Origin of the sequence: Pseudovibrio japonicus (assembly GCF_014651595.1) — a bacterium.
Taxonomy (GTDB): Bacteria; Pseudomonadota; Alphaproteobacteria; order Rhizobiales; family Stappiaceae; genus Pseudovibrio; species Pseudovibrio japonicus.
The window spans coordinates 1-226635 of record NZ_BMXE01000004.1; the positions used below are offsets into that span (position 1 = coordinate 1).

Consider the following 226635-nt stretch of genomic DNA (forward strand, 5'->3'; position numbering starts at 1 on the left):
GAAGAATCCAAAGACTATGTCGCAATTTACGTGAACGACATGGATAAAGCAGAAAGCTGGGAGCAGCCTGGAACCGACAACTGGGTTGACGCCGATACCGCCTTCTTTGTCATCGAAAGCACTCAGATCGGCGGCATGGGCGCACCAGAAGCCATACCGTTTGGCACAAAAGCCGGCGCCGAGAAATTCTCCTCCAAGAACGGTGGCAAGGTCGTTCAACTGGCAGACATCCCAGACGAATACGTCTTGAAACCCGTCGAGTTTGAACTAGGTGATGTCTCTGAGTACTGATCGTTCGCCAAATATCTTAAAAAAACAAAACGCTCCAGATATGGAGCGTTTTGTTTGGTATGAACGTGGTATGTAATCGCGGCCAAAATCAGTTCTCGCAGTGAACTGGATACCCAACCCGAAGCTTAGGGTCACCAATCACAATCAGCTCACTTGGATCACAAGTTACACTCTCAGTGGGAGAGCTATCGAAAGGTCGGAATTTAAGTGCTCGAAGCCCAGAGAGCATTGTGACTTCTCCGCACACAAAGCCAACTTCTTCGGTATCTCTGTGCTTTACAATGGAGCCCAGCTCGGGTTCACACAACACAAGATCAGAATTAAACATGTTTAGAAAGTCAACTTCAGCGTTTCTATCATCAAGATGCGCAGTTGCCGCCTTAAGAAGACTATCAAAAACATCTTGCCGCGCAGCCGCATGCCTACTCTTTACTTTATCTGAATGATCATCGCGATTTATGTCGATGGGCATAAGAGCTCTTTCAACTAGAGAACAATAAAAAGACAAATAGTGCCAACAGGACTCCTTGCAAAATGGAAAGAACACAAAGCAAGGCTAAATTGGATAATAAATCCATATCTTAGATTTTAATAATTAGAAAGAACAAAATCCAATTTTGAATTCGAGTGTAAGTTTGGCCTAACCTACGTATTCGGTACAATATCAAAAGTTGTCCATAATTTCTTTTAATATTCAGGGAGATAGGTGGTCTTGTGTCGTATGCGTAACCAGCGTCATGAAGCATTTTCAACTTGTATAAACTGGTTACCTGCTTCGGGATGTTTGTCCTTAGGTAAGACAAGGTATTATTTGTCACGAATCTCAAATACTCAACAAGCCTTTCGACTTAGTTGGTTGACGCGCGCCAGTGCCTTTCATTGAGCTGGTACAAGTAGGAGTTCAACAGACTATAGGTTGTTAGGAATGGATATTATCTCTTTTGCCAGAGCAATAACTAAACTGAGAGATCGAATCTCAGAGTACAGCTTGGAGATTGTAGTAGATCAAGACCAACATAATTATGCTTCTTACATTCAACACACCGAGGAAGCGCCAGGAGAGCATTTTGGGGTGTCCTTCAATACAATCACGCCGGAAAATTTGAGCTGCGTGTACCTACGTGAAAAAATAGCAACAGGGCAATACAAAACGGTAGGCACATGCGTTGCTCGGCTTGATAACCTTGGTGAATGGTCTCTATCAGATTATTGGAAAGTTCACATGCAGCGTATCTTCACGCATGAAGACGGAGGCCGTCCTGAACTCAAAGATAAGCAACCGGGATTTGCACGCAAGCGCCCGGGCCGTGTTATATACATGGGGGCAATGTGGATAGACAAAGAATGGAGAGGACATGGACTGGCACAAGATCTCGCACATTTGGCAATGATGATAAATTGGCTCACATGGAAACCAAACTTAATCTATGCCTTTATGACAGACGATCATGTCTCAAGAGGGCTTGCTTCCAAATTCGAGTGGGGAATGATCAAGCCTATGGGGATCCGATGGGAGCGTCGTGCAACAGAATTTCCCCACGACCTTTGGTACGTTGCGAACGACCAAGAGGATGTTGAAGATCTTGCCTATCGACACGCACAATAGGTTGTGTGGGCAGGGCAAGGGATCCGAGCAATGCCTTGCCCGTTTTCAGATACAAAGGGAAAATTAGTCGAGAATAGGCAACCCAAATAACCTCTGATTCACTCACACGAAAATCATAGGAAATAATATCAAGTATTGGCTCGTTACTTATGACCGCAGCTCGATATCCTTCAGCAACATAGCTCCGAAATGCAAGGTCTAAATCTGAATTCAAATCTTGCGAACATCCACTCCACTTATCGCCCAAAATCTTTGCAGCCAACGTCTTGCTACCTGAATAAATTGCTACTGGTAGGTCTCCACGAACATAATCCCCCTTAAACTGGACAAGGTACTCAATGTAGGGAAGAAATTCATCCACCACCTGGCCGCCAGTCTTATCCCATAGAGAAAGAATATCAGACATCAGATCGCCATGTATGTTGCGATAAGCTCCATGGATTGGGCAGTTCTTAATGAACCGATTATGCATCTTCCTTTGGGCTCCTCATATGCCTAACAACAACTAGCATCTGGCGAAGACGTCCCATAACAACTTCTTTTTCAGCTAACGTTATTGACTGATAGTCATGCGTTCCAGATTCTTCCAAAGTAGCCGCTTTAACGAAACTAAGAAGGCCTTCCGACTCCATTAGCGTCAGAAATTCATCATATCGTTGCTGTGTAGAGACCGGTATCGAGCGAATCTCTTCGAGATCTCTAAAAGTACGTAGAGTTGAAACCATAAAAATATGCTCCGACTATATATGTAAAAAGTGTAGTCGGTATATTACCGTGATTATGCGTAGAAAAATAGTAACTAGATAGAAATGCGTTGGTCTACGACAAGCTACCTTGAAATGAAAACGACTGACAAATTAAGAAATTCACTTCTTTTGATGAACCGAAATAATGCAGTGCATGTTCGTTGCCTATTCGCTTCGTTTAAGCATCTCCTGATATATGCGTGCAAACATGGTTGAAACAAAGTCAATTGGTCCCTTGTTGCCAACTCCATAAACCTGCTCTTCCACTTCAAGTGCTTGACGCCATGCTCTATCAATAAGCCCCAGATCAACCTCTCTGGTACTCTCTTCAAGGCCCGCTAGAAACTTGGAGCTATCAAATGAGGAGTGATTATCAACCTTATGAAATCCAAATCGGAGAAACTGTTCGTCAACCCCAAGCGCATGAGAAAGTTTTGCAATCGTATCCCCACGCGGGTTTTCGATCAGACCTTTTTCGATCTTATAAAGATTGTCATACCCAATGTTCGCAAGCCTCGCGAGGTCCTGAATCGTCATCTCATTTTGCTTGCGTAGTTGTTGAAGTCGCTCTTGCCAAGTCATAATTGCCCTGCAGCCACTAGAATTCATTTTAGAAGAATAATCCAATTAAAGAATTTAATCTATATTTCCTTTGTGTGCAATCAGACCTCGAAGAATTCACTCCACAAAAAATAGTGGATTAAATCAAAGCTATCGGATTTACGGAGGCCCTCTGCAATGTTTTTCGCAAACTTAACTTCCCGTTAAAATTATCCGTTGTGCAAAAATGATTTGTGCACCTGTTCTGAGCCCTTCGATGCTGAGAACCACAATATTGTGCTTGTCAGATGGGTATACCATGAGTAAATGGGGCAAAATCATTTCTGGAAGGAGATAAATGGTTGCCAAATAATCAAGGTAATGCCCATGCGATTTACGGTATGGGGCGCTGGGGTAAAGATCTTCTCTCTGTGCTGCCAAACGGCGATATCGCACTTAGTAATCCTTTGATGCCGGATGCTCCTAAAGTGAGTCTGCCGGAAATCGTTCATGACCTTGAACAACGTGGTATCCATTCCCCGCTTTTGCTGCGCGTAAGTTCGTTCCTGCAAAACGAAATCGCTCACATCAACAACTCCATGACAGACGCGATCAAACGCGTTGGTTATAAGGGCAAGTATCGTGGCGTTTACCCGATCAAAGTAAACCAGCAAGCACAGGTTGTTGACCGCATTGTTGAGTTTGGCCGTCCTTACTCATACGGCTTGGAAGCTGGCTCCAAACCAGAGCTTGTTATCGCACTCGCGCACCGCCTACCTAAAGACGCGCTTATCGTATGTAATGGCGTAAAAGATGAAGAGTTTATCCGCCTCGCAATTCTTTCACGCAAACTGGGCTTCAACACCATCATCGTGCTGGAAAGCCCGAAAGAACTCGACACCGTCATTGCTGTTGTTGAGGAACTCGGCGAAGAGCCTTTGCTCGGTGTACGCGTAAAGTTGACCAACCAGATAGGTGGCAAGTGGGAAGAAAGCTCTGGCGATCGTTCCACCTTTGGCATGAACACCGATCAACTGGTATCGGTCATCGATAAGCTGCGCGATGCAAAATTGCTCCATTGCCTGAAGCTGCAGCACTCCCACCTTGGTTCGCAGGTGCCAGACGTCAACGATGTCCGCCGCGCGGTGGGTGAAGCGTGCCGCTACTTTGTTGAGCTTACCAGGGAAGGGGCGGAGCTGACCCATCTGGATCTCGGCGGCGGTCTTGGTGTCGACTACACCGGTGAGAAAAAGGCAATTGAGAACTCCACCAACTACTCGGTTGAGGAATACTGCTCCAATGTGGTTGAAACTGTTGCCTACGCAATGGATGAGGCAGAACTCACGCACCCAACACTAATCACTGAAAGTGGCCGCGCTGTTGTGGCTACATCCTCAATGCTGCTCTTCAACGTGCTTGAGGCAACCCTGTTTGATGCCCCAACCGCGCCAAAGCCCGAAAAAGATGACCACCACATGGTTTCGGACCTTGCAGCCGTTGAAGGCTACCTGAATGCCGACCGGCTTCAGGAATGTCTGAACGACGCCTCGTTCTACCGCAATGAACTACGCGCACTCTTCCGCCGTGGATACATTGACCTGCGCCAGATGGGCCGTTCCGAGCGCATATACCTGCATCTCATGTCCAAGATTAAGGAACTGGCACCGCCAACAGGCAGTGCGCCGGAGATCGACGAACAGCTGGAGAAGGTGGCTGATATCTACCATTGTAATTTCTCACTGTTCCAGTCTCTGCCGGACGTTTGGGCAATCGACCAGCTCCACCCAATCGTCCCGCTACAGCGCCTGAATGAAGCTCCAGACCGCCGTGCCGTTCTTTCCGACATCACATGCGACAGCGATGGCAAGGTGGACAAATTCATCCTGGCAGACGGCATCTCGCCCTCATTGCCAGTGCATACTCTAGAAGAAGGGAAGCCTTACTATCTCGGCGTCTTCTTTGTTGGGGCCTATCAGGAAACACTAGGTGACCTGCACAATCTGTTTGGCGACACCAATGTGGCAACCATCGATTTGAGAGCAGATGGCGGATTTGATCTCCTTCAGGAAGTGGAGGGGGATACAATTTCGCAGGTTCTGTCTTATGTAGAGTATGATCCACGCGACTGCGTCGACGCGTTCCGCAAACTCATCGATGAGGCCGTGTCCGCCGGCACACTTAAGAACGCTGATCGCCGCACGTTGGTTGCTGCCTATCGTGACAGCATCAACGGCTACACCTATTACGAATAATCCAGTAACCGGGGAACAATCATGGGTAAGACTCTGGTAATCGGCGCAGGCGGGGTTTCCTCTGCTGCTGTACACAAAATGGCAATGAACTCGGACATTTTCTCCGAAGTTACGCTGGCATCCCGTCGCAAGTTTAAATGTGACGACATCGCCAAGAGCGTAAAGGAGAGAGCCGGGATTGAGATCAAAACAGCTGAAGTAGACGCGATGGACGTTGCTGCAGTTGTTGCGCTGATCAAAGAAAGTGGCGCTGAGCTTCTGGTGAACCTGGCGCTGCCTTATCAGGATCTCAAACTGATGGACGCCTGTCTAGAAGCTGGCATCAACTATCTGGACACCGCAAACTACGAGCCGGAAGACGAAGCAAAGTTTGAATACCACTGGCAGTGGGCCTATCAGGAGCGTTTCAAGGAAGCAGGTCTGACAGCGATCCTAGGCTCTGGTTTCGATCCGGGCGTAACGTCCGTGTTCGCAACATGGCTCAAGAAACATAAGCTCGACACCATTCGCCAAATCGACATTCTCGACTGTAACGGCGGAGACAACGGCAAGGCGTTTGCAACCAACTTCAATCCGGAAATCAACATCCGCGAAGTCACCGCGGATGCACGTCACTGGGAAAAAGGTGATTGGGTCACCAGCCCTGCAATGACACATAAAGTGGCATTCGACTTCCCGGGCGTTGGCGAAAAAAACATGTACCTCATGTACCATGAGGAACTAGAGAGCCTGAAAACCCACTTCACGGAGATCGAGCGTGCCCGTTTCTGGATGACATTCGGTGATGCCTACATCAACCACGTGCGCGTGCTTGAAGGCATCGGCATGACCTCAATTGAGCCTGTCATGCACGAAGGTCACGAGATTATTCCGCTTCAGTTCCTCAAATCCGTTCTGCCTGACCCAAGCGGTCTGGGGGAATTGACCAAAGGAAAAACCTGCATTGGTGATATCGCTACCGGTCAGGCAAAAGACGGCTCCGGCGAGAAGACCTACTACATCTACAATATTTGCGACCACGAAGAGTGCTACGCAGAAGTTGGCTCACAGGCTGTTTCTTACACCACCGGCGTTCCAGCCATGATCGGCGCGGCAATGGTGCTGAAAGGCATCTGGAAAGAACCGGGTGTTTGGAACATGGAACAGCTAGACCCAGATGCATTCATGGACATGCTGAACGAGCACGGCCTGCCTTGGCAGGTACACGAGCTCGACGGCCCGGTTCAGTTCTAAGCTGATGGCTGGGATGATGCAGACACAGGCAGGGGATGCGGGAGCTTTCAAGACCTTTGATCTCTCCCGGGTCCCAAGTCCCTGTTTTGTCGTTGATGAGGTTGCGGTTCGTCGGAACCTCTCTGTCCTTAAGGACGTCGCTGACCGCTCAGGCGCGCACGTCCTTTCCGCGCTGAAAGCCTTCTCCATGTTTTCACTCGCCCCAGTGGTGCGTGAATATCTGGAAGGGACCTGCGCCTCAGGGCTTTATGAAGCACGTCTGGGACGCGAGAAATACGGTGGTGAAGTTGCCACCTTCTGTGCAGGCTACAAAGCCAGCGAGATTGACGAAATCATTGGTTATAGCGACCATATGATCTTCAATTCTCCGGCGCAAAAAGAACGCTTTCTGCCAAACGTGCGCGCTGCGAAAAATCGGGTGGATGTTGGTCTGCGCATCAATCCGGAGCATTCCGAAGGCGAGGTCGAAAAGTACGATCCATGCGCACCATGCTCACGATTGGGTTTTCCGGTTTCTAGACTGGATGCCGAGGTGATGCAAGGTGTCAATGGCATCCATATGCACACCTTGTGCGAACAGGGGTTCGAGCCACTCGAGCGCACGTGGAACGCTGTGAAGGACAAGATCGCTCCATATTTCGGCCAGCTGAAATGGATCAATTTCGGCGGCGGGCATCATATCACACGGGCAGACTACGACCGCGAAGCATTGATCGCTTTCGTCAAGGACGTGCGCGAAGCAACTGGACTGGAAGTCTACCTGGAACCGGGTGAAGCTGTTGCATTGGACGCAGGCATTCTCGTTGGTGAAGTTCTGGATCTGCCAGTAAATACCATGGACCTGGCAATCGTGGATATCTCGGCAACCTGCCACATGCCGGACGTGATTGAAGCCCCATATCGCCCGGCTATGCTGGATGAAGTGAAACAGGGTCATACCTATCGTCTGGGCGGTCCATCATGCCTTGCTGGCGATGTCATCGGTGATTACACGCGAGCAGAACGGCTGGAAGTTGGTGACCGTTTCGCCTTTTTGGATCAGGCACACTATTCGATGGTGAAGACAAACACCTTCAACGGCGTTCCTCTGCCAGCAATCGCAGTTTGGAATTCCAAGAGCGATGAACTTAAGATTATTCGTGAGTTCGCCTACAACGACTTCCTGAATCGTCTTTCTTAAGGGTACGAAATGTCTGCTTTTCTCGACAGCGAGCTTACTGAAGCTGAACGCAGTGTAAAAGACGCACTCTTTACCATTATTCCCATGCCACTGGAGCGCACCGTCTCTTATGGCTCAGGCACGGTTAAAGGCCCCGAAGCCATCATAGAGGCCAGCAACGAACTTGAACGCGGCAGCAATGGTGTTGAGCCTTGCGCTTCTGGCGTAGCAACACAAGCACCAGTGGACTGTGAAGGCCCACTGCCAGAGGTTATGGAACGACTAGCACAGCGCACAGAAGCTGCGGTGAAAGTCGGAAAAATCCCGGTCACGCTAGGGGGGGAGCATTCCTTGTCCTATGGCGCTGTATCTGGCGTCGCACGGGCACTCGGTAAACCGGTCGGCATTGTTCAGGTGGACGCTCATGCTGACTTGCGCGTCGCATATCAGGGCGAGAAGCACTCTCATGCCTCTGTCATGAACCTACTGGTGGAAGAGGGCAACTCACTAGCCCAATTCGGTGTTCGCGCGCTTTGCCAGCAGGAAATGGACAGCCGCACAGTTAACAACGTTTTCTTTGTTGATGCAGAAGAACTGGTCACCAAGGGCCTGCATGCCATTGATCTGCCGGAAGATTTTCCGGAACACATCTACATTTCCTTTGATGTGGACGGTCTGGACCCGTCGCAGATGCCAGCAACCGGCACACCGGTACCCGGCGGCCTAGGTTATTATCAAGCACTGCACTTGGTTGAGCATGCACTAAAAGGACGCAAATGCGTTGGTCTCGATGTGGTCGAACTCGCCCCAGACGGCAATGCCGCATGGGATTTCACCGCCGCTCAGATCACCTACCGCTTGATGGCCGCAGCAATGATCTCACAAGAGCGATAACCGCTCATTTCTGACAAAGCAAAGAGCTGCGATCCCGTGATTGCAGCTCTTTTTCTATCAGAAACACCCATCAGCGATGTCCCTCATACGGTAAAACGGCAGATCTGGGGAGTGGCATATACAAAACTCTCCGTGCAAACCGGAGCACGTACCTGAACCATTTCGCCGCGAACTCCATTGACACTCAGTCTAGTCTAATTTAGTTAGTAAGACATACTAATTGGGTGAGCTATGAAACTAGAAAAACTTGTTGAAGTGTTCCATCGGCTTGCTCATCGAGAGTGGGCCAAGCAGAGTGGGCAACTCGGTTTGACGCACAGTGAGTACGAATATCTGCGCGCGATCAAAGATCAAGAAGCCCGGAAGGTAGATAAGAAAGAGCACGGCCAGCATTTGCAGGACGTGGTTGATGCCATAGGGGTCAAGAAAGCATCGGCAAGTTCGATGGTCGTCAAACTGGAAGAGCGGGGATTGGTAGAACGCGTCCCCTGCCGATACGATGCGCGCGCGCAGCACATCCTACTCACAAGGGCCGGCCAGAACCTGCTGAATCAGGGTGATAACATCTACAGCACCGTCGTTCAGGCGTTCCTTCAGGATTTACCGGCAAAAGACGCCCTTGAATTTAAGAGGGCCATCAGTCGCGTCAACCTCCAAGCATAACGGGACCTCAAACCAAAGATGAATGAGTCACGAATTCGCAAAGCCCAATTGGCGGATGCGGACGCCATCGCGGTATGCATTGAAGCTGCCTATGCGCACTACGCCAAGATCTTATCTGACTTACCTCCGGTCTCGGAGGGGTGCGCAGATGAGATCGGAAAAGACCGCGTTTGGGTCGCAGTCGATAACAACGAAATCCTTGGCTGTCTTTTTCTTGTTCCGCAGGCAGTTGAGATGAAACTCGCCAATTTGGCTGTCCACCCAGATCATCAAGGCAAGGGACTGGGCCGTGAGCTCATTACCTTTGCGCAGAACGAGGCACGCAAACAGGGTTTTCATGCAATGACATTGAATACCCATGCGGCCATGCCGAAGAATTTGCAGCTTTATACCCGTCTTGAGTGGGAGGAGGTCTCCCGAAAGGCGAACACGATCTCAATGAGAAAAATCCTAAAGGAAACTTGATGCCTGAGAACTGGAGCAAAGCCGCAGCGAATTGGGATCAAGATGAGCAGGTCCGTTCATACGCGGATAAGGCATTTGCGTCTCTTCTGAGCCATGTGAATGTTTGCAGCCCCCAATGGAAATCAAAGCGTGTGCTGGATTTTGGATGTGGAACTGGGCTCCTAACAGAGAAAATGATTGAGGTCCTCAAAAGAAAGCAACTAAGTAATGTGATCCCAAACTGTGTAGAGATCGGCAATGGTACACAGCAGCTCACCGCAGATTGGCTCGCAGATTTCGATCTGATTGTTGCTTCATCAGTTTGCAGTTTCCTGCCGAACTACAAAGTTTTGCTTCACACGCTGTCCAACGCAATAGCTCCGAACGGATACTTCATACAATGGGACTGGTTGCCATCTGAAATGAATGACTTCGGATTAACTCCAGCTCGAGTTGAGCGCGCTCTCAATGACGCAAACTTTGCGCAGGTTCGAGTGGAGCAGGCATTTTCAGTTGAAGTCGATAACCAACATCTGCCCGTTCTGATTGGCATAGGAGTGAAGTAACGCCCAGTCCACAAAACAAGAAGCTACCGACCTAGATCTGTAGGTCTACACAACCGCCTCATGGCGTACCCGGCTCAGGCAAACAAAACTAGCCAGCAGCGCAGACAAGCTGGCAACGCCAAGCGCGACAGTCGAGGCGTTTGAAAGCGAAACACTTGCAAATATGAGCGACATGGAAATTGAACCGATGGTTTGTCCCATAAGTCGGGCAGTTCCTTGGGCTGCACCTGCCGCACCACTGCGCACCTTTGGTACTGAAAGCAATAAAACTTGGTTGTTGGGGGTCTGAAATAGACCAAAGCCTATTCCAGCCAGAACTGTTCCGACCAAAAAGGCCGTCGCAGCAGAATCCGTTGGAAACACATCAATAATAAACAAGCCAACAGCAAGAAAGGCGGCGCCAATGGCACAAAGCCATGCAACTTTAATACGTTTTGCCAGTTGGGCAGCAATTGGAGCGACCACGGCCACAGTTATTGGCCACGGCATCATAAACAGCCCGATCTGAATCGGGCTCATATCTAGATTGTGATGCAGGTAGAAGGGCAGAGCAACGAAACTAAGTGTCTGGCTGGCGAAACATAAAACAGAAGTGATCGCTGCAGAGCGAAACGCAGGGGCGGCAAGAAGATCCGTGGGTACAATTGGCGTGCTAACCCCGCGTTCCATATACAAAACTGCCAGAAGGCAGAGAATTGACGCCCCTATCAGAAAGGCACCAAATATCGGAGCGCTGGTCATTTGATCTGCACCCGTAAAGAATAATATGAACATCAGGGCATTGGCCAGAAGTACGGATTTGCTCAAACGTCGCGTAAGCCCTCCGACCTTGCTCAAGAGCCCACCACTGAGCAAGATGATGATGCCGATCGGCACGTTGACAGCAAACAGCCACGGCCAGTGCGCCACTGCCAAAATTGCTCCGGCAATGCCCGGACCTGCTGCAGAAGAAATAGCAATAACCATTGCATTGAAGCCGATTACTGTTCCCAGCATCCGATGCGGTACCGCAAAGCGCAGGTTCATGGCAATAAGAGCCATAATCGCGCCTCCGCCGAGTCCTTGAACAAAGCGCGCCAAAATCAGGATCGACAGACTTCCTGCAAAAGCACAGACTGCCGAGCTGATGGTAAAAGCAGCAACGCCCGCCAGAAATACCCGCCGTGGGCCGATGATTTCGCCGAGTGCACCGCAGGGTAAAAGCGCAACCAGTACAGCAAGTTGGTAACTTGAAACCACCCAGACAGTGTCACTTGGGCTGGCATTGAAAGACGCTGCAATCGAGGGCAGCGCAACATTTGCGATAGCACCGTCAAGAACGACAAGAACGAGTGAAACGAATAGGACTGCAAGTGCCATATAGCGCTGAGGCGCCGGGAGGCCATCATGATGAGATTGTGAAGTAGCAATAGCCGACATTAATGCAAACCTTATTCATTTCCTTTGGCCAAACAATAACAGTGACAAATACAGTGCGCCAGACGCAATGCAGTAAAGGGAGAGTTGCACCAAACGCCTTATCTTGATAATTTGCACCATGCCTAAGTTAGACCTTAACCTTCTCATTGCATTGGATGTATTGCTTCACGAGCGCAGTGTAACGGCTGCCGCCCGCGAGCTTGGTTTGAGCACGTCGGCCATGAGCCGTACATTGTCACGCTTGCGCTCAGCGACAGGGGATGCACTTCTGGTGCCTGCCGGAAGGGCTATGGTGCCGACACCCCATGCTCAGGAAATTGCCGGTGAGGTTCACGCACTCGTAGGTGCAGCGCAAAAGGTGCTCAGCTCACCACCAGAGCTCGACATCCGAGAACTCCAAAGGGATTTCACCATTCGTGCGAATGCGGCTTTTGTCTTTATGCACGCCGCCCGTTTGAGCACCATGGTCATGGAAGCAGCTCCCGGCGTCAGGCTGCGCTTCGCTGCAAAGCCGGAAAAAGAAATTCAGTCACTAAGAAACGCAACGGTGGACTTGGAGATCGGGGTTATCTCCGGTGATGGCGCCGAACTACGCGCTCGCACACTGTTTCGCGATTCCTTTGTGGGCATCGTTCACTCAAACCACCCGTTGCTGGAGAAAACGCCAGTCACAGTAGAAGATTATGTTGCGTGGCCGCATGTTGTCGCCTCCAGGCGTGGAAGTTTTACCGGCCCTATCGACGACGCGCTTGCAAGGCTTGGGCTTACACGCGCTGTGAACGTGGTGGTACCAAGTTTCCCCTCCGTTATTGCAGTCGCGGCAGAATCTGATCTGATCGGCCTTATTCCGCGCTCCTACTGCCGTGCGGGACTGGCTGCCCAAACGGAGATGTTCGAACTACCAGTCAGCACACCTGAAGTCACAGTCTCCCAAATCTGGCACCCACGCATGGACGCCGATCCCGGCCACCGATGGCTAAGAGGACTAATCTTCGACGCCTTTAGATCTTGAGGCGAAGGTGGAGCGAAGCTGCGCTCTTTAATTGGGGGATGCATGGAGTTAGCTATAACTGTTGCCCGCAGCGTGCGCATTTCGGTTCTTGAACTCAACCTATGAAAGCACATGAAACGGGAAGAAGCAAAAGGCCCCAACTTGCATAAAATGAAAGTGCTTGTTACCCGGTGTCGAATATTTCCACTCTCATTCAGACAACAAAAAACCCACCATAAAGGCGGGTTCTTTTTGCATTATCTATCAATAAGATAGATGGCGGAGAGGGTGGGATTCGAACCCACGAGACGCTTCCACGCCCGCTGGTTTTCAAGGAATATTTCGCAAAATCTATTTGCGTCGTTTTTTCAATACCTTAAGGGGTTTTGTTTGGGAAGTTCCGGTAATATTCCGGGACTTTTTGTCCGTTTGCGACTTCCCACTGTGCACCATCTCCATTTGAGTAGCGAAATCATCAGTCATCAGGTGGGCATACTTTTCGGTTGTTGTCGACCGTGTATGACCCAAAAGTTTCTGCGCTACGCGGAGGTTTCCGGTCACTCTCAGTGTACGGGTTGCTGCAGTGTGACGCAAGTCATGAACACGCAATTTCGGCTTCCCGATTGCTTCTGCAGCTGCCTTAAATTCACGCCGGAATGTATGGACTTGAAGAGGGTAACGAGCACCACGTTGCCGACCATCAATGGTACGTCTCGCAACGTATGTGAAGACGGAATCCTCGTGATTGCCGATGTTGTTTGCAAGTATGGTTGCCATAGGGCCGGTGATTGGGATTACAATGCGGCGGCCACCTGGCTTCTTTGACTTCACCTGAAAAGTGATTTGCATGTGGTCAAAGTCAACTGCATCAGCCGTCAACACGATCCCTTTACCGACGAGCGCATTCGATGCTCTGGGACCGGCGAGAATGAGGAAATCAAGAGCATCATGAAAATCTTCTCGCATGTGCTCTTTAATTTTCGCCTGATCGTCTGCTGTCACTTCCACAATCCGTGCATCCGGCTCTTCAAGCATAACAGCCTTGAAGTTCGGAACTGTGATCTCAAGTTCCCAAACATCGTTTGCATAGTTGAAGATTGTGCGCAGCAAGCTGAGTTCGCGATTGATCGTTGCCGGTTGCGGTAGGTGGCCGCGCTTGTTGGGTTGGCTTCGGCGGGCTGAGACGTAGCGCGCAAGGTGGCGCGTTTTGATTTCTGAAAGATTGTAGTCAACTCGGTCTTGGTCGAGTATTTCGCTAAGATTGTCCTGAAGCTGCTCAAGACGCCATGAGACTGCTTTTGGTTCCGAATAGTGCTGCGCTTTCTCTTCCCAAAAATTATCAAAAGCGCCGTCAATTGTCGTTGTGTCTTTGGGAGTCTTGAGTTCTTCCCGCAGACGCGCTTCTACTTTCTCCGCTTCCCTCTTGGTGGTCTTTTCCGTGCTTCCGTAATATCTACGACCCTTGTACTGGAAGTCGTAGTGGAACTCCTGGCTCTTGTATTTCCCTTTCTTGTCCTTTGGCCGATAGACGGACATGCTACTTCCTCCTTTCCTGGTGTCATGAGATATTCGAACAAAAAGGGCAGGGAGTAATATCTCCGCTTACCCCGAACAGTAAACTTGATCTGGCCAAGGTCGCCAGCCTCAAGAAGTATCGTGGGGTGAGTGCCAAGGATCTGAGTGGCCTTTCGGTGCCCCACCTGCAAATCCCCACCCATTGCGTTGCGCAAGTCTTCCAACGTAGCCTCAGATGCCATCTTGAAGACTTCTGGCGGGATTGGTCCACTCATTTCTGTGAGCTCCTAAGACTGGGAATTACTTTGATGTTAGCGGGTTGTACTCAGTCATTCGCTGTTCTCGCCCGAACAACCGGAACATGAACCGTTCGCTCTTGTGGGCCGTACCCTTGAACCTGAGCCTCTGCCACAAGCTGAACGTTGTCCCGCGTCCAATCTGTTTTGACCGAAACATTACGGTTCAACCACTCGGCAACCGCGTCTTTTACATTGGCCTCAGTCAGCTTAATTGTGATATCGAGTTCACTCATGATCACTTTCCTTGTTAGAGTGTTTCCTTACACGCTTATCTGTTCTGCCAAGGAACGCCTCCGCCAGTTGGTTGAGTGGATGCATTGGATCAGGCTCGGGAGCCATGACTTTCACCATGTCTTCAACTTGTTGCTGAGCCCGCACAATCGCGGTATGGAAGTGGTGGAGTAGCGAGTAGTGGTCGAAGTGAACGTGGCCGCTTGTCATGGGTAGGCTACCCGTTTGTGTGCCAAGTGTTACGAGGCGGACATCACGTAGTTCTCGTTCTTCCAGGCCAAAGCGAATATGTCTTGCATGGGCTGCATCCCAACAAACAACCACATCGCCCTCTTTGACTGCATCCAGCATTCGCGTGGTGCGGCCTGAGCGGCATTGCTGGTTTTCTATACCGTCAAGAAATGCTTTCAGAGCAGGCCCATAGGTGCAGTCTTTAAAGTTACTTCTCATTACGTCTCCTGCGGATTGGGGTTGTCGCAAGGTTGGAAGATGCGCTCAATAACATTCTCAGCCTGCGTGAAGTGGCTCAGCAAAATACCGTCTTCCATGGAGGTCTGAATTAGTCTTGGTTTCTGGTGATCGTGGAAATCGCTCTCATCATCCAGAATAATCCAGTTGGTTACATCGGAGTTCGCAGCGAGCCACCTGTCGATTTGATCGCCACGTATCTCCCCGACTTCTGGATACGGGGTTTTGAACTGATCGTGACAGTCAGCATCAAGATTGATCAAACCCATCATCTGATAAAGATCGCCGCGCTCCATGCTCGTCCGCCACGATGAAGACAGCACAATCTTTACAGCCGCACTGTGCTTTTCTTCAGTGTCTCGAATGAGCCGGTTCAGTAGCTTTACGGATATTGGGTCAATCCAGCTATACGGGTTCCTGCTCGATTTTTGAGTTAAGCAAACTCGCGGAGTATTTAGAACTCCGTCCATATCCAAGAATATTATAAAAGGCCCTGCTTGCATCATCACCTACCGGCCTTTCTAGAGTAGCGCGAATAAGCCCTTTTTGTACGGGCTCCCATTATGCGGTCGTACTCCTCGCGGCTATTAGAGAAAGCATTGACCAACAGTTCGCGCCCTTTCCAGCCCATTACGCAGAAATACCCGCACTCGGTGAATGTACGACTGCGATCGCATTCATTTTTGAGTTTTTGAGCATCCTCTGCTGTAAAAAGCATCTGGCTGTTATTGCTTCTGATTACGACCATGCTTCACCTCTCAAAAATCGGAGTTCTCAGGACTGTTCCGCTCTTGCATCAGCGGCGATATGCTGGAGGCGCTCGCTTACTTTTTCGCGCCAGCCCTCACCATGTTCTAGGACAAGACCAATCAGCCAGTGCAGGACATAAGCTTGTTCAGCTTCCGTCTTGTGCGGAATGTCTTCTCCGCCTCTGCGTAAAGCGTGCGCTATTGGGCAAGTTTGCATAATCATTAGGCCCAGCACGTCACGCAGTTCATCGGTCATATTTTGCGGGTATTCAGCCATTCGAACCTCCGGCCTGGTTGGACTGTTTGGGTTTCACGAAGAAGATGCCAATTGGATAGCCGGTGGACTGATTGCAGCAGAGAGCAAAACCGACGCACTCTTGTGATGCGCCGAAATACGTCTCAACGGCTTTCTTGCATTGCTCCTTGGTGAGGCTTGTTAGCCACCCATGAGAGCCGAAGGATTCCATGTACTTCTCATAATCCCAAGAAAGCATCCGATCAGAGTAAAACACCTGGCGTGGCTCATCGTGAGCAAGCTTGTCGAACTCACGCCACTTGAAATGAGCGTCAAAATTGTAAGGGTACTCTTCCGGCGTTCTTGTTTGACCGGGCTCAACCCAGTCGTACGTAGAGGGCCGTCCCATGAAATCGGTGTCGAAATTGTGCATTGCTCACCTACTCTGACGACTGGGATATTGGAGACAAGCGATTAAGGATGTCGGCAAGACGAACACGCACTTCCTTCTCAAGCGTTTGCTGCAGTGTGTCTCTGTTTACTGCAACGAGCTCGTCTCCGACGATGCCCATATGGCTGGTTGCCTCATTGCCGACCGTTGCAATAAAGCCGCCTTTTGCTGCTCGTACTCGAACAACGATGCTTTCTTCTCCGGTCATCTCTGTTCCTTTCAATTGAATTGCTAATCGTCTTGACGAATTCACCCAACGAAACGCACCAGCTGTGCGCTTGGTGGGGCGGCCACAAGATTCCGGCTGTGGCTTTGCCCTTGCTGTTACATCGTCGCCTCCAAGTTTGTGTCCCTCACTTAGTCAGGCAGAGGGTGGTGCCCTGGGGCTTGCACAGTGATAATGCTTTGCCTTTGCGGCTTGTATTCCTTGGGGAGTTCTCAGGCTTGCTGATCAGGCAGTATGTAGCCAGCCTCACGACTAAGTCGGCGCATAACGACTTCAACTTTCCGAAGTTCACCTTTGTGTTCATGGTCGTCTAATGCGTGTGCCATCTCGATCTGTTCAGTAATGGTTGCCAGAGCTTCCGTGATATCGCTGTCTGCGGGGACGCGATTGTCTGCGGACCGCTGTGTCAGCGTATTCAAACCTTCACTCATATTCCCATTCCTCTCTCTATCGCTTGGCGTTTCATCCGCTCCCAACAAAGGACGACGAGTTTCCAGCGCTTGTTTCTGGAGGCTCGTTGGCGGAGGGTTTTCAGGTCTCTGTCAACGAGCTTGTAGTGCTTGGGGCAGATCCACTCTGGTTGCTTAAGGGGCAGGGGAGTGCGCTCAGTTCTGTTGCAGTGGGGGACGATGCAGCGCGTTCTCATTCGAGCGTCAAACCAAATTCGCCATACTCCCCGCAATGGATCTTTTGCCATTCCAGAGGCGCGGCCATGCCCTTGTTTATGAGCCAGGTGGGGAACCTTTCAGGCTGCGGCTCGTCGTAGTATTCATCGGGTTCGAATTCTGATTTGTATTGCTCGGAAAGTTCGGTGAGGTTCAGCTTTTGCAGCGTTACCACGATGCCAATGAAATCGTAGCCACTGTATGCACCTCTGGAGAATGCTATGATCTTCCCCGGTTCAATGAGTTGACCGTTATTCTCCATCAGGCCCTCCATCTTGATCCGGCATATAAGCGGAAGGATCGCGCCAAACTTTCTTGATGGCGTCCAGCTCCCAGTTGAACTCCAACGCAGCGTCCATTAAGGCTTTTTTCAGACCCATGAAGAGTGCTTGAAAGTATGCGTGCAGCAACAGGAAGGGCGTTGCGATGATCAGCGACAAGCGAAAGAACGACTTAAAGGCCATCTACTGTTCTCCCTCTTGAGATCCGTGTGTTTTCACGCGGTACACTTGGGATACTGGAACTCTCAGATCCTGAGATATTAAAGGGCTCAGATCCGGCAGTTGCGGCATGATCATTGTTGCGCCCAGTTCGACCAACTTGGTTTTCTGCCATGGCTTCCAAGGCCAAGAGAAAAGCCGTTCCGTCCACGACCGGTCTCTGCGGATCCAAATCTTTGTGTGTTCCGTGAGCATTGGCATCACTCACCCCCTTTCTCTTCCAAACGCCGCAGCAGCTCTGGAATGATCACGTGCCACATGGTGGCCTCGTAAACGGGCGCACCTGGGGCAAACCTGATTGGGTCCATGTTCGCCATATAAAGACGCGTGCTTGCTGCCAGATCAGAGTTGTTCAGATTGGCAAAGCGAGCCATTTGCTCTTCGTGCCAGATCTTGAACTGTGCAGCGCGGGCCTCGGCTTCAGGGGTTAGCTTGAGCATCGTTCCCGACCTCCTCAAGCTTGTACTCGACCACTTCCATGAAACGTGCGTTGAGGCGTTTCCAAAGTTGGTCACCTTTGTACACTTCGAACCAAACAACGCCGGAGTCTTGATCAAACGAAGGATTGATCTTCGTTACACCGTCATAACCAACTGAAGCGGCTTCCGACCAGTACTGGTCGTTGACTGGTATAGCCCCACATACACGGATAATTTCGCGAGCCATCACGCCACCCCCGTTGCTGTTGAGGCCGGCTTAGCGGCACCGCCAGCTAACTCGATGGCTTTTTGAACCATTTGCCATGAGCCGGGAGGCATTCGCTTCCGGTCGTCGTTTTCAAGGTTCTCTAGTGCCTCCAGAAGGAGAGGGAACACGTTGATCCGGCGTTGCAGTTCTGTCGCCGCCTGTTCTGAGTAGAAGACCTTTGCTGTGGCTTCTTCATAATCAACCGGCTGAATGTCATGCCCGCTCCAGTATTCGAACTCGACGCTCACTTTTGGCAAGAACATTGCCGGGGTGAGTGCCATGTCACCCTGAAGCGTTTTGATGAGTTCTTCCTGAGCATCGATATGAGCAAGCAATGCTCTGAGGTCGGACACGGTAACGCGATAGTCTGGTATCGAGCCTATGCCGCGGACTTTCCGAAGACGGTCAAGGAGTTCATTAATGTCTCTCATGATGATCCTCACAGCTTACGTTGAGCACCTTACGGTCCCCATTCCGTGACAGATCAAGCTCCAGCTTCTCAGCTTCCTCGATAAGCTCCTCAGGGCCGTTGAAGCCCAGGTCTTCAAAGTGGGATTCAGGGTCTTTCTGATAGGTGCGGTATTCCTCTACGATATCGCTCAGCATTGGCGCACAGGCGCGACAAGTCATGACGCTATCTGCGGAGATGTAATGCGGGTCGCCTTCGAAAATGGGGGTGTCGCATCCTTCGCATACCCCGTCTAATCCGGACAGGTCATCCTCAATATCTGAGAGCTTGTCCAAAGCAGCTTCGTAACGGGCCTGTGTCGGGGCGAGGAGGGCTTTGCGTTCTTCTTCAATATTGGCGATTGTCGCCTTTGCAACTTCCCAATCAGCATGGGTGTAGGGCATCAACCGGCCTCCTTCACAAAGTCATCGACGTTGCTCTTGTGTACCTTGAACTCTGTGACGCTCACCCATGGGTTTGCATCCCAGCCATAGCCACGTTTTTCGTTGAGGCTGTTCCAGAGACTTCGAAATTTATCTCGGAGAATTTCGTTCTCGCGTTCAACGCCGATATCGTGTTCTGGGTAGATGCCGGTGATCCAGCGTTTTAGCTGCATACCTTCAGAAACAGCATCTGCAGCTGAAATTTTTTGAAGTAGCTCCACCCGCACCCCAGTAACCTCCAGAGTGATGCGAGAATGCTGGCGTGGCATGAATATTGAGGGTCTCCAGCGACGCTCGTCATCACCAACAGTTGCGCGATACCGAACTTCACCAACTTGCGGGCATCCGCATATCTCAGAACAACCACATTCAACTTCTTCAATCTGGGCCCATGTTTCACGTACCCATAAAAGGTCGCCTATTGCATGCTGAAGCAGTCCATGTTTTGGGGCGTCAATAACATGGGTGATCACGCCCATTTTTGTTTTTGTTGGTTTCTTGATCTGTAATGTATTGTCGTTTTCGATGCCTTTAATAATTCTCCGTGTTTGTGTTTTGCGCCCTTCCAAAATGGCACGAACCATAGGGCCGGAGAAAAGGATAGGTTTGGTAGCCATCAGCCCGCGCCCCCAAGTTCTTCAATCACGAAAAGGCTCATGGCTGCGACAATGAGCACACAGCCCCAACCTTCCTCGTAACCTCGAATGATCAGAAAAACGGCTCCAGCAACGGCGGAGACGCCAACAAGACCTGCAGCAAATGCAGCCATCAGCTGTCCTCCTTTGGAGCTTTGCGGTTTGCCTCAGCTGCCTTGCGCTCTGCAGCCTTCACCTGCTTGTTGTTCTCAGACTTTGCGAATGAGTAACGGCGGTTTGCTGCGCCCGCAGCACACTGAAGCGCACTGAAACGATCATGCAATTCGCGATTGCCGTTGGTGATCTCGGTCCGCAACGGTACGCCCACAGGCAAACTGATTTTGGAATCGTCAATGCCGTGCTCGTTCATGAAGTTTCGCAGCGCGCTATCTGCTGTGCAGGCGGCTTCCCAGAGGGCTTGGAGATCTTGTTCAGAATGTCTCATGCTGAGCCCCCCCGAATGATCTCCTTGTTACGCTTTAATGCTTCACAGGCCTTTGCGTACTCTTTCTTGCTACGATTGAAATTGCTTTCGCAGAGGGCAGCCTCACGTTCCACGCCCTCACAAGCTGCCTCGACAAGATCAGAGGGCACCTTCAAACCTGCTTCGATAGCGCGCAGTATCGTGTGGGAGTTGCACTTCTTATGGTCTCTCAGACTATTCAGTTCGTCGTTTAGGTACCTGGACCATAGCTTCTGTAGCTTGACCTCTGCCTCTTCCTTTGTGCGGTAGAAATGGCAAGGTGTTCCGGGTCCGCCACTTCCATCGGAATACTGCATCACTTGGAACGAGACTTTGCGTTCGTGGAAGTTCTCTCTTTTATGGCGCTCCGCCATCAAAGCTATCATGCGCCAAATGCCGTCAGAACACTTTAACTCTTTGCTGCTGAGATCAACCAGGCTAGGCAAATAGCCATCAAGAACCATGTAATGAAAGTCGCCGTTGACGAAGGCGGAAAGCGTCTCTAGCCCGTTCACCTTCTCCAGTTCTTGAAGAGTTTTCTGTTGCGCAAGTTTCGCCTCATAGAGCTTCTCTTCGAGCTCTTCCAGCTCGTTGCGCTTGGCTGCGATAGCATCATCAAGCTCCATAAACTCGTCGGCTCGGTAGATCTTCGGCTTCGTGGACATCACATGTGGAACGATTTCCAGTTTCCCGAAACTTGATGTGGGATCGGCAAATTCATCCCAAGTCTCAAATTCCAGCCTCACCAAATGACCTGCAGGCACCTTTCCAAGGTACTCACCCTGCGTCCCGTCTGGGATGTAGCAAACCATGCCGGGAAGGAGCTCTTCAGCTTCAGCGGCTTTCTCAGCGCGCTCCTGCTCCATCTGCTCATGGTCTTCGCGCAGAACCTCTTCCTCAGTAAAAAGCTTGTCAAATTCAGTCACTTCCGTCTCCCTTCTCTTGCGCGTCTGATGACCACGCGGGCTCTGTCTGTGTTGGGGTGGACCATGCGCAGGGCACAGCAGAGCGCGTGCGGGTCGATCCCTTGCGACTCCCAGTAGGCGTCTTCGTTCATGTCGTGCTGCTTGCTATGCTCCTCGTGCCAGAGAGGAAGGCACCAGTAATCGTCCGGCTTTTGCTGGCCTCCGCTTTGAGGCTTGCCGTAATCAAGGTTGCCGGATCTTAGGTGAGCGGCCTGAACGCCTTCACCTTCACGGCCTGTGACAACGCAAGGAAGCTCATGGAGCCACTTCAGGTACTTCTTGTCCTTGCGTGGTGCTTCCATGCATGCGGAGTAATCGGTTTGGTGGAAGGTCATGAGAACGACTGCCCCTCCAACTTTCGAGCTTCGCGGTCTAACTCGAATTGCTTCCGGCCTGCCTTTGCAAGCTTGTCACACAGGCGATTGACGTAGTTGCGCCCATCGCCTTTCTGGTGACCACGTACATGGCGAAGAGTGAGTTCAAGATTGTGCTGTGCTGCGGTTTCAACGATGAGAGCGGATATGCGCCGATGGATCTTTTTCATAGGCTTGCGCTGCGGTTTGATCTCAGCGCTTGCTTTGTGCGAGTTGATCTGGATAGAGCTATCAAACTGCAACAGACAAGCCAGTGCAGGCACACTGTCTGATTGGAGCAAAATGACTTTATCTGATGCACTAAAGTACTGGTCCGCACTCAAAGCGCTCATGGCATTTGCCAGTGCCTTGAGTTCATTGACTTCAATGCAGCCGTGAAAGGCTTGAAAGGGACCTCCGCCGTGTACAGCGGGCCTGCCATCGCCCTTTGCCCAGAAGCCATAGCCGCAAGACTTGTTATGGTGGCTTAATGAGGCATCAGTGAAAACCGTGACGTCAGGTTTCATCGTTCCCTCCCTCAAGCTGCTGCTTCAGTACAAGGCGTTTTTCTTTTTCGATGTAGAAGCCCAAGCCCCAATGGGTCTTGATGGTGATGTCAAAGGGCTTGAGCTTTGCGCGAATCTTGCAGACCAGAACGTCTATGATTTTCTCTTCCGGGCGATCCTTGCCCAAGTCATCGTAAAGCACTGCCATTGCGCCAATTTTGGTAATGGATTCGCGGTTGATCAAAAGGGCCATGAGGCGCTCTTCGTGTTTGGTAAGGCACCATTCCACCGGAAGCAGGAAGGTGCCTACCAGAGCCTCTTCAAGCTCTTCTATTCTGGCTTGCAGGACTTCGTTCTGGTCGCGCAAGTGATTGATTAGGTCACTGTCATTCATTTGCGCTTCTTCCTTGTTTTCTTGAACCAGATCGCGGCCATGGCCCGCCAGGTCAGCATGCTGTGTGCGGCCTTGAGGGCTGCAACTTCGCCATTTGCACTTTCGCCCTCTTTCATGATGGTCAGGACCAGCCGCTCTTCATCGATCTGTCCGGCGTAATCTTCACTGAACAGAAGCATTTCGACCGCCTTGATGGCGTCAGCTGAGATGGGCTTGAGACCTGCTTTCTTGCAGATGACAAGGATTCGGCGCAGTCCAATGACGTACCTGCGCCTGACCACCTTCAAAAGAGTGGTTGCAGCAAGAGTGTCGCCCGCCTTGTACATGCCCTTGGGTGGCTGTGATTTGAGGAGGGTAACGCCCGCTCTCTCCATGGCCATATGGACGCTTGTTGCATCGTTTTCACCAGCGGCAAGCTGCGAGTAAAAGAGCTGCATGGACGTCACGTTAAGCCGGTTCTGATTGTGGCGGACGAAGGCACTTGCTCTTTCCGCTGTGGTCTCGGCAGGGACCACCATCACCGGAACCTCGGTAATCTCCGGGTGTGTGGCAGCCGCTATTGCGGTGTGCTGTCCATCAAGAAGATGCAGCTGTCCATCCACTTGCACAGCAATGGGAGGTTTGAAGGAATTCCAGTTCCACTGCTTGACGATCTTGCGGATCAAGCGCACCGAGCTTCTGGAAAGATTGCGCTGGTACTCCTCGTCCACAAACAAGCTTGTGGGATCAACGATGGTGAACTCGGGCAGGGCGCCTGGGTAACCGGCAGCCACGTCAGGAAGATTGAGCGCTTGGATTTGCCGGGTGGTTTTGCTCATGATCCGGCCTCCCATTGGGTTGCAACAGTCGGGAAAGCCTGATGCAACGCGCCATCAAGAAGCGGGGATGCTTTGCGTTTTCCGACACGGTTCATTGCCCACCCGCCGCGATCAGTGAACTCACCTGGAACCCAGTCCCCCCATTGCTTGAAGAAGAAGGGGACGCTTGCAAATGCGCATTGGTCGCGTAGGGAGGTAAACCAGTCAGGGAAGGACGCACGGGAGTTAGGACCGCTCTCACCACCTGCGATTACCCAGTTCAATTTGAACACAAAGCCCTTTTTGTCGTGCAGTTGGCCTTCCAGAGCATTGAAGCGAAGCCCGTCAAACCACTCCACATTGCTAAGGTCTACTGGACCAAGCAGTGGCTCAGAAGAAATGAAGCGCACGGCCTGCGGGATCTGGGTAAGATATTTGATGCGTTGATCAGCTGTTTTCTGATCTTCAACAGTGGTGCCAATCCATACGTTCGTTGGAAAGAACCATTCCCAAGGCACCATTCCCCTGATGTTCTGAGGCCGCTTAGTCAGAAGCAACCAATCAAGGTTCGGCGTTGCGTCAATCAACTCCCACAAGTCATCTCGCCAGCCTTGCTCAATGCTGTTGTGATTGTCGAAGACATCAGCAAGAGAGGCACAAAACACCCGATAACGAACGCCTTCCTTCTCGGCCTTCCTGTTCCAGCTTAGCGGCTTCTTCCAGTTATCCGCACTCGTGCGTATGCGTGCTGCCTTTGGACCCCATCGACTCCCGCCAAATCGCTTGTCATAGGCCTCTGCATAGCAATGATCACATGCAGGACTGATTTTCGTGCAACCAATCCATGGATTGAAGGTATGATCGCACCACTCTATTGGTGAGTTGAAAGCCATCACGCTTCTCCCACAGGACGGTCGCCATTGCGCAGCTCTCCCAACGCAGCGCGTTCTTTTGCCTGGTTTTCACATGGCATGTGCTTGTCGATGAGGACGAGGGAGGCAATCGGATTGAAGAAACTGTCAGCTGAAAGACCACTTTTCACGCTTCTGGAGAGGCTATCCAGTACAGCACAAAGCCTGAGGTAGGCGCTTTCTTCCGGGGCTTCATTACTGCTTCTGTAGGCTTCGCGTGTGGCTTCTGAAGCTGCATCAAGATACTCAGCCACCTTCTGTCGCTCGTTGTGAGCAGCGACGCGAGCACAGAGGTGATAAATGGTAGTGTCGCCGGTCTTTGCCTTGGCCTTACTGATATGCTCGTAGGCCGTGTGCTGAGAGAGGCCTAAATCACCAGCCATTTGCGAGACGGTCCTACCATCCAGAAGATGTTCAATGCACTCCAGCTCGCGTTTTGTCAGGCCAAGGGGGCGAGCTGATTTTTCAAAGTCTTTGCTTGCAGTAATCGCGTTCATGTCAAATGTCCCGGTCAAGAATTAGCTTTAAAAATGTGGCGCATGATTTTAGGGAGAGCATGGGAAATTGAGGGCGCTCATGATGACGTCGAGAAGCGTTCTTTGTCCCCGCTCGGAGCGTGCCCATTCTTCAAAATGTTTGAGTGTATCGGCGTTTAACGGTGCAGGGTCTTCAGGTGGGGAGTACGCCAGCGGCTGCGTTTGGAACTCTCCGAGAAGAGTTACCTTGCGCTCGCATTTGGCAGGCAAAACGAAGGTTTCTTCAGCGGAAGACGTTGCAATTCTGTTCATGTAGTAGGTGGCAAGAACAGTGGCCCGATGAATGTCAGTGGTCCATTCAATCTTCTTACCCGGAACCCAAGCCTGATCCGCCAAGACGGCGTACTCGCCCTTAGAATTTTTGATCAACGACTGTTCACTCATGGTTGCTCGTCTCCGTCTGGTGATGGCAGGTAAAGGGGTGGGAAGGGCGCGTACGCCCTAACCTCTCTCAGTAGGGGACTGGTTTCGGGAGAATGGTTCGAGAAGATCGTCTTCAATGGCCCGTGCGAGATCATCTGTGAGGTTGCTGGGGCTCGGCGTGGCGCTGCCCCGCGTGTTTTGAGCCAGACGTTCTGGATTGCTGATCAGAAACCCAGTTGAGGACTCGCCTACAAGGGATGGGGCCGCAGCCGGAATACGGCCACCTCTGGGCAACGAGGGATGGACCATGCGCGATGTATCAAGTGCAACAGTGCGCTCTTCTCGTGCCGGCAGGATTGCAAACTCAAGGTCCCAGTCTGCGGTAAGCGCGGTGATGTACTGCGACGGCCAGACACTTGCCTCGCTAAGGTCGTTGGTCCAGTCGATCGTTTTTTCCAGAGAGCCCTTTACGATGCGCTCTACTGCATACTGACCGCTGGGAGTGGTAATGATTGAAAGATCTTCGCTTTGATAATCCATCGTTCTCTTCCTTGGTGTGACGCGAGTTGGAGGTAAAAGACTTGCCGGTTACGTGATGTGTCCGGTGACGGGGAACATGACGACCTTGTTCTCAGAACAGACCAGATCGGAGATGACACCGAGTATCTTTTTCTTTTCAACAGAAGGGGTTGCGGCCAATTCCTCACGCAGCGGACTAGCCAGAGCTGTGACGGTCACAGTTGCTGTGTGCGGGTTGAAACGGTTGCGCTGTTCCAGAAACGTTTTCAGGTCCTCTTTGAGGATCTTGGCGCGTTCAACGTGGGCTTGGGTATCCATGGTGCACCTATGCCGCCACTTGCTGAGCGATGTTGATGAGCGATTGCTGACCGTTTCGAGAGCAGCCCTCAAAGGCCTTCAGCAGGTCCACCGCACCGGGGATTGCCAGAAGAGAGAGACCTTCTATGTCGTCTGTTTGTTTTATGTTCTTGAGGCCGGGAGCACCTTCAAAGAAGAGACCTGGGGAGCATTTGAGCGTGTTCGCAATCTCGGCAAGACGACTGGAGCCAACGCGGTTTTCGCCTTTCTCGTACTTCTGAATCTGCTGGAACGTGACGCCGACTGTCGCACCAAGCTTCTCCTGCGAGATACCCAGAAGCATGCGGCGGGTACAGATGCCCTTGCCGATATGAACATCAACTGGGTGCGGCTGTTTCTTCTTTGGTTTCGTCATAACAAATCCTTTGGTTTCAATAGGCTGCGTTTTCAAAATGACCGCGGTTCAGGAGCTCGAAGAAGAGGGCTTTGGTAGCGCCCAAGCCTGACCAGGCATCGGCCTTGTCAATCTCGATAGGCTCCGCCAGCAGCTGCTTGCAGGCCTCGTTCATGCTCGGCCAGCGCAACTGGTCGTCCTCAGAGTCTTCCGGATTGCGGAGCAGCCCGCATTCACGGGTGCAAACCGGATCCTGAATGTTCAGGAACTCAAGTCCGGGGCGTTCCCACCTACCGACGAATGCCCCTTTTTTTGCCCGTGTCTGCTCTTCCAGACTGGTGAGCTGCGAGGTGATAATGCGCCGGTCGAAGTCGCCGTAAGTCACCACGCGCAAGGCCTTACCAGCCATGTCTGAGAGCAACGCCAGTACGGGGTTTTGCCGTACTCCCAGCTGCTCACAGCGACGCTCTTCAATGCCGTGTAGCTCCTTTGCCTGAGGTTTGATGGGGCGGCGCTCGGCCTTGATCAGCACGTCGATGGCGGTGACGCGGTTACCTTCCGCGTCTGCCAGTTCTGCAGCAATCTTGATTGCCCATGGTTGAGAGGAATGGCCAAGAGGCAATTCGTCTCTGAGCAGACCGCTTGTCACAAGGTCGAGGAACAAGAGCATTAGCGACAGGCCTCCTCGATGCACTCAGCAACATGAGCCTTACAATCGTCGGGGCTGATGCTGCCTTTGATGCGATTATGGTTGGCCTGGAAGATGGCCTTAAAGAGCGCCACATCGCGGTCGTTGGGTGTTGCCTTTATCTCGCTGGAGAACTTCTTGTCACCCTTTTCCAGCGTGTCTTCACTGCGCAGCTTTGACAGGTTCTGAGCATAAAGTTCAAACGTGCCACGAGAGATGGAAAGGGAAGTGCCGGAGGATGACGCTTTCGGGCCTTTTGCGTCACCCTCCGACGTGCCGCCCTCCTGGAGAGCAGATCCGGACCGCGCCTGTGCAGGGGCTTGGTTAGAGGAATTTTGGTTTCCGGATTGCTTTTCCTCAGGAGAGAGGAAGGGGCTTTGGTCTGGAGATTTTGTAATGTCTTTTGCTCGGCGTGCCCGATGGGCATCATTTTCCAGAGCCATTTCATCAGGTGTATAGACCCCCATAATGAGGCCTGGTTCATGCAGGCGTGTCCATTGCCGATGGCCACGGTAATGCAACATGGAGTGGGGGTCGTTCTTCCAGGCGGCATTCATCAGGTTGGCGTTCGCCCCCTTCGAACTACCGTAAGTCGCCCAGTCTTTGACTGAGCCTTCCATCACACGCCCTTGAGAGCTGCCATCCTCATTGAATGGCTGATCAGAGAGAAAGATTGTATAGTCGTCTGTACCGCGCACACCCGTGTAACGGGTGTGAAGGCGGACCCCGTTCATATTCAGGACGGCCTGAACCAGCTTGCCTTCATAGCAAAGCTTACCGTGCACAACGGCTGTAGCTTGAGCGACTGCGAGGGGATCAATGCCCCAGTTAAGGGCTTGATTGACCACCAAGAAACAGTTTGAGTATGCTTCTTCCGGATTTTTGCCGCGCAGGTGCTCGGGAAGGAGAGAGGCGCGTGAAATAGCGACTGCATACCTATCGGTGAGCTCGAACCGCTCCGGGCTTAGAATGTTGGATGGTGCCAGAAAATCGCCCTGCAAGGAGGATGCGCTACCTGTCTCCATAATCTGAAGTTCGTTGCTCATGAGGCATCTCCACGATAGGTCTCATCGTCAAGATCCATGGCGGGATTCTGTGGGTGCCAGAGGTTGTCTTTGCCGTATTCTCCGACAAAGAACCGGTAGTCATCGAGCGCTTCTTTGGCCATCCGCTTGTGGTCTGCAATGCGATCTGGGCCGTTCCAGTTGACGGTAAGAGGCTGCGGACAGCTTTTAGTTTTCACAAAGACCCAGATCCAGCTGGGGTCTTCATCAGAGGCGAAGACCTCATCGAGGAACGTTTCATAAGGAGGATCACCAAATACCTCTATGTCACCACTGCGAAACAGCTCTTTGATGAACCCGAACGAACGCAGATAGTCTGCGGACTGGATCTCATAATTATTGCTGCGAATGGCAGCACGGACCAGACGCTGCATGTTTCCGGTGGACTTGGGGGAGAAGGACTTCAGATCGACCAAGGCGTGTCGTAAAAGCCGGTCAACGCGGAATTTGCGCTTGGTATCGCCGTCCATGTAGAAGAACGAGACTTCTGGTGCGCCTTTGATGAAAGTCCCGTCTTCCATCACGGGTCCCAGATCATGGTCACGCTGCAACATCTGGGCGGCGGTTTCGACGAGTTCCCAGCCCGCCACCGGGATAAAGGTTTTTCCGGCGTGTTCCTCCAAGTATGTATCCTTGAGGACTTCCAGAACCTTTGCAGAGGGATCAACTTCAAGTACCCATTTGATGAGATCCGCTTTCTTTTTGCTCTTCATGCCTTTCTGGTCATGTTCTTCCAGGTGGGCGATCAGTTCTGCATTGGTATTTAAAGCATCGGGGTGCTGCGAAGGATCAAAATCAGGCGCAAACTTGGCGTTTAAGATCTCAACGCCTTCCAGAATGCGGGCATGCAAGGCAGAGCCAAGATCCAGCGCTTTAGAGTGCTTCTGACCATTAAGCCTGTCGAATTGGTAGTCAGCCGCATTGACGTGAATTGCTTTGATTGGTGATGAGCCAAGGGCGTCAGGGTCAGCATGGTAAATGTCTTCGTCGAGACCGAAATGGATGCCAAGAGGGACAGGATCGCCAACTTTTAGGTCGAGCATTTGGAACTCCGAGAGGGCTGGGAGAGGGGCGTAGCTCTTGGCTACGCCGTTGAGTGAAAAGGAAGGGGCTCAGTGCCCGATTTCTTAAAAACCGGGATCAACCTCCAGATCGCACTCATCCCACCAGGCATCGACGGCACGACCGTCAGCTGCTTTGTAGTGAACTCGGTAGTTGTTGATGGCATTGGAGTGTTCAGCGCGACCAATGATTTTGCCGGATTCACCACTAGCTTTGATCTGTACTTTTTCTTCTAGTTCGAATTTAAAGTTGCTCATGTTGTCCTCTTGGAGTTGTGACCGTCTTCAGCGGTCAGAAAAGGCTTCCGCGACATCATCAACGTCCAGACAAAGGTGCGTTGTCATGAAAGCCAGAGTGGGAAGTTTGCCGTTGCCGGAAACCACCCCGACAACGTCTTTTTGGTGTGCTGCAAACCAACCGGCCATGATCGCGGCGTCCTGGCTTGCAGGGAAGAAAAGGAGGCACGCATCAGCTAAGCGCATGTCGCGTTCCAAATCGGCGTAGGCGCACTTTTCGGCGGTATCTCCAAGCAACGAGCTCACGGCTTCTTTTGGGGTCCAATTAGAAAACGTCGGGTCTACATGGCTCTCTTCCGGAGCGTTCGCATTGCTGTCGAAGACCACGTGGTTTTCGGCTCGAAGAAGCTTGGAGAGCTTGTCTTTGACCGATTTGTTTGTTGTTGGTGCGATTAGGATGCGTGCCATAGGTGAAGCCTCAGTTCTGTTCTACGATTTCACCGGCTTCGATCACGATGGCACCCTGACGAGAGGATTCCACTGTCTCGATAAACACCTGCATGTCGTATTTCTTGGCAAAGCCTTCCAGTAGCTCGAAGCTCTCCTGATCCAGTAGCGATCCATCCGAGATCCGGCAGATACGCAGCTCAGGATTAAGTGCGGCGACAATTGCGCAGCACACCCGGATTTGTTCCGCCTTGCTTGCTTGTGACAAGGGAAGGCCTTTGAAGGTGAGGCCGGCTTCATCAAACCCGATACCGGGGACTGGCAGCTGCGCCGATGTAACGGCAACCTGAGCCTTCTTGCGAAGCTCACTGATAGTATGGTCTAACCCTTGCGCATCCTGCTTCTTGAGCCGCAGTTTGTCTTTCAGAGCATGGTATTCCTCCTTGCGTTCAAACAACGCGTTGGACGCTTTTGCAGCTTCGATTTGCTCTTGGATTTCAGCAGGATTAATCAGGTCAGGTACAGGCGCCAGTGCTTCAAGGTCTGCTTGAATTTCATCTGCTGACTGCTGGTTCAGCGTTGCATCCACGGCAAGTTCGCTCGCACGCAGTTCTGCCTCTGATCGCAGCTTATCCGCCTGGGCTTTTGCTTCCGCGATTAATTGCTTCCCAGCCTCAACTGCATGCGCGACCGCGTTTTCACTCTCATCGGTCTGAGCAGCGGCTGTGTCTCGAAGCTTTTTAATTTGGTCCTCTGAGGCCTCCCGCCGTGAGAGTTCGTCCCGGCGCTCCTGGTTTTTTTCCTGTGCACTTGCCAGCTGCTCGATCAGCTCGCTTTCATCGATCGCATTTTCGGGGAGTTGGGTGGGCAGCTGGAACGCATCCACACGGGCCTGCAGGGACTTCACATCACGGTTGACGTTTGTGCGCTGCTCTGCGGACGTCTTGATCTGTTCATCATTGTCATCAAAGTCAAAGTCAGAGATCAGCGAGCGAAACACCAGCGTTTGTTGCTTGGTATCCATGCGCAGGAACTCGATTGGGTCCAACGCGATGGTGTTGAAGAACTCGTTGAGCATCTCCTGGGGTTTGGGGAAGCGTGCACCTTCGGGCGTTGTGAGTGTAAGGGTGGTGGTATATTCCTTGCCCTCTTTGCGTTTGAATTTGCGGGTCGCAATAACGTGGCCGAAATTGACTTCCAGCAGCGCGCTTTCCTCACCTTCCCGAATTGGATTTTCAGCAATGACGCCTTTGCCAGCGATGGCAGCCCAGATCCCATCCAGTGAGCCGGTCTTCCCCTGACCGTTCTTCCCGGTGATCTCAACAACGTTCGTGTCTTGATCAAACTCAGCGTCAAACACCTTGACGCCCATGTAGTTCACGATTTTTGCACTAAGAATGCGCATCAAATTACCCTTTCGTTGTCAGCCAAAGGGGAGGGGAACCGGAGAGTGTGGAGGAGGGGCATAGCTCTCCGGTTCCCTGAGGAGTGGGAGGGCTCCTCATGGTGGCTGCAAATTCAAACTTTTGAGTGAAATTCCAGGCTTACGGGTTCAACGTCAGACCTTGATCTGATGCTGGCCCATCAAGCAAATAATAGGATAAACATTTAGGTGTTCGGTCTGAAACCCGACACGTGTCTGATTGCGCTGCAGTTCTGCTGAACTGCTCGAATGTGCGCTTTACAGCTCTGACATGCTCCAACTCCTCGCGATACTGAACCACCAGCTTATACGCTGTCTGGCAAGCTTCCTGATTTGACCTGATGGCTGCTGTTTCTACCTTGCGCTTGCTGCCTATCAATCGAAACAGCTCCTTGCGCATAACGGCGGAAAGCTTGTGCGAATTATTCTGCAAAACCAACAGCATCTTGATCTTGGATCGCTCCAAATCGCTAAGGCCTTCCTGAACAACTGCGCCGTTTGCAACCATCTTGATCTCCCGTTCTGGCTGTACGGTAAATCGGTAATTTGCCTTTTGTCAAATATTATTTTGTCTAAATTCCAACTTTTTTGATTTTGGCTTGACTTTATTCCAATTTTGAAATTATCAGTAAGGAGCAGGCTCAAGCGGCGACCGGTCCGGCCTGCATCAAGAACACAGCGCGATGGATGGGAATGAGGTGTAGCGCTGACGGGTCTCGTCGAGAGGGGTGTGCCCGTACCTCCGGCTATCCAGCCGAAAAAGTACCCCGGTGGCCAGTTGGATTTGAACTGGCGCCCCCGGCAAAGCGATGGCTCGGCCTATACGGCAGACTTGTTGCACGGGCGACGGCCAACCTGTTTTTTTAAACGGGTTTGGGTCTCGTCTGCCCGACTTCAGCTCAGGTCTAGCCTACCGGCAGAGGGGTAAAAGAGTATTGGAATGGTAGTAATGATGTATCAGAATCCTATAGAAACTAGTGAAGCAATTTCACTATTAACTACTGAACTAAAGGATAATAAATTTTATTTGAACTATTATTCGTCACACAAAGAGTTTTCAGTTGTGATCGATAAAAGCTGCAAGTTAAAGTTGGGTGAAAACATGAGTCTTACCCTGAACTCTCTTACGCCAGCAACATTTTTTGGGATTTCACTAAGTAGTGCGGAAGGGGAATGCATTGCAAGCATTGCCGCACGAAAAGACAACCTTGGCGGGCAGTGCCTTGGGGAGTTCCTGAAAAACTACTTTGCACGCATCTATACAAGCCAGAGTGGTGCTGCGCAACTGGCTGAAGCGATCCCTGCATATGCAAGAGAACCCTTGTTCGAGACCTCTTACATTGGCGAACTATGGGTACATCAGGATCACCGTAATCTGAAGATCGCCAGAGCTATGGTGAAGCTAGCGATCCTGCTGTCAGTTCAGATGTGGGGAGTGGGGTATGTTTATGCTTTTCTTACAGCCAGACATATGAAAGTCGGCCCCTTGCAATACGGCTGGACGCGTGCCTACCAGAGGGCGCTCAAATGGGAGAGGGAGCCGACAGAGGTTCCAGGTGATCTTGGATTTGTTGCGATCACTGGTGAAGAGGTTGCCGATTTAGCTCGGCTTGTTATTGAAGAACTGAGCTTGCATACGAAAAGAGCGTGATATTTCCACGTCTTAAGAGGAACGGCAAGATCAATCGAAAATAATGAACATCCTCATAACCACCGTGAGGAAGCGCAATTGGCGTGTAGAGAAGATCCAGCCTCGGAGACAGGCTCTGGGCGGATATCTGATAGTCTGTCGAAACAGTCTTCAAGAGGTCTGGATCCACTCTCGCCCTGTTTGAAGGGGTGTCTCTGGCCCAGGCTTGGCCGTAGACGCCGGCAAGGTAGGTCTTATCACCCACCAGCAGGATGTCAGCTAATCCGCCATTATCCAATGGATTGGCAAACTGATTGAGGTACGGCATCAAATCCAGAAAATTCTCATTAAGTCGAAAGTCGTTTTCTCTCCATGTTTCAATAAGTTGTTTGGCTTGGGCGCCTACTAACCCCTCTTCTGCAAGGGTGGGTGAATAATTAGTGATACTTGTCATATGAGGCCTTCCGGTTATGTCGGGTCATGACAATGGCTTTTCTCAAGTGTCCGTAAGTTATTGCTTTTTCAAAATCTGATAGGGTTTTCAGGTTTCGTTTGTCGAAGTGTAAGAGAATGTACGAAGAAATTAACACCTCTAGACCTTCGTCTTGCGCCCATTCCACAAGTTGATTGAAGCGCTTTTCAATAGACAAAGGCTCTTTCTTTTGAAGATCCTGATCCTCGGTAATTACTTTTGAATTCATCGTTCCTCGCAAGGAAATTCCAAATGCCACTTTAGTCAAAGTGTCATTCGGTTTTTGATCTTAACTGTGAAGAATTTCTTAACGCATGCGGGCAGAACTCATGCCGGATGCTTCGGTAGCCTCTACGGAAGGCAAAAAAAAAGCCGCCCTATTCGGCGGCTGATTTATTTTGCTTCATCTTTGTCGTTTATCATTCGCTTGAGTATTCGCTCATAGGTTTCCAGCAGGAAGTCCATACCCCCACCTTGTTTCCCATAAACGCGCTCTTCAATTGCTTCTGCAGCTTCCCATGCCTGTTTGGCGAGAAGTCCATTTACGCCTTCAGGGTTGGCCTGCATGGCAAAATGGAGTTCGTCTGCATCCATTGTTGGTGGCGTTTCTTCGCCAGTCTCAAGGTATTCCACTGAAACACCGAGGGTTTTCGCAATCAATGCGAGAGTTTGCCCACGGGGTTCCTTTGTCTTATCGTGCTCAAGCTTGTTCAGACGGTCATAGCCAACGCCAGACAAGTCCGCGAGCTTTCGCCGATTCCAAGAACGCTCTTCGCGCTTTTTGACAATTCGTTCACCTCTAGTCATATCGCCAGTATACATCAAATCTTTTTGACTATTTTGGCTTTCGACGCCAAATTCATGGCTTTTTGCGCTTGTTTTTGGCGCAATATCCAAATAAGTTTGACCAAACGCCAATTTATCTTGGCGCCTTGTTGAGCATGAATCCTGATTGATAGAGGTATTTGCCATGGATGACACTCCTTCTAAGTCACCGACAAGTGAGAGAGTATGGGAGAGGGTGGGGCCTCCCCGTAAGCTTATTAAAGAAATCAAAACGCGCTTTGGCGTTGAAGTGAGTAGCTCAACGGTATCCAATTGGCGCTCCAGCAATAACAAGAAAAACAACGCCCCCAATCAGTACTACCCGCTCATCGCTGCAATGTCGGAGTACTCGCTTGAGGAGGTTTTCTACGCGTTCAACCCAGAAAGCCGCATCACAGAAACACTCGACCGGGGGACGCATTGACCTGGGACCTAAGCGGACTGGTTCCGCTTTCCTATGACTTCATCATGGCTGACCCGCCTTGGAAGTATGAGAATTGGTCCAAGAAGGGTGAACTCAAGAATGCTTCTGCGAAGTATGACTGCATGGTGACCGCCGACATCATGACGCTCCCGCTCAGCAACTTTGCGCAAAAGAACTGCACACTCTGGCTTTGGGCTACAAACCCGATGCTCCCGCAGGCCTTTGAATTGCTGAACGCATGGGGCTTTAAATTTGTAACTGCCGGCCATTGGGTCAAGTACACCTACAACAAACGAACCGAGGAACGCTCCTTGGGGTTTGGAACTGGGTACTGCCTGCGCTCTGCTGGAGAGCCCTTTCTAATTGGAAAGATCGGAAAGCCAAAGTTTGCCAAAACCGTTCGATCCGTCATTGAAGGTTTACGCCGCGATCACTCCAGAAAGCCTGATGAAGCCTACATAGCTGCCGAGCAACTGTGCCCAGAAGCCCTCAATCGGCTTGATCTGTTCTCCAGACAGGAGCGTCCCGGCTGGACTGCCTGGGGCAACGAAATTCACAAGTTCACCGCCTGAACTGCTGCCTGACTTACGCATACCCGATTTGAGAATGTGCCCTACCAAACGAAGAGGACAAGCATGTCTGACAATGCCCTTGTAAATGAACCCCCTCAAGATGCTGTCGTTGCAACGACAATCTCAAAGCTGCGCAAAGTCTCAGAGGCTGCAGCCAGCTCGCAAGGTGAGATGCGCGCAGAGTATTCAAAAGCCGAAGCTGCTGGGCTGAACCTGCAGGCCGCCAAGAAAGCGATTTCGCTTTTGAAGAAGGGTGACGATAAAACGAAGGATTGGGTTGAGGAAGTCACTCAAACCGTTCGCTACCTTCGTATCTGTGGTTTGGAGCTCACCAAGGAACAACTCGAGTTGTTCAGTTTTACCGATACGTCGCTGGCACCGGTTGATGAGCGGGCTTATGTGAAGGGGCTTTCTGCAGGCCGCCTTGGTGAAAATGATAGAGAGAATCCTTATGACCTTGGTTCGCCAACCGGCCAGAAATGGATGGAAGGCTGGAACAAAGGTCACGAAGAGCGCCGCGCTGTTCTGGCCATGGAACCGAAGAAAGAAGAAGGCTCCGAGGTCATCAAGGGTGAGCAGGACGACGATGGTTCAGACCTAATTGACTCAACACTCGTTGACGAGAACGAGGAGGACTGATGCGCTTCCTCGGGTTGGACGTTTCCAAATCATGTACGGGGTGGGGACTGTACTCACCCGATGAAGTTGATGCGGGCACGTTGAAGTGCCCCATCAAGCCGCCGTTTGGGCTCCAGCGCGGCAAGATCGACGCCTCGTATGCGGGCCGGGTTGCGGATTGGTATGCGCAAGAGATGGATGCTCTGATTGTCAAGTTACGCCCGGACATGGTGGGGATCGAGCAGCCATTGCCTGGTAACTCCACCCGCGAAGTTCTCGTTGCAGATAAAACGCAGGGCTCCCTTGCTGACGACCGCATGCAGTTTCAGAAGATGAAGAAAGCAAAGGTTGGGGGGACCTCTTTCGATGTCACTCACTTCCTGCATGGCCTTGCGATTGGCGCTGCTCGTATTGCTTCCAGACGGAGCATTCCACCCCTTTACGTCCCGTCCCAAACATGGCGCTCCAGCACGGGCGTTGGCCGTGCACCGAAGGGATCGGGCTCGTCTGCGACTTCCTGGTACAAGAGGAAAGCCAAAGAGATTTGCAGCCATCTTGGGCACCCGCAAAAGAGCGGCGACGCTGCTGAAGGCCTGTTAATCGCCTATCACCTCTATCTCCTGAATTCACCTATTGATTTGTTTGGTCAAAAGAAAGCGGGGCTTCATGAATGAAGATTACTCCCAGCTATCCAAACCAGCAGGTGAGGCAAATGCACTGTTTGTAAACGACGATCAGGGCTTGATCAAAGCACGCCCCATCGGAGGTTGGTCTAAATCGCCCTATCTCATTGACCGGCGTTGGCTACGTGATGACCTGATTGAGGCTCTGGAACAAAATTTCTTAAAGCACGTGGGTTGGTCGCGCTCCTTTGCGGCGATGGCTGCCATGCAAAACGCCGCCGCCGCGTTCCTCGGTCATCCGAAGAGGGTCAACTTGGGTGAGGCAAGAGTTGGTTGGTATGAGCGAATGTATTCCATCGTTTGCGACGAGACGAACAACTCGGCGGAAAGTTTTCGTCGCGGTCATCTGAATGTGACGATTTCCTACACGAGCATAGAAAATAGTCTGTTGATGGACTTGGGATACCGAGACCTTTTGTCCACGGCCTCCCGCCAAGTGATTTCCTACATCGAACAGTTCCGCCAGCCCATTTATTCGATTGGCTGGGATTTCGCGAACGATGCTCTTCATTTCGACATACTCAATTGGGGGAAGCGATGATCCAAGATCTGTTTCTCAAAGACATTAATGCTGTTCCTTTATTCCCGCATTCCGAGCTGATCATTGACGCATTCGCCGGAGGAGGGGGCGCCTCCACAGGGATTGAGCGCGCATTGGGCCGCTCTCCCGACATTGCGATCAACCATTGCGACAAAGCTCTCACAACCCACGCAGCCAACCACCCGGATACGATCCACCTGAGAGAAGATGTCTTTGACGTGGACTTGAAGGCCCATACCAGCGGTCTCCCAGTCGGACTGCTCTGGGCGTCCCCGGACTGCCGTCACTTCTCCAAAGCTGGTGGTGGAAGGATCGTCTCCGAGAAGGTGCGTATGCTGGCCTGGTCGGTGGTCAACTTCTGCCAGAAGCTGGGCAAGCGCAAAAAGCCGCGTGTGATCATTCTTGAGAACGTAGCTGAATTCGCCAAGTGGGGACCGTTGGGCCCCAACGGAAAGCCAATCAAGAGCCGTGAAGGTGAAACCTTCAACAAGTGGTGCGATGCGCTGCGCAAGCTTGGCTACAAGGTGGAACATCGCTTGCTCAAAGCCTGTGACTATGGCGCACCAACCATCAGAGAGCGCTTGTTTTTGGTAGCCCGCTGCGACCGCAAGCCGATTGTCTGGCCTGCACCGACCCACGGGAATCCAAAGGCCAAAGGATTTGCCAAGAGCAATCTAAAGCCATGGCGGCCAGCAGCAGAGATCATTGACTGGTCGTTACCCTGCCACTCCATCTTTTTGAGCAAGGAAGAAGGGCGGAAAGTTGGTGTGAAGAGACCGCTGTCGGACAACACCATGCGCCGGATAGCTCTGGGAACGGTGAAGTACGTTCTGAATGCTCAGCAACCCTTTATCTTCAATATGAGCCATGGTGGGCGTATCGAGCCTCTCACAGAGCCGCTAAGGACGACAACAACCACGAAAGGCGGTGAGCGCCTACTGGTCGTCCCGTTTGTCAAAAGGGACTTCAAGAACTCAGTTGGGCATGCGATTGATGACCCTCTCGCCACTGTTACTGCCGGTGGCGGCGGCCATGCTTGTCTGGTCTCCGCCTTCCTGGCACAGCATAATTCCGGAGTGATTGGCCGGTCTGTGTCGGAACCGCTATCCACTGTCATGAAATCAGGCTCTCATCAGGCGCTCGTTACCAGCCACCTTCTGAGCCTGAAAGGAACCTCCCGGCGCTCCCAGTCGATCTTTGAACCAGCCCCTACCATCACCGCAGGCGGCATGCACGCAGCTGAAGTGAGAGCGTTTCTGATCAAGTATTATGGATCAAACATTGGGCAGTCGCTTGATGATCCTATTGGAACTGTCACGACGCGGGACCGCTTTGGGTTGGTAACCGTGAACATCGCGGGTGAGCCTTATATCATCACCGATATTTGCATGCGGATGCTTTCTGCGCGTGAGCTCTATCGTGCTCAAGGGTTCTATGAGAACCACGAAATTCGACCAATATACAACGGGCGACCTCTCCCTAAAAAATATCAGGTAGCCCAGTGCGGAAATAGCGTTTCTCCAGATCCGGCAGAAGCTCTGGTTGCTTCCAATTGTCCTGACTTGTGTGTGCGTGGGGAGGCATGAAATGAGTGACATTGAAGAAATCTATGATGTGATTCAGGTGTTTCAGACCAACGAACGTGTTCGCTTTTGGGTGTTGCAAGACGGGGAAGACCCTTTGACAACCATTGAGCGGATAATTGAATTTCCAGGGATCTTCCCAGTTTTCCTACTGCCATTACCCTTACCAATGCGTTTGAGGTGTGTTGCTGGGGGCATAAGCACAGTCTCCGGGTTCAGTGAGAACAGATGGGTTCCCTACTTGCACATCAGTGAGCAACCGCGAATTTGGCGACCGTCGCTGGAAGACCGTCTTCCCAATGAAGTTGATCTCGTCTCCATCAGCCCTTGGGAGGCGCTCGTTTGACCAAGCCCTCTCAGCGCGCCTCTCAGATACCGTTGCATGAGATCCAAGTCTTCCTGGGTGAGTTGCAACGCAGGGCGAAAGATCGGAACGGTGCGCCGGTCAAGGAATTCCAGATGCACTTTGAAGGGGAGGATGTCGTTCAATTCCTTCGAATGCTCTACGCGGCTGAATACCACTTGAGGAACTACGAAATCCGCCGCGTGGACGAAGATAAGGGGAGGAGGCAACGGTGACGAGAAACAACGACGCAGACGAGATTCGCGATAAGCTCAACGCACGTATCACTCAGGTCTGTGACTACTTCTACGGCGGCTGGATGGTTGACCCGTCCAACAAGAACAATGGCCTGATGACGCCGAGCCAGAAAGGCAAGCGCATCAGTTCGTCGTTCAAGGTGCATTTGGCTGGAAACCGGCAAGGACAATGGTATCGGCATTCTAAGAGCGTTGGTGGTGGCTCCGTTGAACTGGTGGCCTACGCCTTGGGATATGATCCTAAATCGGATGAAGGATACCGTGAGGCCTTCAGATGGGCACGAGGCTGGCTTGGGCTTGGCGGAAGACAGGAAACTGACGAGGAACGCAAAGAGCGTGAAGCTCGGCAAGCCAAGGAAAGTGAAGCCAGGGAGCGCCGACGTCGGGAACAGGAACAAGAAGACCTGAAGCGTGCGCAGCGCAAAGCCTACACAGCTGGCGAGATTGCAAAGCAGTGCAGGCCGATAGGCGGCACTGCTGCGGAAGCATATTTGTGCGGCTCAGCTAAGGGGCAGAGGAAACTACCGGCACTGTCCAAGTGGCCCTCTGACCAACGCGAACACATCGGGTTTCACGCCAACTTAGAGATGGACAATTTGCGTGTTTATGAGGATGGCCCGAATGGCCCCATACTCGTGAAGCGCGGCCCATCCTTTCCTGCTCTGGTGTTCTTCTTACGTGATCCGTTTGGAGATGTCGTATCTCTTCAACGCGTCTTTCTGGATGGTACTGCCGGTGTGAAGATCACGCAGATCAATCACAATATTCCTGATGCCAAGGTTATGTTTGCTTCGTCCTCCGGCGCGGCTTGCAGGATCGGCGGAGACGGTCCCCGCATCGGTCTACTGGAAGGCGGTGAGACAGCTCTTGGCAACTGGGCGCTCCATGACTTCCAATACCCTATGTGGGCAGCTATGAGCACCAGTGGTTTGGTGAGATTTGAGGCTCCTGGCTTCGTTGAACGCATCGATATTTTCCCCGACAGTGATGACGCGACGTTGCAACGCGAGGATGTTGGAGAGCCACCGGGAGAGCTTGCAGCGAAGCAATGTGCGGCCAACCAAAGAGCTGTAGGCATCCGCACCGTGGTCAACGAAGCTTGCCTACACAAATGTGATAACCTCGATCTTTGGGAAACTTACCGTGAACTCCAATGAGCAAACACCACCACATAATTTAGTTGCAGAGCGTGTTGTAATTGGCTCCTTGTTGAAGGAAGGCTCTCAACTTTTTGAAATCGCAGATGTCCTCAAGCCCTACCACTTCTTTCGCGACATTCACGGCCAGATATACAGTGCCATTGTAGATATCGGGCATTCGGGGCGCTCCCCATCGATCTCCAAAATCATGACCCGCATAGGTGAGGAGTATGATGATGGAAAGAGTGTAAGAAACCTGCTCACTGGGCTGCTCCGGGATGCCTCAAAAGAGGATGGATTGAACCCACTGGACTTTCTGGATGTCATCATTGAGTGCTGGTCCAAGCGACAAATTGCAAACACGCTGCAATGGGCACTCAAGGCACAACGCAACGAAGACAAGCTGCCTGACATTCTCATCGGTGAGATTGTGGAGCGGTTTCAGGAAATCGGCATGCAGTCTCAGGCGCGCCCATTGGTAACACTGGGTGATGCGGCAAGAGAAGCTTATGCAGATGCGTTAAAAGCACAAGAGACAGGACAAAGCACGGGGATGGATTGGTTTTTGCCGTCTGCTACCGAAGTGGTTGGAAGAATTGCACCCGGTGACTTTGGTGCAATCATGGCTGCACAGGGCGATGGAAAGACAGTGATAGCAGTGCAACTGCTACGCCATATTAGTGATGTTTATGGTCCGGCTGTCTTCTTCCAGTTGGAGATGAAACGAAAAGCAATTGCTTATCGTGAGTTATCAGGCGACACGGACACCTCCTACGATGACATTGAAGGAGGTTGCTTTGACTTGTTTGCCGCGCAGAAACTGGAGGAGGCGGTCAAGTCCTTGCAAAGTTCGCGGCTTTACATTGAGAGCAACGGGGATGGCCGCGAGGCAAACTGGGCAAAGAGACGGAACTGGACGCTTGAAGAAATCGTTGAGCGTCTCATCTACCTGAAGAAAACCAAGGACATTAGGGTGTGCGTAATCGACCACCTCAGGAAGATGAAAACCAAAAAGTCCTTCCGCAACGAGTTTGACCGAACTGAATACATTACAGGGACACTGAAAGACGTTGCAAATGTGCTGAACATTGCAATTATCGCATTGGTGCAGCGGACACGGCTTGGCCAGCGACGGGACCGGTGGGCCCCACGCGTTGATGATATGGTGGGTGGCCCCTCAATCGAACAAGATGCTGACTGGATTTTGGGGGCTGCGCGGCCTGAGGTCTGGCTTGATAAGAACAAGCCCCATCTACCGGCTGGTGTTGATCCTCAAGCGCACCCAGACTTCAAACAGTGGCTTGAAGAGAAAAGACAGCACAAGGGCAAGATCGAGCTATACGGCCTGAAGCGGCGGCGTGGAGCTGGTGGCATCATGAGGGATTTTATCTTTGACGGTGCCGCAGCGCGATTGAGGGAGATCTGAGAGATGCCACGAAAAAGCAAACACTCAGATGCAACGCTCTTTATCGTTTACGCCATGTGGTTGAAGGGGCACACAGAGGCCACCACAGCTCTTGCGGCTGGCCTGCAGTCCAAGAAACAGGTTGCCGGGATCATAGCCCGTTCTCCATGGAAAGACCGTGCGGGCATGGGTGATGCTGCGCGACAGGAACAGCTCGAAGAACTAAAGCAGATCCACCTTGATGAGGACGCCGGAGAGCTTCGGTGTGGTGGGCGTTTGAAGGATTTTGAGTGGACGATTGAGCCGCTTTGCAAAGATCAGAGGAAGAGCAGATGAACGAGCAATCAGAGCACGCGCTGAAGTATAGTTGGGCGCAAACTTGGGCGGACAAGCCCGATGACTACATAGCCAACATACCGCACCCGCCAAAGTCGTTCCTGCGCATTCATAAAGATTATGGGCCGGAAGGCGAGACGCGCTGGCATTGGGTAGCGAACACCACAATCAACATTGGTAAGGGGTACGCCGATACCCAGCTTGAGGCGCAGCAGAGTGCCGAAGAATGCTTCTGTGATTACGTGGACAAAGAGGTTAATTGAGGAGTAATGCATTGAAGTATGAAATGGCTGGAAGCCCTTATCTTATGCACGTCTCAGACAGACCCTGTCCCGACAAACTAAAACGGATTCTGGGTGATGGCAGGGCTGAAGAAAGAGCAGGCACGGAGGCATTCGCTGATATCTGCGCGTTCTTTCGAAATACTCCTTTACGCATTACAGCTTCTGAAGATGAAAAACTTCAAGGCAAAGTGAGTGTCCTAGTGGAGGTGCCAGATCACCTCACTCATAAGATGTCTGTTGAGCTTTTTGTTCAGGTGCAGAAAACAATATTTGACACCGTCCTATCATATCCACCGTTTCGCGAACTAAATGGGCTCATTGGTAGAGCTTTAAATGACCATACGATTGCCGAGGCTAATCAGCTGCTCGCCAGTTTTGAACGGCAAGCCCGTGCTCGACGCTCAGGAGAGTTCTGGGAGGCTCTGGCGTTGGCGCTTGGAATTGATCCAGCAATAGTGCCAGTCAACGACCAAGCGACAAGGAGGACGTCACTTTGATCATACTCAATAGTAACTATGCCTTCGGTATCGAGTGGCTGAAGATGAAAGAGAAGTTCATTACTGACGTGATGACTCTGACTGGGCGGACTGAGGAACGAGCTGAGCGCCTGGTTCAGCTCATTGAGCGCTTAGCGAGAAGCTCCATTGAGTATTCGCCGGAGGACTATTTCAGAGAGTGGAAACGTCGGTACTGTGCAGGTTGGAGTCACTCACGGTTACGTCATATCGAGATTTCGTTTCATCGTGACCCCAAGCAATTTCGCACCGCTCTCCAGAACAGCTTCACACCCGCAGCGAGCTAAGGAAACGCCATGCCCGTAGACAACGCTAAAGTTAAAGTGGACGCCACCTTCTACTGGATGGGGGACAGGGTCCATATTCGCGGCTTTATTGATGATCACGTTTGCTATCGCGTGTGGCGACGCAGAAAGAAACGATGGGACTACCATGTCCATCCGCTCTACTTGTTCTGCCGTTTTGCAGAACCAAACTTGGCGGCCTGGAAGGAACAGTGTGCCTGATTGATCAGTCTAAACAAGGACCGTGACGCATGGAATACGTAGACAAACCCAAGACCGAAAACGCAAAGTGGCTGCGCACCGCGTTAGATAAGCCGCTCCCTGAAACACTGGATGAATGCGGGACGGAGGGGACATTCGATCCGTGGGAAGACATTCTAACCGGTGTTGCCAGCCCCTATAACGCAGAAATTGAGTCCCTTGTCATCAGTTCCCTGAAAGCCATTCGCAACAGAAAGATTTCCGATCTGCTCGAAGGCGAGAATGCATTGGCAGCTGAGTTGATGCTCCATATTCTAGCTGATCGTCTATGCGACTATGGCACCAGCCCTCGCGGCGCTTTTCCCGCAACTGGGTTAGAACCAATGTGGCAAGAGTTGATAGATAAGTGGTCAGCGTACGCCGATGTCGCTTGGAGCGACGAGCCAAACTAAGGAACTAGATCATGCGTTGCGTGCATTATGTCGGGTTTAGAGATGACCGTTACATAAGCGCCCTGCGCGTATTCGGTGGGCCTGTTTTCATTCATCGGGTTTGGGATCGTAGGGCGCGGCGTGACATCGGCGAAAATGACTTAGTGGTGTTTGCCAACGGCCCTCACGATCAACCACCTAGCGAACGCAATGGCGATGACTTAACTGAGCTGGACGACCCAGCACGCAAGTAATCAAACTAAGGAGCCTCACATGAACGCCATCCTCAAGGCCCTCCGTGCTGCCAAACCTCTGAAGCGTGTTGCTGGCGCCCCTGTTGTGGTTCCGCTTGCTGGCTACTATCGCCGGTCAGACGAAGAGGAGGCGGAGCGTTACCGGTCCTACGCTGCAATGGCGCGGGAGTTTGGCTTTGAGAACTGGCACACCAAGCCAGCTGCGCGTAATCAAACAAACAGGGATGCCGGCCGGAACGGTCAAAAGCGCGATCTGCGCATAAGCAGGAACAACATCTTGGTTCAGGATGCGCGCTCAGCTCCACTTGAATGGCTGGTCTTTAATGACAAGCTACACGATCCGGATATGAACAAGAACATCGCCAACGACAGAGCAGATGCTGGGTTTTACTTTCGCCAAGAGATGAGTAAGGCCGAAATCTCCGGCCTGCATTCACCGGACTGGATGAGCGAGCCAACCGGAACCCATGGCCCGCGTTCTCTTGCAAACACCAAGCTGGATGCAATGGTATCCATCAACGGGCTAACCGAGTGGATGCCCAAGGATGCCTATCAGCTGCTTGAGCGCGTCGTGTGGTGTGATGAATGGGTTTGGGAGCAGCAGGGTGGTAAGGGCAAGAAGGCGACCATTACAGCCGTTCAGAAAGCGTTGGACTATGCCGCCGTCCATTACCAGCTGCTGCCATGGGGAGAGTTTGTTGAGAAGTGGCTTCAGTCCTCGGAAGACTGGGAGGAGGATGCAAGCGTCTGACGCAGCACACCAAGTGCGTGTATCTCTTCATCGGTCTCTGGGGTCCACTCAGGTAGACCTGCTCTGACAGCTGCCATTGCAAGACGGTCGGTCTTGGACAAGGTTTTAGTTCCGGCTTTTGCGCGCTTGGATGTTGCGCTGGCAAAACCGATAGATTCTCCGGCTACTGAAACCTGTTTCCCGTGAAAGCCGTTGGCTTGCATCCAGATCTCAAAGTCAGTCTTTTCTTTTTCCATGTCACCACCTTTACCTGTGGCGACTTTAAAGCTTTTAGGCGTCGTGATTGCAACCATAAATTTCCTCATTTGGTGATGTTGACAGGTGAGGGGCAGACGATGTTGACTATCTCCAGTTGGTGGGAGATGGATTGATGCGTGTTTTCCTTGTTGTTTGCTCTTTGCTTTTAGGTACGCTGCAGTTGGCTCAAGCGGCCCCTACGGTAACGGCACAGGATCTGGTGTTTGGTGAACGTTCTCTGATCGGTCAACGGGTTCAGGTCACCGGTTGTACTTGGATTGCAAGTGGCGTATCCGGCATGAGATGTCGGGTGTTTTACAACGGCCAGTTCCTAACGACCCTCTGGGCCAAGTTGACAAATGACCAAATGCCGCTCGTTCGTTTGTTGCTAGACAATTGCGTCAAAGAAAACCCACGCTGCCAGTTTGATATCGAAGCAAGCGTCAAGGACATCGGCCAACGCCCTGAATTGAAAGATATCGAGTTTGACTTCTGAAAGAGAGCTCCTGTAAGGAGCCCCCTTGCTAGACTATCAGGGTCTCATCGGCATCAACATGTAGGTCAGGCCGTAGGTGTCAGCAGTCTGTATCACTGCTGGATCGCCAGAGCCAGAAAGGTAGATCGTCGCTTCCGGGCCAGCGTCTTTCAGAATGTCAGTGAGATAGGAGTTGTTGAACCCGATGGCGAACTCCAGTTCGTCCCCCGTCGCCTCCAGCTTGTGTTTTGCTGTGCCTCCTTCACCCTGGCATGAAACCCAATAGGCACCATCTTCTTGATAGAGCTTGATAGCCCGACCTTTCTTGTCGGCGACGCAGGTCACGCTGGCAATAGCGTCGATCGTGTTTTTTGCGTCCAGCTCGATTGCCTGATGGCTACCCATTGAGAAGCTTGGAACCACACGCTCGTAATCCGGGAAGGTACCATCAACCACTTTGGCTCTGAGTTTGTCCTGACCCAGTACGAAATTGATCTGTCGCTCACTGACTTCCAGTGTCACTGTGTCCGGGCAGTTCTTGTCTTTGAGGCGCCGAACCATCTCTTTAACAGCAGAGGTTGGGATGATGACGCCCGGAAGATCTGCAATCTCGTGGTCGGTCGGGTATTTTGTGAGGCGATGGCCGTCGGTTGAGACAAAGACCAACTTTTTGGTTTCGGTGGTGTGCATGTAAACGCCCTGCAGGTAGTAGCGCGTTGGTTCGCTGCCGACTGACATGAGCGTTTTGGAGAGTATGTCTTTCAGCTCAGCGCTGCTCAGCTCGAAGCGCTTAACATCTTTATCGTCAGTGAGGTAGCTATCTGGAAACTCAGAGACATCCGCCAACATAGGGAAGGTGAGGCTCAGGCGGCCACATGAGAGGTGAAGATTATCATTGCCCGATGAGATCTCAACCTGTGCGCCAGTTTTGGCTTTGTCGAGAACCTTTTTAATCTTCTCAACGCTCACAAGGGCGCTGAAGTTGGCAACCACGTTGTCACCAGTTGGTTTGATAATGGATGTGCTTACCTGATCCAGATCGGTGCTGGTGAATGTGAGTTCGCCGTTGTCGTTGCCGCAAATTGCAACACCGGTTAGCACTGCGATTGAGGAGCGACGCGGTGCTATGTTGAAGCAGTTCTTGATAGCAGCGGAGAAGTCAGTTGCAGAAATGGTTGCTTGTGGCAATGCAGACATGGGTTGGTCCTTTTGGAAATGATGTTGAAATGAAGTCGTGATGTAAAAAAACCGCCTCGTGGCGGTTACAGGAGCTTAGCGATTACTTGAGAGGCTATCTCATCCGGCTTTGGGTAGTGTTCCGGACCGGGGTATTTGCTGTCACTTCTGCGTTGGATAAAACCGAGCGCTACAGGGACGAACCCCCAGTCGAAAGGATGATCTAGCGTGGTTTCTGCATCTTGCCTGATACATTCGTTGTAGACCTGTTGAACCCAGATCGCGAGGTCGTATACCACGTCTCGTAACTCGCATGTTCCAAGATCTTCGCGCCAACTGTCCCAAAGAGCGTTGTTCTCGCAGTCGCCGGAGTTGATCGCCTCCCAAACGCATGCAGCATTGACCGCTAGTGTGCGACTTGGTTCAGTCCTGAGATTGGCAAGAGAGTTGACGAGCTCCAATGCAGTCTCCTTGGAGGTACGGTCAGCAATGGCGCTGCTGTGTCCAAGGTCATCCACCAGATACACCGTCCAAAAAGTGCTGAATGAGGGGGACTGAGGGTCTTCAAGCAACTCCTTGAGCGCTGCCTTGTAGTCTTCTTCCAAGGCATAGGATTGGCAGGAAGCTTTCATTTCGATGACGGGGCGGATATCAAATTCATCAGGAAGGTTCATTGGGCAAATCCTTGTTCTCTGGTAACTGACCAGGCGCGGTTCCAAAGGGCAGTTAGTTCGTAATTGTCGTGGTTGGTTTGGAAGCGCTCACCACGTTTTTGCATAGCGGCGTCCATGATCATGTTGGCATCCAGATAATCGTGAGAGGCACAACACCTATCGTATTCTGGTGTGTTGTTGCGGCTGTCGATTTCTCGGAGTGTTTCAACGGGCAGAGCTGCCGCCATCTCTATCCGAAAGAGTTGTGACAGCTCCATTGCCTGCGCATCCAAGATTGTGAGAATTTGCTCCTTCAGGCCGCCCGGAGACCTAGAGTAATGAATGGGCCAAGGTCCCTCGTGCAAAGCAGTTTCAATTGACATCACATCGCCAAAGTTTAGGACATGAACGAAGGGCAGGAGGCCGTAAATGGTGCAACTTGCGACTCCGTTGTCAGAACACTTCTGATCCTGAACATCGAAATGAAGACGCACGAGGTCATTGATCGACCCGGCTATCGGGCTATCTGAGAATTGCATGGTGCACTCCTTGTTGGGTGCGGATTACTGGGGAAGTGGGGGGGGATGCCAGTAAGTGTATCTAGAAAAGATACACCCAAGCCGTTATCTAGAAGCATCGTTTAAGAAAATCTATCAAAGTTAGAGGATGTTATGAGGCAAGTGTATGCGGGGATGTCTCCAGAAAAGTTAGTCACACGCGCCAACTTCAAGGAAACAGCAGTTGAAAATTTTGAGAGAGCAATGGATCTACTCAAGAGAATCGAAGATGTGGGAACTGCTATCAACAAACGAGACTTAAGGTTTCTATGCGTTCTTGATGGTGTCTGTGAGGATCGAGGCAACCCAAATCGCGTGCAGGTTGTTGGGATTATCAGCAACGAAGCTCCTTATCTACTGGAAGAGATGCGCTCGTCGCATGATCAGAGCACCGCTCTCGCCCTTGTAAACACAGCTATTGCCAACGGAGATAAGCGAGGTGCGGGATTTGACGCGTATGGTGACAGAGCTCTAAGGCTCCTTGAACAACTGAACCTGATCGACGTTGCTGGTGATGACCTTTCGATCACCACACGTGGTGAATTGCTGGTCGCGTTCTTGGCTGATTGCGATAACGATTACAAAGCTGCACGCGCTCAATTAATTTAGTCTGCAAGAAAGTCTGGCCGTCTATGCGCGGCCAGTGTCTTACTTCCAATTAAACTGAGCCTTTGAACTCGGCAATTGTAGTCCGATCAGCTTGCTGTATCACCGACCGGACCTTGCGTAGCCAAGTCATTTCAGGATGGCTCCGCTCAATGATATCACACGATTGCTCTACTTGTTTGAGCATGCGTAGCATCTCGGGGGCAGCGGCAATGAGATGACCGTTGCCAACTTTCTCGGTCCCATGGAGGCGGCAAATGATATACCCACCATTAGCGCGCTTTCCATTTTCCTCTAACTGATAGATGTGGGGATAGTTGGCGGTGCTGTACCGCCATACCTTGTTTTCAATAGTGGTCATAGTGAGATCCTCAATTGAAAGAGGGAGCGCGATCAAGGATCACCAAGCACGTTGAGACGCCCGTTCCGCTTTCCTTGAAGGAGTTGTCAGGCAGGTCGATCACTTCGCCCCCTAAAGCATCAACCCATTGAGTTAAGACAGGCTGCCGAACACTTCCAGACGACATGATACAGGCGACACGCCCATATGCCCTCAACAGTCCATAAGCATGCTGGAGATGCTTAATATCCTGACGTTTCTCGAATGGTGGGTTCATGAAGATACGATCGTAGACTGGACCCGGATTAAACTGCGTGAAGTCATCCGCAACCACATCGTATCCTTTGCGTTCGAGGATAGCAGACAACCGGTGATTAAGCTCGCAGCTCTCAATGGTCAGATCTTCTTCCAGACCCATGAGTACATCGAGAATTGCGCCATGGCCCGCACTGGGTTCAAGCACACGCATTCCGTCTTCGATCCCAGCGTAGTCGAGCATTGTAGTCACGACTGTTTCAGGGGTAGGGAAGTAGCCTGGAATGTTCATGTCCTTCAAACCCTCCATCTCCCGTCGCTGCTCTTCGGCCTTCTCATCATGACCTGAAAGCAAGCTGAAGATTGCACGGGTCTGGGCGGTATCCTCGCGAGGCTCTCCCGTATCGATCCCAGCTGAATAGTAGCGGCCATCGTGCTTGATCTTTGTCTTGACTAACTCGCTCACTGCCTTTTTAGAACGGATCGTTTGCAGTTCTGTTGGAAGGGTGTTTTGCTCAGCTAAGTCTGCAATCTTACGCATGGCTTCTTGTGTGCGCTTCAGGTGATAGCCGTCATTCCGTGCTTCGGCAGCCATGCGTCTTTGGCGAGGCGTGTTCGTGGTACGCTCGGCAAGTTTATGATCGATGTCAGCCTGCATTTTGTCCGCCAGATTGCGGAACCGCGCGATACGAGGATCTACCGTTGGCTGATGACTCTGACTATTGGTAGGCGCTTCGCCTCTTGCGAAGTCCTCCGCTGCTTGCAGCGCTTTGAAGGCAAATCCCGCTGGTGTTTTGCCCCACTTACGTGTGTACCAACCACCAAGCTCTTTGGCTTTTTGCAAGAGTGCGTCATACTCGGAGCGTTCGATGCGCTCAGGCATAATGCAGATCCACATGTCGAAGCCCTTCTTGGTGTGGGTATGCTGCTCGATGGTAAAGTTCGCTGAAGCCTCTGAATGAGCAGGAGTAGCCTGCTTCTCATCAAAGGACGGACCCCATTGCCCAACAGGGATGGAGTGCGCTCCGTTGCCAATCTCGTACTTGCGAACTTTCCAACCGGATGAATGCCGGTAGCCGTCTTTCAGATAGTACCCACCCCCCATGCTGTAGTTCTCACGGTGTTCTGCTGACTTTGGCGCTTCGCTCAGGTTCTTAGTGAGCTCAAACGTCGCTGCTGCTTTCCGCATCTCTGAGAACAAATTGCGAGTGTGGGAAGAGAACGCAAGGATCACGGTCTCTTCGGTGGTTGAATTGTGATAATCCGTCATGAAGTCGCAGTCGTCTTCAACGCGCTCTGCGACGATCACAGCCTTCGCCCAGTTCGGCATCTTCTGAATTGCAACAGCAAGGAATTCCTGTGCACGCTTTTCAGCAGCTTCTTTTGCTGCTTCGCGTTGGCGTCGGTCCTCGTCCATTGCCTTTTCTGTCCGGGCAACGATTTCTTCTACCGGCTCTTCAACAATCTCACCCCAATATTTGAGTGCTAAGTGATCTGGATCCAGTGTTGAGATACTGGCAGTATCCCAGCAAACCACGTATTGCAGGGCACCTTTCGGAACTTTCTGCATTCCAGTCGCAGTGAGTGCGTAAACTTCTGCTGCTCTTTCGTCGTAGCCGGTGATGGTGCCTTCGCCATTGTAAAGGCGAATACGAGAACCAAGAGGAAGAATCTCAGGCATGCAAATACTCCTAGAGTCAAATGAACTGAAAAGGGTGGGGATCAGGCAGCTGGTTCGCCAAATTCAGTGAAGAGAAAGCCGCTGGTGTTGAGCGCTTCAAAGACCTGCGCATCACTGGTTAGGTGCGCATGCTCTTGCTCAAGTTGGCGGTGGATCCAATGCATGAAATGGCGCAGAACGTCCGAGAGCTCTGATCCAATTCCATTGGGTGGGGTAATGGCTTGAATGGTTTCGTCGATCTCATGAACCAACTCAGCGTCGATCTGGATTGTGCCCGGATGGCAACCGTAAGCCCCACTGTGGGTTAGCTTCGCGGTCAACTGGCAATCGGTGTGCACGAGTAGATGTTGAACCCGCTTGGCGATACTCAGCAGATCAATATCGGTCGGGCTAAACTGTGCGATCCTCTCGACAATCTGTGCACTGTTTCCGGGGCTTGAGAAGTGCCCCTCAAAGCATGCGCCATCTCCTTGCGAGGCAAACCCACTGAAGTAGATTGCAGGTGCTGTGTCGTAAAAGTGTTTGCTTATGCGCTTGCGATTAATGGAGATACCCAAGAGCTGAGCGGCTTGGTCTGCCCAGTCATAGACGGATTGATACCAGTCATCCTGCACAGGCAGAGCGCGATAACGCTCAAGCACGCGACTTTGAACGTTCTGTGGGAGCTCGTTTAGGGCGTAGGCGTTAATCTGGAGGAGTACAGACATTGATGCATCCTTTCAGGCATAAAAAAAAGCACCCCCAGATGGGAGCGCTTCGCATGAATTGTTGAATGAGTGGGGGGGGCTAGATAAAGAACTTGTCGAACAGCGCAAACGCACCAAGAATTGCGGCCATAATGCCAGTAAGGCGAATGGTCATCACATTGGCGTGGTTCTCCAGCGCCAGTCGCAAGTCTTCTTTCGTGACAAGATCTTTCATGATGTAGTCCCGCGCTGCGTTGGCGTGTGCCTCTGCTTGCTTGCGTGGCACACCTTTATCTTCCAAATCTTTTGCGTAGGACAGGCTATCAAATACGAGGGCCATTGTCAGTGTCTCACTGTGAACGGGGTTGAGCGTTGGTTACCTCTGCAAGTCTTGTTTGGATGGAGGTAATGGACGCATTCAGCCGTGACAGTGCGTGCTCAGCTGTCGTTAGGCGCACTTTTCCGCGTTGGTCCGTCTCACAGGTGAAGTTGTACCAACGCGCCTTAGGGTGAAGACGCATGATCTCTTTGATGTACTCAAGGGTATTGCGGCTTTTCTTGAGTAGCTTGGCGAGTTCCACAGGTGACAGCCCATAGAGGAGGGGGAATACGACAAAGTGAGTGCCATTTTCGCGAACACCCCAGATCCCCCCTTGTCCTGCCTTCAGGTTGCGACATTCAAGACGGTCGTTTTTCGTGAGATCAGTTTTGTAGTTTTGCAAAACGGGCGCGGCATGTTGCTCTAGCCGCGAGTAGATTGTTGGCATGGAGTGTTCCATATGTTCCTCGTCAGGCTGGTAGGATGAAAAGGGAGTGAAAAGCCACCATGATGCAGAGCACCAGCACGGCTGCTGAGAAATAGAAGTGCAGCGACATATCAGCATGCAGTCAGGATACGAGCGGACTGGTAGCGCTTGCGCTTGAGGGTAGCGTCGGCAACATACGCAGTAATTTCCTCACGAAACTCACGGCGTTGTTTTTGCGCATAGGTCTCAAAATGCGGGTGATTGCGTGGCATGGCCGTCCTCCTACGCCAGAGTGCAGACAGACTCCTCCCGTCTAAATCTCTGGTGTTTTTGAAAATTGGCTGGTGGGTGGGATACAGGTGCAGGTATGGCACCTTGAAAACAAGCGCTATCACGTGCTTTCAGGGAGCCACACCACCCCCTCTAGCGGGGGTAGCGTGGGGGACTATCAGGAAGCCAGTTCAAGTTGTACCTCGTTCTGGTCATTTGCAGGGGCTGGGCTTTCCTTAGGTTGGTTTGCCTGAAGGAAGTTTGCGAGCTTCTTTGCAAGCGCATGGTCACCACTAGCCGCCTTCAGTTCCTTCTCAACCAGTGCAGAAAGACGGTCTGCGAATGACTTAGACGCAGGGGTGCCTTTCTTCTTCTCACGCAGGAACTCAGCTGGTGACACTTTTAGCGCGGTCTCAAGGTCAGACTTCTTGCCCTTGGAATACGCAAACTCCTGCGTTTCAGTGTCGAATGTGACTTTGCCAAGTGCGCAAGCATACTCACGGATTTGCCCGCGATAGTTGGTAGGTGAGGACTGGTAAAGTTTTGCGATGTGAGAGGCACAGTTGTGCTCCTCTACGTGCAATAGTGCACAGTATGCAAGTTGGTGTGTGCGTTGTGAGAACGTAGTAGCGGTTTTGCCATAGCCAGAGATTGCACGAGTAAGGGCTTTGCCGGAAAGAACTTTGAAAGACATGATAGGTTTCCTTTCGGTTGAGGGTTGCAATACTTCCAGAAAGACCGCCACGAATGGCGGCAATTCAAGAGGCATTGGTTTAGGTGCAGTGCTTGGTGGCGAACGCAATCACATCACTTGCGCGATAAATGTTATGCGTTGAGCTGATACGTTGCGCGACGAGAGTGCAGGAAAAATCGATACACATTGCGCCATCATTGGCACGAGCATGGATAGACAATCCGAAGGGCTTAAGAGCCTGTAGTGCATTGCGTAGAGTGATTGTACCGTTAGATAATGCAAATTGTTCGATACTCGTTTTGATGTCTGTATTTGTAAACATGATAGGTCTCCGGTTAGAACACCGAACGCCACACGGTTTCCCGCATGGCGTCTAGGAATTCCAACTCGTTCACTAAGAACGGTCCCGTGAACCGTCGCCCTATCCAGTGCCTTAAACGATAACCCTAGAAGCAAAGCCCCAAGGTAATCGGCTGGCACACTCGTTTCTAATCGAATGCGTCGCAGTCCCTCTGCGAAATTCCGTCGTGTTGCTCGTAAGTCAGGCCACACGCTAGCCCCGTTCCCTGCAACGCTTTGTCGTGCGTTGTCGAAGGTTCCCCTATTACGACGATTTGAAATTGCGATCCGCGTTTTGATCAATCTGCCAAGGGGAGCGGTAAAACTCGGTTTTGACAAACATTCCAAAAGTTGGAATTTCGTATCGGCTAATTGTCAATGATCTGGCTTTCAGGCCAATCGAGCTCTTGTTTCGATGACTAGATAAAAGCTCATATTGAGCCTTTGGTCAATCATAAAAAGATCAAAAAGATCTCATAAAATGATAAATGCTTGAATTGAAACGAAAAATAATTGGAATTAATTTGGATAATTGGCGCGAATCAATTGCCAAATGACCAAAAGCGAGTCATAAGTAACCCCACATTCGAGAGTTACGCCTCCTCCCCAACTAACTAGCCCGCCCTAACCGGCGGGTTTTTTGTTGCCTGCTATCAGAGAGGGAGGGAAGGGCGCCAGGTCACGCAATGCCAGGTGACCCACTCCCAGCAAGCCCCACGCTTCCCAGCTCCCACAAACCCACACGTAACCTGCAAAGGAATCCCGCGTCACACGCGTAGCAAACCGTGTGCCAAGTACCGATTGGTCACACCGTGTCCTCGGAGACACGTGGCATTCGTGCACTGAGTGACCGGATCGATACCTGATCCCCCTTTGTTCACCCCACCCCCATAGGTTCCTTCTGGACGGGGGGGCACCGCGGGGCAGCCGCAGCGCAGTATTTGAACGTTTTTCGACAATTTTTTTTCGGATTTCCGATTCCGAAAACGATATGAAAAGGAATTGGGCGATGCGGGTCGAAGTTTCGCTAAAAACCAAACACTTAGTGAGCTTTCGGAAGCATTCTCAATTGCTCGCAAAAGGGAAATGGAAGCAGGAAGCCCAGCGTGGGGTGATGCAAGCGACCAAAAAAGTGAAAACCAAGGTTCAGAAGGCCGTCACCCAGCAGATGGCGCTGAAGTCTGGGAACTATCGAAGCTATGTTGTGAAGAACACGCGGGCCTATTCGAAGCCTGCTCAACTGACCGGGATGATCGTTGCCAACAACAAGGGTGGTAAGATTGAGATCTACAAGGATCTGAAGACTCTATCCTCCAAAGGGCGTGCAGCAAAGAGGTACAACTCGGGTCGTTCCGTCGATGATCAGGGCTTCGTTAAGTCTGGTGTCTGGAACGCGCCAAGAACATTCAAGCGCTCGTTTTCATCTAACGGCGGCTTCTTCGCATTGATCCCCGGTGGGAAGACATCCAATGCTCTTCCAAAGGAATTTTGGACTTTTGGCAAAAAAGCAAGTCAGCCGAGGGATAGCGGTGGCCGGTTCAAGTCCTCGCAGCGCCAAGGCTACCGCGTTCGTCGGCTATATGGTCCGGCACTTGGCAAGGAGATGCAAAAAGACCAAGCCTTGGCCACCTTCAAGAAGGAAGCGCCTAAGGAACTAAGGGTCCAGGTCGAGACGCGCATCAAAAAGATCATGAAGTTCTAATGCAGGGTAGAGCAGTCCGGTAGCTCGCTAGGCTCATATCCTAGAGGCCGGTGGTTCAAATCCACCCCCTGCAACCATCTCCCCCAACCAAAGGAAAGTGCCCCAATGGATAAGCAGCATAGCAAGTCAAAGGATACCGAAACCCAGATTAGGCCTAACTTGCAATCTGGCTTCAAGTCTTTGGAAAAATGGGAAACCGCGTCGATCACGGATTTGAAGGATGCCGCACGCGAGGTCAACTGCATGCTCCTATCAATTCGGGACATCAGCATTCAGAACGATTTGGTTCGTGTGGATTATGAAAAACTGGACGAGGCTGCAGCTCACTTTAGAGCAGCCTTTAAACTGTCCATTGAAGCTGTTGCCGGCATCACGGTGTTTGACCTTTCTAAAGATGATGCGAGGAAAATCTGATGCATCCCTCAGTTCTTGAAGCCTATTGGGGCCTCTTCTGTTTTCAGGTGAACATGATGTGGGCATTTGGGTGCTTGCCCATGCCAAAGGGGAAGCAATGATTGAACTCCTACAATTTTATGTCTCCGGTTTTTGGGTTTGGGTAGGACTGACGTTAGGCCTTGGGATGATCCTTGGGCTAGGCCTCAAGTGGTCAGTCCTGCTCGTTGTTGGTGTTATTGCGGCTCTGCGTGGTTCTGACCTGAACATCAGTTAGTGCCAGGACAAACATCTCTGCACGCATCGAAGGTTCTGGTTCCACCAGGAGTATTTGTAGGTGCGTGCGGAGGTCTCTATTCCTCCTGTGGGGCAGGAGGAGTCGGCGGGCAGGCGTCGGCAGCCGGGAGTTTATATACTTTCCTCTCAGCGAAACGCGGGATGTACGGGCCATGCCCGGATAGTGGCGCCGTGCCAATCCCGCGAACCTGTCTTCTTTCAAACAGAGTGATACATGGCACCAAGATCAAAGCCTGCTTCCAAGAAACCGCCACGCAGTAAACGAACAGCGGCGGGCAACTCCAAGATGCCCGACATGGTTGGATCAGCTGAGATGGCCAAGTGCCTTGGGGTTACCACACGCAGGCTAGGACAGCTCGTTTCTGAAGGTGTGTTGCGCAAAGAGGGGCGCGGCAAGTTCCCGCTGGCCTTCAATGTGAAAGCCTTCATCGACTTTAAGGTGCAGAGCGAGGTGTCGGGCTTGGCTCCGAGCAGTGCCGACAAGCTGGCGCAAACCCGAGAGCAGGCACTGCTTCGCAAGATGGCTCGTGAGGACCGAGAAATCATCGCAATGGAAGAGGCGATGGAAGCCTTGGAAGACGTGACCGGTGAGTTTTTGACCACCATGTCCACCCTACCTGCGCAAATTACAAGAGATCTGGAAGAACGGTCACGCATTGAAAAAATCTGTGATGGTGAACGAAAGCGACTTGCTAAGAGTTTCGTCAAAACTACCCAAGCTCTACAGCAGGGTCGTCGAGCTTCTAGCGCCCAGACCGAGGATGACGCCAGATGAATGGGGCAGGCACAATCGTGAGTACCCCAGACACAGCGGGCACCCCGGCCAACGCAAGCCAGAACTGACACCCTATACCATTCCCTTTGGACGCTGGGTGCAGGCGCGCACGCATAGACGCTACGCACTTGCAATGTTTGCGCAAGGCGGCAAGACAGACAGCTTTTTCGACATTGTTGGTGAGCGCCTTGATACCTCACCGGCACCGATCCTCTTTGTTGGACCTACAAAGCAGTTCATCAAAGACCAGTTTGAGCCAAGGCTTGATGATTTTCTTACGGAGACGCGTGCGCTGGCAGCAAAGGTCAGCACATCGAAACGGCAAACCAAAACCAGAAAGACTGTTGCTGGCGTTCCGGTACGCATGGCACACGCAGGATCTACCACTGCTCTTAAGTCAGACTCGATAGCGCTTGTGCTGTCTGATGAGGTGGATGAGTTTGCTGCCAATGTGAAAAACCAAGGCAACATCCTGCGCTTGATCGACAGGCGCGGTGAGACCTTTGCAGACTTTGTGCATGCAGCCGTATCTACACCCTCCATCGGCCCGTCCGAGGCCTATCGAGATCCTGATAGCGGTTTGGAGTTTTGGGCAGAGCAGGACCCGGACCAGATCGAGTCTGCCATCTGGCGCATGTGGCAGTCCGGGACACGGCACCATTGGGCATGGCCTTGCCCGAACTGCGATGAGTATTTCATTCCACGCTTCAGCTGTCTGAAGTGGGATAAGCCGGTTGATGATACTGGACGCGAGCTTAAGTCCGACCCAATGCTGGCCTTCCAGACAGCTCGTTTGGAATGCCCTTGTTGCGGACTGCCTATTGATCATACACACAAGGACGACATGAACGCACGAGGTGTGACGGTCGCACCGGGGCAAAGCGTTCAACCGGACGGAACAATAATTGGGGCAGAGCCGCAAAGCTGGACCAAGAGCCTTTGGGTGAGCGGGCTTGCTTCTCCTTTTGTGTCCTGGGGACAGAGGGCAGCTGAGATTGTTGAGGCTTACAACTCCGGTGATCCCTACGACATCCAAGTTTGCATTAACGCCTCTTTCGGTGAGCTGTACGCTCCTGGTAGCGGTGAGGTGCCAAGCTGGACAAAGGTGAAGGAACTGGCGTCTCCAAGCTATGTGAAGGGGCAGGTTCCAAGCGGTGTCAAGAAGATCACGGCAGCCGTGGATGTGCAGAAGAACTGCCTCTACTACACCATTCGCGGTTGGGGTGAGCGCGCAACGTCTTGGCTGCTGGAGTATGGGCAGCTGTATGGGGAAACCAAAGAACGTTTTGTCTGGGAAGATCTGGAAGGGCTTTTGCAGAAAGACTTCGACGGCATTCCTATTCGTCTCGCTCTCATTGACGCCGGTTTTCGACCCGGCAAAAAAGATGAAGTTCCGGTGCACCGTGTCTATGAATTCTGTCAGCGGAACAAGCGCATAGCACGGGCAACCAAGGGCTCTTCAACCACCATATTGCGGAACATTGCAGCTACGAAAGTAGATGTGAACGTGAATGGCATGTTGCTGAAGAATGAGATCGAACACTACCGGCTCGATACGGACTTCTTCAAACGTTGGGTGCATGAGCGGCTCCATTGGGAGCCGGATCAGCTGGGTGCATGGCTGCTACCTGCGGACGTGTCAGAAGACTTCTGCAAACAGATGGTATCCGAGGCTCGTTTGAAAAAGGCGAGTGGACGGGTCAAGTGGGTCCAGCGCCAGAAAGACAACCACTATTTCGACTGCGAGGCAATGCAGGCTGCTGCTGGCAGGTTGGAGAATGTTCTTGAGCTTCGCTCGAACTCGCCAGTCCATCGCGTTTCCACGCATGCAACGCCCCAAAAGAAGAGAAAGAACGACTGGTTTGGCGAACGAAGGAGCATTTGGTGAGTAACGATATCTCCGGTCTGACGACCGACGAAAAGAAATCGCTCTTAACTAAGCTGGAGAAGGCCAGATTTTCAGGTGCTGCTCGTGTGAAGTTCCGTGATTACGACGTTGAATACAAGTCTGACGCTGAGATGGTTAAGGCAATCAGCGACCTGAAACAGTCAATCGGGGCAGCCGACGGTAAGCGACCAAGATCTGTTATCCGCACTAACTTTTCAAATGGACTATAATGGCCAACGTTCTTGATAAAGCTATCGGCTTCTTTTCACCCACTGCTGGATTGAAAAGAGCGCGGGCACGAGCGGCGCTTGATGTTGTCACCAGAGGCTTTGACGGAGCCAGCCGAGGCCCGCGTGTGAGCAACTGGAGGGCCAGTTCAAACTCTGCGGATGCCGACATTCAGGCAAATGCCCCAACGCTGCGAGCGCGTTCGCGTGATTTGATCGTCAACAACAAGTATGTTGCAAGCTCAGTCAACACGCACGTAGATAACCTTGTGGGCACGGGGATTATCCCGCGTGCTGCCAGCGATAACCCCGAGCTCAACCAACGCATTAATGATGCGTGGGATCTGTGGGTTGAAAAGTCTGCACCTGATGGGCAGATGGACTTCTATGGTCAGCAGAGCCAGCTGTGTGCAGGTCTGGTTGGTTCAGGCGAAATGTTTGGTCGTCGCCGTGTTCGCCGTTTTCTGGATGAGCGTTTAGTCCCGATGCAGATACAGACCTTTGAGTCTGAATTCATCGATGAGAGCAAGCGTGAGGCCAGTACGAAGAACAGGCGGATCGTCAGTGGCATCGAATTTGACAAGATTGGTGCACGAACCGGCTACTGGATGTATTCCAGCCACCCAAATGACGCTAATGGTTTTGGTGGCGGGCAAGCAACCTCAAAACTGATCAAGTCAGCTGATGTCTTCCACCTTTATGAGCCGCAACGGACGCAGGTAAGAGGTCTCCCGTGGACCACTCCTGTCATCATCGCTGCAAAGGAGTTTCAGGACTATGAGGGAGCTGAGCTGGTTCGCAAGCTCACTGAAGCCTGTCTCGTTGGCTCGTTGGATATTGGACCGCAAGGCCAGATCAATGACAGGGATTCAAACCTTGGTGTGGGCGTCTTTGACACAGATGGTAATCCGGTAGAGCGTATAGAGCCAGGTCTGATTTACCTGACCCGAGGTGCTGGGCAGCTAAACTTCAACGCTCCGGCTGTTGGCGGAAATACCGAGCAATTCTCCCGATTGTCTCTGCGCGGTGTTGCGGCAGGCTTGCGCGTTCCTTATGAGCTCGTGGCCAAGGACTTTGGTCAGGTCAACTACTCTTCCGGTCGCTCCGCTCTGCTTGCCTACCGCACGTTCGTTCGCCGTTGTCAACGAAACCTGCTGATACACCAGGTTTGTCGCCCCGTGTGGGGCTGGTTCCTTGAGATGGCGAACCTTGTGGGTATTGCCCCTGAAGACCCAATTCCAGTGATGTGGACACTTCCGACATTCGAGCATATCAACCCGATTGACGATGTTCGTGCAGACCTGATCGCTATCCGTTCCGGCATGAAGACGCTGCCACAAGTGATTACTGAACGTGGCGGTAACCCACGTAAAGTGCTGGAAGAAGTCGCAAAATTCAATGTACAGCTCGACGAAATGGGCATCATTCTGGACTCTGACCCACGTCACCTGACAGCTCAAGGTCAACTCCACCAGCAAGTTCAAGCTTTCCTCGCAAGTGATCCATCCGGCGAGGGCAACGATAGCGACCAAAGCTAGGAAACCTCATGCCAAAGCAACTGCAAGAGAATATCCGCGTTCCTAAGGGAAGCGCTCCGGGAGAAGTGCGTTCGGCAACCTTCAACGAAGCAGAGCGCACGGTTGAAGTCATTTTTGCAACCGACACGCCCTATATGCGCAACTCCTGGCAACATGGCCCCTATAATGAAGTACTGGTCATGTCTTCTGAAGCCATGAGAATGGAGCGTTTTGAGAAAGGCATGTCGCTGCTCGACTCGCACTCGCAGTGGAGCATGAAAGATCGCCTTGGCACGATTGTTCCTGGAAGTGTTCGACTGGCTGACGGCAAGGGGTACTGCTTAGTCAAACTCAACTCTTCAGAAACAGCAGAGCAGATCCTGAGCGATCTGCGCGATGGCCATCCATTCCAAGTGAGTGTGGGCTATCGAATCTACAAATTTGAGAAAATTGAGAAAGACGACGAGCCGGTTCCTGAATGGCGGGCCATTGACTGGGAGCCCTCAGAGATCTCTGTAGTTCCGGTTCCCGCAGACGCTGGTGCACATTCCCGTTCCAGCTCCGACGATAAAACCGAATTCGACTGCGTACTCGTACGCTCCGAAGCTGCCGTGGATCAAACGGCATCAATTCAAGAGGATGAAGACATGCCAAATCGCACTGCGACCCCGGCACCTGATGCAACCACGCCTACTGTGACCAATGATGAACGCAGTGTTCAGACACAAGGCACCACCACAGCCACCCCTCCAGCACCTTCAGTTGATGTTGATGCAGAACGCACGGCAGCTGCAGACGATGCTCGTGAACAGGAGCGTGAACGCGCACGTACCATTCATGTGCTTGGACAAAAGCACAACATGCCAGATGACAGGGTTCGCAAGGCAATTGATGCAGGAACATCTGTTGCTGACTTTAAAGACGCTATTCTGGATGCAAAGGCGCAGAGTGAAGAGGACAGCGAAACGTTCCCTCACTCTAACGCTGCCGAGCCTAAAGGCCGTCAGGATGAAGTGGATACGCGCCGGGAGGCAATGACGAATGCTGTACTGCATCGTTGCTCTCCCGGCAATCATAAGCTCTCTGATGCAGGCCGGGACTTTCGCGGGCTTACTCTTAAAGAGTTGGCGCGTGAGTGTCTGGAACTGGCCGGTGAGCGCACACGCGGCATGAGCGGCATGGAACTGGCAGAACGTGCCTTCCAAGGCACAAGCGACTTCCCTATCATCCTTGAAGGGGTTGTGAACCGCCAGGTGATGCAAGCTTATCAAGGAGAGACGCAGACTTTCCGAAGCTGGGCCAAACAGGCCACCGCAACGGACTTCCGCGACATGCACCGCATCAGCGTTGGTGAAGTCGGGGAGCTGCGCAAGGTCAACGAGAACGGTGAATATGAAAGCACCACTCTCGGTGAAGGCAAGGAAAGCTACCGCATTGCCACATACGGTCGTATCATCGGCATCACTCGTCAGGCCATTGTGAACGACGACCTGAATGTATTTAACGATCTGCCGCGCAAGTTCGGTAACCAGGTTTCAATTCTGGAATCCGACGTGGTTTACAACTGTCTGATTGAAAACAAGAAGATGTCAGATGGTAAAGCGCTGTTCCACGCTGACCATAAAAACCTGCTAACAGGTGGTGACACCGCACTTTCTCTCGAAGCCATTGCCGCTGGTCGTATCAAGATGTCCCAGCAGATGGATGTTTCCGGAAAGGTGAAGTTACGCCTGCGCCCCCGTTTCATTCTTCTGCCGACCGAACTGGAACTGCCAGCAGCAAGGCTGTTTGCGCCATACTCTCCAACGAAGTCTGAAGACACCACACCAGAGTATCTGACAGGCTACGAACGTATTGTTGAAGACCGCTTGTCTGATATCAGTGGCACGGCTTGGCATATGGTCGCAGATCCAAACCAGGCACCGGCTGTTGAGTACGCCTATCTGGAAGGTGAAAACGGTCCAACTACAGAAACCCAGATGGGCTTTAAGGTAGATGGCATGCAGATCAAGGTGCGTTTGGACTTTGGTGCAGCACCTGTTGACTGGAAGGCAATCCAGCGCAACGCAGGCGCATAACCTTTCCTGAAAACCAAGCATGAACGACCGGCACTTGCCGGTTTTTTTATGTTCTAACTCTGAGGAAGAGTAATGGCACAGAACTATGTCAAGTCCGGTGAACGAGTGACGGTGGTTGCTGGTCCCGGTGGCGCCCAATCGGGCAAATTCTATGTAGTTGGGGCAATGTCAGGCATTGCCCAGACAAGCGCAGCTGAAGGCGAGGAGTACGAACTGGACACTACTGGAAGTGTCTATGAGTACGGCAAGACAACTGCACAGGCCTGGGTGCAGGGCACCAAGCTCTATTACGACGATGACACTGACACCATGACCACCACTGATACTGACAACACCTATGCTGGTGTGGCTGAACAACCCGCTGCTGTGGATGCCGCTATCGGACGGATCATGCTGCTGCGCAGCTTCTAAAATCTGATGTTACCAACCGGGTGCGCTGAGATAAGCGCATCCAGTTTTTGGAGAACAACATGAAGAACTACAAGACGACGGGCCAAACGATCATCAAGGGCAAACCTTTCGCAGGAGACATGTCAGTGCCGCTGTCGGAGGAAGATGCAAAGGGGTATGTCAAAGCTGGAACACTGGTTGAGGTGGATGAAAACGGGAAGCCGGTTGCCACCAAATCAGCTACTAAACGCAAGACCACTGCCAAGGATTAAGATGGATGTTTGAGGACTTGGTTCAGATGGCTTCGGACACCATCGACGATATCATGAGCGATGGTGCATTCATGATCTATCCACGTTCGAAAGCAAACGTAAATGCCCAGCTTAGAGCGGACCAGTCCCGACAAGAGCATCGGGGTGAGCAATGCATTCTTTGCTTTCAAAGCCAGGAATTTGGCATTGAGCTGGGTGTGAGAAAGACCTATCGGGAGTCGAACGACTTCAGAACGGTATCCGTAGGCCGGGAACTCTATCTGAGCGTCGATGCAACGCATCTGCCTGATTACGAGGTGAAGCAGGGCGATCTTGTTGAACTGCTTGATAAGCCTGGGCTCGGGAGGATGGAAATCCTTGACCAGCAGCCGGACGGCAAATCGAGAACGTTGTTCCGGCTTTCCAAGAAGTAAGGCTAAGACCATGAGTTTAGAGCGCATTTTTCTGCGACTGGCCACGGTTGCGGCCTTGACGAATTTTTACCAAGACCCATACCCGACCGTTGCGGAGGGGCGAGTTTTTGACTCCAAGGTGGTCCCCAATGACGACCTTTTTGGATCGCTCAAAGACGAGATCAAAGAGTTCAAGCCCGTCTGTGTTGTCTATACAGACTATGACAAGGACCTGCTTAATCATCACACCGTCAGGCCCTCTGATGAACGCATCATGACGGTCACGTTGGAGCTCTTTTGCGCAACACTAGATCAGGATGAGGTAGACGGTGAAGACGCCGTCAGTCTCGTCTATCCCGGTACAGACAGCGAGCTTGAGATCCTATTGGACGTATTTGAGCATCAAGTGTTTGAAAGCCTTTTTCTCGGAACAAACAGCGCGAGCGAATACGTCAAGTTTGCTGTGCGCGCTCTTAAGAACGTTGTAAGCAGACGCGGGGCCACGTTCGAAGGCGGGCAGAAGCTTGCCGCCAGACAGGTGACGTTGGAGATTGCAACAGGACGTCTTACGCCGAACAGGAAACTGCCTATCCAGCTGAGCAAGTTTCTGGATGAGCTTGCAACGCTCGATCAGCATGCCCATCAGATCCCGAAGCTGAGAGCGCTATATGAGCGCAATGGCACGGAACTTGAAAACAAGCATGGTTGGCTTGGTTACACGGACGCCGTCTCCAAAGCGCTTGGGGCCGAGCAGTTCGGGACGCTTACTATTCCGCTGATCAATTGGATCGATGCGAGATGAACATCTTCAAGCGCCTGATCGATCGTATCGAGACGCTCGAGAGGACTGTAGCCGAGCAGGCCAGACTTATCAAAAACCTCATACGTGAGGGGGAGATCACAGAGGTCTTTGACGACGGAACAGTGATCGTTAATGCGCAGGATCTGGTGACAAACAAATCTCCCTTTGTGCACTTTTCGGGAGCCATCAAAGAGTGGACACCGCCATCTGTGGGACAGAGCGTAATCGCTGTTTCTCCCTCCGGCGATCCTAAAAGAAGCATCATCCTGCCAGCTGGCTACAGCGATGCGCACAAGCAGCCACACAACAGCCTGAGCGAACGCAAGTTTGTCTTTGGAAGTACCACCATGACCATGACAGAGGATGGCTGGGAGCTTGAAGGCACCACAATCACCATGAATGGCAATGTCGAGATAAATGGGAATTCCGTTACCCATAACGGGACCGAAATTGGCGACAAACACAAGCACCTGGATGTGGTGAAGGGAAAAGACAAGACCGGCACCCCAGTTTAAGGAGAATATTATGTCTGATGACCGCAAGGAATGGGAAGTACTGAAGGATGGATGGGTAAATGGCGATTGGAAAGAGGCGGGCGAGGCCGTTCTGATGACGCAGGACGAGGCCAAGTACTACATCCATTCAGAGCAGCTGGGAACACCCACCAAGAAGACAAGCCGGAAGTCTGCATCCAAAGCGCCGGCTAAAACCGAGAGCAGCTAAATGATCTCCGTCGGGATCAACATGACCAATGGCAAGCTCTTAACGGGGTGGGAACATACAGTTCAAAGCGTTGGTTTCATCCTGAATACTGAGCTTAAATCTCGCGTCAATCACAGATATATCGGTTCCAATATTCCCACTGTGATTGATGAGCCAGCGAATGCGGAAACCATCATGGATTTAATGATGGCCTCTGCCGAAGCATTGGAAGCGCGACTTTACAAAGGCCGCTGGCTGGGTGAGCCGCGCTACTTCGTCAACAAACTGAATGTTGAGAGTCTTGTTCCTGGCAGAGCCGTTATGCCTTTATCTGGCTACTACTTTCCCAAGGGACACTTGGGAGATTTCTCACAGTATGAAGAACGTGGCATGACCGCATACGTTGCCGGTCATGACGCACCCACGCTTTCTGAAAACTGACTTTCCTTAAAAAGGTGAAAGCACCGATGGGTAGCCGTTTTGTCGCACCAGATCTTTCCGGCCTGGGGGATCTGCCGCATTCTCCAATTGACGTCAAAGAGATCGAAGACAGAAGAGCGGCTTTCATGAAGGCTGCTCTTCAGAGATTTGGTCTGGATCACAATGTAGAGAAGACGTCGTTTGACCCTGCTGTGATCATTCATGTTGATGGTGGTGCGGCCAGCGAGGAGCACATCCTACAGCGTGAAAATGAAGCCATCGAGAAAACGTCCATCATGACGAAGGATGAAGACGCACTCGATCATATTGGTGCAACGTACTACGGGGTTGCCCGCCAAGAGTATACCGACGAGCAGGGTAACGTTGTTCGCGAAAGTCAGGATCGTTATCGCGCAAGGCTCCCGCTCTCTTTAGAAGCCAGATCTGAACATGGGACCGAAGGAGCTTATGTCTATCAGGCTCTTGAAATGAATGGTCGGGAGTCCATTGCTGATGCAAGCGCATTGTCAGAAGAAGACGGTGCGGTGTACAGCGCTGACCTTCATGCGGACGCCTACACGGTTGGACGAAGGGCCGAGCCTTTTTCACGAGCTGATAATGATCCGGTGATTGCCCCTGAAGTCCTTATTGTAGTCCATCCACGTGAAGGAGAGACTACGCAGGAGCTTCTTAATGACGTGTATCGGGTGTGCTCAGAAAAAGGTGTCCGGACGAATGGCGATTGCCTGCGCATTGAACCAGCTGAAGTGAAGACCTACCAAATCCATCAAGTGATTTATTACGCATCGGGGGCAGCACCAGAACCTCTCAAGAAGCTCGCAGAAGAGAGTTTGTGGAAGTATGCGAAAGACCGCGAACGTATTGGCCTGACCGCTGAAATACTCGGTATGGGCGGGAAGGGGTATGTTTCCAACCTTGAGAGTGTCGATCTCATTTCTCCTACTGCTGACGTTGGAGGCGGTCAGAAGCAAATTCCCGTTTGCACCGACGTAATTGTTGAAGTGAAGCAATTGCCGGGAAGCTGGCGATGACCCCTGAGGAAATAGACGAGCTTATTGAGCAAGCTGCACAGGTTGCTGATGTACGCCTGATCGGTCAGCAAGCAACGCCCTATATGCGTGCATGGCTCACCGCTGAAATTGCAACGCTCATGGTTCATAGCCCGGAGCGTATCGGAGACTTCTGGAATCCGTGGAAATGTCCCGTAGAGCTGCTGCCGTGGTTGGCGTGGGCGTTGTCCGTTGATGTTTGGGATGAAGACTGGCCGGAGGTCATCAAGCGGCGGGTGATTGCATCTAGCCCAATGGTGCACCGAATAAAAGGTTCAGTGCAAAGCACTGAAGATGCGCTCGCTGCCATGGTTGGGAAACCGCGCATATCGGAATGGTGGGAGCAAGAACCACCTAAGAAACGTGGCACCTTCGAAGTGACCACCTATGTAAACGAGCAGCATAGTGAAGGCTTGCCGCTACTAAGTGAACGCTTGCAGAGGCAAGTCATTGAGAGCATTTACGCCACAAAACCAAAATCCCGCCAGTTCACTTACAGGCTTGGTGTTGACCTTAAGAGTGAGCTTGGCGTTGGTGCCAAGGCTCGATGTGTTGGCTACAGGCAGGAGGTCGCAGAGGCGAAAATCGCGCCTCAGAAACTACCGCTTGGGCTTGGCGCAGCAGTGCGAACGATTGGCTACACGCAGCAAATGGCGGAAACGAAACTAGCCCCCCAGCAGCTCTCGCTCAGGCTTGGGGCATTGCTGCGCGGCATCTCTTTTCATCAAATAATCATGGAGGTTTAAGTGGCTGATACAAATATCAACTCGCTTAGCCCAACGCTCACGAAACAGGGTATTCAAGCCCTTGCCACACTGATGCGCACTGGCATCAAGGGCAAGATCACTCACATCGGTATTGGCGCGGGCGCATATACCCCCACGGACGAAATCACAGCCCTGGTGGATGAGCGTGCGCTGGCTCCTGTGCTTTCCGTATCTGGTATGGGGGCACAGGCTTTCTCTCTGGAGGCGCTGTTCGATCCGAGTGCTGATGACGGATTCTGGGTGTCGGAGATCGGGCTCTATTTTGAGGACGGCACGTTGCTGGCCGTCTGGTCGTCACCGGATGAGGTGCGCTGGTTTCACGGGCCGGGCACGCAGCAGATTATCCAGTTTATGTTGATCCTAAGCGCGCTACCAGCTGACAGCATTGAGGTCTACGGAGATCTGGATCTCAGTATTTTGGCGGGGGCAGGCTTTGCCAAAATGCACCAGGCGATCACTCGCAACGCAATCACTCTCGTTAACAACGCATTTGAGCTGCACCAGCAGTCTCAGCAAATCGAAGACCTGATGGAGAACTCCAAATGAGCGTAATTGATGATTTTGGTCGGTCGGCACAAGTTAACGCCGAACTTGCTGGCAACGTCAACAGCTGGCTTGATCAGGCGAAAGAAGTTAATGCTGCGCTGGAGCAAATCTTCGGTGCTGATCGCGCACAGTGGCTACAGGATCTGCAGACCAACCAGATCCCACGGATGAAAATATCGAGGCGCTTTGACGATAGTAATCCGACACTGGCGTATCCGGCTGGTACTGGTCTGGATGACGGGGCGATAACCCACTCAACTTCCTATGAAAGTGCGTTCCCTGACCAAGAAACCACGCTCTTTCTGATCTGGTCTACCTTGTTGAAAGTGACAGATCCAGAGGACAACAAGGCCGTTATCAGCGTCTGGTTGGCTGATGATGCCAACAAAGCTGTCACGAATGTCGAGCAAGTTGGCATTGAAGATAGTGCGACCGGAGCCAGTTACTACTGGTCGACAGTTACCGCCAGCGGCAAGGTGAGCAAGTCAAGCGACCAATCAGACGTAGAGATAACGCAACGAATCTACATGTCTAACGCGAACTCAGATAGCGCGGCCACCTGCTTTGTAGATCGTATGGACCTAACTATCATCGAGGTTGTAAATGACTAAAGCAACACAAGATGCCGCGCTGGTTGCTGCGGCAAAAGCTGCTGGTTTCCCGATTGCCGTGATCCGTAGTGAAGACGAAATCGAATGGCGTGGCGCAGTACCATCTGCTGAGCAAGCGGCGCAAATCAAGCTTGATGCATCTGCTGCTATCCATCTCGAAGCCGTTCGTGCCGAATGTAGCGACCGCCTGTACGATCAGGCGTCCCAAGAAACGCAGATCAACATTGCGACTGAGCCAGCTTCTGACGCGAAAACGGCTTGGGTTGAGTGGCGCGATGGTATGCGTGCCAGATGTGCAGAACTGGCCGCTGATCCCGGTGCCGATTACCGTGCTGATGCAAGTTGGCCGGAGTGCCCACAATCAGTCAAAGATTTCACCGCACAGCATTAAGTGAGGGCTGTTATGAGTACATTACACATCTCAGCCGGTGTTCTGGATAGTGAGCGTAATGCTTACTATCTCGCCAACTTGAAACACCATGCGACGCTTGATCTGAGTGACGATGAAGTCCACACGGCTCCGACATTCACGATCCCATATGGCGGCGTGCGCTTGGTGGCCACTTGTGATTTCAAGTTCACCACCGACGGCTCTGATCCTGCCACAAACGGCATCTTCCAGCCTGCGCGGCAACCTCTGGATGCCATTGGCGGGTCTGAGCTGGTTGACACTAGTGGGAATGCCGTTGTTATCAAAGCCGTGCGGGTGTTGCCATGATGGGCGAGTTGTCTAGTCTGTCACGCGGCGGGTTTAATGCCCCTGGGTACTTCGACCTGCCGCCTCAGCTTGCAGACGCATATGGGCTTAACGCAACACTTTGGCTCGATTTTACGCGCAATCTGGGCTGGCGGAATGGCCAGTTGGGCACCGCCGCTCAGCATATTAGTTGCTCGCGCTCTACGAGCAAAATGGAGTTTGATGGGTCTGGTAACTGGCTGGAGTTTGCTGCAAATGAACCGGCAATTACTGGTCTTGGGCTGAGCGCGCATAGACAGGCGACAAATCTAGTAGCTCACAGTGTCGATGTTTCCAGATGGAATATTAATGGGGATGCTGCTGTAGCATCGGGTGTTGTTGCGCCTGATGGGAGCGCGACCGCGTACAACATTTCCAGCGTGGGACGCAGCGGTAGTGTTGGCGTCTTTACACGCCCGACACAGGAGCCAAACAAGACATACACCTTGAGCTTTTACATCAGACCAGATGTAGAAGATGTAAATGGCTACTGGAGGCTCGGGTTTGAGTACGAAATATACGGAGGGGGTCATAGCGGCCTTGTAAGGTTCAATCCGACAACAAAAGAATGGCTTGAGATCCAGGAAGGCGTTGGGGCTTACGGATGGGAGCCAGCGCATAACGGTTATTTACGCGTGTGGGTCACAGCTACTACTGATGATGTAGACACCACAAATGCTGCAGTCATTTTCTATGCCAGTCGAGATATTGCTTCGGATTTCTGGGGCTTTCAGCTTGAAGAAGGCATCGCCTCAACGCCGTATGTTCCCACGAATGGCTCCCCAGTCACCCGTGCCGCTGATGTGGTCACGCTCAAAAATCCTGAGCTGCTACCGTCAGAGGGCACGTGGTTTATCGAGTTTGATAGCGGGCCCGGCTGGGGCAATGGCTCTAGGCGGACTGTGCTCATGGCGATCCTCTCGAACGGAGGCAATGCGCAAATTGCTTACGATGCCAATAACGGAAAGTTGTGGTCGCGGGGCGAGAATCACGGAATAGCAACTCAAACACCCGTGCCAAATAGTCTGGTGAAACTCGCATACCGGAAAGATGGGAGTGACATTACTGTTTTTGTGAACGGCAGCAAGTACACATTTACGGACGACTTTGAAATGGACATTCGCCAATTGCGGATCGGACACAATAATGGTGCGCAGTTAGACTCGCATATCCGTAAACTCGTCTTCTTCCCGACCATATCTGATGGCGAGTTGGAAAGGATTACGGCCTCATGATCGACTATATCTGCAAGTTTGAGGATCAGCAGGTTGCGTATGAAGCGCTTAGCGAGTGGCGTGTGCTTGATGAGGATACTGGAGACGAGCGTTGGGCGTTCCCGTCTGACATTGACGGTTGGGAGATCACAATCATCAAGCAACATGCTGAGTGGAGTTCCGATGATGACGAGCCCGTGCTCGTAACGCCTGAAATCAACTCCGAGGGCTTCTGGTTATTTATCTGCATGCCTGCTTCTGACAGCGCTGACGGTGTCGATGAGGCGTTCTGGAGCAGGGGCTTTGCAGTCACAGCTCACGACCGGGGCAAATCACATTTAAGCATCCCAGAACACACCCTGCGCTCACGGTTGCCAATGGAAGAGATCACCGCCATTGCGGGGATAGGCGGCAAGGGATTGCCAGCTGGAAGCCACTACCGGTTCCCAGGCGAATAGGACCTGCCGACAACGCTCACACTCACGTATCTAAGATAAGTCGAAACTGAATTGGCAGCGCTTGATTTTTCTTATGAAGTCGTCGCTGTCGTAGAGCAGTTCTAAGCACCGCTCACCCACTTAAAAAACCAAACCAACACAACCCGCACGGCGCCAGCCGGGAGCGGGTTTTTTTGTGCCCGACACCACCGGGGTTCGTTGGCACTCCACTACATTGAGGGACAACACAATGTCAGAAGTGTACTTGCACGGTATTGAAACCATCGAGCAAAACAACGGGCCGAAGTCGGGCGTCTTTATCAACACTGGCATCATCCACGTTGTGGGGACGGCCCCGGACGCGAATGCTGAAGACTGGGCTTACAATCGCCCACGCATGATGCTTGGCCTTGACGGTATTGCGCCGGGACTGGGTGAAACTGGTACGCTGCTGGATTCACTGACCGCCATCTTTGCACAGTCAACGCAAAAAGCCTCGCCAATGGTGATCGTCACTCGCGTTGAGTCAGATGACGATGTGCTCATGCAGATGACCAAGGTCATTGGAAGCCTCTTTGCCAAGACCGGCATTTATGCTGCCCTTCGCTGCGAGAGCGACCTTGGAGAGAAACCACGCATTCTGATTGCTCCCGGTTTCACCAGTCACATGCCAACTGATGGTATTGCAAGCGCTGCCCTGACTGCTGGTGGCGAAAACTTCACGGAACCACCTACCGTAACCATTACCGGTGACGGTACTGGAGCAGAAGCGGCTGCTGTCATTAACTCGGAAACTGGCCAGGTTACTGATGTTTACATGACCAAGCATGGTCGTGGGTACACCAATGCAACGATTACCCTGACTGGCGGCGGCGGTACTGGCGCGGAAGCAACCGTAACGCTTGGCAAGGTCAACAACCCTGTTACCCAGGAGCTCTTGATTGTGGCTCGCCGTTTGCGCGCTGGCGTGATCGTGGATGGACCCAATACAACACCAGAAGATGCGGTTGCATACCGCTACGGTTTTGACACTGACCGGCCAATGCTGATTGTCGATCCTTACGTCAAGGTACTGAAAAACGGCACTCTTGTCGCGCAGCCAACCTCTGCGTTTGCTGCTGGCCGCCAGTCAGTCTTGGATTACGAAAAAGGCTTCTGGCACACGGTCTCCAACAAGGTCCTTGAGAAGGTCGTCGGTGTGGCAAGACCGATGGAGTTCAGCAATGACCCATCTTCTGAGGTTCAGTACCTGAACTCGCACGCCGTCTCCGTTGTGACCAAGAAACCATCTGGCGGTTACAAGTTCTACGGTTCTCGAAACGCAACCAGCAACTCACTGGACGCCTTCTGGTCCGTACGCCGTGCACACGATGTCATGATTGATACCGTTGAATTGGTCTGCGAACCATTCATTGATGAGCCAATCAGCGCCAACATCCTTGAAGACATCTCAGAAACCGTGAATGGCAACCTGCGCCGCTGGGAAGCCAAGGGCGCCACACTTGGTGGCAAGGTCTGGCTCGATCCGAAGCTCAACACCAAGGAAGAGTGGCAGCAAGGCCGTATCTACATCAGCTGGGATGCGGAAGCGCCTGCACCAATTGAGCGCATGACATTCCTGTTCCACCGCAACCTTGGCTACTACGAGCGTTTGCGCGACCAGGCTGCATCCGGCGTTGCAACGGCTGCCTAATCATCTCTTTGTTTTCCTTAGCATAGAAAGGACGCAGCAATGCGCCACGTACACGGTTTCACGACCAGAGTCGATAGCAAGGACTACGGCGAAAACACCACGTCTGTTAAGCTTCCTGAGATCAAGGCGAAGACGCAGGAATCCCATAACGGTGCAACCGATCTTGGTCTAAATAACTCCATGATGGCGCTTGAGCCACTGGAGCCAATGGTGACGATTGATGGCATCGAGCAGGACATGGCGAAGTACTTTGCCTTGCCACCAGGACAGCGTGTTCGGTTCATGTTTATCGGTGCCGTCATCAACCACACCGATGGTGTCACGGATCGCCACGTCATCATCATTGAGGGCGCACCAAAGCAGGAAAGTGCTGAGGAGTGGAAGCGCGGTGAGACGAATGAGACCGAGTTCGGTTTCAATGACGTTCGCTATTACAAGCGCTCAATCAATGGCGAAACGATTGACGAAATCCAGCACTACCCACCAAAGCGGATTATTGGTGGAGTGGACTTCCTTCGCGGTGTTAACAACGCACTTTACGGGTGATGAGCATGGGTCAGAACGACACTATCCAGGCTTCCAGCCCTGAAGAGATTGCAGAGTTTGAAGCTAAGAAAACGGCAAAAGCGGAGGAGGTTGCTAAGCCAGCTCCGAAGTTTGTCAAGAAAACCCCACGGACTAAAACCATCCCTCTTGAGGAACCCCTTGAATGGGATGGCAAGGTCTACAAGGAAGTGACCTTCAAACGGATGAAGGGTAAGGAAGTCTCAGAATTGCCTGTAGGTGAATCTCTGATTGTCCTTGCTGCATATGTGACAGGGGTTCCTGCTGTCGTCATTGAAGATCTGGATCAAGATGACTTCGTCGAGGTCATGGAGACACTCAATGATTTTTTGCCCCGGAAGTTGCGCGAAGCGTATCAGGAAATGTCGGAGCAGGTCGTGAAGGGCAGACTGTCAGAGCCAGCCCAGAGCACTGGCACCGATACGCAGCAAGCGTCGCCCGATACCTAGGGTTTTCCTACCCCGATCTCTTGGAAATGGATTGGATTGAGCTGGCCACAAAGTGGTTTCCTGAAGCTCAGCGTTTCCAAGAGGAAGACACTCTCAAAGCAAAAGCAACTCGATGCCCTCTCATGAAGCCAAGCTGATAATGCGGCTGGTGGACGGGGTGAGCCGCCCTGGCAAAGCTGTTGCCGGGACGCTCTCCTCCGTTACCGCTGCAACAAAATCTTTGCGTGCTGCCTCTATGGCTGCGCCTGCAGCAATCGGCGCTGTGGGTAATGCCGCTCGCCGCTCTGCCGTCAATACTGCTCCCATGTCTGCTGGGATCATGATGGCGGCGTCGGCAAGCGCACGAGCTGTTTATGACTATGAGAAGATGGGCAATGCGGCGCAGGCCGTTGGACTGCTGACAGACCGGCAGCGAGAGTCTCTTGAAGAGTACGCGATGGTGCTCAACTCAGACTTTCCCGCGCTGAACAAGGACATTCTTGGAGCAGCGTTTGAGCTGAACCGAGCGGGAATGAACTTTGAGCAGATGATGGGCTCTTTGCGCTCCACGCTGAACGTCTCTCTGGCCGGTGATATCGAGATCCCTGAAACCGCCGATATCATGACAAACGTTGCACAGGCCATGCGCTTGCCAATGGCAACCCGTGAGCAGGTTGCTGCGAGCATGAAAGAGGTGGAGGACGTTCTTGCTTACGCAGCAACAAAGTCAAACACCGATATTTCGCAGATGGCTACCACATTCAAATATGTGGCGCCGCTTGCTGCTGCAACGGGCATGAGCCTTAAAGAAATGGCTGGCATGACCATGGTGCTTGCCAATAACGGCATCAAGGCAAGCAATGCCGGTACGGGTTTGCGCTTTGCGATCACGCGGCTTTTGAAACCAACGAAAGAGGTGGAGACGGCTCTGGCGAGAATGGGTAAGTCCGCGTCTGACTATGTGACCGGCGCCCGCCAGATCAACGCAAAAGACCTGATCGCACAACTGTCTTTGGACGGCATAGATGTATCCGGGCTTGAAAAGCAGATAGCAGGTGCGTTGGAGAACCCCGCACTTGGCCGCTCACCTTTGAAGCTCACCGCCGCACTGACTGACTTGATCAGCAAGTCGATTGGTAAGAACGGCGTCATTGATCAGAAGACACTTTCAGACTCAATCTTTGATACCGTTTCCGTTCTGGGTACAGAAGTCGATTTGGTCAAGTTGCTGGTGGACTCTCAGAAACGACCTGATACGGCTGCTCTCTTCCCGATGCTCTTCGGCGTCCGTCACCAGGCAAAGATGCTTGCCATGCAGGGCTCTGACCTTCAGGGCACCATTGACGCTTTGGCAGACAACTATGCTGGTGCTGCTGACCGCATGGCACGCATTCGTGTGAAGGGTATTGTCGGGGTCTGGATGCGCTTGAGCGCAGCCTTCGAGAACATCACCGTCCGGCTGGCAAAAACCGGCATGCTGGAAGATGTCTCTTTAGCGATCTCCTCCCTCACTACCGGCATCACCGATCTATCCAAGCAAAACCCGGAGTTACTGAAGTTTGGGGCATACACCGCGCTGGCTATTGGCGCGCTTGCTCCACTTGGTTTTATACTCAGCGGTATTGCTGCGACAGCTGCATTTGCTCTTAATCCAATCACATGGGTTGGTGCCGGCCTTGCAACTATTGCTGCAATGAACTGGAACGAGATCAAAGGACCAGCTCTCCAATTTTTCAAAGGCTTCGCCAAGTTTACTCATTTGAAGTGGAAACAGTTTTCAGTTGCTGTCGATGGCTTCTGGGCAGGTCTGACGACCGGCCTGAGTGACGACACGCTGAACCTGCTAGACGACATTGGGGATGCGTTCTCTTCTCTCTTCACAACACTGACCGGCAATACGAACACATTCAGCTGGCGGCGTTGGGGCAGCAAGATGGGGCAGGGCCTTGCTGGGTGGGTGAATTCTGCGACCACGAGTATAAATCAAGCCAAGGAAGCCTTTGCGGACTTTAAGGGTTGGCTGGCTGGTTTGGAATGGAAGATTCCAAGCCCGATTGACGTAATCTCTGCCACAGCCAAGTTTGTCTGGTCAGATGTCCTTCCCAAGCTCAGGGACTGGAGCGGCATTATCTTTCCTCCGATCTGGACGGACCTTATTAAACCTGTTCCGTGGGGAGATGTAGTCACACCAATTACAGACTGGAAAAATCTTGCTGGAGCGTTGAAGTGGGCTGTCCTTATCCCGTTTCTTCGCCGTTCATTCTGGGCAACAAGAATAAAGAAGATCCCATGGAAAGGGCTGACGAACATCCTTGGTAAGTTCAAGTGGAAGTCGGTTATTCCATTCCTGAGTAAATTGATCTGGCGTGGGTTGATTGGCCCAATTGGCTGGGCACTTCTGGCTGAAGAACTGGGCACTTTTGCATGGGGTCTTGTGTTTGATGGCCCGCCGCCTTGGCGCGAGTACTTTGCATCGGGTGACGCTGAAGAAGAACTGAAGCAGCTTATCTATCGCCTTAAGGAAATTTGGCGCACGCTTTGGGTAGAGAACCTGACACCAAGTGAGGTAGCGGGAACAGAGGAACTCAGGAAAAATTGGAAGGCTGCAAACCTGAACTTCAAAGGTGGAGATCAGGAACCGGCGCCAGCCACAACCTTCCTGAACAACACCAAGGCCAATCCACAAAACACCAGACAGTACTCTGTCGATGAAGTCTTTAAGGTAGCACAGCTGCGAGCCGAGCAGATGAACCGCTCGCGCCAGAAGCACACTGGTGCAGCTCAAAGCGCTCGCAGTGCAATCAAGGATACCGACCAAACCCTTGCAGCGGCAGTAAGCAACTGGTCAGGCGATCTGAAGACTGCTCTTGAAGCCTACATGGCCATGCTGAGTAGAGATGGCGAACGGGCGAGGGGTATTGCGGCACAGCTGGAAGGTGCGATCAGAAAGACGCTTGATGGCGAGCAATCCATCGATGAGCTGTATCAGGACAAGTACCTTCAGCGCTTTAAAGAACGGGCAGAGCAGGCCGCTCAAAAGTTCCAGTCTTCTCTCAACGTTACTGCCACTCCGAAAGTGGACGCAAGTAGCATTGATGAGGCAACGAAGAAGACCAGAACGCTCGGTGATGAGTTGAAATCTCTCGGGGCAATCCTGAAAGGTCATAACTCCAATGTCTTCACTCCCGGCGTCGCTTATGGTGCTCCTGCAGCAAATGTGAAGCTGGATGGCGCACGTCGCAAAGGCGGTCCTGTCTGGCGTGGTGGCGCTTTCCTTGTAGGAGAAGAAGAGCCCGAGATTTTTGTTCCGGATACTGATGGTCAGATCATTCCGAGCTCCAAGATGGGTAAGCACGCTCTTCAAGGAGCGGGTGGTGCTCCTGGTATTGACATAACAAGCCTGACCGGTTCGCAGGTAAAGGTCTCCGTCAATATGGGCGGTGTCCACTTCTCCATCACCTCAGACAACCCGGAACAGACCATGAGCCAGATCCAATCGCAGCTGGAAGGGCTCATGAGCACTGCATCGCAACGCCTGCGAAGCGAGCTGAAACGAGAGCTCGACATGCTCTTGGCGAGGTCTTCGCAGCTCTCCCTTCGTGCACGAGATGTAGCTTAATAGGAGCTAATGGAATGCTAATTGGATGGGGGCCGTTCCGCCTCACGATCACGGGCTATTCTTTCAATGAGCTGGTAAGAACCACTAGTGGCCGTGTGGTTTCAGCTCCCGTCCTGCAGGCTCCCATGCCGACGCATCTTCTTGGCGCCGGAGAAGATACAATCTCATTGGTCAGCACTCTTTATCCAAGAGCCCAGGCCCCTATGGTGATGGCACAGGTTGCCGGGATACGCGCAGCGATCAAACATCAAACGCCTTTTATGATGTTGCACATCAGCGGCTTGATCTTCGGTCGCTATGTCGGTGTGAGCCTGAAAGAAAAACACTCCTATATTGACGTGAATGGCATCCCGAACAAGGTGGACTGTGAACTGACGCTCAAGCGCTATAATGGCGGCGCAGGCGGCCTTCTCAGTGCAATTCTGGACATCTTCTGATGAAGCCGTCTCTGCAGTTGCTCTTAAACGGAGCGGACATCACAGCCAATCTCTCGCAATACCTGATTTCAGCAACCGTTGTGGATGTGTCTGGCAACAACGCCGACACGCTGGATGTGGTGCTTACCGATCCGGACAGAAGGATCAGGGCGCCGCGTGAGGGTCAAACACTCACAGCAGTTGGGAGATTTGGTTTAGCCAACCGAGTATTCGGTGAGTTCACCATCGATCAAACCACGTTCTCAGGAGATGACAGCGGCGATACCATTGCAATCAACGCGCAGTCGCTCAATCCGAGATCTGGAGCCCACCAACGCCGAACCAAGTCCTACTCTCAGAAAGACTACCCGACCTACGGCGATATCTTAAAGGAACTTGCTGGCCGTATGGAGCTTAAGCCTGCGATATCCGATGAGATTTCAAAGGAGAAGAACGAGTTTGAGGCCCAAACTGAAGAAAGCGATATTGAGTTCGCATCCCGTCTTGGAACGTCCCTAGACGCCTTGGTTTCAAGCAAGAAAGGCCGTTTGATCGTAGCCAAACGGGGGAAGGGGGAGAAAACCTCAGGAGAACCCATCCCTCAGGTTCATGTGATCTACGGCTTCAACGTGATCAGCTATCAGGTCTTCTCGAAAGACAAGCCTCGCTACAAGAAGGTGCGCGCAAAGTACTACGACAGAGCGAAACGCAAAAACGTTGTCGTTGAAGAGAAAACAGAATCCAAAGACGGCATTGATCTTGATATCCGCGAAGTGTTTCAGAGCAAGGCTGAAGCAGAGCGCGCAGTCAAGTCAAAGATCTCCGAGGTATCCCGCGAAGAGGGCGATGCTGAGTTTGTCATTCATGGAAATGTGAATGTGATTGCTGAAGGATTTGCGCTGGTCGCGATACGACCTGAAATCGACGGTCTCTGGACCATTGAGAGTGTCACAAACACCTTCACCGGAAGCGATGCTTTCAACACCACACTGCACTGTAAGCCACCTTCCGGTGGAGACAAGAAGCGTGAGAGTGGGTCAGGTGATGCGCAGAAAGCAAAACAGGCCGTGAGCGCAACTTCTCCTGAAGGCAACACAAGCGAGTTTGCACCAGATTTCAGCAATATCGGCCTCAATGAAGGAGATGGACCGGAGTAATGGAGTTTGTCCCCCAAACCGACGGCACGACGAAGTGTTACCCGACCGACGGTGACACTGTGGACCTTGTTGCCTTCAACTTCTATGGCGACCACGACGGAACAAGCAAACTGATCTGGTCTGCCAATCCCGGCCTTGCCAAGAGGCTCGTCCTTAAAGCTGGCGATGTGCTCATCTTGCCGCCGCGCCCCGCACCCGCGCCGGACGAAGGTATCAACATCTTCGCCTGACGCAACCTGAACCTGCCAATTCAATCCGCCCGTTCACGGCGGTTTTTTTATGCCTAAAATCTGGAGAAATCGCATGGACTGGTTGAAGATACAACGAGCACTACATGAGCATGGGTTTAACCCCGGCAGACCAGATGGGTTCTTTGGTCCGAAGACCGAAAAGGCCTTGAAACGCTTCCAAAATGCTCACGATCTGGAACACGATATTGCAGGTGAGTTGACCTTGGCAGCCCTTTTTGCTGCTGGAAAAGGCGAAGCCAACTTAAATATTCCCACCCCAAAAACCGGCTTGAAGCGCATCATCATGCATTGGACTGCCGGTGCTGATGGTGTGAACAGCCTTGAGCGTAGCCATTACCACCTGATCGTCGATCGCATGGGCAAAGTCCATACAGGAGCACTGAAACCAGAGGCGAACGTCAATTGCCGTGATGGACAGTACGCGGCTCACACCAGAGCACTCAACACCGGTTCAATTGGGGTGGCGGTCGATGCCATGGCAGGGGCCAAGGAGAGCCCATTTGAAAAGGGTGATTACCCGATCACAAAGGTTCAGGTACGCGCACTGGCGGAAGCCGTGGCGGATCTTTGCAAGACCTACGGAATCCCGATTACTCGGCAGACCGTGCTTACCCATGCAGAGGTACAGCCAACTCTCAATGTGAAGCAGCGCAACAAATGGGACATCACCTGGCTTCCTGGCATGCCTCGCCCCGGCAAGCCTGTCGAAGTGGGCGACCAGTTGCGAGAACTCATAAAAGCGGCTGCGCTCTGAAATTTTTCCGCCCAGTAAATCTATGGAGCTTCAATCATGTTGAAGAAGATTATGACCTACGCCTTATTGGCGTTGGTAACAGTATCCCTTTGTCTGGCCTTTGCGATTGTGCCGAGTTCTGCGCAAGCAGCAGAGATTGACCTCTCACCAATCCTCACCCCCGTACTCGACGTGCTGTTTCCTGTCTTGGGTGTCGTTCTTCTCTACTTTGCTAAACGCGCCATGAACGCCTTTGAAGAGCGAACGAATATCAAGCTCGATGATCAGCTTAAGGAACGTCTCAACGAAGCGCTCATGAACGGGGTGATGTTCGGTAAATCCAAGGTCTCTGAGAGAGTTCTTAACCGAGCACCTACAGTCGAAGTCAAGAACGAGATCGTAGGCCACGCAGTCACCTATGCGTTGAAGGCAGTCCCCCAAGCTGTTGACTATTTCGATCTCTCCTATGAGCGCGTAACCGAACTTATTGAGGCACGGCTTCAGCAGGACCTCAACGGTGACGGGCATATCGGCGCTCTCAAATCCTAAAAGTAGGTGAGAGAGCATCAAAGGCAGAACACATGATTCTGGAATTTTTCATCGGGCTAATCGCGGAGTTTCTCCGTGGTTGGCTCAAAGACAAGCGCCATGAGGAGCTGATACGCCGTGACGCTATTAAGACCATTAAAGTTGAACAGGCCACAAAGCTGGCTGAAGCCCGTCGTGCGGTTGATAGCCGTAGTCTCGCTGCTTCCCGTGATCGGGTGCGCGAGCGCGCTAAAAAGCGTGCAGCCACCAAAAACCTATGACCCTTGTCCCTTGCTTGCTGAGATCCAGTGGGAGGAGAGTGACGCGGATGCCGTCTCTCCTACCTTGCTGAAGTCTCTGGATCGCATTGTCGAGCTGGAAGAGGAAGAGGGTTGCCCATGAACATTCAAGATAAAGTGACCGTGCCTGTTGCGGCTGGTGCTTTAGCGTGGCCAAGTCTTCACGACAAGATTGAATGGCTTGCACAAGAATCTCAAACCATCCTTCCGATCTTGGGAACCGTCTGGATCACTGTTCAGATATTCGCAAAAATCTATCAGGTCTGGATCAAGAAGAACTGATAGCCATGTGAGATGGAAGCCCCATCCTTCGAAACGTTGACGCACCCGCCTGAGGAAACTCGGCGGGTCTTTTTTTCGTTTTGCAACCCATGAATTTAATCCATGTCGGAATCAGGAACGAGGAGGGAACAAAAAGAACTGGCATTCCGGGACTTTTCCGGGACTATTGGGACTTTTCTGGGACTTTTGTTATTTTTTGATAACATTTGAGCCCGCTTTGTTCTCACTTAAAAAACAAAAAAACCCGCACAGTGGCGGGTGTTTTTTGTCTTATCTATCAATAAGATAGAGTGGCGGAGAGGGTGGGATTCGAACCCACGAGACGCTTCCACGCCCGCTGGTTTTCAAGACCAGTGCATTCAACCACTCTGCCACCTCTCCGGCTGTGTGGTGTGGGCTCTATTTGGTTCATGCGGCCTGCAAAGTCAAGCGGTCGAAAAACTTGTTCCACAGCCTGAATTTATTTTTTTCGCTGCAAAATCAAATGCTCCCGCCAAAACAGCCTTTTCCCCTAAGGAAATCGCCTCTCTTAAGAAACTCGGTTTCTTGTGGAGACATTTTGATTGGATTCAGTTAAGGTTTATCGGCTATCTTTTTAATATTGGTTCAGTTTGTAACGAGCTCGGGTATTTTCGCTCGATCAAACTGAAATCCGTCAATGCCGAACATGTAGTGAGTAACAACGGTATGACTTCTTTACTGAATTGGGGCTATTCGGTGAAAGCACCAGCTCCCCAAACGATCAAACGCGTAGCAACCAGCATATCTGTGGTTGCCCTGTGTGCAGGTATTGCAGCTTGCGGTGGCGGCACAGATAAAGTGAAGTTCAGTGAAAAGAAATACGGCGTCGCTGCAAGCCCGCGTGTGGTGAAAGGTGCCAAGCCTGTACCCAAAGGGGGCGGGCGCTACGTTGTCGGCAAACCTTATAAGGTTGCCGGTAAATGGTACTATCCTAAAAAGGATGAGAACTACAAGAAGACCGGCAAGGCCTCCTGGTACGGCCCGACCTTCCATGGACGTAAAACCGCAAACGGCGAAGTATTCGACCGTAACGCGTTGACTGCCGCACACCCGACAATGCCACTGCCGAGCTATGCGAAGGTGACGAACCTGCAAAATGGCCGTTCCATGGTCGTGCGCGTAAATGACCGTGGACCGTTCCACGACAACCGCGTCATCGACTTGTCAGAACGCGTAGCAGGCATGCTTGGCACAAAATCCAGCGGTGTTGCTAAAGTACGTGTCGAATATGTTGGCCGGGCACCGTTGCACGGTAAGGATGAAAAGAAACTGCTGGCCTCTTACTCTGGTAATGGCGGCGGCTTTGCGCCACGCACCATGTTTGCCTTTGCAAATCCTGTAAATCGGATTTCCGGACCAGCGCCCACACCTAGAAGCAGGCCATACGATGCGCCAACTCTTGCCGCGCAGAACGTGTTGGCATTCAACGCAAACCAGATCGATCCGGCTGTGATTTACGAACGCAGCATGAGTGCGACACAAGTTGCTTCCATAGGCAACTTCAGAAACCGCATAAACAATGCATTGGCGATCAGCGCAAATCCCAATACGCCTGAGCCGGCACTTGCGGTACAACCGGTGTCATCAACGTTTGGCAGCTCATTGCTTCCACCGCCAAGCACAGGTGTTTACAAAACTCCGTCCAGCAGCAGTGCGCCAACATTCCAGACCGGCAACGCGATTTCATCCTATGTCTCGCAGCAACGGCTGAACAATGCTTATGAAGCGTTCGAGTCAATCTCGGGTGGATCTGGACTAAAAGACCTACTGCTATCTCGTACTGGCCAAAATCACTAAGTCATTTAGTTTCAAGCGGCTTTACCCAATCTGCTGACCTGCGTTAGTGTTTGTTTTAAGGGATGAGGCTTAGCATAGCCTCACAAAAAACAACTAAGGAGACGCAGGCGTGCAGGTTGGATGGCAGAAGTGCAAACAGCATAAACCTCAATACAACGCTGATCGCTGGCCTTCTTTCAAGAGCTGGAGGCCCTCAGCCATTGCAGCGCTGACACTGTGCGCAATGCTGACAATATCTCCTGCTGCCATGGCAGTGGAGATAAAAGCCAAAGCTGCAACGCTCTACGATTTTTCCAGCCAAAACATGGTGTTCTCAAAGAACTCGAGAGCGCTTCTTGCCCCTGCAAACCTGACTAAGCTGATGACCGCTGTAACAGTACAACAGGCGATCCATGCAGGCGATATAACACCGCAAACTATGTTTGAGGTGAGCGAACATGCATGGCGTACAGGCGGTGCACCTGCGCGTGTCACCACCATGTTTGCGCGTCTGGGTTCTTCCATCTCGGTAAATGACCTGATGTATGGCCTTATTGTGCAAAGTGCAAATGACGCTGCCATCATACTAGCTGAAGGTCTTGCAGGTAGTGAAGAAAACTTCGCGCGTGAAATGAACAAGCTTGCCAAAAAGATTGGCATGAAGAACTCCAACTTTACCAATCCGACAGGCTTTCCAGATGAAAACCATAAAACAACACTCGAAGACCTAACTACTCTGGCGATCTATGTTCTTGAGCATGAACCAGAACTCCATTCTGTGTTTGCCATGGATCGCTTTACATGGAACAAAATCACCCAGCGCAACAAAAACCCGCTCATCAGAGAGATTGAGGGGCTGGATGGATTTGGTGCTGGCTTTTCTGAAAGAGAAGGTTTTGCCGCACTGGGCACGCTCGACAGCAACGGGCGGCGCTATTTGGCTGCAATCGCAGCCTCGCCAACCGCTGAGGACCGCATCAAAGACCTGAAAACTCTGCTGCTACCATCGTTCTCCGGCCTAAAGCTCGAGCAGTTGTATCGCAAAGGGGATTTGGTCAGTGATGCACAAGTCTATGGCGGCAGGAAAACCACCGTCTCGTTGAAAACAAGTGATGCGGTGGCGGCGCTCATCAACCCCAACGAGAAAGACAAGTACAAGCTACGTGTTGTCTACAATGGGCCGATCCCGGCACCCGTCAAGGAAGGAACAGAAGTTGGAGAACTGCAAGTTCTTTCTAAAAATGACGTGATTTATCGGGCGACACTGGTTACAGGAGAAGATGTAACGATCGGAGACCTGCAGGGCCGTGCCTGGGACGCGCTTGGCGAGTTCTTCTATCAATTGTTCTAAATAGCCGGTCTTCAGTACTATTGAATTCCGAAGGTCTTGGAGGCCTGATCGACGTTGTCGGGTATCTTTATAAGTTTCGAAGGTGGCGAAGGCGCCGGTAAGTCTACTCAAATTCTGCGTTTGCGTGACAAGCTTGCCTCAAAAGGCATCGAGGCTGTCACCACACGCGAGCCCGGAGGCTCAAAAGGCGCAGAGCTCGTACGCGAAGTCCTTCTGTCAGGTGCCGCGAAAGACTACGGTGTCACCGCAGAGGCTGTGCTTTTTGCTGCCGCCCGCGCCGACCACATCGACACGCTCATAAAACCAGCTTTGGATGTCGGAAAATGGGTACTTTGTGACCGCTTTGCAGATTCATCCCGCGTCTATCAGGGCGAATCCGGCGTTCCTCCGCAGACCGTTGAAGCCTTGCAACAGGTCGCGATTGCAGGTCACAATCCGGATATGACCTTGCTGATCAACGTAACGCCTGAAGTTGGCTTGGCTCGTGTCTCAAAACGAACTGCTCCTGTCGAGTTCGACGGTCCCGACCGTTTTGAAACCGATACTCTGGAAACACACCGCCGCAGGCAACAGTTATTTCTTGAAATGGCACAGAACGAACCAGACCGTATCGTGGTGATTGACGGCGACCAGTCTCAGGATAAGGTGACCGAAGACATCTGGCAGGCCGTGCAGAACCGCTTTGCAGGCGAGATTGAGCGCGAAGCAGGTGATCTGCAAGCCAACAGGGAAGGGTGAGGATGGCCAAGGCTCCCATAATCGAAGAAGCTCCTGAGTTTGACGAGGTTGATGGCCTGCCACTGCCACGAGAACAGTCCCAGCTTTACGGCCATGAGATTGCCGAAACAGAGTTGCTTGACGCCTACAGATCACAGCGGTTTCACCATGCATGGATTTTGGGTGGCCCGAAAGGCATCGGCAAAGCCACGCTCGCGTTTCGTTTCGCCCGTTTTATCCTCGAGCACCCGGACCGTTTCTCAACACCCGTCATGGCAGCAAACAGCCTCTATGTGCCTCCTGAGAGCCACAGCGCCCGAATGGTTGCCGCGGGTTCCCATGCAGACCTGCTGCATCTGCGCCGCCCATGGGATCTGAAGACAAAGCGTTTCAAGCGCGACCTACCAGTGGACGAAGTGCGCAAGACGACGGGCTTCTTTGGCTCTACTGCAGCTGGCGGCAACTGGCGCATATGTATTGTTGATTCTGCAGATGATATGAACCAGTCTGCTGCCAATGCTCTTTTGAAGATTCTCGAAGAACCGCCGAAACAATCTCTGTTTATCCTGCTCTCCCACAATCCCGGACGTCTTTTGCCGACGATCCGCTCCAGATGCCGCAAGCTCACAATGCGCAAGCTGGAAGAGCCAATGATTGAGCAGGCCCTGTCAGAAATGGGGTGCATTCCCCCTAGCAACACAACAGCCCTGCATACACTTGCAGACGGTAGCCTGCGGCAGGCAGCTTTGGCCGCAAACGGGGGGGCGTTGGACATTGCACAAGAATTCACCGCGCTGGTTGAGACCGTCGCCAATCTGGATATGATCCGTGCCTACAGCTTTGCAGACAAGGTTTCCGCGCGCGGTGCAGAGGATGCGTGGAACACGTTTTTGGAGCTCGCACGTACTTTCCTAAGCAATCAATTGCGTAAAGATGCAAGCTCCAGACCAGATGCGCTTGTCAGGTGGGCAGACTTGTGGGAAAAGGTGGGCCGCGCTGCATCAATTGCAGATGCTTTAAACCTCGATCGGAAGCAAGTTGTTTTGTCTTTCCTCATTGACCTGCGGAAAGCAAGCTCTGGCTGACGGTAGACTGTTGTCTTTGGGCATCACGCTCAATGAACTTCCCAGATTTAGATCCCGGATCAAGAGATCGCCTTAGGATATGACAGAAAAATCGCCTTTCTATATTACAACAGCAATTTCCTACCCAAATGGTGAGCCGCATATCGGTCACGCGTACGAGGCAATTGCAACTGACGTGCTGGCCCGTTTTCAAAGACTGGATGGCCGTGAGGTATACTTCCTGACCGGTACCGACGTACACGGTCAGAAAATGCTTCAGACCGCCGTCAAGGAAGGCATGTCACCTTCAGATCTTGCAGATAAGAACTCCACTCTCTTCCGCGAAATGGTCGAGATGCTGGGCTGCTCCAACAACGATTTCATTCAGACCAACGAAGAGCGTCACTATAAGTCCTGTCAGGCAATCTGGCAGAAAATGGCGGACGCTGGCGACATCTACAAAGACAGCTACGCCGGTTGGTATTCTGTGCGCGACGAAGCCTACTATCAGGAAGGCGAGACCGAAGTTCGCGAAGACGGTGTTCGCTACGGCCCTCAGGGCACACCTGTTGAATGGGTCGAAGAAGAAAGCTACTTCTTCCGTCTCTCTGCTTACGAAGACAAGCTGATCGAGCTCTACGCGAAGAACCCAGGCTTCATCGGTCCAAACGCACGCCGCAACGAAGTCATGAGCTTTGTAAAGGGCGGCCTGAAAGACTTATCCATCTCCCGCACCACTTTTGACTGGGGCATCCCGGTTCCGGGCGATGAAAAGCACGTTATGTACGTTTGGGTCGACGCTCTGACCAACTACCTCACTGCGCTTGGTTATCCGGATATGGACGGCCCTATGGCCAAGTTCTGGCCTGCCAACGCTCATATCATCGGTAAGGATATCATCCGCTTCCACGCGGTCTACTGGCCTGCATTCCTTATGTCTGCCGGTGTGCCTCTGCCAGAGCGCGTGTTTGCCCACGGCTTCCTGTTCAACTCAGGTGAAAAGATGTCCAAGTCTCTGGGCAACGTGATCGCACCGCGTGATCTCGTGGACACTTACGGTCTGGACCAAATCCGCTACTTCTTCCTGCGTGAAGTTCCATTCGGTCAGGATGGTAACTACAACCACGAAGCAATGGTAAACCGCATCAACGCTGACCTTGCCAACGACATCGGCAACCTTGCACAGCGTTCGCTTTCCATGATCTTCAAGAACTGCGAAGGCAAGCTGCCGGTTCCAGGTGAGTTTACTGCTGACGACAAGGCAATCTTGCAGCAGGCAGACGAGATGTTGGAAAAATGCCGTGGTTTCATGGCCAAACAGGAAATCCACCACGCACTGGCGTGTGTTTGGTCAACCGTTGGCGAAGCGAACCGCTACTTTGCCTCACAGGAGCCGTGGGCGCTGAAGAAGACAGATCCTGAGCGCATGGCCACCGTGCTTTACACCACCGCAGAAATCATCCGTCAGGTCGGTATTCTCGCTCAGCCAGTCATGCCTGGCTCCGCGGCAAAACTGCTTGATCTGTTGGTGCTGGGCGAAGATGAACGCACCTTTGCGCAGCTTGGTGAAGCTGGCCGCCTGCAAGGCGGACGTGAGCTGCCTAAGCCGCAAGGCGTTTTCCCACGCTACGTTGAACCGGAAACAGCCGCTTAAAATACTATACCATTGGCAAAAGGGGAGGCGCCAGTGCCTCCCCTTTTTTTCTTATGGACGCAGCCAAATCCCGGCGAATGTACCCAGCATCTTTATTGAATTAAAAAAAGACATGTGCGCTTAATAAGCTTGCCCGCAATCAACCATTGTTTCTGAGGTGTAAGGCAAGGACTGGGAGCATATGGCATCAACCGCCCTTCAAGGGATATTCCGCTCCCTGCGCATCTATCATGGCGACAAATCACAGGCGCAGGCTAAAGACCAGCTCTATGGGAAATTCCTTCGTCCCAATGATCTGGCATTTGATATAGGCGCACATGTGGGAGACCGTATCTCGTCATTCAGGCGTCTGGATGCAAGAGTGGTCGCTTTGGAACCGCAACCTCTAGCCTTTCGCGCATTGCAGCTCATTCACGGCGCAGACAGTGCCGTCACACTCATTCAGGCGGTGTGCGGGGAGAATAACGAGCCCGTCACATTGCACGTAAACTCTGCCAACCCCACAGTATCTTCCGCATCCAGTGAGTTCATGACAGCTGCGAATACCGCCCAAAACTGGCAGCAGGAAAACTGGGATACCACACTGAAGGTGCCGTCCATGACGTTGGAAAGGTTGCTCAGCAGGTATGGCATGCCAAACTTCGTCAAAATCGATGTGGAGGGATACGAGGCGCTTATTCTCTCCTGTCTTGAGACGAAAATACCCGCTCTATCTTTCGAGTTCACAACCATCCAGCGACAAATCGCACTCGATTGCATCGGGTATCTCCAGGCGATTGGCGACTATAAGTTCAATGCATCACTTGGTGAAAGCTGCAGCATGCTCTACGAGCAAAACCAGCCCGCGGAGCAAATCCGCCAACTCGTCACTCAGTTGGACCATTCAGCGAACTCAGGCGACATCTACGCTGTTTTATGAGCTCGCTGGCTTCACTTTCCCAACACACTCTGCGCTTCATTTACGCCGTCAGATCTTATGCTCAGGAATATCCGCTGTAGTGCCATCGGCGAACAATTTCATTTGCATTAAATCCACATCATCAGTAGTTTGCCCTGCTTTCATTTAAAGCAATCCGTCCTGTTTATGGGAAGTGCACTGGCATTTCCGCAAGAAATGAAACAAGAGGCCGACAAGGCCTATTGACAGAATCGCGCTGGAGGCGCTTTTGCTGTGACCATGTTAGTTGATAGTCATTGTCATCTGGATTTTCCAGATTTCGCCGAAGAACGCGACCAGATCATCGAACGCGCCCACGAAGCAGGCGTCAAGCTGATGGTCACCATCTGTACCCGTGTCCGCCGTTTCCAGCAGATCAAAGAGATCGCGGAAACCTATGACAGCGTGTATTGCTCCGTTGGCACCCACCCGCATCAGGCTGGTGAAGAAACCGATGTTACCGCAGAAGAGCTGATCGAGCTCGCAAAGCACCCGAAAGTGGTTGCAATCGGTGAAGCAGGTCTGGATTACTTTTACGACCACGCCCCGCGCGAAGCTCAGGAGAAAGTCCTGCGCACCCATATCAACGCAGCGCGTGAAACCCAGTTACCACTGGTGATCCATAGCCGCGATGCAGACGAAGACATGATGCGTATCTTGGAAGAAGAAATGAAGATCGGGCGCTTCCCGGCGCTGCTTCACTGCTTTTCTTCTGGCAAAGAGCTTGCCATGAAGGGCCTTGAGCTGGGGCTTTACGTGTCATTTTCAGGTATCCTGACCTTCAAACGCTCCACTGAACTGCGCGAGATCGCAGCAGAGCTACCAATGGACCGCCTTCTTGTTGAAACAGATGCCCCTTATCTTGCACCGCAACCCTGGCGCGGCAAACGCAATGAACCGGCGTATGTAGCCCATACCAATAAGGTTCTGGCCGAAGCACTGGGTGTCTCGGAAAAAGAGATGGCCACCGCCACCACAGCCAATTTCCTGCGCCTGTTTTCCAAGGTGCCACAGCCAGCTTGATTGGCTAGACTGACGCGGACCCAATTGCCGCTACTTATTTGAGAGGACCGATGACCAGTAATTTAAAGGTCACAATCTTGGGCTGCGGCTCATCAACAGGCGTACCAAGGATTGGCGGCGATTGGGGCGAGTGTGACCCCAACGAGCCCAAAAACAGACGTCTAAGATGCGCACTTCTGGTTCAGCGGTTCTCTGAAAACGGGACGACCACCATTGTCATCGATACCGGACCGGATCTCCGTGCGCAGATGCTCTCCGCAGGTGTCACAAAGGTCGATGCAGTGCTGTACACCCATGCACATGCAGACCATTTGCACGGCATTGATGACCTGCGCTTCTTTGCATTGATGCAGCGCGCGAAAGTGCCGGTCTATATGGACGAGTTTACCTCCAAGCGCGTGCGGTCCGCCTTTGATTATTGCTTCGTTACGCCGCCAGGGTCCGGCTATCCGCCAATCCTGAGTGAAAATCGACTTATTGACGGTACACCTGTCACCATCCACGGAGCAGGGGGCAAAATCACGGCACTGCCCTTTCAGGTCAATCACGGCGATATTGATGCACTGGGCTTCCGCTTTCAGGATCTGGCCTACACCCCGGATGTCAAAGATATCCCACAAAGCAGCCTGTATGCATTGCAGGGGCTGGATACGTGGATTGTGGATGCGCTGCGACGCAAGCAGCACCAAAGCCATTTCTGCGTCGATGATGCGCTGGAGTGGATTAGCAAGCTTAAGCCGAATAAGGCTATCCTCACCAATTTGCACTGCGATCTGGATTACCAGCAGTTAAGATCAGAGCTGCCCGAGAATGTGTCTCCAGCCTTCGATGGCCGCACCATCGAATTTCCTGCACACGCGACGGCCTGAGGCCCTCGCATTTTTCTCAGATCCTCACAGAATCAGCGCTTGTCATACCTTCGCATTTTATTCTGATATAGATAATTCAATGACAAGCGCATGATACCGGCTTTTTCAAGCCACATAGTCCAGCTTATCTGCAAACAATAATAAATCTATAAAATACAACAAGTTGACACTCATTCGGGTGATGCTGCATATATTTCAGACTTAGATATTTTATATTTGAAATATTTTTGGAAACCTGTCACGCTTGTCCCAGATTGAATTAGGCATCCGCAGCCTAAGGGGGGAAGAAGCAATGAAAGTCGCATGTCTCGGAGGCGGTCCGGCAGGTCTTTATTTCGCAATCAGCATGAAGCTGCGTGATCCTCAACATGAGGTCACCGTTATCGAGCGGAATAAGTTTGACGACACCTTTGGCTGGGGCGTGGTTCTTTCTGATGAGACGCTTGATAACTTCAAGGCAAACGACGAGAAGAGCGCAGAAGCCATCCGTGCCCACTTCGCCTACTGGGATGACATTGCAGTTCACTACAGAGACACCTGTCATATCTCCAGCGGTCATGGCTTCTGCGGTATTGGACGTAAACAACTCCTGCTGCTGCTTCAGGACCGCGCCCGTGAGCTTGGCGTTCATATGGAGTTTGAACGCAATTACACCAGCGCCAGAGAGTTCATGAAGGACTACGACCTCGTCGTTGCAGCCGATGGTCTCAACTCCACAAGCCGTACCGAGTTTGCAGAGGTCTTCAAGCCGGATATCGACACCCGAAAGTGTAAGTTCGTCTGGCTTGGCACGCAGCAGAAGTTCGATGATGCCTTCACCTTCATCTTTGAAGAAACCGAGCACGGCTGGGTATGGGCACATGCCTATCAGTTTGACGATAACACCGCGACTTTCATCGTAGAATGCTCCGAAGAGACCTACGAGGCATTCGGTTTTGGCGAAATGAGCCAGTCAGACTCCTGCCGGATCTGCGAAAAGATCTTCGAAAAGTATCTCGGCGGCCATGAGTTGATGACCAACGCCAACCACATTCGTGGCTCCGCATGGATCAATTTCCCACGCGTGCTCTGCGAAAAGTGGTCCCACGAAAACCTCGTGCTCATGGGCGACGCCGCCGCTACCGCACACTACTCCATCGGCTCTGGCTCCAAGCTTGCCATGGAGAGCGCAATCGCACTGGCGAACTATCTGCACAGCGAAAACTCCATTGGAGAGGCCTTCCAGAAATACGAGGAAGAACGCCGTACGGAAGTGCTGAAACTCCAGTCAGCGGCCCGTAACTCTCTCGAATGGTTTGAAAATGTCGAGCGTTATCTTCAGCTGGACCCTGTCCAGTTCAACTACTCGCTGCTGACCCGCTCGCAGCGCATCTCCCACGAGAACCTTCGTGAACGCGACGCTGAATGGCTGGGCACAGCAGAAGGCTGGTTCCAAAATCAGGCCGGTGTGTCAGATACCGACAACGCGCCACGCCCACCAATGTTTGCCCCATTTAAACTGCGGGAAATGGAGCTGCACAACCGCGTAGTTGTCTCGCCAATGGCGCAGTACAAGGCCGAAAACGGAACCATCAACGACTGGCATCTGGCCCATTACGGCGAACGCGCCAAAGGCGGAGCGGGCATGGTGGTTGTCGAGATGACCTGCGTCAGCGCGCAAGGCCGAATCTCCCCCGGATGCCCGGGCCTTTACGCACCAGAACATCAATCCGCATGGCAACGCATTACCAACTTCGTCCACGAGCACAGCCACGCGAAAGTCTGCTGCCAGCTCGGCCATGCGGGCCCCAAAGGCTCCACTCAACGTGGTTGGGAAGAGCTGGATGCGCCTTTGAAAGACGGAAACTGGCCACTTCTTGCAGCGTCGCCAATCGCTTGGTCTGAACGCAACCAGATACCTAAGCAGATGGATTGCGCGGATATGGACCGCGTGAGACAGGAGTTCGTAAACGCCGCGAAAATGGCAAATGCCTCTGGCTTCGACATGGTCGAAATACACTGCGCCCATGGGTACTTGCTGTCCTCCTTCATTTCTCCGCTCACAAACAAACGTGAGGATGAATACGGGGGCTCACTAGAGAACCGCATGAGATTCCCGCTGGAAGTCATCAAAGCAGTTCGCGAGGCTTGGCCGGAGGAAAAGCCAATGTCCGTGAGGATCTCGGCAACGGACTGGGTGGAAGACGAGGGCCTCACAGCCAATGAGGCAGTCGAAATCGCAAAAATGCTCGATGCAGCACAAGTTGATATCTGTGATGTCTCCGCAGGCCAGACCAGCACCCGCGCCGAGCCCGTTTATGGCCGCATGTTCCAAGTGCCGTTTTCAGACCGCATCCGCAACGATGCCGGCATAAAAACCATGGCTGTCGGGAACATCTACGAGCCTGATCATGTGAACTCCATCCTCATGGCAGGCCGCGCTGATTTAGTGTGTCTGGCACGCCCGCACCTGTCTGACCCATACTGGACACTTCACGCAGCTGCAGAACTTGGTGACAAAGGCGTTTACTGGCCTGAACCCTACCATGCAGGCCGTGATCAGCTCTATCGTCTGGCAGAACGGGCAGAGACTATGAAAGTTCGGGTGTAAGGAAAAATAGTTTGGAAAAGCATGCACTCATAACAGGTGGCGGAACCGGCGTCGGCGCTGAAATTGCCCGCCATCTGGCGCAGACTGGCGTAAAGGTCACAATCGCTGGACGCAGGCCAGAACCGCTTGATCTTATTGCAAAGGCAAACAGCCGCATTCATGCAATCACAGCAGACGTAACCGATGAAAACTCTGTGGCGCAGATGTTTGAAAAGGCAACGCAAGCAAATGGGCCGGTCAATATTGTAGTTGCCAATGCAGGAGCAGCAGATTCTGCGCCGTTTGCAAAGATGGAGCTGGATAGCTTCCAACGCATGCTGGATGTCAATCTAACTGGAACATTTCTGACATTCCAAAAGGGATTGCAGAACTTGAAAGGGCAGGAATACGGGCGTTTGATTGCAATTGCATCTATCGCAGGTTTGCGCGGTTATCCTTATGTAGCTCACTATTGCGCCGCCAAGCACGGCATAATTGGTCTCGTCAGATCACTCGCACTTGAGCTTGCCAGTAAACCGTTTACGGTCAATGCAGTGTGTCCGGGATACACACAAACCCCAATGCTGCAACGTTCCATCGACAACATCATGAAAAAAACCGGAATGGACGAGGAAAAGGCACGCGCCGCACTCTACAGCACCAATCCACAGCAACGTTTCATCCAGCCGGACGAAATTGCCACAACCGTAGCGTGGCTGATTAGCGATGGTGCCCGATCGGTGACAGGGCAGGCCATTTCAATCTCTGGAGGCGAAACCCAATGACAGCCTCACACGACATGCTCAAACCGCACAACTCATCCGCTGATAAATCCCGCGTCCGCCTCTGGCTGAGATTGCTCCGCGCCACTCGTGCCATAGAAGGCGAACTGCGCGAGCGGCTGCGCACCACCTACAACGTAACTCTGCCGCGCTTTGACGTGATGGCAGCACTTTACCGGGAGCCGGAGGGTATGCTCATGTCCCAGCTCTCAAAATACCTGATGGTATCCAACGGCAATGTCACAGGCCTTATTGATCGCCTGACTTCGGACGGATTGGTTCAACGCACTTTAAGAGATGGAGACCGGAGAACCTCAGTGGTTCTGCTCACCAAAGCAGGACGCGAGAATTTCGAGCAGATGGCAGACAGCCATCGCGAATGGGTCAACGAGTTGCTCTCTCACTTTTCACCAGATGAGGCCGAGACACTTGCCGAAACCCTGAAGGTATTTGCCAGCGATTGGGAGGGGGAGGCCCGATAATGCTAACAGTTTACAAAATGGCGGATTTGCAGCCGAAGCATTTCCTTTGGCGGATGGAAGGCGATGTCGCTGTCATTCAGCTCAACCGGCCAGACCGCAAAAACCCGCTAACTTTTGAAAGCTACGCGGAGCTGCGGGATACGTTCCGCAATCTGGCCTATGCCGATGACGTCAACGCAGTGGTGATCGCATCCAACGAAGGCAACTACTGCTCCGGAGGCGACGTGCACGATATCATCGGCCCGCTTGTTTCCATGGATATGAAGGACCTGCTGAAGTTCACCCGCATGACCGGCGATCTGGTCAAAGCGATGATCAATTGCTCCAAACCAATTATCTCCGCAGTGGACGGCATCAGTGTAGGGGCAGGCGCAATCATGGCCATGGCCTCGGACCTTCGCATCGGCACACCGGAAACCAAAACCGCGTTCCTCTTCACCCGTGTAGGTCTCGCAGGCTGCGACATGGGAGCCTGCGCGATCCTCCCACGCATTATCGGGCAGGGTCGGGCTGCCGAGTTGCTCTATACAGGCCGCTCCATGAATGCAGAAGAGGGCTACCTCTGGGGTTACTTCAACTCCATGTCCACCTCTGAGGCGCTGGAGGCAGATGCAATCCGTATGGCACAGCGCATCACCGCAGGGCCAAACTTCGCCCATGGCATCACCAAGACCCAGCTCAATCAGGAATGGAACATGGGTCTGGAACAGGCAATCGAAGCCGAAGCGCAAGCGCAAGCCATCTGCATGCAAACCAAGGACTTCGAAACCGCCTATAAGGCATTCATCGCAAAAGAAAAACCGGTCTTCGAGGGGGCATAAATGGCAGACACCACCTTCCTCACATGGCCGTTTTTTGAAGAAAAACACCGAGAACTGGCCGAAGCTATTGAAGAATGGTGCTGCACAAACCTTCCCGCAGACCACTCGGACATAGATGCCGCCTGCATCAAGCTCGTCAACGACCTTGGCGCTGCCGGTTTCCTGAAACTCACTGCAGTTGATCCAACCGATCCCAAACCGCTGGACGTACGCAGCCTTTGCATCATGCGCGAAACGCTGGCCCGCCACGACGGCCTGGCTGATTTCTCCTTCGCCATGCAAGGCCTTGGTACAGGTGCCATTAGTTTGTTTGGGACGCCGGAACAACAACAGTGGCTCCACAAAACCAGAGCAGGCCAAACCCTCTCTGCATTTGCTCTGACCGAGCCGGACTCCGGCTCTGATGTGGCAAACATTGAACTCTCAGCCATCCGCAATGGCGATGAATATGTCCTCAATGGCGAAAAGACCTGGATTTCCAACGGCGGAATTGCTGGTCTTTATGTGGTCTTCGCAAGGACGGGCGAAGCACCGGGCGCCAAAGGAATTAGTGCCTTCATTGTGCCGGCAGACACGCCGGGGTTAACCGTTGAAGAGCGGTTGGATGTGATGGCACCCCATCCGCTTGCGCGGTTGGGCTTCAGGCAGCTGCATATTCCTGCTGCAAACCGCATTGGGGGAGCTGGAGAGGGCTTCAAGATCTCAATGTCGGTTCTGGACGTCTTTCGCTGCACTGTGGGCGCTGCCGCACTTGGCTTTGCCCGCCGCGCACTGGAAGAAGCCCTTGCCCGCGCAACCACCCGTAAACTGGGGGACGGTGTGCTGGCAGACATGCAGATGGTGCAAGGCCATCTGGCAGAAATGGCCATCGATATTGATGCCTCTGCACTCCTGATCTACCGCGCTGCGTGGACGAAAGACATGGGAGCACCACGGGTTTCCCGCGAGGCCGCCATGGCAAAGCAGTTCGCAACCGATCAGGCTCAGCAAATAATTGATAAGGCGGTACAAATTCACGGAGGCGAGGGCGTCCGTTCGGGTAACACTGTCGAAAAACTTTATCGCGAAATCAGAGCCCTTCGCATCTATGAAGGCGCATCTGATGTTCAGAAAATCATAGTAGCAAGGCAATTGCTTTCTCAGGAGGGGAGAAATGCTGGGACCAAGCGCGCACACGGACACCTTCACAAGGGACAGGCTGCCACCGGTTGAACAGCAGCCAGTTTTCCAACTGGAGGGGTTTGAGTACCCAGACTACATCAACGCCGCTGTAGAGCTCACCGACAAGATGGTCGAGCGTGGCTTTGGTGACAACATTGCTCTCATCGGCAATGGCAGAAAACGCACCTACAAAGAGCTTGCGGACTGGACGAACCGCATCGCTCTGACCCTGCAGCAAGATTATGGACTGGAGCCGGGCAACCGCGTTCTCATCCGTTCTTCCAACAATCCGGCTATGGTCGCATGCTGGCTGGCAGCCACCAAAGCTGGTGCCGTGGTGGTCAACACCATGCCCATGCTGCGTGCAGGCGAGCTGGGCCAGATCATCGACAAGGCCCAGATCAAGCTGGCCCTGTGTGATCTCCGGCTCATGGAGGAGCTCGAACTCTGCCTTGAGCAGAATGATCATCTGAGCAAGATCATCAGCTTTGATGGTACTGCCAACTTTGCAGGAGAGCTCGATCAGATTGCGCTGTCAAAGCCAGTGCAGTTTGAGGCGGTTAAAACGGGCAGGGACGATGTCTGCCTGCTGGGCTTTACATCCGGCACCACCGGCAAGCCCAAGGCAACCATGCACTACCACCGTGATCTGCTTATCATCGCAGATGCCTACGCAAAAGAGGTGCTGAACGTTACACCATCAGATGTCTTCGTCGGCAGCCCTCCACTGGCCTTCACATTCGGCCTTGGTGGTCTGGCAATTTTCCCGCTGCGTTTTGGTGCCACTGCGACCCTGTTGGAGACAGCCGGCCCACAGCAACTCATTGAGATCATTGAGACCTACAAGGCAACGATCTCATTCACCGCACCCACAGCCTACCGCGCGATGATGGCCGCAATAGATGAGGGCGCAGACCTGTCCTCACTTCGCATCGCGGTATCAGCTGGCGAAACACTGCCTGCCCCCGTCTTCGAGCAATGGCAATCAAAAACTGGCATTCCCATGCTGGACGGCATTGGCGCAACGGAGATGTTGCACATCTTTATTTCCAACCATCTGGAAGATGCCATGCCAGCCACAACTGGCCGCGTGATCAAAGGCTATTCGGCAAAGGTGGTTGATGAGGACATGAATGAGGTCCCTAGCGGCACCATTGGCAAACTTGCCGTGCGAGGACCAACCGGGTGCCGGTACATGCAAGATGACCGGCAGCAGAAATATGTGCGGGACGGCTGGAATTTGACAGGAGATGCCTTCTCTGAAGATGAGAATGGCTATTTCCACTTCGCAGCCCGCGCAGACGATATGATTGTCACGTCCGGCTACAATGTGGCCGGGCCGGAAGTCGAGGCTGCCCTTCTAAGCAGTCCGGAGGTGGCCGAGTGTGCCGTAATAGGTGTGCCTGATGAGGACAGGGGACAGGTTGTTGAAGCGCATGTGGTGCTGGTGGAGGACCACCCACAGGACGCAGATGTGATCAAACGTCTTCAGGACTATGTAAAATCCGCTATAGCGCCTTATAAGTACCCTCGTTCACTTAAACTGGTAGATTCGCTACCAAAAACCGCGACTGGCAAAATTCAAAGATTCCGCCTGAAGGAACTGTCGGTCGAGGATAAATCAGGGGAACTAATATGAAGAAATTCGTTTCAGCCGGAGTAGCTGCCCTCTTGTGTTGCACCGCCGGAGTGGCACAGGCAGGCGTAAAAATTGGCATGATCACCACCCTGTCAGGGGGCGGTTCCACGCTCGGTATTGACGTTCGGGATGGTTTTGAGCTCGCTTTGAAGCAAGCAGGCGCCTCCGATGTGGAATTGCTGGTTGAAGACGACGCCCGCAAACCGGACGTTGCCAAGAAACTGGCAGACAAGTTCATTCAAAAAGACAAAGTTGATATCCTGACAGGTATCATCTGGTCCAATCTGGCTATGGCTGTGGTTCCTGCGGCAACCCGCAAAGGTACCCTTTACATCAGCCCCAACGCAGGCCCATCTGCACTGGCAGGCAAAGCCTGTCACGAGAACTACTTCAACGTAGCATGGCAGAACGACAACCTGCACGAAGCCATGGGCTCTCACGCGACCAAGGCTGGCTACAAGAAGACCTTCATTCTGGCACCAAACTACCCAGCCGGTACCGACGCTTTGAAAGGCTTCAAGCGCATGTACAAGGGCGAGCTGGCAGGTGAACTGTTCACCAAACTTGGTCAGGATGATTACGCAGCAGAAATCGCACAAATCCGCGCGTCTGGCGCTGATAGCGTGTTTTTCTTCCTACCGGGCGGCATGGGCATTTCGTTCATGAAGCAGTACGCACAGTCCGGCGTTGAGGTCCCTGTCATGGGCCCTGCCTTCTCCTTCTCGCAAGATATTCTGCCTGCAATCGGGGAAGCAGCACTTGGTGTCGCAAACTCCTCCCAGTGGGGCAAAGACATCGAAAGCGAAGTGAACGCGAGGTTCGTCGAGGGCTTCAAAGAAGCTTATGGCCGCTTGCCTTCCCTTTACGCTTCTCAGGGCTATGATGCTGCAAACCTGATCCTGTCCGCCATGAAAAAGGCAGATGTCAGCGACAAGGATGCCTTCCGAGCTGCTCTGAAAAAGGCAGACTTTGCTTCAGTGCGCGGCGATTTCAAGTTCGGCAACAACAACCACCCAATTCAGGACATATACGTCCGTGAGGTGGTGAAAGAAGAGGGTCAGGTCACCAACAAAATCATTGGTGTCGCCATTAAAGACCATCAGGATGTTTATGCATCCAACTGCCGGATGAACTAAGCCAACTTATTGAAATGAAAATATTAATCAGCGGGGAGATCCCAATCTTTTCCCGCTGATACCCTCATACTGATTTGATAATCAAAAAGAAGCCTCGGGAATAAAACAAATGACGGCAGCTTTGATTTTTGAGCAGATATTGAACGGGCTGCAATTCGGTCTCACTTTGTTCCTAATGGCAGCTGGCCTTACGCTGGTGTTCGGCGTGATGGGCCTGATCAACCTTGCTCATGGCTCTCTTTATATGGTCGGTGCCTTTTGTTGCGCTTGGATCACTCAACAGACCGGCTCTTTCTGGCTTGGTCTGGGCGGAGGCGTCCTGGGAGCAGCAGCAGCCGGTGCACTCATCGAAATGCTTGTAATCCGCAGGCTTTATGATCGCGATCACTTGGATCAAGTGCTGGCTACCTTTGCGCTCATTCTCATTTTCTCCGAAGGCACCCGCATGGTGTTTGGCTCCATGCCGCTCTACCTCAACATTCCTGAGGCGTTAAGCGGCACCGTGGCCCTGCCGGGTGTGGAAGCCTATCCCATCTATCGCCTGTTTATCATTCTGGCTGCATTGGCAGTTGCAGTGCTGCTTTACCTCCTCATTTCAAAAACACGCCTCGGCATGCGCATCCGCGCGGGTGAGAGCGACCGCGAGATGATTGCAGCCTTAGGCGTTGATATCAAAACCCTTTACACCATCGTTTTTGCTCTGGGCGCCGCCATCGCTGGCCTTTCCGGAACACTGGTGGGCGCACTACGGTCCGTACAGGTCGGCATGGGCGAGCCCGTACTCATTCTCGCCTTTGTCGTAATCGTCATCGGTGGTATCGGTTCCATCAAAGGCGCCCTGATCGGCTCCATTCTGATCGGGCTGGTAGACACGCTAGGCCGCATTTTCCTGCCTATTATCCTGAAGGTCTTCATGGAAAACGCCAGTGCAAACAGCATCGGGGCAGCTCTGTCTTCCATGCTTATCTACCTGATGATGGCAGGCATTCTGGCCGTAAAACCAAAGGGGCTCTTCAATGCAGCAAACTGATACAGCTCCTAAACCGGTCACCATGCCAAAGCTAAACCGCGAAGCCATGGTCAACTTCACGGTCATGGCAATCTTGCTGGCTCTGCCATTGTGGGCCTCCTCCATCGGAGAAGACTACTACGTCAATCTGGCAAGCCTGATCACTATCTTCGCAATCGCAGGCGTGGGTCTCAACTTCGCTATCGGGCAAGGCGGAATGGTCAGCTTCGGTCACGCAGCCTTCTTTGGTATTGGCGGCTACACCACTGGTATCGCAGCATTTCACAGCTTTGAAGAAACTCTCTTCATGGCCATGCCGTTTGCCGTTTCTGGCACCAACCAGATGCTTATTATCTGGATCGTGGCCATGGTCCTGTGTGGCATCGCCGCTCTTGCTATCGGCGCTATCTCTCTGCGTACCGAAGGCGTCTATTTCATCATGATCACACTGGCATTTGCCCAGATGATCTACTATTTCGCCATTTCCTGGCCCACCTACGGCGGCGAAGACGGGCTCTCGATTTACCTGCGCAACGAGTTGCCCGTGGTGGATGCTGAGAACGCGCTGACGTTCTTCCTCATCTGCTTTATCTTGCTGCTCAGCGCCATCTTTGTCTCTGCCCGCCTGTCCGGCTCCCGTTTCGGCGCAGCTCTGGGCACGGCGCGTATGAACGAGACCCGATTGGCAACCTCCGGCATCGACCCGTTTCCGATAAAACTCACGGGTTTTGTCATCTCTGCGATGATCACGGGACTTGCTGGCGCTCTGTTTGCCGAGTTAAACGGCTTTGTAGGCCCGTCAATGCTCTCCTGGCACCGCTCCGGCGAGATCATGGTGTTCGTCATCCTCGGCGGCGTAGGGCGCCTCTATGGCCCTGTCATCGGCGCGGCGCTGTTTGTGCTGCTGGAAACCTATATCGGCGAGTGGACGCAGCACTGGCAACTGCTGCTCGGTCTCGCTTTGCTGGGTGTCGTTCTCTTCGCCCGCGGTGGCGTCATGGGTATGATCGCAGGGAGGGCACGCCATGACTAAACCCGTTCTCGAAGTCAAAGGCCTGCACAAATCCTTTGGCGCGCTTCAGGCCACCAAAAATGTTTCTCTGGATCTGAAACCCAATGAGATTCATGCCCTTATCGGACCAAACGGTGCGGGTAAATCAACGCTCATCGGCCAGATCGCAGGCTGGATTACACCAGACAGTGGCAGCGTCTATCTGGACGGCGAAGAGGTCACGAACGAAACCGTCGCCAGCCGCTCGCGCAAAGGTCTGGGACGCAGCTTTCAGATCTCGTCTCTTGCTATGGAAGTCAGCGCGCGGCGCAATGTGATGCTGTCCGTTCAAGCCAGCGAGGGCTCCAGCTTCCGCTTCTGGAAGCAAACCAAGTCCGATCAGGACCTACGCGAAACCGCCGGAAACTGGCTGAAAAAGGTCGGTCTTGGCGGGCGTGAAGATATCGCGGTCTCAGAACTCTCTCACGGCGAACGCCGTCAGGTGGAAGTGGCCTGTGCGCTCGCACTCAAGCCCAAAGCTTTGCTGCTGGACGAGCCAATGGCAGGTCTGGGGCCCACCGGATCGATCCAGCTTACTGAGTTCCTTGAGGAAATCCGGCTAGAAATCCCGATCCTGCTCATTGAGCATGACATGGATGCCGTCTTCCGTCTAGCTGATCGTATCACCGTTCTGGTGGGCGGCGCAGCCATTCTGTCCGGTTCTGTCGAGGCAATCCGCGCCAGTGCACTGGTCAGAGAAGCTTATCTCGGGGAGGAAGCCTGATGCTATTAGAAGTCAAAGGCTTGGTGGCCCATTACGGCGCAGCGCAAGCTTTGTTCGGCGTTGATCTGACTGTAAATGAAGGCGAGATGGTCGCCATGCTTGGCCGCAACGGTATGGGCAAATCCACCACAATCAGCTCTATTTGTCAGATGGTTACGCCAACTAAGGGCACGATCAGGTTCGCAGGCCAAACACTGAACCGCATGTCGAGCCACAAGGCCGCACGCCTTGGGCTCGGTCTGGTCCCGGAAGGCCGCCGCTGCTTCCCGAACTTGTCAGTGCTGGAAAACCTTACCGCCGCGGCCCGCAAAGGTCCGTGGACGCTGGAGCGGGTCTACAACCTGTTCCCACGTCTCAAGGAGAGGAAAAACCAGAGCGCCAACACGCTTTCTGGCGGGGAACAACAGATGCTCGCTATCTCTAGAGCTTTGATGACAAACCCGAAATTGCTGATCCTTGATGAAGCAACAGAAGGCCTGGCACCGGTTGTGCGCGGGGAAATCTGGCAAGCCATCGCTACACTCAAGAAGGAAGGACTGTCCATCCTCATCGTCGATAAGACCTTGAAGGAACTTCTGCCGCTGGCCGATCAGGCCGTCATTTTGGAAAAAGGAGCGTCTGTATGGGCTGGGCGCCCGGAGATGCTCACCGAGGAAATGAAGGACAGATATCTTGGTCTTTGAACGCACCATTAAAGTGTCCTTCCAGCACTGCGATCCTGCTGGAATTGTCTTCTATCCCCGCTACTTCGAGATGATCAATCAGGTCACCGAGGAATGGTTTGAACAATCACTCGGTGCCTCCTACCGGGATATTCATATAGATCAAGGGGATGCAGTTCCCACCGCAAAAATAGAAACCGAATTCAAAAAGCCCAGCAGACTGGGCGACATGCTTTTATTCACACTTCAGGTCACAAAGCTCGGACGCTCAAGCGTGCATCTGGAGCACAGGGCAACATGCGCGGGAGAGCTTCGGCTCATCAACCGCTCGGTGGTTGTCTACGTCAAAGGCGAAGCCAAAAAACCGGTCAGCTGGCCGCAAGCCATTAAAAAACAAATGGAAATTTTCCTGAAGGAAGAGGGACCTTCATGACAACACAACACGCACTGTTCAAGTTTCTCCAGCCAGAAGGTTGGAAGCCAGCCTCTGGCTACGCCAATGCCATCATGGCAGAAGGCACCCCAATCTTTTTGGGAGGACAAATCGGCTGGAATGGCCAGCAGGTCTTCGAGAGTGATGACCTTGTCGATCAGATCAAGCAAACACTTGAAAACATACGAGAAATACTGGCAACCGCCAACGCCAAACCAGAGCATGTGGTGCGTCTGACATGGTATGTGCTTGACAAAAAGGACTACACCGCCCGCCTGCGAGAAGTCGGAGAGGCCTACCGCTCGGTGTTTGGCCGCCATTTTCCATCCATGACTATGATCCAGGTGGCCGGTTTGGTAGAAGATCAGGCCAAGGTCGAGATTGAAGCAACAGCAGTGCTGCCAAATAAAGGATAAGAAAATGCGGGATTGGGACAAGGCCTATTTTAACGGCGGCGTGGTGCAAAATGCCGACGAATTGGCAGAGGAACGTCTTGTAAAAGCAAAAGAATTTCGGGACACCACAAAAGGTCAGCTCGACATTCAATATGGCAATGACGAGCGGGGAAAACTGGACCTGTTTCTTCCAGAAAGCACGCAGCCAAAAGGGCTGGTGATGTTTATCCATGGTGGCTACTGGAAGGCCCTTGATAAGTCCGCCTTCAGCCACGCGGCAAAAGGGGCCGTTGAGATGGGATACGCTGTTGTTCTACCCTCCTATACACTTTGCCCCGACACAAAAATAACCAATATTGCCAACCAGATGCAGGAAGCTCTTAAGGTTGCATCTAAACTTGTTGATGGCCCGATTTTCCTAGCAGGACACTCAGCTGGCGGCCAGCTGGTGGCGCGTCTGGGCTGTAAGGACCGCAACTTGCCAACGGAAATCCAGAGCCGGATCAAGCACATCATGGGCATTAGTGGTGTCTACGACCTTCGTCCGATCCGCAACACTGCCATGAACGACATCTTGCAGGTCAACGAGGACGAAGCGCGCGCGGAGAGTCCGGTCCTGCTTGATCCGCTTGAGAACCTTCGCTTCACGGGCTGGGTCGGCGCTGAGGAGCTGGCAGAGTTCCGGCGACAGAACGCAGCCCAGTGCGCAATATGGGGCGGCTTTGAAACACAGGTCACGGCCTATGAGGCTCCGGAGAAGAATCATTTCACCGTGATTGAAGCGCTGGAACAGGCGGACAGCCTTCTCCTCAGAACCCTGTTGAATACATAAGCGTAATCCGCTGAAAACAAACAATATTCCAGAATCGCTCAATTTTGCGTTGCTATGCGTAATTTTGAGCGATTCACGTGATTCATGCGTTGCTTTAAGTTGCGCTGTACCCGCATACGTGAATTCTCTTCATCATAATATCACCACAGCACCCCGCCCAAAAAACCTCCTGTTCTGCACCACCTCTCTTAACCTAATGGATAAGCTAATAACCAAATAGAGAGTTGTGTAATCGGCAGTTGCCACTCTAAGCTTGCGCGAGCGACATAATCCGTAGTTATCCACGCAGTCCTACACTCAGGTAAGATGGTCTGTGGGACCAATACTCTGGAGCGTCGTCTGGGATACTGGCGTCTGGCATGACTGGGGAGGCATCAATGACAACAACAAAAACAGGACCACTTTCTGGACTTCAGGTGGTGGAGATGGCGGGCCTCGGTCCAGCGCCTATGGCTGGACAGCTGCTTGCTGATCTGGGAGCCAATGTCATCGTCGTCGACCGCCGCGCCGGCGAGCGTATCGATAAGGATGTGAACCGCAGGGGCAAGCAATCCATTGCACTAAACATGAAGAGTGACGGCGCGCTTAAAGTCTTCTTCTCCCTGATCGAAAAAGCCGACATCCTGATCGAAGGCTTCCGCCCCGGCGTTATGGAGCGCCTCGGCCTTGGACCTGATGAATGCCTAGCCAGAAATCCAGGCCTAATCTATGGCCGTATGACCGGATGGGGGCAGGAGGGACCACTGTCACACACCGCCGGTCACGACCTCAACTACCTTGCCATGACAGGTATGCTTCACGCTATCGGCGAGGAGGGTCGCCCACCATTCCCACCGCTCAATATGGCCGCAGACTATGGTGGTGGCTCCATGTTCCTGCTGCTAGGCGTCCTCTCGGCACTCTTCGAGCGCACCAAAAGCGGCAAGGGGCAGGTGATCGATGCCGCCATGGTCGACGGCGTCCCCGCCATGCTCGGGATCATCTACTCTCTGCTTGGCCGCGGCCTGTGGCAGGACAAACGTCAGGCCAACCTGCTGGATGGCGGCGCCCCATTTTACCGCTGCTATGAGACCTCTGATGGCCGTTATCTGTCAGTAGGCTCGCTGGAACCCCAGTTCTTCGCACTACTGCTCAAAGGATTGAACCTGCCTGCAGAACTTGCCCAAATCCAGATGAGCATGAAAGAGTGGCCGAGGCTCGAAGAGCAGATCGGCAATGCCATAAAGGCAAAATCTCTTGAGCACTGGACAGGTGTCTTTGCCGGCACCGATGCCTGTGTCGCTCCGGTGCTGTCCATTGAGGAAGCAAACGCAGCCTCACTCAACACCGAACGCGGCAACCGCATTCGGCTGGGTGGCGTCACACAGGCAGCACCAGCTCCACGTTTCAGCCGCACGGTTCCGCAAGCACCTGAACCCGCTGGAAAAACTGGAGACCATACTTCACAGATTTTACAAGAGCTCGGTTTTTCTGAAGCGGACATCAATGACATGAAGAAGAGCAGGATTTTGGCCTAATTCTGCATTAAATACCAATGTAAATCACGAAATAACAGAACGGAATCAAGCACGTCTATCCATGGTGCAAGTGTCTCGGGTAAATCCTCTGGACACTTCCCTGTATGAGCTCAAACGCCCGAATCTACTAGGTTAACTCTTAAAAGTTTACTCTGGACAGGTGGGCGATTGGATGCTGGTAACAGACGTGTTTGTACTGTTATTTCTGGTTACACAGGGCCTCTTTCTCATTGCCTCCTACGTCTTTGCCGTCTCCGGTGCAGACGACCTGTTTGTCGACACGCTCTACTACCTGTTCGTTGCCTGGTCTCGCGGGCCTCTGGTTGGCACTACAGAGGAGCACCTTTACGAAGAAACCGGTCATGTTGAGCCTAGGCCGCTCGCCATCATGCTGCCTGCCTGGGATGAAGCCACGATCCTCCATCCTGCGGTCACGGCCATGATGCAAAGGCTGGACTACCCCTCCTACTGGATATTTATCGGCGTCTACCCCAACGACAAGGAAACGCAGGAGGCGGCTAAACAGTTGGCAGCCGAGCATGACAACCTGCGCATCGTCACAACAAGAAATGAGGGGCCAACCTGTAAGGCGGATTGCGTCAACACAATCATTGCGGCGGTAAGGAAGTTTGAGCAGGAGCAGGGCATCTCCTTTGCCGGCTTTATCTTGCAGGATGCTGAGGACATCCTCAATCCCAGCGCCCTGCGCATCTTCAATGCCAGCCTTGAGCTTGCCGACGTGGTGCAGCTCCCCGTTCTTTCGCTGCCCAGAAAGCGCCGCCAGTTCACAGCGGGTCACTATATGGATGAGTTCGCTGAGTTCCACTCCAAGGAAGTGCTGGTCAGAGGCGTTCTGACCGGTACAGTGCCAGGCGCTGGCGTGGGCACCTGCTACTCGCGTAAAACTATGGAGATGGCAGAGTCTTTATCGGACGCCGACGAAGACGGGATCCCGGAGATCTTCAATACCAGCTCCCTGACCGAAGATTATGATCTGTCCATGCGGCTCATGGGGACCGGAATTGAACACAATTTGCTCTGGATCCATCCCGACGAAAAAAGTGAGTTTACGGACTTTACAGTCACCCAGGAAATGTTTCCCTACCGGTTCTGGCAAAGCGTGCGCCAAAAAACGCGCTGGACCCTTGGCATCGCCTTCCAGGGCTGGGCAGAGCTGGGTTGGAAAGGCGGGCTTGCAGCCAGATACTTCTTTTGGCGTGACAGGAAGATGGTTTTCTTCAGCCACGCCATCGTCTTGGGCTACGCCTCAATGATGTTCTACTGGTGTCTGTACCTGTATGTACGTCTCGTCCCCGATGCCTACCACTTACCCCCATTACTGCCGGAAGACAGTCCTTTCTGGTACGTGATCTGGTTCAACGTGCTGCTGCTTGCCCACCGCCTGATCCAACGTCATATCTGGACCGGCTACCATTACGGCTTCAGGTCACTGGCCCCCGTCACGCTGCGCTATTTCGTTTCCGTTATCATCAATTACTTTGCCATGATCCGTGCGATTAAGGCTTGGATCCGCCATTTAGGTACAGGAGAGGTCATCGGCTGGGACAAGACCGCCCATGACTACCCGGATGATGAAAGTCTGGTAACTCTTCCCAGAAGGCGAGAACCGCGCTCATGACCCGTTCACCCAAACCACACAGGGAACGACGAAAGGCGAAGCGCAGGTCAACCTTCTATATAACCTGCATCATCACACTTGTGTTGGTACTGACTTTTCCAACCCAGTTACTAGCACCAGAAACGGTTCCAACGCCCCAAGGAACAGGCCCCTACACAACAACTCAAAAGAATGCCTATTACAACAGCTTGCTGAAAGACCGGCAGGACAGCCAGTCCGTTCTGCAAAGCACATTGCGCGACTATCGCACCTATCCCTTGTTGGATCTGGCCTATCGCTTGCTGGCCGAGGGGCGCACGGAAGAAGCTCTCGAAGAACTGGACGAACTACTTGAGCACCACCCAGAACATCTGGTCGCCCGCTGGCAAAAAATCCAACTTCTCATAGGTCTCAATCGCCCCCTGGCCGCCATAGAGCAGCTCGCCATCCTGCAGTCCCAAGCTCCTGCATTCAGCCGAGGCTATCTCACCCTCGGCCAGCTGCATATGCTCAGTGGTGATTATACACTGGCCTTTGATGATTTCAGACTAGCCCTTGAAACCGGAAAACTGCTGCCAAGTGATCGCGCCGAGGCCCTTGCAGGCGCTGCGGAAGCGGCAATCAAACTCGACAAAAATCAGGAAGCTCTCAACGCTCTGAATGGCCTGCTTGAATTAGGCGCTGCCACCCCGCGCCAACGGCTCATCAGGGCCGACCTTTTGCGCAACTTCAATCAGCTTGACGAAGCCCGCAGTGAGTGGGAAGCGCTTTCCAAACTGGACAACGCCCCGCAAACCCAGCGCACAGCAATCCTCAACGAGGCGTTTTTGCTGATAGAGCAGGGCGAGGATGCACAAGCCTACGACCTGCTGTTGGATGCGGAACGCAACGGTCTGTTCACCGGTCGTCAGTCCACCGCCCTGGAGCAACGCACATTCGCAAGAGCACTCGCAGCGAGCGCCCTCAACTCCGGTCACCTGGAGGAGCTGCTCACTTTCTTGAACCCAAGTCGTATCGACCAGCTGGGCTTGGCCTCCCGTGTGCAGCTTGCCTACGCACTGGCAAAAAAGGGCTCTAGCGCAGAAGCCGAACAAGCACTCCTGACCAGTGACGGCAAAATTCTCGACACCAAGGCTTTTGCGCCGGAAGAGGCGGCCAACTACTATCTGGCACTGACTGATATTGCTCTTCGCGCAGGAGATGAGGCAAGAGCAGCCACAGCAGCCCGGTTGTTGAACAATCTCACCCGCAGCCCGGAATATGCCTTGCAGCTCAGCCAATTGGCACAGAGCCATGGTTGGGAAAATGGGGCGATCAACACCCTGCTGGAACTACGCGACATGACAGAACAGCAGGACCGGGAAACAGCGGCTGACGCTTGGGCGGATTTGCTGCTGGCACTCTCTGAACTGGCTCGGCGGGCAGGGGATCTGACCCTCGCAGACGAAGCGCTTCGCGAAGCAGCGCAGCTCGTGCCCAGCTGGCGCACCACAGCCTTAAGAGGGCGCATTGCGCTCCTCGCCAATGATAACGGCGACGCCTCAGCCCTGTTTCAGCAGGCGCTTATCGACGCAAAAGAGGCGCGCGCAAACAAGCCATTCAACGACAACGAAACAGAAGCCTATGCACGCCTGCTGTTTGATCTTGCATCCGTTTCTGCAGCAAATCAGGACTGGAACACCGCACTTAAGTATCTGATCGATGACTGGATGTTGGACCCGGATCCCACGTTGGTCCTGCCTGCCTACCTGATGCTGAAAGAAGAAGACACACCAGATGATCAGGCAGCACACCAGTGGCTGGAAAATGTGTTTGACTACGTCGACTCTACAGACCTGACAGATGATGACAAGGATATGTTTGCCGTTGCGTTCCTTGCGCTGGCACGTGTTCAAAAAAGCGCAGGCGACCTACAAGACGCCGACAAATCCTACACCCAGTCCATGCAATTGGATCCAGAGCCTGATGCGATTTTGGAAACCGCATACCTGTCTTTGCAGCTCAGCAATCCGGAAAGAGCACTTAGCCTTGTTGATACATTGGACCAGCCCCAGTACGCAGACGCCACCATGGCCATCCGCTGTCAGGCCCACCTTATGCTTCGCCGCAGTCTGGATGGCTTATCCTGTTCTGAGGCCGATATACAATCGCAGCCCACTGCAGCAGAAGAGCACCTCATCCTCGGAAACCTGTATTTGCAGCGCGGAGATAATGAGCGCGCAAAACAGGAACTTATGGAATCCTATAAGCTGAGTCCAAGCTTGGAGATTTCTAACCAGCTGGGATTTATCTATCAGCGACAAGGAGATAATCAGGGTGCCCGCCGCTGGTTCTCAAACTCATTTGAAAAATACAATGACCAAACCGCGGGCATGGCGCTGCTCTATATGGATCTGGAGCAGATGAACTACGACGGCGCCGCCAGCATCCTTGCTAGGCTGCAGGTTGCACGCCTCACATCCGAGCAAATGGCGCGCTACTACGCCGCCAGAGCGCAGATCACACTACGGCAGGGCGACCAGTCACCCGAGGCGCTGGCTAGTGCGCTGGCTGATTTAATCAAAGCAAGGTCCATCAACTCAACCCCTGATGTTCGTTTCTCAGTGGTTCAGATCCTGTTCCAGATGGGGCAGCTGGAGGAGGCCGAAGCAGAATATGAGAACCTGCCGCTAGCTGACAAAATCAACCCTGCCGTGCTCGCGCTAGGTGGCTATATAGCCCTTGCCGAAGGGGATTATGATCTGGCCATCATCCGTTTTGAAGCGTCGCTGGAAATAGATCCAAATCAGGAGGACCTTCAGGAAGATCTGGCCTACACCTATCTTGCAGCTTTCGAGAACAGGAAAGCAGCTAGAATCTTCCGCCAACGTATCGAAGTACTGCATGAGCGCACGCTGGACATATATGAGCAAGACAAACTGGAACGCTTTCAGCGCCAACTTCGCATTCTGGATATTCCGATTAGCTTGTTGATTTTCGACGGCATCAGCCCATCACGTCAGGACGAGGAGGTCATCACTGGTGCCATCTTGGGCATTCCGTCCAGCAGCCCGTTCGGGTCCATCGAGGCCGCATGGCGCCCACCTGTAATCGGATTTCAAAACGGTCGCGTTTTTGAGGTCATAGCCCGCGCCCAGTGGCTCAATCGGCGCTACAGCTTCATTCCCAATGATGACACATACCAGACGATCGTTGGCGTGCGCTTCAAGCCCCTTATGACGCAAAACCTCAAGATCGGCGTAGAGCGCTTCTTCAAAGGTGGTACCCTTACAGAGGACAATACCTTGGGAAGAATACTCTGGTCATATACCAGAGGCCATGACTTCTTACCGCTATATGATTGGCGTACTGGTCTCCCAATTGAGAAGGAACCCTATGTAAATCTCTACCTTGAAGGTGCTCGTTTCTTCGAAAATGAGAAGGCAATACTTGCATATGGAGACGGACGACTTGGATACACTTTTAGACTCGATCATAACCTGATCTTCTCACCCTTTGTCTATTCTATAGGTAGTGGAAACTGGAGCTCACTCCTTAGCGCTGTAGCAATCGAAGCAGGGCTGGGAGCATCCTTACGATGGAGAGGGGTGTACACCGAAACCTACGGCGACTTGCTCCGGCTTGAGGTGTTCGCGCGCGTAGGACATGAAGTGTTAAACACAGATGACAGTCAAACCAGCCGAGTACTTCTCGGACTTCAGGCGAACTTCTAAATCATTGTTTTTGGGGCTCTTTTGCCTTGTTTCCTTCCTATTCTCAACGGCCAACAAAGCCCAGGCACAGCCAGATTCCGGCATTAAGGAATGTATTCCTATTCGCATGAGCTTCATCCAGCCGTGGGGTAATGAATATTTTCCTAACCACAGGTTGTGGCGCAGTGAACTCCTTTCACATCAAAGACTTGGCGTAGAAGAAATCATCCTTCAATGGACCCTGTGGGGCAACGAATTGATCATGGAAGTTAAGCCTCCAATTTGGCTGGAGGCAGCGGTTATGGGGGCCCATCAATCCGGGACCAAGATGTGGTTCGGACTGCGTTACGATCCTTCCTTTATTGCGAAACTGAGGGCCGAAGGGCAGCCATACCTTGACAGACGCCTTGAGGAAACCAGAAAGCTAGCCAACGCCTTAAAGGCACAAATGCAATATGTCGCCGAGCCATCCGAGATTTTTGCGGGCTGGTATATACCAGATGAAATCGACGGCAGACTGTTGTTGGATAGTGATCTTAGAGAACTGATCACCCAGTATACCACTCAGACCCGCGACGTCTTGCAAGAGGTTCTTCCAGGCCCAGTGGCGATTTCCGGATACACCGATTTGAAAAGCGAACCACAAAAACTAGCGGATTATTGGAACAGCCTGATGGCCGCATCATCCATGGACCTCTTACTGCTGCAGGATGGGCTAGGGGCCAAGCTTATGGAACCTTATTCCAGCCGCAGTCTACAACGGGCCATCAGCCAAGCCTTCCAGCTGCAAGATCACACAGTTATTCCTGTGGTCGAAATCTTTGAAATAGATCCCAGAACCGTAGACTTCAAAACAATCCCAACCACTATGAACACCATGAAAAGCAGACTGAAAAACGCACGCTTTTCAGATGAGCAGCCTGTGGCTTTGTTCTCACTATCCAGCCACATCCTCAGGTTTGATAACAAACACAGCCGCGATATGGCGGAGTTTTTAACTGGTAACGCGAAAGCCTGCGAAGACACCTATGGGCCGAACAGCATAAGATGAAGCTACAAGAAACAAAGATCATCGGAGCAGGGCCTGCATCCGTTCTTTGTATCGTCGGCACCCGTCCGGAAGCCATCAAGATGGCTCCGGTGATCTCCGCAATTGCAGAACGCCCAAGTCTCAATGCTCATGTGCTGATGACGGGCCAACACGGAGAAATCGCATCAAACGCGCTATCTTCCTTTGATATTGACAAGATCAACTGGCTCGATCTGTCCGACATCGGCCACCACTTGGCAGATCAGGCAGGAGAACTCCTGAAAGGCATCAGCGCCTATATTGCACACCACAAGCCCCGATATACGCTGGTGCATGGCGATACAACTACAGGATTCATCGGAGCCTTAGCCAGTTTTTACAGTTCGGTACCAGTAGGCCATGTGGAGGCTGGATTACGCAGTGGCGAATTGCATGATCCATTTCCCGAAGAAGCCAATCGGCGACTAGCCGACCAGCTTTGCCACAGATTGTTTGCACCCACGGAGATCGCCAGAGATAATTTGCTGCGCGAAGGCATTAGCCATAACAAGATTTTGACCACGGGCAATACAGTGGTTGATGCTGTGCGTTATCTGGCCAGGAAAATGAAACCGACCCACAAACTCGACGAACTGAAAGACGTACTTGGCCCTCAAAAGCAATTGGTGCTCGTCACTACACACCGGCGCGAAAATTGGGGCGAACCCATGCGCAATATTTGTAAGGCTGTGAAGACCATCGTGCATAGTCATGAGGACCTGCAAGTGATTCTACCAGTGCATCCAAACCCGATGGTCAAAGATGTGATTGAATCTGAGCTCAAGAATGTCGAACGTGTCCATCTGGTCAATCCGTTGTCTTACGAAGCGCTCATCGCATTGCAACGCGATGCCGATCTGATCCTCACAGACAGCGGCGGCATTCAGGAAGAAGCACCGGAGTTCGGAACACCATTGCTGATCTTGCGCCAGACAACCGAACGACCAGAGGCAATCACCAGCGGACTGGCAAAGCTCGTCGGCACATGTGAGCAAACCATCATCGAGGAAGCCAATCGCATCCTCGGAGACCAAAACACGAAGCCAAAGTGCAAAAACCCGTTTGGCGATGGTCTGGCTGCACAGCGCATTGCAGACGTCGTCGAAAGCCACATAAACTCATGTAACTAGAGCCAAACTCACCATTATAGTTTTAGTTCCATAATCTACCTTATGCGTGATTATCATATAAGCGCCCCACAGTACCTTTGGTACTGCTGAGAACCACGTAATGAGCTCTTGCCGCATCACTAATCCGTACGATTGAGATCTCAACCAGATCAGCTCTCATAGAATTTCACGACAGACGCCACAGCGCAGCCCCAAACCATGGACCATGCAGATCCTGTGCTTGAGTATCGATCAATGTAATCTGAGTAAATTACGAATTGTTTTGTTATAATTTCAGTATAATTTACAATCTGTAGGATCATCGTAAGGTACACATCACCATTCTCAGGGTTGTTATCCTACCCTTTTGCCCTACGTGATTGACACTAAACTTATTTATATATAATTTCCGCTAGGTAAAAATAGTAGGTAGCTCTTATATACTTGATGCTGCCCAATAATCATTCATGATCGTTACATCCGGAAGCAATAAAAATGAATAAAAGAGTACCTGTGCCGGTCAATCCACCCCATCCAGGGCGTCGTCGCTTTCTTAAAGGTACTGTTGCAGCTGGCGCATTGCTGGGCGCAAACCTGTCTGGCTTCGGAACCAGTTTTGCCAGCAGCGGCCCCCAAGGCGGCCCTGTAACGCTCATGGATCCGGGTAGCCAGCAGAAGTTCGTCAATCCACTGCCAATCCCGCCAAGAATTTATGCAACTTCGGATTCTCCGCTCACTATTCCAATCGGCGCCACCGCGCAATGGATGGGACTGGTTGATGCTCAGGGTACTCAACTAAGAACCCCCGTTTACGGTTTAGGCGTTGCTGGTCAGTTCACAACCCCCGGACCAACAATCATTGCAAGACAAAACGAGACCGTGCATGTCAACTGGCAAAACCAGCTACCTGATGACAGACCACACCTTCTACCCGTTGATACGGGCATGCATATTCCGGATGTGAACTCTCCTGATGGTCAGTTCAGTGCTCAAAAGCCGGTGGTAATTCACCTGCATGGCGGCCATAGTGAAGCCGAAAGCGATGGAAATCCACTCGCTTGGTACACTCAGGGTTATCAGTCCACTGGACCGGAGTTCGCTAAGCAAGAATACCAGTATGACAACACGCAGGAAGCCATGGGCGCGTGGTACCACGATCACACAGTCGGCATGACTCGCCTCAACGTTCATGCCGGTCTGCATGGGATGTATCTGATCAAAGATGACAATGAACAGCGTCTAATTGACAATGACATTCTACCGTCAGATCACCACATGATCGACATCTCAATCACCGATGCGCTGTTTGATGATCAAGGCCAGCTCTACTATCCTGGCTGGCACGGCCAACCCATTAATCCAATTACACAAAAAGCGATTCAGGACTCGTGGCCAAACCCGTCAATTCTGGACGAGTTCTTCGGAAACTTCATTCTCGTCAACGGTATGGTCTGGCCCAAAATGGATGTTGAGGCCAACAAGTACCGGTTCCGCCTGCTCAACGCCTCCAGCTCACGCACCTATGTGCTTGAGTTTGAAAACAAAATGCCGTTCTATCAACTTGGGTCCGATGGCGGTTTCCTGGACAAACCAGTTCAGCTGACCCAGCTGGTCATCAGCCCGGCAGAACGTATGGATGTTCTCGTGGACTTCACGCAGGCTGCCGGATCTCAGATCATTTTACGCAACCATGGCCCTGAGATTCCATTCCGCGGCTTTGTTGACCCTGCAGATCCGGCAAACGCAACCAAACTCGTTTATAACGAGGATGGAGAGCGTTCGATCTCCGATGGACACGGCGGACTTGCCCCCATCGCCAGCCCGGATAACACCGGCGTTATCATGCGTTTTGACGTGGCCGAGGCCAGTGATGCCATCCCAGCACAAGCCGCTCAGTTCACTGAAACTGTGCCTTTGCGCACACCATACCAACCAATAGCAAGAGATAACGTCGCCGTTGTACGACAGCTCATTGTCTATCCTCAGGATGACGACCTGGGCCGCGAACTGAACCTGCTTGGTACACCAGAATCCGGCTCCGTGTTCTTCATGGACCCTGTCACAGAAAATGTGGCCCTCAACACCACAGAGGTCTGGGAAGTCTACAACGCCACCGCTTCCGGACACCCCATACACGTGCATCAGGTGCAGTTTGAGGTGATCGACCGTCAGGAATTTGATTGGGAATTCACGCCCCGCGAGCAACCGCTGATGAACACCGGAAGGACCTTCGAAGGTGCTACCATTGAGCTTCAGGGTGTCAAGGGAGATAGGGTCCTGCCACAGCCAAATGAGCAAGGCAGGAAAGACACGGTCATCGCCCTACCTGGGCAGGTCACGCGTATCATTGCCCATTTTGACCTTCCTGGTGAATATGTATGGCACTGTCATATTATCACCCACGAAGACTATGACATGATGCGTAAATTCGTGGTGACATAGCCCGCCCAGCCAAGAAGTCAGGCATCCTGTTGCAATGAGAGATATCGTAGAAACCGCCTTGCCTAGTGGCCCGCCACCACCGTCATTAGGTAAGGCAATCGCCACCTTTGCGCGAATTGGAATACTCTCGTTTGGTGGGCCAGCCGCACAGATTGCCCTGATGAACCGCATTCTGGTGGATGAAAAAAAGTGGCTCACACAAAAGCAGTATCTCAGTGCGCTGAGCTTCTGCATGCTCCTTCCCGGTCCCGAGGCTATGCAGCTGGCAGTCTATTCCGGCTGGAAACTGCACGGCTTGTTTCTGGGCCTCATGGCTGGGATCTTGTTCGTTCTACCCGGCGCAATTGTCGTCCTGACCCTTGCAATCATATATGGCGCGTTTGGTGATGTACCGGTCGTTTCATCCCTGTTTCTTGGAGTGAAAGCGGCAGTCTTTATCATTGTGGTGCAAGCACTTATGCGGCTTTCCAAGAGCGCTCTTGCCGGTACAGCCCACTGGGTGATCGCAGCGCTCGCCTTCATCGGCATCTTCTTTCTATCCCTGCCATACCCGCTAATTGTGATCGCTGCGGCTCTCTACGGCCTGTGCTTCAGTAAAACGGCAAAACAGGAGGCGACGGAGCACATCACCCATGGCACCTCCATTCGCCAGACAATAACCACACTACTCATTTGGTTAGCCATTTGGTTCGTGCCTTTGGCAGTGGTGGACTACATGACCAGTCCGTCAATCCTGGGGGATATTGGCACCTTCTTCTCCAAACTTGCACTGGTAACATTCGGCGGCGCCTATACTGTGCTGGCCTATATGGCTCAGGATGTGGTCACCCAATTCGGATGGCTAACCGCCCATGAGATGCTGGACGGCTTCGGTCTGGCAGAAACCACTCCGGGACCGCTCATTCTGGTGACGGAATTTGTAGGATACCTTGCTGCCTACCATCAGGGCGGCTTCTGGTTTGGTCTTGCCGGTGCCGCAGTAACCTTGTGGGCGACCTTCATTCCCTGCTTCATGATGATCTTTACGGGCGCGCCCTATATCGAATGGATCAGCGCCCAGCCACGCCTCAATGGAGCACTTGCGGCAATCACCGCTGCTGTGGTCGGCGTAATCCTGAACCTGTCCCTCTGGTTCGGCCTGCATGTCCTGTTCCAGACCGTCAATCAGGAACACTACGCCATCTTCACCCTCTGGCGCCCAGAGCTCTCCTCAATAGACTGGCACATCGTAGTCCTCTCAACCCTATGCGCCGTCGGCCTGCTATGGCTGCGTTGGGGCATCCTGACAGTTCTCTTCCTCTCAGCTTTGCTGGGTTGGGGCCTTGTTACCTTTGTGGGTTAAAATTAGACCCGCAAGAAAATGCCACAGCACGCGAGAAGCGGCTGCGGCACTCTTAGTCTGTGTGAGTCTTTTCTAGCCTAGAGGTCCATTACGATACGGCCATCAATCTTTCCGTTGCGCATGCGATCGAAGATATCGTTGACGTTCTCCAGCGGCTCTGTGCTGTAGTGCGCAGCTACTTTGCCTTCGCCGGCAAACTCCAATGATTCACGCAGGTCATTTCGTGTGCCCACAATGGAGCCGCGCAATGTTTTGCGGTTGAGCACCATATCAAAGATGTTCAGCGGAAAATCCTCAGGAGGCAGACCAACAAGGCTCATGGTCCCGCCACGTGCCAACATGCCAACACCCTGCTGGAAGCTCTTGCCAGCCACCGCAGTCACCAGCACACCTTCAGCGCCGCCACCAGCTTGCACTTCAGCCACAGGGTCACACTTGAAGGCATTGAGCGTCATGTCAGCGCCAAGTGATTTCGCCAGCTTCAGCTTATCTTCTGCAATGTCCACCGCGATAACATGCATGCCCATGGCCTTGGCATACTGCACTGCCAGGTGGCCAAGCCCGCCAATACCGGAAATCACCACGGTTTGTCCCGGCTTTGCCTCGGTTTCCTTCAGGCCCTTATAAACGGTCACACCAGCGCAAAGGATTGGTGCGGCAGGGGCAAACTCAAGCTCTTTTGGAATATGAGCCACAAAGTTCGGATCCGCCAACGAATATTCTGCAAAGCTGCCATTGACGCTGTAACCGGAGTTCTGCTGCGATTCACAAAGGGTTTCCCAGCCATCTACGCAGTGGCGGCAGCAGCGGCAAGCGGTATGAAGCCACGGGATCCCGACCCGGTCCCCTTCCTTCACACCAGTCACATTACGACCCTTTTCAACCACAATACCAACGCCTTCATGGCCCGGAATAAAGGCTGGTGTCGGCTTAACCGGCCAATCACCTTCCACCGCGTGCAAGTCGGTATGACACACACCAGTGGCCTCAATTTTCACCAGAATGCCATCATCGGTAACAGTAGGCTTTTCAACTTCACACACGTCCAGAGGTGCACCAAACTCGCGCACAACGGCCGCTTTCATCATAGACATGACGGGCTCCTTAACCAGCTTTCCCTGTGTGGGCCAGGGCGGCGCCAAAGCATACAGGGAAAGCAAAATCCTCCAAAATACAGGCAGGTTTTGCCAGCATTTAAGAGGAGCCTAACAAACAGGAGACCAAGTAGAAAAGAGATGATATTTCAAGTATACTTAGGAAGTTAATAACGTGACATCACAGTCATTCAACCTTGAAAAACCCAACGCCCCACTCAAAAAAATGCAGTCCCAAGGCCGAAGCCCTCACTTACACACAACTCTATAAATGAAATTAATTCAGTAACTTAGGTGAAATACGTAACGTACTTCACCCAATGGGATGAATTTTTTCCATCAATCGAAAGCCCTGCTGAAACCACCGCAAGCCCCTACTCTCTTGCCATAAACCTCAAGTAATTGAAGTAAACGTACCTACATATAAACTTAAATAGGACCAATTTGTAAGTAAAAATACTAAATACGGCATAAGGTAGATTATGGAATAACTTGTAATTATTACAGTTTAACATAAACCTCTAAAGTATTCAAGCAAACAAGCTGCGCCGCTCACTCAGAACGTTGCTTTCATAGGTGTTCATCACGATCACTCAATCCCAACAGACGGCGTGCACGTAAGATAACGGCGGTATCCACCATCTTGCCATCAACCACAAATGCGCCTTTTCCGGCTGCTTCCTTCTGTTTTTCAAGCACGTTCCGAGCCCATTTCACTTCGTCCTCATCAGGCTCAAAGCACATATTGATCACGCTGACCTGGGAAGGGTGAATGGCAAACTTGCCATTGTAGCCCATGTCTCTCGCGTTTCGGGATTCATCCTCAAGGCCCTCAGGGTCATTGAAATCAAGAAACACCCCGTCGATCGCCCAAAGGTCATTTTGAACCGCTGCATTGAGGAGCTGACCACGCGGCCACACAAGACTGTTCCACGCCATGGTACCACCGGTTTCCGCCGTATAGTCCTCGTAGCCAAAGGCTAGCGAATGAAGTGGCGCATGGGTCGAGGCAATCGCTTCAGCATTGGAAAGCCCAGCTGGCGTCTCCAGAAGTGCACAGACCCGAAACATCTCTCTGGACTGGTGATGCTTCAACAAGTGATGCAGCTGCTCCACATCACGCGGGCTCTCGCACTTGGGCAGGAAAACCCAATCGGGCATATGAGCCAACTCCAGTAACAGCAACACATCCTTTAAACCATCCGGTGTGCTCAGCGAGGAAATGCGAATACCAATCTCGCAGCCCTCCTGCCCGCGGATCTTGTCCTGAAGACCCCGCAGCAAGTCACGAGCCGCCGGTTTGTCCTTGGCTGCAACGCCGTCTTCCAGATCAAGCACCACACATTCAGCTTCTGATGTAATCGCTTTGTCGAAGAGATGTGCTTTTTCTGCAGGTAACAACAACAAGCTTTTCAAACCGAAACTCCAACTCAATCCGTTGATGACGTTTGGTTAGATTTTAGATCAGTAACATTTAATTTCCCAAGAATGTTTAGGATTAAAGCACGTCCATTTGATGACAAAACCTGGAAGCTGAAAGTGTCAGCCAGATCGCGCCGGAGCATACAACCAGCCCCCTGCCCGTCACACAAAGCGCGAAGCGGTTGACCACAAAACAGGCTGAGAGGAGCCGCCCCATGTATTCAGCCTATGCGCAACTTTCAGAGACCCGTTTTCTGGAGATCTACGGCCTGAATTTCGAGGAGTTCTCAGAAGGTCAGGTCTTCCACCATCGCCCTGGCCTGACGGTTTCCCAGCAGGATAATGCTCAGGAAGCGCTAGATACCTTCAACGCCGCAATGTTGCACTATGATGGCCATTACGCAGCGCAAACGGAATTCAAAAAGCCGCTGGTGGTCTCCACACTGACACTGCAAAGGATCTTCGGCATGAGCTGGAAGACCTTCGCACGCAAAGACCGCATTGTGGCAATTGAAGAGATCACCATGACCGCCCCCGTTTTTGGCGGTGATACGCTCTATTGCACGAGCAAGATCATTTCAGTAGGCCACACCGCAGGCAACACCGGTACTGTCACGGTGAAAGCATCCTGCACCAATCAGGAAGGCGTTGAAGTCGCTGCCCTCACCTACACGCTCACCATCTTTAAAAAGGGCAAGCATCCGGTCTGGGGCAATCTGCCGGGGAGTTGCAGCAACCCATGGTTTCTCGCCTATCACAAGCGCGAGGACGGCTCACTGCAGGAAACAACGGGCATCTTCTTTGAAGGGTTTGCCAAAGGTCAGGTTTTTGAGCATAGACCGCAGATCACCCTGCATCCCTCCTCCATGCTCCAGCACGCCGCACAGAACATGCAGTGGCATCCGCTCTATCACAATCCGGAGTTCGCCCGACAAACCTACGGCAGAGACCGCCTGCCCGCATGCGAGCTGCATGTCCTGTCATTGATAACAGCTGCAACGACAACCACCTTTGGCCGTGTGGTGGCCAATCTTGGTTGGACCGATACAAAGCTGTCTCGCCACTTCTATACCCAAGACCGTTTCAGGGTGGAAAGCGAAGTCCTCGCGGCGCGGGCCAGCCATTCCCGACCCGATCAAGGCATTTTGACTATCAAAACCGTCGCCCGCGACCAAAACGAGGAGGAAGCTGTCTCCTTCATTCGCACCCTTTTGGTCTACCGCGAGGACAAAGGCCCTTACTCTGCCGCAGGTTATTGATCTGGCTCCGTATTCTCCTATGATGCATGGCCATAAGGGAGGTCGGGAAGCGTGGAACAGACAATCTTCGGGAAGCCAACAAGGCAGCAGCTGGCGGCACAAAACAATGCGGACCTTTACAAGCACATGTTCAAGGCCCACGGCATTGCCTTTGAGGTTTCAAAGGGCCTGTTTCAGTGCACCGTCCAGCCCCTGCCATTTTACTCAAGCATCGTCACGCTGAATCCGGCCACATCACCAGATCCAATCAACAAGCTTGCCGGTAGCGCCCACTTTGATCTTTACGTCAAGGACAGCTTTGCAGATCTGCCGCTGGCCAACTCAGGCTTTCTGCAGCTTTTTGACGCAAACTGGTTTCGTTTTGACGAGAGAGGCGACGTAAACACCACCGGTTGGGAGAAAGTCGCCACGCCAAGCCAGTTGAAACACTGGGAGGCAGCATGGAAGGACGGTGGCAATCAAACCGCACAGACCATGTTTCCCTCAAATCTGCTGGACGATACCGAGATCACCTTTTGGGGCTATAAGCAGGCAGGCAGTTACACGAAAGGCTTCATAGGTAACGATTGCGGACACGCAACCGGGCTTTCCAATGTCTTTGCCAATACGTTGTGCCCGCATACCTACCATGAAATGGCGCAGCTCCTGCAAACATGGCGCCCACAAAAGCCAGTTGTCGGCTACACCCGCGGCCAAGCCCTAGAACACGCCTTACAGGCAGGCTTTGAAAGCACCGGAGACCTGAGGGTCTGGCTCAAACCAGTCTCGCCAAGCTGACGACCAGCACTGTCACCCCTAACATCAAAAAGCCCGGAACAACCCGGGCTTTTCATTTATCGCAGCAAGGTCTTCAAGGCGTCGGCCACAATAATTGTCGCCGCCTTCAGGTCAGATAGTTGAAGGTGCTCATCAGCGCCATGCGCATTAGCCTCTGGAATAGAACGCGGCCCTGCGCCATAAAGCACCGTTGGAATACCTGCCTCCGCATAATGGCGCGCATCCGTGTAGAGCGGTGCACCGGTGGCTTTCAGATCAATGCCCAAAACCTCTTTGGCCGGCCATTTCAACGCTTCCACCAGTTTTTTGGCGCCCGGTAGCTCGCGCAAAGGCTCAGCGATCATGATACGCCGGCACTCCACTTCCACACCGCGATCTGCCGGCACCACAGATTCAATCAGCTCAATAAGCTGCTCTTCCACCTGCTCGCCGCTCTCTTCAGGGATCAGCCGCCGGTCAATGCGCAGCGAAACCCGGTCCGGCACCACATTGGTGTTGATGCCGCCTGAAATCAGCCCGACAGTGATCTGCGGTGAACCAATGCCCTCCTGCACGCTGGAGACAGACTTCAAACGCTCCCGCTCGCAATAGATTGCCGCAAGAACAGGCGTTGCCGCCTGCAAGGCATCAGCACCATTCTCCGGCATCGCCGCATGGGCCTGCCGGCCACGGAAGATCACTTCCATATGCAAACAGCCATTGTGAGCCGTCGTGGCGGCATAGGAAAACCCGGCGGAAATCGCATAGTCTGGCTTGGTCAGCCCTTGCTCGAGAAGCCATTTTGGGCCTACAAAGCCGCCTGTTTCCTCATCATAGGTCAGATGCAGCTCCACAGAGCCTTCCAGCTCATCCGCATATTCGCGAAGAGCTAGAAGCGCAAAAGCATAAGTCGCAAAATCACCTTTGGACACAGCCGCACCACGGCCATAAAGCGCACCATCTTCAATCTCGGCGCCATAAGGCTCCTTCGACCAGCCTTCTCCCGGAGGCACAACATCCCCATGGGCGTTGAGCGCAATCACTGGTCCCAATCCGTTGCCAAATGTCTCACGCACAATCAGATTGGTGACGGACACCATCCCGTTCTGACGCACAAACGGTTCTGGCACCGGATGTTTTTCAACGGCAAAGCCTAGGCCTTCAAGCAGCTCAGCAGTCCGCAATGCGTGGCGCTCCGTATCCCCCGGCGGGTTATCGCTAGGCACCTGGACCAATTCGCGCAGGAACTCAACCTGCTCCGCAAACCGGCTTTCTATCGCGGCCTTCATGAACACTCCCTTTGAATTTTATAGCCTTGCTAATCCAATGGATCACTGTGCTGGTTGCAAGCCTATTATCACTTACACAGCCCTGTTCCGGTGGATTATTGCGCATCAAGCATACATGCAAGTCCCAAAGCGACAGAAATGTTTAGTCGCCCGAAGCCGCACCTTCGATAATCATATCTTCCAGACGAAATCGGAAAATACGGCAAACCTGCCGTAACGCCTCAGCAAACTCCTCCTCCAAAGAGTTTTGAAGACGCACCCGAAAAGCCTCCAGGATCTGATGTTTGTCCGCACCTTTCACCGCAAAAATGAACGGAAATCCATAGCGGGATTTATAGGCTTCATTTAGCTCGGTGAACTGCTCATATTCAGCATTATTGAGCAGGTCAAGACCGGCACCTGCCTGTTCATCAACTGAAGCTTGCGCCATTTCTCCGGCGCGCGCTGCTTTCCCTGCAAGATCAGGGTGTGCCCGGATCAACGCGAGCTTGCTGCCTTCATCCGCTGCTTGCAAAGCTTGAGTAAAGGCCTCGATGAGAGCCTCGCGAGAAGTAAAAGGCGCCGACCGCTGTGCAACAACTGCCACCCACGGAGAATGTTCGGCCACATTGCCAAACACCTCAACGAAAGTGTCCTGCGTAAACTGGTTCACCTCATCCAGAGAAAATGTCCCCATCCCAAATACCTCAGTGACCTTGCAGCCATGCGCCCAAAAGCGCACGTTCTTGCTCGGTCATACCTTTCTCATTTCCCAAAGGCATCGCAGTAGACCGCACCGCCTGCGCCATGATCAAAATGTTGTAGCGCCGCAAATTCGCAATACTGTCCAACTCAATATTCATTGGTGCCTCAACAAACGCATCATTGGTCGGCGTCGCGCTATGGCAGTCCGCACAGTGCATCTGCACAATCTCCAAGGCTTGCGCATCAGAAACAACTGCACCTCCAACCAGTTTCTCTGGTGTTGTCACAATCACCGCTGTAATCAGACTGACTGCTGCCACAGGCAGCGCCCACCAAAAATTAGCAAAATTGTCATGAGCATCGTGGCGATTGATGAAGTGACGAACCATACCACCCATCACAAGGATCAGGGCCACCACCAAAACCGGCTGCCCGTGGCCCGTAAGTAATGGGTAGTGGTTGGAAACCATCAGCAAAAGAACCGGCAGCGTCAGATAGTTGTTGTGAACCGAGCGCTGCTTGCCAATTGCCCCAAGCCTCGCATCAGGTTCACGCCCCGCCAAGAGCGCCGCTACAATCTTCTTCTGGTTTGGAATAATCACCATAAACACGTTGAAGGCCATAATGGTCCCGATCAGCGCGCCCACATGGATCAAAACGCCCCGGCCTGAAAAGACCTGCGCATACCCATAGGTCGCCGCCAAAATGATCACCAGCAGGCATGCCGCCAGCAATGGCGTATTCTGCCCGATCGGAGACCGGCACAACCGGTCATAAACCAGCCATCCGGCAAGGAGCGATACCACTGAAATCGCAATCGCCTCTGCTGGCAAAAGCCGCATCACCTCAGGATCAATGAGATAAACCGAGGCGTTGAAGTAGTACTGAACCGTTAGAAGTGCAAAACCGGAAACCCAGGTGAGATAGGCATCCCACTTATACCAGATCAGGTCTTTCGGCAGTTCCTTGGGGGCAACCATGTATTTCTCGACATTATAAAAGCCGCCGCCATGAACTTCCCATGCGCTACCTAAAATGCCCGGTGCCTGCCCCTCCCGTTTACGTAAGGAAAGGTCCAGTGCCATAAAATAAAACGAGGTCCCAATCCAGCCCACGCCCACAATCAAGTGAAACCAGCGGAAAAGCAGATTGAGCCATTCACTAAGGAAAGTGGCTGTCATTGTCTTGTTCTTTTAAGTTCAATTGAAATACGTGGGCAGTGGGAGTTACCCCCCACTGCAAAAATTGGGAAAAGTGCCATAAAAACAGCGGCACTCTTCTGGGAAGACAAAGCTTCCGGCTTACTTTGGCAGCTGGTCGTCGATGCCTTTAACGTAAAAGTTCATGGAGAGCAGCGCACCATCTTCAGCAGTTGCGCCAGCTTCAAGGAACATGGAACCGTCCTGCTTGGTGATTGGGCCGGTAAATGGCTTCAGCTCACCGGACTTGATTGCAGCCATGGTTTTTGCTGCTTCATCCGCAACATCCTGTGGGATGTTGGTGAACGGTGCCATGTGAACCATTTCAGCATCCATTCCACCCCAGGTGTCCTGGCCCTTCCAGTTACCGTCCATCACAGCTTGTACGCGGGAGATGTAATAAGCGGACCAATCGTCAACGATCGCAGTTGCCTGTGACTTCGGCGCAAACTTGATCATGTCGGAAGCCTGACCAAAGCCCATGATGCCACGCTCTTCAGCAACCTGCAGCGGCGCTGGAGAATCTGTATGCTGAACCATGATGTCAACGCCCTGATCAATCAACGCTTTAGCAGCATCCGCTTCGCGGCCCGGATCGTACCAGGAGTTCACCCAAATTGTCTTGATCTTGAAGTCAGGGTTCACAGTCTGCGCACCCAGCATGAAGGAGTTGATGCCACGTACAACTTCAGGAATCGGGAAAGAGCCGATGTAACCTGCAGTGCCGGTCTTGGAGATCTTGGCAGCGATCTGCCCCAGAACATAACGACCTTCATAGAAGCGTGCGCCGTAAGAAGAAACGTTCTTCGCCTGCTTGTAGCCGGTCGCATGCTCAAACTTCACTTTCGGGAACTTGCGCGCGACCTTCAAGGTTGGGTTCATGTAACCGAAGGAAGTGGTGAAGATCAGCTCGTGACCGGAACGGGCCAGACGCTCAATTGCGCGCTCAGCATCCGCACCTTCCGGCACGCTCTCGATGTAGGTGGTTTCAACTTTGTCGCCAAAGTGCTTTTCAATCGCCTGACGGCCCTGATCGTGCTGATAAGACCAGCCGTGGTCAGAAACCGGACCAACATAGATAAAACCCACTTTCAGTGGATCAGCCGCGCTGGAAGCCCCTGCGGAAAGACCAAGTGCAACTGCAGCAGTTGCTGCCAGTTTAAAGATAGTGCGCATTGTGCGCTCCCCCTTATAGGTTGACCTGCACTCCAGCTGCGCAACGCCCTGACAAGCGCAGCGGAATGCTCCTTAAAGAACCAGATGAACGACGGCGCCAAGCAAACACGATAGGAACAAACCCGAAGCCCGTTCTGCGCATTTGTGCGCTATCAAGTTGTTTCCTGCATTTTTTGTATCTCGCAAAAAAGATGCGATCTTTTATTCCAGTGCGGGCAGGTTTCCGCGATCTGCACAACAATGCCCCTTGATTTGGCCAGCAAATACCAAAGTCTCTGTTGTCATTATGCGCTCGCCCTCAATTTTAAGAAGGTCGAGTATTGCAATCTGGCCAATGCCACTGAAAGAGCATTGGCCAAAACAGTTCTTTCTAGCGATCAGGCACAAACGGCTTGCCCAAACAGGCCGGTGTATTCACCTTGGCCAGCGTCTTACTGCGCGAAATGATGATCAATACGATAATGGTCGCCAGATACGGCAAGGCAGACATGAATTGGGTTGGCAACCCAATGCCGGCAGCCTGCGCATGGAACTGCAAAATGGAAACGGCGCCAAACAGATATGCCCCAACCAGCACCCGTGCCGGGCGCCAACTGGCAAACACCACCAGAGCCAGCGCAATCCAGCCACGCCCTGCCGTCATACCCTCAACCCACTGCGGAGTATAGATCAGCGACAGGTAGGCACCGGCAAGACCGGAACAAGCCCCACCAAACATCACCGCCAGATAGCGCACCTTGATAACGGAATATCCCAGAGAATGCGCCGAGCCGTGATTGTCACCAACCGCACGGATGATCAGACCCGTACGCGACCGGAACAGCACAAAGTAAACCCCGATCACCAGCCCATATGATGCGTAAACCAGAATGTCCTGATTGAACAGCAACGGCCCGATAAACGGAATGGCAGAAAGCCCCGGAATTGCAATCGGCTGCAGACTAATGCCCGGCTGCCCAATAAAGGCTTCCCCAACCATGCCCGACAGCCCAAGCCCCAGAATAGTCAGAGCAAGACCTGTTGCCACCTGATTTGTCATCAGGTTCAGCGTCAAAAAGCCAAACAGCACGCTCATGGCAACGCCGGAGATCATAGCTGCGACAATGCCGATGTATGGCGAGCCGGTCGCCTGTGTCGCCGCAAAGCCCATCACAGCGCCCACAATCATCATCCCCTCAACCCCAAGGTTGAGCACGCCGGAACGCTCCACCACCAACTCACCAATTGCAGCAAGCAACAGCGGAGTGGAAGCGGTGATGATGGTCAGAAGGACAGCTTCAATCATGGAAAGATCAGACATTGGCTGCCTCCTTCACCCGGTTGGCGTTGGAAACAAACTTGAACCTGTAAAGAATGAGCGTGTCACATGCGAGCACGAAGAACAGCAACATCCCCTGGAATACGCGGGTGATCTTGTCAGTCAGTCCAAGGCTCACCTGAGCAGCTTCACCGCCAATGTAAGACAGCCCCAACAACAACCCAGCAAACAAAATGCCGATAGGATTCAGGCGGCCAAGAAACGCCACGATAATTGCCGTAAAGCCGTAGCCCGGAGAGATAACAGGCGTCAGCTGCTCAATGGAGCCAGACACTTCCGCCATACCTGCAAGTCCCGCCAAACCGCCGGAAACGAGGAACCCGAACCAGACAACCCCCTTGCTGGAAAAGCCCGCAAACCGACCCGCACGTGGTGTCTCGCCCATCACTTTAATCTCAAAGCCCTTAAGCGTGCGCGACAACATCCACCAGACCACAAGAACGGCTACAACCGCAAAGATCATGCCGATGTGCAAACGCCCTTCACCGATCTTCGGCAGCACGTGAGCAGCATCAAAAATCCGGCTTTCCGGGAAATTGTAGCCATCTGGGTCACGCCATGGTCCACGAACAAGAAAATCCAGAATGTACTGTGCGATGTAAACGAGCATCAGGCTGGTGAGGATCTCGTTGGTACCAAACCGAACTTTCAAAAACGCCGGAATGGACGCCCACGCCATACCGCCCAGAATGCCCATCAGAACCATTAGCGGCAGCGCCATTGGACCGGTGAAGTCGTAAAAAAGAACCGGAATAACGGAGCCAGCCAGCGCACCCATGGTGAACTGCCCTTCAGCCCCAATGTTCCATGAGTTGGACAGGAAACAGACCGACAGACCAACGGCAATCAGAACCAACGGCCCGGCCTTCACCAGCAGCTCTTCAATGGACCAGCTGGTGGTCAGAGGCTCGACGAAATAAGCATAAAGTGCTTCAACAGGGCTGTAGCCCATGCTGACAAACAAGATGGAGCCGCACACAAGCGTCAGGCCAATGGCGATCAGCGGAGAAACAACGGTCATCAGCTGAGAGTGTTCAGCGCGTTTTTCAAGTTCAATACGCATGAGCTTCAACCTCTTTCACTTTGGAGGAGGAAGCTTGCCCTTCACCCATACCCGCCATCAGAAGACCGATCTTTTCGCGGGTCATATCAGCAGAAGGTTCAGCCTCAGAAAGCTCACCGCGCGAAATCACCGCAATGCGGTCGGCAACCTCATAGATCTCATCAAGATCCTGAGAGATCACCAGTATGGCAGAGCCGCTGCGCGCCAGATCAATTATCGCCTGACGGATTAGCGCCGCAGCGCCTGCATCAACGCCCCATGTTGGTTGGTTGATCACCAGAACCTTCGGCGCTCTATCCAATTCGCGGCCAACTACAAACTTTTGTAGGTTGCCGCCAGAAAGCGAACGTGCCTCTGGATTATCGTGGGACATGCGGACATCGTAGGTAGCCGTAATCCGCTTTTCCATTTCCGTCGCAAGCTTCTGATTGAGCATGCCATTGCGGATCAGTTTGGGATCGGACTTGTAGCGCGTCAGCAGGATATTGTCGGAAAGTACAAAGCCCGGAACAGCCCCGTGGCCCAAACGCTCTTCAGGAACAAACGCCGAGCCAAGCAAACGACGGGCGTTGATCTTGCGCTTGCCAACAGGCACACCACAAATCTCAACGGCATAAGCGTCCTTAACCTGTGTTTCACCGGAGATCGCATCAAACAGCTCGCTTTGACCGTTTGCCGCAATCCCGGCAACAGCAACAACCTCGCCGCCGCGCAGCTCCAGATTGATGTTCTTAAGCGCAATACCAAACGCACCATCCGATGGCAGCGAAAGGTTGCGCAGTTCCAGCATCACATCACCCGGCTGCGCTTCAGTTGAGCTTGCCGAAATGTCATGCACATCTCCGCCCACCATCATACGTGCAAGGCTGGCTGGCGTTTCCTGGGCAGGATCACACTCGCCAACCACTCGGCCATGACGCATGATCGTGGCGTGATGACAGATCCGCTTCACCTCCTCCAAACGGTGGGAGATGTAAAGGATCGCACAGCCTTCAGACGCCAGACGCTGCAACGTGATAAACAGCTGATCTGCTTCCTGCGGTGTTAAGACCGACGTGGGCTCGTCCATGATGATGAGACTGGGGTTCTGCAAAAGGCAACGCACAATTTCAATACGCTGACGGATGCCAACCGGGAGATCTGCAACAAGCGCTGCTGGATCCAGTGGAAGGCCATACTTTTGGGAAACCTCAGAAATACGTCTGGAAAGAGCCTCTATTTTTTCACCCTTTGGAAGAGCCAGCGCGATATTTTCAACCACACTCAGCGCTTCAAACAAGGAGAAGTGCTGGAACACCATACCAACGCCCAGCTTTCGGGCAGCAGCAGGATTTGAGATTGAAACGCGTTTTCCCTTCCACAGGATCTCTCCCGCACCCGGTTCTAGAGCGCCGTAGAGAATTTTTACAAGCGTGGATTTACCCGCTCCATTTTCGCCAAGCAATGCATGGATTTCTCCTTGCTTAATGGCGAGATCGACAGTGTCGTTCGCTAGAATATCGCCAAATCTCTTGGTAATACCCTTGGCTTCTATGAGATCCGCGCCCTCTGCCACCGAGCTGGACCTCTGCCCATTTTCCATCGTGTTACCCGTTCCCCAACAAAAATCAGATCAAGACGTTCTCCTTGAACCTAAGAAGCAAAACGAAAGCCTCCCTGAGCATTGCTTATCTGTTTTTCCTTGACCACTAGAAGTTGAGCGGCAATGGAAATTGCAATATCAGACGGCTTTTTGCTTTTAATCTCAGTAATTCCGACCGGACAAACAAGCTGTTTGCTCTGCGCCTCCGATATTCCGGAGTCTTTGAACCGTTTAAGTGTTCGCGCGCGCTTGGTTGCACTGCCTATCAATCCAATAAATGCCAGATCAGTTCTTCGAACAGCAGCATCTACTATAGCATGATCACGTTTATGATCATGGGTCATTACGATGACATAGTTTCCCGGTTCAAGGTTTTTTACGATGACTTGGGGCTCGTTTAGATGAATGCAGCGGATATTGGAAGGTAGATATTTAGGAAAAATTTCATTCCGTTCATCAATCCAACTAATCCGGAAGCCCAAAGGAGCCATCGCAAGCACCAATGCCTTGCCAACATGCCCTGCGCCAAACAGATAAAGATGGGGCCGGTCCTCCCCGAACCTCTCCGTCAATTTGCCTTGATTTAGAACAATTTCTGCCGATTCAGAGCTGCTCATTGCGGGGGGTAATACATGCCTTTCAACCGACCCGGAACTGCAAATATTTGCAGTGGTTGAAAAAATTCCCATACATTCTTTTGTGGAAAAGTCTTGTGCAATATCACGGAAATTGAGGAAAAATTGCTCAAATGCAATCTCAACACGGCCGCCACAGCATTGTCCAAGGTCTGGACCGAGTGCATAAGACCGGGTTTGGAAGTTCGCAGAATCGCTCTTCATCAATGAAACAGCTTCATGCAAAACATCAAATTCGAGCCGGCCACCGCCGATAGTTCCCTTAAAGGACATATCAGGGCGTACAACCATCCGCGCTCCAACCTCTCGGGGAGAAGACCCGGCAACATCCACGATACTCACCAGCACGCATCGCCCGGTAGCATCAAGCGCAGACAGAACCTCACCCCAAACCAACATTACGCACCCTCTCCCGCCTTGATCGCTTTTACAGCTTTCAAGATCGCTTCAGGCGTTGCAGGCGCATCCAGCTTCGGCAAAACGCCCTTATTGAGACTGGAAATCGCATCATTGATCGCACAAAACACCGAGATCGGTAGCATGAGCGGCGGCTCCCCAACCGCCTTCGAACGGTAAATGGTTGGCGCCGGATTGCCCTCACTTTCATAGAGGGCCACGTTGAAGATCTCAGGCACATCGGAGGCCGTCGGGATTTTGTAGGTCGAGGGCGCATGGGTCTTCAAATGCCCAGCCTTATCGAACCAAAGCTCCTCCGTGGTCAACCAGCCCATCCCCTGCACAAAACCACCTTCAATCTGGCCCATATCCAGGGCCGGATTGAGCGACGTGCCAACATCATGCAGCACATCCACCCGTTCCACTTTCATCTCACCCGTCAGCGTATCAATCACCACCTCAGAACAGGAGGCACCATAAGCATAGTACAAGAACGGATGCCCTTTTACCTGCGCACGATCCCAGACGATTTCCGGTGTCTTGTAGAAGCCGGAGGAAGACATTTGAATGCGGTGTTCATAGGCTAGGTGGGCCAGCGCTTTGATCGAAAGCTTCGGCTCTCCGCCAATCAGCATTTGGTCATCGCGTAAGGTGATGTCCTCTTCAGACACCTCAAAGTGACCCGCGGCAAAGGTTTTAAGCCGGCCAACAATTTCACGACAGGCAATGGCCGTCGCCATACCATTGAGATCCGCACCGGATGACGCCGCTGTCGGCGAAGTGTTCGCCACCTTGGATGTGTTGGTCGCCGTAATCTTCACTTTACTCAGGCTGACACCCATCTCGGTTGCTGCAATCTGAGCAACCTTCTGATAAAGACCCTGCCCCATCTCCGTGCCGCCATGGTTCAAATGCACTGACCCATCACGATAAAGATGCAGGAGCGCCCCGGCCTGATTCAAATGCGTCAGGGTAAAGGCAATGCCGAATTTCACCGGAGTGAGTGCAATCCCTTTCTTCAGCACCGTATTATCAGCGTTAAATGCCTCAACCGCTTTACGGCGCGCCCGGTAATCAGAACTGCGTTCCAGCTGATCAACCAGCTTCGCCAAAACATCATACTCATCCACCGACTGACCATAGGGCGTAGTATTGGCATCTTCGCGATAAAAATTCGCCTTGCGCACATCCAATGGGTCCAGCCCCAACTGGATCGCAATTCCATCCATCAAACGCTCACAGGAGAGCATCCCTTGTGGACCGCCGAACCCGCGAAACGCCGTATTGGAAACTGTGTTTGTTTTCAAACGCTTGGATCGGATAAGCACCTGCGGATAATAGTAACTATTATCGGAGTGGAACATGGCACGGTCATTGATCCCGAGCGACAGATCCGCCGAGCAACCGCATCGGGAGTGCAGATCGATTTGAACTGCCTCAATCTTGCCGGAACCATCATAACCCGCAGCCAAATCAACCATGAAGTCATGGCGTTTTCCTGTCAGGATCATATCGTCATCACGGTCCAGCCTGCACTTGCAAGGCCGCCCCGTTGCGTGCGCAGCAAGCGCAGCCAGCGCAGCCCATTGGTTGGCCTGAGCTTCCTTGCCACCAAACGCGCCGCCCATCCGCCGCACTTCTACCGTCACCGCACCGTCATCAAGACCAAGCACCTTTGCAACAGTGTGCTGTACTTCAGTTGGGTGCTGGGTGGAAGATTGCACAAGCATGTCGCCATCTTCACCAGGAAATGCAAAAGCCACCTGTCCTTCTAAATAAAAATGCTCCTGCCCACCCATCTCCAGACGGCTTTTCAGCGTTAGCTCTGACTGTGCAATAGTTTGCTCGGGCGAACCACGGCGAAATTCATAGTCCGGAAGAACCGTCTGCTCCGCCTTAAGAGCATCAGCAACGCTCACTAACGGCGTTTCTTCCTCAACCTCAATGTGTGCAAGCCGCGCAGCTTTGCGGGCTTGAAGGCGTGTCTCGGCCACCACAAGAAAGATCAGCTGACCATGAAACACAATCCTGTCAGTGGCCAGAACTGGATCATCCCCGGCGACAGGCGAACAATCATTCACACCCGGAATGTCAGAGGCATCCAGGACAGCTACAACACCGGGTGCCCCTCTGACTGCGCTCAGATCAACCTTGGTGATCCGGCCACACACCGCATCTGCCTCATACCCAGGCGCCACATGGAGTGTGCCATGGGGCTCGATAATGTCATCCACATAGGTTGCCTTGCCAGACACATGCTTTTGCGCACTATCATGCTCAAGGGCTTTCCCAACCACGTGGGAAGACGACACGCGTCCCTTTGTTTTCTCGAGAAGATCAGTTGACATGTGCGCCTCCCGCATCGAGTTCACGTTGCCCGTGGACCCGCGTGTGCTGGCTCGACTTTGCTGCTATCTCCACAAGGGCTTTCTCCAAGAGCCCACACGCCACATCACACCTGTAAGAGGCAGAGGCGCGCATGTCACTAAGCGGGCTGAAATCATTTTCGATAGCGCGTAGCGCGCGCTCCCAGCTACCAGGATCATGAAGCTCAGCCCCCACAAGAGCCGCCTCAGCTCCACTCGCCCGTTTGGGAATGCCCGCCATACCACCATACGCAATACGTGCGCTTTCAACCACGCCTTCTTTGACGCTCAGACAAAACGCAGCCATCACTGCAGAGATGTCCTGATCAAACCGTTTCGAAATCTTATAAGCTCTGAACTGCTCATCTTCAGCCAGTCGCGGTACACTGATCGACGTCAGCACCTCGCCCTCGCCGATATCCTGCTTGCCATAGTCGATGAAGAAACTCTCCAACGCTAGATTGCGACGCCCACGAATGCTCTGCAGTTCAATCTCCGCCCCAAGAGCAATCAACATCGGCGGCATATCGCCGATGGGCGACCCATTGGCAATGTTCCCACCAACCGTACCCGATGCGCGCACCTGCTTGGAACCAATCCGGCTAATCACCACATCAAGATCAGGATCAATGGACTTCAGGAACTCTTCCGAAACCGTATAGGAGGCCCCTGCACCAATCCGGATGCCTTGCTCATCCTCATAACATGTGCTCAGACCAGCCACGCGGCCCAGAAAGATAATCTTCGGTAAATCCCGCAGGTCTTTGGTCACCCAAAGCCCCACATCCGTGGCACCGGAAAGCAACGTGGCATCGGGATGTTTTCCATAGGTCTCCAGAAGACTCTGGAAGCTGCACGGCGCAAAGAAGAAGCGCTCTTCATCGCCCACACGCATATCCTGCGAGTCGTGAAGCGCCGCCAGTTTGCCTTCTGTCTCCGCCGCACGGGCAGCAAATGCATCGTTCAGACCAGCACGGCAGGCGTCCAACGCCGCATCCACAATTGGTCTGTATCCGGTGCACCGGCACAAATTACCTGCGAGCCACGTGTTCACATCCTGACGGGTCAGACCAGGCGTGCGGGCATGATAAAGCGTAAACAGGCTCATCACGAAACCGGGTGTACAAAACCCGCACTGGGAGCCGTGAAGATCAACAAGCGCCTGTTGCACAGGGTGCAGTCCGTCTGGTCCTTCCAGATCCTCAACCGTGACCAACTCACAGCCATCAATCTGCCCAAGCATCAAGATGCAACTGTTCACTGGCTCGTACACCAACTTGCCATCGCGCAAACGCCCAAGCGCAACGGTGCACGCACCGCAATCACCCTCATTACACCCTTCCTTAGTGCCAGTGGAACGCTCTTGAAGCCGCAGATAGTCAAGAAGCGTGGTCGTCGGCTCAAACTGGTCCAACTCAACCACAATCCCTTTACGCAAAAAACGGAGTGTCGTACGCATCAGCTCAGCTCCCCCGGTACGTGGTGTAGCCAAACGGCGAGAGCAAAAGCGGCACATGATAATGACTGCTGGTATCTGCAACACCAAAGCGAATCGGCACAACATCAAGGAATGCGGGCTCTGGAAGCGAGAGGCCCTCACCACGTAGATAATCGCCAGCATGAAACTGGAGCTCATAGGAGCCAGCAATCATGCGATCACCTTCCAGCAAAGGCCCGTCCACACGGCCATCAGCATTGGTGATGAATTCGCTGAGTTTTGTGAAGCGGTCCCCATCCACATGCATCAGTACAACCCGCAGCCCCGCTGCAGGTTTTCCCTGAGCACTGTCTAAAACGTGGGTGGTCAAACGCCCCATAGCTTCCTCGCCTGCCAAATGACATCTACAACAGATGCTGATATATAAGTGAAACTACAAGGTGCACCTAATTGGGTGATAACAAAAGAACAAAAAAGAGCACTCACTGATGCCATTTAGGCAACGGATGGTGAAAGAATATTTTCTAAAATTGCTACAGTTTGCTGAAGAAATATGTCGGGTGCCAATGCAAGCCCGCGCAAAGACGAGGTAATGACGCATAAATGTGCCTGCGCCAGTTGCTCATCGCGAAGAGGTTTGAACAACAGCCGGTTGCTTGCCAGCTCTTCTTCAAGCCCAACTGCAGTTTGAAACGCAATCATTTTTCCTGAACGCACCAAATGCTTCATGAACCGCAAAGAGTTCGCCTCCACACTGCTCTGCCGACTGATCGAACCATGAGAAAGCGCCACATCCAGTTGCGAACGGATCGAAATTCCCGGTGCAGGCAGCGCAACCGGATAATCGAAACACTGCGCAAGGCTGAGCTGGTCTCGGCCAGCCAAAGGATGGCTTGGCGCAACAATCGCCCCAATCTGCAGCGATTTCTTGTAGGTTACATTCAACGCATCTATGTCCGGTGGTTCAAATGTAAGCCCCACATCCACTTCAGCTTTCTCAACAGCCTCAACAACCCGCTCGCCGCCCATCACCTGAACGTCGACATGAATGCCGCTATGCTGTTCATGGAATCGGGCAATCACTTCTGGCAAAAGAGCTTCGGTCACACTTTCAACCGTTGCAATGGAAACCACACCGCGCCGAAGCCCTTTAAGTGCATCAAGTTCGTCGCCCGTGGCCTCCAAGTCGGACAGGGTGCGCCGGATATGCGCGAGCAGAATCTCTCCTGCAGGCGAAAGCCGGATCCCGCGCCCCACACGCTCAAACAGCTCCATTCCTAGCTGTTTTTCCAGCCCCAATATCTGCCTATTAACTGCGGATGAGGCCACATTTAGCTTACGCGCAGCCGCCCGGATGGAGCTTTCCTCCGCTGCTGCAGCAAAATAGCGCAGCGCTGGGCCGTAAAGATACCGCGACCGGTCCATCTGCTCTCCCTGTGTTCAGATTCCATTGCCTATTAGGGCAAAATGACGGTGGCACCGGTAGTTTTGCGACCTTCAAGATCCCAGTGCGCCTGCGCAATATCCTTCAGTTTGTAGTGTTGATTGATCTGGATCTTGACCGTTCCATCTGCAATGACCGAGAAAAGATCGGCAGCCGTCTCCTCAAGCTCCCACCGCTCAGCAATATAGTGGAACAGGCTTGGCCGGGTCGCAAACAAGGAGCCTCTTTGCGCCAGCATTCCAAAGTTGATGTCGGGCAACGGGCCTGAAGACTGGCCAAAGGTACACCACAATCCACGCGGTCTAATGCAATCTAGTGAGGCTGGGAATGTATCTTTGCCCACACTGTCATAAACTACATCGCACAGGCGCCCACCCGTAATCGTACGCACGCGAGCAACCCAATCCTCAGTCTTGTAGTTGATTACGTACGCATAGCCGTTTGCAGCCGCGAGCTGCGCTTTTTCTTCCGAACTGACCGTGCCGATAACAGTTGCTCCAAGTGAAGAAGCCCACTGCCCTGCAATCAAACCAACCCCTCCCGCTGCAGCATGGAACAGCAATGTGGTATCTGAAGTCACCTTAAAGGTTTTTTTAAGCAGATAGCACGCCGTCATACCCTTCAGCATTGAGCTGGCAGCTTGCTCATCAGTCACCCCCTCGGGGATTTTGACAAGTACACTGGCAGGAATGTTCCGTTCTTCACTGTAAGCACCCAGCGGCCCTGCATAGGCCACCCGGTCCCCCACAGAAACATTACTCACCCCCTCACCAAGGGCAACAACAACGCCAGCACCTTCATTTCCAGGAGTAAATGGTCCATCCCCTGGAGCAGGATAAAGGCCTGAGCGGAAATAAGTATCAATGAAATTGAGACCAATGGCAGTGTGGCGAATACGAACCTCGCCCGCCTTCGGCTCTGGCAGATCAACCTCCTCATAGGAAAGAACTGAGGGATCACCAGCTTTCTCAACGCGTACGGCCCAGACCATTTTCTTGCTCCTTTAGATACATCAGCTGCGGAGTTTGACCAGATTGCCCGCAACTTGCAAGCAACTTGCCCCAATCATACCAGCTAAGCAGAAATACGCAGCCCAAAATGCAAAACGCCCGACCAAAAGGCCGGGCGAGAAAACAAACAAGCAAGCTGTCTCAAGGAGTGTGAAGTGCGTCAGAGCTTTCGAAACACCTGATGCACGGCACCAACACAAAACAGATATAGGCTGGTCACAGTGATCAGGACAAACAGCCAGCTTTCAATCACAAACCCCTGGTAAAGCGCCAAAGCGAGCGCAACGCTCCAGACAGTGAGAATGCTGAGGGTCAACAGGCGCCACTTGACGGTGCGCACCGGATGCACAAATTCAACGGGAGCAAAGGTCAGGACCGAGCAAAGCACAACCACACCAAGAATGATCCATGGCGGCGACTGCAGCGCGACCAGCACCACAATGACCATGTTCCAGACACCCGGAAAGCCTAGAAAACCGCCAGATTCAGTCTTCATATTACCGTCAGCAAAGTAGATCGCGCCGGTAAAGACGATAACTGCACCGGCCAACAGGCCCCAAAACTCAGAGAGCAATCCGCTTTGATAAAGTGCAAAAGCAGGCAGGAAAACGTAGGTCGAGTAATCGATCACCAGATCCAGAATCACCCCGTTCCAGCGCGGCAGGCGCGTCTGAATAAGAAATTTTCGCGCTAAAGGACCATCCAGCCCGTCGACAACAAGTGCCACCCAGAGCCAGAAAAACATCATAGGCAGATTGCCATTGGCTCCAGCGACAAGCGCAAGCAACGCAATGGGTGCTCCCAATGCGGTGAGAACATGAATGAGGAACAGCCGGGGGTTTGTCGAACCGGTCAACTTTGGGTCCTTTGTTATTCTTTAAGTGAAGGTACCACTTAGAACAATCTATCGCCCAAAACTTCAATAAGAGGTAAGTCTGCCTGAGCGAAATATATGTTTGCACCGCCCCATAGCAGAAGCGCGATACCTATTCCATAGCTTGTAAACGGTGTTTTGCTCTTTTTTTCAAGTGTCATTATGAGACCAAGCAGCGCGATCCAGATAATATTCATGATTCCCACTGCAAACATGAGCACCATTAGTGCCCAGCAACACCCCAGACAGTACAAACCTTGTTCGATTCCAAATTGGAAGGCATTTTGCTTCTGCTCACCTGAATGCACCGCCAATGCAACATTAGGTGTTCGGCACCGGTCAAGACAGGCCTGTTTGGCAGGCGTAAACTGATAGATCGCGGCCGCAAACACCGTTGTGATCGTCAGCGTAGAAAAAACCGGCAACATCATCGGACTAAGCACGCCCAGTTGGTGCAGAATACCTTGCGCAACCGTTGCCACAGCAGAAAATGCCGCCCAAACTGACAGATACCCACCAGCCACTACATAGATGGACTTGTCGCGACGGGCTTCATGGTATGTTTGAAGCATTGGCATAGCACTCGGCAGCATCATCGCCAGCACCATCATGAACCACATCACAAACAGCAGAAAGTAGTCGTAGAGCCCCATGTTGGCCAGCGCAGGCATTCCAAACGCTTCTTGCGCCAGCGGCAGGCACAGGGAGGCCAGCTGTACGCGCACATGTTCCGGCAGGCCTTTGAACATGTTGAACTGATTGAACAGCTCCATGCCCGGACCCATCTCGCCCATATCCATGCGGGCGATCATGTCCAGGACCATCGCTCCCAGATAAACCCAACCCAAAACCACCGCACCACCCAAAAGGATGTAAGGAAGCCGGTAGGACAACTGAAAATCCGGTTTTGGACTGGTAGTTGACATAAACAACCTCTAAATCAAACAGAACCTGCGAAATTCCAGCGGTTCTGGAACCTGTGCACTTCATGCAGCTTCTCTAATAGACCAGTAGTAATCCCAATGCGACATTGATTTAGTTCAAATTTAAGTTGGTGGCTGCGACATGGTGAAGCTGGCGCAGCGAAAGCTATCCCCTTTCATTGGGGGACTATCCGCGTGTAGTACCTTGAAACCGGTAGGTTTTATCCCCTAGATACTCTGGTAATAGAACGCAAACTGAATGCGGAATGAGAAAATGGCAGCCAATCTTGCATCTGACAGCACCAAAGGCAAAAACAAAGCCCCCACGCCTGCGCAGGAAAAGACTTACGATTGCGCTGTAATCGGCACCGGACCGGCAGGTATGATCGCAGCACTTGCCCTTGCTGGCAGTGGACTGAAAACCGTCCTTGTCGGACCTCCCGTCAACTTCAACGATGCCCGCACCACCGCTCTCATGGATGCCTCACGTCAGTTTCTCGACAATATAGGCATCTGGGATGACCTGCGATCCGCATTCACGCCACTCGAAAAGATGCGCCTGATCGATGGCACCGACCGCCTGATACGCGCGCCAGAAACCACATTCTCCGCAGCAGAACTGGATCTACCCGCTTTTGGCTACAATATCCTCAACAAAGACCTGAACCGGGTCCTGTTTGACCTCGTAAAGAAAAACGAGTTCATTGAGCTTGTTGAAGACACGATAAAAACTGTCAAGAGCAACGATCACAAAGCCACCATTGAACTCAGCAACACACCAAGCCTGGCTTGTCAGGTGGTAATCGGCGCAGATGGCCGCAACTCCGTTGTCCGTCGCTCCGCCGGTATTGAAACCAAGAACTGGAAGTACCCTCAGGCGGCTCTCGTTCTCAACCTCAAGCACGACCTGCCGCACTTCAACATTTCCACCGAGTTCCATCGCAAAACCGGCCCATTCACCATGGTCCCGCTGCCGGGCAAGTCCTCGTCACTGGTCTATGTGGAAACGCCCGAGAGGGCAGAAGAGCTCAACAACTACAAAGATACTGCGCTTGAGGCAGAGCTGGAAAAGCTCAGCCAATTCGTTCTGGGCTCTTTGAAGCTGGCAAGCCCGCGTCAGGTCTATCCGCTCTCCGGCCTGACAGCCGTTCACATGAGCGGCAACCGCTCCCTGCTCATGGGTGAAGCTGCCCACGCCTTCCCGCCAATCGGAGCACAAGGCTTGAACCTGTCTTTGCGCGACGTTGCCGTTGCCACTGAGCTGCTGGCCAAGGCAAAACACACCAATGCGGACATGGGATCAGCTGAGCTGTTGCAAAAATACGACCGCAGCCGCAAAGCGGACGTTCTCAGCCGCACAACGGCTGTCGACCTGCTCAACCGTTCCCTTCTGACGGATGCTCTGCCGGTGCAGATGTTACGTTCTCTCGGGCTTTATACAGCCTCCAGAATCCCGCTCGTGCGCCGCCTGCTCATGCGCGAAGGCATTGCTCCTTCCTGGAGCCTGCCAACACTCATGCGCGCTCAAGACAATTAAGGTACTAAAATTCCTGACTGAATGAGGTAAATAAGCGTTGGCAGCGTGATAACCGATGCCAACGTTCCATAAAGCACGGCCGTGGAAGCGCGTTCCACATAACTGGAATAGTGTTGCGCCAGCACATACACATTCGCAGCTGGCGGCAGCGCCGCCATCAAGAGCGCAGTTGAGATCCAAAGACTATCAACCCCGCCAATCCATTCCAGCAAAACAAATACAAGAATTGGATGCAGCACCAGCTTGATCAAAAGCAGGACGGGCAACTCTTTCGCTGTTCTACGGCTTGGTTGCAGCGCAATGGTCACCCCCATGGCAAACAACGCGCATGGCGCAGCTGCTTGCCGCAAAAACGAGATTGTCTGATCAATGGCTACCGGAGGCTTGAACTCGATCGCAGCTGCCAAAACACCGGCAAACACCGCCAGAATAAAGGGATGGGTCACGATCTTCTTGACAATCTCCAAGGCCAGCGGGCCCACTTTGACATTCTGCGAGCCGCCAATGGACATCATCATCGGCACAAGAATAAACAATAGGATCGTATCAAAACACAGGATCAAAGCCGTCGGCACAGCCGCGCCTGCCCCGAGCACAGCAAGCGTCACTCCCGGCCCCATATAACCGATGTTGGAATACGAGCCCACCAACGCCTGAATGGTCGCTTCGCCAATACTCCCACGCAGGATAAATCTAGCGATAGAATAAGCCAGCACAAACATCACAAAGGTGGAAAATGTAGTCACAGCCACAAAATCAAACGTGGCCAACTCTTCCACTGGGGTTTCGGAAAGCAACTGGAAAAACAAGGCCGGAAGAGCCAGATAAACCACAAAGAAGTTCATCCATGCCAAACCATCCCGTGACAGCTTTGCACGGCGACCAGAAACAAACCCAAGGAAGATCAAAAGAAAAAATGGCATCGCCAAATTCACGACATTGAGCATCTAAACCATTTCTCCATGCAATTTTTCTTGATGTTCTCCGCATCCAACTGGAGAATAAGTTGCTTTTGAAATACTGATTGGCTAATCACCATCACCGAGTTATGCGTATATAGCCAATCTATGGAGGTTGGCATACCGGCAACTACGACACTATAGTATGCGAGTAATCGGAAGTGGACAGCTCCATCTCTCCAAAGGCCAATATGAAATCTAAAAAGAAGCGTCGCCCCCTTTCACGCCAACAGAAGCTTAAGTTTCGTGCTGAATGGCTGGCCTTAAAATTTTTTGGCGGAATTCTGGGCTCCATGCCACTTGATTGGGCCTCCGCTTTTATGGGAAATACATGGCGCGTGATTGCACCAATGACCCACAGGCATGCCCGCGCAAAAGCGCACATCATGGCTGCCTATCCCGAGATGACGCACAATGAAGCCGATAAAATTATTCGGGATATGTGGGAAAACCTGGGCCGTGTCGCTGCAGAAACCGTTTTGCTCTCCAAGATTAACAAAGACCCAAGCCGAGTCATCTGCGTGAATCCGGAGGTCCTCGAAGAGTCCATTGGCGAAGGAGCGGTTATCGTCACCATGCACTATGGCAACTGGGAGGTGATTGCCAGCCAAGCTGATGATTGTGGAATGCCAGTGGCAGGAATCTACCAGCGCCTTAAGAACCCATATTCCGAAGACTATCTGCTCAGGCAGCGCGAGTCTCTTTACAAACTTGGCCTTTACAGCAAAAGCCATTCCACTGGCTCAAAACTTGTTTCGATCCTGCGGAACAAGGGCTCTGTTGCGTTTGTGGCTGATGTGCGTGATTACCGCGGCGTTAGGGTTGATTTCTTCAATCAAACAGCAGCAGCTACACACATCCCGGCAGCGCTTGCCCGCAGCATGAACAAGCGCCTCATCGCCATAAGATCCCGCCGCACAAGTGGCTCACGCTTCGAGTTAGTCGGCAAAGAAATCCCTGTGGCGCGCACCGGTGACCGCGAACAGGACGCAATCACCACAACCCAAGCCATACACGATCAGTTTGAAGAATGGATCCGCGAAGAACCTTCACAGTGGATGTGGTTTATGAAGAAGTGGGTTTAGCCGGTTCATAAGTTAGCCCAAAAAGGTGATTTTGCACCGCACAATAATCTGTATACTCTCTCCCAGAATTCCTATTTCAGCTCGGGAGGGAGCTTGCCAGATGAAAACCTATCGTTCCTACTTTAAACCTCTGGCTATTGGTGCTCCGACACCATTCACGGAGCCACCTGTTGCGCTGGAACGCATGATCCACTTCGTTCCACCACACATCGAGAAGATGCGCGCCAAAGTTCCGCAGATGATTTCTCAGGTGGACGTTATTCTCGGCAATCTGGAAGACGCTATTCCGGCAGATGAAAAGCTCAATGCCCGCGAAGGCTTCATCCAGATGGCCAATGACAACGACTTTGGCTCGACAAAACTCTGGACCCGCATCAACTCACTGGAAAGTCCGTGGGTACTGGACGATATCACGGAGATCGTAACCCGCTGCGGCAATAAGCTAGACGTGATCATGCTCCCGAAGGTGAATGGTCCCTGGGACATTCACTATCTGGATCAGCTGCTTGCTCAGCTCGAAGCCAAGGCAGGCGTCACAAAGCCAATCCAGATTCACGCTATCTTAGAAACCGCTGAAGGCGTGAACAATGTGGAAGCCATCGCCACAGCCAGCCCGCGCATGCATGGCATGAGCCTTGGCCCTGCTGATCTTGCAGCCTCGCGCGGCATGAAAACAACCCGTGTCGGCGGAGGCCATCCGGACTATCAAGTCCTTGCAGATGCAAACGGTGATGCACCGCGGACCCGTTACCAGCAGGATCTGTGGCATTACACCGTCGCCAAGATGGTCGACGCCTGTCTCGCCGCAGGCATCAAACCATTTTACGGCCCGTTTGGGGACTTCAGCGATGCGGCTGCTTGTGAAGCCCAGTTCCGCAACTCATTCCTCATGGGCTGCCTTGGAACATGGACCCTGCACCCAAGCCAGATTGGTATCGCAAAATCAGTTTTCTCCCCAGAGCCGGAAGAAGTGAAGTTCGCTCGCCGAATTTTGGAAGCAATGCCCGACGGCACCGGCGCGGTGATGCTGGACGGCAAAATGCAAGATGACGCAACGTGGAAACAGGCAAAAGTGATCTGTGACCTAGCAGATCTTGTGATTTCCAAAGATCCCGAATTGGCAGAGACTTACAGATAACCAACTATGGGGAGTGACCACGGACACTCCTCAACCTTGCAAATGTGCATATCAATGAATTGTGAGGAGCTATTCATCTGCAAACATCACATTTTGATCGGTTTGTGCTGCCTCTTGCCTCTTTGCTGCGCTATATAACTTGACAACAAGTGCGCAACATGACCTTTAAGGCGCCCTGACAAGATACAGTTTCTGCGAAAGCTTGGTGGATTATGGAGACAATTAGAACCGCGAAATTTAGAATTGGACAGGTCGTACGTCACCGCCTGTACCCGTTCCGTGGCATAGTGTTCGACGTTGATCCCACATTCGACAATACAGATGAGTGGTGGGAGTCAATTCCCGAGGAAGCACGCCCAAGCAAAGACCAGCCTTTTTATCACCTTCTCGCTGAAAATGCGGAAAGTGAATATATTGCTTATGTCTCGGAGCAAAATCTGGAAAAAGATGACAGCGGCGAACCTGTGCGACACCCACAGGTCGAAGAATTTTTTGATGAGACGATGGACGGCGACTACATCGTCAAGGATGTAGAAATCCATTAAGACCCATCACTGAAGCCGTATTAAGAGGCCAACGGCTGTTTGCATTCGAAAAAACAAAAAAACCCGAAGGAATGATCCTTCGGGTTTTTTAGTGTTCAAAGCGGGAACCAGATTACTGGTTCGCCTGACGCTGCTGCTCAATCAGCTTCTGACGAGCGGCTTCTGCGCGCTTCTGAAGCTCAGACTGCAGGCGCTCCTGCTTTGCCTGAAGTTCTTCAGGTTTAATCGCTTCACCATCATATACGCGGGTGAACCCTTTCAAAGTAAGGTCGAATGGACGTGCCTTACCCTGCTGGTTCAACGTTGTGATAACCAGCTTGCCGCCTCGCTTTAGGCCGCCGACGAAAGCGTCGTCAATGACCATTTCGGCAATACAAGCATTTGGAAAACAGATTGTGTATTTTGCTTCTGACTGTGTGCCAGCATCAACCTGTACACGAAGGCCAGGCTGAATCAGCATTCCCGGGGGAACAGCAATATGCAGCAACTTGCGGCTTTCGCCGGTGACTTCACGTACAACAGCCTGAGCAAGGAACTGACCAGTATCCGTGCGCAGTTCTTGTGTAATTAGGCAGAATTCCTTTTTGGATTTTGGATCAGTGTTACACACTTTTACCCAAGCATCCTCTGCCTGTGCACTCTGTGCAACACTGGAGCCAGCAAAGCCAACAGCAGCCAGTGCTGCAACAATCCCACCAGTGAGAACGCCCTTAAGATTAACGCCCATCCCCAATTTCCTCAAAGTTCGATCCGATGCCAAATGATGCCTCCGGCAGTTACGCAGCAACCAATTTCTAGGTTCAACAGTGTTTTGACTGCTTGTTCGGGGCCAAGCATACTCAGAACAGAGCTGAAAAAAAGGCAACACACTAATAAAATGCTACTTATGTACTCTTTAAACGGCTCCGAGCCATTTTTCCACCTATAGATTGGAGTGGTTTCGGCGCTTTTCCAACACCCTTTGTGCTGAATTTGCCTCAGAATCGTATTATTGCTAGTTTCTGCGAGTGCTCTAGGAGAAATTCGAATGAACAACTTCCGATCCTATGTGAATGGGATACATAATTTTGCGATGGGACTTGTTGTCGTTTCCAGTTTGACAACATTAGCTTACTCAACCGCTTTAGCTCAGGACACCGTGCCATGGAGCCATGGCATCGCAATGCATGGGGAACCTGCTCTGCCAGCAGATTACCCGTACCTGCCCTACGCAAATCCGGAAGCTCCTAAAGGCGGTCGTCTTTCTCTCGGCGTTCAAGGAACATTTGATAGTCTGAACTCCTTTGCCCTCCAAGGCGCGTGGACGTCAGCCCGCGGCATGAAAGAACGTCAGATGGGCTCTTACATTTTGGAGAGCCTACTTCTGCGCAGCAACGACGAACCATTCACATTATATGCGCACCTTGCAGAGGCTGTGCGCATGCCAGATGAGCGAAACTGGATCGAATTTCGTCTCAATCCGGCTGCGAAATTCTCCAATGGAGACCCGCTAACCGTCGAAGACGTTATCTTTTCTCTGCAAACCGTCCGCGATCATGGCCGACCCCCCTATGCAGGCTGGTATGGAAAAATCGTCGAGTTTGAAAAGACAGGTGAGCGCTCCGTGAAGCTGCACTTCGCGGATGGGAACGACCGCGAGCTGCCGCTGCTGATTGCGCTGGCACCGATTTTCAACAGCCAGACAACAAATGCTGACACCTTCGGCAATACCACACTGACCCCACTCGTCGGGACCGGTCCTTATACCTTCACCGATATCAACCCCGGTCGCCGCACCACCTACACACGCCGGGATGATTACTGGGCCAAAGACATGCCGCAGAAGATCGGCTTTGATAACTTCAACGAAGTTACTGTCGATTACTTCCGCGATTATAACGCTTTGCAGGAGGCCTTCCGCAAAGGCGACACCGAAGCTCTCATCTATTCCAATCCCAACCTTTGGGAAAGCGCAGGTAACTTCCCGGCGTTTGAAGAAGGCAAAGTTGTCAAAGACGTGTTTGAGCGCGGCACTCCGCCCAACATGACCGGAATTGCATTTAATACCCGTCGAGACATGTTTGCAGACAAGCGCGTGCGTCAGGCGCTCGGCATGCTGCTGGACTTTGATTGGATCAACCGAACCCTGTTCAATGGGTTGTATCAGCGCACTGATGGATACTGGGACAAGTCCATACTTTCCTCCATTGGCCGCCCCGCAAATGATCTGGAAAAAAAGCTTCTTGAACCATTCCCCAATGTGGTGACTGACGATGTCCTTACTGGTACTTGGCGCCCATCGGAAGCCGATGGTTCAGGAAGGGATCGCAAGGTCATGCGCGATGCACTGAACCTGTTCCAGCAGGCCGGTTACAATCTGGATCAGGGCAAGCTGGTACATGCTGAAACTGGCGAACCGTTTGCTTTTGAGATCCTCGTCCGTGAACAGGGCGAAGAAAAAGTCGCTCTCGCCCTGCAGCGCACCGCTAAGATGCTGGGCATCGAACTCGAGGTCCGTTATGTCGATGCCGCTCAGTTTGAAGAGCGCCGCGCCTCCTTTGAGTTCGACGCACTCTTCAACACCTGGTTTGCGTCACTATCTCCCGGAGGCGAGCAATATGCCCGCTGGTCCTCAGAGGCGGCAGATGTCAGAAACTCCAGAAACATCGTTGGCGCCAAAGAGCCAGCCATTGATGCTCTGATCAATGCCATGGTTGCAGCACGCAGCCAAGAGGAGTTCGTTGCCGCAGTCCGCGCCTTCGACCGCGTTCTGATCTCCGGCTTCTATGCAATTCCACTCTATCACGCGCCGGCAGAATGGGTCGCCCGCTGGACGGAAGTTGAACACCCTGCCAAGACACCGCTTTACGGCATGCAGTACGACAACTGGTGGGACGCACCTAAAGAGTAGATATACACTTAAAACTGGGCTGCGTTCTTGATGAAGGCAGCCCACCCAACAAAAGTGTCTCTCACCCAACGTGTCGAATCTCCATTTTTTCAGTCGCTTAGCGGACTTTCCTTAAATGATACTGTCAAATTCTGATGCCATTGCCAACCACAGCACAACCGGTGTCTGGGGCAACATCACCCTTGATATGCTGTTCCGCCGCGCGGCCCAAAAACATCCAGACCGTCTCGCATTAGTCGATGCACCCGACAGAGAAACATGGACAGGCGGCAAGCCCCGTTACCTGACATACGCAGAATCAGAACAGGAAATCAGCAAGATTGCCGGCTTCTTTGCTGCAGTCGGCATGGAGCCGGACCACATTCTGGGGCTTCAATCCCCCAATACGGTCGACAATGTCCTGTGCATCCTCGGCGCATTGCGGGCAGGCCTGATCGTTTCCCCCTTCCCGCTGCACTGGCGCCACTCAGAGATCCTCCGAGCGCTGCGCACCGTGGATGCCAAAGCGCTGATCACAGCCGATCGCATCGAAACACGCATGCTTGGGGAAGAGGCGCGCGATGCCGCAGCTGACTTCTTCTCGCTCCGTTTTGTCTTTGGTCTGGGAAACGACATTCCCGATGGCCTCATCGACATCGCCCCAATGATTGCCGAAAGCGGGGATTCGTTCCCTGAGCCGGTGGTTGAACGCGAAGGTGCACCAGCCAATCACATTGCAACGCTCACCTGGGTTCATTCCGGTAATGAGATCAGTCCAATCCCGCGCAGCCATAACCACTGGGTCTCCACGGGCCTTATGCCCTTTCTGGAGACAAGACTGGAGCCAGGTGCACGCATCCTGTTGCCCTACATCCTATGTGGAATTACCGGAATTGGGGCCGGTCTAGTCCCATGGTTACTGAGCGAAGGCACACTCCATCTCCATCATCCACATTCTTTATCCACATTGACGGATCACGCACGCTCCATTGAGGCAAATTATATTTTAACGCCTGGACCGCTTGCCTCCCACATTGATGGAGCCCTGCACGGCTGGAAGACAAACACCGTCGCCACATGGCCAATCACCTCTCCAAAGCCTGCAAAATATGAAGCCAAGAGTGTTGTGACCGACCTGCATGTACTCGATGAATATGCAGTGGTGGCTCACCTACGAGGTACCTCCGATGAGCCTGTGCCGCTAATCCCCGGCAACCAATTTGCACCGAGTACCTCCACCCATGGTCCGTGTCTGATTAACATTGATCCCCTTGAAATAAATGAGGGAATTTCGCAGAAGCAGCCAACTTCCGCAACCGGCTATCACCTCAAACTCAAGGGCGCTATGGTGCCCGATGCCGATTGGCCGTCCAGCGAACAAGTGCTGAGTTTCTTCAGCGAGGAACAAGGTGAACGTGGACTGATTACGCAAATCCCTGTTGGCCTACATAAAGTTACCGGAGCGATTCACAGCTTCGGAACACCTGGGCAAAGGGCGCCCGGATTGTTGGATCTGGAACGCCTCGACGAAATATACAGTGAATTCTCGGGGGTAAAAGAAGCGGCTGCTTTTCTGGTAGAAGATGAATTAATGGGTGCACGCCTTATGGTTGCAGTGGTACCGTCAGAAGGTCTTCTCGTTGATGTAGAGGCCTTTTACGCCTACCTCGACGCTTCACGCGTGAGCCTGACGATGATGCCGCATAGAATTCTGTCCCTACGCGCCTTGCCAATGACAGAAGATGGCAGCGTAGACCGACAGAAATTGACCAGACGCTCCCAGCCCAGACCGGTGGAAGCGGTCGCCTGAGAGGATAAATGGCCGATCATAGCCAACCGTTAGAGCTTGAAACGCACGACGCCAGCTGGGGCAAAATCCTGCTGATCGCTCCGGTGCATAATCATGTCTTTGATATGTTGGAGCCTTTGACCGTCCTGTCCGATCGTCTCGTTGCAGTCAGAACAAGCGACCAACTCATGCAAGAGCTGGAAGGCACAGGTGTTCTACCCATTTGTATTCTCTTGCCGTGGCAGGAAGACAATCCTCGCGAGCTGGACGAACTTACACAAACCATTAAACGCTTTCGAAAAGGCGCTGGTGTCGAAGTTCCTCTGCTTGTCATTACAAACGGCAGTGCCCCTGTCCCTCTGGAGTTGAAACCAAGCGGGACGGTGAGCGACGCGATTCCGCCAGATGTGCTGCTGCCACGCATTGCAGGTCTACGGCGCCTTGCCAACAGAGCCGAGGAAGCCCGCCTGCGGCGCGGTCTGTTTGGCCCTTTACCCGAATACAAAACTGAGTTTGGCCCTCTAAAGTCCGCCGGGCTGCTTGTTGCAGGATATGGCAAGCACTTCGGACGCACACAGGCACTTCTGGACCTGCCAGTCGAGATCGTAGGCGGCTTTTCCTCTGAGATGACCGAGGACTATCTGGCTGCACGCCGGTTTGAGGCTGTCCTGATTGACATGCCCGCATGGCAGGCCAGTGAAGAAATTGAACGTCTGCGCGCCGATCCCCGCTATTTCAACCTACCCATACTCGCTCACAGCATTGATGAGGAGTCTGCCCACCTGCTTTATTCAGCAGGAGCAACGGACGTGCTACTGGGCGACGTTTCTGACAAGGCCCTCACCGGCCACATTATCAGCGCATTGCGTGCGGGCCGTCGCCAACGCCTGACCGACGCAATCCTTACTGTATCCAGTCAATGGCTTGCACGCCAAGCAAACGACGACACGCTCTCCGAAGAGACCTACCGCAACTATCTATCGCTTTTAGAGGAATCCACCCAACGGCGCGGTGAATCCATTTACGAACTTAATCTGCTTGAACTCATAGAACGTTTCACAGGCAGCAATCCACAGGCCTTCGCACAACACCAAGTGTATTGGAGCGGTACAGTTCTTTCCATCGCCATGGCCGTTTGCCGCGACGAGGATTTTGTCGCCAATATCGAGGGCCGTGGCCCCGTTGCGGTCCTGCGCAGCAAAAAGGGTATGGAACAACTCTCCAACCGCGTGCTCGTCATGGTGCGCACCACCGGACTTGGCAACGGATAACCTCCTCTGGCTACTCACGAAACTGTGAGAGATTTCATAGAGAACTATCGGATACTAATGATAGGTTATAGAGCTATTGCATACACCCTTAACTGAGAAGCCAGATGTCTACTACCTCCCCAATTGTCATTGATGTGATCTCCGATGTGATGTGCCCTTGGTGCTTCATCGGCAAACGCCGACTGGAAAAAGCACTCATGATGCTGCCCGATAGCAGCGTCAAGGTTCAGTGGCATCCCTACCAGCTTGATGCGACCCTTCCCAAAGACGGTAAGGACCGCAAGCAATATCTGGAAGACAAATTTGGCGGGCCAGAGCGGGCAAAAGAGATCTACACTCATGTACGCAACACTGGAGCTGCAGAGAACATCGACTTTCAGTTTGAAGCAATCAAGAAAGCTCCAAACACAATCAACAGTCACCGGTTAATCCGCTGGGCACGCTCCGAAGACATGCAGGACGCGATGGTTGAGGAACTTTTCAAACTTTACTTCATCGAGGGCGCTGACCTGACCGACAAAAAGGTTCTTGTAGATGCAGCCGAACGCGCTGGCATCAACAGCAAATTAGTTTCAGACCTTCTGGATACGGATCAGGACGTCCAAGAAGTAGAAGCCGACGTGTTCCGTGCCCATGAAATTGGCGTAACCGGCGTTCCGTTCTTCATAATTGATGGCCGTTTTGCCGTGGCAGGAGCCGAAACGCCAGAAACACTGGCTGCCGCCATTCGTCACGCCGAAGAAACAAAAACTGGCGAATAGCCCTCGCAGCAAAAATGGTCGATACTCGATGAAACTTTAGGTATTTCCGTTTTGTTGATTATAGGGCCATTTGTAATGACCAAACGCAGAGTACTTCTCCTCCTGTTTTCCGCGCCAATCATCTTCTGGGTGCTTTCTGTCGTGACCGTATTGGCAGTCGGCGAGCTCGCAGGCTGTCAGATACACGAGGGCTTCGCCAACCCCTGCTCCCTGGCAGGCTATGATTTTGGAGAGGTGCTTTATTCTCTTGGGCTTTTTGCAGCTTGGGGTCTGCTGCTGGTCCCAATTTTATGGGGCTATATGATTGTCGGTTGGGGCGCCTATGAGATTACCGCCTACGCCTGTCGCCGCTTCAGAAAATAGCAGCTAGAACAGTTCAGCCCCCATACTTCGCACAAAAAAGCCGGCCCAACTGGACCGGCTTTCTTAACTTCAAGCAGATGCTGAAGGTTTTATCCGCGCAGGATAGAACGACCAGCAAACACGCCCTGAACACCCAGTTCTTCTTCGATACGAATAAGCTGGTTGTACTTAGCCATACGGTCGGAACGAGACAGGGAACCAGTTTTGATCTGACCACAGTTGAATGCAACTGCCAGGTCAGCAATGGTGTTGTCTTCTGTTTCACCGGAACGGTGGGACATAACAGAGGTGTAGTTTGCACGGTGTGCCATGTCGACAGCTTCCATGGTCTCGGTCAGGGAACCGATCTGGTTCACTTTCACGAGGATGGAGTTTGCAGTGTCGTTCTTGATGCCGCGAGCAAGACGCTCGGAGTTGGTCACGAACAAATCGTCACCAACCAGCTGACACTTGTTGCCGATTGCCTGGGTCAGAGACTTCCAGCCGTCCCAATCTTCTTCAGCCATACCGTCTTCGATCGAGAACACTGGGTATTTGGAAACCAGATCTTCAAGGTAGCGAACCATCTCATCAGAACCAAGGATTTTGCCTTCGCCCTTCAGGTTGTACTTGCCATCCTTGTAAAACTCGGTGGAAGCCGCATCAAATGCAAGCATCACGTCGTCACCTGGTGTGTAGCCAGCTTTTTCAATCGCGTTCAGAACAAAACCGATCGCTTCATCAGTAGAACCGATACCAGGAGCAAAACCGCCTTCATCACCAACGTTGGTGTTGTGGCCAGCAGCAGAAAGACCCTTTTTAAGGGTATGGAAGATTTCGCAGCCCATACGCACAGATTCACGCAGAGAGCTTGCGCCCACTGGCATGATCATGAATTCCTGGAAATCGATTGGGTTGTCAGCATGCTCACCACCGTTGATGATGTTCATCATCGGAACTGGCAACGTACGTGCACCAAAACCGCCAACATAACGGTAAAGTGGCATCGCAGCAGCTTCAGCAGCAGCTTTGGCAACAGCAAGGGAAACGCCTAGAATAGCGTTTGCACCAAGACGGCCTTTATTCTCGGTGCCGTCAAGGTCGATCATAGCACGGTCAACTTTGATCTGATCTTCAGCATCCATGCCGCCGATCGCATCAAAGATTTCACCGTTAACAGCTTCTACAGCGTCCTCAACACCTTTGCCAAGGTAACGCTCGCCGCCATCGCGGCGTTCAACAGCTTCAAATGCGCCAGTGGAGGCGCCGGACGGAACAGCAGCCCGACCGAAGGAGCCGTCTTCCAAAAGCACATCAACTTCAACAGTTGGGTTACCCCGGCTGTCGAGGATTTCGCGACCAATAATGTCGATGATAGCAGTCATCTAAGAGTACTCCAATGTACTTGTAGAGTTTGGATTTTTGGCTCAAAGAGCTTTTACCCGAGGTACTGTTCCCAAGGAAGAGAAGAGACCGCCCTCTTCTGTAAATCCTTGGGAATAAAGACATGTATTTTGTCGCACCTCTAAGTAAAAACGCAGTCTTTTGACACTTCCCCTAGGGTCTGTGAAATATCTAAAGCGTAAAGCGTCCGTTTTTTGCGATCCGGTCAAACTCCTGCAACCACAGCAGCAGATCTTTGAGTCGGTTAAGTGGGATCATGTTCGGACCATCAGAAGATGTCGTGTTGTCCGGGTCGTCATGCGTCTCCACGAACAGACCTGCAATACCAACAGCAACCGCTGCACGGGCAAGCGTCGCAACAAACTCACGCTGACCACCTGAAGAACCACCAAGGCCACCCGGCTGTTGCACTGAGTGTGTTGCATCAAACACAACAGGTGCGCCCATCGCCGCCATGATCGGCAACGCGCGCATGTCGGATACAAGCGTGTTGTAACCAAATGTTGCACCGCGTTCGCACAGCAAAACGTTCGAATTGCCACTCTCGACAACCTTGGTCATGACGTTCTTCATGTCCCACGGAGCGAGAAACTGACCTTTTTTCACATTCAACGTCCTGCCGGTTTTAGCAGCAGCCACAAGAAGGTCAGTCTGACGGCACAGGTAAGCAGGGATCTGCAGGATATCGCAGACTTCGGCAACCGGACCACAATGATTTGGTTCATGCACATCAGTGATGACCGGCAAACCATAGGTCTCTTTGATTTCCGCAAATACCTCTAGCCCCTTGGCCATGCCCATGCCACGGCTGGCAGACAGGCTTGTCCGGTTCGCCTTGTCGTAGCTCGCTTTAAACACCAAACCTATGTTCAGTTCCTCTGCAATTTCCTTGACAGCCTGAGCCATCTCCATGGCATGCGCACGGCTCTCCATCTGGCACGGACCAGCAATAAGAGAGAAGGGCTTATCATTTGAAAAAACAGCTTTTCCGACTGAAACTTCTGCATTTGGTTGAGACACGAAGAGATCTCCTTAAAGGCGTGAAAATAATCCAAAAGTTGATTAGGCCCTTCCCCCCGAAATTACAAGAGCTAGCTGAGCCAGAAATTCAAAACTCGCGATCCTCAGTCCACATGCGCGATAGTCTCAATCCAGCCAAAACAAATGGAGATATTGCTGTTTTTCCCCAACACCACCAAGTACAGCGTTGCCGCCGCTAACACCCATGCCATAAATCCTGTTGAATTTATCCGCATTTTGCAAAATGCCGTAAGCGCGTCCAAAAGAGCATAGTTGCAGCATGCGCTTCTAAAATTCCGGATAGACCTCATACATCTTCTCTATGCTCGCCTTACCCAATTATGCGGCGGTATCTCAAGATATCCTTGGCAGCAGATTTATATTAAGACTGCGTATTTTCTCAAAACCCATCAGTCCCCTTTCAGGCTCAAAGAGAGAATGCTCTCTCAAAACCTGCCCCAAAAGCCCAAGAGAAAAGCCGGAAACGAACGTTCCCGGCCTTTCTTAGTTCATTCAATCAGGTTCAGATGACCCAAGTACTATCTGAGCCGATAAACCCGTCTTCAAGCAGCCGATCCACAATCTCGTCTGCAAGAGAGTCAACGCTTCGTCCCTTGGTCTTCAAATGCAACTCTGGAGCTGCTGGAGCCTCATAGGCACTGTCGATCCCGGTAAAGTTAGAGATCGCCCCTTTGCGAGCCTTGGCATAAAGGCCTTTAGGATCACGTGACTCACACTCCTCAAGTGAGGTATCAACGAAGATCTCGAAGAACTCGCCCGGCTCAAGAAGATCACGCGCAAGCTGCCTCTCAGCCTCAAAGGGTGAGATGAATGATACAAGTGTAATCAATCCCGCATCAACAAACAGCTTGGACGTCTCCGCAACGCGTCGGATATTTTCAACACGATCAGCATCCGTAAAGCCAAGATCCTTGTTAAGACCGTGACGGATATTGTCGCCATCAAGCAGATAGGTGTGACGTCCCAGGCCAAGCAGTTTTTGTTCTACCGCATTGGCAATTGTTGATTTGCCGGAACCTGACAGGCCCGTAAACCATAGCACAGCAGGTGTCTGACCCTTCTGTCCACCGCGTGCCTTTTTGTTCACGTCCAACGCCTGACGATGCACGTTTGTGGCACGGCGCAGGCCAAACCAGATCATGCCAGCGGCAACAGTCTCATTGGTCATCCTGTCAATCAGAATGAAGCTGCCAGTATCCCGGTTCGCCTCATAAGGATCGAACGCAATAGATTCATTGAGGGCCAGATTACAAAACGCAATCTCGTTGAGAGAAAGCTGTTTTGCCGCGTGGTGATCAAACGTATTCACGTCAATCTTGTGTTTGATCTCTGTAACGCTGGCTCCGACTGTCTTGGTGCCGACTTTCAAGAGATACGGACGCCCCGGCAGCATGGCATTCTCAGACATCCAGATCACATGAGCCGCAAATTGATCACTCACATCAGGGCGGGAATGGACCGGAGCCAAGATATCGCCGCGAGAGATGTCGATTTCGTCAGCAAGTGTCAGCGTAACTGATTGTCCGTCATCAGCCCGCAACAGGTCACCATCCATGGTGACGATTTTCTCGATCTGACTGGTCTTACCAGATTGAGCGACAACAATTTCGTCACCAACCTTCACGGTCCCGCCGCGTACAGTGCCACTATAGCCACGGAAATCCAAATTTGGGCGGTTGACCCACTGAACCGGGAAGCGGAACGCAGACTCGCTGTGCTCGTGACCAACCTCCACCTCTTCAAGGTGCTCAAGCAAGGTTGGACCAGAGAACCAGCTCAGGTTCTCACTAGGGGCAGTCACATTGTCACCAAAGCGTGCAGAAAGCGGGATCACTTCACTACTGTCAAAATCAAAGCCGGAAGAAAAGCTCTCAAAATCAGCCTTGATCTCTTCAAATCGTTTCTGGTCATAGTCAACCAGATCAATCTTGTTAACGGCTAGAACCACATGACGCACACCCAGTAAGGAGGCGATAAAGGCGTGGCGCCGGGTCTGCGTCAGCAGTCCATTACGCACATCCACCAGCAAAATAGCAAGATCTGCGGTGGATGCACCTGTCGCCATGTTTCGCGTGTACTGTTCGTGACCCGGCGTATCGGCAACAATGAACTTCCGCTTTTCAGTGGAGAAAAAACGGTAAGCCACATCAATAGTGATGCCCTGCTCACGCTCTGCCTCCAGACCATCCACAAGAAGGGCCAGATCAATATCATCGGCAACAGTGCCATGTTTGCGACTGTCGTTTTCAAGCGCGGCAAGCTGATCTTCAAAAACTAGCTTGGTGTCATAGAGCAAACGGCCAATCAGCGTGGATTTACCGTCATCAACACTTCCGCAGGTCAAAAAACGAAGGAAACTCTTGGACTCTTGCGAACTAATATAGTCCGAAAGATCAAAGGCGCGTGCCACTGGCGCGATCTTATTCATTAGAAATACCCCTCACGCTTCTTCTTTTCTATAGAACCGGAACTATCATGATCAATCAGGCGACCACTGCGCTCGGATGTCCGTGCGATCAGCATTTCACTCACAATGTCTTCAAGAGTATCTGCATCAGATTCCACTGCACCTGTCAGGGGGTAACAGCCAAGAGTTCTGAATCGTACATTACGATGCTCAACCTTTTCCCCTGGTTCCAGGCGGAAACGGTCATCGTCAAGCACCAGAAGGCTTCCGTCACGCTCAACCACCGGGCGCTTGGCAGCAAAGTAAAGCGGCACAATTTCAATACCTTCAGCAAGAATGTACTGCCAGATATCCAGTTCGGTCCAATTGGAGAGCGGGAACGCACGAATAGACTCAGACTGTGCAATCCGGCCATTATAAAGTGACCACAATTCCGGGCGCTGGTTCTTCGGGTCCCAGCCATGACTGCTGGAACGGAAAGAAAACACACGTTCTTTTGCCCGTGACTTTTCTTCATCGCGCCGCGCACCGCCAAAAGCAGCATCAAATTTGTACTTTGTCAGCGCCTCCTTCAGCGCTTCGGTCTTCATGATGTGCGTGTAATTGGAGCTGCCGTGGTCAAACGGGTTGATGTCGTTTTTGACACCTTCTTCGTTCGTGTGAACGATCAGATCCAACCCATGTTTCTCGACCATGTGGTCACGAAAGGAGATCATCTCCTTGAACTTCCACGTGGTGTCCACATGCAAAAGTGGAAAAGGGGGTCTGGAAGGATAGAAGGCCTTAAGAGCAAGGTGCAGCATCACTGCGCTGTCTTTACCAATGGAGTAAAGCATTACAGGGTTATCAAACTCAGCTGCCACCTCGCGAATAATATGAATGCTCTCGTTTTCTAGTCGTCGCAAGTGCGAATGGCTATCAATGCCCATCACGGTCTCCAAAGGACGTATCGTTAAGTCTTGGGCCCGAGTTTAGCGCTTGAACTTCGACGCGCCGAAGCTTACCAACCCGACCTTAAGCCATAATGGGAAATAATTTTTTCGTCCGCGACTGCTAAAAAGCACGGATTTGCGAAAGGCTTGTCCAGAGGCGTTTTGAGCTTGCCATAGATAAGCGGCGCCCCGCCTTCCACGACAACAGCCCCACCTGCCGCACAAAGGATCGCCTGCCCGGCAGCTGTATCCCACTCCATGGTCGGTTCCAAACGCGGATAAAAATCAGCTTTGCCCTCTGCCAGACGGCAGAATTTCAAAGAAGAGCCTGCTGCGACAGTTGAAGAATTTTCTAACTTCGCGAGGAGAGCCTCGGTTCGCTCGCTGCGGTGGGACCGACTCGCAAGAACACGCAGTTCCTCAGATAAGACCGAGCAATTGATCTGAGCGACATTACCATATTCGAGACCGTTAGCGACAGCACGGTAGGCCCCCTGCCCAACCTCAGCCCAGAATAACTCACCAGTCACAGGAGCATAGATTACCCCTTTCACCGGTGCCCCGTCTTCGATAAGGGCGATATTGACGGTAAACTCTCCATTGCGGCTGATGAATTCTCGTGTTCCATCCAGAGGATCCACAAGAATGAAGCGCGAACCAATTTCGGGCATGGTCCCTGCGGCCATTGCTTCTTCTGCAATCACAGGCACATCTGCACAGAACTCTGCCAGATATTTCAGGACTATTTTTTCTGCCTCTTGATCCGCAATTGTAACCGGCGACCCATCTCCCTTGGCCACTGACTGGAAGCCTTCCTCGTAGATTGCTAGAATGCGCTGCCCGGCTTCCAGTGCCGCAAACTTAAAACCTTCAATCACAATTGTACCTCTGATCGCATTTTGTTCACATGAAAGAAACTTTTAATGCAGCATGTTCAGGAGAAACAAGAGGGCTTCACACTTTCGCGGTAATTGATTGCGAATGAACACCTCCGAAGAATAAGTAATCCAAATCTCGGGCAATCGAAGCATTATGTCCTAGGACAAATCCATTTAGTACCATTGACGAGCTGACACCACTCCCGCTAAGTCCTAGATAAATAACTATTTCGACCTCCTTGACCAAAGGAAATTTAATTAATGACACGTACGATACGCAAAGCCGTTCTTCCGGTTGCAGGGCTAGGCACCCGCTTCCTCCCTGCAACCAAGGCCGTTCCAAAAGAGATGTTGACCATATTGGACCGCCCTATCATCCAGTACGTGGTTGATGAAGCACGAGCAGCCGGAATCGAGCATTTGGTATTTGTAACCGGCAGAAACAAGCAGGTGATCGAAGATCACTTCGACATTGCTTATGAGCTGGAAGAAACTTTGCGCCGCAGAAATAAAAAGCATGCGCTTGAGCTTCTTGAAAAAATCCGCCCATCCGCAGGAACAACGAGCTTCACCCGCCAACAAGAACCGCTTGGCCTTGGCCATGCAATTTGGTGCGCGCGCGATATCATCGGAGATGAACCCTTCGCGATCTTGCTTCCCGACATGCTAATGAAAGCCCAAAAGGGGTGCCTTTCCCAGATGGTTGAAGCCTACGAAAACCATGGCGGCAACATTATCTCAGTGGAAGAAGTGCCGTGGGATCAAACACACAACTACGGTATCATTGAACGGGACACTCCGCGTGAAGATGAAACCTTCGCTATTACTGGTATGGTTGAGAAACCTGAACCCGGAAAAGCGCCAACCAACCTGTACATCAACGGGCGCTATATCCTGCAGCCTGAGATCTTCGACCTACTGGAAAAGCAAAGCACTGGCGCTGGTGGTGAGATCCAGCTGACCGATGCTATGCTCACACTGATGGACCAGCAAGCCTTCCACGGTGTGGAATTTCGTGGAGTAACTTACGATTGTGGTTCCCGTTCAGGCTTTTTGTCGGCAAATGTGGCTTATGCATTGGATGATTCAGAGCTTGCAGCCCAGCTCCGTCCAATGCTGGACCAGCTTCTTGTAAAAAACAGCTGACTTTTGGGAAAGTGAAATGGAAAAAGTACTTGTAACAGGCACCGCCGGCTTCATCGGCAACGCTGTCGCCCTTCGCCTGTTACAAGATGGCTCTCACGTCATCGGCTTAGACTGCGTCACTGACTATTATGATGTGACGTTGAAGGAAGAACGGCTAAAACGCCTCACAGCCTCCAATCATTTCACCGAAGAACGGATCAGACTTGAAGATTCCGAAGCTGTCATGCGCATCTTCAAGCAACACGCACCATCCAAGGTCATTCACTTGGCTGCTCAGGCAGGTGTGCGCTATTCCCTGGAAAATCCACAGTCTTATGTGGATGCAAATGTCAGCGGATTTCTATCCATTCTTGAAGGTGCGCGCGCTCACGCCGTAAAGCACCTAGTCTATGCCTCGACGAGCTCGGTCTATGGGCTGGACGAGACCATGCCGCTCTCAACCCATCGCGGTGGCAATCATCCAGTTTCCTTCTACGCAGCGACGAAAAAAGCCAATGAGGCCATGGCGCATTCCTATGCGCACCTCTTTGACATTCCCTGCACTGGCCTACGGTTCTTTACAGTCTACGGTCCTTGGGGACGTCCAGACATGGCCCTCTTCAAGTTCACCAAAGCCATTTTAGAGGGCCAGCCGGTTCCTCTCTTTAATCATGGCAATATGATCCGCGACTTCACTTATGTGGATGATATTGTGGAAGGCATTGTCCGTATCGCAAGTAAGCCACCGTCACGCTCACAAGATTGGGACGGCAAGATCTCTGACCCGGCCACATCCAGCGCACCATACCAGCTCTTCAACATCGGCAACAGTAATCCAGTCCAATTGATGGATTATCTTGCCGCCATTGAAGATGCTCTGGACATGACTGCGGAAAAAGAATACCTGCCGTTTCAGGCCGGAGATGTGGCCGCCACCTTTGCGGATGTTACGGACTTGATTGAAACCACAGGCTTCAAGCCGCAAACCTCCGTAAAGGAGGGGGTTGCAAACTTCGTCAATTGGTATCGGGATTACTACAATGTTTAGGAACCCCCAAGGTGTCGTTTTATGGAAGAAATCGTCTCAGTTGTCGGGCTTGGTTATGTAGGCCTGCCCGTAGCGTGCACACTCGCCAAAGCCGGCATCAAAACCATCGGTTATGATATCGATCGTCACCGGGTTCAGGAGCTGCTCGAGGGTAAGGACCGAACAGCCTCCGTCACGAAAGAAGACCTTTCCTCTCCAAATCTGACATTGACCTACTCCGCGCCCGACATCAGACAGGCGCGGATCCACATCGTCGCCGTTCCCACCCCCATTAACATCTCCAAGCGCCCCGATCTCGGCCCCCTGAAGAAAGCCTCAAAGATCGTTGGTGCCTTCATGAAACCCAACGATATCGTCGTCTTCGAATCCACGGTCTATCCAGGCGCGACGGAAGAAATCGCAGTGCCGCTATTGCAAAGGGAGTCCGGGCTAAGGTTCGCGAAAGACTTCCAGATCGGCTATTCGCCTGAACGCATCAATCCCGGAGACAAAAAACACACGCTCTCCAACCTGCTCAAAATCGTATCTGCAAGTTCTGAGGAGGCTCTGGAAACGCTGGCAGAGCTTTACGGCAAGATTGTCAAAGCGGGTATCTACAAGGCCCCTTCAATCAAAGTTGCCGAAGCTGCAAAGGTGATTGAAAACACACAGCGGGATTTAAACATCGCCCTCATGAACGAGCTTTCCATGCTGTTCCACGCCATGGATATTGACACCCGTGATGTTCTGGAAGGTGCCTCGACCAAGTGGAATTTCCTCCCCTTTTATCCTGGTCTGGTTGGCGGACACTGCATCGGGGTTGACCCCTACTATCTGACCGACAAGGCCCATCAGCTTGGCTTTTCACCTCAGGTGATCCTTGCCGGCAGAGGCACTAATGAAGGCATGAGCCGTTTCATTGCATCTGAAGTCATTCAGGGATGTGTAAAGCTGGCCCGCCCCATGCCTCCGCGTATTGCTGTTTTGGGCGTCACCTATAAGGCCGATGTACCCGATACCAGAAACTCAAAAGCGATTGACTTAATTAAGGAACTGGAGCGTTTTGGCGCCCGCATTTTCGCAGTCGACCCATTGGCCGATCCGCAACACACCAAAGAGCAGTTAGGCGTAGAGCTTTACCAGAAGGCCCCACCCGGAGACTGTGACGCGGTCATCCTTGCTGTTCCGCACCATTCATTCTTCGAAGAGGAAGACCCATGGAGTGTGATGGAACAATACTTGAGCGCAGAGAAGGTCTTTGTCGCTGACCTGCATGGCCTGCTGGAAAGGGAGAAAACACCCGAGCACGTGCTCCTCTGGCGCCTATAAAAAAGGCTTGGGCACGTACGCACCCAAGCCTCCAAAATTCTCAAAGGTCAGAAGCTTATGACCAGACGTAGGGCTCAATATCGCCGCGAGCCCAGTCTTCCTTGGTCTGCTGACGGAATTCCTCGAAGCGCCCTTCATCAATAGCATCGCGAATGCCCTGCATAAGGTACTGATAGTAGGCAAGATTGTTCCAGGTCAGCAACATGGCTGCCAACCCTTCATTCACACGCACCAGATGATGCAGGTAAGCGCGGGAATGCTGGGAGGTCGCCTCGCAATTGGATTCCTCATCCAGCGGACGTGGATCTTCAGCATGTCGCGCATTCTTCAAGTTTACCTTGCCAAAGCGCGTATAAGCCAAACCATGGCGACCGGCACGCGTTGGCATCACACAATCAAACTGGTCGATACCTCGTGCAACACTTTCCAGGATATCTTCTGGGGTGCCAACACCCATCAGGTAGCGTGGCTTGTCCTTCGGCATTGCTGGCGTAGTGACTTCCAGCATCTTCAGCATCACAGCCTGCGGTTCCCCCACAGCCAATCCGCCCACAGAGTAGCCTTCCATCGGAAGTTCACCAAGACGCTGGGCAGACTCAATGCGCAGATCCGGCACATCGCCACCCTGAACAATACCATAAAGGCCCTGCCCTTTTTCCGGCCCACCCATTCTCTCAAACTGAGCACGGGAGCGTTCCGCCCAACGAAGAGACAGCTGCATGGCACGTTCAACTTCATCGCGCTGGGCAGGTAGAGCAATGCACTCATCCAGCTGCATCTGAATATCGGAGCCAAGCAGGCCTTGAATCTCAACAGAACGTTCCGGGCTCATAAAATGCTTTGAGCCATCATGATGGGAGGAAAAGGTCACCCCTTCCTCCGTCATCTTGCGCAGACCAGACAAAGACATCACCTGAAACCCGCCAGAATCCGTCAAAATAGTGTGATCCCAACCCATGAACTTGTGTAGACCACCAAGCTTGGCAATGCGCTCAGCTGTCGGACGCAGCATCAGGTGGTAGGTGTTACCAAGCACAACATCAGCGCCCAGATCACGCACCTGCTGCGGATACATTGCTTTTACAGTTGCCTGCGTACCAACCGGCATGAACGCAGGTGTACGGACCTTGCCATGCGGTGTCGTAATCTCACCACGGCGCGCCATACCATCTGTTTTCAGCAGCTTGAAGGAAAATGGCTTGGTTGCCTGCTGTGTATCAATAGGTGTTTCGGTCATTTAGAAGCCTTCTTGAACAGCAAAGAACTGTCCCCATAACTGTAAAAACGGTAGCCAGAGCTGATGGCATGTTCATAAGCAGAGCGCATTTCATCGATCCCGCTCAGAGCACTCACAAGCATGAACAGCGTGGAGCGCGGCAGATGGAAGTTGGTCATCAGCGCATCAATGGCTTTGAATTGGTAGCCCGGTGTAATAAAGATATCCGTGCTCTGGGAGATCGGAGCAATCACACCATCCGCAGTAACTGCACTTTCCAAGATACGCAGTGATGTCGTCCCCACAGAAACAATCTTGTTTCCGCGCGCGCGCACCGCGTTAAGCGCTGCGGCCGTTTCCTCACTGATTTCACCATACTCATAGTGCATCTTGTGGTCTTCAGTGCGATCGGCCTTCACCGGCAAAAACGTGCCCGCCCCCACATGAAGCGTCACGAAGTGCTTCTCAACACCGCGCTCCTTGAGAGTATCAAACAGCCGATCGGTGAAATGCAACCCAGCTGTTGGCGCTGCGACCGCGCCATCATGTTTGGCGTAGATGGTCTGGTAATCCTTGCGGTCCTGATCATCTTCCGCCCGCTTGGCTGCGATGTATGGCGGCAAGGGAATGTGCCCCACTTGCGCGATAGCAGCATCCAGATCACCGGCAGAACGGTCAAACTCAAACAGAATATCGCCCGCCTCGGACTTTTCCGTCACAACGGCAGAAAGCTCCGCTGCCTCCTTGCTTTCTTCATCAAAAGCAAAGCGAACAGTATCGCCAACCTTCAGCTTTTTTGCCGGACGAACGAAAGCACGCCATTCTTTGGTGCTGGCCCTCTGGTGCAGCGTCACACCAACTTTTGCCGTCACACCATCACGTGTGCGAAAGCCGAGCAATTGAGCAGGAATTACTTTTGTGTCGTTGAAGACGAGCGCATCACCTGGCTCCAAAAGATCAGGCAGAGACAGCACCTGATCATCTGTCAGCAATTGCTCACCGTCTGGCTGCACCACCAACAAGCGTGAACTGTCACGCGGGACTGCCGGGCGGAGCGCAATGTTTTCCGGCGGCAGATCAAAATCGAAATCATCAACCAGCATAGGGTATCCAGCTATACAAAACAGCGCCTTAGCACCGCACACAATGTGGTCGCCATGAACGAGCTGTCTTATTGGAATTGTTGCCAAAAACGCCTTTGCTGAAAGGGCCTTGCTGTCACCTGTCCTGCAGCCAAACGCTTGAAGCAAGTGGGGGATACCCTCTGAAGCGTTTTAGGTCAACCTGTTTACGTTGGCGCAGTGTCCAATTGCATTGTCCAAACAAAAAGGCCCGGCAAACCGCCGGGCCCTCTTAAAAATCTCATTGCACCTGCAATTAAGCGTCAGCTGCAACCTTCAAAGATACGATCTTGTCCGGGTTGGAAACAGGCTCACCACGTTTGATCTTGTCAACGTTGTCCATACCTTCAACAACCTGACCCCAAACGGTGTACTGGCCGTCGAGCCAGGACGCATCGCCGAAGCAGATAAAGAACTGGCTGTCGCCGGAGTTTGGATCCATAGAGCGAGCCATGGAACAAGTGCCGCGAACGTGTTTCGCATCATTGAACTCAGCCTTCAGCTTCTTGCCGGAGCCGCCGGTACCTGTGCCCTGTGGGCAACCGGTCTGAGCCATGAAACCGTCGATCACACGGTGGAACACAATACCGTTGTAAAAGCCTTCGCGAACCAGCTCTTTAATGCGAGCAACGTGGTTCGGTGCCAGATCAGGACGCAGTTCAATAACAACGTCACCCTGAGTAGTTTCCAGCAGCAGTGTGTTTTCTGGATCTTTGATATCAGCCACGGGACTGTCCTTTATCTTTAAATAAGTCTGGATGCAGACATAGCCTTTACTTGGCGTCTGCCGCAACCTGCATTTTGATGATTTTGTCAGGGTTACGAACAGGTTCGCCCCGCTTAATCTTGTCTACAGCATCCATTCCGGAAACCACTTCACCAAATACGGTGTACTGACCATTCAGCCAGTCACCATCATTAAACATGATGAAGAACTGGGAGTTTGCACTGTTAGGGCTGCGCGAACGCGCCATGCCAAGTGTACCGCGCTTGAATGGTTCCTGAGAGAACTCAGCCTCAAGATCCGGCAGTTCGGACCCACCCATGCCAGTACCGGTTGGATCACCAGTCTGCGCCATGAAGCCGTCAATCACACGGTGGAAGACGATACCATCGTAAAAACCTTCGCGTGTCAGCTCCTTAATGCGCTTAACATGCTCAGGTGCAAGATCGGGACGCAGTGCGATTTCAACGCGCCCGTCTTTCAGGTCTAGATAAATCGTGTTTTCAAGGTCTTGAGCGCTGGCGGTAAATGGCATCATAAATGCGCCCAGAACCATCGCACATGCAGTCAGAATACGTAGCAAGTTGTCTGTCCTTGTCTTATGCAGGGCGTACCTCCCAAACCTCCAATAGGCTCTCAAAAAAGATACGCGTAAAAATCAATATTTGGCGTTGAAGCGTGATTGCAAATAAACGTGCCGCGCTAAAAAAGTCTAACTCTATCAAGTAGGCAGTCTTTTCTGTTGCGTTGTTTTTTAAACAATCCCAAAGCGCTTCTTGAGCGCATCCTCAACACACTTGGGGACAAATGAGCTGTAATCTCCCCCCATCTTCGCAATCTGGCGCACCAGTGTAGCCGTAATTGGGCGCATCACTGGTGAACTTGGGAAAAACACGGTTTTGATGTCAGGCGCCATCGCCCCGTTCATTCCCGCCATTTGCATTTCATAGTTCAGATCCGTCGAGTCACGAAGGCCGCGCACCAGAATGTTAGACCCGTGCTCCCGCGCCGCATCCACCACCAGCCCAGTAAAGGAAACAGTGCGAATACGCGCAGCACTTTCCACTCCAAACTGCTCTTCACAAGCAAGGCGGATCAGTTCAACGCGCTCTTCAAAGGAAAACAAAGGCGCCTTGGATGCCTGAACACCAATAGCCACAACTACTTCATCAGCCAAAACCAATGACTGCTCAAGAATGTCCAGATGGCCATGTGTCATAGGATCAAAAGACCCCGGATAAAGTGCAATACGCTTCATATAATCTCTCGCGTCACCAAATGCCTCTCCCCATAAGCATCAGTCATGACGCTTACCTCTCGGGCGTTTGCGCGATTGAACCCAGTATCGCTTTGAGTTTCAAGTTAATTCTGGCAAGCATACCCCGGCAATCTGTCGAAGAGATCGAAAGCATCCCCGAGATGCGAGAGGAAGCCGCCCGCAGGTTGCGTGTCGACCCGTGCTTTCAAAAAGGTAATTAGCGCAAAAATCGCGCCATTCCGACGGAATCCGGAGCTGTTTCCTCAAACCCGTACTTTTTATAGAGCTTGTTCGCAGGCACATCAGCAATAAGGCTCACATAGATCGGACGCTCTTTAATCCGATCAAGATAATCATTGAGTGCCGCCATGATTTTTTGCCCCAGACCTTTGCCTTGATGGTCTGGATCAACCGCAATATCCACCAACTGATAGAAGCAGCCTCCATCTCCGATGAGTCTGCCCATACCCACAACACGTCCGTCATTCACAACACAAACGCCAAAGATGGTAGCCGCTAAACCCTTGCGTGCACCCTCTTCAGAAAACCGGCTTAACCCGGCAACACGGCGCAACCGAAGATAGTCCTCGAGGTTTGGAGCCTCCTGCAGGATTTGGTAGGTCATTTCTACTTCCAGAAAAATTCGTTGAACAAGACATCAGAGATCCCGGAGACGCGATAGTTCGGGCTTTGGCATTTGAATAAGGCAGTGGCGCGATAAATTCTGGATGGGAACTTCGCACCCCTTAACACAAAAAAGGGAGCACGAGGCTCCCTTTCTCTTATTTACTCAGTGCCTGATGGCTCGCCGCCGTCACCCTCCGGTGCCGGAGCCTCGCCACTCTCAGAGGTAGTTTCAGTGGCATCTCCGCCGGCCTCGGCTACACCTTCTGCTTCCGCATTCTCGTCATCGTCAGCTTCGCTAATACGCTCCACTGCAACAACCTGCTCGTCTGCAGAGGTGTTAAACACAATCACACCCTGTGTCGAACGCCCAGCAATCCGGATGCCATTGACCGGACAGCGGATCAGCTGACCACCATCAGTCACCAGCATAATCTCATCGCTTGCTTCACTGCGGAAGGAAGCAACCAGACGGCCATTACGATTGTTCACAGTCATCGCCGCGATACCCTTACCACCACGGCCGGTGGTACGGTATTCGTAGGAGCTCGTGCGCTTGCCATAACCCTTTTCAGAAACGGTAAGAATGACTTCCTCACTCTCATCCATCTCTTTAAAGCGCTCTTCAGAGATGCCAGCCTCTTCGAAGGAGGTATCCCCGTTGACGTCTTCACCGCGCATAGCACGGGAAAGTTTCAGATATGCGGTTCGCTCTTCTGAATCACATTCGAAGTGACCCAAGATCGTCATGGAGATGACGTGATCACCCTCGGCAAGATTGATCCCCCGCACACCAACCGAGTTACGGCCAGAGAACACACGAACATCCGTTGACGGGAAGCGAATACACATACCCGCCGCAGTCGTCAGCAGAACATCATCATCTTCCGTTGAAGTCATCACGTTGACGATACCATCGCCCTCGTCCAACTTCATGGCGATCTTGCCGTTCTTGTTGATTTGCGCAAAGTCTGAAAGCTTGTTCCGGCGGATGGTGCCACGCTTGGTAGCAAACATCACATCCAACTCTGCCCAGGTCTCTTCGTTTTCAGGAAGTGGGAGGATAGAAGTGATACGTTCACCCTGCTCCAATGGCAGCATGTTAACCAGCGCATTCCCGCGTGCCTGCGGGCTCGCGAGCGGCAGACGCCAGACTTTCATCTTGTAGGCAATACCGCGGGACGAGAAGAACAGAACCGGCGTATGCGTATTGGCAACAAACAGACGTGTTACGAAATCCTCGTCCTTTGTCCGCATGCCAGAACGGCCCTTACCACCACGACGCTGCGCGCGGTATGTATCCAGAGGCACACGCTTGATGTAGCCGGTGTGAGACACGGTCACGACCATATCTTCACGCTGGATCAAGTCTTCATCATCCAGATCGCCGCCACCATCGGTGATTTCGGTCCGGCGCGGTGTCGCAAATTCATCACGAACTTCTTCCAGCTCAGTGCGAACGATCTCCAAGATACGCTCACGGCTACGCAGAATATCAAGGTAGTCTTTGATTTCAGTAGCAAGCTTATCAAGTTCATCGCCAATTTCATCGCGGCCCAGAGCCGTCAGACGCTGCAGACGAAGATCAAGAATAGCGCGGGCCTGATCTTCAGAAAGCTTGAAGGTCCCGTCTTCCTGAATGGCGTAACGCGGATCATCGATCAACTGAATAAGCGGCTCAATGTCTTTTGCCGGCCAGTTGCGTTCCATCAGCTGGCGACGCGCTGTCGCCGGGTCCGGAGCCGTCCGGATCAGATGGATAACATCATCAATGTTTGCAGTTGCAACAGCCAGACCAACCAGAACATGCGCACGATCGCGTGCTTTAGACAGCAGGAAGCGTGTACGGCGGCCAATAACCTCTTCACGGAACGCGATAAAGGCTTTGAGCATGTCCTTCAAGATAAGCTGCTCAGGGCGACCACCATTCAAGGCGACTACGTTACAGCCAAAGCTCTGCTGAAGCTGGGAGTAGCGATAGAGCTGATTCAGGATAACATCCGGAACAGCATCACGCTTCAACTCGATAACAACGCGCATGCCACGACGATCAGATTCATCGCGGATGTCAGAGATGCCCTCGATCCGCTTTTCACGAACAAGCTCTGCGATCTTCTCGATCATAGAGGACTTATTCACCTGATAAGGGATCTCAGTAACAATCAAAGCCATACGGCCTGAGCGAATTTCTTCAGTCTCAACCCGGCTGCGCATAAGAACGGAACCACGTCCGGTCTCATATGCTGACTTAATACCAGCGCGACCAAGAATGATACCACCGGTCGGGAAATCCGGACCCGGGATGATTTCCATCAGCTCTGGCAAAGTAATTTCAGGACGCTCGATCATTGCGATCGTGCCGTCAATCACCTCACCCATGTTATGTGGTGGAATGTTGGTCGCCATACCAACCGCGATACCACCGGCACCGTTTACCAGAAGGTTCGGATAACGTGCCGGGAGAACTTCAGGTTCTGTTTCAGAGCCATCGTAGTTCTCGTTAAAGTTCACGGTATCTTTATCGATATCCGACAGCTGCGTCTGGGCAACTTTTTCAAGGCGGCACTCGGTATAGCGCATCGCTGCTGCTCGATCGCCGTCGACGGAGCCAAAGTTACCTTGTCCGTTAATGAGCGGCAGGCGCATGGAAAAATCCTGCGCCATTCGAACAAGAGCATCGTAAATCGCACTATCACCATGAGGGTGATATTTACCCATCACGTCACCAACTACGCGGGCGGATTTACGGTAGGGCTTGTTCCACTCGTATCCGTTTTCATGCATGGAATACAGAATACGGCGGTGAACCGGCTTCAAACCATCACGAACATCGGGAAGCGCACGGCTCACGATCACGCTCATCGCATAATCGAGATAGCTGCGCTTCATTTCATCTGTGATAGAGACGGGCCGAATGTCGCTGGGTAGGCCACCTGGTGGTGTACTTAAGTCCTGATCTGCCAAGGATTATTCTCATCAATTTTAAGTCAGAATTCTTATTCGTTATAGCCGATTCAAACGGGAGAACCAAACGCCATAAGACCTCAAAAGACAGCTAATAACAACTACCTTACCTGAGGCTCTTATCCGCAGCTATTCATTAGAGCCTTATACGCAGTATCGTTGCTCAAAAGCATCGCTCAACTACATAAAAATACCACATCAGTTGCAGGTGGTGCAAAAAACTATCACACTCTTGCCAAATACAACATTGTCTGTTAGCGCCCATTCAACACCTGCAAAACTGCGAGTCAATATACCCGCAAGCAGAACCACCCCATTTACAAGGTAAAGCGCGATGCTCATTGAGTTCCTTATCAATGCATTTGCCATGCTGTTTGTCACGATTGATCCGATCGGTCTGGCACCCGTCTTTTTGGCCGTTACCGCCGGTGCCACCAGCACCGAGCGACGCCAGATTGCGACCAAAGCCGTGATCATCTCCGGCATAACGCTCATGGCATTCTTCTTCGCCGGACGTCAGCTTCTGAATGTTCTCGGCATTTCTCAAGCGGCATTCCAGGTTGCTGGCGGCCTTTTGCTCTTCATCATCGCGGTGGAGATGGTCTTCGAGCACCGCCAGAAACGTAAAGCTGAAAGCGCCGAGAAAGTAGTTGAGCAGGAAGACCTTTCACAGACAGCTGTCTTCCCGCTTGCAATTCCGCTCATTGCAGGTCCTGCGACAATCTCTGCAATCATTCTTCTTGCAGGCCAGGCACCTGGCGTTACCGGTCAGGTCGGCCTGATCGCAGTGCTCCTGTTTGTTCTGGTAATCAGCTTCTTCGTGTTTCTTCTGGCAACACGCATCGACAAGCTGCTCGGCTCAACGGTGCAGCTGATCATCACCCGCCTCTTCGGCGTGATCCTCGCAGCACTATCTGTTCAGTTCGTTGCAGACGGCATCTTCTCCCTGATCGAGATGCATTCCTGAAACCGGCATGTGCCCGCAGCATTTGTGGGCGCGCCACCTCCCATATGAGATAGAGCTTGCAGTCTCCTGCCCCCTTCGTAGAGTCTCCATTGTATTTTATGGAGGATTCGAATGGCTGCCCACGGCTCCAAAAAAGTAATTTTCGCCGCCCTTGCCGGCAACACACTCATTGCAATCACCAAATTTGCCGCCGCAGCCTACACCGGGTCCGCCGCCATGATGTCCGAAGGTATCCATTCCCTTGTCGACACCGGAAATCAGGGACTCCTGCTCCTTGGAATGAAACGCGCGGAAAAGCCTGCTGACAAAAAACACCCTTTTGGTTATGGCTCGGAAATTTACTTTTGGGCTTTCGTCGTTGCCATCATGATCTTCGCCGTTGGCGCAGGCATCTCACTTTATGAAGGCATCCAGAAGATCATTCACCCCCACCCAATCCAATCCGCAGCGATCGCCTACGTCGTCCTAGGTCTCGCTATCGTCTTTGAGGGCTGGGCCTGGACCGTCGCCTATAAAGAGTTCAAAAAAACAAAGGGCGCACGACCATTTTTAGCAGCTGTACGCGACAGCAAAGACCCAACTGTTTTCACAGTCCTGTTTGAAGACACCGCCGCAATGCTTGGCCTACTTGTTGCCCTTGCTGGCATCTACGGCGCACAAACCTTCGGCATTGTATGGCTGGACGGCGCAGCCTCCGTTGTCATCGGCCTCATTCTAGCAGGTACCGCGTTCGTGCTGGCACTGGAGACCAAAGGCCTACTCATCGGCGAAAGCGCCTCAGACGAGCTTGTTGCCTCCGTACGGGAGATCCTGCTGGCACCAGCAGCCGTCACTGGCGTCAACGAAATCCGAACGCTTCATATTGGCCCAAATGACGTCCTCCTAGCCGCCTCGCTGGACTTTGAAGATGCGCTCACTGCAGGTGCCGTCGAAGAAGTCATCTTCTCGCTGGAAGATACCATCAAACGCGCTCAGCCCCTGATCGGGCGCATATTCCTCGAAGTTCAGGCAGCAAAAAACCGCCAAATTATTGCGGGCAATTGATCCGGAATGCTTCTTTTTCATAGAGTTCAGTTTGCAAGCGCTCTATGAAGCATATCAAAATTGAGAGTCTCGGAGCAGACAATGACCATACTTGTAACAGGCGGCTGCGGATATATCGGAAGCCACATGGCATGGTGCCTTGACGATGCCGGAGAGGATTTTGTCGTCATCGACAACCTGTCCACTGGCTTTGATTGGGCGATCCCGCAATCGGCACAACTTTATCACGGCGAGATCACTGATCTAGATCTCCTCCAGACCATTTTCGGCAACCACGACATTTCTGCGGTCATCCACTTTGCTGGCTCAATTATCGTGCCAGAATCAGTATCTAACCCATTGAAATATTATGAGAATAACACTGCGGCCTCACGCGTATTGATTGAGGCCTGCGTCAAGAACGGCATCAAGCACTTCATCTTTTCGTCCACCGCGGCCGTCTACGGCGATCCAGAAGTTATTCCAGTTTCTGAAGACACCCCCCTAAGCCCCTTAAGTCCTTACGGAACCTCGAAGCTCATGACGGAACTTATGCTGCGTGATACCGCCGCAGCCCATGACTTCAAATATACAGCCCTGCGCTATTTCAATGTCGCAGGGGCTGACCCGGAAGGCCGGACAGGGCAATCAACGAAAACTGCCACACACCTGATCAAAGTGGCCAGCGAAGCCGCACTTGGCAAGCGCACCCATCTTGGCGTTTTTGGCGATGATTTCGATACGCCCGACGGCACCGGAGTGCGCGATTACATCCACGTCTCAGACCTTGCCAGCGCCCACTACCTTGCTCTCAAACGCCTACGGGATGGCGGCGACAGCATTGTAATGAATGCAGGTTACGGCGACGGCTATTCAGTATTGCAGGTGATTGACGCGGTGAAAGCGGTATCGGGAGTTGACTTTGAAGTCAAACATGAGCCACGGCGCGCAGGCGACTCTCCAAAAGTCGTGGCAGATAACGCAAAGATCATGAGTAATCTGGACTGGAAACCACAGTTTCATGACCTTCCAACCATCGTAAAACACGCACTGGATTGGGAGAAAAAACTCCAGTTCAAAAATAGCCTTGCAAACACTCATGCCGACTGAATAAGCCAGTCGGCAAAACGCAATTACGGTATACGGATAACACGGTCGCCGGGTTTGATACCCAACTCAGCTGCCCGGCCCGCCAGTACCTCCAGCACATACTTGGCTGGCACTTCAGAGGAAATAACCTCTTCTGAGTACGGAACAGTGTTGGCGGCAATGCTTCTGACTATGTAATCAGCCCCGATAAAAATAATATCCAGCGAGCTCGGTGTGTTCCTCATCCAGAAATACTGCAGGCCAGACTGCGGAAAGATGAAGAGCATGCCGTCATCAGGTGTCAAATCTGTGCGCCCCATGAGTCCCTGAGCGCGTTCAGCTGCCGTTTCAGCAATCTCAACCCGAAACTCATGCGAGCCACTGGCACTGCGCACTTCAAGTGTTTCTGTTCTCATACCCGCCGCAAACGCTGATGTCACACCTAACATCAGAAAGATAATGGCAATTCGAAAAACCGTCATATAGCGCCCTGCACTTCTTTTTCATCAGTATTGAGCCAAAGAAAAACCCTTGGCAAGTCACCAAGGGCTTAAAATCAGCCAATCTCAGGAATGTGATCCGAAAATCCTCCGACCATTGTCAGTGCGATGCCGGAATGTGAGCCCCACTCCCCAGTGGCCGAACCTCGGCAGCCATCTTACCCTTTGGCCCATCACCAAACCGCACCTGAACCTTCTGTCCCGGTCGCAATTCTGTAATACCAAAGCGGCGCAGGGTTTCCATATGAATAAAGATATCTTCCGTGCCCTCACCGCGCGTCAGGAACCCAAACCCTTTGACACGATTAAACCACTTCACTTCAGCTTCAATAAAGTTGCCTTCCGGTGTCACCTGAACATGCGTACGCGATGGTGGTAACTGAGAGGGGTGAACCGCATAACTCTCGTCCATGGAAAGAATACGCATCGCCTGCAGGCCACGAGGACGGTTGAGCACTTCGCAAACAACGCGCGCGCCCTCATAGGCAGTCTGGTACCCATCTCTGCGTAAACATGTGACATGCAACAAGACGTCTGGCAGATCGTCTTCCGGCTCTACAAAACCATAGCCCTTACCAATATCAAACCACTTGATTGTTCCTGCCACCTGAAGAACATCTAAGGCTGTATCGTCAACCAGGTCCTCGACAGAGCCTACCTGAGGCGCCGTTTTTACCACCATGATGAATGCCCCGAAATTTGCCGCATCTGAAATGTACCGTCCGATCAAAACCGAACACCACTTGATTCCACAAAAAGAATATCATTACGCCCGACGGCAAAAAGGTAAAAAATTAACAAAGAGCTAAATGATCCCCCATTGATTTGGTTAGTGTTGTCCTATCAACACCATTTACCTGAAGTTTGGAGGGGGTATAGCTAACACTACTGAAGATTTTGCCCAATGGATCCATGAGTTACTTTCAAAACCTCGCGCCGCCACAAGATACACATTATTGGCAGGTACAGCTTGCATATTCCAATTGCAGGAATACTAGGAACCCTTCCATATCCGCATTTTTCACGTTAGCTTCTATCAGTTTCAACCTCTGCGGGTTCTCTACTCGAAGAGCTGATCCCCAAAAAGAAAGAGTTCGACATGCGTTATCTACACACCATGGTTCGCGTTAAGGATCTTGACGCATCCCTGAACTTCTACTGCACCATCTTTGGCCTGGAAGAAGTCCGCCGCCATGACAGCGAAGCAGGCCGCTATACACTTGTCTTCCTCGCAGCCCCTGAAGACAAGGAGAGCTTCAAGACAACGGCAACCCCGGGTCTTGAACTGACCTACAACTGGGACCCGGAAGAATACACCGGCGGTCGCAACTTCGGCCACCTCGCCTATGAGGTCGATGATATCTACGAGACTTGCGAGAAGCTTCAGGCAGCAGGCATCACAATCAATCGTCCACCTCGTGATGGTCGCATGGCTTTCATCGTATCTCCGGATGGTATCTCGATCGAACTTCTACAAAAGGGCACCAGCCTGAAACCTGCAGAGCCATGGCTCTCCATGGGCAACACCGGCAGCTGGTAATCGCAGCACCAACGATTCAGCGCCTCGCCCTGACTTGAGGCGCTGAAAACAAACGGAAATTGGGAATAGATCTGGACAGTTTCATATTTGTGGATTGTTTGAATTATAAAATTTTAAACACTGGACAATATCCTAGTGAAAACCTATAAGCCTCCTCACACAGCGCGCCACATTGCGCAAATGCTGTTTAGTGCGCCCATCGTCTAGCGGTTAGGACGCCGCCCTTTCACGGCGGAAACAGGGGTTCGATTCCCCTTGGGCGTACCATATCCTTATCCCCACAAAGCATAATAGCCTTATCGAGCAAATTCGCTGCTCTCTTACGCCTCCCATCAGAGGCAAGAAACTCAATTTGCATCCGAGCGAATACTCCACTCAGGTTACCAGAGCCTGCGGCAAAGCAGAGGCAAAACCGAACGGTCGCTACGTGCAGATGTGTTATGGGAAATTTGAGAGGGTGTTCTAAGTGGAGTTTGCTCCTGACAAAAGCCAGATGCCAATAACAGAAGAACACCACGAGAAAACGTCGCCGTCAGATACACCGCCCAACCATCGTAGCAAGTGTCCTTACCGACTAAACACTTTGACCAACAAGACCAAGGCACTCACTGCTTTAAGAACCTAACTAAACTCACCGCGAATGTATTTGCGGGTTAGTTCTTCGCGAGGATTCTCGAACAGCTCGTTGGTCCTGCCCATTTCGACCAAATGACCGCATCTTTGGCCGTCGGAGATGTCCACCGAGAAGAAGGCTGTTGTATCAGCCACGCGCTGAGCCTGTTGCATATTGTGGGTCACGATTGCGACCGTGTAATGCTCTTTCAAGTCGTGCATCAGGTTCTCGATCTTACGTGTAGCGATAGGGTCCAGCGCGGAACACGGCTCATCCATCAGGAGCACAGTTGGTCCAGGAGCCACTGCACGGGCGATACAAAGACGTTGTTGCTGCCCGCCGGAAAGAGCCAGACCGCTTTGCTTTAGCTTGTCTTTAACCTCATCCCAAAGCGCAGCCTGACGCAGTGCGCCTTCCACGCGCTCATCCATATCACCTTTGAAACGGTTGATCCTAAGACCGAAGGCAACATTATCGTAGATGCTCATGGCGAACGGGTTCGGTTGCTGGAAAACCATCCCAATATGACGGCGTACAAGCACTGGATCAATGGAAGGTGCATAGATGTCTTGCCCCATGAAATGCACGTCGCCGTCCATTTTGAAGATCGGGATCAAGTCGTTCATACGGTTCAAGCTGCGCAGCACTGTACTCTTGCCACAACCAGACGGGCCAATAAAACCAGTTATCTCACCTTTACGAATAGGCACATGACTGTCTCGAACAGCGCGAAACTTTCCGTAATAGATGCTGTTGATCTTGGCATCGATCGCCACTTCTGCCTCATTCCTTTGGGTCTCGTCCCCCACGCTGTCGTTAAGGCGTGCGACCGAAGCATTCATGTTCATTGTAGCTCTCCACATACCTAGTACCTCGGTCTGCCAATAATGCGACTGAGCACGTTAAAAGCGAAGACAATCAGCACAAGGACAAGCGATCCGGCCCACGCCAGTTCAATCTGGTTTGGAAACGGCATCCCAGAAAAGTTATAGATAAGAATAGAAAGGGAAGCGGTTGGCTCAATGAGGCCGCGTATCCAGAAGTTGCTGAACAGCGCCGTGAAGAGCAGCGGTGCGGATTCACCTGCCGCACGGGCGATGGACAGCATGATGCCCGTCAATATGGCAGGCATAGCTGTAGGAAGCACGACCTTTGTTACCACCTGTCCATGCGTGCAGCCCATGCCAAAGGCAGCATCTTTCATGCGCTGGGGCACCATGGATACAGCTTGTTCTGATGTAAGCAGAATAATCGGCAGCATCAGAATAGCCAGTGCGATGCCGCCAGCCAGAGCTGAATAAGTGCCCAGACCGACAACAAGCAAGGCATACACAAACACACCGGCAAGGATTGACGGGAAACCTGACATCACCTTGGCAATAAACCGAACCGTCCTTGCAGTACGGCTTTTGGGTGCCAGCGACCCGGTCAACACACCGCCCATAACCCCAAGCGGAACGCTGAACAGGCAAGCAATTGCGATCATAACAAGCGTACCGACGATCGCATTGCCAATACCTCCACCACTCATGAAACCTGCCGGAGGTAGTTGGGTGAACAGATCCCAGTTGAGACGTGAGCTCCCTCTGGTAATCAGCATGTAAAGGACAGAAAAGAGCGGGATTGCGCCGATAACCGCAACACCGAAGAGCGTTCCGGTGAAGATATAATTGACGAGCGTATCCCGATTGTACGGCTTGCGAGCAAGATTAAAGACTTGGGTTTGTTCCAAATTCTGCATTCCAGCCATATCAGATCGCCTCCTGCTTTTTGGAGAGGCTCATGATGTAAGCGCCAATTGCGTTGACCACTACTGTGATGAATAGCAATGCAAGGGCCGCGTACATCAGGGCCGCTAGCTCCACCTGCCCTGCTTCCGGGAAGTTTGAGGCAAGGAGAGACGCGAGGGTTTTGGCGGGTGCAAACAAAGAGAGACTGACCTGATTGACATTACCAATCAGCATGGCAAGCGCCATGGTCTCACCAAGGGCGCGACCGAAACCAAGCACAATCGCTCCCATTACTCCGCTCGATGCGGTTGGAAGAATGACCTTCAAAATGGCCTGTTTGCGCGTTGCGCCCATGCCATAAGCAGCCTCTTTCACTTTTTGCGGTACTTGTGCAAAGGCATCTTGTGAAATAGCCGCAACTGTTGGCAGGATCATGATGGACAGCACGATAACAGCAGGCGCAAGCCCCGGACCGCTCAGTGACGTACTGAACAGCGGAATGAAACCGAAATACTCGTGCAGCCAGGCTGCAACTGGCCTTAGGGCAGGAATAACGACGTAGATACCCCAGAGGCCATAAACCACACTGGGAATGGCTGCCAGCATCTCGACGACCAAACGGAATATTTGCGACAGGCGGTTCGGCAGGTACCCTTGAGATAGAAACAGGGCGATGCCAACGCCAAAGCTACCGCCAATCAAAAGCGCAAGCAGCGAGCTGTAAAGCGTCCCCCAGATTTCAGCGAGGATTCCGAACTCCTGCCGAGAGACATCCCATCTGGTATCGACAAAAAAGCGAAGTCCGTATTCTTTGATTGCAGGCGAGGCCGCCGAGGCAATTTCAAAGATGATGTAAAGGCCGAGAAAAACAACAATACCGCCAGCGCCAAAAGCAATCCAGCGCACCCCACGGTCGGAAAGTACATCGTAGAAGCTGGGTGCAGACGGTGAGAATTCATCGTCGTTTTTCGCGCCAGACATAACGGACTTCATCATCTCTCATTCCCTTAACTGGCAAGTAAGCCAGAGCGGTCACCGTGAGACTCCGAGGGGCCGTATGCTCCCCGGACTCTCAACCTCAAGAATTGTTGCTGCGCGGCTTAGTTGATTTCCTGCGCAGCTTCGCGAACGCGCGACACGACAGTTTCCGGGAGCGGGATATATCCCAGATCGGAAGCCATTGCCTGCCCGTCGGTCAAGCCATACTCAATGACCTCTTTCGCCAACTGCGCTTTCGCAGGGTCCTCATATTGTTTGTAGAACATGAGCCAGGTGAAGGTTGCGATCGGATAGGAATTTTCGCCATTTGCATCGTCGATCCAAACGCGCAGGTCATCACCAGACATGTCAGCGCCTGCAAGAGCGGCCATGCCAGCTTCATCACCAGCTGCAACGAAGTTACCGGACTTGTTCTCCAAAACTGCAGACTTGGTGTTGGTCAGTTTGGCAAAACCGTACTCCACGTAACCGATTGAACCAGGTGTCTGCGTAATCATTGCCGTTACGCCTTCGTTTTGAGGTGCTGCAACGAACCGGTTGTTTTGTGGCCACTGGACCGTTGTACCAACACCCACTTCCTCAGAAAATGAAGGGTCAACAGCAGCCAGATGGCGCGTGAACACATAGGTCGTGCCAGAGCTATCTGCACGGCGGACAACAGTTATTGGCAGGTCTGGTAATTCGACGCCTTCATTTGTTGCAGCGATCGCTGGATCATTCCAGTTTTCAATCTTGCCCTCGAAGATGTCACTGTAAGCATCGCGAGACAGTTGCAGGTCCTCAACGCCGGGTACATTGAAAGCAAGCACGATTTCACCAGCCGTCATCGGCAGCAGAACTACGCCATTTTCAACTTGCGCGATTTGCTCATCCGTCATTGCAGCATCACTGCCTGCAAAATCAACGGTACCATTGATCAGATCCTGAATACCTGCACCGCTGCCTTTGGATTGGTAATCGACGGATTCATCAGGATGCTTCGAGCTGAAGTCTTGAAACCATGTGGAGTAGATCGGGAATGGAAAGCTTGCACCAGAACCAATCAGTCTTGTTTCTGCCTGCACTGCGCTAGCCATCGTTGCGACAAGGCCAGCGGCGAACAGTCCTTTTAGATAGTTACCAAGTGACATTATGAGCCAAACTCCGCGACACTTTTTCTACGTATAACGAGACAAAGCGAAATGCTTATCCCTTCTCTCACGAGGCCACATAATCCCTTTCTATGACAGTTTCATTACAACATGCATCTTGCATAATTTGATTAAAATTTTTCCGGAAATACTCGGAACTCTGATATTTTTAGTCAGGAAGCCACTGATCTACAAGAGGGAATAACAGCTTACAAAAAAGCCTACTGCGGGCGCAGAGACCATCTACGTCAAATCAAGCCGCCGCAAACGGGCTCAGGAAGGCATGAATAATAACTTTCCTTGCGCCTAACAACAGTGATGGCTCAAGTCAGCGGCTATAGAAACTATCCAAATGCTGCGAATTGAAATGTTCTGAATTTAGCTAGCATCAACGTCCCAATAAACAACAAGTCTCACCAATTTACGCTATCAATTATTAAATGTAATTGGGGAGTTTTGTCTTTTGACTCGAAGAGTGTCTGGCCTTGTTGCGTGTAAATGCTAAGCCACTTATCCGTGGGAGAAATAGCTGCGTTTCTCATTTGTCTTGCGCTTAATTCTCAGCCTGGCCTGATGGCATTAGTTCTAGAAGGCCCTCTTAATGGCCCTGAAGCAAAGATTTTTAGCGCAGAATAATTTTCTTTGCTTTAGCACCAAAGGGCACAAACTTGGACGCTGATAATCTTAATTTCAACCGAATATGGAAAATCTTGAAGTCATGATCAGCTTAATGAGTGATGTACTGGAATGGCTTTTAAGTTGTTGAGCCCAAGCGAAACTTTGCAACGAAACCCAAGTATGCATATGGCACAGGTTGCTATAAATTTATAGGCAGTATTTAGTTGATAAGATAGTCAGCGTCCGCCGAACCCGACCTAACTAACTTGAACAGCAGAAGTGGTCCCGGTGGCGTTTGTAGCGGATCGGTGATGTCATCATGTGCTAACCGCTAACGCATTAAGCTGGGGCCAAAGTTTCCGTGACAAGGCCTCTTTCAACCTCTTCGACCCAAAAGTTCCAAAACAATGCAGCGGCATTCGATCTGGGCTGCATTGTTTTTCTTGCCATAACAATGTTCATGCTTGGGGCTTTTTTTAGTGGGACTGGGCGAACGCCATGATGAGACCTTGGCAAGGATAAGGCGGCTACGATAGCGTTTCCCAGTCCAGCTTCGACAAGAGCCAATATAGAATGCGTTTGCTGGACACGTTGAGTTACATGGAGATCGGAAAGCTTCTCACCAAACCACCTTATAATGTTGGGCTCATTACCACCAAGCGTCATAATAAACGGCTCGGCTAATAGTTCACTCTGTCCTACGGATTTTGCCGATGACAATGGACTATTTTGGGGAACCAATGCAACGAGCTGGTCAGTTGCAAGCGGCAGCGTTTCAAAATCATCTCTAGGATCTGCAAGAACGGCCATGTCGACAATTCCATTTCGAAGATCCAACAATGCTTCCGCGTCTACGCTTTCTTGGATATTTACGGAAATATTCGGGTAATATTTGGCGAATTTTCTTAGGAGTTGTGGCAGAATTCTTGTTGATGCGCTCGGTCCAAACGAGCCCATGCGGACTGTTCCTTCCTTATTGCGTCGAATGTCCGAAAGCCGCTGATCAAGGGAATCTAGTATTTGATTAATTTCGCCTGCATAGGAAGCCACGATTTGGCCTTCTGCGGTCAGGCGCAATGGCCTCTCTCCTCGTTGCACCAGTTTGAGACGAACCATTTTTTCGAGACTGGAGATAGACCTGCTTACGGCAGATTGAGTAAGGTTAAGTGTCAAACCGGTTTGCGACACGCTTCCTGTCTCAGCAAGATTTTCTATGGCGCGCAATGCTGTCAAAGTGGGATCGAACTTCATGATTAAATGATTACCAGTCATTTTATTATGCATCTAATGAGTGGCATACATAGTAATCATAGAAATCGGGAGTTCTCAATGTCAGAAATAAAAAAGCTGCCACCAATCATTACCGGACCGTCTGCCTGGGTTGGAAAAGACATGGCAGACAACGAACAGACCTGGCTGAAAAAACTGTCCACCCAAGACATTGAAGATCTGGAAAACGCCGCACGCCACTACCTTTCATTAGGACGTGATGTGGGTGAAATTACCGCCGCCGACTTTCCCCTGACTTCGTTCCGAGATCATTTAACAGCCCTGCAGCGGAAACTATTACACGGAAATGGTCTTGAAGTTTTGCGTGGACTGCCCATCGAAGACTATAGCCAAGAGTTCGCCGCAACGATTTTCTGCGGGATCGGCGCCCACTTGGGCAGTGCCCGATCACAAAATGCAGCTGGGCATATTCTGGGGCATGTACGTGACATTGGCGCAAGCTCCCAAGACGTAAATGCGCGTATCTACCAAACTTCCGAGCGGCAAAGCTTTCATACCGACAGTGCAGATGTTGTTGGCTTGCTGTGTCTGCGTGAAGCAATGGAAGGTGGAAAGTCTCTGTTGGTGAGTGCCGTTTCCATTTACAATAATATGCTGCAAGAAAGGCCGGATCTAGCCGAAAAACTATTCGACCCCATCGCCACCGACCGCCGCGGTGAGATCCCTGAAGGCGCCAAACCTTATATGGAAATCCCGGTTCTGAACTGGCACGAAGGGCATCTGACCGTATTTTACCAACGTCAGTATATTGATAGTGCGCAGCGGTTCGATGGTGCAATGCGCCTTACAGAAGAGCACGTTGAGGCATTGAATATGTTCGATGCACTGGCAGATGATCCTGAATTAAATTTCAGTATGCAGCTACAGCCCGGTGACATGCAGTTTGTCTATAATCATTCCCAGTTACATGATCGGACGGGATATACTGATTGGCCCGATCCGGACAAGCGGCGCCACCTATTCCGGCTTTGGCTTTCCATCCCCGGAGACCGTCCTCTTCCGGAGTGCTTTAAGGAACGCTACGGCTCTATAGAGATCGGCGATCGCGGCGGGATTATCACAGAACAAACCAAACTTCACGCGCCGCTAGACTGAAAACTGGCAATCCAATCAACTAAATTTCCCAATTGGTGAAATTGCCTGAAGCAAGAGAAATCTTAGTCTAGTCATCCGAATTTAGTTGAATATCGGTATCGAAACAGCTGCAGCCTTTTGGCCGCGATCAGCGTAGGCTCAACACATGAACCTAGAAATAAACAAGTCGATCCTGACCGCCTCTTTGGCAGTTATAAACCCTGCTACTGGTGCAGTTATTGCGAATTTACCGACGGCCACAAACGGCGACGTTGAAAGCGCCATATCAGCTGCGCAGATTGGCTTAAAAAAGGGGCGCAGGATGTCACGCGCCCGTCGAGCGGAGATCCTGCTAGAAACAGCTAAACTGGTCAATGAGAACGCTGAAGATTTCGCACAAACAATTGTTCGAGAATCTGGCAAAACGATCCGTCAGGCGGCGAAAGAGGTCATGAGATGTGTAAACACACTAACTCTATCCGCAGAGGAAGCAAAAAGACTAACTGGCGAAATCATACCATTTGACTCTTTCGCTGGATCGGAGAACAGGCACGGGTATTTCACACGAGAGCCTTTGGGCATCATCCTTGCTATCACACCATTCAATGATCCGCTTAATCTGATCGCTCACAAACTAGGCCCGGCGCTGGCTGGCGGAAACTCTGTTATTCTGAAGCCATCTGCCCTTACTCCGCTCTCCGCAATAAAATTAGCGGAATGTTTTTACGAAGCTGGGCTACCCAGAGAAATGCTGACAGTGGTTATCGGCGGCAGTCAAATTGGCGATGCTTTGGTTCGGCGCAATGAAATTAGGATGGTTTCGTTTACAGGTGGGTCAAACACCGGAGAAACAATCTCCCATGCAGCAGGATTGAAGCGGACTGCAATGGATTTGGGCGGCAATGCCCCTGTTATCATCTTATCCGATTGCGAAATCGAGCTGGCCGTATCTTCTTGCGTATCGGGTGCTTTCTGGGCTGCGGGCCAAAATTGTGTCGGAGTTCAGCGAATATTTGTGCATCAAGAGATCTACGAAAAATTTCTGAAAATGTTTGTAGCCGAGACTAAAAAATTGCGCTGTGGTGATCCAATGGATCAAGCAACGGATGTCGGCCCGATGATTACCGAGACTGAAGCAATCAGAATCGAACAATGGGTCAACGAAGCCATCGCCTCTGGTGCAACAGCCATGTGCGGTCATAATCGAACTGGTGCATTTTATGCTCCGACAATACTTGTCAATGTTGATCCGGGATCAAAGATAAACTGTGAGGAAGTATTCGCACCGGTTGTATTGATCTCGGGATTTTCCGATCTTGATGAGGTCATTCTAGACGCGGACAAACCCGAGTTTGCATTACACGCCGCCGTATTTTCAAATGACATTTCCAATATTCAAAAGGTAATCGACGGCCTTGACGTTGGTGGCATTATGGTCAACGATTCCTCCGATTATCGATTTGACGGCATGCCATTTGGTGGATCCAAACGCGGTAGCATGGGGCGGGAAGGTGTTAAGTTTGCTTTAGAGGAAATGACGCAGACAAAAGTAGTTTGCTACAATCATAGTTCAAGTTAAGGCTGTGTCGCAAAGTTCACTCTGTTCCCAACTCTTGTTTTTTGGGTTCGAAACGGAGCACTCTGAGTTCGCAGTATAAGGCGTTCTGTGGTAAAGTTTCGCTTGGCCAAAAAAACTCAGAAAGTCATTCCAGTACATCGCTCATTACGCTGATCATGACTTCAAGATTTTCCATACTCGGTCGAAAATCAGATTCTCAGCGTCCAAGCATGTGCGCTGTGGTACTAAAGCAAACAAAAGTGTTCTACGCTGAAAATCTTTGCAACAGTGCCTCTTGTTTCGGGGACGGTCATACCTCTAAGTCTCAGGGGGGAAATGTCGCCCCATACTATGTAGAATGGCAACAACGGACATTTTGTAACTTCTTTCACAATAGGCGCTTTGTGGTCAGTGGACATCGGGACGAGGTTAGTTGCTCGGAGAAGATACACTCCTAATAAAGGTTCTGGGGGCCCTGGCGCTGTTACTGGGAGCTTTTTCCGGTGTGCTGCCCGCCAGGAGCGCCGAGCAATCCTTCAACAGTTGGAATGCTTTGTATTATTCTCACCGTATAAACGATTCATGGGAGGCGAGATTTCGCGGGGAAGTTCGTTTCGATGATAACTTGAAAAGTTATGATGAATCGGTGTTCGAGTCGTGGATCAACTATTATGTCGGCGAGGGCTGGCACCTGGGCCCCGGTTTCAAGTATTTAAATAAACTCACGAGCCCTGATGAATACGATGTCTACCAGCAATTTTTCTACAACCACGTTTGGGGTTCACTGGAGATAGAGCAGCAGGCCCGTTTTGAAGTCCGGTTCTTCAATAGACAATCAGGGGTAACCCCACTATTTCAATACCAAATTTCTGCAGAATACCCGATTTACGACCGCCTGTTCCTTTCGTTGTCGGAGCAAGCCCGTTTCAATGTCTTGAGGGCCAACGAAGGGATTGTACTCGGGTTCGAACAAAGCCGACTTTATGGCGGACTAGGTTTCCAGTTCAATAAGGAAGCAACCCTGGAATTCGGGTATATGTGGCGATTTCAACGCGCAGTTTCTGGCCCTGATAGGAGCGATCACATTATTCGCACCCGTTTCACGATAAGAACCGACGCACGTAGAAAGGCGAACGAAGGCAATGCCTTTCCGCCGTAGTCATTTAATCGCTGATATCTTATCAACTAAGGCCTTATCAGAAAGCTCAATCCCTGCACTCAATGTGAATGTATAATAGTTTTTGCACACAAGGCGGGTTTAGAAGAATAATTTACATACGGCTTCAGCTACCAAAAACTGAAAAACCCTGCGAAAGCAGGGTTTTAAAGCAAGTTATTGATGTCTTACATCTAAGGTAAATCTCAAAACGGGATTTCGTCGTCCATGCCGCCGCCGAAGCCGCCGCCGGATGGCGCGGATCCACCACTGCCTCCGGTCTGACCGCCAAAGCCACCGCCCTGACCACTGGAAGAACCGCCACCAAAGCCGCCACCCTGGTCATATCCGCCAGAACCACCACCGAAGCCGCCGGACTGACCGCCGCCCTGGCCACCACCTTCACCGCGACCATCAAGCATGGTCAGCGTGGAGTTGAAGCCCTGCAGAACGATCTCGGTGGAGTATTTGTCCTGACCGCTCTGGTCCTGCCATTTGCGCGTCTGCAGCTGGCCTTCAATGTAGACCTTGGAGCCTTTGCGCAAAAACTGCTCAGCAACTTTGGCAAGACCTTCGTTAAACACAACAACGCGGTGCCATTCGGTACGCTCACGACGCTCACCACTGTTGCGGTCACGCCAGCTTTCCGAAGTTGCGATACGCAGGTTCACGATCGGGCGACCGTCCTGCGTACGGCGAATTTCCGGATCTGCGCCCAAATTTCCCACCAAGATGACTTTATTGACGCTACCGGCCATTGAATAACTCCTAATTCTGAACTCACCATAGCCTGGCAAGTTAAGTTGGCAAGTAACCTATGCTCCGCGCTCTGCAATTCAAACAGCCTTTCTCAAAGGCGCCGTGGTTGTCCACATTTCCGAGGCATTCCGTTTATATATCAGGCGTCACTAAGCATGGCTCTCCACTCGTTCTATATTTGTTCCAATACAATGCCTTGCAACACAGGCAAGTTCAACTCCCAATTTTCGCAAGGGACAAAATTCCACGAGCAACCGCGAAAAGGCTTGCTCCTTAAAATTGTTCCGTTTATGTTCCACCTGATTTCCTGCGCTCATTCTCCTGCATTTCGAGGATCGCGCCCAGACCTGTTTTGCTTTTTATATGCGAACTCGGCATCCGTGATAAAGGACAGTTCCATGGCGAAGTCGCCAACACATGACACACAAAATTCTTCTGCACGCGCTGATCATACCAAGCAGCTTACCGTACGCGGCGCGCGCGAACATAACTTAAAAAATGTGGATCTGGATCTTCCACGCGACAGCCTAATCGTCATGACGGGCCTGTCCGGCTCGGGCAAATCCTCACTGGCATTTGATACGATTTACGCTGAAGGGCAGCGCCGCTACGTTGAGAGCCTGAGCGCTTACGCCCGCCAGTTCCTTGAAATGATGCAGAAACCGGACGTGGACCAGATCGACGGCCTGTCTCCTGCCATATCCATTGAACAGAAAACCACGTCAAAGAACCCACGCTCTACAGTTGGCACGGTCACCGAAATCTATGACTACATGCGCCTTTTATTCGCGCGCGTGGGCATTCCTTACTCCCCTGCAACGGGACTTCCCATTGAAAGCCAGACCGTCTCCCAGATGGTCGACCGAATCCTGACACTCGAAGAAGGGACGCGTCTGTACCTGCTGGCCCCAATCGTACGTGGCCGCAAAGGGGAATATCGTAAGGAACTCGCCGAGCTCATGAAAAAGGGCTTCCAACGTGTGAAAGTCGACGGCGAATACTATGAGATCGCAGATGCGCCCACGCTGGACAAAAAGTTCAAACACGACATTGATGTGGTCGTTGACCGCATCGTCGTGCGCGAAGACATGGCGGGACGGTTGGCCGATTCTCTGGAAACCGCACTGGAACTGGCCGAAGGCCTCGCAACTGTCGAGTTTGCGGATGAGAAAGACGAAAAAGGCAAGGCAAAGCAGCTGGTCTTCTCAGAAAAGTTCGCCTGCCCCGTCTCCGGCTTCACGATCCCGGAAATTGAACCACGCCTGTTCTCGTTCAACAACCCGTTCGGCGCCTGCCCGACCTGTGATGGTCTGGGTACAAAGCTTGCGTTTGAGGCCGAGCTCGTTGTCCCGGATCAAACCCTGTCGCTGCGCGGCGGTGCCATTTTGCCATGGTCGAAGACCGGCTCCACGTCCCCTTATTACACGCAGACACTGGAAGCCTTGGCCAAGCACTACAAGCAGCCGATGACCAAGGTCTGGAAGGACCTGCCGGAAGATTTCCGCAATGCGGTCCTGTTTGGTACAGGTAAAACCAAGGTGCAGTTCGTGTACGACGATGGCACCCGCTCTTACAAAACTGAAAAGCCATTTGAAGGCGTTGTCGGCAATATCGAGCGTCGTTGGCGTGAAACCGATTCCCAGATGGTGCGCGACGAGCTCTCCCGTTACCAGTCGGATCACGCCTGTGACGCCTGTAACGGTTACCGCCTGAAGCCGGAAGCGCTGTGCGTGAAGATTGCGGACCGCCATATCGGCGAGATCACAGCACTTTCCATCAAGACCGCCTATGACTGGTTCTCCAGCATCGATGAAAAGCTCACCGACAAGCAGAACGAAATCGCCTACCGCATCCTCAAAGAAATTCGCGAGCGCCTGAAGTTCCTCAACGATGTGGGGCTGGAATACCTTTCCATGTCCCGCTCCTCCGGCACACTGTCCGGCGGTGAAAGCCAGCGTATTCGTCTGGCCTCCCAGATCGGCTCGGGCCTGACCGGTGTGTTGTATGTACTTGATGAACCCTCCATCGGCCTCCACCAGCGCGACAACGCCCGCCTGCTGGAAACTCTGAAACACCTGCGTGATCTGGGCAACACCGTCATCGTGGTGGAACACGACGAAGACGCCGTTCTGACCGCAGATCATGTGGTGGATGTAGGACCAGGCGCTGGTATCCATGGCGGACAGGTGGTCGCACAGGGAACACCGGATGAAGTGATGGCCAATCCGGCCTCCCTCACTGGCAAGTACCTCTCTGGCAAAATGAGCATCCCGCAGCCGGAAGAGCCACGCAAGATCGACAAGAACCGCCAGATCAAAGTCTTCGGCGCCCGCGGCAACAACCTGAAAGACGTGGATGCGACCATCCCGCTGGGAACATTTACCTGTGTAACGGGCGTATCCGGTGGCGGCAAATCCACATTCCTCATCGATACCGTCTACAAGGCAACCGCTCGCCGCCTCAATGGCGCGCGCGATAACCCTGCCCCACATGATCGCATCGAAGGTCTGGAAAGGCTGGACAAAGTCATCGACATCGACCAGTCCCCGATCGGCAGAACCCCACGCTCCAACCCCGCCACCTACACCGGTGCCTTCACTCCGATCCGCGAGTGGTTCGCAGGCATGCCCGAAGCAAAAGCGCGCGGCTACGCACCCGGGCGCTTCTCCTTCAACGTGAAGGGCGGACGCTGTGAAGCTTGTCAGGGCGACGGCGTCATCAAGATCGAGATGCACTTCCTTCCAGATGTCTATGTCACCTGTGATGTGTGTAAGGGCAAACGCTACAATCGCGAGACGCTGGAAGTTCAGTTCAAAGGCAAATCCATTGCAGACGTTCTGGACATGACTGTTGAAGAAGCAGCCGGTTTCTTCTCTGCTGTACCATCCATCCGCGATAAGATGGAAACCCTCGCCCGCGTCGGCCTCGGCTATATCAAGGTCGGCCAGCAGGCGACGACTCTGTCCGGCGGTGAAGCACAGCGCGTCAAGTTGGCCAAGGAGCTCTCCAAACGCTCAACGGGCCGCACCCTTTACATTCTGGATGAGCCGACAACAGGTCTCCACTTCCACGATGTCGCCAAACTGCTTGATGTGCTTCATCAGCTTGTCGATCAGGGCAACACGGTCCTCGTGATCGAGCACAATTTGGAAGTGATCAGAACGGCCGACTGGATTCTCGATCTGGGACCGGAAGGCGGTGACGGTGGCGGCACCATCGTAGCAACCGGACGCCCCCATGATGTCGCAGAGGTGCCGGAAAGTTACACCGGCCAGTTCCTCAAGGAACTGTTCGTCCGGCGCAGCGCCAGCAATCTGGATGCAGCTGAATAAGAATCAAAGGCCGGGCCAGTCCCGGCCTTTTTTGTACAGACCACACTGCCGACCCAGCCAGTTTTTCATGGGCAATGCGGCACTTTTCAGCCCTGAAGGGCCTAATTCTGCACCTGACTAATTATGTCATTTGATTGAAGTTCGCTTAGGTTTTCACCACTGAACACTCAAAATAACCTCCCAGAGCGCTCAAGCTATGCATATTTGTGCTCAATATCACACAATTGCTGCATCGCACAATCGAGTATATTGCCATTTATGCCGATTTAAGTGGTGTTTGCGCCATCATTCGCCACAATGCCATGCATTTTATGCATAACGGACATGCAAAATGATGTGGTGCACAATGCGACGGACTTATGTATAAATCAACTCAAGGCCGCTGAGGAACTCCTCCCAATCAAGCCTCGGCAGCCCAACATATAATCCTCGGTAGCACCTCCTCCCAAGCTACCTGATGGATCTAAACAGAGATTTCCTCCCAGTTCTCTGTTTACTAGCTTCGCCCGTCGCTCCTCCCAACGACGGGCGTTAGCTGTTTCTGGGCCCTTTTTTCCGATCAAGCCAATCCTCCAGCATGAAAGCGCGATGCCAGAATGCTCGCAAAACACGCGTCGCTCGCTACTATCGGATGTCTCTCATGATTTTGTGCATAACATTCCGAGTCACTTGGTGACCGGCTGCTCCAAATCCGCGCTGGTCATTCGCAGCCATCTGGACAGCGGCAGGATATCCGGGGGCTCCCCATTACTCAGGCGCCAGCTATCCACCACCCAGGGTGTGCCGGTGGTCGTGTCCACCACAACGGCAGAGGCATGCGGGTATTTCAAGTCCAGAAAGAAGCCGCGCGAGGCTGGATGCGTCACCCGGTGGTATTTGAGCCATCCCTGCGAGCTAAGGTAGGTTAGCAGGCTCGTGGTATTCGTTGCCTCATCAAGGCAATCCATCTGCCCCCTGACCTTGCTATGAGACATATCGAGCCCGCCAATATCGTTGGAGGACCCGACCACGGGCCCAAGCCGCCGCTCTTGCCACTGCACCGCACCGGAAATTGCAGCCCGCTCCGCCTCTGGGCTTTCACTACCCCGCTGCAGAATCTGGTGTAAATGGCGCTTATCTTGCTCGCTGAATGTAACTGGCGTTCGATATTCGCAGCCGAACCCGTGGCAGATATAAAGCGTGTTGCCCTTATTCTCCTGCGCGCCCATTTTGGCGTACCACGTACTTGGCTGCGCATTAATCTGGCTCATGCAGGCACTTAGGCCGATCACACCAAGCGTAATCGCAAAGCCCCGGCAAAACACCGAGAAACTCTTTTTCGCAAAACACACGTGTTTATGTGAATCACTTTGCACAACCATGGAAGATTGATGGCCTAAATGATTGAACTGAGCAAGTTCTGAGGCTAAGCAATCCGCAAGCAAGAAAAACTTTGGCTTCTATGGACGTATTAGCGCAACAGAAGCCCAGTCGATTGGATAGGAAATGACGAAGCAACCCATACACGTGGTTGGTGGCGGCCTGGCAGGTTCCGAAGCAGCCTGGCAGATTGCAGAAAAAGGCCTGAAGGTCGTCCTGCACGAAATGCGCCCGACACGTGAGACCGATGCACACAAAACAGACGGCCTTGCAGAATTGGTATGCTCCAACTCATTCCGCTCTGACGATGCTGAAAACAACGCAGTTGGTCTGCTCCACGCCGAGCTACGCGCAGCTGGCTCTCTAATCATGAAATCTGCAGATGCCAACAAGGTACCTGCGGGTGGCGCTCTGGCTGTTGACCGCGACGGCTTCTCCGAAGCTGTGCAGGCAGCACTGGAAGCCCATGAGAATGTCGAGATCATCCGCGAGGAGATCACCCAGATTCCGTCCGCGGAAAACGGTCAGGTCATTCTGGCAACCGGCCCGCTCACGTCTCCGGCCCTCTCCGAGCAGATCCTCAAGGCAACCGGCGAAGACTCCCTCGCCTTCTTTGATGCAATCGCGCCGATTATTCACACCGAGTCCATCAATATGGACAAGGCCTGGTATCAGTCCCGCTACGACAAAGTCGGCCCGGGCGGGACCGGAAAAGACTACATCAACTGCCCGATGGACAAAGAGCAGTATGAAGCCTTTATCGACGCATTGATCGGCGGCGAGAAAACCTCCTTCAAAGAATGGGAAGAAAACACACCCTATTTCGACGGCTGCCTTCCTATTGAAGTGATGGCAGAACGTGGCCGCGAAACCTTGCGCCATGGCCCAATGAAACCAATGGGCCTGACCAACGCACACCAGCCAGACATCAAAGCCTACGCAGTTGTCCAGCTGCGTCAGGACAATGCTCTGGGCACGCTGTACAACATGGTTGGATTCCAGACCAAACTGAAGTACGGCGCACAGGCGGAGATCCTCCGTATGATCCCAGGCCTGGAAGACGCTCAGTTCGCACGTCTTGGCGGCCTGCACCGCAATACCTTCCTCAACTCCCCTCGTCTTCTGGATGAGCAAATGCGTCTCAAGGTCCTGCCGCACGTACGCTTTGCAGGCCAGATCACTGGCTGTGAAGGCTATGTGGAATCCACCGCCGTTGGTTGTCTGACTGGCCTGTTCGCAGCCCATCAGGCACTTGGGACAGACATTGCACCTCCGCCAGTAACAACTGCATGCGGCGCAATCGTCAACCACATCACCGGCGGCCACATTGATCGTGAAGATGGCTCAGGTCCGCGCTCATTCCAACCAATGAACATCAACTTCGGTCTGCTGCCCCCACTGGACGAGATGCCAAAGCATCCGGAAGGCAAACGTCTGCGCGGCAAGGAAAAGACCCGCCTGAAAAAGCAGGTCATGGCCAAGCGTGGTCTGGATGATTTCAAGGCATGGGTTGCCAACGTATAAAGCGTTCAAAACCAGCCACAAGAAACAGGAAAGGCCGGAAAGTCCGGCCTTTTTCTATGTGCGGGAGAGTTTCGCAAGGCGCCGCGACGTACGCCACATATGCCACATCCGTTGCATATGTGAGGCACCACCGGTCATATGCAACGGCTCATAACCATCCTTCTCCGCCTCCTTAAAGAACAGCTCTACCTGAAACACAGGCAGGAATGCAGGTAAGACAGTCGGGTCAATCCCTTTCAGTCCCGTTTCACAGTCGCCGAGATGTTTTTGGCTCACCGCAACCATTGCTTTGAAGATTGCCTTGACGCCATTATCTGAAACCTTTGCCCTCAAGGAACTGGCGTGCACATCGTGGCGCTTCAATATCTCATCAGGAATGAACTGCTGCTGACGTGAAGCCTGCAGGGCCAGCGTCTGCATAAGTCCGGAAAGCGCATACGCAACCCCGCCATGCCCACAAGCATCGGAAACCTGCCGGTCTGCTGGCTTTCCGCTCAAAATCATGCAGGCAAGCAGCACCACAACCGAACTGGTTTCACCGCAATAGCCTTCCAGATCATTCAAAGTTGGCATCGGGTCGGAATAAAGATCAAACCGGCGTGCCGAAATCAGATTGAGAAACGGCTCACGCGGCAGTTTATGCCGCTCGATCGTCTCCAAAATCGCTTGCGCAACCGGATTTTGCATCACATCGCCGTGGTTAGTACCGCTTAGCGCATCGTGCCACCATTGCAGGCGAATTTCTCCGGGCATCGGTTCATTGACCAGCTCGCGAATACGCGCAATCTCGCAGGCAAACGCATAAAGCGCAAGCAAACTCGCACGAGCCTCGTCCGGCGCATATAGCGCGCTCAGATACCGGTCATAGGAAAAGCGTTTTACAAAATCATTGCAATAGGAATCGGCCTGGCTCATTGCTGGGTCCCATGTTTAGATCAGGTGTAATCGACAGCAATAAAGACAGCCGCCACGGCGCGGTCTTCTCCAAGCATCACGTTATAGGTCCGCACAGCAGCACCCGTGGACATGCTGTCCACCATGATGCCCTTTTCGCGAAACGGCCCCTTGCGGGCCTCTGGAAACGGCTTCAGCTCATCCCCGCAACCGATCAAAAGCACTTCAATCCCGTCAGCTTCCTGAAGGATCTGGTCCAGCGCCTCATCGGTAATCTCCTCAAAGCACGTCGGCGACCAGCCATACACACCGGAAGGCACACACATCAAAGATCCGCGGTGGGACATGTCGGCAAATCGAAACCCGCCGTTTCCGTAGGCGTCAATCTGTGCCCGTCCAGGAAAATGCGCATCCCGCAGTTCCAACGGCTCTCCACGTTTTCCCATAATGACCTCCGGTGGGCTGTTCGGCCCAGTATACGTGCAAACTGATAGACCCTGTTTAATTACACTCAAAAGAATGTCCAATAGAAAATGGGGCTGACCACAACTGTGCTCAGCCCCATCCAAAACCCTAGCTGTTTCTGCAAGTTACGCAGATTTTGAAGGGGACGTTACGTCCTCTTTCCTGTCAAAAGCATTGGCGCGAAGCTTCATCAGCATGAGCAACGGCGCCGCCAGGAAGATAGAAGAGTAAGTACCGATCACGATACCGAAGATCATCGCCAGCACGAAGGACTGGATCACTTCACCGCCCAAGAAGTACAACGCAAACAGCGCCAGCAACGTGGTCACAGATGTCATTGTTGTACGGGACAGGGTCTCGTTGATGGACTTATCGAGCAGCTCTTCGAGAGAAAGACGCTTATAACGACGCAGGTTCTCGCGAATACGGTCATAAACAACCACCGTATCGTTGAGCGAGTAACCGATGATCGTCAGCACTGCCGCAATACTGGACAACGTAAAGTCCAGTTGCAGAAGCGAGAACAATCCAATCGTCAGCAAGATATCATTGAAGGTGGTTATGATCGCGCCAACTGCGAACTGCCATTCAAAGCGGAACCAGATGTAAAACATGATCATGACCAAAGCAGAGCCCACAGCCAGCACACCTGCATAAGCAAGCTCACCGGACACGCGCGGCCCAACCACTTCAGTTCTGCGGAATTCATAGTCGTCGGCAAAGGTTGCACGAACGCTTTCTACCACATCCTGCTGCGCACCCTCTTCATCGCCCTGGGATTCAATACGGATCAGAACTTCAGAGGGATCTCCAAATTCCTGTACCTGTACATCACCCAGATTAAGTGCACCGAGAGACTGGCGAACTTGAGCAAGATCGGCAGGGCCGCTCTTGGACCGCAATTCGATCAGTGTACCGCCTTTGAAGTCAATGCCGTAGTTCAGACCAACTGTCAGGAACAGCACGACGGCCAGAACCGCAACAATTGCAGACAACGGAAAACTCAAAACCCGCCAATGCATAAAGCGGAAATTGGTTTGCTCCGGAACAAGTCTAAGAAGTTTCATGAGGCATGCTCCGCATTAAATTGGCAGTTTGGATGGACGCTTGCGCTTCACCCACATTGCAATGAGGAAACGCGACACAGTGAACGCTGAGAACACCGTGGTGAAAATCCCGACCATCAACGTCACAGCAAAGCCTTTGACAGGGCCAGAGCCGATGGAGAACAGGATCACAGCCACAATCAACGTTGTGATGTTTGCATCCAAAATTGTGCCAAGTGCACGGCTGAAACCAGCATCGATCGAGCCGATAGCAGACCGCCCTGCCCGTGCTTCTTCACGAATACGTTCATAAATCAGCACGTTGGCATCAACCGCCATACCAATCGTCAAAACGACACCCGCAATACCCGGCAAGGTCAACGTCGCCTGAAGCGTGGTGAGAACACCGAAGATCAGGAAGATGTTTGCCGCAAGAGCCAGGTTCGCAATCACACCAAACTGCCCATAGGCCGCCAGCATGAAGAGCACCACGGCAGCTGCCGCTACAAGAGACGCGATTTTACCGCTATCAATGGAATCCTGACCAAGGCCCGGCCCAACGGAACGCTCTTCAACCACATCCAAACGCGCCGGAAGCGCACCTGCACGCAGCAGAACAGCAAGGTCATTTGCTCCATCAACAGTGAAGTTACCGGAGATCTGTCCAGAACCACCAGTAATTGCCTGACGGATAACTGGAGCTGTAATCACTTCGTCATCCAGCACGATTGCAAACGGCTGTCCAACATTGGCACGGGTCACATCTGCAAAGATGCGGGCACCAGTCGTGTTGAAGCGGAAGTTCACAACAGGCTCATTGGTCTGCTGGTCAAACGCGACAGAGGCGTCCTGCAGCTCTTCACCAGTCAGCAGCGGTGCTTCATCCAGCAGGTAAGGCTGTCCATCAGCACCTTCAACAACGATCGTACCAGCTGGTGGACGTCCCTGAAGTGCCTGAGACGCGCTCATTTCCTGACTGACAAGATGGAAGGTCAACTGTGCGGTTGCGCCAATAATATCCTTCAGACGCTGAGGATCGGACTCGCCCGGTGCCTCAACAAGGATACGATCAGTACCCTGACGCTGAATGGAAGGCTCCGTGGTGCCCAGTTCATCAACACGGCGACGGATCACCTCAATGGACTGGCTCACAACCGAAGCAAGCCGCATGTCCAGCCCTTCTTCGGAAAAGACCATGCGGAACAGGCCGTCGCCCTGAGGCTCAAGCACAAATTCATTCACCGTAGCTCCGCCAAAAACGCCGGAGTTAAGCGGATTTACAAGTTCGGAAAGACGTTGTTCAGCTTCGTCAAAGCGTGTGTTGTCACGAATGCGCACCTGCACGCCGTCACCCTGAATACCCAGTCCGGTATAACCGATCCTCGGGTTTTCGCGCAGGGCCTGGCGGATGCTGCCAACCAGCTGAATGAACTGCTTTTCCTTGTAATCTTCCTTATCAACCTCGTAGAGCAGATAAGCGCCGCCCTGAAGGTCGAGACCAAGTACAATCTGGCGTTTTGGCATAAAGTCCGGCCATGACTGTACGGTGCTTGCCGGGAAGAAGTTCGGCAATGTGGTTAAGATACCGCCCAGCACCACAACAATAATCAGGGCGATTTTCCAACGCGCGAAATGAAGCATGAGTATATGCCCCGTCCTAGTATGGGCAGACCGCTCTTACCGCGGCATATGCCGAAACAGGAGAGCGGTCTGAAGCTACAAGCATCAAGGCGCGATTATTCGCCGTCCTTGACAGGTTCACCTTTGGAGCGAACCTCCTGGATCATGGCGCGAGCAATACGCACACGCGTACCTTCCGCAATGTCCACCTGCAGTTCAGCTTCATCAACAACCTTGGCAACTTTACCAATCAGGCCACCAGCGGTCACAACTGTATCGCCACGGCGCAGATTGTTCACCATCTCCTGATGAGACTTCATCTTCTGACGCTGAGGCCGGATGATCAGGAACCACATAATCACAAAGATCAGAACGAATGGCACGATGGACATAAGAACGTCCGGTGCACCACCTGCGACCTGTGCGTAGGCAGGGGTAATAAGCATTAGTTTCTCCTTACCACAGATTCCAAAAGAACCTGATGGCGTTCATTAAACAATTGGCGAAGCAGCCCTCACCAAAAATGACCTTGGCCCGAAAGAACAAGGATTTTGCGCTGGACTATACAGTCCACTCCAGTGTTTTCAAGGCATTGACATGCTAACTGGGACTTTCCCCAAGAGTATTGGTCATGATACAGCTGTAGATAGGGATACTTGACCCCGGATCAAAGAGCTGAACCGCCCCCGAGACAATTTTTTGCCTCGTTTATTTGCGTATTACGCACGCCAGCGTACCTGAGTTAATCACGTGGATACACATGACCACTAATGAAAACACTTCTGAAGTCGCCCTTCTTACTTCCAAACTGGACGAAATTGTCGCCCTGCTGGCAAGCTCGATTCCAACACCTCCGGCGCCCGTCAATTTCGACGAAGCCGATGCGTTTGTATTTCACCCGTCCCCGTTTAAGCTCGCTCCCGTCCCCAAAGTCAACCGGGTTGATATTAGTCTGCTAAAGGGTGTCGATCACTCTAAGAAAATGTTGATGGACAACACTGTCAGGTTCGCCGAAGGCTTTCCCGCCAATAACGTGCTCCTGTGGGGTGCACGAGGCATGGGCAAGTCTTCATTAGTGAAATCCGCTCATGCAGCCATCAACGCAACATACGCCCACTCAAAAACCTTCAGAAAGCTCATTCTTATCGAGATCCACCGCGAGGACATCGAAGCTCTCCCCGCACTCATGAACGAGCTACGCGGCCAGCCCTGCAACTTCATCATCTTCTGTGATGATCTGTCCTTCGACGGTGACGACACTAGCTATAAGAGCCTTAAAGCAGCACTCGATGGCGGAATTGAGGGCCGTCCGGAAAATGTTTTGTTTTATGCAACATCCAACCGCAGGCACCTGCTGCCGCGCGACATGATGGAGAACGAACGCTCCACGGCCATTCACGCCAGTGAAGCGGTTGAGGAGAAAGTCTCTCTGTCCGATCGCTTTGGCCTTTGGATCGGCTTCCACAAGTGTTCGCAAGACGAGTATCTGGATATGATCAATGGATATACGGAGCACTTCGGCCTGAAGATAGAGCCGGACCTATTGCGCGCACAGGCTCTGGAATGGTCAACCACCCGTGGCGCCCGCTCTGGTCGTGTGGCATGGCAGTTCATTCAGGATCTTGCAGGCCGCCTCGGCCAGAAACTCTCGTAAGAGCTGAGATACTCCCACAAAAAGCAAGAGCACGCCGTGCCAGTGTCAACAACACGGCGTGCTCTGGTACGAAGAGGCCTCCCAGCGCTTTTCCCCGAAAAGATCAGCAGTAAGGAATCCTCCCCCTTATTATTCTTCAAAATCCGGTTAGGACCGCGGCAAATGGTTCATCGGATCGACCGGCTTATTGTCCTTACGAAGCTCAAAGTGCAGCTGAGGCTGTGTTACTGAGCCGGTTGCACCGGCCATGGCAATGGTCTGTCCACGGCGTACAACATCCCCACGGCGCACCTTTAGCTCCTTGTTGTGGGCATAAGCTGAGACCCAGCCATTATCATGGCGGATCAAAACCAGATTTCCAAAGCCCTTCAACTCGTTACCAGCGTAAACAATGGTCCCGTCTTCAGCAGCCTTAATGTCTGTGCCCGACGGAACGGCCAGATTGATGCCATCATTTTTGGACCCACCCGGTTTTACGCCAAAGTCTGAGATAATCCGCCCACGCACCGGCCAACGGAAGGTTGCCTCTTCAGCAGGTGCCGCGGCTGGAGCCTTGGCAGATTGAACCGGCTGCACGGGCGCTGGCTCCAGACGAACCATGTCCGATTCCTCCTTGCGCCCTACAGGCAACATCGGAGTCTCAGCCTTCTGAACGCTGGCCGTATGAACAGGCGCAGGCGCAAGAGAGTTGGCAAGCGTACGTTGGGTAGCCACCGGAGGCACAGCAGGCTGCGGCCTCGCGCTCGCTACAGAAACCCGCTTAGGCTTCGGTACAACATTTGCGGAAGTGATATTGGTAACCGCCACCGGACGCTGTGCTGCATAAACCTGCGGCTTGCTCTTTGGTGTGACCGAAACACGCATTGGAACTGGGCTGTTCGCAGGCTGACCTACAACAGGAGCCCCATAAGCAGCTTGCGGAGCAGCTGGTTGCGGGGCGACAATCGGCGCCAAAGACTGGCTGCGATAAGTCGTCGGCTGTTGCTGCTCACGGTACACCTGAGGAGCAACAGGCTGGCGAATAGGCTCCAGCGACGATCCCGGCACAACCGCTGCTGGCGCGCCCTGCTGAATCGGATAGGCAGGCGGTGGAGCATCGCTATAGTACGGCCGTGATCGCTCACCCACGTTACCCGGTGGAATCAACGCCGATGCAATTTGGGTGGTAAAGGCATCACGTGACTGTCTGGAAGCGCTGCTTTGCCCGTTCGCATTCAGCGGTGCAACATAGCGGCCCGGAATGGAAGCGGTGGTCAGATCCTGATCACTACCAGAGGGCAACTGATGCGGCATAACCCGGTCACCGGCTTTCGGAGACCAGTTTGCCTCGCGAACCACCTTCACTGGGATCACAAGGGAGTCACCCGGCTTAAACGCCGAGCTGGCAGTCACCCGGTTGGCACGAAGAAGTTCATTCTTCGGCACACGGTGCCGCCAGGCAAGGCTTTCAACGCTTTCGTTGGGCTGTAGCGTAACAACTTGCCCGCCAACGGGCGTCCACCCGAAATGACCTTCATTAGGTGCTTTGGCAAGAGAAGCTGGAACCCGGGCCCCGGGGCGCTCATCCGCGCTGTCCGAAACACCCTTGTTTGAAAATGTCGGCTGCCAAGTCTGCGACGGATATCCTCCAGATTGCGCCGATCCAGTTGCAACCGGAGCAAGACTCGAGACTGACGCAGGCAACGCACCACTGCGGCTAATATCAGGTCTCAAGCTGTTGGATTGAAGTCCAGGCGTCACAACAACGGCAGTTTGCGCCGGAAATGTCGGGCTATCGACATAATCTGAATACCCAAACCGCTCTATATTACTGTTGCAGCCAGCAAGGCCTGCTGATAGCAAAAACAACGCAACACCGCGCCGCAACCTGGCTTTCTCACGGGAATGAAACTGCATATCCGCCCTACCCAATACAAATAAAAGGCTAATCAGCGTAAGCTTACTGACAACAGAGTTGATAAATACTTAACTAAAGTCTCAATCCCCTACAATTTCGCAGCAATCCCCGGCGTCAATGACAGGTAGCGGAACCTGCCAAGCTCCGTTTCGTCAAGACCGCGCCCACCTTTGTCGTACTGCATCAATTGGCAAAGCCCGCTTTCATGCTTGATCGGCGCCAAAAGACGACCACCTGGCGCTAGCCGGTCAAACAGGAAACCGGGCACGCGATCCAGCGCACCATTCAGGAGAATGCGATCAAACGGTCCACCCTCTTCCTCTTCACTTACAGGTGCAACAAGGCCATCTGCGTGTATCACATCCACATTCGTGATTTTGCAGGACCGCAAACGGTCCCGTGCCAGATCAGCCAGCGTGCGGTATCGCTCCAGCGACACAATGCGATCGCAGATCTTGGAAAGTACGGCGCACTGGTACCCCGACCCGCTGCCAATTTCCAAAAGCGAATGGTCAGGTTTCATTTGCAGAAAGTCCGCCACCTTCCCGATCAGGGAGGGCTGCGTGCTCATCTGCCCGCAATCAATGGGAAACGCACGGTCTTCATAGGCCAGAAATTGTTGGCTCGCTGACAAGAAGATCTTCCGGGGAATAGCTTCCAGCGCGCCCAAAACCACCTGATTCCGCACGCCCTCGGACCGCAACTTCATCACCCACGCCGCTTGTCTGGCAAGGCTCTCGTCAGCGCGGCCCGCTTCATCGGCAAATAGACTGTCATCCATTTTCAACACTCCGTCTATCTGCAGTATGGTGCCTGCTGGCGCTCCAGCAAGCTCCGCTTAATCCGGTCAGGATTTCTCGATAACTTTTTCCAACTTCCCCATCAGCTCATTGGCTGTCAGGTTCAGATGCAATGGCGTAACCGAGATATAGCCTTCTTTCAAAGCCCCAATATCCGTACCCTCACGCGCACTTGGTGCCCGATTATTAAAGGCCAGCCAGTGGTAGGGATTTCCGCGACCATCCCGGCGGCTTTCAATGTAAAGCGAGCCCGCATCGCGTTTGCCCTGACGCACAATCTTAATGCCCTTGACCATGTCAGGCGCATCTTTCGGGAAGTTCACGTTCAGGAGCGTATCAGCGGGCAGCTCAAACTCCAGCAAGTTGCGGATCACACCAACAGCATGCGCCTCTGCCGTGTCATAGCTCGGGCCAAACTCGGAGCCAAACGCATAGGCCTGCGACAGCGCGATGGAGCGAACGCCAAGCAGCGCGCCTTCCATAGCCGCAGCAACTGTGCCCGAATACGTCACATCATCTGCAATATTTGCACCACGGTTGATACCAGACAGAACCAGATCCGGCGGCGTATCCATAATGGAGCGCAGCGCCATAATCACACAGTCCGTTGGTGTCCCACGCACAGCAAAGCGACGGTCATCGATTTTGCGAACGCGCAAAGGATCATTCAAAGATAAAGAATGCGCCACACCGCTCTGGTCTGTTTCCGGCGCTACAATCCAAACATCATCTGAAATTTGCCGCGCAATGCGCTCCAGAACCTCAAGCCCCTCAGCGTGGATTCCATCATCGTTGGTCAGTAAGATACGCATCTTGCAGCAGTTCCTCATGTAATTCGAACTGATCCGACGGAAAGACTACCCCGTCCTCCCGTCAGATAATCGGTTATCCCGAGTGTTTAGGCACCAATGACGTCTACGCCATTCATATAAGGGCGCAGCACCTCAGGAACAGTGATGGTGCCATCAGCGTTCTGATAGTTTTCCATCACCGCAATCAGGCAGCGCCCGACCGCAAGGCCGGAGCCGTTCAGTGTATGAACAAACTTCAGAGCCTTCTCACCTTCCACACGGTAACGCGTGTTCATGCGGCGACCCTGGAAGTCTCCGCAAACAGAACAGGAAGAGATCTCACGGTAAGCATCCTGACCTGGCAGCCACACCTCGATATCGTAGGTTTTACGAGCGCCAAAGCCCATATCACCACCACACAAGGTCACCACACGGTAATGCAGACCCAGCAGCTTCAGAACCTTCTCAGCAGACTCGCGCATGCGCTCCAGCTCATCAAGAGAGCTGTTCTCATCCGTAATAGACACAAGCTCACACTTCTGGAACTGGTGCTGACGCAGCATACCAGCCGTATCACGGCCAGCAGAACCAGCTTCAGAACGGAAGCAGTAAGTCAGCGCGGTCACGCGGATCGGCAAATCAGCTTCAGCAAGCGTTTCACCGGAAACCATGTTGGTCAGCGGAACTTCCGCAGTCGGGATCATCCAGTGACCGGTCGCCTGATCACGGAACTGATCCTCGGCAAACTTTGGCAACTGGCCAGTGCCATAAAGCGCATTGTCACGCACCAGCAGCGGAGGAGAGACTTCCGTATAGCCATGCTCGCGGGTGTGCAGATCAATCATGAACTGACCCAAAGCACGCTCCAGGCGCGCAATCTGGCTCTTCAGAATGACAAAGCGGGACCCGGACATCTTGGCAGCGGCAGCAAAGTCCATACCGCCCAGTCTTTCGCCCAGCTCGTAGTGCTCTTTCGGCTCAAAATCCAGCTCTGGCTTCTCGCCGTGGACGTGAAGCAGAACGTTGTCATCCTCGCTCTCACCCTCTGGCACTTCCTCCAGCGGAATGTTGGGGATAACAGCCAGAGCATCCTCAAGAGCAGCGTTCAACTTGCGCTGTTCTTCTTCGCCGTTCTGAATAAAGCTTTTAATTTCGGCAACTTCAGCCTTCAGGGCCTCGGCTTTTTCCGTATCGCCCTGGCCCATGGCCATACCGATTTCTTTGGATGCGGAGTTACGGCGCTGCTGCGCCTCCTGAAGCTTGGTGGTGTGGGAACGGCGCGCATCGTCCAGTTCAACGAGCAGCAAAGCGCGTGGCTCTTGGCCGCGTTTAGCGAGAGCCGCATCAAGGCTCTCCTGATTTTCACGAATCCACTTGATATCAAGCATAACTTAGTAACCCCGGCAGGTTTGCCTTCTAAACAACCCGCCGGGAATAAGCGATAGAGCAGGAAGAGAGTTTATTCCTCTTCTTCCTTTTCTTTCTCTTCGCGTTTCTTCTCGACGAGCCTTACACAATAGATGGAGACTTCGTAGAGAAGCAGAGTAGGAAGTGCAAGGCCGATCTGTGAAATCGGATCCGGAGGTGTTAAAATTGCCGCAGCAGCAAACGCCCCAACAACTGCGTATTTGCGTTTCCCCTTAAGGGACTCAGAAGTCACAAGACCTGCACGCCCCATAAGCGTCAAAACAACCGGAAGCTGAAAAACCAGACCGAACGCAAAGATAAGAACCATTACAAAGCTCAGGTACTCACTTACGCGTGGCAACATCTCGATAGAGGCTTGCTCGTCAATCCCCATCTGCTGCATGGCAAGGAAGAAGCTCATGGCCATCGGCATAACCAGGAAGAACACCAGAGCTGCACCAATGACGAACAGGATCGGAGTTGCAACCAGATAAGGAATAAACGCGCTGCGCTCATGTTTATAAAGGCCCGGTGCCATAAACATGTAGATCTGGCTGGCAAGCACAGGAAACGCGATAAACAGTGCACCGAACAAGGCGAGCTTCATCTGCGTGAAGAACCATTCCTGCGGCGCTGTATAGATCAACTTCACTTCCATGCTTTCGCCGGCAGCCTCAGAATAAGGCCGGATCAGGAAGTTGAAGATGTCGTTGGAGAAGTAAAAGCAAACCACAAAGGCAATAGCGATCGCGATCACTGACTTCAGGAGGCGTGAGCGCAACTCAATCAGGTGCTCAATCAGCGGCGCACGTGAATCCTCAATCTCGTTATCACTACTCATAAATTAGCTGCCCCGGCTTTCGTCTTTGCTGGAAGGAGTGCTTACCGCATCTTCTTTTGCTTTTTTATTGGAAGCCAGCTCAGCTGAAGAAACCACTTTCTGTTCAGGCATTTCTGCTTTCACAGGTGCAGCTTCCGGTTCACTTTCAGGCTTTTTCTCAGGAGTTTTCTCTCCCTTAAGCGAGCTTTTCACGTCGCTTTCCGCCTGTGTCATGCTGTCCTGAAGCTTCTTCTTTTCGTCCTCAAGGCTCTTTTTCAAGTCGCCAAGTGGATTGAAGTTTTGCGCTGCATCAGCCTGCTTACGCATCTCATCAATGCCAGCCTGCTTCTCCGCTTCTTTCACAGCGTCATTCAAAGTGGACTGAAACTCGCCCGCCATCCGCCGCACGCTGCCAATTGTGCGCCCGATTGTGCGCAACATGCCTGGCAGTTCTTTTGGGCCAACCACTAAAATGGCGACCACAGCGACAAGCAGCAGCTCTGTCCATGCGATATCGAACATAAAGAAGCCGTTTCGTTATTGTCACAATGGCGACCCGTTTCCAGGCCTCATCGATGACGTGTCGTGCCGCTAACGGCACATCCACCAGGGAAAGGAGTGGATCACAAACCATAAGTCAGAATACACCGACTTTCCCTAAACAATTTGCATAGACTACCCTAAAGAACGCTTAGTCCTTTTTTGCGGTGTCTTCAGCTTTTTCCTTGGCGTTTACGGTTTCGCCTGGCGCATGATCGATTACTTTCGGATCTTCCGCCTTTTCCTTAGCGTCCGCATCTTCCTCATTCAGCCCCTTCTTGAAGCTGTTGATGCCCTTTGCAACATCGCCCATCAGCTCGGAAATCTTTCCACGTCCAAACAGTAGAACTACGACAACCGCGATGATGACGATCTGCCAAATACCAATTGAGCCCATCAAACAAACTCCTTAAGAACTCTAAACTGTGTTGTGAGAGACACTACATCCCCTAGATACTAATAGGTAGTATCTAGAGAAATTACCCACTGTGATTTACTGAGGCCTCTCGCTCAAAAACCAAAACGTTCTCTGCGTTTATACACAAGTCTATCACATCATCTGGGTAAAATTGTAAGACATCCCTCGTACGAATACGTAGTGGATGGACTATTCCTTCAACTTTTACGTCCAGAAGGTCTGCTTCACCTGCCATTGCGCGAGAAAGTACTCTGCCCTTGAGATGGCCGCCACCATGACATACCTTTAGGTGATGCGGTCTTATACATATGGTCGCACCTGAGCCTTCTCCAAGACCATTGGCCGGAAAATTGCCGATTGGTGTAACCACACGGTCGCCAACAACTTTTCCGGAAATCTCGTTCAGGTCAGAAAAGAACTTGGCGGCAAACAAACTGTTCGGACGGAAGTAGATATCTTCCGGCGTCGCCAGCTGAACCACTTCCCCGTTGCGCATCAGCGCAATACGGTCACCCACCCGCAAGGCTTCTTCAGGATCGTGCGTCACCACCACCGCTGTGGCACCCTGCATCTTGATCATCTCCAGCGTCTGCGCGCGCACATCATCGCGCAAACGGCTGTCTAAGCCTGAAAACGGCTCATCCATCAGCAAAGTATGAGGCCGCGGAGCCAAGGCCCGCGCCAGCGCCGCGCGCTGCTGCTCACCACCTGACAGGCCGTGCGGGTAGTCATGCACAAACTGCCCAAGACCAACCATCTCCAGCGCCTCACGCGCCCGGCGCTCGGCAACATCAGCAGCAAGGTCAGACAGACCAAACTTCACATTGTCTAGAATCGTCAAATGCGGAAACAGCGCATAATCCTGGAACATCAGTCCCACACCGCGCTTTTCCGGCGGCAGAAAGTGGTGTTCATCGGCAACCACAGAACCATTAATCCGCACACTACCCCGTTGCTGACGCACAACCCCTGCAGCAATGCGCAGCAATGTCGTCTTTCCGCAACCAGAATGCCCCAGCAAACACAGCACTTCTCCGCTTTGTAACGAAATTGAAATACCGCGAACCGCAGGTAACTCCCCATAATGATGGTAGATATTGTCAAACACCAGACGCTCTGATGTTGCGACCTTCTCTGGTCCCATTAGTCCCTCATAAAACTCGCAGATGGCCGCACAAGATTCCCGGCCGCTCTGGATGGTTTATTTTTCTCCGGCGTCTTCTTCAAGTGCGCCAGTTGCAAACATTTCACTTTCATCCAGAGGATCTTCATCCTCCGTCAAATCGATACCGTCGTCCGGCGCAGGCACATGGAAGCTGGCAGGTATGGCGCTGTCCAGCAGCCCGGCCCCTTTCAGTTCTTCCAGACCTGGCAGATCTTTGATGGTTTCAAGACCAAAATGATCAAGGAAATCAAAGGTGGTTCCGTAGGTCACAGGACGGCCCGGCGTTCTGCGGCGCCCACGCATACGCACCCACCCCGTCTCCAGAAGGACATCAAGCGTCCCCTTAGATGTAGAAACCCCGCGAATATCTTCAATCTCTGCCCGGGTCACGGGTTGGTGAAAAGCGATAATTGCCAGTGTTTCCAGCGCAGCACGGGACAGTCGCCGCTGCTCAACCGCCTCCCGGTGCAAGATGAACGAAAGATCCGCAGCCGTGCGAAACGACCAGCGATCCTCACTGGAACGCAGCTGCACACCGCGCTTGCGATAATGCGCCCGCAACCGATTAAGCGCCCCGCGAATATCCCGATCACCCGGAATGCGCTTGCTCAGTTCCGCAAAGCTCAAAGGCTCAGCACTGGCAAAGATCAGAGCCTCAACCATGCGCTCAGTCTCCAAAATCTCGCCGACCTCAGAAGCCTCATTGACCTCATCTGCCGCAGGAGCTTCAAGAAGATCAGGCGGTTTCTTCATAACGGCTCAGCCTCCTTTGCCTCAAGCGCCTCAGCTCCTTCATCCGTATCATTCTCGCCCGGAGTGCGCTGCGAAGCGCGCACATAAATCGTCTCAAACGGCGCCGACTGCTGAATGTCGAGCATCCCCTCACGCACCAGCTCCAAACTGGCTGAGAACGCCGAGGCCATCGCGCTCGCCCGCTCCTTGGGATCTTCCAGATAAGCCGTCAGAAATTGCTCAATAGGTGTCCAAACCGCAACCTGCCCCACAAGGCGGATCAAGATCTCCCGCGCATCCTGAAGCGACCACACCTGCCGCTTTTTCACATGCACCGAGGTCACTGAATGACGCTGGCGCTGCGAGGCATACGCCATCAGCACATCATAAAGCGTGGCAGTCCAGACGCTGCGCCGGTCCACCGAGACAGTCTCGGGAGCACCACGCGAAAACACCTCGCGGCCCAGACGGGCGCGGTTCATCAACTTGGCAGAAGCATCCCGCATCGCTTCCAACCGCTGCAAACGAAACGCCAGCGCCGCCGCCAGCTCTTCACCGGTCGGCTCGTCACTGTCTTTTTGCTGCGGAATCAGCAAGCGCGACTTCAGATAAGCCAGCCACGCCGCCATCACCAGATAGTCCGCTGCCAGCTCCAACCGCAGCCTGCGCGCTTCCTTGACGAATTCAAGGTATTGCTCGGTGAGCGCTAAGATAGAGATCTTGGTAATATCAACCTTCTGGCTGCGCGCCAGCACCAAGAGTACATCAAGCGGACCTTCAAACCCGTCCACATCTACAAGCAGGTTCGGCTCACCAGCCGCGGGCTGCTCTACAGCAACCGCGCTTACCAGCGTCTCTGCTACCTGCTCTGTGGCCTCAATGTCGCTCAAGCATCAATCCTTCTGGTGTGGCTGAATCGCAAGTTGCAGCCTCGCGCCAGCATACACAGTCTCAAACAACTGCGCATAGCTCATCAAACTCCGCCCGCAAACCAGTTTCATCCCCATCAAACACTTGGGTATTTCGCTGCATGGCTGCCTCAAGGCGCGCCGCCCGCTTGCCAGAAACCTCCGGCACAGCCGAGGCAACTACCTGCATCTCGTCCAGCTCGCCATTGCAATGCAAAACCAGATCACAGCCAGCTGCGACAATCTTCTCCACGCGGCTCTTCAGACCACCACCGAGCGCCTTCATGGAAATATCGTCACTGATGAGGACACCGTCAAAACCTATAGTATCTCGGATAACGCGTTGAATAGCATAGGAAGATTGCGTAACAGGATGATCTTCATCAATCTGCTTGAAGACAATGTGCGCCGTCATCCCCATCGGGCAGTCCCGCAGGGCTTGAAACGGCAACAGGTCGCGCTGTGCAAGCTCCTCAAGACTGCATGAGACTTCAGGCAAGGAGAGATGGCTATCAACCAATGCTCGCCCATGCCCCGGCATATGCTTCATCACCGGCATCACGCCCGCCGCCAGACAGCCATCCATAGCCGCTTGCCCCAGCTCACTCACAAGCGTCGGGTCAGAACCATAGGCCCGCAAACCAATAATATCACTTGCACCCGCAACAGGCATGTCCAGACAGGGAATACAGTTCGCACTCAGCCCGAGCTTGCGCAGGTCCAGACCAATCAGCAAGGCATGAAGGTAAGCGGCCCGTTTCGCCGCCGTCTGGTCGCGCTCATAAAGGCGCCCGATGGTGCCCGCAGCAGGATAGACCGGAACATGCGGCGCACCAAAACGCTGGACCCGGCCACCTTCCTGATCAATAAAAACAGGTGCATCTGGGCGCCCGACTGCTTCACGAAAATCAGCACATAAACGGCGGATCTGATCCGCGTTTTCCATGTTGCGCGTAAACAGGATCAGGCCAACCGGTTGCTGGTCCCGAAAAAAGGCCTTGTCCTCAGCACCAAGCTCAGGCCCAAGGCACCCAGAAATGAATGATTTTAAAGACATGGATAAAGCTGGTAGCTTGACGCTGTTACCGCGTCAAGCTCCAAAGCATCGTCCCGAAATCGGGAAACTTGATTTAGTTGCGGCGAACGTAGCAGTCGCCACCAGCAGTTTTAAACTCACCGCAGAACGTGTTGGCGCTGGTCGGTCCGTCAAACGGCACCTGAATGCGGTAGAATACACCCTTATCGCCAAGGTCTGCGCGGGTAATCACCGGTGTAACCAAAGCCATCAGATTTGGATAACGACGGTTATACGAGCGGATCTGCCCACGTGCGTCCTCAACAGTCCGCACAGAAGCAACCTGCACAATGTAAGTTCCGGATGGAATTTCCCCAAGAACACCCTGGCCCGGTGTCGGCGTTGACGCAACTGGCTGTGAGCTCACAGCAGCCGTCCGAGCCCCCTGATTCCCGGTAAGGTTCAGCGGTGCACTGCTCGTACGTGCCGGCGCCTGCGATTGCAGCGGTGCCAGCGTGTTGGAACGAACACTGCTACCCGGGGAGACGGAAGCCGGAACACTTGGCTTGGACTGCGGCACCACACTCACACCCAGAAGCGCGTTACGCGTGTTTTGGCTTGAAGTGGTCGTCGGCGCAGTAGCAAATGCGTTTTGCGTCTCGCGCGTCACAGAAGCGGTCGTAACCTGACGTGTTGTATTTAGCGTTTCATCTGGAAGCGGTGACCACTGATTAGACGGCGTAGTCACCACAGCCGGCGTCGTACTGCCCGTGGTCTGTGGGTTACTGTTACGAACAGTCGCGCTCGTCACCACACGTGGCCGAGAAGAAGAGACCGTGCCGGAGCCAGTGCTATTGTTCTGCACAATCGTCCCATCTGGACGTACGATAACAGTACGCACCTTCTTAGTCGGATTGATATCGAACGCGTTGGAGCGCACAGTATCCGTCTCATCAGCCGCAGGTGGCAACGGTGTTACAGCCGCATCTTCTCGCTGAACCATCTTCTCACCGCTAACCGGCTGAGCCGCTTCCTGTGGCGAGAAAACCTTCGCAGTATCAGTCGTTGGCTGCTCAGAAGGAGACGGCGTCTCTTTCATTGGCGAGGTATCAGCGCGAATAATCGGTGGCGGAGTTGCATCACTGGCCGTTCCGCCAAAGTCGAACATGAAGAAACCCGCACCGCCAACCACGGCAATTGCCACAATAGACGCCGCAGCCATCAGGCCCTTGCGCAGACCACTGCGGCCTGTAACCTCTTCCTCAACCGGAGGCTCAGCAGAAACTCGCGGCACAGCTTGTGGAAGAACACCGCCGTCAAGGCTTGGATCTGCCTTGCGCATCGCCTGAGCCACAGCATCAAGATCATAACCACCCGGAGGCGGCGTAACATCAGCTCCCTGCTTCTTGGCAGCGTTCAATGCTTCCTGATGCGCAGCTTCTGTCTGCGCCAGCTTTTCAGCCGCAGCAGGCCATGACATCTCGTCCAGAGACGGATCATTGGCAACGCTTTCATCCAGCTGCCAGGCATCCTCACCGTCATTGACAAACGGATCGTTCTCTTCAGCAGCCTGCTCGAAATCGGCACTCATGCGCTCAATTTCATTCAGCTCCGCTGCAAGGTTCGCCTCCAGCTCTGGTCCCGGCGCGGACACAGGCTCCTGCGCAATTTCATCTGCGAAGATATCATCAACGCTTGCCTCAAGCTCACTGGCAATATCCCGCTCCACATGCGGTGCAGCAGCCTCAGCAGCAACAGGCGCGTGCAGATCATCATCCAGACTAAACTCCGCCAGCAACGCATCCTCAAGATGCTTCGCCGGAATCACTGTTTCCTCTGCCGAAACTTCTGGAGCAGTCGCGCGCTCTGCAGCCAGCTCAGCACCCGTATCCAACGCAAACGCAGCCATGTCCGGCTCAAAAGCCACAGGCTCGATTACCGGAGATGTCACAGCCGCCGCAGCCACAGCAGGTGCCGCAGCAATCTCTGGCTTAACCGGAGTTGCCGGTTTCACAGGCGCAATATCATCAAGGCTGCCACGCAATTGCGGGGCAATCGCAGGCTCTTCAATCTTTGGCTCTGGCGCATGCACTGGTGGCACGGGCGGCACAGGCTTGGCACTTGCTGCCGCCGCTGTTGCACGCTCTGCAGCACGCTCCGCGCGCCAGCTGTCATAGTCACTTTGGGAAAGCTCGTTCAATGCTTTCGGCTCGTTGGTCGCAGCACTTTGAGCAGGTGCAGGCGCAGGTGCTGGCTCAGCAGCACGCGACGTTTCAACCGGACGTGGAGCTTCATCACCACGGCGCTCAAGACGCTCCCGCAACGTCTGCTCCGGGCGAACATCACGCACACCAACCGCATCAAGCGTCGGCGTTGCACGGCTCACAGCCCGCGGACGGGAGTTCGGCTCCCGTTCCACCTGAGACTGGTTGAGAGACGCAACAAGGCTCTCTTCAAGGTCACGGGAAAGAATATCATCCATTTCCGGCTCTTCAGAAACCTCAGAACCTGAAATCGCCTGCCCCACCGACGTGGAGTCTGGCAAAAGCTTTGCCTCTGGAACAGCTTTTGCTTTTGGAACAGGAGGCAGATCACTCACGTAATCTACGGAGTCCCCCAGCGCATCAGCTGGCCGCGCAGCAGCACTCAGGTCCGCAAACGGATCAACAAATTCCGGAGAAGCTGAAGGTTTTGGAGCAGCAAAAACGGCATCTAGCGCCGCAAATGAATCTTGAGTGGATGCAGGCTCTTGTGCCTCAACTGCACCCACTGAATAGTCATTGGCCACAGGACTTTGATCCTGAGAACCTTGCTCGGCAGACGCCCCACGCTCTTCACTTACTGGGAACAGTGGACGGTCCGATACCTGGCTTTCAACGCGAGAATCTGGACGGTATTGAGCTGTGCTCTCGCCAACAATCTTTGCAAGTTCTACGAGCGGATCTTGATCGCCTGCCCACTGTTGCGGTTCATCGCCTGCCGCTTGCCTGGCAGAAACCTCACCCGGTCCCGGATACTTGGAGCGATTAGTCATTGCAGCGGTGTTTTCCCTTAAATAAGAGGCTCGCAATCCCCACCGCGAACCTCCTGTACTCTACTTAACTGTGCTCAGGCACTAGCGCATTTCATTAGGTGCAGTGACACCCAAAACATTGAGGCCAGAAGCAATAACCTGTGAAACTCCATAGACTAACGCGAGTCGAGCTTTGGTTAATTCTGGCGTTTTATCATTAATAAAGCGTAATTGCGGCTTTTCCTTGCCTCGGGACCAATGTCCATGCAGGGCGCTCGCAAGCTCATACAGATAGAACGCAACGCGGTGCGGCTCGTGATTTTCCGAGGCTCCCTCTACGATTCGAGGCCATTGAGCCATCTTGGCGATCAGGGCAAGTTCACCCTCATCTTCAAGCTGTGTAAAATCTGCAGAGCGCAACTCATCAGCGCTGTTGGAGAACCAATCCAGTTCCTCAGCAGCCTGACGCAGCACAGAATGACACCGCGCATGGCCGTACTGAACGTAAAACACCGGATTGTCTTTTGACTGCTCTTTCACCTTGTCAAAATCGAAGTCCAACTGTGCGTCGTTCTTACGGTAGAGCATCATAAAGCGTACCGCATCCACACCCACTTCATCAACCACATCGCGAAGGGTGATGAAATTACCAGAGCGCTTGGACATTTTGAATTCCGCGCCGCCCTTGAACAGCTTCACCATCTGGCAAAGACGCACGATCACATCCACATCACCGCCGGAGATCGCATTACCGATCGCTTCCAAGCGCTTAACGTAACCGCCATGGTCGGCACCGAGAATAAAGATGATCTCTTTAAAGCCACGCTCGATCTTGTCGCGCATGTAAGCAACGTCCGCCGCGAAGTAGGTGTAGCTGCCATCAGATTTCACCAGCGCGCGGTCACTGTCATCACCGTAGTTGGAGGAGCGGAACAAGGTCTGCTCACGGTCTTCCCAGTCTTCAGGTACTTCACCTTTTGGCGGCGGAAGAGTGCCGTTGTAAACCAGATCACGCTTGCGCAGTGCATCCAGTGTCAGGTCAATCGCCCGACCCTGACCGTGCATGGTCTTCTCAGAAAAGAACACGTCATGTTTAACGTTCAGCGCAGCCAGATCACCACGGATCATGTCCATCATCTTGTCAACGGCATAGCCCTTCAGCAGCGCAAGACGCTCCCCCGGATTCATCTCCTTCAGCTTGTCACCAAACTCTTCCGCCAGTGCCTTACCGACTGGAATAAGGTATTCACCCGGATAGTACCCCTCTGGGATCTTGCCAATATCCTCACCCAGCGCTTCGCGGTAGCGCAGGAAGGCAGAGTTCGCCAGCGTATCAATCTGGGAACCCGCATCGTTGATCACGTATTCACGGGTCACGTCGTAACCGGCAAACTGCAACAGGCTCGCCAACGCGTCACCCACAACAGCACCGCGAGTGTGCCCCACATGCATAGGGCCGGTCGGGTTAGCGGAAACGTATTCCACATTCACCTTCAGGCCCTCACCACGCGTGGAGGCGCCAAACTTGTCGCCCTTGGCAACAATATCGCCCAGCACACGCTCCCAAAGACCCTTGTTCACGCGGATGTTGATGAAGCCAGGTCCGGCAACATCAACAGCTTCAACTTCACTGTCGGCGCGCAGGCCTTCCGCAATCTTTTCCGCAAGATCACGCGGCTTCATCTTCAGCTGTTTAGCCAGCACCATGGCAGCATTGGTTGCCAGATCGCCATGAGCAGCATCCCGAGGTGGCTCAACAGTCACACGTCGGAGATCCAGCTCCGGCGCGTCAGCAGCAAGGTCGAGACCCTGAACTACACTGTTTACCCTTTCGGCGAAGTCTGCAAAGATGTTCATTTTTAATAGCCTAGTTTGACAGGTCACAGAGCCTCGAAAAGCTGAAGCTTCGCGAAAACCCCATGCATTAATAGTGTTTGAATTGGCGCATTACCCCAGTTCAGGGGTATCGTCAAATAATCGTCGGTGTTCCTCAATGGCATAACGATCTGTCATGCCTGCAATGAAGTCGCAGACCCTGCGGGCCACCACCTCATCACACTCGCCTTTCAGCCCGTCACACCACGGTTCCGGCATTCTTTCCGGCGCTTTAATGTAGCCATGGAACAAGTCCCGAACCACCTTGGCAACCTTCCTGCGAACCGCCAGAACGCTTTCGTGCCGGTATAGATTAGCGAATAAAAACACCTTCAACTCGCGCTCTTCTCGCGCCATTTCAGTTGAAAAGGCAATAACAGGTCCATTTGCATCGCGAATATCCCCGCATTTCTTGGGCGAAAGCTGTTTAATTCGCGAAATACTCTCCCCAATCACGTCCTCAACCATGCCAGTAATACATCTGCGGCCAATTTCGTGAATCCGCCGTGCATCCTCAAGGCCCGGATATTTCTCGTCTATCTCATCCAAGATCCGCTTCAGATAAGGCACATCCCTCATCGCTTCAAAACTGAGCAGCCCGGCCCTCATCCCGTCATCAAGATCATGGGCATCATATGCAATATCATCAGCAATCGCGGCCACCTGCGCCTCAGCGCTCGGCCACGACCACAGCATCAAATCCTGATGCTTGGCATACTCACTCACCGCAAACGGTAAGGGCTTACCCTCAAGCTTCCCGCAAGGCACGCCAAACTGATCTGTCAGCGGCCCATTATGCTTCACAAGCCCCTCCAGCGTTTCCCACGCCAGATTAAGCCCGTCGAACTCTGCATACCGCCGCTCAAGGTCCGTCACGATGCGCAAGGACTGCGCGTTATGGTCAAACCCACCATAATGCGCCATGCACTCATGCATCACATCCTCGCCCTCATGCCCGAACGGCGTATGGCCAAGGTCATGGGCCAGCGCCAGACACTCCGCCAGATCCTCATCCAGCCGCAGTGCACGTGCCAGTGAACGCGCAATCTGCGAAACCTCGATTGTATGCGTCAAACGTGTGCGAAAGTGATCACCCTCATGATACACAAAGACCTGCGTCTTATGACTCAGCCGCCGAAACGCCGCTGAATGGATAATGCGGTCGCGGTCACGCTGGAACGGGGTGCGTGTCGGACTGTCGCTTTCGGGAAAAAGCCGCCCCCGGCTCAACTCCGGATCAACCGCATACTCCGCTCTTGGCTGAGCGCCGTATCCTAACGTCTTGACCATACCTTATCCCCTACCCGCAATCATCTGAAACTGTCCGCACGGCTGGACCCGTTTTTCGTATCACAGCAAAGACATAACAGATGTAAAGGCCCTGTAAACAACTGCTTTCCCAAGCCAAATGCAATTTAGCAATAAAACACTATGGAAATTGCAATTTAGAACACTTAAATATAACAGCAACACCATAAACACGCCGCAACAAGACCGAGCTTATGACACAGACCCCAGAAAACACCGTCGGTTTAACCGATAAGGCCGCAAAACGCGTCGCCCAGATTCTAGAAACGGAAGCCGAAGGCAGCATGCTCCGCATTTCCGTCGAAGGCGGCGGCTGCTCCGGTTTTCAATACAAATACGACATCGTCACAGAACAGGAAGACGACGATCTGGTTCTGGCGAAACTCGGCGCAACTGTTTTGATCGACAGTATATCCCTGCAATACATGGCAGGGTCTGAAATTGACTTCGTGACAGATCTCATGGGCCAGTCCTTCCAGATCACCAACCCGCAAGCCGCTGCCGGTTGCGGATGTGGAACAAGCTTCTCCATCTAAACTACCTCACTCCGGCTCTATAGGGGGATAACTGAAAACGGGCGTGTGAGCATAATTAAGCGGCGGCACACACGCTCTGGCAGGAACCACAGACCCATTTTCCATAAAAAACGCAAAATTCCCGCCTTGCGCTCAAACCAACGCACATTTCGACGCAAATCATTAGTCCCCTCTTGCCAGCCATCTATTCCCGCATGCCTGCATCCAGCCCGACAAGCCTCATCCACAAACAGTTACACTACTCACCTTGCCCTCCGACCGCACCGTGCTAGAACAAATCACAACACACAGCGAACAAGCAGCCACACCATGCGCTGCAGATGCGCCAAAGCGCATTGCTCTGATCCCGTCGCTTTTTCAAAGGGAGTTTCGATGAAAATCGCAAGCTGGAACATTAATGGCGTCAAAGCGCGATTAGAAACGGTTCTCAAATGGCTTCAGGAAGAGCAACCGGATGTCGCCTGTTTTCAGGAAATCAAATCGGTCGATGAGAATTTCCCGCGCGCTCCGTTCGAAGAGCTCGGCTACAATCTGGAAACCCACGGCCAGAAAGGTTTCAACGGCGTCGCGATCCTCTCCAAGCGCCCGTTTGAAGAAGTCAACCGCCGCCTTCCCGGCGATGACGAAGACGAGCAGGCCCGTTACATCGAAGCCGTCATTGCAGGCGATAACGAGCCAATCCGCGTCGGCTGCCTCTACCTGCCAAACGGCAACCCGGTCGAGACCGAGAAGTTCCCATATAAACTGCGCTGGATGGACCGCCTCCACAAGCACGCTGAAAACCAGCTGGAGAAGGAAGAAGCCTTCCTGCTCGTCGGCGATTACAACGTCATTCCCGAGCCGGAAGACGCAAAGAAGCCAGAGGCTTGGGTGGGGGACGCCCTCTTCCGTCCGGAAAGCTGCCAACGCTTCCGCGCCCTGCTCAATCTGGGCTTCACAGAAGCAGTACGCGCCACCAACAGCACCGCTGGTACCTACACATTTTGGGACTATCAGGCAGGTGCATGGCAGCGCGACAACGGCATCCGTATTGACCACCTGCTGCTCTCACCAGAAGCAGCCCGCATCATGCAAGGCGTCGGCATCGACAAGCACGTGCGCGGCTGGGAAAAGCCGTCCGACCACGTACCCGTCTGGGTAGAACTGTCCGCTTGACGCCCGCTCCAGATCGGAGCAGCACCCTCAAAAATTGTGGTGGCGGCCGCGCCACCAGCTTTCCTTATTTTCTACTTACATTGCGCAGCCCAAAAATCGCATACCATTGATAGGTGCTGAGCAAAGCACAATATACCAAGAAAAACAAAGTTTTGGAGGAAGTTTGATGTCTTGGCAACCAGCCGAAAATCGCTATGACACCATGAAGTACAACCGCTGCGGGAAGAGCGGTCTCAAGCTACCGGCAATCTCGCTCGGCCTCTGGCATAACTTCGGGGAAGACACCCCGCACCAGACCAAGCGCGAAATGTGCCGCACCGCCTTCGATCTGGGCGTCACTCACTTCGATCTGGCAAACAACTACGGCCCGCCTCCAGGCAGTGCTGAAACCGCCTTTGGCGAGATCCTGCGCACCGACTTTGCTGGTTACCGCGACGAACTCGTCATCTCCACCAAAGCTGGCTACGACATGTGGCCCGGTCCCTACGGCGAATGGGGCAGCCGCAAATACCTGATTTCAAGTCTGGACCAGTCCCTGCAGCGCATGGGTCTGGACTACGTAGACATTTTCTATTCCCACCGCTTTGATCCGGAAACACCGCTTGAAGAAACCATGATGGCGCTCGACCACATCGTACGTCAGGGCAAAGCGCTTTATGTTGGCATCTCCTCTTATAATTCCAAACGCACCAAGGAAGCGGCGAAAATCCTGAAGGAACTGGGCACCCCGTGCCTGATCCACCAGCCAAGCTATTCCATGCTCAACCGCTGGGTTGAGGAAGATGGCCTGCTCGACACGCTGGAAGAAGAAGGCATCGGTTCCATCGTCTTCTCCCCACTGGCACAGGGCATGTTGACCAACAAGTACCTTAAGGGCGTGCCGGAAGACAGCCGCGCTGGCAGACACGTTGGTTCATTCCAGGAAGGCTTCCTGACTGAGACAAACCTGAGCCACATTCGCTCCCTGAACGATATCGCTCAAAGCCGCGGCCAAACACTGGCACAAATGGCTCTGGCATGGGTTCTGCGCAAAGGCCGCGTCACCTCCGCCCTGATCGGTGCGAGCCGTAAGGAACAGGTAATCGACTGTGTAGCAGCGATCAACAACCTGGAGTTCACAGAGGAAGAACTAGCCAACATCGATAAGTACGCCACAGAGGCCGACATCAACATTTGGGCACAATCCGCAGAACTGGAAGATCCAGCGCGCGACAAGTAAGGCGCAACGAACAATGAAGGACGTGCGGGCTCGTGGCCCGCACTCTATCCTGAACTAATCAAAAATCTCAGGTCAGGACCGGGGATCAATCCCCTTTTCCTCAAACAGCTCAATCGCGGTTTCTAGCCCATTGAGACAGGCGGGCACACCGGCATAAACCGCCATCTGCCAAATAATCTCGACAATCTCTACAGGCCGAGCACCCGCATTCAATGTATTCTCGATGTTGACCCGTAGCTGAGGCGCCGTATGCCCCCCCATGGCCGTCAGGGCGGCGATGGAACATAACTGGCGCGTCTTCAGGTCCACTTCTTCCCGGCCATAGTGCTTGCCATAGGCCCAGTCCACTACACAATCAGCCATGCCAGGCACCGCTGCATCATACCTATCCGCCAGCATCTTCCGCATTTCAGGGTTTAATACACTCAGGACTTGCTCCTCATTCATAAGCCTGTCTCCTTCATGACATATCCCGATGACTACCTAGCGGCATTCAAAGAAAATTGCGTGAAGCAAATGCTTAAAGCAGTTGGCTTATGTCCTCTGGCCTCTATCTAAAGGAGCTGTACGTTACCGATCGGGTGCACTCAAAAGGCGTCGGCAAGCAACTGATGAAAACCCTGACGTAAATCGCAGTCAGCAGAGGTTATGAAGGTATCGATTGGAAGGCCAAGCCCTTTTAGACTTGGGAAAGTGAGGACATATCGTCCAAACTCCAGCAAGAACTGAGCGAAAAATCTCAGATCACGAGCGAGGATCAAGCCCCTCTTCCTCAAAATATGCAATCGCTACATTCAGGCCATTGATGGCGGCTGGCAAGCCGGCATAAACACCCATTTGCCAGATAATTTCAAGAATTTCAGAAGGCCGTGCCCCAGCATTCAATGTATGTTCGACGTTGACCGCAAGCTGAGGCGCCGTGTCCCCACCCATCGCAGTCAATGCAGCAATGGTGCACAGCTGCCGCGTTTTGAGGTCTACACCATCACGTGCATAATGCTTTTCGTAGACCCAGTCGACCACACCTTCAGACAAGCCCGGCAGTATTTCATCGTATTTATTTGCGAGAGCTTTCTTCAGCCTAGGGTTCAAAACTTTCAGGACTTTTTCAGCTGTCATAGGGCAATCTCCTTATATCAATAGCATCCCACCGGCCAGGACTGCCTAGCCCTCTGCACTTGATAATAAGTGACTTTATCATCGAGAAATTGAAGCGTTTGCTGCAGGCTCTTAAAACGTGGCGCGACAACCTCACCGTATTCCTCCAGCATTTCTTAGCGCTCCGCCCTAATGACGTCACCGCGCGCGCACAATTCTGCAAACCGCAAAGCCTCGTGAATACCCATACCGGTCTCTTTCAGTCGGCAGAGACGCATCAACCACCTCAGGTCCGCATCCTCAAACAAACGCTGGCCTCCACTGTCCCGATACGCACGACACAGCAGCACGATTTTCTCATAGTACTTCAAGGTATCGACAGCTCTCAATGCGTCGGAGCAGGAGTGCACTCCAGACCAAGCCCCAAAATGCGCAGCAGGGGAAGATGGGCCACATTTCGCCCGCTCAACACGCTGAAAGAAGGACGCGTCGGCTCCGTTGTCTCCCCCCGCCCCCGCTGGTGCAAGGCCTGCTGACCACCAAGCACCTGAAGGACTTGCCGAAAGACAGCCCTCTTGGCAGACAGGTTCGTTCCTTCAAGGAAAGCTTCCCGACCGAAGAAAATCTCAACCACATGCGCGCACTGAACCATATCACCCAAAGCCGTATTCAAACGCTGGAGCAGATGGCGCTTGCATGGGATGTGCACAAAAGCCGAAGGAGGTACGGGCCGAGGGCCCGCACCTCCTTGTAAAATGAGTAAAGAACTCAAATCACGACCGGGGATCAAGCCCCTTTTCGTCAAACAACTTAATCGCCACATTCAGACCATTGATAGAGGCTGGCATCCCGCCATAAACTGCCATCTGCCAGATAATCTCCAGGATTTCAGAAGGTCGCGCGCCAGCATTCAATGTATGCTCAATATTGGCGGCCAGTTGTGGCGCCGTGTGTCCACCCATGGCCGTCAGGGCTGCAATGGTACACAGCTGCCGCGTTTTAAGGTCCACTCCATCGCGGCCATAGTGCTTCTCATAGGCCCAGTCCACCAAACCAGCAGACATACCTGGCAGTGCTGCATCATATCTATCAGCAAGTGCATTCTTCAGTTCAGGGTTCAAAACATTCAGGACTTGCTCGGCATTCATAGGCCAGTCTCCATATATCGATAAGATGCCGCCAATCAGGATTGCCTATCCACCTCTTTCTGATAATAGATGATTTTATCATCAAGCAATTGAAGCGTTTGCTGAAGGCTCTCGATCCGCTGTGAAACCACCTCCCGGTGTTCCTCCAACATTTCTTTACGCTCTGCCATGGTGCCATCGCCACGCTCCCGTAGCCCCGCAAACCGCAAGCGCTCCTGGATACCCATGCCGGTCTCTTTCAGTCGGCGAAGAAACGTCAACCAGCTCAGGTCAGCATTCTCAAACAAACGCCGACCTCCACTATCCCGATACGCACGCGGCATCAGCCCAATTTTCTCGTAGTACCTTAATGTGTCTACAGAAAATCCGCTCTTTCTCGACAATTCACCTATTCGCATTTAAAAGGATTCCAGCTCAATCAATCTTGGCAGTTTTCGCAATGTAGGAGCTGGAGTGCGCTCTAGGTCAAGAGCAAAAGAAGCAATGCGGTGAGAAAACTATCTATAAGACTACATTTGAAGAACATCAGCACGCATAGGCTCCGGCAACTCATCGCATCTGCAGTAATTACACCTAATACGCTGAAATAGCTTCAAAACAGGCCGCACCCGTTATCCCCACAATACCTACTGTTGAATCCACCATAGATCTGCTAGGCATTTTCCGAGGAACACCCGAACCCGGAGCCATTACATGCTTGAAGACCTTCAAACCCCATGCCTCTTGCTGGATGAGAGTGCCGTGCGCCAGAACATCAAGGGCATGGCAGACAGGTTCAAGCAGATCGGCGTCCCGCTCCGCCCGCACCTTAAGACAGCTAAATCCATTGATGTCGCACGCATCCTCGAAGAGCACGGCGCGGACCGCTGGACAGTCTCCACCCTGAAGGAAGCCGAGTACTTTTCCTCCCACGGCCTGAAAGATATCCTCTATGCCGTCTCCGTCTCCCCGCAAAAGATGGAACGCGTCATGAAGCTCAACCGGTCCGGCGCTCAAATGTCCATCTGCCTCGACAGTACCGAGATGGCAAACGATCTCTCTACAATGACACTGGATGGCCCACCCCCGCGCGTTTATCTGGAAGTCGATGTGGACGGTCACCGCACCGGCGTGAAGGCTGGTCAGCAGCGCGCAATTGATGTAGCCAGAATACTTGCAAATGCATCCAATCTGGAATTTGCGGGTGTCATGGCCCACGGCGGCGGCGTAAGCTATTCCGCAGACAGCAAGCAGGAACTGGAAGCAGCCGCAGAACAGGAACGCACCCACACCCTCGCTGTCAAAGGTGCTATCCTCGAAGCAGGCCTCCCCTGCCCACATGTCAGCATCGGCTCCACACCAACAGCGCTCTTCGGCACATCCTTCGACGGCGTCTCTGATGTACGAGCAGGCGTCTACGTTTTTCAGGATGTCTTTCAGTCAAACCTTGGCATGTGCGCCATGGAAGATGTGGCTGCAACCGTGCTCACCACCGTCATCAGCCATGCCCCACACCTCAACCGCATTGTGGTCGACGCTGGCGGACTGGCGCTCTCCAAGGACCGCTCTTGCGCAACGCAAAGTAATGACTGTGGTTTTGGCTTCGTAAGCGACGCAGACGGCCACATGGACCCGCTGATATACGTAGGAGGCGTCAGTCAGGAACATGGCTACATCACCACCAGAGACGGCAGCCCACTTCCCTTCGAGCTTTATCCCCTCGGAACACAGCTCCGCATCCTGCCCAATCATACCTGCATGACCTGCGCAGCCTATGACGGGTACCACGTGATCAACGGAGAGCATGAAGGCGCGTGGTGGCCAAGATGTAACGGATGGTAGGTCAACCCTATCCGTGAAAAATACTCATCATATCTGGGTGGGGTGTACAGATTGTCGCACTAGGGAGTTGATTAAAAACCGTTTTTCTCGGTTTACTCCGTCTGAATCTCCCGTGGATATCACCGAAACGCGATCAGAGTATGTGGCAAAATTGAGTCTCTCATAGCGACTCTGGACCCCTTCCAGAGTCCGAAAAACTATTTTTCCACCTCCCGCACTAATATTTCAAACTCGGCATATCAGCTATGCAAAATCCACGCATCTACCTTCTACTTAGTACAATACCCCTATGCAATATCTAAGGATATTTACCTATGAGCTTTTGGAAAGCTCACGAATTCTGAGATACATTACTGGTACAGACGTCTTTTTGTTTTTAGTTTCAGATCTTTAGATCAATTCCAGCCTTATTCGCGTTGCATACAACTCTTGCGTGTTTTGGGGCCATCCGCAATGGTTCAAGCACAATCCAAAGTGTATGCATTTGTATAATTCTGCCCTGCGTTTTTTGCAGGCCTGCTGGCCAGTTACCATTTGACATAAGTCAAGATGCAGTCACAGCCGGGGAGTACAGTCAATGTCAACAAGCACTGGACGCAAGGAAGCGTAACTCTCTGCAAGCCGATTGGCACAACTTGTAGCAACCGCGCTGATTTGCTCAAATGATGAAGGACCTAAAAATGGGCGTTCACCAAAATATCGAAAAGGCCGCTGCCGCTACTCTCCCATTCCTGGCAGAAGACGGACCCAAGGCTTATGCAGGCTTCAAAAAGGGTGACTGGAACAAAGAAATTGACGTGCGCAATTTCATCCAGCTTAACTACACTCCTTACGAAGGTGCGGACGACTTCCTTGCAGGCCCAACAGCTGCAACCACCAAACTCTGGGACGCCGTTCTTGAGTTGATGAAAGAAGAAAACAAAAAAGGTGTTCTGGATGCAGACACTGAAGTTGTTTCTTCAATTGTTTCTCACGCTCCAGGCTACATCAACAAAGACCTCGAAAAGATCGTTGGTCTGCAAACCGATGCTCCTTTGAAGCGCGCATTGATGCCTTATGGCGGCCTGAAAATGGCAGTCGCAGCTTTGGAAAGCAACGGTTACAAGATCTCTGAAAAAACCGCTGAGATCTTCCAGAAGCACCGCAAGACCCACAACGATGGCGTCTTCGACATTTACACCCCGGAAATCCGCCGCGCTCGTTCTGCTGGCATCGTAACCGGCCTTCCTGATGCATACGGCCGTGGCCGCATCATCGGCGACTACCGCCGCGTTGCGCTGTACGGCATCGACAAGCTGATGGAAGACAAGAAGGCACAACACGCCTCTCTCGACGGCAATGTCCTGAGTGAAGAAACACTGCGCCTTCGTGAAGAGATCTCCGAACAGTACCGTTCCCTTGCTGAGCTGAAGGAAATGGGCGCTGCACACGGCTTCGACATTGGTCGCCCTGCAGAAAACGCTCAGGAAGCAATCCAGTGGCTCTACCTTGGCTACCTTGCAGCGATCAAGGAACAAAACGGTGCAGCCATGTCTCTGGGCCGCACAACCACCTTCCTCGACATCTACATCCAGCGTGATCTGGACAACGGTATCATCACGGAAGCTGAAGCTCAGGAACTAATGGACCACTTCGTCATGAAGCTCCGCATGGTCCGCTTCATGCGCACGCCAGACTACAATGCGCTGTTCTCTGGCGATCCGGTATGGGTCACAGAATCCATCGGCGGCATGGGCATTGATGGCCGTACACTGGTCACCAAAAGCTCCTTCCGCGTTCTCCAGACCCTGATCAACCTCGGCCCTGCACCAGAGCCAAACCTGACCGTTCTGTGGTCTGAGCACATGCCTAAGGGCTTCAAGGACTACTGCTCTAAGGTTTCCATCGAAACCTCTTCCGTGCAGTACGAAAACGATGACCTGATGCGTCGTTACTGGGGTGATGACTACGGTATCGCCTGCTGCGTATCCGCAATGCGCATTGGTAAGCAAATGCAGTTCTTCGGCGCCCGTGCCAACCTTGCAAAAGCTATGCTTTATGCAATCAACGGCGGCATCGATGAAAAGACCGGCAAACAGGTCGGCCCTCAAGCCCGTCCAATCACAGGCGACGTGCTGGAATGGGATGAGCTGGAACCACTTTACGACCAGATGCTCGACTGGATTGCAAAGGTCTACGTTCAGGCGCTGAACTGCATCCACTTCAGCCACGACAAGTACAACTACGAGCGCGTCGAAATGGCGTTGCATGACCGTGACATCCTGCGCACCATGGCTTGTGGTATTGCTGGTCTGTCCGTTGTTGCCGACAGTATCTCCGCGATCAAAAACACGAAGGTCAAGATCGTCCGCAACGACGAAGGTCTTGCCGTTGATTACGAAGTAGAAGGCGACTTCCCATGCTTCGGTAACAACGACGACAGCGTTGACGTGATTGCAGAAGACATCATGAAGAAATTCATGGACAAGATCCGCAATCAGCCAATGTACCGCAATGCGACACCAACACAGTCCGTTCTGACCATCACATCCAACGTTGTGTACGGCAAGAAGACTGGCTCTACTCCTGACGGACGTAAAGCAGGTGAACCATTCGCACCCGGTGCAAACCCAATGCATGGCCGTGACAAGAAGGGCGCATTGGCTTCCATGAAGTCTCTTTGCAAACTTCCTTACGAAGACAGCCAGGATGGTATCTCCTACACCTTCTCCATCATCCCGGGCGCACTGGGTAAGGACGAAGCGGAACGGATTAACAACCTGTCCAACCTGCTCGATGGTTACATGCATGACATGGGTCACCACATCAACGTGAACGTGTTCGACCGCAAGACCCTGGAAGACGCAATGGAACACCCTGAACTGTACCCACAGCTCACCGTTCGTGTCTCCGGCTACGCAGTGAACTTCGTCAAGCTGACCCGTGAACAGCAGATGGATGTCATCAACCGAACATTCCACGGTCAGCGGTAACACGCTTTGGCTAACGGTCAACGCTACATGCGGTGACCAACCAGACCTCCAGACAAGGCGCAGGGTTCTCTCCTGCGCCTTGTCTGTTGCGACATATGTGTCATTGACGTGCGACAGGACCGCACATCCCTCAAAAATGAATGGCTGAGTTGCAATGTTTTCTCTTTAAAAACAACACCAAATACCTTAGTTTTAAAGTAATTTAGAAAAGCGAAAACTTCCCAAAGGAAGAGCCGCTCAAAAGCGACAACAAAGGACCCCAGCCATGCAAGACACCATGGGCTATGTTCACTCAGTAGAAACAGGCGGAACCGTTGATGGTCCGGGTCTGCGCTACATTGTGTTCACCTCTGGCTGTCCGCTGCGCTGCCTGTATTGCCATAACCCGGACACTCTAAAGCTGAAAGCTGGTAACCAGTCTTCTGCCTACGAGCTCCTGAAGGATATCTCCACCTACCGCACCTACTTCGAGACCGGCGGCGGCGGCCTGACCGTCAGCGGCGGTGAACCAATGGCGCAAAAAGAGTTCCTCAAGACGTTGCTATGGGGCTGCAACCAGATGGGCGTTCACACCACCGTAGACACCTCTGGCTATCTCCATGCCAACCTGGATGACGAAACCATCGATATGGCAGACCTATATCTGCTCGACATCAAGTCCTGGGTGCCGGAAACTTACAAGAAGGTCACTGGCGTCGAAATCGGCCCGACCCTTGAGTTTGCAAAGCGTCTGGAGAAAATGGAAAAAGACGTCTGGATCCGCTTCGTCCTCGTCCCGGGTCTCACAGACGCCCCGGAAAACGTCGAAGGCGTTGCGAAGTTCGTTTCCCAGCTCGGCAACGTAAAACGCGTTGATGTACTGCCCTTCCACAAAATGGGCGAACACAAATGGCAGTCCATGGGCAAATCCTATCAGCTCAAAGACACCCGCGAACCAACAGCAGAAGAAACCGAAGCTGCTAAAGACACCTTCCGCAAGTACGGTCTCGACGTTCACTAAGAATGGTGTTCAGGCAAGCTCCTGATCTCGACACAGGCGATCAAAAAGCGCGATAACCATATCAATTGCTTGAGTTAGGTCCTCTTCCCGCAGCCCTCCAACGTCATATGCAAAGCTCCTGAACTCCCAAAAGTCTGCCCGGATATCCTCCGGTAAATCACACTCAGGGCGGATGTTTTGAATATGAAAAGCTATTGCATCACGAAGACGCTGATCACGCGCGCCATCGCCACAAAGCACGCGGATTGCTTGATACAGACACTCACTTGCATAGCTGTAATCCACCCCAAGCTCCCCCTGATACGAAACTTGCCTTCCAAGAAGATAGCATACAAGCCCCATTGATATATCCACACGAAATATAGATGCCTTAAATAAGTCTGTCGATTACATGAGTTCTCCTGAATTTTAATAAAAAGCTGCCACAATACTTTTCCAGACTAATCCTCGAAAACACGGGGGTTTTTCATGATACTACAAACAGTAGCTGGCGGTTTGATCTTATTCGCAGCCAGCATATCAACTGCGGATGCGGGCTATAATCAAAGCAGAGCGGAGAAATTCGCGTATAAGCAACAAGACCGTATCACCTGCTATTATCTCTACGGTCTATCCAATCAGAGCGGTAAACAAGATGTGCTCAGAGGACTGATCACAGCCTCAGCCTACGCCAAAGGCATGAACAAGCAGGAAGCAATCTACGCAATCGCCTATGGTTCCGGCAGGATCGCAGCAACTCTGGCTGAAGACCCGGACCGCCGTGACGAACTTATATCAGAATACAGCAAAGACTGCTGAAGCGAAAAGGCTGCTATCCCGTCGATAGCAGCCTTTCCTCATTCTCCTTGAAGAATGACCGGCCTATTGCGGCTTTCCAAGTACTTTCAGCACCTCATCTCTGGAAACAGCGCCCTCATATCCCATTTCGCTGCGAATATGAGCGACCACCTCAATGCGCTCCGCATTGTCTCGTGCAAGCTTGCCAGAGCCATGCCACAGGCTGTTCTCAAACCCAATCCGGGCATGCCCGCCATGGCCGAAGGCCAGTGCACCACACGCCGTCTCAGCACGCCCGAAAGCGCAGAGCATGAACGGATTGTCCTGAGCAATATGTGAAGCTTCATCGCGGGCGGCAAGGAAACCGAGAAGATCACGCGGATCACTCTCCTGATCCTTGGCATAACGGCCGAGCACATAAAGCTGGCTACCATAGCCGGCAGGCACAACGCCCTCATCCATCAGCAGATCAAGCCTGGCCACATCTTCCGGCGCATACAAGATATGCTGAACCGCACGGCCCGCTTCCTTAGCTTCATGATAGAACCGGCGTGCCAGATCTATATCACCGCCATCAGGCGCCATCTCGCGCAGGGCAACCGAAACTGCCTCTGGTTCAACCGCAGCGACAACATCATACTGTTCCCGCGCGCTGTAAACGCCAACAGCTTCTGTGGTGATTTGAACCGCCAGATCAGGACACATGGCGCTCACTTCAAGAATGAGTTCCTTGTAAAGCACTGCGTCCAGAACATGTTTCCCCTCAGCGTCGCGAACGTGTGCATGGAGAGCATCCGCGCCCTCCGCTTCCACGCTCACCGCACAGGACACCACCTCCTCAATCGTCACAGGCAACTGAGAGTGGT

The 226635-nt window shown here is 52.5% G+C and carries 244 protein-coding genes and 3 tRNA genes (1 of these 247 only partly in view); 126 read left to right on the forward strand and 121 right to left on the reverse strand.

What is annotated here, in order from left to right; all coding sequences use genetic code 11:
* On the forward strand, positions 1-291 hold a 291-nt coding region (locus IE076_RS11445; RefSeq protein ID WP_189436938.1), incomplete at its 5' end, for a nitrous oxide reductase accessory protein NosL.
* A gap of 88 nt (positions 292-379) precedes the next feature.
* Here IE076_RS11445 and IE076_RS11450 read toward each other — a convergent pair.
* On the reverse strand, positions 380-763 hold the full coding sequence (locus IE076_RS11450) for a hypothetical protein (RefSeq protein WP_189436939.1): 384 nt from the start codon (positions 761-763) through the stop codon (positions 380-382).
* Between the two features lie 453 nt (positions 764-1216).
* Between IE076_RS11450 and IE076_RS11455 the strand changes: the two genes are divergently transcribed.
* Positions 1217-1897 (forward strand): hypothetical protein, encoded by a 681-nt coding sequence (locus IE076_RS11455; protein ID WP_189436940.1) that lies wholly within the window; start codon positions 1217-1219, stop codon positions 1895-1897.
* Between the two features lie 911 nt (positions 1898-2808).
* Here IE076_RS11455 and IE076_RS11460 read toward each other — a convergent pair.
* Entirely contained in the window at positions 2809-3252 is a 444-nt protein-coding gene (locus tag IE076_RS11460; protein ID WP_308936435.1) for a helix-turn-helix domain-containing protein, read from the reverse strand.
* A gap of 293 nt (positions 3253-3545) precedes the next feature.
* Between IE076_RS11460 and speA the strand changes: the two genes are divergently transcribed.
* From speA to IE076_RS11495, 7 genes are all read left to right on the forward strand, one after another.
* A complete protein-coding gene (gene speA, locus IE076_RS11465; RefSeq protein WP_189436942.1) occupies positions 3546-5435 on the forward strand; it encodes a biosynthetic arginine decarboxylase in 1890 nt (629 codons plus the stop codon).
* 21 nt (positions 5436-5456) lie between these two features.
* Positions 5457-6668 (forward strand): saccharopine dehydrogenase family protein, encoded by a 1212-nt coding sequence (locus IE076_RS11470; protein WP_189436943.1) that lies wholly within the window; start codon positions 5457-5459, stop codon positions 6666-6668.
* Positions 6669-6681: 13 nt separating this feature from the next.
* Complete coding sequence (gene nspC / locus IE076_RS11475) at positions 6682-7848, forward strand: carboxynorspermidine decarboxylase (protein WP_209009061.1); 1167 nt, start codon at positions 6682-6684, stop codon at positions 7846-7848.
* Positions 7849-7857: 9 nt separating this feature from the next.
* Entirely contained in the window at positions 7858-8721 is an 864-nt protein-coding gene (gene speB, locus IE076_RS11480) for an agmatinase (RefSeq protein WP_189436945.1), read from the forward strand.
* Positions 8722-8952: 231 nt separating this feature from the next.
* On the forward strand, positions 8953-9384 hold the full coding sequence (locus IE076_RS11485; RefSeq protein ID WP_189436946.1) for a MarR family winged helix-turn-helix transcriptional regulator: 432 nt from the start codon (positions 8953-8955) through the stop codon (positions 9382-9384).
* A gap of 18 nt (positions 9385-9402) precedes the next feature.
* Entirely contained in the window at positions 9403-9849 is a 447-nt protein-coding gene (locus IE076_RS11490; RefSeq protein WP_189436947.1) for a GNAT family N-acetyltransferase, read from the forward strand.
* Positions 9849-10394: a methyltransferase domain-containing protein gene (locus IE076_RS11495; protein WP_189436948.1), complete on the forward strand. Its 546-nt coding sequence runs from the start codon at positions 9849-9851 to the stop codon at positions 10392-10394. Before IE076_RS11490 ends, IE076_RS11495 begins: the two co-directional genes overlap by 1 nt.
* Positions 10395-10439: 45 nt before the next feature.
* On the opposite strand, the gene IE076_RS11500 is transcribed toward IE076_RS11495, so the two are convergent.
* A complete protein-coding gene (locus IE076_RS11500; RefSeq protein ID WP_189436949.1) occupies positions 10440-11813 on the reverse strand; it encodes an MFS transporter in 1374 nt (457 codons plus the stop codon).
* A 118-nt stretch (positions 11814-11931) separates the two neighbouring features.
* On the opposite strand from IE076_RS11500, the gene IE076_RS11505 reads away from it, so the two are divergent.
* Positions 11932-12825, forward strand: coding sequence for a LysR family transcriptional regulator (locus IE076_RS11505; protein WP_189436950.1), 894 nt, complete (start codon positions 11932-11934; stop codon positions 12823-12825).
* Between the two features lie 330 nt (positions 12826-13155).
* On the opposite strand, the gene IE076_RS11510 is transcribed toward IE076_RS11505, so the two are convergent.
* The 35 genes from IE076_RS11510 to IE076_RS11680 all read right to left on the reverse strand — a co-directional run bounded on the left by IE076_RS11510 (position 13156) and on the right by IE076_RS11680 (position 32282).
* Positions 13156-14340, reverse strand: coding sequence for a tyrosine-type recombinase/integrase (locus IE076_RS11510; protein WP_189436951.1), 1185 nt, complete (start codon positions 14338-14340; stop codon positions 13156-13158).
* 304 nt (positions 14341-14644) lie between these two features.
* Positions 14645-14851 carry a hypothetical protein gene (locus IE076_RS11515; protein WP_189436952.1) on the reverse strand — a complete coding sequence of 69 codons (207 nt, stop codon included), beginning with the start codon at positions 14849-14851 and terminating at the stop codon, positions 14645-14647.
* Positions 14844-15299 carry a hypothetical protein gene (locus IE076_RS11520; protein WP_189436953.1) on the reverse strand — a complete coding sequence of 152 codons (456 nt, stop codon included), beginning with the start codon at positions 15297-15299 and terminating at the stop codon, positions 14844-14846. The genes IE076_RS11515 and IE076_RS11520 overlap by 8 nt, the downstream gene beginning before the upstream one ends.
* Complete coding sequence (locus tag IE076_RS11525) at positions 15299-15823, reverse strand: HAD domain-containing protein (RefSeq protein WP_308936432.1); 525 nt, start codon at positions 15821-15823, stop codon at positions 15299-15301. Before IE076_RS11525 ends, IE076_RS11520 begins: the two co-directional genes overlap by 1 nt.
* A gap of 268 nt (positions 15824-16091) precedes the next feature.
* On the reverse strand, positions 16092-16343 hold the full coding sequence (locus IE076_RS11530; RefSeq protein ID WP_189436955.1) for a hypothetical protein: 252 nt from the start codon (positions 16341-16343) through the stop codon (positions 16092-16094).
* Entirely contained in the window at positions 16336-16734 is a 399-nt protein-coding gene (locus tag IE076_RS11535; protein ID WP_189436956.1) for a hypothetical protein, read from the reverse strand. Before IE076_RS11535 ends, IE076_RS11530 begins: the two co-directional genes overlap by 8 nt.
* Positions 16735-16741: 7 nt before the next feature.
* Complete coding sequence (locus IE076_RS11540) at positions 16742-16960, reverse strand: hypothetical protein (RefSeq protein ID WP_189436957.1); 219 nt, start codon at positions 16958-16960, stop codon at positions 16742-16744.
* Positions 16961-17190: 230 nt separating this feature from the next.
* Positions 17191-17409, reverse strand: coding sequence for a hypothetical protein (locus IE076_RS11545; protein WP_189436958.1), 219 nt, complete (start codon positions 17407-17409; stop codon positions 17191-17193).
* Between the two features lie 211 nt (positions 17410-17620).
* A complete protein-coding gene (locus tag IE076_RS11550) occupies positions 17621-17905 on the reverse strand; it encodes a hypothetical protein (RefSeq protein ID WP_189436959.1) in 285 nt (94 codons plus the stop codon).
* Positions 17895-18107: a hypothetical protein gene (locus tag IE076_RS11555; protein WP_189436960.1), complete on the reverse strand. Its 213-nt coding sequence runs from the start codon at positions 18105-18107 to the stop codon at positions 17895-17897. The genes IE076_RS11550 and IE076_RS11555 overlap by 11 nt, the downstream gene beginning before the upstream one ends.
* A 236-nt stretch (positions 18108-18343) precedes the next feature.
* Positions 18344-18583 carry a hypothetical protein gene (locus IE076_RS11560; RefSeq protein ID WP_189436961.1) on the reverse strand — a complete coding sequence of 80 codons (240 nt, stop codon included), beginning with the start codon at positions 18581-18583 and terminating at the stop codon, positions 18344-18346.
* The gene (locus IE076_RS11565) at positions 18564-18809 is read right to left on the reverse strand and encodes a hypothetical protein (RefSeq protein ID WP_189436962.1); all 246 of its coding nucleotides are present in this window, start codon (positions 18807-18809) and stop codon (positions 18564-18566) included. Before IE076_RS11565 ends, IE076_RS11560 begins: the two co-directional genes overlap by 20 nt.
* Positions 18809-19261 (reverse strand): hypothetical protein, encoded by a 453-nt coding sequence (locus IE076_RS11570; RefSeq protein ID WP_189436963.1) that lies wholly within the window; start codon positions 19259-19261, stop codon positions 18809-18811. The genes IE076_RS11565 and IE076_RS11570 overlap by 1 nt, the downstream gene beginning before the upstream one ends.
* Positions 19248-19682, reverse strand: coding sequence for a hypothetical protein (locus IE076_RS11575; RefSeq protein ID WP_189436964.1), 435 nt, complete (start codon positions 19680-19682; stop codon positions 19248-19250). Before IE076_RS11575 ends, IE076_RS11570 begins: the two co-directional genes overlap by 14 nt.
* Positions 19682-20338, reverse strand: a complete 657-nt coding sequence (locus IE076_RS11580; protein WP_189436965.1) for a hypothetical protein — start codon at positions 20336-20338, stop codon at positions 19682-19684. The genes IE076_RS11575 and IE076_RS11580 overlap by 1 nt, the downstream gene beginning before the upstream one ends.
* Positions 20338-20490: a hypothetical protein gene (locus IE076_RS11585; RefSeq protein WP_189436966.1), complete on the reverse strand. Its 153-nt coding sequence runs from the start codon at positions 20488-20490 to the stop codon at positions 20338-20340. Before IE076_RS11585 ends, IE076_RS11580 begins: the two co-directional genes overlap by 1 nt.
* Positions 20490-20801 carry a hypothetical protein gene (locus IE076_RS11590; protein WP_189436967.1) on the reverse strand — a complete coding sequence of 104 codons (312 nt, stop codon included), beginning with the start codon at positions 20799-20801 and terminating at the stop codon, positions 20490-20492. The genes IE076_RS11585 and IE076_RS11590 overlap by 1 nt, the downstream gene beginning before the upstream one ends.
* The gene (locus IE076_RS11595; protein WP_189436968.1) at positions 20798-21745 is read right to left on the reverse strand and encodes a hypothetical protein; all 948 of its coding nucleotides are present in this window, start codon (positions 21743-21745) and stop codon (positions 20798-20800) included. Before IE076_RS11595 ends, IE076_RS11590 begins: the two co-directional genes overlap by 4 nt.
* A complete protein-coding gene (locus IE076_RS11600; RefSeq protein ID WP_189436969.1) occupies positions 21742-22119 on the reverse strand; it encodes a DUF968 domain-containing protein in 378 nt (125 codons plus the stop codon). The genes IE076_RS11595 and IE076_RS11600 overlap by 4 nt, the downstream gene beginning before the upstream one ends.
* A complete protein-coding gene (locus IE076_RS11605) occupies positions 22116-22664 on the reverse strand; it encodes an RNase H family protein (protein ID WP_189436970.1) in 549 nt (182 codons plus the stop codon). The genes IE076_RS11600 and IE076_RS11605 overlap by 4 nt, the downstream gene beginning before the upstream one ends.
* A complete protein-coding gene (locus IE076_RS11610) occupies positions 22654-23037 on the reverse strand; it encodes a helix-turn-helix domain-containing protein (protein ID WP_189436971.1) in 384 nt (127 codons plus the stop codon). The genes IE076_RS11605 and IE076_RS11610 overlap by 11 nt, the downstream gene beginning before the upstream one ends.
* The gene (locus tag IE076_RS11615) at positions 23034-23855 is read right to left on the reverse strand and encodes a DUF6551 family protein (protein ID WP_189436972.1); all 822 of its coding nucleotides are present in this window, start codon (positions 23853-23855) and stop codon (positions 23034-23036) included. Before IE076_RS11615 ends, IE076_RS11610 begins: the two co-directional genes overlap by 4 nt.
* Positions 23852-24727: a phage Gp37/Gp68 family protein gene (locus IE076_RS11620; protein ID WP_189436973.1), complete on the reverse strand. Its 876-nt coding sequence runs from the start codon at positions 24725-24727 to the stop codon at positions 23852-23854. The genes IE076_RS11615 and IE076_RS11620 overlap by 4 nt, the downstream gene beginning before the upstream one ends.
* The gene (locus IE076_RS11625) at positions 24727-25242 is read right to left on the reverse strand and encodes a helix-turn-helix transcriptional regulator (RefSeq protein WP_189436974.1); all 516 of its coding nucleotides are present in this window, start codon (positions 25240-25242) and stop codon (positions 24727-24729) included. Before IE076_RS11625 ends, IE076_RS11620 begins: the two co-directional genes overlap by 1 nt.
* 48 nt (positions 25243-25290) lie before the next feature.
* On the reverse strand, positions 25291-25665 hold the full coding sequence (locus IE076_RS11630; protein WP_189436975.1) for a hypothetical protein: 375 nt from the start codon (positions 25663-25665) through the stop codon (positions 25291-25293).
* Between the two features lie 57 nt (positions 25666-25722).
* Complete coding sequence (locus tag IE076_RS11635) at positions 25723-26184, reverse strand: hypothetical protein (protein ID WP_189436976.1); 462 nt, start codon at positions 26182-26184, stop codon at positions 25723-25725.
* Between the two features lie 48 nt (positions 26185-26232).
* Entirely contained in the window at positions 26233-26481 is a 249-nt protein-coding gene (locus tag IE076_RS11640; RefSeq protein WP_189436977.1) for a hypothetical protein, read from the reverse strand.
* 7 nt (positions 26482-26488) lie between these two features.
* A complete protein-coding gene (locus IE076_RS11645; protein ID WP_189436978.1) occupies positions 26489-26875 on the reverse strand; it encodes a helix-turn-helix domain-containing protein in 387 nt (128 codons plus the stop codon).
* A gap of 16 nt (positions 26876-26891) precedes the next feature.
* Positions 26892-27524, reverse strand: coding sequence for a 3'-5' exonuclease family protein (locus tag IE076_RS11650; RefSeq protein WP_189436979.1), 633 nt, complete (start codon positions 27522-27524; stop codon positions 26892-26894).
* Positions 27524-28588, reverse strand: a complete 1065-nt coding sequence (locus tag IE076_RS11655) for a hypothetical protein (RefSeq protein WP_189436980.1) — start codon at positions 28586-28588, stop codon at positions 27524-27526. Before IE076_RS11655 ends, IE076_RS11650 begins: the two co-directional genes overlap by 1 nt.
* Complete coding sequence (locus tag IE076_RS11660; protein WP_189436981.1) at positions 28585-29649, reverse strand: hypothetical protein; 1065 nt, start codon at positions 29647-29649, stop codon at positions 28585-28587. Before IE076_RS11660 ends, IE076_RS11655 begins: the two co-directional genes overlap by 4 nt.
* An 84-nt stretch (positions 29650-29733) precedes the next feature.
* Complete coding sequence (locus IE076_RS11665; RefSeq protein WP_189436982.1) at positions 29734-29925, reverse strand: hypothetical protein; 192 nt, start codon at positions 29923-29925, stop codon at positions 29734-29736.
* Between the two features lie 27 nt (positions 29926-29952).
* Positions 29953-30372 carry a hypothetical protein gene (locus tag IE076_RS11670; protein WP_189436983.1) on the reverse strand — a complete coding sequence of 140 codons (420 nt, stop codon included), beginning with the start codon at positions 30370-30372 and terminating at the stop codon, positions 29953-29955.
* A gap of 10 nt (positions 30373-30382) precedes the next feature.
* Positions 30383-31756: a hypothetical protein gene (locus IE076_RS11675; RefSeq protein ID WP_189436984.1), complete on the reverse strand. Its 1374-nt coding sequence runs from the start codon at positions 31754-31756 to the stop codon at positions 30383-30385.
* A gap of 139 nt (positions 31757-31895) precedes the next feature.
* Entirely contained in the window at positions 31896-32282 is a 387-nt protein-coding gene (locus IE076_RS11680; protein WP_189436985.1) for a hypothetical protein, read from the reverse strand.
* Positions 32283-32714: 432 nt separating this feature from the next.
* Between IE076_RS11680 and IE076_RS11685 the strand changes: the two genes are divergently transcribed.
* Positions 32715-33425, forward strand: a complete 711-nt coding sequence (locus tag IE076_RS11685) for a hypothetical protein (protein WP_189436986.1) — start codon at positions 32715-32717, stop codon at positions 33423-33425.
* On the opposite strand, the gene IE076_RS11690 is transcribed toward IE076_RS11685, so the two are convergent.
* Entirely contained in the window at positions 33388-33858 is a 471-nt protein-coding gene (locus IE076_RS11690) for a hypothetical protein (protein ID WP_189436987.1), read from the reverse strand. The genes IE076_RS11685 and IE076_RS11690 overlap by 38 nt on opposite strands.
* 411 nt (positions 33859-34269) lie before the next feature.
* Positions 34270-34848 carry a helix-turn-helix domain-containing protein gene (locus IE076_RS11695; RefSeq protein WP_189436988.1) on the reverse strand — a complete coding sequence of 193 codons (579 nt, stop codon included), beginning with the start codon at positions 34846-34848 and terminating at the stop codon, positions 34270-34272.
* Here IE076_RS11695 and IE076_RS11700 point away from each other — a divergent pair.
* The 13 genes from IE076_RS11700 to IE076_RS11760 all read left to right on the forward strand — a co-directional run bounded on the left by IE076_RS11700 (position 34847) and on the right by IE076_RS11760 (position 43383).
* A complete protein-coding gene (locus IE076_RS11700; protein WP_189436989.1) occupies positions 34847-35125 on the forward strand; it encodes a hypothetical protein in 279 nt (92 codons plus the stop codon). The genes IE076_RS11695 and IE076_RS11700 overlap by 2 nt on opposite strands.
* The gene (locus tag IE076_RS11705; protein ID WP_244649662.1) at positions 35122-35697 is read left to right on the forward strand and encodes an MT-A70 family methyltransferase; all 576 of its coding nucleotides are present in this window, start codon (positions 35122-35124) and stop codon (positions 35695-35697) included. The genes IE076_RS11700 and IE076_RS11705 overlap by 4 nt, the downstream gene beginning before the upstream one ends.
* Positions 35698-35760: 63 nt before the next feature.
* Entirely contained in the window at positions 35761-36336 is a 576-nt protein-coding gene (locus IE076_RS11710) for a ribosome modulation factor (protein WP_189436990.1), read from the forward strand.
* Positions 36336-36989, forward strand: a complete 654-nt coding sequence (locus tag IE076_RS11715; protein ID WP_189436991.1) for a RuvC family protein — start codon at positions 36336-36338, stop codon at positions 36987-36989. The genes IE076_RS11710 and IE076_RS11715 overlap by 1 nt, the downstream gene beginning before the upstream one ends.
* Entirely contained in the window at positions 36982-37539 is a 558-nt protein-coding gene (locus tag IE076_RS11720) for a hypothetical protein (protein ID WP_189436992.1), read from the forward strand. Before IE076_RS11715 ends, IE076_RS11720 begins: the two co-directional genes overlap by 8 nt.
* Entirely contained in the window at positions 37536-39125 is a 1590-nt protein-coding gene (locus tag IE076_RS11725) for a DNA cytosine methyltransferase (RefSeq protein ID WP_189436993.1), read from the forward strand. Before IE076_RS11720 ends, IE076_RS11725 begins: the two co-directional genes overlap by 4 nt.
* Before the next feature lies 1 nt (position 39126).
* Positions 39127-39468: a hypothetical protein gene (locus IE076_RS11730; RefSeq protein WP_189436994.1), complete on the forward strand. Its 342-nt coding sequence runs from the start codon at positions 39127-39129 to the stop codon at positions 39466-39468.
* Complete coding sequence (locus IE076_RS11735) at positions 39465-39701, forward strand: hypothetical protein (protein WP_189436995.1); 237 nt, start codon at positions 39465-39467, stop codon at positions 39699-39701. Before IE076_RS11730 ends, IE076_RS11735 begins: the two co-directional genes overlap by 4 nt.
* Positions 39698-40879, forward strand: coding sequence for a DUF7146 domain-containing protein (locus tag IE076_RS11740; protein ID WP_189436996.1), 1182 nt, complete (start codon positions 39698-39700; stop codon positions 40877-40879). Before IE076_RS11735 ends, IE076_RS11740 begins: the two co-directional genes overlap by 4 nt.
* Complete coding sequence (locus tag IE076_RS11745; RefSeq protein WP_189436997.1) at positions 40866-42287, forward strand: DnaB-like helicase C-terminal domain-containing protein; 1422 nt, start codon at positions 40866-40868, stop codon at positions 42285-42287. The genes IE076_RS11740 and IE076_RS11745 overlap by 14 nt, the downstream gene beginning before the upstream one ends.
* A 3-nt stretch (positions 42288-42290) precedes the next feature.
* Positions 42291-42602 (forward strand): hypothetical protein, encoded by a 312-nt coding sequence (locus IE076_RS11750; protein ID WP_189436998.1) that lies wholly within the window; start codon positions 42291-42293, stop codon positions 42600-42602.
* Positions 42599-42865: a hypothetical protein gene (locus IE076_RS11755; RefSeq protein ID WP_189436999.1), complete on the forward strand. Its 267-nt coding sequence runs from the start codon at positions 42599-42601 to the stop codon at positions 42863-42865. Before IE076_RS11750 ends, IE076_RS11755 begins: the two co-directional genes overlap by 4 nt.
* 11 nt (positions 42866-42876) lie before the next feature.
* Positions 42877-43383, forward strand: a complete 507-nt coding sequence (locus IE076_RS11760; RefSeq protein WP_189437000.1) for a hypothetical protein — start codon at positions 42877-42879, stop codon at positions 43381-43383.
* 218 nt (positions 43384-43601) lie between these two features.
* On the opposite strand, the gene IE076_RS11765 is transcribed toward IE076_RS11760, so the two are convergent.
* Positions 43602-43835 carry a hypothetical protein gene (locus IE076_RS11765; RefSeq protein ID WP_194539861.1) on the reverse strand — a complete coding sequence of 78 codons (234 nt, stop codon included), beginning with the start codon at positions 43833-43835 and terminating at the stop codon, positions 43602-43604.
* A 101-nt stretch (positions 43836-43936) separates the two neighbouring features.
* On the opposite strand from IE076_RS11765, the gene IE076_RS11770 reads away from it, so the two are divergent.
* Genes IE076_RS11770 through IE076_RS11780 form a run of 3 tightly spaced genes read left to right on the forward strand, consistent with a single transcriptional unit; the run spans position 43937 to position 45322 of the window.
* The gene (locus IE076_RS11770; RefSeq protein WP_189437002.1) at positions 43937-44338 is read left to right on the forward strand and encodes a hypothetical protein; all 402 of its coding nucleotides are present in this window, start codon (positions 43937-43939) and stop codon (positions 44336-44338) included.
* 11 nt (positions 44339-44349) lie between these two features.
* On the forward strand, positions 44350-44571 hold the full coding sequence (locus IE076_RS11775) for a hypothetical protein (RefSeq protein WP_189437003.1): 222 nt from the start codon (positions 44350-44352) through the stop codon (positions 44569-44571).
* A gap of 19 nt (positions 44572-44590) precedes the next feature.
* On the forward strand, positions 44591-45322 hold the full coding sequence (locus IE076_RS11780) for a hypothetical protein (RefSeq protein WP_189437004.1): 732 nt from the start codon (positions 44591-44593) through the stop codon (positions 45320-45322).
* On the opposite strand, the gene IE076_RS11785 is transcribed toward IE076_RS11780, so the two are convergent.
* The gene (locus IE076_RS11785; protein ID WP_189437005.1) at positions 45283-45615 is read right to left on the reverse strand and encodes a hypothetical protein; all 333 of its coding nucleotides are present in this window, start codon (positions 45613-45615) and stop codon (positions 45283-45285) included. The two genes, IE076_RS11780 and IE076_RS11785, sit on opposite strands and share 40 nt — an antisense overlap.
* A 77-nt stretch (positions 45616-45692) precedes the next feature.
* Here IE076_RS11785 and IE076_RS11790 point away from each other — a divergent pair, with 77 nt between their 5' ends.
* Positions 45693-46055 carry a hypothetical protein gene (locus tag IE076_RS11790; protein WP_189437006.1) on the forward strand — a complete coding sequence of 121 codons (363 nt, stop codon included), beginning with the start codon at positions 45693-45695 and terminating at the stop codon, positions 46053-46055.
* Positions 46056-46091: 36 nt separating this feature from the next.
* Here IE076_RS11790 and dnaN read toward each other — a convergent pair whose 3' ends face one another.
* From dnaN to IE076_RS11805, 3 genes are all read right to left on the reverse strand, one after another.
* Complete coding sequence (gene dnaN, locus IE076_RS11795; RefSeq protein ID WP_189437007.1) at positions 46092-47231, reverse strand: DNA polymerase III subunit beta; 1140 nt, start codon at positions 47229-47231, stop codon at positions 46092-46094.
* 65 nt (positions 47232-47296) lie between these two features.
* Entirely contained in the window at positions 47297-47884 is a 588-nt protein-coding gene (locus tag IE076_RS11800) for a hypothetical protein (RefSeq protein ID WP_189437008.1), read from the reverse strand.
* The gene (locus IE076_RS11805) at positions 47881-48402 is read right to left on the reverse strand and encodes a hypothetical protein (RefSeq protein WP_189437009.1); all 522 of its coding nucleotides are present in this window, start codon (positions 48400-48402) and stop codon (positions 47881-47883) included. The genes IE076_RS11800 and IE076_RS11805 overlap by 4 nt, the downstream gene beginning before the upstream one ends.
* Before the next feature lie 153 nt (positions 48403-48555).
* Here IE076_RS11805 and IE076_RS11810 point away from each other — a divergent pair, with 153 nt between their 5' ends.
* On the forward strand, positions 48556-49029 hold the full coding sequence (locus IE076_RS11810) for a hypothetical protein (protein ID WP_189437010.1): 474 nt from the start codon (positions 48556-48558) through the stop codon (positions 49027-49029).
* 49 nt (positions 49030-49078) lie between these two features.
* On the opposite strand, the gene IE076_RS11815 is transcribed toward IE076_RS11810, so the two are convergent.
* The 8 genes from IE076_RS11815 to IE076_RS11850 all read right to left on the reverse strand — a co-directional run bounded on the left by IE076_RS11815 (position 49079) and on the right by IE076_RS11850 (position 54020).
* On the reverse strand, positions 49079-49387 hold the full coding sequence (locus IE076_RS11815; protein ID WP_189437011.1) for an XkdD/Y8K6 family phage-associated protein: 309 nt from the start codon (positions 49385-49387) through the stop codon (positions 49079-49081).
* 10 nt (positions 49388-49397) lie between these two features.
* Positions 49398-51302 carry a DNA methyltransferase family protein gene (locus IE076_RS11820; protein ID WP_189437012.1) on the reverse strand — a complete coding sequence of 635 codons (1905 nt, stop codon included), beginning with the start codon at positions 51300-51302 and terminating at the stop codon, positions 49398-49400.
* A gap of 41 nt (positions 51303-51343) precedes the next feature.
* Entirely contained in the window at positions 51344-52009 is a 666-nt protein-coding gene (locus tag IE076_RS11825) for a DUF8835 domain-containing pootine (protein ID WP_189437013.1), read from the reverse strand.
* A 79-nt stretch (positions 52010-52088) separates the two neighbouring features.
* Positions 52089-52328, reverse strand: a complete 240-nt coding sequence (locus IE076_RS11830) for a CCDC90 family protein (RefSeq protein ID WP_189437014.1) — start codon at positions 52326-52328, stop codon at positions 52089-52091.
* Positions 52329-52338: 10 nt separating this feature from the next.
* Positions 52339-52755 carry a hypothetical protein gene (locus tag IE076_RS11835; RefSeq protein ID WP_189437015.1) on the reverse strand — a complete coding sequence of 139 codons (417 nt, stop codon included), beginning with the start codon at positions 52753-52755 and terminating at the stop codon, positions 52339-52341.
* 110 nt (positions 52756-52865) lie between these two features.
* Entirely contained in the window at positions 52866-53006 is a 141-nt protein-coding gene (locus IE076_RS11840) for a hypothetical protein (RefSeq protein ID WP_189437016.1), read from the reverse strand.
* 176 nt (positions 53007-53182) lie between these two features.
* On the reverse strand, positions 53183-53698 hold the full coding sequence (locus IE076_RS11845; protein ID WP_189437017.1) for a hypothetical protein: 516 nt from the start codon (positions 53696-53698) through the stop codon (positions 53183-53185).
* Positions 53699-53777: 79 nt separating this feature from the next.
* Positions 53778-54020, reverse strand: a complete 243-nt coding sequence (locus IE076_RS11850; RefSeq protein WP_189437018.1) for a hypothetical protein — start codon at positions 54018-54020, stop codon at positions 53778-53780.
* 1026 nt (positions 54021-55046) lie between these two features.
* On the opposite strand from IE076_RS11850, the gene IE076_RS11855 reads away from it, so the two are divergent.
* From IE076_RS11855 to IE076_RS12025, 35 genes are all read left to right on the forward strand, one after another.
* Positions 55047-55739, forward strand: coding sequence for a hypothetical protein (locus IE076_RS11855; protein WP_194539862.1), 693 nt, complete (start codon positions 55047-55049; stop codon positions 55737-55739).
* Positions 55740-55816, forward strand: a tRNA-Met gene (locus tag IE076_RS11860).
* A 28-nt stretch (positions 55817-55844) separates the two neighbouring features.
* Positions 55845-56153 carry a hypothetical protein gene (locus IE076_RS11865; protein WP_189437020.1) on the forward strand — a complete coding sequence of 103 codons (309 nt, stop codon included), beginning with the start codon at positions 55845-55847 and terminating at the stop codon, positions 56151-56153.
* 97 nt (positions 56154-56250) lie between these two features.
* Complete coding sequence (locus tag IE076_RS11870) at positions 56251-56409, forward strand: hypothetical protein (RefSeq protein WP_189437021.1); 159 nt, start codon at positions 56251-56253, stop codon at positions 56407-56409.
* A gap of 234 nt (positions 56410-56643) precedes the next feature.
* Positions 56644-57204 (forward strand): hypothetical protein, encoded by a 561-nt coding sequence (locus IE076_RS11875; protein WP_189437022.1) that lies wholly within the window; start codon positions 56644-56646, stop codon positions 57202-57204.
* Positions 57191-59092 (forward strand): terminase gpA endonuclease subunit, encoded by a 1902-nt coding sequence (locus IE076_RS11880; protein ID WP_209009062.1) that lies wholly within the window; start codon positions 57191-57193, stop codon positions 59090-59092. Before IE076_RS11875 ends, IE076_RS11880 begins: the two co-directional genes overlap by 14 nt.
* The gene (locus IE076_RS11885) at positions 59089-59322 is read left to right on the forward strand and encodes a phage head-tail joining protein (protein WP_189437024.1); all 234 of its coding nucleotides are present in this window, start codon (positions 59089-59091) and stop codon (positions 59320-59322) included. Before IE076_RS11880 ends, IE076_RS11885 begins: the two co-directional genes overlap by 4 nt.
* Positions 59322-60857, forward strand: a complete 1536-nt coding sequence (locus IE076_RS11890) for a phage portal protein (protein WP_189437025.1) — start codon at positions 59322-59324, stop codon at positions 60855-60857. Before IE076_RS11885 ends, IE076_RS11890 begins: the two co-directional genes overlap by 1 nt.
* An 8-nt stretch (positions 60858-60865) precedes the next feature.
* Entirely contained in the window at positions 60866-62914 is a 2049-nt protein-coding gene (locus IE076_RS11895; protein ID WP_189437026.1) for a prohead protease/major capsid protein fusion protein, read from the forward strand.
* 72 nt (positions 62915-62986) lie between these two features.
* Positions 62987-63325: a DUF2190 family protein gene (locus IE076_RS11900; RefSeq protein WP_189437027.1), complete on the forward strand. Its 339-nt coding sequence runs from the start codon at positions 62987-62989 to the stop codon at positions 63323-63325.
* Positions 63326-63384: 59 nt separating this feature from the next.
* Positions 63385-63576: a hypothetical protein gene (locus IE076_RS11905; protein ID WP_189437028.1), complete on the forward strand. Its 192-nt coding sequence runs from the start codon at positions 63385-63387 to the stop codon at positions 63574-63576.
* Positions 63577-63581: 5 nt separating this feature from the next.
* Positions 63582-63989: a hypothetical protein gene (locus IE076_RS11910; protein ID WP_189437029.1), complete on the forward strand. Its 408-nt coding sequence runs from the start codon at positions 63582-63584 to the stop codon at positions 63987-63989.
* Positions 63990-63999: 10 nt separating this feature from the next.
* A complete protein-coding gene (locus tag IE076_RS11915) occupies positions 64000-64770 on the forward strand; it encodes a hypothetical protein (protein ID WP_189437030.1) in 771 nt (256 codons plus the stop codon).
* On the forward strand, positions 64767-65285 hold the full coding sequence (locus IE076_RS11920) for a phage baseplate assembly protein V (protein WP_189437031.1): 519 nt from the start codon (positions 64767-64769) through the stop codon (positions 65283-65285). The genes IE076_RS11915 and IE076_RS11920 overlap by 4 nt, the downstream gene beginning before the upstream one ends.
* Positions 65286-65295: 10 nt before the next feature.
* Positions 65296-65493, forward strand: coding sequence for a hypothetical protein (locus IE076_RS11925; RefSeq protein WP_189437032.1), 198 nt, complete (start codon positions 65296-65298; stop codon positions 65491-65493).
* A complete protein-coding gene (locus tag IE076_RS11930) occupies positions 65494-65913 on the forward strand; it encodes a GPW/gp25 family protein (RefSeq protein WP_189437033.1) in 420 nt (139 codons plus the stop codon).
* Positions 65914-65939: 26 nt separating this feature from the next.
* Entirely contained in the window at positions 65940-66944 is a 1005-nt protein-coding gene (locus tag IE076_RS11935) for a baseplate J/gp47 family protein (protein WP_189437034.1), read from the forward strand.
* Positions 66941-67708 (forward strand): phage tail protein I, encoded by a 768-nt coding sequence (locus IE076_RS11940; protein ID WP_189437035.1) that lies wholly within the window; start codon positions 66941-66943, stop codon positions 67706-67708. The genes IE076_RS11935 and IE076_RS11940 overlap by 4 nt, the downstream gene beginning before the upstream one ends.
* Entirely contained in the window at positions 67709-68275 is a 567-nt protein-coding gene (locus IE076_RS11945) for a phage tail-collar fiber domain-containing protein (RefSeq protein ID WP_189437036.1), read from the forward strand.
* Positions 68272-68886, forward strand: coding sequence for a hypothetical protein (locus tag IE076_RS11950; RefSeq protein WP_189437037.1), 615 nt, complete (start codon positions 68272-68274; stop codon positions 68884-68886). Before IE076_RS11945 ends, IE076_RS11950 begins: the two co-directional genes overlap by 4 nt.
* Positions 68879-69277: a hypothetical protein gene (locus IE076_RS11955; RefSeq protein WP_189437038.1), complete on the forward strand. Its 399-nt coding sequence runs from the start codon at positions 68879-68881 to the stop codon at positions 69275-69277. The genes IE076_RS11950 and IE076_RS11955 overlap by 8 nt, the downstream gene beginning before the upstream one ends.
* Positions 69278-69289: 12 nt before the next feature.
* Entirely contained in the window at positions 69290-69604 is a 315-nt protein-coding gene (locus IE076_RS11960; RefSeq protein ID WP_189437039.1) for a hypothetical protein, read from the forward strand.
* A complete protein-coding gene (locus IE076_RS11965) occupies positions 69604-70857 on the forward strand; it encodes a phage head spike fiber domain-containing protein (protein WP_194539863.1) in 1254 nt (417 codons plus the stop codon). Before IE076_RS11960 ends, IE076_RS11965 begins: the two co-directional genes overlap by 1 nt.
* Complete coding sequence (locus IE076_RS11970) at positions 70854-71294, forward strand: hypothetical protein (RefSeq protein WP_189437041.1); 441 nt, start codon at positions 70854-70856, stop codon at positions 71292-71294. The genes IE076_RS11965 and IE076_RS11970 overlap by 4 nt, the downstream gene beginning before the upstream one ends.
* A 229-nt stretch (positions 71295-71523) precedes the next feature.
* Entirely contained in the window at positions 71524-72966 is a 1443-nt protein-coding gene (locus IE076_RS11975) for a phage tail sheath subtilisin-like domain-containing protein (protein WP_189437042.1), read from the forward strand.
* 39 nt (positions 72967-73005) lie between these two features.
* Positions 73006-73512 (forward strand): phage major tail tube protein, encoded by a 507-nt coding sequence (locus IE076_RS11980; RefSeq protein WP_189437043.1) that lies wholly within the window; start codon positions 73006-73008, stop codon positions 73510-73512.
* Between the two features lie 5 nt (positions 73513-73517).
* A complete protein-coding gene (locus IE076_RS11985; protein ID WP_189437044.1) occupies positions 73518-73979 on the forward strand; it encodes a phage tail assembly protein in 462 nt (153 codons plus the stop codon).
* A gap of 112 nt (positions 73980-74091) precedes the next feature.
* Positions 74092-77577 carry a phage tail tape measure protein gene (locus IE076_RS11990; RefSeq protein ID WP_189437045.1) on the forward strand — a complete coding sequence of 1162 codons (3486 nt, stop codon included), beginning with the start codon at positions 74092-74094 and terminating at the stop codon, positions 77575-77577.
* Positions 77578-77591: 14 nt separating this feature from the next.
* Positions 77592-78014: a phage tail protein gene (locus IE076_RS11995; RefSeq protein WP_189437046.1), complete on the forward strand. Its 423-nt coding sequence runs from the start codon at positions 77592-77594 to the stop codon at positions 78012-78014.
* Positions 78014-79150, forward strand: a complete 1137-nt coding sequence (locus IE076_RS12000) for a phage late control D family protein (protein WP_189437047.1) — start codon at positions 78014-78016, stop codon at positions 79148-79150. The genes IE076_RS11995 and IE076_RS12000 overlap by 1 nt, the downstream gene beginning before the upstream one ends.
* Positions 79150-79380: a tail protein X gene (locus IE076_RS12005; protein WP_189437048.1), complete on the forward strand. Its 231-nt coding sequence runs from the start codon at positions 79150-79152 to the stop codon at positions 79378-79380. Before IE076_RS12000 ends, IE076_RS12005 begins: the two co-directional genes overlap by 1 nt.
* A gap of 73 nt (positions 79381-79453) precedes the next feature.
* Complete coding sequence (locus IE076_RS12010; RefSeq protein ID WP_209009063.1) at positions 79454-80155, forward strand: peptidoglycan recognition protein family protein; 702 nt, start codon at positions 79454-79456, stop codon at positions 80153-80155.
* Between the two features lie 36 nt (positions 80156-80191).
* Positions 80192-80683, forward strand: a complete 492-nt coding sequence (locus IE076_RS12015; RefSeq protein WP_189437050.1) for a hypothetical protein — start codon at positions 80192-80194, stop codon at positions 80681-80683.
* A 32-nt stretch (positions 80684-80715) separates the two neighbouring features.
* Positions 80716-80943 (forward strand): hypothetical protein, encoded by a 228-nt coding sequence (locus IE076_RS12020; protein WP_189437051.1) that lies wholly within the window; start codon positions 80716-80718, stop codon positions 80941-80943.
* A gap of 117 nt (positions 80944-81060) precedes the next feature.
* The gene (locus tag IE076_RS12025; protein WP_189437052.1) at positions 81061-81243 is read left to right on the forward strand and encodes a hypothetical protein; all 183 of its coding nucleotides are present in this window, start codon (positions 81061-81063) and stop codon (positions 81241-81243) included.
* A gap of 291 nt (positions 81244-81534) precedes the next feature.
* Here IE076_RS12025 and IE076_RS12030 read toward each other — a convergent pair.
* Positions 81535-81624, reverse strand: a tRNA-Ser gene (locus IE076_RS12030).
* 9 nt (positions 81625-81633) lie between these two features.
* Here IE076_RS12030 and IE076_RS12035 point away from each other — a divergent pair.
* From IE076_RS12035 to chrA, 29 genes are all read left to right on the forward strand, one after another.
* Positions 81634-83061 carry a septal ring lytic transglycosylase RlpA family protein gene (locus IE076_RS12035; RefSeq protein WP_308936433.1) on the forward strand — a complete coding sequence of 476 codons (1428 nt, stop codon included), beginning with the start codon at positions 81634-81636 and terminating at the stop codon, positions 83059-83061.
* A gap of 109 nt (positions 83062-83170) precedes the next feature.
* Complete coding sequence (locus tag IE076_RS12040) at positions 83171-84391, forward strand: D-alanyl-D-alanine carboxypeptidase family protein (RefSeq protein ID WP_209009064.1); 1221 nt, start codon at positions 83171-83173, stop codon at positions 84389-84391.
* Positions 84392-84445: 54 nt separating this feature from the next.
* Entirely contained in the window at positions 84446-85129 is a 684-nt protein-coding gene (gene tmk / locus IE076_RS12045) for a dTMP kinase (RefSeq protein ID WP_189437053.1), read from the forward strand.
* A 2-nt stretch (positions 85130-85131) separates the two neighbouring features.
* On the forward strand, positions 85132-86193 hold the full coding sequence (locus tag IE076_RS12050; RefSeq protein ID WP_189437054.1) for a DNA polymerase III subunit delta': 1062 nt from the start codon (positions 85132-85134) through the stop codon (positions 86191-86193).
* Between the two features lie 79 nt (positions 86194-86272).
* Entirely contained in the window at positions 86273-87826 is a 1554-nt protein-coding gene (metG, locus tag IE076_RS12055) for a methionine--tRNA ligase (RefSeq protein WP_189437055.1), read from the forward strand.
* Between the two features lie 181 nt (positions 87827-88007).
* Positions 88008-88745 carry an FkbM family methyltransferase gene (locus tag IE076_RS12060; RefSeq protein ID WP_189437056.1) on the forward strand — a complete coding sequence of 246 codons (738 nt, stop codon included), beginning with the start codon at positions 88008-88010 and terminating at the stop codon, positions 88743-88745.
* A gap of 258 nt (positions 88746-89003) precedes the next feature.
* Entirely contained in the window at positions 89004-89786 is a 783-nt protein-coding gene (locus IE076_RS12065) for a TatD family hydrolase (RefSeq protein WP_189437425.1), read from the forward strand.
* Between the two features lie 50 nt (positions 89787-89836).
* Positions 89837-90655, forward strand: a complete 819-nt coding sequence (locus tag IE076_RS12070; protein WP_189437057.1) for an MBL fold metallo-hydrolase — start codon at positions 89837-89839, stop codon at positions 90653-90655.
* Between the two features lie 292 nt (positions 90656-90947).
* Entirely contained in the window at positions 90948-93245 is a 2298-nt protein-coding gene (locus IE076_RS12075) for a bifunctional salicylyl-CoA 5-hydroxylase/oxidoreductase (RefSeq protein ID WP_189437058.1), read from the forward strand.
* An 11-nt stretch (positions 93246-93256) separates the two neighbouring features.
* On the forward strand, positions 93257-94009 hold the full coding sequence (locus IE076_RS12080) for an SDR family NAD(P)-dependent oxidoreductase (RefSeq protein ID WP_189437059.1): 753 nt from the start codon (positions 93257-93259) through the stop codon (positions 94007-94009).
* Positions 94006-94488, forward strand: coding sequence for a MarR family winged helix-turn-helix transcriptional regulator (locus IE076_RS12085; protein ID WP_189437060.1), 483 nt, complete (start codon positions 94006-94008; stop codon positions 94486-94488). Before IE076_RS12080 ends, IE076_RS12085 begins: the two co-directional genes overlap by 4 nt.
* Entirely contained in the window at positions 94488-95309 is an 822-nt protein-coding gene (locus IE076_RS12090; RefSeq protein ID WP_189437061.1) for an enoyl-CoA hydratase family protein, read from the forward strand. The genes IE076_RS12085 and IE076_RS12090 overlap by 1 nt, the downstream gene beginning before the upstream one ends.
* A complete protein-coding gene (locus IE076_RS12095) occupies positions 95310-96521 on the forward strand; it encodes an acyl-CoA dehydrogenase family protein (protein WP_189437062.1) in 1212 nt (403 codons plus the stop codon).
* The gene (locus tag IE076_RS12100) at positions 96463-98109 is read left to right on the forward strand and encodes an AMP-binding protein (protein ID WP_189437063.1); all 1647 of its coding nucleotides are present in this window, start codon (positions 96463-96465) and stop codon (positions 98107-98109) included. The genes IE076_RS12095 and IE076_RS12100 overlap by 59 nt, the downstream gene beginning before the upstream one ends.
* Positions 98106-99245 (forward strand): ABC transporter substrate-binding protein, encoded by a 1140-nt coding sequence (locus IE076_RS12105; protein WP_189437064.1) that lies wholly within the window; start codon positions 98106-98108, stop codon positions 99243-99245. Before IE076_RS12100 ends, IE076_RS12105 begins: the two co-directional genes overlap by 4 nt.
* Positions 99246-99354: 109 nt before the next feature.
* Positions 99355-100275 (forward strand): branched-chain amino acid ABC transporter permease, encoded by a 921-nt coding sequence (locus tag IE076_RS12110; protein WP_189437065.1) that lies wholly within the window; start codon positions 99355-99357, stop codon positions 100273-100275.
* Entirely contained in the window at positions 100262-101287 is a 1026-nt protein-coding gene (locus tag IE076_RS12115) for a branched-chain amino acid ABC transporter permease (protein WP_189437066.1), read from the forward strand. The genes IE076_RS12110 and IE076_RS12115 overlap by 14 nt, the downstream gene beginning before the upstream one ends.
* Positions 101280-102029 (forward strand): ABC transporter ATP-binding protein, encoded by a 750-nt coding sequence (locus tag IE076_RS12120; protein WP_189437067.1) that lies wholly within the window; start codon positions 101280-101282, stop codon positions 102027-102029. Before IE076_RS12115 ends, IE076_RS12120 begins: the two co-directional genes overlap by 8 nt.
* The gene (locus IE076_RS12125) at positions 102029-102712 is read left to right on the forward strand and encodes an ABC transporter ATP-binding protein (protein ID WP_189437068.1); all 684 of its coding nucleotides are present in this window, start codon (positions 102029-102031) and stop codon (positions 102710-102712) included. Before IE076_RS12120 ends, IE076_RS12125 begins: the two co-directional genes overlap by 1 nt.
* Positions 102702-103124, forward strand: a complete 423-nt coding sequence (locus IE076_RS12130) for an acyl-CoA thioesterase (RefSeq protein ID WP_189437069.1) — start codon at positions 102702-102704, stop codon at positions 103122-103124. Before IE076_RS12125 ends, IE076_RS12130 begins: the two co-directional genes overlap by 11 nt.
* Positions 103121-103540 (forward strand): RidA family protein, encoded by a 420-nt coding sequence (locus tag IE076_RS12135; RefSeq protein ID WP_189437070.1) that lies wholly within the window; start codon positions 103121-103123, stop codon positions 103538-103540. Before IE076_RS12130 ends, IE076_RS12135 begins: the two co-directional genes overlap by 4 nt.
* 4 nt (positions 103541-103544) lie before the next feature.
* Entirely contained in the window at positions 103545-104351 is an 807-nt protein-coding gene (locus IE076_RS12140; RefSeq protein ID WP_189437071.1) for an alpha/beta hydrolase, read from the forward strand.
* A 377-nt stretch (positions 104352-104728) separates the two neighbouring features.
* On the forward strand, positions 104729-105868 hold the full coding sequence (locus IE076_RS12145; protein WP_189437072.1) for a CaiB/BaiF CoA transferase family protein: 1140 nt from the start codon (positions 104729-104731) through the stop codon (positions 105866-105868).
* 172 nt (positions 105869-106040) lie between these two features.
* Positions 106041-107507: a glycosyltransferase gene (locus IE076_RS12150; protein ID WP_189437073.1), complete on the forward strand. Its 1467-nt coding sequence runs from the start codon at positions 106041-106043 to the stop codon at positions 107505-107507.
* Positions 107504-111199, forward strand: coding sequence for an NfrA family protein (locus IE076_RS12155; RefSeq protein WP_189437074.1), 3696 nt, complete (start codon positions 107504-107506; stop codon positions 111197-111199). The genes IE076_RS12150 and IE076_RS12155 overlap by 4 nt, the downstream gene beginning before the upstream one ends.
* A 106-nt stretch (positions 111200-111305) precedes the next feature.
* Complete coding sequence (locus IE076_RS12160; protein WP_189437075.1) at positions 111306-112229, forward strand: DUF4434 domain-containing protein; 924 nt, start codon at positions 111306-111308, stop codon at positions 112227-112229.
* A complete protein-coding gene (gene wecB, locus IE076_RS12165; protein WP_189437076.1) occupies positions 112226-113377 on the forward strand; it encodes a non-hydrolyzing UDP-N-acetylglucosamine 2-epimerase in 1152 nt (383 codons plus the stop codon). Before IE076_RS12160 ends, wecB begins: the two co-directional genes overlap by 4 nt.
* A gap of 474 nt (positions 113378-113851) precedes the next feature.
* Positions 113852-115798, forward strand: a complete 1947-nt coding sequence (locus IE076_RS12170) for a multicopper oxidase family protein (RefSeq protein ID WP_189437077.1) — start codon at positions 113852-113854, stop codon at positions 115796-115798.
* A gap of 34 nt (positions 115799-115832) precedes the next feature.
* Positions 115833-117140 carry a chromate efflux transporter gene (chrA, locus tag IE076_RS12175; protein WP_189437078.1) on the forward strand — a complete coding sequence of 436 codons (1308 nt, stop codon included), beginning with the start codon at positions 115833-115835 and terminating at the stop codon, positions 117138-117140.
* Between the two features lie 77 nt (positions 117141-117217).
* Here chrA and IE076_RS12180 read toward each other — a convergent pair whose 3' ends face one another.
* Positions 117218-118234 (reverse strand): zinc-dependent alcohol dehydrogenase, encoded by a 1017-nt coding sequence (locus IE076_RS12180; protein WP_189437079.1) that lies wholly within the window; start codon positions 118232-118234, stop codon positions 117218-117220.
* Between the two features lie 570 nt (positions 118235-118804).
* Positions 118805-119650, reverse strand: coding sequence for an HpcH/HpaI aldolase/citrate lyase family protein (locus IE076_RS12185; protein ID WP_209009065.1), 846 nt, complete (start codon positions 119648-119650; stop codon positions 118805-118807).
* 221 nt (positions 119651-119871) lie between these two features.
* On the opposite strand from IE076_RS12185, the gene IE076_RS12190 reads away from it, so the two are divergent.
* Both IE076_RS12190 and IE076_RS12195 read left to right on the forward strand, forming a co-directional pair.
* On the forward strand, positions 119872-120915 hold the full coding sequence (locus IE076_RS12190) for a MaoC family dehydratase (RefSeq protein ID WP_189437080.1): 1044 nt from the start codon (positions 119872-119874) through the stop codon (positions 120913-120915).
* A 51-nt stretch (positions 120916-120966) separates the two neighbouring features.
* Positions 120967-121692, forward strand: a complete 726-nt coding sequence (locus IE076_RS12195) for a hypothetical protein (RefSeq protein WP_189437081.1) — start codon at positions 120967-120969, stop codon at positions 121690-121692.
* 56 nt (positions 121693-121748) lie between these two features.
* On the opposite strand, the gene IE076_RS12200 is transcribed toward IE076_RS12195, so the two are convergent.
* The 15 genes from IE076_RS12200 to IE076_RS12270 all read right to left on the reverse strand — a co-directional run bounded on the left by IE076_RS12200 (position 121749) and on the right by IE076_RS12270 (position 139071).
* On the reverse strand, positions 121749-122960 hold the full coding sequence (locus IE076_RS12200) for an ArgE/DapE family deacylase (RefSeq protein ID WP_189437082.1): 1212 nt from the start codon (positions 122958-122960) through the stop codon (positions 121749-121751).
* Between the two features lie 142 nt (positions 122961-123102).
* Positions 123103-123636 carry a 2-oxo-4-hydroxy-4-carboxy-5-ureidoimidazoline decarboxylase gene (gene uraD, locus IE076_RS12205; RefSeq protein WP_189437083.1) on the reverse strand — a complete coding sequence of 178 codons (534 nt, stop codon included), beginning with the start codon at positions 123634-123636 and terminating at the stop codon, positions 123103-123105.
* 10 nt (positions 123637-123646) lie between these two features.
* Positions 123647-124825: a urate hydroxylase PuuD gene (locus tag IE076_RS12210; protein WP_189437084.1), complete on the reverse strand. Its 1179-nt coding sequence runs from the start codon at positions 124823-124825 to the stop codon at positions 123647-123649.
* Positions 124826-124945: 120 nt separating this feature from the next.
* Entirely contained in the window at positions 124946-126019 is a 1074-nt protein-coding gene (locus IE076_RS12215) for a BMP family ABC transporter substrate-binding protein (protein WP_189437085.1), read from the reverse strand.
* Between the two features lie 370 nt (positions 126020-126389).
* Positions 126390-127319, reverse strand: coding sequence for an ABC transporter permease (locus IE076_RS12220; RefSeq protein WP_189437086.1), 930 nt, complete (start codon positions 127317-127319; stop codon positions 126390-126392).
* Positions 127312-128400, reverse strand: a complete 1089-nt coding sequence (locus tag IE076_RS12225) for an ABC transporter permease (protein WP_189437087.1) — start codon at positions 128398-128400, stop codon at positions 127312-127314. The genes IE076_RS12220 and IE076_RS12225 overlap by 8 nt, the downstream gene beginning before the upstream one ends.
* Entirely contained in the window at positions 128390-129982 is a 1593-nt protein-coding gene (locus IE076_RS12230; RefSeq protein WP_189437088.1) for an ABC transporter ATP-binding protein, read from the reverse strand. Before IE076_RS12230 ends, IE076_RS12225 begins: the two co-directional genes overlap by 11 nt.
* A gap of 50 nt (positions 129983-130032) precedes the next feature.
* Positions 130033-131016, reverse strand: a complete 984-nt coding sequence (xdhC, locus tag IE076_RS12235) for a xanthine dehydrogenase accessory protein XdhC (RefSeq protein WP_189437089.1) — start codon at positions 131014-131016, stop codon at positions 130033-130035.
* On the reverse strand, positions 131016-133361 hold the full coding sequence (gene xdhB, locus IE076_RS12240) for a xanthine dehydrogenase molybdopterin binding subunit (protein WP_189437090.1): 2346 nt from the start codon (positions 133359-133361) through the stop codon (positions 131016-131018). Before xdhB ends, xdhC begins: the two co-directional genes overlap by 1 nt.
* Positions 133351-134838, reverse strand: a complete 1488-nt coding sequence (gene xdhA / locus IE076_RS12245; RefSeq protein ID WP_189437091.1) for a xanthine dehydrogenase small subunit — start codon at positions 134836-134838, stop codon at positions 133351-133353. Before xdhA ends, xdhB begins: the two co-directional genes overlap by 11 nt.
* Positions 134839-134842: 4 nt before the next feature.
* The gene (gene uraH, locus IE076_RS12250; protein WP_189437092.1) at positions 134843-135196 is read right to left on the reverse strand and encodes a hydroxyisourate hydrolase; all 354 of its coding nucleotides are present in this window, start codon (positions 135194-135196) and stop codon (positions 134843-134845) included.
* 116 nt (positions 135197-135312) lie between these two features.
* Complete coding sequence (locus IE076_RS12255) at positions 135313-136242, reverse strand: LysR family transcriptional regulator (protein WP_189437093.1); 930 nt, start codon at positions 136240-136242, stop codon at positions 135313-135315.
* A 32-nt stretch (positions 136243-136274) separates the two neighbouring features.
* On the reverse strand, positions 136275-137252 hold the full coding sequence (locus IE076_RS12260; RefSeq protein ID WP_189437094.1) for a quinone oxidoreductase family protein: 978 nt from the start codon (positions 137250-137252) through the stop codon (positions 136275-136277).
* A 179-nt stretch (positions 137253-137431) separates the two neighbouring features.
* Positions 137432-138127 (reverse strand): CDP-alcohol phosphatidyltransferase family protein, encoded by a 696-nt coding sequence (locus tag IE076_RS12265; RefSeq protein WP_189437095.1) that lies wholly within the window; start codon positions 138125-138127, stop codon positions 137432-137434.
* 38 nt (positions 138128-138165) lie between these two features.
* Positions 138166-139071, reverse strand: coding sequence for a DUF2182 domain-containing protein (locus IE076_RS12270; RefSeq protein WP_209009067.1), 906 nt, complete (start codon positions 139069-139071; stop codon positions 138166-138168).
* A 271-nt stretch (positions 139072-139342) separates the two neighbouring features.
* Here IE076_RS12270 and IE076_RS12275 point away from each other — a divergent pair, with 271 nt between their 5' ends.
* On the forward strand, positions 139343-140605 hold the full coding sequence (locus IE076_RS12275; RefSeq protein ID WP_189437096.1) for a UbiH/UbiF family hydroxylase: 1263 nt from the start codon (positions 139343-139345) through the stop codon (positions 140603-140605).
* Here IE076_RS12275 and IE076_RS12280 read toward each other — a convergent pair.
* Positions 140602-141552, reverse strand: a complete 951-nt coding sequence (locus IE076_RS12280; RefSeq protein WP_189437097.1) for an AEC family transporter — start codon at positions 141550-141552, stop codon at positions 140602-140604. The genes IE076_RS12275 and IE076_RS12280 overlap by 4 nt on opposite strands.
* Before the next feature lie 203 nt (positions 141553-141755).
* On the opposite strand from IE076_RS12280, the gene IE076_RS12285 reads away from it, so the two are divergent.
* The 3 genes from IE076_RS12285 (at position 141756) to hspQ (ending at position 144332) form a co-directional block, all read left to right on the forward strand.
* Complete coding sequence (locus IE076_RS12285) at positions 141756-142649, forward strand: lysophospholipid acyltransferase family protein (RefSeq protein ID WP_189437098.1); 894 nt, start codon at positions 141756-141758, stop codon at positions 142647-142649.
* A gap of 100 nt (positions 142650-142749) precedes the next feature.
* A complete protein-coding gene (locus tag IE076_RS12290; RefSeq protein ID WP_189437099.1) occupies positions 142750-143787 on the forward strand; it encodes an HpcH/HpaI aldolase/citrate lyase family protein in 1038 nt (345 codons plus the stop codon).
* 212 nt (positions 143788-143999) lie between these two features.
* A complete protein-coding gene (hspQ, locus tag IE076_RS12295; RefSeq protein WP_189437100.1) occupies positions 144000-144332 on the forward strand; it encodes a heat shock protein HspQ in 333 nt (110 codons plus the stop codon).
* Between the two features lie 112 nt (positions 144333-144444).
* Here the strand turns inward: hspQ and IE076_RS12300 are convergent, their stop codons facing one another.
* On the reverse strand, positions 144445-145059 hold the full coding sequence (locus IE076_RS12300) for an invasion associated locus B family protein (RefSeq protein WP_189437101.1): 615 nt from the start codon (positions 145057-145059) through the stop codon (positions 144445-144447).
* A 300-nt stretch (positions 145060-145359) separates the two neighbouring features.
* Between IE076_RS12300 and IE076_RS12305 the strand changes: the two genes are divergently transcribed.
* The 5 genes from IE076_RS12305 (at position 145360) to IE076_RS12325 (ending at position 151385) form a co-directional block, all read left to right on the forward strand.
* Positions 145360-147222: an extracellular solute-binding protein gene (locus IE076_RS12305; RefSeq protein WP_189437102.1), complete on the forward strand. Its 1863-nt coding sequence runs from the start codon at positions 145360-145362 to the stop codon at positions 147220-147222.
* A gap of 115 nt (positions 147223-147337) precedes the next feature.
* Positions 147338-149011: a class I adenylate-forming enzyme family protein gene (locus IE076_RS12310; RefSeq protein WP_189437103.1), complete on the forward strand. Its 1674-nt coding sequence runs from the start codon at positions 147338-147340 to the stop codon at positions 149009-149011.
* 8 nt (positions 149012-149019) lie between these two features.
* Positions 149020-150261 (forward strand): response regulator, encoded by a 1242-nt coding sequence (locus IE076_RS12315; RefSeq protein ID WP_189437104.1) that lies wholly within the window; start codon positions 149020-149022, stop codon positions 150259-150261.
* A 104-nt stretch (positions 150262-150365) separates the two neighbouring features.
* Entirely contained in the window at positions 150366-151022 is a 657-nt protein-coding gene (locus tag IE076_RS12320) for a DsbA family oxidoreductase (RefSeq protein ID WP_189437105.1), read from the forward strand.
* 75 nt (positions 151023-151097) lie between these two features.
* Positions 151098-151385: a hypothetical protein gene (locus IE076_RS12325; protein ID WP_189437106.1), complete on the forward strand. Its 288-nt coding sequence runs from the start codon at positions 151098-151100 to the stop codon at positions 151383-151385.
* An 89-nt stretch (positions 151386-151474) separates the two neighbouring features.
* On the opposite strand, the gene eno is transcribed toward IE076_RS12325, so the two are convergent.
* The 6 genes from eno to cysQ all read right to left on the reverse strand — a co-directional run bounded on the left by eno (position 151475) and on the right by cysQ (position 158026).
* A complete protein-coding gene (eno, locus tag IE076_RS12330; RefSeq protein ID WP_189437107.1) occupies positions 151475-152749 on the reverse strand; it encodes a phosphopyruvate hydratase in 1275 nt (424 codons plus the stop codon).
* A 190-nt stretch (positions 152750-152939) separates the two neighbouring features.
* Complete coding sequence (gene kdsA / locus IE076_RS12335) at positions 152940-153788, reverse strand: 3-deoxy-8-phosphooctulonate synthase (protein ID WP_189437108.1); 849 nt, start codon at positions 153786-153788, stop codon at positions 152940-152942.
* Positions 153789-153914: 126 nt separating this feature from the next.
* On the reverse strand, positions 153915-154070 hold the full coding sequence (locus tag IE076_RS12340) for a hypothetical protein (RefSeq protein WP_189437109.1): 156 nt from the start codon (positions 154068-154070) through the stop codon (positions 153915-153917).
* Positions 154071-154311: 241 nt separating this feature from the next.
* Positions 154312-156237 carry a sulfate adenylyltransferase subunit CysN gene (cysN, locus tag IE076_RS12345; RefSeq protein ID WP_189437110.1) on the reverse strand — a complete coding sequence of 642 codons (1926 nt, stop codon included), beginning with the start codon at positions 156235-156237 and terminating at the stop codon, positions 154312-154314.
* Positions 156237-157145, reverse strand: coding sequence for a sulfate adenylyltransferase subunit CysD (gene cysD / locus IE076_RS12350; protein ID WP_189437111.1), 909 nt, complete (start codon positions 157143-157145; stop codon positions 156237-156239). The genes cysN and cysD overlap by 1 nt, the downstream gene beginning before the upstream one ends.
* A gap of 71 nt (positions 157146-157216) precedes the next feature.
* Positions 157217-158026 (reverse strand): 3'(2'),5'-bisphosphate nucleotidase CysQ, encoded by an 810-nt coding sequence (gene cysQ, locus IE076_RS12355; RefSeq protein WP_189437112.1) that lies wholly within the window; start codon positions 158024-158026, stop codon positions 157217-157219.
* A 261-nt stretch (positions 158027-158287) separates the two neighbouring features.
* On the opposite strand from cysQ, the gene galU reads away from it, so the two are divergent.
* The 3 genes from galU to IE076_RS12370 are packed head-to-tail and all read left to right on the forward strand — an operon-like array spanning position 158288 to position 161507.
* Positions 158288-159172, forward strand: a complete 885-nt coding sequence (galU, locus tag IE076_RS12360; RefSeq protein ID WP_189437113.1) for a UTP--glucose-1-phosphate uridylyltransferase GalU — start codon at positions 158288-158290, stop codon at positions 159170-159172.
* A gap of 16 nt (positions 159173-159188) precedes the next feature.
* Positions 159189-160199 carry an NAD-dependent epimerase gene (locus IE076_RS12365; protein WP_189437114.1) on the forward strand — a complete coding sequence of 337 codons (1011 nt, stop codon included), beginning with the start codon at positions 159189-159191 and terminating at the stop codon, positions 160197-160199.
* Between the two features lie 21 nt (positions 160200-160220).
* On the forward strand, positions 160221-161507 hold the full coding sequence (locus IE076_RS12370) for a nucleotide sugar dehydrogenase (protein WP_189437115.1): 1287 nt from the start codon (positions 160221-160223) through the stop codon (positions 161505-161507).
* Positions 161508-161562: 55 nt separating this feature from the next.
* Here the strand turns inward: IE076_RS12370 and tgt are convergent, their stop codons facing one another.
* The 7 genes from tgt to gyrA all read right to left on the reverse strand — a co-directional run bounded on the left by tgt (position 161563) and on the right by gyrA (position 169414).
* Positions 161563-162744, reverse strand: coding sequence for a tRNA guanosine(34) transglycosylase Tgt (gene tgt / locus IE076_RS12375; RefSeq protein ID WP_189437116.1), 1182 nt, complete (start codon positions 162742-162744; stop codon positions 161563-161565).
* Positions 162741-163826 carry a tRNA preQ1(34) S-adenosylmethionine ribosyltransferase-isomerase QueA gene (queA, locus tag IE076_RS12380; RefSeq protein ID WP_189437117.1) on the reverse strand — a complete coding sequence of 362 codons (1086 nt, stop codon included), beginning with the start codon at positions 163824-163826 and terminating at the stop codon, positions 162741-162743. The genes tgt and queA overlap by 4 nt, the downstream gene beginning before the upstream one ends.
* A gap of 274 nt (positions 163827-164100) precedes the next feature.
* The gene (locus IE076_RS12385) at positions 164101-164562 is read right to left on the reverse strand and encodes a peptidylprolyl isomerase (RefSeq protein ID WP_189437428.1); all 462 of its coding nucleotides are present in this window, start codon (positions 164560-164562) and stop codon (positions 164101-164103) included.
* Positions 164563-164617: 55 nt separating this feature from the next.
* A complete protein-coding gene (locus IE076_RS12390; RefSeq protein WP_189437429.1) occupies positions 164618-165124 on the reverse strand; it encodes a peptidylprolyl isomerase in 507 nt (168 codons plus the stop codon).
* A 198-nt stretch (positions 165125-165322) separates the two neighbouring features.
* Positions 165323-165826 carry a pantetheine-phosphate adenylyltransferase gene (gene coaD, locus IE076_RS12395; RefSeq protein WP_189437118.1) on the reverse strand — a complete coding sequence of 168 codons (504 nt, stop codon included), beginning with the start codon at positions 165824-165826 and terminating at the stop codon, positions 165323-165325.
* A 217-nt stretch (positions 165827-166043) separates the two neighbouring features.
* A complete protein-coding gene (locus tag IE076_RS12400; protein WP_189437119.1) occupies positions 166044-166451 on the reverse strand; it encodes a GNAT family N-acetyltransferase in 408 nt (135 codons plus the stop codon).
* Between the two features lie 161 nt (positions 166452-166612).
* A complete protein-coding gene (gene gyrA, locus IE076_RS12405; protein ID WP_189437120.1) occupies positions 166613-169414 on the reverse strand; it encodes a DNA gyrase subunit A in 2802 nt (933 codons plus the stop codon).
* A 334-nt stretch (positions 169415-169748) separates the two neighbouring features.
* Between gyrA and IE076_RS12410 the strand changes: the two genes are divergently transcribed.
* The 3 genes from IE076_RS12410 (at position 169749) to galE (ending at position 172514) form a co-directional block, all read left to right on the forward strand.
* The gene (locus IE076_RS12410; RefSeq protein ID WP_189437121.1) at positions 169749-170381 is read left to right on the forward strand and encodes a MarC family protein; all 633 of its coding nucleotides are present in this window, start codon (positions 169749-169751) and stop codon (positions 170379-170381) included.
* Between the two features lie 111 nt (positions 170382-170492).
* The gene (locus tag IE076_RS12415; protein ID WP_189437122.1) at positions 170493-171425 is read left to right on the forward strand and encodes a cation diffusion facilitator family transporter; all 933 of its coding nucleotides are present in this window, start codon (positions 170493-170495) and stop codon (positions 171423-171425) included.
* Positions 171426-171506: 81 nt separating this feature from the next.
* Positions 171507-172514, forward strand: coding sequence for a UDP-glucose 4-epimerase GalE (gene galE, locus IE076_RS12420; RefSeq protein ID WP_189437123.1), 1008 nt, complete (start codon positions 171507-171509; stop codon positions 172512-172514).
* A 23-nt stretch (positions 172515-172537) separates the two neighbouring features.
* Here galE and IE076_RS12425 read toward each other — a convergent pair whose 3' ends face one another.
* Together IE076_RS12425 and IE076_RS12430 are read right to left on the reverse strand one after the other, a co-directional pair.
* The gene (locus tag IE076_RS12425) at positions 172538-172975 is read right to left on the reverse strand and encodes a DUF192 domain-containing protein (RefSeq protein WP_209009068.1); all 438 of its coding nucleotides are present in this window, start codon (positions 172973-172975) and stop codon (positions 172538-172540) included.
* Between the two features lie 118 nt (positions 172976-173093).
* Positions 173094-173675 (reverse strand): cold-shock protein, encoded by a 582-nt coding sequence (locus IE076_RS12430; protein WP_209009069.1) that lies wholly within the window; start codon positions 173673-173675, stop codon positions 173094-173096.
* A 417-nt stretch (positions 173676-174092) separates the two neighbouring features.
* Here IE076_RS12430 and gloA point away from each other — a divergent pair, with 417 nt between their 5' ends.
* Complete coding sequence (gene gloA / locus IE076_RS12435) at positions 174093-174533, forward strand: lactoylglutathione lyase (protein WP_189437124.1); 441 nt, start codon at positions 174093-174095, stop codon at positions 174531-174533.
* A gap of 192 nt (positions 174534-174725) precedes the next feature.
* Positions 174726-174800 (forward strand) — tRNA-Glu (locus IE076_RS12440).
* A gap of 354 nt (positions 174801-175154) precedes the next feature.
* Here IE076_RS12440 and pstB read toward each other — a convergent pair.
* From pstB to IE076_RS12465, 5 genes are all read right to left on the reverse strand, one after another.
* Positions 175155-175994, reverse strand: coding sequence for a phosphate ABC transporter ATP-binding protein PstB (gene pstB / locus IE076_RS12445; RefSeq protein WP_209009070.1), 840 nt, complete (start codon positions 175992-175994; stop codon positions 175155-175157).
* Positions 175995-176011: 17 nt separating this feature from the next.
* The gene (pstA, locus tag IE076_RS12450; protein ID WP_209009071.1) at positions 176012-176896 is read right to left on the reverse strand and encodes a phosphate ABC transporter permease PstA; all 885 of its coding nucleotides are present in this window, start codon (positions 176894-176896) and stop codon (positions 176012-176014) included.
* Position 176897: 1 nt separating this feature from the next.
* Positions 176898-177872, reverse strand: a complete 975-nt coding sequence (gene pstC / locus IE076_RS12455) for a phosphate ABC transporter permease subunit PstC (protein ID WP_244649664.1) — start codon at positions 177870-177872, stop codon at positions 176898-176900.
* A 104-nt stretch (positions 177873-177976) separates the two neighbouring features.
* Positions 177977-179005, reverse strand: coding sequence for a phosphate ABC transporter substrate-binding protein PstS (gene pstS / locus IE076_RS12460; RefSeq protein ID WP_189437126.1), 1029 nt, complete (start codon positions 179003-179005; stop codon positions 177977-177979).
* A 957-nt stretch (positions 179006-179962) separates the two neighbouring features.
* Positions 179963-180895, reverse strand: coding sequence for a LysR family transcriptional regulator (locus IE076_RS12465; protein ID WP_189437127.1), 933 nt, complete (start codon positions 180893-180895; stop codon positions 179963-179965).
* A gap of 57 nt (positions 180896-180952) precedes the next feature.
* On the opposite strand from IE076_RS12465, the gene IE076_RS12470 reads away from it, so the two are divergent.
* The 3 genes from IE076_RS12470 (at position 180953) to IE076_RS12480 (ending at position 184704) form a co-directional block, all read left to right on the forward strand.
* A complete protein-coding gene (locus tag IE076_RS12470) occupies positions 180953-182008 on the forward strand; it encodes a TauD/TfdA family dioxygenase (RefSeq protein ID WP_189437128.1) in 1056 nt (351 codons plus the stop codon).
* A 145-nt stretch (positions 182009-182153) separates the two neighbouring features.
* Entirely contained in the window at positions 182154-183566 is a 1413-nt protein-coding gene (locus IE076_RS12475) for an aldehyde dehydrogenase family protein (protein WP_189437129.1), read from the forward strand.
* Between the two features lie 412 nt (positions 183567-183978).
* Positions 183979-184704 (forward strand): DUF2490 domain-containing protein, encoded by a 726-nt coding sequence (locus tag IE076_RS12480; protein ID WP_189437130.1) that lies wholly within the window; start codon positions 183979-183981, stop codon positions 184702-184704.
* Positions 184705-184907: 203 nt separating this feature from the next.
* Here IE076_RS12480 and IE076_RS12485 read toward each other — a convergent pair whose 3' ends face one another.
* Positions 184908-185459 (reverse strand): single-stranded DNA-binding protein, encoded by a 552-nt coding sequence (locus IE076_RS12485; protein WP_189437131.1) that lies wholly within the window; start codon positions 185457-185459, stop codon positions 184908-184910.
* A gap of 399 nt (positions 185460-185858) precedes the next feature.
* Here IE076_RS12485 and uvrA point away from each other — a divergent pair, with 399 nt between their 5' ends.
* Positions 185859-188792 carry an excinuclease ABC subunit UvrA gene (gene uvrA, locus IE076_RS12490; RefSeq protein WP_189437132.1) on the forward strand — a complete coding sequence of 978 codons (2934 nt, stop codon included), beginning with the start codon at positions 185859-185861 and terminating at the stop codon, positions 188790-188792.
* A 665-nt stretch (positions 188793-189457) separates the two neighbouring features.
* Here the strand turns inward: uvrA and IE076_RS12495 are convergent.
* Positions 189458-190042, reverse strand: coding sequence for a hypothetical protein (locus tag IE076_RS12495; protein WP_209009072.1), 585 nt, complete (start codon positions 190040-190042; stop codon positions 189458-189460).
* 235 nt (positions 190043-190277) lie between these two features.
* On the opposite strand from IE076_RS12495, the gene trmFO reads away from it, so the two are divergent.
* A complete protein-coding gene (gene trmFO, locus IE076_RS12500; protein ID WP_189437133.1) occupies positions 190278-191675 on the forward strand; it encodes a methylenetetrahydrofolate--tRNA-(uracil(54)-C(5))-methyltransferase (FADH(2)-oxidizing) TrmFO in 1398 nt (465 codons plus the stop codon).
* 54 nt (positions 191676-191729) lie between these two features.
* Here trmFO and IE076_RS12505 read toward each other — a convergent pair whose 3' ends face one another.
* From IE076_RS12505 to yajC, 5 genes are all read right to left on the reverse strand, one after another.
* Positions 191730-192590: a phytoene/squalene synthase family protein gene (locus IE076_RS12505; protein WP_189437134.1), complete on the reverse strand. Its 861-nt coding sequence runs from the start codon at positions 192588-192590 to the stop codon at positions 191730-191732.
* 20 nt (positions 192591-192610) lie between these two features.
* Positions 192611-193015, reverse strand: coding sequence for an Mth938-like domain-containing protein (locus IE076_RS12510; protein ID WP_189437135.1), 405 nt, complete (start codon positions 193013-193015; stop codon positions 192611-192613).
* Positions 193016-193159: 144 nt separating this feature from the next.
* Entirely contained in the window at positions 193160-194101 is a 942-nt protein-coding gene (gene secF, locus IE076_RS22855; protein WP_189437136.1) for a protein translocase subunit SecF, read from the reverse strand.
* Between the two features lie 15 nt (positions 194102-194116).
* Positions 194117-195721 carry a protein translocase subunit SecD gene (gene secD / locus IE076_RS22860; protein ID WP_189437137.1) on the reverse strand — a complete coding sequence of 535 codons (1605 nt, stop codon included), beginning with the start codon at positions 195719-195721 and terminating at the stop codon, positions 194117-194119.
* Between the two features lie 95 nt (positions 195722-195816).
* Complete coding sequence (gene yajC / locus IE076_RS12525) at positions 195817-196146, reverse strand: preprotein translocase subunit YajC (RefSeq protein ID WP_054662061.1); 330 nt, start codon at positions 196144-196146, stop codon at positions 195817-195819.
* A 314-nt stretch (positions 196147-196460) separates the two neighbouring features.
* Here yajC and IE076_RS12530 point away from each other — a divergent pair, with 314 nt between their 5' ends.
* Positions 196461-197354, forward strand: coding sequence for an ATP-binding protein (locus tag IE076_RS12530; RefSeq protein ID WP_189437138.1), 894 nt, complete (start codon positions 196461-196463; stop codon positions 197352-197354).
* Positions 197355-197501: 147 nt separating this feature from the next.
* Here the strand turns inward: IE076_RS12530 and IE076_RS12535 are convergent, their stop codons facing one another.
* The 14 genes from IE076_RS12535 to IE076_RS12600 form a co-directional block, all read right to left on the reverse strand.
* On the reverse strand, positions 197502-199250 hold the full coding sequence (locus IE076_RS12535; RefSeq protein WP_189437139.1) for a peptidoglycan DD-metalloendopeptidase family protein: 1749 nt from the start codon (positions 199248-199250) through the stop codon (positions 197502-197504).
* Positions 199251-199339: 89 nt separating this feature from the next.
* Entirely contained in the window at positions 199340-200032 is a 693-nt protein-coding gene (locus tag IE076_RS12540) for a protein-L-isoaspartate O-methyltransferase family protein (RefSeq protein ID WP_189437140.1), read from the reverse strand.
* Positions 200033-200098: 66 nt separating this feature from the next.
* Entirely contained in the window at positions 200099-200863 is a 765-nt protein-coding gene (surE, locus tag IE076_RS12545) for a 5'/3'-nucleotidase SurE (protein WP_189437141.1), read from the reverse strand.
* An 86-nt stretch (positions 200864-200949) separates the two neighbouring features.
* A complete protein-coding gene (gene serS, locus IE076_RS12550; RefSeq protein ID WP_189437142.1) occupies positions 200950-202230 on the reverse strand; it encodes a serine--tRNA ligase in 1281 nt (426 codons plus the stop codon).
* Positions 202231-202301: 71 nt separating this feature from the next.
* On the reverse strand, positions 202302-203090 hold the full coding sequence (gene tatC, locus IE076_RS12555) for a twin-arginine translocase subunit TatC (protein ID WP_189437143.1): 789 nt from the start codon (positions 203088-203090) through the stop codon (positions 202302-202304).
* Positions 203091-203093: 3 nt separating this feature from the next.
* Positions 203094-203591 (reverse strand): Sec-independent protein translocase protein TatB, encoded by a 498-nt coding sequence (tatB, locus tag IE076_RS12560; RefSeq protein ID WP_189437144.1) that lies wholly within the window; start codon positions 203589-203591, stop codon positions 203094-203096.
* A 169-nt stretch (positions 203592-203760) separates the two neighbouring features.
* A complete protein-coding gene (locus IE076_RS12565) occupies positions 203761-204006 on the reverse strand; it encodes a twin-arginine translocase TatA/TatE family subunit (protein WP_189437145.1) in 246 nt (81 codons plus the stop codon).
* A gap of 82 nt (positions 204007-204088) precedes the next feature.
* The gene (locus IE076_RS12570) at positions 204089-205171 is read right to left on the reverse strand and encodes an ABC transporter ATP-binding protein (protein WP_189437146.1); all 1083 of its coding nucleotides are present in this window, start codon (positions 205169-205171) and stop codon (positions 204089-204091) included.
* Between the two features lie 57 nt (positions 205172-205228).
* The gene (scpB, locus tag IE076_RS12575) at positions 205229-205945 is read right to left on the reverse strand and encodes an SMC-Scp complex subunit ScpB (RefSeq protein WP_189437147.1); all 717 of its coding nucleotides are present in this window, start codon (positions 205943-205945) and stop codon (positions 205229-205231) included.
* Positions 205942-206775, reverse strand: coding sequence for a segregation and condensation protein A (locus IE076_RS12580; RefSeq protein WP_189437435.1), 834 nt, complete (start codon positions 206773-206775; stop codon positions 205942-205944). The genes scpB and IE076_RS12580 overlap by 4 nt, the downstream gene beginning before the upstream one ends.
* Positions 206776-206875: 100 nt before the next feature.
* On the reverse strand, positions 206876-207889 hold the full coding sequence (gene nagZ, locus IE076_RS12585) for a beta-N-acetylhexosaminidase (RefSeq protein WP_189437148.1): 1014 nt from the start codon (positions 207887-207889) through the stop codon (positions 206876-206878).
* 73 nt (positions 207890-207962) lie between these two features.
* On the reverse strand, positions 207963-210881 hold the full coding sequence (locus IE076_RS12590) for an SPOR domain-containing protein (RefSeq protein WP_189437149.1): 2919 nt from the start codon (positions 210879-210881) through the stop codon (positions 207963-207965).
* 81 nt (positions 210882-210962) lie between these two features.
* Entirely contained in the window at positions 210963-212717 is a 1755-nt protein-coding gene (argS, locus tag IE076_RS12595; protein WP_189437150.1) for an arginine--tRNA ligase, read from the reverse strand.
* 90 nt (positions 212718-212807) lie between these two features.
* Positions 212808-214025, reverse strand: a complete 1218-nt coding sequence (locus IE076_RS12600) for a deoxyguanosinetriphosphate triphosphohydrolase (protein WP_189437151.1) — start codon at positions 214023-214025, stop codon at positions 212808-212810.
* A gap of 212 nt (positions 214026-214237) precedes the next feature.
* Here IE076_RS12600 and erpA point away from each other — a divergent pair, with 212 nt between their 5' ends.
* From erpA to mgrA, 3 genes are all read left to right on the forward strand, one after another.
* Positions 214238-214579, forward strand: a complete 342-nt coding sequence (gene erpA / locus IE076_RS12605; RefSeq protein WP_189437152.1) for an iron-sulfur cluster insertion protein ErpA — start codon at positions 214238-214240, stop codon at positions 214577-214579.
* A gap of 372 nt (positions 214580-214951) precedes the next feature.
* A complete protein-coding gene (xth, locus tag IE076_RS12610; RefSeq protein ID WP_189437153.1) occupies positions 214952-215734 on the forward strand; it encodes an exodeoxyribonuclease III in 783 nt (260 codons plus the stop codon).
* Positions 215735-215900: 166 nt separating this feature from the next.
* Positions 215901-216953 carry an L-glyceraldehyde 3-phosphate reductase gene (mgrA, locus tag IE076_RS12615; protein WP_189437154.1) on the forward strand — a complete coding sequence of 351 codons (1053 nt, stop codon included), beginning with the start codon at positions 215901-215903 and terminating at the stop codon, positions 216951-216953.
* Between the two features lie 72 nt (positions 216954-217025).
* Here the strand turns inward: mgrA and IE076_RS12620 are convergent, their stop codons facing one another.
* From IE076_RS12620 to IE076_RS12630, 3 genes are all read right to left on the reverse strand, one after another.
* Complete coding sequence (locus tag IE076_RS12620) at positions 217026-217400, reverse strand: carboxymuconolactone decarboxylase family protein (protein ID WP_189437155.1); 375 nt, start codon at positions 217398-217400, stop codon at positions 217026-217028.
* A 297-nt stretch (positions 217401-217697) separates the two neighbouring features.
* A complete protein-coding gene (locus IE076_RS12625) occupies positions 217698-218072 on the reverse strand; it encodes a carboxymuconolactone decarboxylase family protein (RefSeq protein WP_189437156.1) in 375 nt (124 codons plus the stop codon).
* A gap of 155 nt (positions 218073-218227) precedes the next feature.
* On the reverse strand, positions 218228-218461 hold the full coding sequence (locus IE076_RS12630; RefSeq protein WP_189437157.1) for a MerR family transcriptional regulator: 234 nt from the start codon (positions 218459-218461) through the stop codon (positions 218228-218230).
* A 35-nt stretch (positions 218462-218496) separates the two neighbouring features.
* Between IE076_RS12630 and IE076_RS12635 the strand changes: the two genes are divergently transcribed.
* Entirely contained in the window at positions 218497-218805 is a 309-nt protein-coding gene (locus tag IE076_RS12635) for an aldo-keto reductase family protein (RefSeq protein ID WP_189437158.1), read from the forward strand.
* Between the two features lie 19 nt (positions 218806-218824).
* Here the strand turns inward: IE076_RS12635 and IE076_RS12640 are convergent, their stop codons facing one another.
* Together IE076_RS12640 and IE076_RS12645 are read right to left on the reverse strand one after the other, a co-directional pair.
* The gene (locus IE076_RS12640) at positions 218825-219199 is read right to left on the reverse strand and encodes a carboxymuconolactone decarboxylase family protein (protein WP_189437159.1); all 375 of its coding nucleotides are present in this window, start codon (positions 219197-219199) and stop codon (positions 218825-218827) included.
* A gap of 35 nt (positions 219200-219234) precedes the next feature.
* The gene (locus IE076_RS12645; protein WP_189437160.1) at positions 219235-219597 is read right to left on the reverse strand and encodes a MerR family transcriptional regulator; all 363 of its coding nucleotides are present in this window, start codon (positions 219595-219597) and stop codon (positions 219235-219237) included.
* Between the two features lie 295 nt (positions 219598-219892).
* Here IE076_RS12645 and IE076_RS12650 point away from each other — a divergent pair, with 295 nt between their 5' ends.
* The 3 genes from IE076_RS12650 to pflA all read left to right on the forward strand — a co-directional run bounded on the left by IE076_RS12650 (position 219893) and on the right by pflA (position 224992).
* Positions 219893-221020: an alanine racemase gene (locus IE076_RS12650; protein ID WP_189437161.1), complete on the forward strand. Its 1128-nt coding sequence runs from the start codon at positions 219893-219895 to the stop codon at positions 221018-221020.
* A gap of 680 nt (positions 221021-221700) precedes the next feature.
* Positions 221701-223992: a formate C-acetyltransferase gene (pflB, locus tag IE076_RS12655; RefSeq protein WP_209009074.1), complete on the forward strand. Its 2292-nt coding sequence runs from the start codon at positions 221701-221703 to the stop codon at positions 223990-223992.
* A 265-nt stretch (positions 223993-224257) separates the two neighbouring features.
* Positions 224258-224992, forward strand: a complete 735-nt coding sequence (gene pflA, locus IE076_RS12660) for a pyruvate formate-lyase-activating protein (RefSeq protein ID WP_189437162.1) — start codon at positions 224258-224260, stop codon at positions 224990-224992.
* 9 nt (positions 224993-225001) lie between these two features.
* On the opposite strand, the gene IE076_RS12665 is transcribed toward pflA, so the two are convergent.
* Positions 225002-225277 (reverse strand): hypothetical protein, encoded by a 276-nt coding sequence (locus IE076_RS12665; protein WP_189437163.1) that lies wholly within the window; start codon positions 225275-225277, stop codon positions 225002-225004.
* Between the two features lie 183 nt (positions 225278-225460).
* On the opposite strand from IE076_RS12665, the gene IE076_RS12670 reads away from it, so the two are divergent.
* Positions 225461-225790, forward strand: a complete 330-nt coding sequence (locus IE076_RS12670; protein WP_189437164.1) for a hypothetical protein — start codon at positions 225461-225463, stop codon at positions 225788-225790.
* Between the two features lie 63 nt (positions 225791-225853).
* Here IE076_RS12670 and IE076_RS12675 read toward each other — a convergent pair whose 3' ends face one another.
* Positions 225854-226635, reverse strand: partial view of a beta-keto acid cleavage family enzyme gene (locus tag IE076_RS12675; RefSeq protein WP_189437165.1) — the 3' portion only. 55 nt of this gene lie beyond the right edge of the window; 782 of the gene's 837 nt are visible here — the last part of the coding sequence; the start codon falls outside the window, past its right edge — the gene reads right to left on this strand; it ends in the stop codon at positions 225854-225856.

What these genes read in the sequence shown, in the direction of transcription:
- IE076_RS11450 (WP_189436939.1), bottom strand. Translation starts at nt 763, where the DNA reads ATGCCCATCGACATAAATCGCGATGATCATTCAGATAAAGTAAAGAGT.
- IE076_RS11455 (WP_189436940.1), top strand. Translation starts at nt 1,217, where the DNA reads ATGGATATTATCTCTTTTGCCAGAGCAATAACTAAACTGAGAGATCGA.
- IE076_RS11460 (WP_308936435.1), bottom strand. Translation starts at nt 3,252, where the DNA reads ATGAATTCTAGTGGCTGCAGGGCAATTATGACTTGGCAAGAGCGACTT.
- IE076_RS11470 (WP_189436943.1), top strand. Translation starts at nt 5,457, where the DNA reads ATGGGTAAGACTCTGGTAATCGGCGCAGGCGGGGTTTCCTCTGCTGCT.
- nspC (WP_209009061.1), top strand. Translation starts at nt 6,682, where the DNA reads ATGATGCAGACACAGGCAGGGGATGCGGGAGCTTTCAAGACCTTTGAT.
- speB (WP_189436945.1), top strand. Translation starts at nt 7,858, where the DNA reads ATGTCTGCTTTTCTCGACAGCGAGCTTACTGAAGCTGAACGCAGTGTA.
- IE076_RS11485 (WP_189436946.1), top strand. Translation starts at nt 8,953, where the DNA reads ATGAAACTAGAAAAACTTGTTGAAGTGTTCCATCGGCTTGCTCATCGA.
- IE076_RS11490 (WP_189436947.1), top strand. Translation starts at nt 9,403, where the DNA reads ATGAATGAGTCACGAATTCGCAAAGCCCAATTGGCGGATGCGGACGCC.
- IE076_RS11495 (WP_189436948.1), top strand. Translation starts at nt 9,849, where the DNA reads ATGCCTGAGAACTGGAGCAAAGCCGCAGCGAATTGGGATCAAGATGAG.
- IE076_RS11500 (WP_189436949.1), bottom strand. Translation starts at nt 11,813, where the DNA reads ATGTCGGCTATTGCTACTTCACAATCTCATCATGATGGCCTCCCGGCG.
- IE076_RS11505 (WP_189436950.1), top strand. Translation starts at nt 11,932, where the DNA reads ATGCCTAAGTTAGACCTTAACCTTCTCATTGCATTGGATGTATTGCTT.
- IE076_RS11510 (WP_189436951.1), bottom strand. Translation starts at nt 14,340, where the DNA reads ATGTCCGTCTATCGGCCAAAGGACAAGAAAGGGAAATACAAGAGCCAG.
- IE076_RS11515 (WP_189436952.1), bottom strand. Translation starts at nt 14,851, where the DNA reads ATGAGTGAACTCGATATCACAATTAAGCTGACTGAGGCCAATGTAAAA.
- IE076_RS11520 (WP_189436953.1), bottom strand. Translation starts at nt 15,299, where the DNA reads ATGAGAAGTAACTTTAAAGACTGCACCTATGGGCCTGCTCTGAAAGCA.
- IE076_RS11525 (WP_308936432.1), bottom strand. Translation starts at nt 15,823, where the DNA reads ATGATGCAAGCAGGGCCTTTTATAATATTCTTGGATATGGACGGAGTT.
- IE076_RS11530 (WP_189436955.1), bottom strand. Translation starts at nt 16,343, where the DNA reads ATGGCTGAATACCCGCAAAATATGACCGATGAACTGCGTGACGTGCTG.
- IE076_RS11535 (WP_189436956.1), bottom strand. Translation starts at nt 16,734, where the DNA reads ATGCACAATTTCGACACCGATTTCATGGGACGGCCCTCTACGTACGAC.
- IE076_RS11540 (WP_189436957.1), bottom strand. Translation starts at nt 16,960, where the DNA reads ATGACCGGAGAAGAAAGCATCGTTGTTCGAGTACGAGCAGCAAAAGGC.
- IE076_RS11545 (WP_189436958.1), bottom strand. Translation starts at nt 17,409, where the DNA reads ATGAGTGAAGGTTTGAATACGCTGACACAGCGGTCCGCAGACAATCGC.
- IE076_RS11550 (WP_189436959.1), bottom strand. Translation starts at nt 17,905, where the DNA reads ATGGAGAATAACGGTCAACTCATTGAACCGGGGAAGATCATAGCATTC.
- IE076_RS11555 (WP_189436960.1), bottom strand. Translation starts at nt 18,107, where the DNA reads ATGGCCTTTAAGTCGTTCTTTCGCTTGTCGCTGATCATCGCAACGCCC.
- IE076_RS11560 (WP_189436961.1), bottom strand. Translation starts at nt 18,583, where the DNA reads ATGCTCAAGCTAACCCCTGAAGCCGAGGCCCGCGCTGCACAGTTCAAG.
- IE076_RS11565 (WP_189436962.1), bottom strand. Translation starts at nt 18,809, where the DNA reads ATGGCTCGCGAAATTATCCGTGTATGTGGGGCTATACCAGTCAACGAC.
- IE076_RS11570 (WP_189436963.1), bottom strand. Translation starts at nt 19,261, where the DNA reads ATGAGAGACATTAATGAACTCCTTGACCGTCTTCGGAAAGTCCGCGGC.
- IE076_RS11575 (WP_189436964.1), bottom strand. Translation starts at nt 19,682, where the DNA reads ATGCCCTACACCCATGCTGATTGGGAAGTTGCAAAGGCGACAATCGCC.
- IE076_RS11580 (WP_189436965.1), bottom strand. Translation starts at nt 20,338, where the DNA reads ATGGCTACCAAACCTATCCTTTTCTCCGGCCCTATGGTTCGTGCCATT.
- IE076_RS11585 (WP_189436966.1), bottom strand. Translation starts at nt 20,490, where the DNA reads ATGGCTGCATTTGCTGCAGGTCTTGTTGGCGTCTCCGCCGTTGCTGGA.
- IE076_RS11590 (WP_189436967.1), bottom strand. Translation starts at nt 20,801, where the DNA reads ATGAGACATTCTGAACAAGATCTCCAAGCCCTCTGGGAAGCCGCCTGC.
- IE076_RS11600 (WP_189436969.1), bottom strand. Translation starts at nt 22,119, where the DNA reads ATGACCTTCCACCAAACCGATTACTCCGCATGCATGGAAGCACCACGC.
- IE076_RS11605 (WP_189436970.1), bottom strand. Translation starts at nt 22,664, where the DNA reads ATGAAACCTGACGTCACGGTTTTCACTGATGCCTCATTAAGCCACCAT.
- IE076_RS11610 (WP_189436971.1), bottom strand. Translation starts at nt 23,037, where the DNA reads ATGAATGACAGTGACCTAATCAATCACTTGCGCGACCAGAACGAAGTC.
- IE076_RS11615 (WP_189436972.1), bottom strand. Translation starts at nt 23,855, where the DNA reads ATGAGCAAAACCACCCGGCAAATCCAAGCGCTCAATCTTCCTGACGTG.
- IE076_RS11620 (WP_189436973.1), bottom strand. Translation starts at nt 24,727, where the DNA reads ATGGCTTTCAACTCACCAATAGAGTGGTGCGATCATACCTTCAATCCA.
- IE076_RS11625 (WP_189436974.1), bottom strand. Translation starts at nt 25,242, where the DNA reads ATGAACGCGATTACTGCAAGCAAAGACTTTGAAAAATCAGCTCGCCCC.
- IE076_RS11630 (WP_189436975.1), bottom strand. Translation starts at nt 25,665, where the DNA reads ATGAGTGAACAGTCGTTGATCAAAAATTCTAAGGGCGAGTACGCCGTC.
- IE076_RS11635 (WP_189436976.1), bottom strand. Translation starts at nt 26,184, where the DNA reads ATGGATTATCAAAGCGAAGATCTTTCAATCATTACCACTCCCAGCGGT.
- IE076_RS11640 (WP_189436977.1), bottom strand. Translation starts at nt 26,481, where the DNA reads ATGGATACCCAAGCCCACGTTGAACGCGCCAAGATCCTCAAAGAGGAC.
- IE076_RS11645 (WP_189436978.1), bottom strand. Translation starts at nt 26,875, where the DNA reads ATGACGAAACCAAAGAAGAAACAGCCGCACCCAGTTGATGTTCATATC.
- IE076_RS11650 (WP_189436979.1), bottom strand. Translation starts at nt 27,524, where the DNA reads ATGCTCTTGTTCCTCGACCTTGTGACAAGCGGTCTGCTCAGAGACGAA.
- IE076_RS11655 (WP_189436980.1), bottom strand. Translation starts at nt 28,588, where the DNA reads ATGAGCAACGAACTTCAGATTATGGAGACAGGTAGCGCATCCTCCTTG.
- IE076_RS11660 (WP_189436981.1), bottom strand. Translation starts at nt 29,649, where the DNA reads ATGCTCGACCTAAAAGTTGGCGATCCTGTCCCTCTTGGCATCCATTTC.
- IE076_RS11665 (WP_189436982.1), bottom strand. Translation starts at nt 29,925, where the DNA reads ATGAGCAACTTTAAATTCGAACTAGAAGAAAAAGTACAGATCAAAGCT.
- IE076_RS11670 (WP_189436983.1), bottom strand. Translation starts at nt 30,372, where the DNA reads ATGGCACGCATCCTAATCGCACCAACAACAAACAAATCGGTCAAAGAC.
- IE076_RS11675 (WP_189436984.1), bottom strand. Translation starts at nt 31,756, where the DNA reads ATGCGCATTCTTAGTGCAAAAATCGTGAACTACATGGGCGTCAAGGTG.
- IE076_RS11680 (WP_189436985.1), bottom strand. Translation starts at nt 32,282, where the DNA reads ATGGTTGCAAACGGCGCAGTTGTTCAGGAAGGCCTTAGCGATTTGGAG.
- IE076_RS11685 (WP_189436986.1), top strand. Translation starts at nt 32,715, where the DNA reads ATGGTAGTAATGATGTATCAGAATCCTATAGAAACTAGTGAAGCAATT.
- IE076_RS11690 (WP_189436987.1), bottom strand. Translation starts at nt 33,858, where the DNA reads ATGACAAGTATCACTAATTATTCACCCACCCTTGCAGAAGAGGGGTTA.
- IE076_RS11700 (WP_189436989.1), top strand. Translation starts at nt 34,847, where the DNA reads ATGGATGACACTCCTTCTAAGTCACCGACAAGTGAGAGAGTATGGGAG.
- IE076_RS11695 (WP_189436988.1), bottom strand. Translation starts at nt 34,848, where the DNA reads ATGGCAAATACCTCTATCAATCAGGATTCATGCTCAACAAGGCGCCAA.
- IE076_RS11710 (WP_189436990.1), top strand. Translation starts at nt 35,761, where the DNA reads ATGTCTGACAATGCCCTTGTAAATGAACCCCCTCAAGATGCTGTCGTT.
- IE076_RS11715 (WP_189436991.1), top strand. Translation starts at nt 36,336, where the DNA reads ATGCGCTTCCTCGGGTTGGACGTTTCCAAATCATGTACGGGGTGGGGA.
- IE076_RS11720 (WP_189436992.1), top strand. Translation starts at nt 36,982, where the DNA reads ATGAATGAAGATTACTCCCAGCTATCCAAACCAGCAGGTGAGGCAAAT.
- IE076_RS11725 (WP_189436993.1), top strand. Translation starts at nt 37,536, where the DNA reads ATGATCCAAGATCTGTTTCTCAAAGACATTAATGCTGTTCCTTTATTC.
- IE076_RS11730 (WP_189436994.1), top strand. Translation starts at nt 39,127, where the DNA reads ATGAGTGACATTGAAGAAATCTATGATGTGATTCAGGTGTTTCAGACC.
- IE076_RS11750 (WP_189436998.1), top strand. Translation starts at nt 42,291, where the DNA reads ATGCCACGAAAAAGCAAACACTCAGATGCAACGCTCTTTATCGTTTAC.
- IE076_RS11755 (WP_189436999.1), top strand. Translation starts at nt 42,599, where the DNA reads ATGAACGAGCAATCAGAGCACGCGCTGAAGTATAGTTGGGCGCAAACT.
- IE076_RS11765 (WP_194539861.1), bottom strand. Translation starts at nt 43,835, where the DNA reads ATGGTAGTCCCATCGTTTCTTTCTGCGTCGCCACACGCGATAGCAAAC.
- IE076_RS11770 (WP_189437002.1), top strand. Translation starts at nt 43,937, where the DNA reads ATGGAATACGTAGACAAACCCAAGACCGAAAACGCAAAGTGGCTGCGC.
- IE076_RS11775 (WP_189437003.1), top strand. Translation starts at nt 44,350, where the DNA reads ATGCGTTGCGTGCATTATGTCGGGTTTAGAGATGACCGTTACATAAGC.
- IE076_RS11780 (WP_189437004.1), top strand. Translation starts at nt 44,591, where the DNA reads ATGAACGCCATCCTCAAGGCCCTCCGTGCTGCCAAACCTCTGAAGCGT.
- IE076_RS11785 (WP_189437005.1), bottom strand. Translation starts at nt 45,615, where the DNA reads ATGGTTGCAATCACGACGCCTAAAAGCTTTAAAGTCGCCACAGGTAAA.
- IE076_RS11790 (WP_189437006.1), top strand. Translation starts at nt 45,693, where the DNA reads ATGCGTGTTTTCCTTGTTGTTTGCTCTTTGCTTTTAGGTACGCTGCAG.
- dnaN (WP_189437007.1), bottom strand. Translation starts at nt 47,231, where the DNA reads ATGTCTGCATTGCCACAAGCAACCATTTCTGCAACTGACTTCTCCGCT.
- IE076_RS11800 (WP_189437008.1), bottom strand. Translation starts at nt 47,884, where the DNA reads ATGAACCTTCCTGATGAATTTGATATCCGCCCCGTCATCGAAATGAAA.
- IE076_RS11805 (WP_189437009.1), bottom strand. Translation starts at nt 48,402, where the DNA reads ATGCAATTCTCAGATAGCCCGATAGCCGGGTCGATCAATGACCTCGTG.
- IE076_RS11810 (WP_189437010.1), top strand. Translation starts at nt 48,556, where the DNA reads ATGTCTCCAGAAAAGTTAGTCACACGCGCCAACTTCAAGGAAACAGCA.
- IE076_RS11815 (WP_189437011.1), bottom strand. Translation starts at nt 49,387, where the DNA reads ATGACCACTATTGAAAACAAGGTATGGCGGTACAGCACCGCCAACTAT.
- IE076_RS11820 (WP_189437012.1), bottom strand. Translation starts at nt 51,302, where the DNA reads ATGCCTGAGATTCTTCCTCTTGGTTCTCGTATTCGCCTTTACAATGGC.
- IE076_RS11825 (WP_189437013.1), bottom strand. Translation starts at nt 52,009, where the DNA reads ATGTCTGTACTCCTCCAGATTAACGCCTACGCCCTAAACGAGCTCCCA.
- IE076_RS11830 (WP_189437014.1), bottom strand. Translation starts at nt 52,328, where the DNA reads ATGGCCCTCGTATTTGATAGCCTGTCCTACGCAAAAGATTTGGAAGAT.
- IE076_RS11835 (WP_189437015.1), bottom strand. Translation starts at nt 52,755, where the DNA reads ATGCCAACAATCTACTCGCGGCTAGAGCAACATGCCGCGCCCGTTTTG.
- IE076_RS11840 (WP_189437016.1), bottom strand. Translation starts at nt 53,006, where the DNA reads ATGCCACGCAATCACCCGCATTTTGAGACCTATGCGCAAAAACAACGC.
- IE076_RS11845 (WP_189437017.1), bottom strand. Translation starts at nt 53,698, where the DNA reads ATGTCTTTCAAAGTTCTTTCCGGCAAAGCCCTTACTCGTGCAATCTCT.
- IE076_RS11850 (WP_189437018.1), bottom strand. Translation starts at nt 54,020, where the DNA reads ATGTTTACAAATACAGACATCAAAACGAGTATCGAACAATTTGCATTA.
- IE076_RS11855 (WP_194539862.1), top strand. Translation starts at nt 55,047, where the DNA reads ATGCGGGTCGAAGTTTCGCTAAAAACCAAACACTTAGTGAGCTTTCGG.
- IE076_RS11865 (WP_189437020.1), top strand. Translation starts at nt 55,845, where the DNA reads ATGGATAAGCAGCATAGCAAGTCAAAGGATACCGAAACCCAGATTAGG.
- IE076_RS11870 (WP_189437021.1), top strand. Translation starts at nt 56,251, where the DNA reads ATGATTGAACTCCTACAATTTTATGTCTCCGGTTTTTGGGTTTGGGTA.
- IE076_RS11875 (WP_189437022.1), top strand. Translation starts at nt 56,644, where the DNA reads ATGGCACCAAGATCAAAGCCTGCTTCCAAGAAACCGCCACGCAGTAAA.
- IE076_RS11880 (WP_209009062.1), top strand. Translation starts at nt 57,191, where the DNA reads ATGACGCCAGATGAATGGGGCAGGCACAATCGTGAGTACCCCAGACAC.
- IE076_RS11890 (WP_189437025.1), top strand. Translation starts at nt 59,322, where the DNA reads ATGGCCAACGTTCTTGATAAAGCTATCGGCTTCTTTTCACCCACTGCT.
- IE076_RS11895 (WP_189437026.1), top strand. Translation starts at nt 60,866, where the DNA reads ATGCCAAAGCAACTGCAAGAGAATATCCGCGTTCCTAAGGGAAGCGCT.
- IE076_RS11900 (WP_189437027.1), top strand. Translation starts at nt 62,987, where the DNA reads ATGGCACAGAACTATGTCAAGTCCGGTGAACGAGTGACGGTGGTTGCT.
- IE076_RS11905 (WP_189437028.1), top strand. Translation starts at nt 63,385, where the DNA reads ATGAAGAACTACAAGACGACGGGCCAAACGATCATCAAGGGCAAACCT.
- IE076_RS11910 (WP_189437029.1), top strand. Translation starts at nt 63,582, where the DNA reads ATGTTTGAGGACTTGGTTCAGATGGCTTCGGACACCATCGACGATATC.
- IE076_RS11915 (WP_189437030.1), top strand. Translation starts at nt 64,000, where the DNA reads ATGAGTTTAGAGCGCATTTTTCTGCGACTGGCCACGGTTGCGGCCTTG.
- IE076_RS11920 (WP_189437031.1), top strand. Translation starts at nt 64,767, where the DNA reads ATGAACATCTTCAAGCGCCTGATCGATCGTATCGAGACGCTCGAGAGG.
- IE076_RS11925 (WP_189437032.1), top strand. Translation starts at nt 65,296, where the DNA reads ATGTCTGATGACCGCAAGGAATGGGAAGTACTGAAGGATGGATGGGTA.
- IE076_RS11930 (WP_189437033.1), top strand. Translation starts at nt 65,494, where the DNA reads ATGATCTCCGTCGGGATCAACATGACCAATGGCAAGCTCTTAACGGGG.
- IE076_RS11935 (WP_189437034.1), top strand. Translation starts at nt 65,940, where the DNA reads ATGGGTAGCCGTTTTGTCGCACCAGATCTTTCCGGCCTGGGGGATCTG.
- IE076_RS11940 (WP_189437035.1), top strand. Translation starts at nt 66,941, where the DNA reads ATGACCCCTGAGGAAATAGACGAGCTTATTGAGCAAGCTGCACAGGTT.
- IE076_RS11950 (WP_189437037.1), top strand. Translation starts at nt 68,272, where the DNA reads ATGAGCGTAATTGATGATTTTGGTCGGTCGGCACAAGTTAACGCCGAA.
- IE076_RS11955 (WP_189437038.1), top strand. Translation starts at nt 68,879, where the DNA reads ATGACTAAAGCAACACAAGATGCCGCGCTGGTTGCTGCGGCAAAAGCT.
- IE076_RS11960 (WP_189437039.1), top strand. Translation starts at nt 69,290, where the DNA reads ATGAGTACATTACACATCTCAGCCGGTGTTCTGGATAGTGAGCGTAAT.
- IE076_RS11965 (WP_194539863.1), top strand. Translation starts at nt 69,604, where the DNA reads ATGGGCGAGTTGTCTAGTCTGTCACGCGGCGGGTTTAATGCCCCTGGG.
- IE076_RS11970 (WP_189437041.1), top strand. Translation starts at nt 70,854, where the DNA reads ATGATCGACTATATCTGCAAGTTTGAGGATCAGCAGGTTGCGTATGAA.
- IE076_RS11975 (WP_189437042.1), top strand. Translation starts at nt 71,524, where the DNA reads ATGTCAGAAGTGTACTTGCACGGTATTGAAACCATCGAGCAAAACAAC.
- IE076_RS11980 (WP_189437043.1), top strand. Translation starts at nt 73,006, where the DNA reads ATGCGCCACGTACACGGTTTCACGACCAGAGTCGATAGCAAGGACTAC.
- IE076_RS11985 (WP_189437044.1), top strand. Translation starts at nt 73,518, where the DNA reads ATGGGTCAGAACGACACTATCCAGGCTTCCAGCCCTGAAGAGATTGCA.
- IE076_RS11990 (WP_189437045.1), top strand. Translation starts at nt 74,092, where the DNA reads ATGCCCTCTCATGAAGCCAAGCTGATAATGCGGCTGGTGGACGGGGTG.
- IE076_RS11995 (WP_189437046.1), top strand. Translation starts at nt 77,592, where the DNA reads ATGCTAATTGGATGGGGGCCGTTCCGCCTCACGATCACGGGCTATTCT.
- IE076_RS12000 (WP_189437047.1), top strand. Translation starts at nt 78,014, where the DNA reads ATGAAGCCGTCTCTGCAGTTGCTCTTAAACGGAGCGGACATCACAGCC.
- IE076_RS12005 (WP_189437048.1), top strand. Translation starts at nt 79,150, where the DNA reads ATGGAGTTTGTCCCCCAAACCGACGGCACGACGAAGTGTTACCCGACC.
- IE076_RS12010 (WP_209009063.1), top strand. Translation starts at nt 79,454, where the DNA reads ATGGACTGGTTGAAGATACAACGAGCACTACATGAGCATGGGTTTAAC.
- IE076_RS12015 (WP_189437050.1), top strand. Translation starts at nt 80,192, where the DNA reads ATGTTGAAGAAGATTATGACCTACGCCTTATTGGCGTTGGTAACAGTA.
- IE076_RS12020 (WP_189437051.1), top strand. Translation starts at nt 80,716, where the DNA reads ATGATTCTGGAATTTTTCATCGGGCTAATCGCGGAGTTTCTCCGTGGT.
- IE076_RS12025 (WP_189437052.1), top strand. Translation starts at nt 81,061, where the DNA reads ATGAACATTCAAGATAAAGTGACCGTGCCTGTTGCGGCTGGTGCTTTA.
- IE076_RS12050 (WP_189437054.1), top strand. Translation starts at nt 85,132, where the DNA reads ATGGCCAAGGCTCCCATAATCGAAGAAGCTCCTGAGTTTGACGAGGTT.
- metG (WP_189437055.1), top strand. Translation starts at nt 86,273, where the DNA reads ATGACAGAAAAATCGCCTTTCTATATTACAACAGCAATTTCCTACCCA.
- IE076_RS12060 (WP_189437056.1), top strand. Translation starts at nt 88,008, where the DNA reads ATGGCATCAACCGCCCTTCAAGGGATATTCCGCTCCCTGCGCATCTAT.
- IE076_RS12065 (WP_189437425.1), top strand. Translation starts at nt 89,004, where the DNA reads ATGTTAGTTGATAGTCATTGTCATCTGGATTTTCCAGATTTCGCCGAA.
- IE076_RS12070 (WP_189437057.1), top strand. Translation starts at nt 89,837, where the DNA reads ATGACCAGTAATTTAAAGGTCACAATCTTGGGCTGCGGCTCATCAACA.
- IE076_RS12075 (WP_189437058.1), top strand. Translation starts at nt 90,948, where the DNA reads ATGAAAGTCGCATGTCTCGGAGGCGGTCCGGCAGGTCTTTATTTCGCA.
- IE076_RS12085 (WP_189437060.1), top strand. Translation starts at nt 94,006, where the DNA reads ATGACAGCCTCACACGACATGCTCAAACCGCACAACTCATCCGCTGAT.
- IE076_RS12090 (WP_189437061.1), top strand. Translation starts at nt 94,488, where the DNA reads ATGCTAACAGTTTACAAAATGGCGGATTTGCAGCCGAAGCATTTCCTT.
- IE076_RS12095 (WP_189437062.1), top strand. Translation starts at nt 95,310, where the DNA reads ATGGCAGACACCACCTTCCTCACATGGCCGTTTTTTGAAGAAAAACAC.
- IE076_RS12100 (WP_189437063.1), top strand. Translation starts at nt 96,463, where the DNA reads ATGCTGGGACCAAGCGCGCACACGGACACCTTCACAAGGGACAGGCTG.
- IE076_RS12105 (WP_189437064.1), top strand. Translation starts at nt 98,106, where the DNA reads ATGAAGAAATTCGTTTCAGCCGGAGTAGCTGCCCTCTTGTGTTGCACC.
- IE076_RS12110 (WP_189437065.1), top strand. Translation starts at nt 99,355, where the DNA reads ATGACGGCAGCTTTGATTTTTGAGCAGATATTGAACGGGCTGCAATTC.
- IE076_RS12115 (WP_189437066.1), top strand. Translation starts at nt 100,262, where the DNA reads ATGCAGCAAACTGATACAGCTCCTAAACCGGTCACCATGCCAAAGCTA.
- IE076_RS12120 (WP_189437067.1), top strand. Translation starts at nt 101,280, where the DNA reads ATGACTAAACCCGTTCTCGAAGTCAAAGGCCTGCACAAATCCTTTGGC.
- IE076_RS12125 (WP_189437068.1), top strand. Translation starts at nt 102,029, where the DNA reads ATGCTATTAGAAGTCAAAGGCTTGGTGGCCCATTACGGCGCAGCGCAA.
- IE076_RS12135 (WP_189437070.1), top strand. Translation starts at nt 103,121, where the DNA reads ATGACAACACAACACGCACTGTTCAAGTTTCTCCAGCCAGAAGGTTGG.
- IE076_RS12140 (WP_189437071.1), top strand. Translation starts at nt 103,545, where the DNA reads ATGCGGGATTGGGACAAGGCCTATTTTAACGGCGGCGTGGTGCAAAAT.
- IE076_RS12145 (WP_189437072.1), top strand. Translation starts at nt 104,729, where the DNA reads ATGACAACAACAAAAACAGGACCACTTTCTGGACTTCAGGTGGTGGAG.
- IE076_RS12150 (WP_189437073.1), top strand. Translation starts at nt 106,041, where the DNA reads ATGCTGGTAACAGACGTGTTTGTACTGTTATTTCTGGTTACACAGGGC.
- IE076_RS12155 (WP_189437074.1), top strand. Translation starts at nt 107,504, where the DNA reads ATGACCCGTTCACCCAAACCACACAGGGAACGACGAAAGGCGAAGCGC.
- IE076_RS12160 (WP_189437075.1), top strand. Translation starts at nt 111,306, where the DNA reads ATGAGCTTCATCCAGCCGTGGGGTAATGAATATTTTCCTAACCACAGG.
- wecB (WP_189437076.1), top strand. Translation starts at nt 112,226, where the DNA reads ATGAAGCTACAAGAAACAAAGATCATCGGAGCAGGGCCTGCATCCGTT.
- IE076_RS12170 (WP_189437077.1), top strand. Translation starts at nt 113,852, where the DNA reads ATGAATAAAAGAGTACCTGTGCCGGTCAATCCACCCCATCCAGGGCGT.
- chrA (WP_189437078.1), top strand. Translation starts at nt 115,833, where the DNA reads ATGAGAGATATCGTAGAAACCGCCTTGCCTAGTGGCCCGCCACCACCG.
- IE076_RS12180 (WP_189437079.1), bottom strand. Translation starts at nt 118,234, where the DNA reads ATGTCTATGATGAAAGCGGCCGTTGTGCGCGAGTTTGGTGCACCTCTG.
- IE076_RS12190 (WP_189437080.1), top strand. Translation starts at nt 119,872, where the DNA reads ATGTATTCAGCCTATGCGCAACTTTCAGAGACCCGTTTTCTGGAGATC.
- IE076_RS12200 (WP_189437082.1), bottom strand. Translation starts at nt 122,960, where the DNA reads ATGAAGGCCGCGATAGAAAGCCGGTTTGCGGAGCAGGTTGAGTTCCTG.
- uraD (WP_189437083.1), bottom strand. Translation starts at nt 123,636, where the DNA reads ATGGGGACATTTTCTCTGGATGAGGTGAACCAGTTTACGCAGGACACT.
- IE076_RS12210 (WP_189437084.1), bottom strand. Translation starts at nt 124,825, where the DNA reads ATGACAGCCACTTTCCTTAGTGAATGGCTCAATCTGCTTTTCCGCTGG.
- IE076_RS12215 (WP_189437085.1), bottom strand. Translation starts at nt 126,019, where the DNA reads ATGCGCACTATCTTTAAACTGGCAGCAACTGCTGCAGTTGCACTTGGT.
- IE076_RS12220 (WP_189437086.1), bottom strand. Translation starts at nt 127,319, where the DNA reads ATGTCTGATCTTTCCATGATTGAAGCTGTCCTTCTGACCATCATCACC.
- IE076_RS12225 (WP_189437087.1), bottom strand. Translation starts at nt 128,400, where the DNA reads ATGCGTATTGAACTTGAAAAACGCGCTGAACACTCTCAGCTGATGACC.
- IE076_RS12230 (WP_189437088.1), bottom strand. Translation starts at nt 129,982, where the DNA reads ATGGAAAATGGGCAGAGGTCCAGCTCGGTGGCAGAGGGCGCGGATCTC.
- xdhC (WP_189437089.1), bottom strand. Translation starts at nt 131,016, where the DNA reads ATGTTGGTTTGGGGTGAGGTTCTGTCTGCGCTTGATGCTACCGGGCGA.
- xdhB (WP_189437090.1), bottom strand. Translation starts at nt 133,361, where the DNA reads ATGTCAACTGATCTTCTCGAGAAAACAAAGGGACGCGTGTCGTCTTCC.
- xdhA (WP_189437091.1), bottom strand. Translation starts at nt 134,838, where the DNA reads ATGCGTACGACACTCCGTTTTTTGCGTAAAGGGATTGTGGTTGAGTTG.
- uraH (WP_189437092.1), bottom strand. Translation starts at nt 135,196, where the DNA reads ATGGGGCGTTTGACCACCCACGTTTTAGACAGTGCTCAGGGAAAACCT.
- IE076_RS12255 (WP_189437093.1), bottom strand. Translation starts at nt 136,242, where the DNA reads ATGGACCGGTCGCGGTATCTTTACGGCCCAGCGCTGCGCTATTTTGCT.
- IE076_RS12260 (WP_189437094.1), bottom strand. Translation starts at nt 137,252, where the DNA reads ATGGTCTGGGCCGTACGCGTTGAGAAAGCTGGTGATCCCTCAGTTCTT.
- IE076_RS12270 (WP_209009067.1), bottom strand. Translation starts at nt 139,071, where the DNA reads ATGTCAACTACCAGTCCAAAACCGGATTTTCAGTTGTCCTACCGGCTT.
- IE076_RS12275 (WP_189437096.1), top strand. Translation starts at nt 139,343, where the DNA reads ATGGCAGCCAATCTTGCATCTGACAGCACCAAAGGCAAAAACAAAGCC.
- IE076_RS12280 (WP_189437097.1), bottom strand. Translation starts at nt 141,552, where the DNA reads ATGCTCAATGTCGTGAATTTGGCGATGCCATTTTTTCTTTTGATCTTC.
- IE076_RS12285 (WP_189437098.1), top strand. Translation starts at nt 141,756, where the DNA reads ATGAAATCTAAAAAGAAGCGTCGCCCCCTTTCACGCCAACAGAAGCTT.
- IE076_RS12290 (WP_189437099.1), top strand. Translation starts at nt 142,750, where the DNA reads ATGAAAACCTATCGTTCCTACTTTAAACCTCTGGCTATTGGTGCTCCG.
- hspQ (WP_189437100.1), top strand. Translation starts at nt 144,000, where the DNA reads ATGGAGACAATTAGAACCGCGAAATTTAGAATTGGACAGGTCGTACGT.
- IE076_RS12300 (WP_189437101.1), bottom strand. Translation starts at nt 145,059, where the DNA reads ATGGGCGTTAATCTTAAGGGCGTTCTCACTGGTGGGATTGTTGCAGCA.
- IE076_RS12305 (WP_189437102.1), top strand. Translation starts at nt 145,360, where the DNA reads ATGAACAACTTCCGATCCTATGTGAATGGGATACATAATTTTGCGATG.
- IE076_RS12310 (WP_189437103.1), top strand. Translation starts at nt 147,338, where the DNA reads ATGATACTGTCAAATTCTGATGCCATTGCCAACCACAGCACAACCGGT.
- IE076_RS12315 (WP_189437104.1), top strand. Translation starts at nt 149,020, where the DNA reads ATGGCCGATCATAGCCAACCGTTAGAGCTTGAAACGCACGACGCCAGC.
- IE076_RS12320 (WP_189437105.1), top strand. Translation starts at nt 150,366, where the DNA reads ATGTCTACTACCTCCCCAATTGTCATTGATGTGATCTCCGATGTGATG.
- IE076_RS12325 (WP_189437106.1), top strand. Translation starts at nt 151,098, where the DNA reads ATGACCAAACGCAGAGTACTTCTCCTCCTGTTTTCCGCGCCAATCATC.
- eno (WP_189437107.1), bottom strand. Translation starts at nt 152,749, where the DNA reads ATGACTGCTATCATCGACATTATTGGTCGCGAAATCCTCGACAGCCGG.
- IE076_RS12340 (WP_189437109.1), bottom strand. Translation starts at nt 154,070, where the DNA reads ATGCTGCAACTATGCTCTTTTGGACGCGCTTACGGCATTTTGCAAAAT.
- cysN (WP_189437110.1), bottom strand. Translation starts at nt 156,237, where the DNA reads ATGAATAAGATCGCGCCAGTGGCACGCGCCTTTGATCTTTCGGACTAT.
- cysD (WP_189437111.1), bottom strand. Translation starts at nt 157,145, where the DNA reads ATGGGCATTGATAGCCATTCGCACTTGCGACGACTAGAAAACGAGAGC.
- galU (WP_189437113.1), top strand. Translation starts at nt 158,288, where the DNA reads ATGACACGTACGATACGCAAAGCCGTTCTTCCGGTTGCAGGGCTAGGC.
- IE076_RS12365 (WP_189437114.1), top strand. Translation starts at nt 159,189, where the DNA reads ATGGAAAAAGTACTTGTAACAGGCACCGCCGGCTTCATCGGCAACGCT.
- IE076_RS12370 (WP_189437115.1), top strand. Translation starts at nt 160,221, where the DNA reads ATGGAAGAAATCGTCTCAGTTGTCGGGCTTGGTTATGTAGGCCTGCCC.
- tgt (WP_189437116.1), bottom strand. Translation starts at nt 162,744, where the DNA reads ATGACCGAAACACCTATTGATACACAGCAGGCAACCAAGCCATTTTCC.
- queA (WP_189437117.1), bottom strand. Translation starts at nt 163,826, where the DNA reads ATGCTGGTTGATGATTTCGATTTTGATCTGCCGCCGGAAAACATTGCG.
- IE076_RS12390 (WP_189437429.1), bottom strand. Translation starts at nt 165,124, where the DNA reads ATGGTTCTGGGCGCATTTATGATGCCATTTACCGCCAGCGCTCAAGAC.
- coaD (WP_189437118.1), bottom strand. Translation starts at nt 165,826, where the DNA reads ATGAAGCGTATTGCACTTTATCCGGGGTCTTTTGATCCTATGACACAT.
- IE076_RS12400 (WP_189437119.1), bottom strand. Translation starts at nt 166,451, where the DNA reads ATGACCTACCAAATCCTGCAGGAGGCTCCAAACCTCGAGGACTATCTT.
- IE076_RS12410 (WP_189437121.1), top strand. Translation starts at nt 169,749, where the DNA reads ATGCTCATTGAGTTCCTTATCAATGCATTTGCCATGCTGTTTGTCACG.
- IE076_RS12415 (WP_189437122.1), top strand. Translation starts at nt 170,493, where the DNA reads ATGGCTGCCCACGGCTCCAAAAAAGTAATTTTCGCCGCCCTTGCCGGC.
- galE (WP_189437123.1), top strand. Translation starts at nt 171,507, where the DNA reads ATGACCATACTTGTAACAGGCGGCTGCGGATATATCGGAAGCCACATG.
- IE076_RS12425 (WP_209009068.1), bottom strand. Translation starts at nt 172,975, where the DNA reads ATGACGGTTTTTCGAATTGCCATTATCTTTCTGATGTTAGGTGTGACA.
- IE076_RS12430 (WP_209009069.1), bottom strand. Translation starts at nt 173,675, where the DNA reads ATGGTGGTAAAAACGGCGCCTCAGGTAGGCTCTGTCGAGGACCTGGTT.
- gloA (WP_189437124.1), top strand. Translation starts at nt 174,093, where the DNA reads ATGCGTTATCTACACACCATGGTTCGCGTTAAGGATCTTGACGCATCC.
- pstB (WP_209009070.1), bottom strand. Translation starts at nt 175,994, where the DNA reads ATGAACATGAATGCTTCGGTCGCACGCCTTAACGACAGCGTGGGGGAC.
- pstA (WP_209009071.1), bottom strand. Translation starts at nt 176,896, where the DNA reads ATGGCTGGAATGCAGAATTTGGAACAAACCCAAGTCTTTAATCTTGCT.
- pstC (WP_244649664.1), bottom strand. Translation starts at nt 177,872, where the DNA reads ATGATGAAGTCCGTTATGTCTGGCGCGAAAAACGACGATGAATTCTCA.
- pstS (WP_189437126.1), bottom strand. Translation starts at nt 179,005, where the DNA reads ATGTCACTTGGTAACTATCTAAAAGGACTGTTCGCCGCTGGCCTTGTC.
- IE076_RS12465 (WP_189437127.1), bottom strand. Translation starts at nt 180,895, where the DNA reads ATGACTGGTAATCATTTAATCATGAAGTTCGATCCCACTTTGACAGCA.
- IE076_RS12470 (WP_189437128.1), top strand. Translation starts at nt 180,953, where the DNA reads ATGTCAGAAATAAAAAAGCTGCCACCAATCATTACCGGACCGTCTGCC.
- IE076_RS12475 (WP_189437129.1), top strand. Translation starts at nt 182,154, where the DNA reads ATGAACCTAGAAATAAACAAGTCGATCCTGACCGCCTCTTTGGCAGTT.
- IE076_RS12485 (WP_189437131.1), bottom strand. Translation starts at nt 185,459, where the DNA reads ATGGCCGGTAGCGTCAATAAAGTCATCTTGGTGGGAAATTTGGGCGCA.
- uvrA (WP_189437132.1), top strand. Translation starts at nt 185,859, where the DNA reads ATGGCGAAGTCGCCAACACATGACACACAAAATTCTTCTGCACGCGCT.
- IE076_RS12495 (WP_209009072.1), bottom strand. Translation starts at nt 190,042, where the DNA reads ATGAGCCAGATTAATGCGCAGCCAAGTACGTGGTACGCCAAAATGGGC.
- trmFO (WP_189437133.1), top strand. Translation starts at nt 190,278, where the DNA reads ATGACGAAGCAACCCATACACGTGGTTGGTGGCGGCCTGGCAGGTTCC.
- IE076_RS12505 (WP_189437134.1), bottom strand. Translation starts at nt 192,590, where the DNA reads ATGAGCCAGGCCGATTCCTATTGCAATGATTTTGTAAAACGCTTTTCC.
- IE076_RS12510 (WP_189437135.1), bottom strand. Translation starts at nt 193,015, where the DNA reads ATGGGAAAACGTGGAGAGCCGTTGGAACTGCGGGATGCGCATTTTCCT.
- secF (WP_189437136.1), bottom strand. Translation starts at nt 194,101, where the DNA reads ATGAAACTTCTTAGACTTGTTCCGGAGCAAACCAATTTCCGCTTTATG.
- secD (WP_189437137.1), bottom strand. Translation starts at nt 195,721, where the DNA reads ATGCTTCATTTCGCGCGTTGGAAAATCGCCCTGATTATTGTTGTGGTG.
- yajC (WP_054662061.1), bottom strand. Translation starts at nt 196,146, where the DNA reads ATGCTTATTACCCCTGCCTACGCACAGGTCGCAGGTGGTGCACCGGAC.
- IE076_RS12530 (WP_189437138.1), top strand. Translation starts at nt 196,461, where the DNA reads ATGACCACTAATGAAAACACTTCTGAAGTCGCCCTTCTTACTTCCAAA.
- IE076_RS12535 (WP_189437139.1), bottom strand. Translation starts at nt 199,250, where the DNA reads ATGCAGTTTCATTCCCGTGAGAAAGCCAGGTTGCGGCGCGGTGTTGCG.
- IE076_RS12540 (WP_189437140.1), bottom strand. Translation starts at nt 200,032, where the DNA reads ATGGATGACAGTCTATTTGCCGATGAAGCGGGCCGCGCTGACGAGAGC.
- surE (WP_189437141.1), bottom strand. Translation starts at nt 200,863, where the DNA reads ATGCGTATCTTACTGACCAACGATGATGGAATCCACGCTGAGGGGCTT.
- serS (WP_189437142.1), bottom strand. Translation starts at nt 202,230, where the DNA reads ATGCTTGATATCAAGTGGATTCGTGAAAATCAGGAGAGCCTTGATGCG.
- tatC (WP_189437143.1), bottom strand. Translation starts at nt 203,090, where the DNA reads ATGAGTAGTGATAACGAGATTGAGGATTCACGTGCGCCGCTGATTGAG.
- tatB (WP_189437144.1), bottom strand. Translation starts at nt 203,591, where the DNA reads ATGTTCGATATCGCATGGACAGAGCTGCTGCTTGTCGCTGTGGTCGCC.
- IE076_RS12565 (WP_189437145.1), bottom strand. Translation starts at nt 204,006, where the DNA reads ATGGGCTCAATTGGTATTTGGCAGATCGTCATCATCGCGGTTGTCGTA.
- IE076_RS12570 (WP_189437146.1), bottom strand. Translation starts at nt 205,171, where the DNA reads ATGGGACCAGAGAAGGTCGCAACATCAGAGCGTCTGGTGTTTGACAAT.
- scpB (WP_189437147.1), bottom strand. Translation starts at nt 205,945, where the DNA reads ATGAAGAAACCGCCTGATCTTCTTGAAGCTCCTGCGGCAGATGAGGTC.
- nagZ (WP_189437148.1), bottom strand. Translation starts at nt 207,889, where the DNA reads ATGTCTTTAAAATCATTCATTTCTGGGTGCCTTGGGCCTGAGCTTGGT.
- IE076_RS12590 (WP_189437149.1), bottom strand. Translation starts at nt 210,881, where the DNA reads ATGACTAATCGCTCCAAGTATCCGGGACCGGGTGAGGTTTCTGCCAGG.
- argS (WP_189437150.1), bottom strand. Translation starts at nt 212,717, where the DNA reads ATGAACATCTTTGCAGACTTCGCCGAAAGGGTAAACAGTGTAGTTCAG.
- IE076_RS12600 (WP_189437151.1), bottom strand. Translation starts at nt 214,025, where the DNA reads ATGGTCAAGACGTTAGGATACGGCGCTCAGCCAAGAGCGGAGTATGCG.
- erpA (WP_189437152.1), top strand. Translation starts at nt 214,238, where the DNA reads ATGACACAGACCCCAGAAAACACCGTCGGTTTAACCGATAAGGCCGCA.
- xth (WP_189437153.1), top strand. Translation starts at nt 214,952, where the DNA reads ATGAAAATCGCAAGCTGGAACATTAATGGCGTCAAAGCGCGATTAGAA.
- mgrA (WP_189437154.1), top strand. Translation starts at nt 215,901, where the DNA reads ATGTCTTGGCAACCAGCCGAAAATCGCTATGACACCATGAAGTACAAC.
- IE076_RS12620 (WP_189437155.1), bottom strand. Translation starts at nt 217,400, where the DNA reads ATGAATGAGGAGCAAGTCCTGAGTGTATTAAACCCTGAAATGCGGAAG.
- IE076_RS12625 (WP_189437156.1), bottom strand. Translation starts at nt 218,072, where the DNA reads ATGACAGCTGAAAAAGTCCTGAAAGTTTTGAACCCTAGGCTGAAGAAA.
- IE076_RS12635 (WP_189437158.1), top strand. Translation starts at nt 218,497, where the DNA reads ATGGGCCACATTTCGCCCGCTCAACACGCTGAAAGAAGGACGCGTCGG.
- IE076_RS12640 (WP_189437159.1), bottom strand. Translation starts at nt 219,199, where the DNA reads ATGAATGCCGAGCAAGTCCTGAATGTTTTGAACCCTGAACTGAAGAAT.
- IE076_RS12645 (WP_189437160.1), bottom strand. Translation starts at nt 219,597, where the DNA reads ATGCGAATAGGTGAATTGTCGAGAAAGAGCGGATTTTCTGTAGACACA.
- IE076_RS12650 (WP_189437161.1), top strand. Translation starts at nt 219,893, where the DNA reads ATGCTTGAAGACCTTCAAACCCCATGCCTCTTGCTGGATGAGAGTGCC.
- pflB (WP_209009074.1), top strand. Translation starts at nt 221,701, where the DNA reads ATGGGCGTTCACCAAAATATCGAAAAGGCCGCTGCCGCTACTCTCCCA.
- pflA (WP_189437162.1), top strand. Translation starts at nt 224,258, where the DNA reads ATGCAAGACACCATGGGCTATGTTCACTCAGTAGAAACAGGCGGAACC.
- IE076_RS12670 (WP_189437164.1), top strand. Translation starts at nt 225,461, where the DNA reads ATGATACTACAAACAGTAGCTGGCGGTTTGATCTTATTCGCAGCCAGC.